This is a genomic window from Conexibacter sp. DBS9H8 (genome assembly GCF_023330685.1).
Classification (GTDB): domain Bacteria; phylum Actinomycetota; class Thermoleophilia; order Solirubrobacterales; family Solirubrobacteraceae; genus Palsa-465.
Genome location: NZ_CP097128.1, coordinates 56,880 through 282,341, shown reverse-complemented (window position 1 = coordinate 282,341; position 225,462 = coordinate 56,880). Strand labels below are relative to the sequence as shown.

Here is a 225,462-nt window from a genome sequence, read left to right as displayed (position 1 = left end):
CACCCCCGGACACGAGCAGTACACCCGGAACATGGTCACCGGCGCCTCCACGGCCGACCTATCGATCGTCCTCGTCGATGCGCGCCGCGGCGTGTCGGTCCAGACCCGCCGTCACGCCTACATCTCGAGCCTGCTGCGGATCCCCCACCTCGTCGTCGCGGTCAACAAGATGGACCTCGTCGACTACTCCGAAGCGGCCTTCACCGCGATCGTGGACGAGCTCACCGACTGGGCGGCCCGGGTGGGGACCGCCGATCTCACCTTCATCCCGATCTCCGCCCTGAGCGGGGACAACGTCGTCGAGCGCTCGGCGGCGATGCCCTGGTATGACGGGCCGCCACTGCTGTCGCACCTCGAGCACGTGGTGATCGCCGCCGACCGCAACCTCGAGGAGCTCCGCTTTCCCGTCCAGTGGGTGGTCCGCCCCAACCATGATGCGTTCCACGACTACCGCGGCTACGCCGGACAGGTCGCCGGCGGGGTGCTCGAGCCCGGGCAGGAGGTCATCGTCCTGCCGTCGGGACGGCGTACCCGGGTGCGCGCGATCGACACCTTCGACGGGCCGCTTCAGGTCGCCTTCCCGACCCAGTCGGTGACCGTCCGGCTCGAGGATGAGCTCGACATCTCCCGCGGCGACATGCTCGCAGACCCCGACGATCGTCCCGCCGTCGTCCGTGAGCTCGAGGCGACCGTGTGCTGGATGGCGGAGGAGCCGCTGCGAGCGGGGGGTCGGTACCTCATCAAGCACACGACCCGGACCGCCCGTGCGGTGATCGACGCCCTCGAGTACCGCGTCGACGTCAACACCCTCGCGCACGACCACGGGGCCGGTGAGCTCGCCCTCAACGAGATCGGCCGTGTCCGTCTGCGCACCTCCGCGCCGCTGATGATCGACGCGTATGCGACCAACCGCAGCACCGGCTCGTTCATCCTCATCGACGAGGCGAGCAACGACACGGTCGGTGCCGGGATGATCCGCAGCGGACGCTGACGAACCGGCGCCGGTCACCCCGGTCGCCCGCTCCGGTCACCGTCCGGCTTAAATGGGCCCGATGAGCGCCACCGGGCAGCGCCGGATGCGGACGGGAGACTGGGGCGTGGTGATCGCCCCGGCGCTCCTTGGCGCCCTCGTCTGCCTCCCCGCGCTCGCCGGCCGCAGCCTGTGGCTCGACGAGGGAGCGACGGTCTCGATCGTCTCCCAGCACGGGGCGGCCCTGTGGCGGGGCATCGCCCACGACGGCGGCAACATGCTCGTCTACTACCTCGCCCTGCACGTGATCGTCGGTCTGTTCGGGGACGGTACGGTGCCGCTGCGTGGCCTGTCGGTGCTCGCCGACGCGCTCAGCGCCGGGCTCGTCGCCGCCCTTGCCCTGCGGCTGTTCGGCGGCCGCTGCGCCGCCCTCGTCTCAGGTGTCCTGTGTGCCCTCAGCGTCAGCCTCGTCTTCTGGGGCCAGGACGCCCGCGGGTACGCGCTGATGGTGACCGCCGCCGCGGCCGCGTTCCTCGCCCTCGTCGGAGTCGTCGACTCAGACCCGGGAACGCCCGTCCCCCGGGGCGCCCTGCTCGGTTACGGGCTGGCGACGCTGCTCTCCCTCTACATCGGCTTTGACGCGGTCCTACTGATCCCGGCCGAGCTGCTCTGCGCCTGGGTCCTGCGGCGCGGCCTGCGGGAGCTGATCGCTGTCCTGCTCCTCGTCGCCCTCGCCTGCCTTCCGCTCGTGCTGCTCGCGCTCCAGCGCGGTTCCAGCCAGCTCTTCTGGGTCGGTCCGCTCAGCCTGTCCGCGCTCGGCCAGACGCTCGTCACCGTCCTCTCCGCCGGGCTGCCGCCGAATTTCCACGTGACCGTCGTGACGGTGATCGCAACCGTGTGGGCGGGCGTCCTCGTCCTCGTGGCGACCGCGCTCGCCCTCGCCGACGCGTGGCCGCGGCTGGCGGTCCGCCGGCCCCGCAGCGATCACTCCCCCGCCGCCGGCGCGCTCGTGATCGTCCCGACGGCATGGTGGCTGCTCACCGCGCTCCTGACCGTCGCCGGCTCGGCGGCCGGCGAGCCCTTCGAGCTCGCGCGCATCTCGATCCTCGTCATCCCCGCCGTCTCCCTTCTGCTGGGGTGGCTGCTCACCGGGGCCGGACAGAACCTTCGGGCCGCGACCGCGCCGGCCCGGACGGGCCATCCCCCGGGCACCCGGCTCCCGCATACCCGGGGGGTCGCGGCGACTCTCCTCGTGATCCTGCTCGGGCTCCGGGTCGCCGTGCTGCTCCCCAGCTATGCCGAGACGCCCGAACCGTGGAAGCAGGTGGCCGCCCGTGTCCTCGCCGCACGTCAGCCCGGGGACTGCGTCGCCTTCTACCCCGAGGACGGCCGGATGCCGTTCGCCTACTACGTGCAGCACACCCCGGGCGGGTCCGCGCGGGCGCCGCGGGCCGTCCTCCCGGTCGCGGCCTGGAGCGCCCGCACGCCCCACGTCGAGGAGTACGTCGTTCCGAGCCCCCGTCGGCTGGGGGACTGGCTCACCGGATGCCGGCGCCTGTGGCTGATCGCCAGCCATCAGGGCAGCGCCCACGGCACCCCGACCTCGGTTCACAACGCGGCCGGCTACCGCCTGCTCGAGGCGGTCCTGAGCCGCGCCTACCTCGCCCACCGGGCGAGTGCGGAGGGGTACGCCGCCGTCATCCACATCACTCTGTACGCGCGGCCCGCCGCGGCGCGGCGGGCCGGCTCGGCCTGAGCGGGCACGGTCGGCGGCCTCCGCCTCAGGGGCGCAGGCCACCGCCGACGAAGGTGCCGATGCTCATCCCGATCAACAGCAGGATCGAGACGGTCAACAGACGGCGCTGACGCGCTCCCGTCCGGGGTGCGGCGACGGCCAACAGCACCGGGAAGGCGCAGATGAGCATCCGCGGGTTTGGCGGGGTCTGGTCTGAGGTGACCGTCAACAGGGCGACGAACGCCGTCCACACGAGCGCGCTGAGGGAGACCCCGGCGCCGAGCCGCACACCGTTCTCGGTCAACGGCGGGGCGCTCGTCGGCGCCCCGCCGGTCAACTCGGTGGACGCGCCCACCGACCCGGCGGGGTCGGGCAGGCCCCGGCGCAGACGCCAGAGCTGCCCCAGCGCCCAGGCGAGGAAAAACGCGCCGATCACCCCGGTCGGCAGGTTGAGATCGATGTGGCGGATGCCCTGCCAGTGGACGAACTCGTCGACGAACTTGCGCGTCTGGGTGTAGAGGGCGAGCGGGCTCGAGTGCTCGCCCCACGCGATCCGCTGGGTGTCGAAGGTAGCCAACGGGGTCCCCGTCCAGGACCACAGGAATGCGCCGGTTGCGATCGCCCCCCACGGGGACAGAAGTGGCGCCCACAGCGAGCGCAGGGCGGCCCGGTTGAGGCGGCCCTGGCGCCAGATCTCCGCGAGGCTCGCCGCGGCGCAGGCCGGGATGATCGCGAAGGCGACCGGTTCGACCGCCGTCGCGGCGCCGGCGAGCAGGCCGGCGAGGATCCAGCGGCGGTCCTCGAGACAGAGCAACGCCCCCGCGACGAGGGCGAGCGTGAGCCCCTCTGTGTAGACCATCGAGAAGACGATCGTCCCCGGGAAGAAGCAGAAGAAGACGACCCCGCGCCGGCTCGCCGCCTCCCCCCACCAGCGCCGGGCGAGCACCGAGATCTCAACCGTCGCGATCGCCCCGCCGAGCAGGGAGATGAGCAGTCCGGAAGCCTCGACGCCGCGCGGGAGCACGGCGCCGCCGGCCCACATCAGGATCGAGTAGAGCGGCTCGAACCCGAGCGGCGACCAGCCGCGCGCGCCGTAGACGGTCGGGAGGTGGTGGGGGTAGCCGTGCTGCGCGAGCAGGACATACCACTTCCCGTCCCAGTTGCGCAGCTCGAGCGGTAGCCGGCCGCCGCGGATGAACATGTCCGCGACCGCGACGGCGAGGTAGAGGACGCGGGAAGCGAGGTAGACGGCGAGCGGGAAGCGGAGACGGTCGGTGGTCGCGCCGAACCCCTCCCCGGCCACGCCCGTGCGCGCCGGTGAGAGTTCCGGGACAGCGCTCATGCCCGCAGAAGTCTAGTTGCGCGGCAAAGCTCTAAAGTCCGCGCCCGTGTTTAAGAAGATTTTGATCGCCAACCGGGGCGAGATCGCGGTCCGCGTGATCCGTGCCTGCGAAGAGATGGGTATCGCCACCGTCGCCGTCTACTCCGAACTCGACCGCGACGCCATCCACGTCAAGCGGGCCGACGAGGCCTACCTGCTCGGACCCGGTCCGGCGAACGAGAGCTACCTGGTGATCGACAAGATCCTCGAGGCGGTCAGACAGTCCGGGGCGGAGGCCGTCCACCCCGGGTACGGGTTCCTGTCTGAGAACGCCGCCTTCGCCAAGGCGCTCGAGGAGGCCGGGATCGTCTTCATCGGCCCGCCCGCCTCGGCGATCGACGCGATGGGCTCCAAGACCGCCGCGCGTGACCTGATGCAGAAGGCGGGCGTGCCGATCGTGCCCGGGACGACCGAGCCGGTGGAGTCGGTCGCGGACGCCAAGAAGCTCATCGACGCGACGATCGGCTACCCGGTCGCGGTCAAGGCGGCCGGCGGTGGCGGCGGCAAGGGCTTCCGCGTCGCGCTGTCTGAGGACAAGCTCCAGGAGGCGTTCGAGGGGGCCAGCCGAGAGGGGGAGAAGTTCTTCGGGGACCCGACCGTCTACCTCGAACGCTACCTGCCCAACCCGCGCCACGTGGAGGTGCAGGTGCTTGCCGACAATCACGGCAACGTCATCCACCTCGGGGAGCGCGACTGCTCCCTCCAGCGGCGCCACCAGAAGCTGATCGAGGAGGCCCCCGCCCCCGCCGTGAACGCGGAGCTGCGGGCGAAGATCGGCAAGATCGCCACCGACGCCGCCGCGGCGGTCAACTACTCGGGGGCCGGGACGATCGAGGGTCTGCTCCAGGATGGCGAGTACTACTTCCTCGAGATGAACACCCGCGTGCAGGTCGAGCACTGCGTCACCGAGCTCGTCACCGGCATCGACATCGTCAAGCAGGGGATCCGGGTCGCCGCCGGGGAGCCGCTCGCCTACACCCAGGATGACGTCATCCTCCGCGGGCACGCGATCGAGTGCCGGATCAACGCCGAGGACGCGTCCAAGAACTTCGCTCCGGCCCCCGGCCGGATCTCCAGCTACCGCGAGCCCGCCGGGCCGGGCGTTCGAGTCGACTCCGGCGTCGGCCCCAACGCCGAGGTCTCCCCGATGTATGACCCGATGGTCGCCAAGCTGATCGTCTGGGACGTCGACCGGGAGCAGGCGACCCGGCGGATGATCCGCGCGCTGTCGGAGTACGAGATCGGTGAGCTCAAGACGCTGATCCCGTTCCACAAGACGATCCTCGCGACGCAGCAGTGGGCCGACGCCGAAACCTGTCATGACCTGATCGAGGACCGCGAGTGGCTCAAGTCGACCGGCCCGGCCGCCCAGAGCACCGGCGCGGCCCCGGCGCAGGACGAGGACACCGCCGAGCAGGCATACACCGTCGAGGTGTCGGGCAAGCGCTTTGACGTCCGCGTGATCGGCCCGGCCTACGGGGCGGTCCCCGCCGCCGCGTCCGCGACCAACGGCAGCGCCCGCACGGGCTCCGCCGCGCCGCGCCGCGCGGCCCGCTCCGGCGGGGGGGGCTCCGCGGCGGGCTCGGACACGCTCGCCAGCCCGCTGCAGGGAACGATCTTCAAGGTCAACGTGGAGGCCGGGGCGACCGTCGCCGAGGGCGACCTCATCTGCGTGATCGAGGCGATGAAGATGGAGAACGAGATCACCGCACACAAGGCGGGGGTCATCGCCGAGCTGCCGATCAGTCCCGGCGTCTCCGTCGCCAGCGGCGACACGCTTGCGGTGATCAGCGCCGCCTGAGCCGCCGCCGAGCGCGCCTCCGAGCGCCGCCGGGCTGAGATCTCGCACTGTGCAGCGAGATCTCAGCCCACCCGGCCGGTCCCTCGGGCCGGCGAGACGAGCCGGCCCGGACCCCTACTCGGCGCCGGCCTCGAGGATCAGCTTCGCCGCTTCCTTCAGGGTCCGCACCTCGGCGTCGGGCTTCTTCTGGCCCGACTCGAGCTCGGTGCCGTGGCGGTTGACCCAGATCACCGGGATCTTCTTCTTCAGGCACGGCTCGACGTCGTGGTAGTAGCTGGCGGCGACGTGGACCCAGCCCTTCTTGGTGCCGATCCGCCGCTCGCACTCGGTGAAGTGGGCGGCGTCGGGCTTGTAGGAGCGCACCTGCTGGGCGGTGACCACGAGGTCGAAGTCGAGCGGTTGCCCGGTGGTGGTGGCGAGGTGACGGCGGGTGAGACCGAGCAGCTTGTCGTCGATGTTGGAGATGAGGCCGATCGAATGCTTCTTGGCGATCTTGATCAGCGTCGGATTGGTCTCCTTGAACGCCGGCCAGCGCTGAACCGAGTCGGGCAGGAAGCCCGATCGTGACGGTTCCAGTGGCCAGCCGAGGTCCTTGGCGATCTGGACGGCGGTCCGGCGCAGGACCTCGGCGTAGAGCTCGTAGGAGCCCGCCTGGATCTGCTGCTGGACCTCATGAAAGCGCGGGATGAGATCCTCGCGGTCGATCGTGAACCCGTCCCGGGTGGCCTCCTTGACGAAGGCGTCGGCTGCTCCGGTCTCCCAGTCGATCAGCGTGCCGTAGACGTCGAAGGTGACGAAGGTGATCTGCTTGGGAATGGCCATGAGCGCGACATTATGACGGGCACCTTGCCCTGCTGGGAGTCAGAACGCGGATTTGCACCGCTTTCCAATAGAGTCGCTTGCCATGGACTTGCTTGAGTATCAAGGCAAACAATTGTTCGCCCGCCACGGCGTCCCGGTGCCATCGGGCAAACCGGCCCGGACCGTGGAGGAGGCCGTCGCCGCCGCCGAGGAGATCGGCTATCCGGTCGCGGTCAAGGCCCAGGTGCAGATCGGCGGGCGCGGCAAGCTCGGCGGCATCAAGATCGCCACCAACGCCGCTGAGGCGCGCGCTCACGCCGAGGCCATCCTCGGCATGGACATCCGCGGACTCACCGTCTACGAGCTGTGGATCGAGGGCGCCTCCGACATCGCCGCCGAGTACTACGCCTCGGTCGTCTTCGACCGCTCCGCCAAGGCGCCGCTGGTGATGCTCTCGACCAAGGGCGGGATGGACATCGAGGCGGTCGCCGAGGAGGACCCCGACGCGATCGCCCACCTCCACGTCGACCCGCTCGTCGGCTTCCAGGACTTCCACGGCCGCGAGCTCGCCTTCAAGGCCGGCGTCGACGCCGACGTCGTCCGGCCGATCGGAGCGATCCTCAAGCAGCTCTACCACGTCTTTGTCGCCGAGGAGGCGACGCTCGTGGAGGTCAACCCGCTGATCATCACCCCCGAGCGTGGGGTCCGCGCCCTCGACGCGAAGGTGACCCTCGACAACAACAGCTTCTTCCGGCACAAGGAGAATGCGGAGCTGCGCGACCTGTCCGCCGAGGACCCGCAGGAGCGGATGGCCAAGGAACGCGGGCTCACCTACGTCAAGCTCGACGGCAACATCGGGATCCTCGGCAACGGTGCCGGGCTCGTGATGTCGACCCTCGACGTGGTCAAGCTCGCAGGCGGCGAAGCGGCCAACTTCCTCGACGCCGGCGGCGGCTCCAAGGCCGAGGCGATCACCTCCGCCGTGGAGGTGATCCTCGCCAACCCGAGGGTCACCGCCGTCCTGTTCAACATCTTCGGCGGGATCACCCGCTGTGACGAGGTCGCCCGCGGCCTCATCGCCGCCTTCGCCCAGATCAAGCCGACCGTCCCGTTCGTCGTCCGCCTCGACGGCACCAACGACGTCGAGGGACGCAAACTGCTCGCCGAAGCGGACCTTCCCAACGTGTACACCGAGGCGACCATGGACGGCGCGGCCGCCAAGGTCGTCGAGCTGGCCGGCCCCGCGCGAGCCTAGGTCAAGGAGCCAACCATGAGCATCCTGATTGATGAGAACACCCGCCTGGTCACCGCCGGGATCACCGGTTCGGAGGGCACGTTCCACACGCTGCGCAACCGCGACTACGGAACGAAGGTCGTCGCCGGCGTCACCCCCGGCAAGGGCGGCCAGAACGTCGACGGCATCCCCGTTTTCAACACCTTCGAGGAGTCGGTCACCCAGCAGGGCGCCAACACGGCGATGATCTTCGTGCCGCCGCCGTTTGCCGCCGACTCGATCCTCGAGGCCGAGGCGGCCGGGATCGAGCTGATCATCGCGATCACCGAGGGCATCCCCGCCCACGACGAGCTGCGCGCCTACAGCGTGATCAAGAAGAACGGCCGCTCACGCCTGATCGGGCCCAACTGTCCGGGCATCCTCTCGCCCGGCAAGGCGAACGTCGGGATCATCCCCGCCCAGTTCTTCAAGCCGGGCAACGTCGGGGTCGTGTCCCGCTCGGGGACCCTCACCTACCAGATCGGCAACGTGCTCGCCCAGAGCGGCTTTGGCAACTCGACGATCGTCGGCATCGGCGGGGACCCGGTCCCCGGCACCGACTTCGTTGACGTCGTTGCGATGTTCCAGGACGACCCCGAGACCGAGTTGATCGTCCTCTCCGGGGAGATCGGTGGGGACGCCGAGGAGAAGGCCGCCGAGTACATCGCCGCGCACGTGACCAAGCCGGTCGTCGCCTACATCGCCGGGTTCTCCGCCCCTCCGGGCAAGACGATGGGCCACGCCGGGGCGATCGTCTCGGGCTCCTCCGGCGGGGCTGAGGCCAAGGCCGCCGCGCTGGAGGCCAAGGGCGTCAAGGTCGGTAAGACCCCGACCGAGGTGGCCGAGCTGGCGATCGAGCTGCTTGGCGCGGCCGCCTGAGGCCGCTGCGGCCCGCCCGAGAGGTCCTGGCGGGCGGGCCAGGTGAGCGTGGCCACCCGGAAGGACCGGGCAGCCAGTCGCATCCTGAGATCGAGAAGCTAGTAGACGTGGCCGGAAGTATTGGGCGGAATTATGTGAAGGAGTCCGGCCGCGCGGGTTGAATTCTGAGGTGATGGCCCGGCGGCCCCGTCACCAGATCGAACTCAGCGACGTAGAGCGTCGCGAGCTTGAGCGTGTCGCACGGGCGGAGAAGCTTCCGTTTCAGGATGTGCAGCGAGCACGGATCGTGTTGCACGCCGCTAACGGACTGGCGGACACCGAGATCGCTGCGCGGCTGGACACCACAGCCGGGCTGGTCGGCCGGTGGCGGCGAAGATTTGCCGAACATCGCCTTGAGGGTCTGGTTGATCAACCGCGGCCGGGTCGGCCGCGGCGTTTTCCCCCCGGAGCAGGTCGCCGAGGTCAAGGCGATCGCCTGTCAGCTGCCGATCGAGCACGGTCTGCCGCTGGGGCGCTTCTCCCGCGCTGAGCTGCACCGTCTCGTCATCGAGCGCGGCGTGACGGACGCGTCGGCGACCACGATCTGGCGGTGGCTGTCTGAGGACGCCATCAAACCGTGGCAGACCCGATCCTGGCTGTTTGTTCGCGACAAGAACTTCGCCGAGAAAGCTCACCGCGTTCTCGATCTCTACGCCCGCGTCTTTGACGGCAAACGCTTGTGCCCGGATGAGCTGGTGATCAGCGCCGATGAGAAGTCCCAGCTCCAAGCGCTCCATCGCCGGCACCCAAGCCTCGCGCCGGGACCGGGGCGTGCGTTGCGACGCGAGTTCGATTACCGACGTGGCGGCACCCTGGCTTATCTCGCCGCCTGGGACGTCCACCACGCCCGGATCTACGGACGCTGTGAAGAGAAGACCGGGATCGAACCGTTCGGCCGTCTCGTGGAACAGGTGATGAGTCAAGAGCCCTACACCTCCGCACCTCGCGTGTTCTGGATCGTGGACAACGGCTCCAGCCACAACGGACAAGCCAGCATCGACCGCCTCCAAAGCCAGTGGCCGAACCTGCGGCTGATCCATCTCCCGATCCACGCCTCGTGGCTGAACCAGATCGAGATCTACTTCTCGATCCTCCAACGCAAAGCACTGACCCCCAACGACTTCACCGACCTCAGCGCCCTCCAGGCCCGCATCACCACCTTCGAGGAGCACTACCGCCAGATCGCACGCCCGTTTGACTGGACCTTCACCCGCAGCGACCTCGACCGCGTGCTGGCCAAGATCAGCCAGCACGCACCCGATCTCGCACTCGCGGCCTAACAACCAGAACTAACGGCCGGGTCTACTAGTCTCAGGACACCATGTCCGCCGCCACCATCTCCTTTGCCCGAGGGGCGCCGTCGCTTGACATCGTCGACGTCAGCGGCCTCGCCGTCGCCGCCCAGGCCGCCTTCGCCGCTGACCCGGCCGGTCTCACCGGCTATGGCACGGCGGTCGGGTACGGCCCGTTGCGGGAGTGGATCGCCCACCAGCACGACGTCAGCCCCGACCATGTGATCGTCACCAACGGGTCGATGCAGGCCGACGCATTCCTGTTCGACACGCTTGTCCAGGCCGGAGACACCGTCGTCGTGGAGGCCCCCACCTATGACCGCACCCTGCTCGCGCTGCGCGAGCGCGGCGCGGCGGTGCTGGCGATCCCGCTCGAGGCCGACGGGATCGACGTCGGCGCGCTGGAACGGGCGCTCAGCGCCGGGGCGGCCCCGACGCTCGCCCACATCATCCCCAACTTCCAGAATCCCGCCGGCTACACCCTGTCGCTGCAGAAGCGCCGCGCCCTGCTCGGCCTCGCCGCCGAGTACGGCTTCACGATCTTCGAGGACGACCCCTACCGGGAGGTCCGCTTCTCGGGGGAGAGCCTCCCGACGATGCTCTCCCTCGACCCCGCCCGGGTCGTCTACGCCTCCTCCTTCTCCAAGATCGTCTGCCCCGGCGTCCGTGTCGGCTACCTCGTCGGGCAGCCCGAGCTGATCGCCCAGATCACTCGGCTCGCGACGAACACGTACATCTCACCGAGCATGCTCGCCCAGGGGATCGTCAATCAGTTCGTCCGCTCGGACGCCTTCAGCGCGGCGATCGCGACCGTCAAGTCCGCGCTCGCCCAGCGGGCGGCCGCGCTCGGGGCCGCCCTCGCCCGTGAGCTCCCGGACGCCCGCTTCCAGATCCCCGACGGCGGCTACTTCATGTGGGTGCAGCTGCCCGAGGACACCGACGGCGACGCCCTGCATGCCGCCGCACTCGAGCGCGGACTGCAGTTCGTCAAGGGCAGCGACTTCCTCATCGAGGGGGGTGCCTCCGCGCTGCGGATCGCCTACTCGGGCGTGAGCGTCGCGGAGATCGACGAGGGGGTGCGCCGCCTCGCCGACGCCTACGCCGCGGTGACCGCCCGGGCCGATGCCGCCGCCTGATGGTTCGCGCGCGCTGACGCGGACCGGCGGTCCGGGGTCCAGGGCCACGGGGTCCGGTTCCGCGGGGCCGCCCCTCGACAGTCTCATCAGCGGCACCGGGGCTCTGCTCGGACAGGGCTTCAGCGGTGCCGTGAGCGCCCTGCGCGACACCCACCGGGTGATCGCCGGCCGGGTCTTCTGGGCGCTGTCGGCGGCCGGTGACCCGGTCGCCCTCGCAACGCTGCCGGTGCGGGTGCTCCACGACAGCATCAGCGGTCTCGCCTACGGTCTCACCGGCGCAGTCGGAGAGACCGTCGCCCGGGTCGGCGCCGAGCTGACGGCGTTGATCGCCGCCGGGCAGCAGGCCGGGCTGCGCGCCCGGGTCCTGCTCGGTGTCCTCAACGGCATGTTCGGAGATCGGCTCGCCCGCGAGGGCAGCCCGCTCGCGTTGAGGATGGTCGCCCGCGTCGACGCTGCCGCGCCGCCCAGCCCCCGGCTCGCTGTGTTCATCCACGGCCTCTGTGAGACCGACGACGCCTGGTTTCTCTGGCGGGGCCGCGGGCCGCTGTACGGGGAGCGCCTCCGCGTCCCCCTCGGCTACACCCCGGTGTACGTCCGCTACAACAGCGGCCAGCCGATCGCCAACAACGGCGCCGAACTGGCCGACCTGCTCGAGGAGCTCGTCGCCGACGCCCCGATGACGATCGAGGAGATCGTCCTGATCGGCCACTCGATGGGCGGGCTCGTCGCCCGTGAGGCCCTGTCGGCGCTGAGTGCCCGTGACAGCGCCCTGCCGGTCCGCCACCTGATCAGCCTCGGCACCCCCCATCGCGGCGCTCGGCTCGAGGTCGCCGCCGACGCCGCCGCCCGCGTGATGGCGTGGGTCCCCGAGACCCGCGCGCTCGCCGACGCGCTCGGGCTGCGCTCGGCCGGCATCCAGGACCTCCGCCACGGTGCCGCGGAGCGTTGCGCCCAGGACGTCGACCACTACTTCTTCTCCGCCGGGCTCGGCCGGGGCCTCGAGCCGTGGCTCGGGGACCTCCTCGTGCACCGCCATTCGGCGTGGGACACCGCGCGGGGTGAGCCGGTCGCCTTCGCCGCGGACCACTACAGCCACCTCGGGGACGCCACCCACTTCGACCTGCTCGGGCACCCGGTGATCGCCGAGCAGATCGTGCGCTGGCTCGGGGGGACCCGCCTGCTTGAGGCGGGCGCCGCTCAGCGGCCGTAGCGCTCGCGTCCGAGCACGAGCTGCTCGGGCAGGGCGATCCTCGGCGGCGGGCTTGGGTTCGCGAGCACCGACACCGTCTCAGCAACGCTCGTGGTCAGCTCCGTCTCGCGGCCGGCCAGGGTGAGGCTGACGACCTCCGGGTCGCTGCCGAGCACCTGGCCGGTCAGGCCGGGCTCGACCCCGACGGACTTGAGATAGTGGAGGAGATCCTCGGCCTCATTCTCAAAGCGCAGGATCTGGATCGAGGCGCCGGGCGCGCAGTCGGCGAGCGGGACGCCGTCAATCCGGTGCCCAACGTGGATCGGGTGGCCGTGCGGGCAGGTCGTCGCGTCCCCGATCGCCGCGCGCATGAACGCCTCAAAGCGCGGTGTCATCGCGTGCTCGAGCTTCTCGGCCTCCTCATGCACGTCATCCCAGGGCACTCCGACGACGTCGGTGAGGAACCGCTCGACCATCCGGTGGCGGCTCACGAGTCGCTCGGCGTCGGCGCGCCCCTCCTCCGTGAAGGAGATCGTCCGGCTGCTGTCACGGGCGATCAGGCCGTCCCGCTCGAGCCGACCGAGCATCTCCGAAACCGTCGGGGCCGACAGCTGCATCGCCCGCGCGAGGTTCGCGCCGGTCATCGCCAGGCCCGCCTCCAACAGCCAGAAGAGCGACTCGAGGTACTCCTGCTCGGCGACGGTCGGCTCCACCCGGCGGAGGGTAGCGCCGCTAGGCTCCCTCCGCCGGTGCCCCTTCCCCTGTCACCCCCGATCGCGCCCGCCCTCGCCCGCGGCAAACCGGAGCTGCCGCGCGGGCCCGAGTGGCGTTATGAGCCCAAGTACGACGGCTTCCGCGCCCTCGCCTTCATCGACGGCGCCGCGGTCTACCTCCAGTCCCGCGGGCTCAAGCCGCTTCACCGCTACTTCCCCGAGCTGGCGTTCGCCTCCGGTCGGTACGTGATCGACGGGGAGATCGTCATCGACGCCGCCGACGGGCACGAGGACTTCGGCGCCCTGCAGAACCGCCTCCACCCCGCCGCCTCCCGGGTTGCCGCACTCGCGGCGACGACGCCGGCCCGGTTCATCGCCTTTGACCTGCTCGCCGAGGGGGACACGGTATGGCTGGAGCGCCCGTTCGTCGAGCGGCGGGAGGCGTTGGAGGCGCTGGTCAGGGGCTTGGGCCCCCAACCAGCGACCGGGGTCAGCCTGACCCCGCTGAGTGTCGATCCCGCCGCCGCGGAGCCATGGCTGGCGGGGGGAGAGGGCGTCGTCGCCAAGCTCGCCGACGCCGCCTATGCGCCGGGGAAGCGGACGGCGATGATCAAGGTCAAGCGGGTCCGAACGATCGACTGCGTCGTGGTCGGCTACCGGCACGGGGTCGAGCCGGGGACGGTCGGCTCACTCATCCTCGGTCTCTATGACGAGGGCGGAGCGCTGCAGGTCGTCGGGCACTGCAGCGGGATCCGCCCGGCGGAGAAGGCGGACCTGGCCCGCCGCCTGGCCCCCTACGCCTCCGGGGAGCGCGGCAGCGCCGACCCGAGCCGGTGGGCGAGCGAGCGCGAACTCGAGTGGGTCGGCCTGCGACCCGAGCTCGTCGTCGAGGTCCGCTACGACCAGGTTTCCGGCGGGCGGATCCGCCACGGCACCAAACTCGTCGCCTGGCGCCAGGACAAGGCCCCGGCCGAGTGCCGGCTCAGTCAGCTGGACTGACGGGCCCGGCTCGGTGCGACGCGCGGAGCCTCGCCGGGCATCTTGGGGAAGTTCGGCGGCCACGGGGCGTCGGGGAGGCCGGCCGCCTCGTCGTGCTGGGCGAGCGCGAGCAGCCTGGCGAGGGAGCCCGCGGCGCTGCGCCGGTCCGCGGACGGGTCGCCGTGGGCGGCGACCCGCTCGGGCACCGTGTCGATCGTGAAGGCGGCCGGGTCAAGGTCGGGCACCTCCGCCCAGTGCACCGGGGTGGAGACACGGGCGTCGGCGGTCGGGCGGACGCTGTAGGCGGAGGCGACCGTCCGGTCCGGGGCGTTCTGGTTGTAGTCGACGAACACCCGGGCGCCCCGCTCCTCCTTCCACCAGGCGGCCGTGGCGAGGTCCGGGGCGCGGCGCTGGGCCTCTCGGGCGAGGGCGACCGCGGCGCGCCGGACCCCGACCGCGTCCTGCTCGGGGAGGATCGGGACGGTGATGTGGATACCCCGGGAGCCACTCGTCTTGGGGAAGCCGGTGAGACCGTGCTCGCTGAGGAGGTCGCCGATGAGCAGGGCGGTCGCGCGCACGGCGGCGAAGTCGGCTCCGTCGTGGGGGTCGAGGTCGATCCGCAGCTCGTCGGGTGTCCCCAGGGCGGCCACCGTCGCCGGCCACGGGTTCCAGTCGATCACCCCGAGGTTGACCCCCCAGACGAGGTGGGCGGCGTCGGCGGGGACGAGCAGCCGTCCCGGCCGGCCGCTCGGGAAGCGCACCGTCACCGTCTCCAGCCAGTCCGGGGCGCTGTCGGGGATGTGCTTCTGAAAGAACGGCGGGCCTCCCGCGCCGTCGACGTAGCGCTTCAGCGTCGTCGGCCGGTCCCGCAGGTGACCCAGGGCGGCGTCGGCAACGCTGAGGTAGTACTCGACGAGGGCGAGCTTGGTAGTTCCGCGGTCGGGAAAGAACACCTTGGACGGGTTGGAGAGCCGCACCTCCCGTCCGGCGACGGCGATCGTCGTGTACTCGGAGGCCATGCGCTGACAGGATGGCGGGAAATGGCGCGCAGGGGAATTCCCACCGACGTGCTCGTCGCCCCCGACAGCTTCAAGGGGACGCTGAGCGCGACCCAGGTCGCCGCCGCGATCGGCGCCGGCCTGAGCGCGGCGGGGCGGCCGGTGTCGCTGTGTCCGGTGGCCGACGGCGGCGAGGGCACCCTCGCCGCCGTCGGCGGTCCGCTCGGCCTCGACCCGGTCGAGGTGACCGTCAGTGACCCGCTCGGGCGGCCCGTCCGCGCGCTGTACGGGCTCGGGGACGGGGTCGCGCTGATCGAGATGGCCGCCGCAAGCGGGCTCGGGCTCGTCGGGCCTGAGGAGCGGGACGCGGTGGCGGCATCGAGCGCCGGTACCGGCGAGCTGATCCTCGCCGCCTGCGCGGCCGGAGCGCAGACGGTGTGCGTCGCCGCCGGCGGGAGCGCGACCACCGACGGCGGTGCCGGCGCGCTGGAGGTGATCGCCGCGGCCGGGGGGATCGGGACGGTTCGCGTTGTCGTGCTCTGTGATGTCGGCACCGTCTTTGAGCGGGCGGCCGCCGTCTACGGGCCCCAGAAGGGGGCGAGCGCCGAGCAGGTGGCCGCGCTCACCACCCGGCTTGACCGGCTCGCCGGGGCCTGGCCGCGGGACCCCCGCGGGGTGGCGATGACCGGCGCGGCGGGCGGGCTCGCCGGCGGGCTGTGGGCCCAGTTGGGTGCCGAGCTGCGCGGCGGGGCGCGGTTCGTTCTGGAGACCGTCGGCTTTGATGTGCGGATGCGGGCCGCCCGCGCTGTCGTCGTCGGCGAAGGACGGCTTGACCGCCAGAGCCTGGCGGGCAAGGTGTGCGGGGAGATCGCGACCCGGGCCCGCCAGGCCGGGGTGCCCTGCCACGCGATCGTCGGACGCTGCCTCCTGGACCGTTTCGACCAGCGGATCCTCGACCTGCAGGTGATCCTCGAGGCGGGAACCATCGAGGCACTGGAGGCGGCGGGGCGTGAGCTGGCGGCGCGGTTGTAGCCGAGGCGTCAGCCCTCGACCCGCTCGGTCGGAGGCTGGGCCTGCTTGTCGAGTTCCTTCGGGGCGGAGTGCTCGGGCAGCCCGGTGAGGTCCTTGACGTCGTCGGCGAGACAGACGCGGCAGAAGTCCTCGCCGAAGGGGGTGAGGTGCACGGAGCGGCGGACGACCTTGGCGGCGCTCACCGAGTGGATCGCCTCCAGCACGTCCGGCTGGGCCTCGAGCACCTGGTAGCGCTGATGGTCGCGCAGCGTCTCATGGCTGAACCAGATCAGGCCGAGCCGGAACAGGTTGTTGAGGTAGGAGGGGACCCGGTCGCCGTAGCGGCACCCGGCGCGCGCGCCGATCATCGACAGTCCGGGGGCGATCAGGCGCGAGTTGATCAGCCCGAGCGGCCCCCCGGTGCGGACATCAACGGTCGGCTGAGGTCCGTCGACGAGCATCAGCTGGAGGATCCGGGCCTCATCCGGGGCGAGCTCGGAGAGGATCCGCGCATAAGCGGGGTGGGCGTCGTAGGCGTCGCGGACGTCACGGGACCGGCGTAGCAGCTCCTCACCCTGCTCGCGCAGACTCAGCGGCCGCCCGTTGGGGTGAGCGGGAGCGGGGGAGAGGGCACCCGTCGTGCGGGTGACCTGTCGGGCTGGGACAGGCAGCAGGGCGCCGGTGACCGCGCCGATCCGTTTGAGCAGCGCGCCCGCCGGTCCAGCCTCATCGAGGCGGCGGTCGAGCTCGGTCGCCTCCGCCACCGTCTGCAGGGCACGGGATGTCTCGGTGGCGAGGTCACGGACGAGCTCGACGCTCGAGGCGGGGGCGATGACGACGCCGATCACACGACGGCCCGCCCGCAGGTACGCGCCCGCCGCCCAGCTCCCGGTGTGGCCGATCACCGTCACCGCTGCGCGGGCGAGGCTGCCCGCCGTCGGGTCCTCCTCGGCCGGGGAATCGAGGATCGCGTCCGGTTCGAGCACGTCGGTCGTGTCGGCCGGCGTGGGCTCGGGGGAGAACAGTCCCATCAGGCGCCGAAGATGAGCAGGTGGATGAAGCCGCCTGCGAGGCCCATCAGCGCGCCGTGGAGGTAGAGCATCCACTCATCCTCCTTGATCGCCGCCCGCAGCATCTCAACGAAGTCCCTGGGCGCCATCTCCCGCGTGCGGGCGGCGATCAGCGTCCGGATCCGGTCGCTCTGCTCGCGGCTGAACTCCGGATCCAGAAACGGGGTCATCGTGTAGGCGACCGACTGCTGGGCGACCGAGCTGCGGATGCTGTCGTACTCGCGGGTTCCGACCGCGACGCGGACGGCGGCCCGGGCCGGGCCGGCGGCCAGGTCGATCGCCGGGCCCATCGCCGACTCGAGCATCTGACGGGTACGGTCCGCCCGCGGGCCGGTGAGCAGGAAGTTGCCGATGTTCTCCAGCGTGACCACATCGTCGGCGATGATCTGTGCGTACACGTCGGCGACCTGGTTCTGGCGCCGCAGAAACAGGCCCTGGATCTTGATCCCGAACACGTAGCGGGGGTTCACGGGCTCGAAGATCACGAACATCCCGAGCAGGTTGGTGATCCACCCGACGATCACCCCGAGGATCGGCAGCAGCCACCAGTCCGGGAAGAAGTGGATGATCGCGGCGACCGGGATGCCGAACAGGAACCCGAACAGGAACCCGAAATTGACCATCAGCCGCAGCTCGCGCTGGCCGACGTCCTGGAAGATCCGGTTGACGAGCGCCGGGTTGGCCGAGAAGTGATCGATCACCATCAGCTTCGGGTCCAGCAGCAGGTCGATGTGCTCGCCGATCTCGTCGGTGATCTGCTTGACGATCACCGGCAGCTGGGCGGTGACACGGTCATACACGGCCTGCTTGGCCCGTGGCGGCACCGCGCCCCACAGCCCCGGTTGCTCCCGCCACATGCTCTCATCGACGATTCGGGGGACCTCCGGGCCGAACATCTCGACGATCTTCCTGGCGATCTCATCGGGCTCGAGCTGCTGGTAGAACTCGGCAGGGGTTCCGAGCTTGGCGATCGCCTTGTCGACGGCGATCGACCCCATCTTCGCCGCCCGCGCGGGCACGATCCCCTGCCAGCCGAGCCTCCCCTCCATCCAGCCGGGGATCTCCTGCAGCTTGCGCGGCAGCAGGGTGGCGACATCCCGGAGGCCGGGGATCCTCACGCCGTAGAGCTTCACCGGCTGGAACAGCATGATCAAGCCCGTCCAGTTGATCAACCAGCCGATCGCTCCCGTGAAGAACGGGATCGTCGCCAGCCGGATCCACTCTGATGTGCTCATCGCCTCCCGTTGCCCTGTGTGCGGGAATGTAGTTGCTGGCGCCGCTCAGCGTGCCACGGGGATCGGGTCGGCAAGTCAGTGCGCGAAGGCCTGCTTGGGTCCGCTCTGGGAGACGGGAAGGGGGTGGCTGAGCGATTCGAGGTCGGCGGTCTCGGCGCGGAGGTGCTCGATCAGCTGTTCGGCGAGGTCGAAGTTCATGCCGGCCCGGACGACGATCCGCAGCACGCTGAGATCCTCCCGGTTCTCCGGGAAGGAGTAGGCCGGGATCAGCCAGCCACGTTCGCGCATCCGGGCGGAGACGTCGAAGACCGTGTACTTGTCGACCCCGTCGGCGAGGGTGAAGGCGAACACCGGCAGCTCGTCCCCCCGTGAGATCAGTCGGTAGGGGCCGATCTTCTCGATCTCCGAGCTGAGGTACGTGGCGACGTCATGGGTGCTCTGGATCACCCGCCGGTACCCCTCACGGCCGAGGGACGTGAACATGAAGTACTGGGCGATCACTTCTGATCCGGGGCGCGAGAAGTTGAGCGCGAAGGTCGGCATGTGGCCACCGAGGTAGTTGACGTCGAAGATCAGCTCCTCCGGGAGCGCCGACTTGTCCCGCCAGACGACCCAGCCGACACCCGGGTAGACGAGCCCGTACTTGTGCCCGGAGGCGTTGATCGAACAGACCCGCGGCAGTTGGAAGTCCCATTCGAGCTCGGGCTGGATGAACGGCGCGACGAATCCGCCGGAGGCGGCGTCGACGTGAAGGGGGATGTCGAGCCCGCGCTCGGTCTCGATCCGGTCCAGTTCGGCGGCGATCGCCTTGACCGGTTCGTAGCTGCCGTCGAAGGTTGAACCGAGCACGGTGACGACGCCGATCGTGTTCTCGTCCACCCGGGAGGCGATCTCCTCGGCGGTGAGGTGGTAGCGGTCCCCCTCCATCGGCACAAGCCGCGGCTCGACGTCCCAGTAGCGCATGAACTTCTCCCAGCACACCTGGACGTTGGCTCCGGTCACGAGGTTGGGCCGGTCCGTCGGCTGGCCGGCGGCGCGGCGGGCGGCCCGCCAGCGCCACTTCATCGCCATCCCGGCGAGCATCGCCGCTTCCGAGGAACCGGTCGTCGAGCAGCCGGTCGCCTGTTCGGAGGTGGGGGCGTGCCAGAGGTCGGCGAGGATGTTGACGCAGCGGGACTCGATCCGCGCGGTCTGCGGGTACTCGTCCTTGTCGATCATGTTCTTGTCGGCCGTCTCGCCCATCAACCGCGCGGCCAGCGACGGCATCCACGTCGTCACGAACGTCGCGAGGTTGAGTCGCGCCTGGCCGTCGAGGAGCAGGTCGCTGGAGATCAGCTCATAAGCGGTCGTCTCGCCCACCCCGTGGTCACCGAGGGCGTGACTGGGCAGGAGGGTGCCCGGCTGGGTCTGGTGGACCGGGGCCGGTTGGTGGTGCGGATGTGACGCGTGGGTGTGTCGCTCGCTGAGGGCCATGAGTCGATCATGTCAGGGGTGGCCGCTCGGCCCGCTCGCGTGCCTCGACATTGAGGTGGTCGGCCCGCCGGTGAGCCCGGTGACGTGGACCTCGAAGACGCTGCGGTCACGGTCGGGTACGAACGGGTCGTGTCCGTCGCGCAGCAGCGGGTCGAGCCGCTCGAGCTCGAAGATGAGCGACAGCTTGCCGGGCGGGTCCTCCCACTCGCCGCTGTCATAGAGGGCGACCCAGACCGAGAAGGCGGCGAGAGCCTCGACCTGGATCTCATCCTCCCACCACCGTGACCGAACCGCGAGGCCGTAGCGGCGACGCAGGTCACAGACATCAGTCCACAACTGCTCCCACCACGCCCGGCGCTCACTCGGCCGGGCGCACTGGCGCCAGGAGAGCAGGCGCCGGGACGACGACGGCTCGGGATCGACGTCCTCGAGGTCATCGCCATCGGTGCGGTCGCACTCGCTCGCTGCGCAGCCGCTGGCTCTGAGGTGGACAGCGTCCAGACCGCTGCCTCCGTGGTCGGCAACGTCCTCGGGGCTGACGGGGTCAAGCGGAAACGGCATGGTCGTCTCCTTCGGTCGGGTGGTGTCGGTCCCCGGTGGCGGCGAGCCGCCGCAGACGACGGTCGGCGTAGTAGCGGCGCAGCCGGAGACGCACGGGCGCGAGTCGCCCGTAGAGGAGCAGCGCCTCCCCCTCTCTGAGACGGCGCAGCGCGTCGGCGGCCAGCAGCGGGACGCGGCGGCGACCCATGCTCGTGCTCACGCCCTCACGCCCGCGGCTGCGCGTCGTCTCCGGCACGTCAGTGTCACCGACGAGCGCGGAGAAGTAGCGCAACGTCTCCATGTCCGCCACCCCCGGCAGCAGCATCCGGGCGCGGTGACTGTTGACGACCGTCTCCGCCTGGCCGCCGTATCGGGCTCGGGCCTGCTGGAGGTCGTGAAAGATCGAGACGAGCTGGATGTTGTGTGACGGGGCGGTCGAGGCGACCTCGGCGAGGTTCGGGATCGGGGCGACGTTCCCGGCCTCGTCGAGGCAGAGCAGCAGCGGGAGGGGCAGTCGGCCCCCGTGCGCATTCGCGCGTGCGTAGGCGGCGTCGACGACCTCGGCGACGAGGGCGGTGAAGATCGGCCGCAGCAACTTGGACGCCTTCGGGTCGCCGATCAGATAGAGCGTCGAGGCTCCCTCGAGCAGCCGTTCGGGAGTGATCTCGCTGCCGGCAGCTGAACGGGCGACCCGCGGGAAGCGGTAGGCGCGTAGCAGCGCCTGCACGGTCGCCTCGATCGAGGTGCGGGTTCGGTCCGCCTGGGCCTGGAAGCCACGGACGGCCTCGTAGGCCTCGCGGGCGTCCGCTCGGCACGCCGGGTCATGCCCCTCGCCGGCGAGCCGTTCGAGGATCCGCTCGAGGTCACGCGCCCCCTGGCCGTAGGCCCAGCTCAGCACGTCCTCAATTCCGAGACCGCCGGCCGCGGCACAGAACAGCAGCGGCGCGAGACGCTGCTCGGCGGCGACGGCCCAGAACTCTCCACCCTCGGTCCCGCGCTGATCGAGCTCGCCGGCCGCCGCCAGGCGCCAGGCGACCTCCAGGGCGCCCTCCCAGCGGTCCGCCGTCCGCAACGGCGACCACGTGTGGGAATGCACCCCGGAGAGGGCGAACGGATCGAAGACGAACACGCGTCCGGGGTGGCCTGCGCATCCGCTGGCGAGCGCCGACCGGCGGGTGTGGGTGGCCGTCCACAGGTCCGTCTTGATCGATGAGGCGAGCGCGGGCCCCTCCCACTCCAGCAGGGCCGGGATCGCCAGGCCGGCTGACTTGCCCGACTGGGGCGGGCCGAAGGCGATCAGCGCGTGGCGGGCTTCGGCGCGGAGGGTACGACCGTGGTGGCGTCCGAGACCGAGTCGCCCCGCGGCGCGGGCGCGAGCACGGGTGCGCAGCGGAGCCAACTCCGCTCCCGTGGCCCAGCGCGCGGAGTCGGCCCGGCGTGGTCGCACGGGATCGGTGCGCCACGCCACGGCGGCGAGCGCCGCGGCGATCAGGAGGAGCGGGAGGCTCACCGGCGCTCCTCCGATCCTGGCGCGCCCGGCCGTGGCGGCTCGGGCGCGTGACTCTCCACGCCCATCCCGGAATCGGTGTCGGTGAAGCGGGCCTCGAGGCGGGAACGGTAGTGCTCGACGACGTGGGAACCCGAACCGACCCGCCAGAGGGCCTGGCCGCGGCGCAGCAATGTGAGAAGGCGGGCCTCGGTCCCCGACAGGCCGAGGAGCGAGCGCGTCAGCTCGGCCTGGCTCGGGTCCTGGTGGTAGATGACACGGGTGGAGGCGTCGGCGATCAGCCCCTCCGCGATCCGGGCAGCCCGGGATCCCTCGGATCCGGCGGCGCGGAGGTCGGCGAGCTTGTGCAGGACGATCACGTTCATCACGCCGAACTGCCGGGCGAGCTTGAAGTTCGCCTGAAACCACTCGCCAAGGCCGGCGTGTTGGACGATCTTCCAGGACTCGTCGGCGACGTTGATGAGCCGGTCCGGTCCGGGACGCACCGACAGACGGGCGAGCAGCGCGCTCATCCAGGCGGTCGCGCAGGTCATCAGGATCCCGACCGCCGGCGAGTCGCGGACCGCGTGCAGGTCGACGACCACGAGCCGCGCGTCGAGGTCGAGTCCGGAGCTCGTGGGGCCGTCGAAGATACCCGCAAGGGGGCCCTCGCAGAGATCCTGCAGGGCCAGGCCAGCCCGCCGGGCGTCACCGGTGAGCGTCGCCACGTCCGTCTGCAGGATCGCCGCGAGGTCACCGGTCGGGGCGAGCAACAGCCCGGCGATCTGAGGCAGGGTCGGCTCTGTCTCGACGTCGCAAACCCGGCGCAGCGCCTCCCGCAGCACCGCCGCCTCGGCCTGGGTGAGACGGTCGCCGATCGCCGTCGCCGTGATCGCGCGCAGCAGCTCGACGCGCCCGGCGGTGTCCGGTGTGCTGGTGAGCGGGTTGAGGCGCACACCCGCCCCGGGGGCCAGTGACACCGGCGTGACGCCGGCGGCGGCACACAGCGGCCCGTACTCGCGCTTGACGTCGAGGATGAAGGCGCGGCGGCCGAACAGGAGCATCCGCCACACGAGCGTCTTGACGAGCGCGCTCTTGCCCTGCCCGAGGGTTCCGAGCACGATCATGTTCGGGTCGTCGAGGGCCCCCTCGGCATACAGGGACCACGGGTCAAAGCAGAAGGCCCCGCCGGTCGACTGGCGTCCGATGAACACCCCGCGGCCGCCGTAGCCGCCTCCCCCACCGCCCCCGCCCGGATAGATCGCCTGGGCATGACGGGTCGTCGATCGATGGGCCGGCAGGCGGGAGGTCATCTCAGCCCCCGGGCGAGGGGCAGGGTGAAGGTGAAGGCCTCCGCCTGCTGCCCGTAGAGACGCCGCAGCTCGAGGCGAGCGGCGGCCGCCTGCTGGATCGTCTCGGCACACCCGCGACGCAGCTCCCCCTCGTCGCGCCCGCTGACGGTGATGAACCCGCTGAAGCGCACCTCACCGTGGCCGGCCGCGAGCTCGGCCTCACGCCGGAGGGCCGCTTCCTGGGACTGGCGGTGCCGAGCGGTCTCTGACTGCCCGAAGCGCTGGCGGAGCGCGCGGTCGGCACGATCACGGGTCACCGCCGCCTCGACCTCCCGGGTCGAGCGGGCCGCCGCGACCGGCTCAAAGGTCACCGCGACGGCGCGCGCGGTCCCGGCCCGGTGGAGCAGGCCACTGAGAAACAGGGCGGGAACCTCGACCCGCGGCCAGCCGGCGATCCAGAACGTCGCATGCAGCGCCCCGTCGCAGCGCAGGTGATCCCAGTGTTCATCGAGGGCCATCGGCGTCGGCGGGGCACCGCGACCCGTTTCCGTGCGCGAGTTCGGCACCCCGGGGGTGCCGTGCCCGGGCTGACATTCGAGGTAGGGATCAAAACCGGTGTGCAGCGCGCGTTCGACCTGACGCGGCCCGAGTGCGCCCAGCACGGTGACCTCGCCGCCGGCGAGGACGCCGGCGACCCGCTCGGTCTGCTCGATCGCGGCGATCCGCACGCCGGCCGGGCCGCCGCGTACCCGGCGGAGATCGAGCTGAAGGGTGAGCAGCAGCTCGTGGGACTGGATCACCGGGGCGCTCGCGCTGATCAGCTCGAGGTAGGACTCCATCACCGCGGACCCGTGAACGCCGAGCTCGGGGTCGCGTTCGCGCTGGAGCCAGCGAGCGAGCGCGTCACCGTCGGCGGGACCGGTCCGCTCGAGCCACTGCAGCCGGCGCACCGGTCCGCTCGCGAGCGTGCTGAGCAGGACCCCCCACTGCGTCAGGCGCCGCTCCTGGTCGGCGGGATCGAGGAGGGTGAGGGCCGGGACCTCACACGCGAGGACCGTGCTGATCCGACGGTCTGAGCGGTCGCGGATGAGCCCGAGCGTTCCGGACGGGTGGGCGAGCGCCTCCACCGTGATTCCGCCGAGGACCGGACTGACCGGAGTCGGGTCGCCGGACACCGACGGGGTGGCCCGATGGCCGGCGAGCGGGGCCCGGGACCGGAACCGGCGCCGGCCACGGGCGCCGCGGCCGAGGAAGCCGGCCGCGGTGGGAAGCCACTGGATCGCCCGGCGGCCCCCGGCTGGAGCGAACGCGGCGCCCGTGATGAGCGCGATCAGGCTGACGCCGGCGAGCGCGGTTCCAGGCCGGGGACTGAGATCGAGCAGGATGACGAGCGCGACCGCCGCGGCGGCGAGGACCGCCAGCTGAGGGCCGTCGAGGGGGCCGAGCAGGCCTCGGCGCTCAAGCGGGCCGAAACGGAAGGTCAGTGGCGTGTGGCTCACTCTGGCGCTCCGTCTGGGCCTGTCATGGCGCCCCGGTCGCGCGGTTCGGCCGGGAGCTCGGTCCACCACCCGTCGGTTGCGCCAGTGAGATCGAGCCTCGCGCCCGCGGTTTCCTGGGAGAACAGGCGGTCAAGCCAGTCTCCCCGGTCCCCGCTCGGCTCGGCACCAGAGCCGGGTAACCCGTTCGCGCCGGGGGTCGCCGGCGTGCCGAGTGGCGGGCCGGCGGCGGCCCCCGGGCGAGCGGGGGCGGATCCCTGCGGTGCGAGCGTCCCGCCGTCACCGTCGCCGAGCCACGGGCCGCCGCTGTCTGGCCCGAGGCCGCCGCTGTCTGGCCCGAGGCCGCCGCTGTCTGGCCCGAGGCCGCCGCTGTCTGGCCCGAGGCCGCCGCTGTGCGGTGGTCCACCCTGTCCCGGACCTCGTCCGGCGCCTGAGCCGCCTCCCTTCTCAGGATCGGTCCCCGGCAGCAGCGCCGCTGCGCCGGTGCTCCGCATCGCTTCCGATGCCGTTCTGGAGTCAGCCCCGCCGCGGTCGCGCGGGCCGAGCAGGCTGCTGAGGGTGTCGAAGGTCACCGCGGCTGACTCGAGCGGAGACGGGCCGGCCGGACCACCGGTCGCCCGTCCGGCCCAGTGACGCGCCCGCTGCCCCGCTTCCTCGAGATCGCCGTGCAGTCGCGGCCCGTGTGCGGCGGCGAGTTCGGTGAAGGGAAGCAGCCGCAGCAGCGCCCACGGCGAGAGCGCGGCGAGGAGCATCAGTGCGCCGGTGGTGAGCGCGGCGGTCAGAGAGGACTGCCCGGTCACCGTGGCCGTCGCCGCGGCGCCGGCGAGGGAGAGGATCGCGACCATCGCGAACTTCGACAGGATCAGTGCAGCGAGCACCTCGAGCATGTGGCGAATCCAGACCCGCCGGGCCGGCCAGACCATGGCGGCAAACCCGAGCGGAAGGAACAGCACGACGACGTAGATCGCCGCGGCACGGATGACGAGCTCGATGCTGATCGCCAGCCCCCCGACGAGCATCAGTCCTGCGACGATCAGCAGCAGGAACCCGCCGTGCCCCGCGGCGAGCGCCGATACCGCCCGGTTGATGAGCGCGCCGGCCCCGCCGCTCCGGCTGACGACGGCGCACAGCGCGTCGGTCACGGCGAGGAGGACCTGGATCAGCGGTGTGCACAGGGTGACCGCGAGCACGGCGAGTGGGAGGTCGACGAGGCCCGCGCGCAGCAGCATCGCCAGGTCGGCCCGGGCGATCGCCTGTACGGCGGCGGCGAACAGGAACGGGAGCGTGAGCACGAGGGCGAGTCCGGCGATCACCCAGTAGCGCCCGGAGAACCAGGTCGCCGACAGGGACGGGTTCGCGGCTCGGTCGATGATCGTGAGGACCTGAGCGAGCATCGCCTCGGCACCGGCAACCACCCAGGCCGCGACGGCGGCGAGGCCGACCCCCGCCGCCTCTCGCAGCGGCCACTCCGCAAGGGTGCCGAGGATCGACCCGGCGCCGAGCAGGCCGGTCATCGTGCCGTCGCCCCGAGGTGCGCGAAGAAGTTCACCAGTCCGGGAGCGGCGCCGATGATGAGTGCCGCCGCGGCGGAGACGAGGGCGGCCATCCGTCCACGGCCCGCGTAATGGTGGCTGTTGGTGTGGGAGGCCACAGCCCAGATCGCCGCTCCGATGAACGCCCCGAGGAGCGCGATTGACAGCGCCCACGCGTCCGCCCCGTTGACGAGCTGTTGGAGCACGTTGCTGCCGGGGAGCGCGCGAGCGTCCGGGGTGGCGGTGACACCGAGAACCACCATCACGAGACCCATCTAGTCCAAAACAATCTAGTTGACATGTATTCAGCCTAGGTCGTAGGCTCGCTTTCGGCAAGCGTTGATTGCAACTAATTGATCTCGATACCGCCAGGAGCGCCCACCACTATGTCCTCACACGATGAGATCGCCGACCTCTACCCCCGGCTCGCCCCGCAGCTGCGCCGAATCCTCGGGCGGCGGCTGCAGGCCCCTGATGCCCTGATGGAGGACGCCTGCCAGCAGGCGTGGGAGGCGCTCCTGCGCCACGGGGAGCACGTCAGGGCCGAATCGCGGCTGCCCTGGCTGGTGACGACGGCCCGTCGGGAGGCGCTCACCCTGCTCTCGCGTCAGCGGGTCGAGCTCCCGAGCGACCCCTTCGGAGGCCCGCCGCCTGAACCTGCGGGCGGTCGCCAACTCACTCCGCGGCCGCTGCGCCCGCTCCCGCTGGCCTCACGCGTGCCCGGACCGGCCGAGGCGGCCGAGCTGCGGGATCGCATGATGCAGCTGTCCCATCTGCCGCGCCGTCAGCAGCACATCATCTGGATGCGCGGCCTCGGTTTCGGCTACCGCGAGATCTCGCTCGAGACGGGCGCGACCGAGCGCACGGTCGAACGGCAGATCACGGCCGCCCGCAGGCGGTTGCGCGCCGCCGCCTGAGCCGGGCGCGACAGGCCGGCCCCAGCGGCGGGGGGAAGGTGGCGCAGGGGTGGAGGGCGGACCGGAGGCGGCGGGCTGGGGGGCCGTGAGGAGCCCTCAGGTCGTCGGCGCGAGCTGGCGCCGGGCCTGGCGGGCGGAGCGCCGGTCGGACTCGCGCGTGTCCGCCCAGCGGTGGGCGAGGGCGCCGCCGACGGCGAGCAGGACCCACGTCGTCGGATCCTCGAGGAAGTCGGCGTACAGCTGGGTGTGGAAGAGCAGCGCCAGCAGCGCGGCGGCGATCGCCACTCGCACGGGGTCACCCCGTGCGCCGCGGAAGAGCGTGACGATCGCGCTCACGAGCAGGGCGATGTAGGGGATCAGGCCGATCAGCCCCTGCTCGGCGGCGATCGTCACGGCGATCGTGTGGGAGGCGCAGACGGTGCCGCAGGAGCCGCCGTGACGCTTGGCGTACTCGGCCTCGAAGGCGCCCGAGCCGTAGCCGGTGAGCGGACGGGCCGCGAACATCTGAGCTCCGCCGGAGATGAGGCTCGCGCGGCCACTGGACGCGCCGTTGAGGCCCTGGTTGAGTCCGAAGGTCTTCGGAGTGATCGCCAGCGCGATGCCTCCGACGAGCAGGGCGACGGCGAAGGCTCCGACGACGAGGCGCGTTGCGTTCCAGCGGAACGCGGCGAGCACCGCCATCCCGACGAGCAGCGCCCCGAGGCTCGAGCGCGACAGCGTGAGGACGAGGCAGCCCCAGAGAATCGCGAGGACGACGGCGCTGGTGAGGACCTCGGCGGGACGGCGGCGATAGATGAGCACCGCGGCGCCGAGGATCATCACGATCGCGAGGAACCGACCGAAGATGTCGGGGTCGAAGAAGACCGAGTTGACGGTGAAGTACGGGTGCACCTGGTTGGCGGCGATGAGCTTGGGGTTGAGCAGCACGGTTCCCGTGGCCTCCTCCCAGAAGCCGACGGCGGAGAAGATCAGCGCGAGGGCACCGAGGACGATCAGGCAGCGGCGAACGAGCGCCTCGCCCCAGTCGAGGTCGCGCAGAAGTGCGGCCAGCATCGCGAAGGGGACGTAGAAGAAGGTGAGGTTCCGCAGGGCGGCGGCGAACCCATCGAGGGTGCCGAAGTGGGCCGAATACCACGCCTGGATCGCGTAGAGGACGACGGTCAGAGCGAGCAGCCACTCGAACCGGTGGGCGGGCCGCCGTCGGCCGGCCCGCTCCGGGTGGGCCAGGATGGGCACGAGCCAGGACAGCGCGGCGGCGGCGACGACGAAGTAGAGCGGGACGAGCAGGTTGTAGGTGGCGCCCGACACCGAGATCGGCACGCGAAAGGGGAGGGCGGCCAGCGCGAGCGGAGCGATCCACTGCCGGTGGCGGGCGAGGAGCACCGCGACGGCGATCACCGCGAGCAGTCCGATCAGGGCTGCTGCGACCGCTACGAGCGGGTGGCGGCGGACGACATCGAGCTGCGGCGAGCCCCAGATGTCCCCGAGCAGCAGCGCGGGGGCGAACACGAGCGCCAGGAGCATCGCGCCCGCCCGTCGACGGTCCCCCTGGAGGACCAGGACCGCGCCCGCGAGCAGAGCGAGCAGGATGACCCCGAGCTTGAGCGGTGAGCCGGTGACGACGCTGAGGACGAGCACGGTGCTGGCAAGCGTAGGGGCCCGGCGGCGAAAACCGGTAGCGGCGGCGGGGTTAGGCCACCGTTCGTCGTCCCCTAACCGTATTCCCACGCCTCCCCGGGCGCCCATCCTCTACGCTGTCCAGCCATATGTCCTTCGCAAAGCTCGCCGTGACCTGCGGGCTGATCGCGGTGGCGTTGTTCGTGAGCGCCTGTGGAATCCAGGCCAAGCCTGTGGCCGGTACGGTCCATCTTGACCGTTACCCCGGAAATCACAGCTATGTCAACGACCCGCGGGAGCCATACCTCAACTGCCTGCACCAGGCAGGATTCAAGGTCACCGAATTCCTCACCGGACCGGGCCAGTTGCGCTCCCTCCAGATCAACAGCGTCCCCTACGGTCCGACCGTGGTCTTCGAGCCGACTCCCGGGATCGCCGAGGGCGACCAGATGAAGGGTGAAGTGGAGTCGGCCGAGGTGATCGGATCGGCCCTCGTCTATCCCCACCGCAGCAGTGACGCCCTCATGAAGACGGTCGAAACCTGCGTCGCCATCGGCGTCAAGGGCTGACGCGGCCGCCGGCTTTTTCGTGTCCCTGTCCTCCACATCCGACCATCCTGCCGTGACCGTGCCGTCCCCCGGCCCGGCTCTGCGCGGCGCCGCCCCTGCCGACGACGGCGTTGTCGGCGGCCTGCTGGGAGCGGGGAACTGGACCGTCTACGGGGTGATGATCGTGATCGGGCTTGTGGTCGGGGCGATCACGATGATCGTGCCGTGGACCCCGAGCTATGACCCGTGGAACTGGCTCGTCTGGGGGCGGGAGATCCTTCACGGCTCGTTGCACACCCAGGGGGGAGCGAGCTGGAAGCCGCTGCCGGTGCTGTTCACGACCGTGCTCGCGCTGTTCGGCAAGGCGCAGCCGTTCATCTGGGTGGTCATCTCCCGGGCGGGCTTCGTCGTCATGGTGCTGATGACCGGCAAGCTCACCGCCCGGGTCACCCTGTGGCTCACCGCCGAGCAGCGGCCGCCCCGTTTCCGCGGAGCGCGCTGGATCGAGCGCGTCGGAGCGGGCGGGCCCGCGACTCTTGCGGCGCTCATCGCGATGCTCACCGTCGCTCTCGGCAGCGGCTGGATCTCCGACGCCGCCCTCGGCTACTCGGAGGCCCTCGCTGCGGCGTTCCTCGTCATCGGCCTCGAGCGCCACATCGACGGCCGCTATCGCCAGGCCTTCGTCTGTGGCTTCGTCGCGGCCCTCGACCGTCCGGAGATCTGGGCGTTCTGGGGTCCCTACGGCTTGTGGTTGATGTGGAAGGACCCCGGCTCGCGGGCGCTCGTTGTCTCGCTCGCCGTGCTCTGCCTCGTGCTCTGGTTCGTCCCCCAGAAGTGGGGCGGGGGATCGTTCTTCTCCGGCGTCACGCGCGCCACCCACGTCCGGCCGAACTCCAACGCGTTGAAGTCCTGCCCGTTCTGTTCGGAGATCACCGCCGCATGGACGTTGTCGATCTTCCGGGTGAAGATCGCCGCCGCCGTGCTCATCCTCGGCGGACTCGGGCTCGCCCTCTATCTCCGGCGGACCCGAAGCCGCCCCGAGCCGCGGATCCGGCTCACCCCCCTGCAACGGCGCGCCCTTGGTGTCGCCGTCATCTCCGGCCTGTTCGGCTACGCCTGGTGGGCGTTGATCGCACTGGAGACCCAGGCGGGCTTCTCCGGCAACAGCCGCTACCTCACGGTCGGGCTGCCGTTCCTCAACCTCGCGGGCGGATTCTGCTTCGCCGCCTGCGCCGTCGTTCTCGCGACGCTCCCCCAGCGGTGGGTGCCCGCCGAACGTGAGCGTCTCGGGGTCGCGGCGCGGCTCGCCCTCGGAACCGCCGTGCTCACCGCGTTCTTCGCATTGTTCCCCAACTGGGTCGGGTCCAACTACATCAACCTGCCGGCGTTCCACCGCTCCCTCGTCTATCAGGCAACTCTGCGCCAGAACGTCCGCTACCTCATCCGCATCCACGGCGGTCCCAAGGGGCTGCAGAACTGCGGTGCGGGGCACATCATGGTTGAGGGATTCCAGGTGCCGATGCTCGCGTACTACATGGGCGAGCGGATCGACGAGATCGAGGCACCGCCTGAGACGACGAGCACCGGCATCTCCCTGCCGCGCAACGCGCCGTGGCCCAACGTCATCCTGCAGGACCGGGATACCGGCAGTGCCGCCCTGCTCCCGCTCTGGCAGACGATCAACGGCTGGGAACGCCAGGGCGCCCACTACAGAATCATCACCACCAAGGAGATCCGCTTCTTCGAGGACTGCGCGCCTCAGCCCAACGATCAGAAGGCCCCGACCGCAAGCTGAGCCGCGCCGGCCCAACCGTCCACCTCCACCGCCCCCGAGACATGAGCGCAACTTCCTCCACACCCGCCGAACAACCGACCCGGATCGTCCGCGAATTCAAGCTGTGGATGCCCGGATGGCTCCAGCGCTGGCCTGAGTGGCTGCGGGTCACCGCCTTCCTCGTCCTGCTCACCGCGCTGTCCGCGTTCATGCGCACCCGTTACCTCAACGGCCAGTTCTGGATGGATGAGGCGCTTGCGGTCGGGATCGCCTCGCACCCGCTCACGGCGATTCCGGGGATCCTCCGCTACGACGGGTCCCCGCCGCTCTACTACATGCTGCTGCACCTGTGGATGGGCATGCTCGGCGACGGAGAGACCGCCACCCACACCCTGTCGGCGGTGTTCGGGATCTCCTGTGTCCCGATCTCCTACTGGGGCGTGTGGACGATCTTCAAGAACAAGCGGATGGCGATGATGGCCGCGGTGCTGTTCGCCTTCAACGCGTTCCTCACCCAGTACAGCCAGGAAACCCGGATGTACTCGATGATGGCGTTCCTCGGGCTGTTTGCGACGATCGGGTTCATCGCCGGATTCGTGCAGCGTCGGCGCAAGTACGTGATCCTGTTCGCCGTCGCTCAGGCGCTGATGCTCTACACCCACGCGTGGGGTCTCTTCTACGGTGCCGGGAGCTTCATCTCGCTCGCGATCCTGTGGCGGCTGACGCCCGCGGAGGAGCGCACCGGGCTCGTCAAGGACGCCCTGATGGCCTATGTCGCCGTCGCGGTGCTGTTCCTGCCGTGGCTGCCGACCTTCATCTTCCAGAGCACCCACACCGGCGCCCCGTGGGACTCCTCTCCGCGGTTCGGCGCGCCCGTTCAGCTCTCTCAGAACCTGATCGGCGCCGATTCGGCGACCGCGGCGCTCGTCCTCTGCGGAGGGGTGGGTCTCGCCGACCTGTTCGTCCGCAAGGGCCGCAACACGCCCACGGCCCGGATCATGTGGATGTTCTTCTCGCTCGTCATCATCACGCTCGGGCTCGCCTGGATCGCCTCCCAGATCACGCCGGCGTGGGTGCCGCGGTACTTCGCCCCGATCGTCGCGCCGCTGCTCATCCTCGGAGCGATGGGGCTGTCCCGAGCCGGTGTCCTCGGGGCGATCTCTCTGCTGCTCGTGGTGATCTTTCTCGCCAATCCGGCGTCGTTCACGCCGCAGTACAAGTCCGACATGCAGGACGTCGCCGGGGAGCTCGGGCCCGATCTCCACAAGGGAGACCTCGTGATCGTCGGCCAGCCCGAACAGACACCGCTCGCCTACTACTACCTACCGGACGGGCATAACAGCCTCGTGTTCGCCAACACGATGCAGGGGATCGACCGCCAGCCGACCTACATGGACTGGATCAACGCGATCGAGCGCTACCGCGCCGCGAACCCGTGGAAGGTCCTACCGCCTATCCTCAATGCCCTCAAACCCGGTCAGCAGGTTCTGTTCATCAGGCCGATGACCGAAGGTGCCCTCAACTGGAAGGCACCCTGGACCGAGCTGGTCAGGCTGCGCTCGGCGCAGTGGGGTGAGATCATCGCCTCCGACAAGCAGCTGGTGCAGGAACCCGGAAAGTGGGCCCCCCACAACTACTTCGGCGCCTGCTGCGTGGCCGACAGCGCCGTCCTCTACAAGAAGGTCTGACACTTCATGCCTGACACCCAGATGGTTCCGTCCGTCCCCGGCGGAGCCGACATCTCCTCTGACCGGCCCGTGGTCGTCCTCGGGGGCGGTCCGGCCGGGCTGACTGCCGCCTACCAGCTGGTCAAGGCGGGCAAGCCGGTGATCGTGCTCGAATCGACCGGCCAGCTCGGCGGAATCGCCCGCACCACGGTCAAGGAAGGGTTCCGCTTCGACCTCGGCGGCCACCGCTTCTTCACCAAGGTCCAGGAGGTCGACGACCTCTGGCATGAGATCGTCGGCGCCGAATTCCTCAAGCGGCCGCGTCAATCCCGGATCTACTGGAACGACAAGTTCCTCGAGTATCCGCTTGAGGGAATGGACGTGATCCGCAAGCTCGGCCTGTGGGAGCTGACGCTGTGCATGCTCTCCTACCTGTGGGCGATGCTCAAGCCCAAGGGCAGCGAGGACACCTTTGAGGAGTGGGTCTCCAACCGGTTCGGGCGACGCCTCTACAACCACTTCTTCAAGACCTACACGGAGAAGCTGTGGGGGGTGAAGGCGACCGAGATCCGCGCCGAATGGGCGGCTCAGCGGATCAAGGGCCTGTCCTTCTTCGCTGCCGCCAAGGCCGCGTTCTTCGGCAACAAGGGCAACAAGATCAAGTCGCTCATCTCCGAGTTCAACTATCCCAAGTACGGACCCGGCCAGATGTGGGAGCTGATGGCCGAGGCGATCACCTCCCAGGGCGGCGAGATCCGCCTCAACGCCCCGGTGACCAAGCTGAAGATCGAGAATCAGCGCATCACCGAGGTCGTCGCCGGTGGTGAGACGCTCACCCCGAGCCACGTGATCTCCTCTCTGCCCCTGCGCACGACCGTCGGCATCGCCGAGCCGGAGGCGCCGGTCGAGGTACGAGACGCCGCCCGCGGTCTCCGCTACCGCGAGTTCCTCACGGTGCTGCTGGTGATCAGCGGCCACGATCTCTTCCCCGACAACTGGATCTACATCCACCAGCCGGGGGTCCAGGTGCTGCGCATCCAGAACTTCAAATCCTGGAGCCCGTACATGGTCCCAGAGGGCTCCACCGACGCCTCCGTCGGGATGGAGTACTTCTGTTTCGAGGGCGATGAACTCTGGAACACCGAGGACGAGAAGCTCGTGGCGATGGCCGCGGAGGAGATCGAGAAGCTCCACCTCGCCCGGGCCGCCGACGTCAAGTTCGGCTTTGTCGAACGGGTGCACAAGGCCTATCCGATCTACGACGAGCTCTACGCCGAGCGGGTCCGGACGATCCGCAACTGGCTCGACTCGGACCTCAAGAACCTCACCCAGGTCGGGCGCAACGGCCTCCACCGCTACAACAACTCCGACCACTCGATGCTGACGGCGATGCGGGCGGTCGAGAACATCCTGCGGGGAACCGACCACGACATCTGGTCGGTCAACGTCGAGAGCGTGTACCACGAGGAGGTTCACGACTCGGAGAACCCCTACGCCAAGGACCAGCACACGCCGGCGATGGACGGTCCCCTCGCCTCGGACCGCTAGTGGCGATCGCGGGGGCGCAGTGACGGGGGGGCGGGGGAGGCGCCGGCGCGGGTCGGCGCTGACGGTCCTCGCGCTAGCGATGGTCCTGCCCGGCGCGGCGGCGGCCTCGACGACCACGGTCGCCCATGCGCCCACCGCCGCGGCGGCCCCGAAGGCGACCGTCACGGTCCCGGCGAGTTCCACGCCGACGGCGAGCCCGCCCCCGGGGGTGGCGAGCACAAGCCCGTTCTCGGTCGGGTTGCCCCAGCCTCAGACGACCACGCCGACCGTCAGCACCCCCGGGGTGACAACGACCGCGAGCACCTCCGCAGGGGGCTTCAGCGCCCTCGACGCCCTGCTCATCGCCGCGGGGGTGGCGATCGTCATCGTCGGTATCTCCGTCTACGTTGTCCGTGACGCGCGTCGCACCGCGCGCGCCCTCGGCCACAGCGGCACCGAGGATGACGGCCGGCGGCCCCGCGGCAGCGGCTCCAAGGCGCCCCCCAGACCTCGCAAGCTGTCCGCCCAGGAGCGCCGCCGGCGCAAGCGCGGACGCGCTCCGCGGCGCCGCTGACCGGGCCGCAGATCGCTCGAACCCTGAGGCAACTCCGCGCCGGATCAGAACCGCGGCAGCAGACCGGCGAGGATGTGCTCAGTGCCCTGGAGGTGGTCGACCATCGCTGCGGCCGCGCCCGGCTGGTCGCCCTTCTTCACCGCCCGCAGCAGTCGGCGGTGCTGCTGGTTGGAGGAGATGAGGATCTCCTGAGGGTGGGGGATGAGCTCGATCAGCCCGGTGATGGCTCCCTGGACCTCGGTCATCACGGGCACGAGGGCGGGGCTGTGGGTCGCCTCCGCGAGCCCGACGTGGAAGCGAATGTCCGCCTGGCGGTAGGCGCGCCAGTCGTCGTTGAGCCCGGCGATCGTCTCGAGCAGTTCCTCGAGCACGGCGACCGCCTCCGGATCGGCTCGCCGCGCGGCGAGCACGGCGACGCCGACCTCGACGGTGAGTCGGCGGTCACAGGTCTCGCGCCAGTGGGCGATGACGAGGTTGGAGAGCGGCGCCGACGGCGGCTGCGGGTCGGCGACGAAGGTGCCTCCCCCGCGACCGCGGGTCGCGTGGAGATGGCCGGACTGGCCGAGGGCGACGAGGGCCTGGCGCAGGGTGGATCGGGCGATCCCGAGCCGGGTGCACAGTTCCCGCTCGGCGGGGAGCCGTGTCCCGGGCGGGAGCAGGCCGAGCTTGATCGCCGTGCCGAGCCGGTCGACGGTCTCCTCAAAGGCCGTCAGCGACCGGACCGGCGCGAACACCGCATCGAGTGAGACGGCGGTCTCCAGGGAAGGACTGACCGTCAGGCCCGAATCGGGCGCTGTCTCCATCTCCGCCTCCTGGGCGCTTGCGCTCACCGTCACACGGTCCTCGTCAGTCACTGAGTCGATGTCGATCCGCCGAGCTCGTCCCCCGGGCCCGCTCGGCCATCCTGCCGCCGGGCAGGCGCGAGAGACGGTATCGAGGCGGGGCCGCCCGCGCCACCCCTCCCTGCCACGGCCGAACGGCTCTGCACCGGAGCCGCCGGCCGCGCCCGGCTACCCTCCCTGCCCATGTCCCTCACGGTCGTCGGCTCGATCGCCTTTGACGCGGTCCGCACTCCCTTTGGTGAGCGTCCCCGGATGCTCGGCGGCTCGGCCGTCCACTTCGCCCTGGCGGCCTCGTTCTTCGATCGCGTCCGCATCGTCGGGCCCGTCGGGGACGACTGGAGCCCGGCGGAGGAGGCGGTCCTCAGCGGGCGCGGCGTCGTCTGTGAGGACATCGTCCACGTTCGGGGCGGCCGAACCTTCTTCTGGTCCGGGGTCTACGGCTGGGACCTCAACGACCGTGAGACCCTCGACACCCAGCTCGGCGTGTTCGAGGGGTTCGCGCCGCGTCTCTCCCCGGCGGCCGCCGCCGCAGACGTGCTGTTCCTCGCCAACATCCAGCCCGACCTGCAACGGGCCGTCCGGACCCAGGCGCGCGACGCCCGCTTTGTCGCGCTCGATTCGATGAACCTGTGGATTGAGGTGGCGCGCGACGCGCTCGTCGCCGCCATCTCTGAGGTCGACTGCGTGATCCTCAACGACGCCGAGCTGCGCCAGCTCACCGGTGCCCCCAACCTCATCCGGGCGGCGCGGGAGGTCCTCGGCTGGGGTCCGAGCGCCGTCGTCGCCAAACAGGGGGAGTACGGTGCCGCTCTCATCACGGCTGACGGTTTCTTCTCCCTGCCCGCCTTCCCGCTCGCCGACGTGCGCGATCCGACCGGCGCCGGGGACACCTTCGCCGGCGGGCTCGTCGGCTACGTCGCGGCGCACCCGGAGGAGCCGGTCGACCTCGGCCTGCTCCGCCGGGCGATGGCCTACGGGACCGCGCTCGCCTCCTTCAACGTCGAGGAGTTCGGGACCGAGCGGGTCGCCCGGCTCACCGGTGCCGAGATCACCGACCGGGTGCGGGCACTCGCCACGCTCACGCAGTTCGAGGTCGACGACCTCGAACTGCGACCCTGACACCGGCCCCGCCCACCCGCCTGCCCGCCGGGCCCGCCGGCACCGCCCGCCCGCCGGCACCGCCCGCCCGCCGGCACCGCCCGCCCGCCGGCACCGCCGGCACCGCCCGCCCGCCCCGCCCGCTGTGCCTGCCACGGCGGGCCCCACGGCCGGGCCCCGCGGAGGTTGACCGCCCGTTAGCATTGCGTGTCCGCCATGCTGCTCAACCTCTGGCACCTGATCGAAAACCGGTTGCCGCTCGTCGTCCTCGCGCTCGTCCTCTGGTGGTTCATCCGCGAGGAGCCCGAGGACGCGCCCTCCGGCGAGGATGACGGCGGCCAGCGCATCGAGCCGCTGCCGGCGGTGCACCCGCGCCGCCCCCGGCCCGGTGGCCGTGGGCCCCGTCCCCGCGGGCCCCACGGGGAGCCCGTCCCGGCCTCCCCGGACCGCGTTCGCGCCGTGCGGGCCCACCCACGGACGTCTCGGCGCCAACGTGTCCGCTGAGGATCCCGGCCATCGGTGACGGCGACGGCCCCGCCGCCGTCACGGGCTGGCACACTGCCCGACCGTGTCCGTTCTCTCCGACGCGACGATCCGTGAGCTGATCGCCGCCCAGACGATCACGATCGACCCGTGGCAGGAGGCCAACCTCCAGCCGGCCTCGGTCGATCTCCGGCTCGGCGACAGCTTCCGGGTCTTCCACAACCACCGGGTCGCCTGCATCGACCTGCACAACCCGCCGGCGAATCTGACCGAGGAGGTGCTGATCGCCGAAGGGGACGCCTTCGTCATCCACCCGGGGGAGTTCGCGCTCGGGCGCACCCTCGAATACGTCGCCCTCCCCGATGACATCGTCGCCCGGATCGAGGGCAAGTCGTCCCTCGGGCGCCTTGGGCTGATCGTCCATGCGACCGCCGGCTTCTGTGACCCCGGCTTCGAGGGCACCCTCACCCTCGAGCTGAACAATCTCACGCGCGTCCCGATCCTCCTCTACCCCGGCGTCCCGATCGCCCAGCTCTCCTTCATGGCGCTCGACCGCCCCGCGCAGCGTCCCTACGGCAGCCCCGGCCTGGGCAGCCACTACCAGGGTCAGCGGGCGGCGACCGAGAGCCGCTACGGGAGCCGGCCACAGAGGTCCGATCAACTAGAGTCAGAGGCGAATCTGGACCCTGGACCGACCGCGAGAGAGGAACGCGATGGCGACTGAATCGGCAGTGACCGAGAACGGGACCGGCGCCGGCGCAGCCGAGACGCTGACGATCACCGACAACCGGACCGGCCAGACCTACGAGGTCCCGATCGAGGACGGCACGATCCGCGCGACCGAGCTGCGCAAGATCAAGGCCTCCGAGGACGACTTCGGGATCATGACCTATGACCCGGCGTACATGAACACCGCGTCCTGCCGGTCGGCGATCACCTACATCGACGGGGATCGCGGCATCCTCGAGTACCGGGGCTATCCGATCGAACAGCTCGCCGAGAAGTCGACCTACCTCGAGGTCGCCTACCTGCTCATCCACGGAGAGCTGCCCGACCAGCGCCAGTTGGAGGAGTGGACCCACCAGGTGACGATGCACACCTTCGTGCATGAGAACGTCAAGGAGTTCATGCAGGGCTTCCGCTACGACGCCCACCCGATGGGCATGCTGCTCGCCTCCGTCGGCGCCCTCTCGACCTTCTACCCCGAGGCGGCCCAGATCAAGGACACCGACAACCGGTACCTGCAGGTGATCCGGCTGATCGCCAAGATGCCGACGCTCGCGGCGTTCTCCTACCGCCACAACCAGGGCAAGCCCTACGTCTACCCGGACAACGACCTCTCCTACGCGGGCAACTTCCTCTCGATGATCTACAAGATGACCGAGCTCAAGTACCAGCCCGACCCGCGGCTCGAGCACGCCCTCGACGTCCTCTTCATCCTCCACGCCGACCACGAGCAGAACTGCTCGACGAGTGCCGTCCGCTCGGTCGGCTCCAGCCAGGTCGACCCCTACTCGGCGGTCGCCGCCGGCGTCGCCGCGCTCTATGGCCCCCTCCACGGCGGGGCCAACGAGGCGGTCCTACGGATGCTGCGTCGGATCGGCTCGACCGAGAACATCCCGGACTTCATCGCCGGGGTCAAGAGCGGCAACGAGCGGCTGATGGGCTTCGGGCACCGCGTCTACAAGAACTTCGACCCGCGAGCGAAGATCATCAAGCAGGCGGTCGAGGAGGTGTTCGAGGTGACGGGCAAGAACCCGCTCCTCCACATCGCCACCGAGCTCGAGAAGATCGCCCTCGAGGACGAGTACTTCGTCAAGCGCAAGCTGTACCCGAATGTCGACTTCTACTCGGGCCTCATCTACGAGGCGCTCGGGATGCCGGTGGAGATGTTCCCGGTCCTCTTCGCGATCGGCCGCACGGCCGGCTGGATCGCCCAGTGGCTGGAGATGATCGACGACTCCGAGCAGAAGATCGCCCGTCCCCGCCAGATCTACACCGGCGCGCGCACCGTCGACTACGTGCCCGTCTCGGCCCGCGGCTGAGCGTGGAGACCCTGATGACTCCAACCGCCGTCCCCCACCGGAGGAGCTGTGATGAGTGACCTGCCCGACGGAGTCGGGACCGCCCGGCTCGACGCCGCCGCCGCCGACCGCTTCCTGCGCCTCCGTGACGCCCTCGGCGTCACGTCCTTCGGGATCAACAAGCTCGTCCTCACCCCCCGCCAGCGCAACCGGATCCACCGCCACACGGGCCAGGAGGAGGTCTACGTCGTGCTCGCCGGTGAGCTCACCCTCGCCGTCGAGGGGGTCGAGCACCGCTTCGGCGCCGGGGAGATCGTCCGGGTCGCCCCGGCGGTCCGGCGCCAGCTGATCAACCGCGGGCCGGCCGACCTCGAGCTGCTCGTGCTCGGCTCGATGGTCGATCGCGCCCACGTCTCCCGGGACGCGGAGGCGTTCGCCGACTGGGCCGACAGCGAGCCGGGCACCCCCCAGACGGTCCCGCTGCCCGAGGACCTGCCTGCGGGCGCCTGACCGCTCCGCCGCTCCGCGCCCGCCGGCCGCGACCGCCAGCGGCCCCGCCGGCCGGTCCGGCTCACAGCACGAGGCTTGCCCCGTGCCGGGCCAGCCAGGCCCGCGGTTCGGCGTAGCCGGGCAGGTGCTCGCCCAGCAGCGCCCAGAACCGCGGGGAGTGGTCCATCACCGCGAGGTGGCAGACCTCGTGCCAGACGACGTAGTCGAGGATCTCCGGCGGGGCGAGGAGCAGCCGCCAGTTGAAGCTCATCGCGCCGCGCGCCGAACAGCTCGCCCACCGGGTCGCCTGGCCGCGGATCGTCAGCCCGTGGTAGGTGAGGCCGGCGCGGGCACAGGCGGCGTCGAGACGCCAGGCGACCTCCCGCGCGGCCTGGCGGCGGTACCAGCGTTCGATCGCGGGCTGGCGTTGCTCCTGGTCTGCCGGGACCAGGAGCACGTCGGCGCGGCGGTGGGCGCGCTGGCGCCCGGCCTCCCCGACGACCGTCAGCCACGCGCCGAGGTACGGCAGCCGCCCGCCACGGGCGGCGAGGGCGGCGGCGGTCGTGGCGACGGCGGCGCGGCGCCTGGCGATCCACGGAGCGAGCTCGCGCACCGCGGCCAGCGCCGCGGCCTCCGGGATCCGGCGGGGCAGCACGACGGTGACCGTGCCGTCCACCTCGACGGCGACCCGGACCCGACGGGCTCGATCAGAGCGGCGGATCCGGTACGCGAGCGCCTCGCCTCCCGCGGGCGCTAGGGTGCCGTCCGTGACTCCCCCGATGCCCGATCCCCCCGCCCGTCTGTCCGGTGCGCTCGTCGATCTGCGGCCGATCTCAGACTGGGACATTCCCGAGATTCTCATCGCTCATGAGGACGACCGGTCCCTCGCGGCCCGGCTCGGGCTCGCGCGCCCCCCCTCAGGCGCGGAGCTCGGCGCCGAGGTCGAGCAGGCGGCCGCCGACTGGGCGGCGGGGACGCTCAAGCTGACCCTCGTCCAGCCCGGTTCGGAGGACTGCTGTGGCCGGCTCGTCATCGATGCGATCGATTCGTCGGCCGGGCGGGCGCGCGTGACCGTCTGGGTCGCCCCGCGCCTGCGCGGTCGCGGCCTCGCCCGGGAGGCACGCGTTCTAGCCACCGACTGGCTTGGGCGCCGCTGCGGGGTGGGCGAGCTTGAGTGCGCTGAGGATCGCCCGCGTCGCGGGTGACCGGTTGAGCGTGTAGAAGTGGATTCCCGGTGCGCCGTGGGCGAGCAGCTCGGCGCACTGCAGTGTCGCGTAGGCGACGCCGAGCTCGGCGACCGACTCCGGGTCGTCGGCGCGCTGCTCGAGTTGCTCGAGGAGGCCGGAGGGAATCGACGCCCCGCACAACCCGGTGATCCGCTTGATCTGCGCGACGTTGGTGATCGGCATGATTCCCGGGAGGATCGGGACCTCGATCCCGGCGAACCGGGCGGCGTCCACGAAGCGGAAATAGGCGCCGTTGTCAAAGAACAGCTGCGTGATCAGCACCCCGGCGCCGCGGTCGACCTTTGCCTTGAGGTGCTGGAGATCGGTGAGCGGGTCGGTCGCCTCCGGGTGCACCTCCGGGTAGGCGGCGGCGGCGACGCCCAGGGCGGGGAACTCCCGCCGGGCGAGATCGATCAGCTCGGCGGCGTGGCGGAGCCCCTCGGGGTGGGGCTGCCAGCTCGTTGCCCCCTGGGGCGGATCTCCGCGGAGGGCGAGCACGTTCTCGATGCCTGCCTCCGCAAGGTCCTCGAGCGTCCGGCGCAGGTCGCCTATCGAGGCTCCGACGCAGGTGAGGTGGGCCATCGCCTCGATCCCGAGATCGGCCTTGAGCCACTTGGTGATCTCGAGCGTGCGGGCGCGTGTGCTGCCTCCCGCTCCGTAGGTGACCGAGGCGAACGCCGGCTCGAGCTCACGCAGCTGGGCGAGGGTGGCCCGCAGGTTCGCCTCCCCCTCATCGGTCTTGGGCGGGGAGAACTCGAAACTGAACACCGGCCCGTCACGACCGGTGATGATCTCATCGATGAGCACGGCGTGAGACTAACAACCTTGACACGATTATGTCAAGGTTACGTTCAGGCCTGGCGCCACCGTTCGGCGTCCTCGGGCCCGTCCCGCTCCCGCCGCACCGCCCCGGCCCGCTCGAGGTGGGTGAGGTAGGAGAGCGTCTCGGGGAGACGCCAGCTCGCGGTGATCGGGGTGAGCGGCTCGCCGAAGATGCCCGGGACGAGCTCGAGGGCGGTGAGCGGCATGTCGGCGAGGCCGGCGAGCGTCGCGCGCAGGCGCTCCTGCACGAGGTCCCGGTTGGCGCGGATGTGAGCGTCCACGTCACTGAAGGGGCGCCCATGCCCGGACACGCAGAGGCGCGCATCGAGGGCTTCGACGGTGTCGAGTCCGCCGAGGAACTCGGCGATCGGATCAGGGGTCCAGCCGTAGTCGAAGTACAGCGAGACACGACCGAGCAGGTGGTCGCCGGAGATGAGCACGCGCGACTCGGGGGCGAACAGGCAGACGTGGGATGGCGCATGACCCGGGGTGTCGTAGACGACGAGCGGACCGAGATCGCTCTCCAGCGTCACCCCACCGGTGAGCGGGTGGTCGGCGGCGACGAACGCGGCGATCCCCGAGGGGAGGTCGCGGTAGTGCTCGAGGAAGCTGCGCAGCGGCCGGTCGGGCACCCCGCTCTGGCGGCCGATCTCGTACCGCCGCGCGAGCGCGCCGTCCGGATCGCCGTACCCCGCGCGGGCGTGATCGATGTCGGGGTGCATCCACAGGGGGGCGCCGGTGCGCGCCACAACCGTCGCCGCCTGGCCGTAGTGGTCGGCGTGGGCGTGGGTGATGACGAGGTGGGTGACCTGGTCGAGGGTGAGCCCGACCTGGGTGAGGGCGTACTCGAGCTGATCGAGCGAGCCGTCCTGGTGCATGCCACAGTCGACGAGGATGAGACCGTCCCCGGCCCGGACCGCCCACGCGTTGCAGTGGGGAACTCCCGGCCAGGGGAGCGGGAGGCGAAGCCGGAACAGCCCGGGGAGGATCCGTTCGCCGCGCCCAAGTTCCGGTCTGCTCATGGGCCCAGACGATATGGGAAACTCGGACGTCGAATGGCCTCCAGCTCAGAGACAGCCCGACTGTGCGTTCGCGCCCTCGGGCGCCGCGACCTCGACGGTGCGCTCGTCCACTGGCGGGCCGGCGCGACCGTCCAGCTCCCCGGCCAAGGGCCCATCACCGCGCCTGGGGGTCTGCGACAGGTCCTCGAGACGCTCCTCGGCGCGGTTCCCGACCTGCGCGTCGAGGAGCTCGAGACGACGACATACCGCGAGCGCTGCGTCATCCACTGGCGGGCGCGGGGGACCTTCGCCGGGTCCGGTGGGCTCGCCGGGTTTCCCGCCAACGGTCGCACCCTCGACGTCGAGGGTGCCGCCCTCCTCACCGTCCACGACGGGCAGATCGACTCCGCACGCGTCTTCTACGACCGCGCCGGCGTATGCGCCGTCCTCGGCCTCGGGGACGGCCGCCATGGCCGCCGCCGCCGGGCCGCCACGGCCCGGATCGGGGCTCGGTTCGTCCGCCCCCTCCGCGGTGGGGAGGCGAGGGTGATCGCACCCGGTGTGTGGATGGTGAGCGCCCACGCGCCGGCGTCGATGAACGTCTACCTGATCGCCGAGCCCGACGGTGGAGTCACCGTGTTCGACGCCGGAGTGGCGAGCATGGGGCCGGCGATCGCCGCCGCCGCCGCCCGGCTCGGCGGGCTGTCCCGGGTCATCCTCGGCCACGCCGACTGCGATCACCGCGGCGGCGCGGCCGGGCTCGCGGCGCCGATCTTCTGCCACCCGCTCGAGCGCGCGGCCGCCGAGTCCGCCGCCCACCAGCGTGACTACTGGGACCTCGGTCGCCTCGGGCCGCTCGCCCGCGCGCAGTTCCCTCTGCTCTTCCGCCTCTGGGACGGCGGGCCCTTGTCAGTCGCCGGCACCGTCGCGGCCGGTGATCGGGTCGGCGGTTTCGAGGTTCTCGATCTGCCCGGGCACGCACCGGGACTGATCGGCCTGTTCCGGGAGGAGGACGGTCTGGCGATCTGTTCCGATGTCCTCTACACCCTCGACGTCGAGACCGGCCGGTCGGGGCCGCCGCGACTGCCCCATCCCGCCTTCGACCAGGACGTCGAGCAGGCCCGGAGGTCGCTGCTTGCCCTCGCCGACCGCGAGCCGCGCGTCGTCTGGGTCGGCCACTCCCACCCGGTCTCGGGGATGGATGTCCCCGGGCAACTGCGAGCCGCGGCGGAGGCGTGATGGCGACTCCGTCGCCACGCCACGCCACGGCGGCGGTGCGCTGATGGGCCGCCGTGCGCGTCGCCGAGAGGCGGGCGGCGACGCCGGGGCGCCGGCCTTCGTCGCCCCGACCGCGACCTTCACCGACCCGGACGGCAACACTCTCGAGCTGCGCGGTTCGCTCACGCTCAAGGCTCGCCAGGAGTACGCCGGTGTCCTTCACGGCGGGAACGACCGGGAGGACGCCTGGCAGCGGGCGGCCGAACTGCTCTTTGAGCGGCTCGCCGTCGCCTGGACGATCGACGGCGTCACCGCCGCCTCCCAGCGTGAGCTGCTCGGCCGCTACCGCGCGGCGACTCCCGGGGAGCGCCGCTTTGTCCGCGACTGCCTCCGTGCCCACGCCGCCGAATGGTTCCCCGAGCTCGACGCCCCATAGGCAATCCATCCACGTCCAGCCACCCAAAGCCGGCGCAACTCGATAGCCAGGAGAAGACGATGACGCTCGACCCCGACGCCTTTGCCGCGCTGATCTGCGACTGGTGCCTGGAGGTGCAGCCGGGCCAGACGGTGGTGATCGACACGACGACGGCCGCCGAGCCCGCGCTCAGCGCCCTCTCCGGCGCGTTGCTTGACCGCGACGCCTGGCCGGAGTTCAAGCTCACCCTCCCCGGTCAGGAACGGCTCTTCTTCGACCGCGCCCGCGACCGCCACCTCGACACGGAGCCGCCGGCGCGCCGGGCCGTCTTTGACTCGATGGACGCCTGGTGCCACCTCGTCGCGCCGACCGTGCGCGAGCCTCTCGCCGGGGTCGAGCCGGGCCGCCTCTCCCGCTTCCTGACCGCGATGCGCCCCCTCACCGAGCAACGCCTGTCCAAGCGCTGGGCGATCTCGATCTGGCCGACGCCCGCCCTTGCCGAGGAGGCGGAGATGGGCCTGGAGGCCTACACCGCCTTCCTCACGGGCGCTCTGTTCCTCGATCGGCCCGATCCGATCGCGGCCTGGCGGGAGCTGTCGGCCCGCCAGCAGGTCCTCGTCGAGCGGCTCACCCCGGCCCGTGAGGTGCGCATCCAGTCGGCCGGCACCGATCTCACCCTCACCGTCACCGGCCGGCGCTGGCAGAACTCCGACGGGCGCCGGAACATGCCCTCCGGCGAGGTCTTCACCAGCCCGCTCGAGGGGAGTGCGAACGGCCAGATCACCTTCGACGTCCCCTCCAACCTCGGGGCCCGGGTGAGCGAGGTGGTCCTCACCTTCGTCGACGGCGTCGTCACCTCGGCCGCAGCCGCGGAGGGCGACGATCTCCTCCAGGCCCAACTGGCGACCGACGCGGGTGCCCGCCGCCTCGGCGAGATCGGGATCGGGACCAACCCCGGTATCGACCGGGCGACCGGCTCGACGCTGCTCGACGAGAAGATCGGCGGCAGCATCCATCTCGCCCTCGGCAACAGCTACCCGGAGTGTGGCGGGGTCAACGAGTCCGCGATCCACTGGGACCTCGTCTGCGACCTCCGCGGCGGCGGCGAGATCACCGTGGACGGTGAGACCCTCAGCCGGGACGGCGTCTTTCTCTGAGTCGCCGTCCGGGTGGTGTGGGGTACCGGATCGTGAAATGAGCGTCGTCGCCGGCCGGCGTTTCACCATTCGGGTCGCTGGACGCACCTGATCGTGCTCGCACCTCGCCGCGGGGATGAAAAGGCACGATTCGGGTCGCGCAGATGCCCTCGGACATGGGTGGCGACGCGCTTGGGCGGCCCACCCTCGCCGCCGAACGGGAACTCCCTCATCCTGCTGAGGCTCAAGGATGAGCGCCGCCACGCCTGCGGATGAGGGGGCCGGCACCGACCGGTCCGCCGCCCCGCCCCCGACCACCCCCAGCGCGAGCCGACCCGCCACCGGACCCCCGCCGGGCGGCGTCCACCGCCGTCGGGGCGGTGGACACGCCCGCCTCACTCGGACGGGCGCCGCCGCTGGGGCGCTCGCCGTCGCCGACGCCCGGTCCGCGACCGCCGGCGGCCGCCGGATCGCCCGCACGGCCGCGGAGACGAACACCGCAAGGCTGCGGGTGCTCGAGCTCTGGACCGGCCGGATCCTCTCTGAGCCGACCCGCGGGCGGGCCGGCTCAGAGAGGAGATCCGCCGATTCGATGCGCCGTGGGAGGGGGAGACGATAAGTTGGGGTGACCATGGAGCGGACCCACCCCTAGATGCGCCGCACGAAGATCGTCGCGACGATCGGCCCCGCATCCCGTGAGCCGGACGTGCTCGCCCGGCTCGTGGAGGCGGGACTCGACGTCGCCCGGCTCAACTTCTCCCACGGCGATCGCGACACCCACTCAGAGAACGTCGACCGGATCCGGGAGGCCTCCTCACGGGCCGGCCGCCCCGTTGCGATCCTCCAGGACCTGCCCGGACCGAAGCTGCGAATCGGGGCCCTCAGCGGCGGCATCGCCGAGCTCAAGGGCGGCCAGGCGCTCACCCTCTGCTGTGGCTCCTCCGAAGAGGGCAACGAGCAGCGGATGTCGGTCAGCTGGGCCGGCCTCGCCGACGCCGTCGACCCCCAGGACGTGGTCTACCTCGCCGATGGGGCGATCCGGCTGCGCGTCGAGGCCGTCCGCGCGGGCGCGGGTGAGGTCGACACGATCGTCGAGATCCCCGGCAGCGTCGCCTCCCGCCAGGGTCTCAACATCCCCGGCTCCACCCGCGGGCTGCGCGCCGTCCCCGAGGAGGACCTCGAGATGCTCGCCTTCGGCGAGTCGATCGGCGTCGACCTCGTCGCCCTCTCCTTCGTTCGCAGCGCCGAGGACGTCACCTCGGTGCGCAAGCACACCCGCCTGCCGCTGATCGCCAAGATCGAGAAGCCCCAGGCGGTCGAGGCGGCCGAGGACATCATCCGCGCCGCCGACTGCGTGATGGTCGCCCGCGGCGACCTCGGGATCGAACTGCCGATCGAGGACGTGCCGAGCGCCCAGAAGCGGCTCTTGCGCCTGGCCGGGCAGCTCGCCCGACCGTCGATCACCGCCACTCAGATGCTCGACTCGATGGTCCGCGCCTCCCGCCCGACCCGGGCGGAGGCGACCGACGTGGCCAACGCGATCTACGACGGCACGGACGCGGTGATGCTCTCCCAGGAGACCGCCGTCGGCCAGTACGCGGTGGAGGCGGTCGAGATGATGGCCGCGATCGCCGAGCGGACCGAGCGGGAGCTCCCCTACATCGACTGGATCGAGGGGCGCGTACGCCGTGACGCGCGCGACCCCGCCTACACGCTCGCCTACAGCGCCTGCCAGGCCGCCCGCGAGCTGCACCTCGACGCGATCGTCACCCCGACCCTCAGCGGCCGCAGCGCCCGGCTCGTTTCCGCCCACCGCCCGAACGTGCCGATCTTCGCCCTCTCCCCCGGCCGCGAGACGGTCCGCCGCTGCGGCCTGATGTGGGGAGTGGAGGCCGCGAGCATGCGCCGCCACGAGGTCACCGAGAGCCTGATCGCCGACGCCTGCCGCCGCGTCGTCGAGCTCGGCTGGGTCAAGCCGGGCGCACGCATCGCGATCACCGCCGGTCTCCCGAGCGGCCGGCCGGGGACCACGTCACTGCTGCAGATCCAGCGCGTCTGAGGGTCTGAGGGGTTCGGGCCCGCGGGCGGTCCTCCGGGCCGGTGGTCCCGGTCGACCACCGGCCCGCCCTCAGCGACCGTAGAAGGCCGCTTCGAGAGCGCCGAGCTCGGTTGCGGGCGGGTCCGAGTAGAACCACTCGCGGGCGATCCGGTGAAAGTTGCCGCGGGCGCGGAGCTGGGAGAGGACGGCCAGGCACATCACCTCCATCCGTGCGGCGAAGATGTGGTCCGGCGGCGCGTTCTCGTGGCGCATCTGGCTGAAGTACTCCGAGCGGGGGTCACTGACGTCGATCACGACCCGAGTCGTCAGCTCGCGGGTGATCTCGATCTCGCCGGCGTCGACGGTGTACCAGTGGGAGGCGTCCCGGAGCTGGGCGAGAACCCGCTCGGGGTCAAAGCGCGACGGGTCGCTGAAGATCCCGACCTCGGTCCCGAGGGCGAGGACGCGCTCGGCGTCCCCCTCGATGATCGCCCGGTGCACGGCGATCTCCGCCTCGACGGCGGCGGCGGGCATCGACTTGAACAGCCCGAAGTCGAAGAAGGCCATCCGGCCGTCGTCCAAGAGCAGCGAGTTGCCCGGGTGGGGATCCCCCGAGAACTGGTGGTGGCGGAAGAGGCAGCCGAAGTAGAAGCGGAAGATCATCTCGCCGATCCGGTTCCGCTCGGCCTGGGACCGCTCCTTCAGCGCCTCAAAGCCGGTCCCCTCGACGAACTCGCTGACGAGCACGCGCTCCCGGCAGAGGTCGCCGATCACATCGGGGATCACGAAGAACGGGTGGCCGCGATGGAGCCGGGCGAGGGTCCGCTGGTTGGTCGCCTCCAGCTCGTAGTCGAGCTCCTCGAAGATCCGCTCCTGGATCTCCCGGCCCATCGCCTGGGCGTCCATCCCCGGCGCGATCCGCTTGGCGAGCCGAAGGATCATCCCGAGGTTCTTCATGTCCGCGCGGACGGCGGCCGCGACGCCGGGGTACTGGACCTTGACGGCGACCCGTCGGCCGTCGGCGGCGAGCGTCGCCTCATACACCTGACCGATCGAGGCGGCGGCGATCGGCTCGGGGTTGAAGTCGGCAAAGACACGGGAGATCGGCTCGCCGAGGTCGGATTCGATCACCTTCGCCATCGCGGCGAAGGAGACCTTCGGCGCCGAATCACGCAGCTCGGCAAGCTTGGCCTGGAACTCGGCCTGGTATTCGGGCGGGACGATCCCGGCGTCGAGGACCGAGAGGACCTGGCCGACCTTCATCGCCGCGCCCTTCATCGTCCCGAGGGCGGCGACGATCTGCTCGGCCGCCTGGATGTTGCGCCGCTCGGCGGCGGCCCGGCGTCCCTCGTCGTCACGGGCGAGGTTCGCCGTCTTGGTCCCGGCGCTGCGCACCGCCTGGCCCGCGGCGAGGCGCCCGAGCCGGGCGGTGCGGATCAAGCGCGAGGTCGGGATCTTGTCGGCGTCGCTCACGCCGACCCCGGGGTGGGCGGCGCCGGGACGGTCTGGCCGGCGGCCGCGAGCCAGGAGCCGGGGATGATGTCGTCGCTGCCGTCGGCCCAGCGGATCCACAGCTTCTCACCCCCGTCGTAGTCACGGGCGGCGCAGACGACGGTCGCCGGACCCGGTTCGGGCAGCGGGCCCGCGACGGTGCAGGGACGCTCTCCCTCCGGATCCAGGCCGCGCCAGACCCGGACGAACGGGTTGTGCTCCCGTTCGTCGGCGACGGTCGTCGGTCCGCTGTGGCCGGGGTGGATCACCGTCTCGGGCGGGAGGGTGAGCAGGACGTCCATCACCGAGTGCCGGAGGTCGCCGAAGCTGGTCGCCCCGGGGGCGTTGACGCCGCCGACCGACCCGGCGAACAGGGTGTCTCCCGTGAACACATCGCGGTCACCGACGAGGAAGGCGAGCATCCCGCCGGTGTGGCCGGGGGTGGCCAGCGCCGTGACCTCGAGGCCGGCGAAGGTGTGGACGGTGCCCGGTTCGATCGCCTCGGTCGGGGAGTCGATGCTGTAGCGCTCGGTCGGATGGGCGAGCGCGACCGCGCCCGGGCAGCGTGTGAGGACGGCATCGAGCTCGTCGACGTGGTCGTGATGGTGGTGGGTGATCAGCACGTGGCTGAGCCGCCGCCCGGTCCGCTCGAGGATGTCGAGGAGCGGCGCGACCGGCCCGCCGGCGTCGATCAGGAGGGCCTCCTCCCCGCCCTCGGCGTACACGAGGTAGGTGTTGGAGAGCCAGCGGGTCGACTGCGAGGCGGCGATGACCACAGGGGAGAAGGCTAGTGGGCCGGGTCCGGCGACCCCCGGCCGGGGCCGGGGCGGTAGTCTGAGGCGGAGCGCAGATGGCCGACCCGACGTCCAAGATCCCCTATCTGCTCGAGCGGCTCGCTCAGGGCGTCGCCGCCCATGACCGCGAGAACCCCGGACATCACACCTGGGGGATCGGGATGACCCACTTCGACATCGAGCGGCTCGACCTCGAGGAGGGGGAGGAGATCCTGCCCGGCATCGTTCTGCAGGCCGACAGCGGGGTCACCGGCGCCTTCCGGGTGCTCTGTGACGGCAACCATGGCGCCGGGCTCGAGGAGGAGGAGTCCGAGTCCGTCGACGCGGTCGCCGACAGCGACGAGGAGTTCGCCGGGGAGGACGAGCGGGAGCTCGCTCCGGTGCGACCCGCGGGTCCGGGCTGGCCCTCTCGTGAACATGAAGGTGAGGCCCCGCCGCCGATCCGGCCGCCGTTCTGAACCTGCACGGGCTGGGGTGAGGACCGCGAGCCCGCAGAGGAGCGCGAGGCCGGTCAGGGTTCCGAGGGCGAGCACGGTCTGGCCCGAGATCGCGATCGCGGTCGGGACGAGAAAGCCGACGTAGGCGAGGGCGTAGAAGATCCCGGTGCTGCGCGCGAGATCGTCGGGCGGGCTGATCCGCGCCAGCTCCGGGAGTCCGGTGGCGATCGCCAGGCCGAGGGCGCTCCCGAGCACGACCGCGCAGACGCCGCCGAGCCACCACAGGCCGGCGGCGGCCGTCACCGTCGCGAGGCCCATCCCGAGGGCCACCATCCCCAGCGCGGCGGTGAGGCCGCGGGGTCGGTGCGGGTGGTCGAACCGGTGCGCGAGCGGCTGGATGACAAAGCCGGCGGCCATCGTGACGACGGTGAGGCCGGTGGCGTACAGCAGCGCCGACTGCCCGATCCGGGGCGCGAGGGTCTCCGGGATCGTCGCGTAGGCGACGCCGCCGGCCGCGAAGACCCACGGTGCGAGCGGGAGGATCCGGCGACGGAAGCCGGTCGTCGCCAGGACGGCCGGCCAGCCGGTCGGGGCCGGTCCGGGGGTGACGGGGGCAGCGGGGGAGGGGGACCCCGGCCGGGGCGACCTGAGGACGAGCGCGAGCAGCACCGGGGCGGTGAGGGCGGCGTGGACCCAGTAGGGCAGGGACTCCGGCAGCGGTCCGAACTGGGCGAGCAGTCCGGCGACGCCCGCTCCAAGGCCGAGCCCGGCGGTGAGCGCGAGGGAGCCGCGCCGGGCCCCGGTCGCCCCCGAGGCGCCGCCCGCGCGGCTGAGTTCGAGCACCCATGTGCTGCCGACGGCCATCGCAAGGCCGATCCCGACCCCGCACAGCACCCGCCCGAGCGCAAGCAGGGGCAGGGTGCCGGCGGAGAGGGCGAGGCTGCCGAGCAGCGAGCTCGTGACGGCGACGAGGATCAGCGGCCGGCGGCCGTGGCGGTCCGAGCGGCCGCCGCCGAGCAGGAGCGCGGGGATGAGGCCCATCACGTAGGCCCCGAGCAGCGCGTCGACGACCACCTCGGAGAAGTGGTTGCGCTCGCGGTAGAGGACGAGCAACGGGGTGAACTGGTTGCCGCCCCATCCGCAGCAGAACATCGCCGCGGCAGCGAGTGTCCAGTCAGAGCGTCGGTGTGAGTGCCGCACGGGAAGCGCCCACTCAGAGCGTCGGGGCGAGCGCCACATGAGTGTCACGCAGGTGACCCCAGAGGACGGAGCTGAAGCCCGCTCCGTCCCCGTCGACGGCCCGGCGGAGGAGATCGCGATGCTCGGGGAGGAAGTGGACAAGGCGGGACTCATTGACCTGAATGGCGAGGGCGGTCATCCGGCGCTGGCGGTCGGCGAGGGTCGCATAGAACCCGGTGGCGATCGCGTTCTCGGCGGCGCGCACGAGGTCGCCATGGAAGCGCTCGTCGGCGGCGATGAAGCCCGAGATGTCCCCGGCCTCGAGCGCCCGTGCCTGGTCGGCGATCGCCGCGGCGGCGGGGTCGAGGCGCCGCTCGCGGGCGGCCGGAGCGAGCCGGCTCAGCCGGGTGACCGCCCCGAGCTCGAGCGCATGGCGCACCTCGAGCAGGTCGACCGCCTCAGTCGGGGTGAGCGGCGTCACGACCGCTCCGCGCCGGGGCATCAGGGTCAGCAGGCCCTCGGCGGCGAGCCGGACGAACGCCTCCCGGGCCGGGGTACGGCTCACCTGCAGGGAACGGGCGACCTCCGCCTCGCTCAGCAGGGCGCCGCCCGGGGTCGCGCCCGAGATGATCGCCTCCTTCGTCGTCGCGTAGACACGGTCGGCGGCGGAGGCCGAGGTTGGGGGCGAGCTGAGCACACGGCAAGCATACCAAGTTGCATGCAAGTTCGCATGCCACCTGCGCTGCTCGATCGGTCCCGGCGGATGCCGGCGGGCTCGAGCCGCTCTCGGGGTGGCGGCGGTAGGGTTCTCAGCCGGTGACCGAGACCCGTGGACACGACGATGCCGGTGATGGCGAGATGGTCGGGCGCTGGGTGCTCGCTCGCGGTCCGTGGCCGCCGGGGGCGGTGCGTGTCGGCTGGCGCAGCGACCCCTTCCGTCCCGATGCGGCGGCTACGGAGGAGGCGGACCGCCTCCTCCGTGCCCTTGCGGACAGGGGCTCGCCCTCCCACGACGGGCTCGCGGCTCGGCTCGTCTCCTACGACGCGAGCCCGACGGCGCTCGCCCTCGAACTCCAGCCTGTCCGCTGGGCGCTGCGGCTGATCGACGGCGGCGCGGTGTCGAGCATCTCGGCGCTCTGTGTCGTGCGGTCAGCCGATGGGCGCTGGCTCGCCGGACGGCGGGCGGCGTGGGTCGCCTCCTGGGCTGGGCGCTGGGCGCTCGGGGCCGGTGGGGCGGTCGAGGTCGACGAGGACCCGACCGACACGCTCTCCCGGGAGCTGGCCGAGGAGTGGTCGGTCCGCGCCGAGCGCCTCAGCGTCGAGGCGCTGGTCAAGGCGGCCAACGGCAACGTCCTGTTCATCGGCCAGGCCTGGCTCGCGCCCGGCGCCGAGGTGACCCCCGACCACGAGCACGACGCCCACGCCTGGTGGCCCGCCGACGTCGACGCCTGGCCGGCGGAAGCCGACCCGCCCCTGTGTGAACTCGGCCGGATGCTCAGCCCTGGAGCGGCGTGATGGCGAGCGCGGACCTCAAGAGCCTCGAGGGTCTCCGTGCCGGGTCGGCCCCGCCCGCCCTGTTCGCCCGGACGATCACGCTCGGCCGGCTCGAGGCGATCTCCTTCCTCCACTCCTGCATCTATCTCGGGCTGCTCGTCTGCGCCTTCATCCTCGCCAACCCTCAGCCGGTCACGACGGTCCTCGGCTTCGGTCACGGACTGCTCTGGATCGCCATGTCGCTCGTCTGCATCGGCGCCGCTCGTTACCGGATCATTCCGTGGTGGCTGGCCGTCTGTGTTGCCGTGCTCGGCGGGATCGGGCCGTTCTTCGGGACCGGCGGCTTCGTCATCGAGAGTCGCCGGCGGGCGGCGGCCACCGCTGGATCCCTCAACCAATCCTCACCGGAGTCAGACCATGCAGATCGCTAGGATGGGAACTCAGATCAATGGCCGTTGAGACAGGCATCTTCGAGCTCACCATGCCCGCGATGGGCGATTCGGTCACCGAGGGAACCGTGCTGGAGTGGCACAAGCAGGAGGGCGACTCCGTCAGCGCGGATGAGACGGTCGTCGAGATTTCCACGGACAAGGTCGACGCGGAGGTCCCCGCGCCGATCAGCGGCACGATCGTCAAGATCCACGCGCCGGAGGGGGAAACCGTCGCGATCGGCGCGCTCCTGTGTGAGATCGCGCCCGCCAACGGGGCGGCGTCCACGGGCGACGCCGACGGCGCCGCGGCCTCCGCGAACGGCGCAGGCGCCCCGGCGAACGGCGCGGCTCCGGCCGGCGGTTCCACCCCGGTGGAGTCCGGCGCTCCGGTCGAGGTGATCGACATCGTCACTCCCGGTGGAGGCGAGTCGGTGACCGAGGGGACGATCCTGCAGTGGTCGGTGGCGGTCGGCGCGAGCGTCCGCGAGGGCGACACGATCGTCGAGATCTCCACCGACAAGGTCGACATGGAGCTGCCGGCCCCGGCGAGCGGGACGATCACCGAGCTGCTCGCCGATGAGGGTGCGACCGTCAACGTCGGCCAGGTGATCGCGCGGATGAGCGTTGGCGCTGCCGTCGGCGCGGTCGAGCCCTCCGACGCCGCGACGCCCTCGGCGGGCGCCCGCATCGGTGAGGCCGCCCCGGCCCCGGCAGCGATCCCCGCCGGCGTCTCCCCCGTCGCCGCCCGCGTCGCCGCCGCGACCGGCGTCGACCTCGGCCGCGTCTCCGGCAGCGCCCGTGGGGGCCGGATCACCAAGGCCGACGTCCTCGCCGAGGCAGCCAAGCCCGCGACGGTCATCCCTGATAACGCGACCCGGATCAAGGGCGGCGGGGCCGCTCTCGCCCGGTACATGGACGAGTCGCGCAGCATCCCCACCGCGACGAGCTTCCGCACGTTCACCGTCACGACCCTCGACGCCCGCCGCCGGCAGCTCAAGGACGCCGGGCAGCGCGTCTCCTTCACCCATCTGATCGCCTTCGCGATCGCGGTCGCGGCGACCGACCAGATGCCGGTGATGGCCCACCACTTCCTCTCCGCCGACGGCGTCCCCTACCGGGTTGACGACGGTCAGGTCAACCTCGGCCTCGCCGTCGACGTCGAGAAGAAGGACGGCAGCCGGACCCTGATGGTGCCGGTGATCCCCAACGCCGGGATCAAGAACTTCAAGGAGTTCCTCGACGCCTACAACCTGCTCGTCGACAAGGCGCGGACGAACACCCTGACCGCCGACGATCTCCAGGGCGCGAACATCAGCCTCACCAATCCGGGTGGGATCGGGACCGTCGCCTCCGTCCCCCGGCTGATGGTCGGCCAGGGGACGATCGTCGCGACCGGCTCGATCGACTATCCGGTCGGTCTCGGGGCGATCGGCGCCCAGATCGGCGCCGAGAAGGTCATGTCGATGACCTCCACCTACGACCACCGGATCATCCAGGGCGCCGAGTCCGGCCGGTTCCTCAAGGTGATCGAGGAGTACTTACAGGGCGAGCACGGATTCTATGAAGCGGTCTTCCAGGCCCTCGGCGTGCCCCTGCCCGCGCTCCCCGTTCGCGCCGCCGGAGCCTCCGTTCCGGCGGTCTCCGCCCCCGCGCCGGCGGGGGCGAGCCCGTCAGCCGCCCCCGCCGCCGCCCCCGCCGAGGAGCTGCTCCAGGCGGTGCAGGCCTCCACGAGCCTGCTCAAGGCCTACCGGACCCACGGCCACCTCGCCGCCCGGCTCGATCCGCTCGGGCGCGAGCCCGAGGGCGACCCGGGCCTGGACCCCACCTCCCTCGGTCTCACCCCCGAGCTGATGCGCCAGATTCCCGCGCGGGTGCTGCGCACCTACGTGCAGGGCGACACCCTCGCGGACGCGCTCCCATATCTGCGCGAGACCTACTGCGGCTCGATCGCCTACGAGATCGAGCACATCGCCTCGGCCCGGCAGCGGTTGTGGCTGCGCGAGGCGATCGAGACGAGCCGCTTCCGCACCGCGCTCACCGCCGAGGAGCAGAAGGCGCTCCTGCGCCGCCTCACCGAGGTCGACGCGATGGAACGGTTCATGCACAAGTCCTACCTCGGGCAGAAGCAGTTCTCGATCGAGGGTCTCGACATGACCGTGCCGATGATCGACTCGATCATCCAGCTCGCCGCCGCCAACGGCGCCCGTGAGGTCGTGCTCGGGATGGCCCACCGCGGCCGGCTCAACGTGCTCGCCCACAACCTCGGGCGGCCCTACGGATCGATCTTCGCCGAGTTCGAGGGCCAGAACACGCTCGAGGCGATCACGACGATCCCGGAGGGTGGGACCGGTGACGTCAAGTACCACCACGGCGCCGAGGGCCACTACCAGCTGCCGGGGGGTGAGTCGATCCTCGTCCGGCTCGAGTCCAACCCCTCCCACCTCGAGTTCGTCGGACCGGTCGCCAGCGGCGCGACACGGGCGGCGCAGACGACCCGCCAGGGACCCCACGCCCAGCAGGACACGGCCGCGGCGGTCCCCGTCATCCTGCACGGGGATGCGGCCTTCCCCGGCCAGGGGGTGAACGCGGAGACGTTCAACCTGCAGGCGCTCGACGGGTACACGGTCGGCGGGACGATCCACATCATCCAGAACAACCAGATCGGGTTCACCACCGATCCCGACGACAGCCGGTCGACGCCGTACGCCTCCGACATGGCCAAGGGCTTTGACGTGCCGATCATCCACGTCAACGCCGACGACGTCGACGCGTGTGTCAGCACGGTCCGGCTCGCCTTCGCCTTCCGCCAGGAGTTCGGACACGACGTCGTCATCGACCTGATCGGCTACCGCCGCTTCGGCCACAATGAGGCGGACGAGCCGGCCTACACCCAGCCGGAGATGTACAACGTCGTCAAGCGGCACCCGCCGGTCCGCGAGATCTACGCGCGGGCGCTGATCGAGGCGGGCGTCGTGACCGAGTCCGATTCGACCGAGATGACCGACGCCGTGTGGACAGTGCTCAGCGAGCAGCACGCCGCGCTGAAGGAGCGGCTCGCGCACGCCACCCCCGTCGAGCAGGGCACCGGCGAGTACCAGCTCGACCGCACCCCATCTCCCGAGGTCAACACCGCAGTGCCGGCCGAGCGGCTGCTCGCCCTCAATGAGGACCTGCTCGCCACCCCGGAGGGATTCACCGTCCACCCCAAGCTCGTGCGCCAGCTCGAGCAGCGGCGTGTCGCGATGGGGGAGGAGGGCGGCATGATGTGGGCCCACGCGGAGGCGCTCGCCTTTGCGAGCCTGCTCACCGAGGGGATTCCGATCCGGCTCACGGGCCAGGACACCGAGCGGGGTACCTTCTCCCAGCGCCACCTCGTCCTCCACGACCCGAAGACCGGTCAGGAGCACTGCGCGATGCAGCACCTGCCCGGGGCGAACGCGCCGATGGAGCTGCACAACTCCCCGCTGTCGGAGATGGCCTGCCTCGGCTTCGAGTACGGCTACTCCCAGGAGGCGCCCGAGACGCTCGTGCTGTGGGAGGCCCAGTTCGGCGATTTCGCCAACGGCGCCCAGGTGATGATCGACCAGTTCATCGCCCCCGGCCTGGCCAAGTGGGGCCAGACCTCGCGGCTGACGATGCTGCTTCCCCACGGCTACGAGGGCGCCGGTCCCGAGCACTCCTCCGCCCGCCTCGAGCGCTTCCTCCAGCTCGCCGCCGAGGGCAACCTCCGGGTCGCGAACTGCACGACGCCGGCCCAGTACTTCCACCTCCTCCGCCGCCAGGCGCGGATCGCCAAACAGCGGCCGCTCATCATCATGACCCCGAAGTACCTGCTCCGGCTCGCCGCCGCGACCTCACGGATCGATGAGCTCGCCGAGGGCCGCTTCAGTCCGGTACTCGCCGAGCCGGGGATCGCCGATCCGGCGAAGGTGACCCGGCTGCTGCTCTGCTCGGGCAAGGTCTACTACGACATCGTCGGACACGCCGCCCGGGAGGCGGCGACGGGCGTCGCGGTCGGCCGGGTTGAGCTGCTCTACCCGTTCCCCCAGCAGGAGATCCTCGCTCTGATCGAGCAGTACCCGAACCTCACCGAGGTCGTGTGGGTCCAGGAGGAACCGCGCAATAAGGGGGCTCGCGCCTACATGGCCCCGCGCCTGCAGCAGATCCTCCCCGAACATCTCCGCTACGGCTACGTCGGGCGGCCCGAACGGGCGGCCTCCGGTGAGGGGTACCCGGCCGCCCACCACAAGGAGCAGGGCCGGATCATCACGACCGCGCTGGACCTCGAGCGGCCCGTCAGCCAGTTCCCGCGCCGCTCCCCCGGCGAGCGCTGACCGGCCTGCGTCGATCGGCCCGTCCCGGACCGGCTTTCGCGTCACCGGCCCGAGCGCACGGTCGTGTTCACCGTGGGTTCACCCGCGGACCCGGGTTCGAATCTAGACTGACTCCATGCCGAGTTCACGGAGAGAGTTCCTCACCGCCGGTGGTCTTGCCGCCGCCTCCCTCGCCGGCCTGAGCGCCGATCCCGCCCTCGCCCGCTCCCGCCGCCGCGCCCGGCTGTGGGCCACCCCGGAACTCACCGACCCCCGCACCGACCAGCTCGAGGCGCTGCGGGTCCTTGGCCGGACGACCCTGCGCCAACCCGACTCGCGCCCGTACATGGCCCTGCCCGAGGGGGTCGACACGATGCCGGAGATCGAGCACGTCGTCCTCGTGATGATGGAGAACCACTCCTACGACAACTTTCTCGGGATGCTCGGGCGCGGGCCGTTCGAGCGCGCCCGCGGGGACGGGTTCACCCTCGCCGCCGACGGCTATCCGGCGAACGCGAACCCGCAGGCCGACGGAGCGCCGCTGCGGGCCTTCGTCATGCCGACGACCTGTCAGCTCGACGGCAAGCCCAGCCAGGAGTGGGAGGCCTCCCACATCCAGTACGCCCAGGGCACCAACCGGGGGTTCGTGATCTCCCCCTCCGGGCCGGTCGCGATGGGGTACTGGACGCCCGCGCAGCTGCCCTTCACCTACGCGCTCGCCGGCACCTTCCCGATCGGCGACCGCTACTTCTGCAGCCTGCTCGGCCAGACCGACCCAAACCGCCGGTTCCTGTTCGCCGCCACCTCGTGTGGGATGACCGACGACATCCCCGACCCGAGCCAGGACGCCGCCTTCGCGCTCTCCCCCAAGAACGGCACGATCTTCAACCGGCTCAGCCAGGTCGGGATCAGCTGGACCGAGTACGCGGTGCAGACGACGACGACGGGGATCAGCTCCAACCTCTACCCGGCCGACGATTACCGCTATGACTCGACGAACGTCAAGCCCTTCAGCGCCTTCCTCAGCGACGCGGCGAGCGGATCGCTGCCGAGCTTCTCCTTCCTCGACCCCAACTACGGCACCCAGTCGCAGGAGAACCCGCAGAACATCGTTGTCGGGGAGGCGTTCCTGCGCAGTGTCGTGGAGGCGGTCGGCACCTCCCCGAAGTGGCGCCAGACCCTGCTGATCATCAACTACGACGAGCACGGCGGCTACTACGACCACGTCCCGCCGCCGGCCGCGCTCGCCCCCGACGGCGACCCGCCGATCGTCAATTCTGGGGAGTCGGTCTACGACGGCTTCCGCCGTTACGGCTTCCGTGTCCCGTGCATCGTCGTCAGCCCCTACGCCAAGCGTGACTACGTCTCCCACGTCGTCTACGACCACACGTCCGTGCTCGCGTTCCTCGAGCGCAAGTGGAACCTGCCGGCGATGACCCTGCGCGACGCGAACGCCAACGACCTCACCGACTTCCTCGATCTCCCCGCCCTCGCCGCTCAGGCCCCGACCTTCCCCGAGTTTCCCGCCCTCGCTCCCTCCGGTGACACGCCGGCCGCCCAGGTGTGTCAGACAGCCGGGCCGGGCACCGTTCCGGTGCCCACCCCGTCGCCCCTGCCGCTGCAGGTGCGGATCGGGGCCGCCCGCGTCGACCGTCCCCGCAACGCGCTGCTTGTGCCCGTCGCCCTCTCTCGCGCCGGACAGGGGCCGGTGAGTGTCGAACTGTGGCACCACGGACGCCGCGTCGCCCGCCGTACCGCCGCCGGGCTGAGCGTCACCCCGCGGGAGGTGCCCCTCCGGGTTCGCGGTCACGTCCCGACGCCGGGGGAGTACACCGTCATCGCCCGCCACGGCCGCGCCGTCCTCGGCCGCCGCGGCGTTCACGTCCCCGGCTGAGTCGGACCGCCGGCGCGGCCCCGCTCAGCCGGCGCGGAGGTGGACCGGTGCGGGGACGCCGAGGTGGAAGCCCTGGGCGTAGTCGGCCTCCAGTTCGGCGAGGACGCCGAGGACGGCGGCGTCCTCGACCCCCTCGGCGATCGTCTGGAGCCCGAACTGGCGGGCGATGCCGACGATGCTCGCGACGACCCGCCGGTCCTCGGCGGAGTCGGCGAGCCCGGTGACGAACGAGCGGTCGATCTTCAGGTACCGCAGCGGCAGGCGCCGCAGGTAGGTGAAGGAGCCAAAGCCCGTCCCGAAGTCGTCGAGGGCGAGGCCGCACCCAAGTTCTGTCAGTCCGGCGGCGAACGCCTCGGCGGCATCGATGTGCTCGGCCGCCGCTGACTCGGTCACCTCGAAGATGATGCGCGCCGCCGCCTCCGGGGCGAGCGAGAGGGTGCTGAGGATCGTCTGGCGGGCGGTCCGGTCCGACAGGGTCACCGCCGACAGGTTGACCTGCACGGGACGGTGGGCGGCGACCTGGACCGCGTGAGCGACCATCCAGGTGTCGATCTCCTGGATGAGCCCGTAACGTTCGGCGGCGGGGAGGAAGGCCGCCGGGGCGAGCACCTCCGTGCTCCCGGGTGCGCGCAGGCGGACGAGCAGCTCCTCAGAGGTGACGCGCCCGTCGGCGATACGCACGACTGGTTGGCTGACGACCTGCAACCGGTGCTCGACCAGCGCCGCGCCGACCAGCTCAAGTGCCTCCTCCCGGGCGCGGAGGGCGTGCTCATACCGGAGGCGGTCGGTGATGTCGGTGCCGATGCAGCCGACCTCGGCCGGCCCTCCGTCGGGCCCGTCGAGCACGAAGCTGACGACGTGGAACGTCCGTACCTCACCGTCGACCTCCACGAGCAGGTCACAGTGCATCGGCTCCCCCGTCTCGATCGCCGCCTCCGATTGGGCGTCGATCTCCCCACCGAACTCCGGGAACAGCTCACTGGCGGTGTGGCCGATCACCTCCGCCAGCGGCCGTCCGGCCACCCGGGCGAGTTCCGGGTTGGCGACCCGGTAGCGGAGGCTGAGATCCTTGACCGCGATCATCGCCGGGCTCTGGGCGATGATGTTCTCGAGGCGCCGCTCGGCGATCGCGGCCGCCCCGGTGAGGCTCGCCGTCCTCTCGCCGGCTCCTGCGCGATCCGCGACCGCCCTCGCGTCGAAGACGCCGGTACCGCCCGGGGCCGGAGCCACGGTGGTGCGGGTGTGCGGCGTGTGCCGGGGTGGGCGATCCACTCGGGGTGTGGGCATCTCAGGGGCGTTGACGAGGTCGGACGCCGTGAGCGTTCCACCGGCCTCGACGGTTGTCAACTGGGGACCGTCGCGGTGCACCGGCTGTCTGACCATCAACGCTCTCGGTCGCGGTCCGACGAGCGCACGCGGCCGGTGTGCGGCATCTGCCAAGCTGGGAACGATGAGACTGCGCAGAGACGGCACCCGCCGTGACATCTCCCGACGTCACCTGGCCCCGAGCCTCGGAGCCCAGGACATGGCGATCGACCTTGGCACCGCCAACACCCTCGTCTACGTCGGCGGGCAGGGAATCGTCGTCTCCGAACCCTCCGTCGTCGCCTCCGACACGCTCAACGGGGAGGTCCACGCCGTCGGCGCCGAGGCACAGCGGATGATCGGGCGGACGCCCGCGACGATCTCGGCGGTGCGGCCGCTCCGCCACGGTGTGATCGCCGACTTCGAGGTGACCGAGGCGATGTTGCGCTACTTCATCCGCAAGGTGATCAACCGACGCTCGGTCCACCCCCGCCTGATCGTCTGCGCGCCGAGCGGCGTCACCGAGGTCGAGAAGCGGGCCGTCGAGGAGGCGTCGCTGGCCGCCGGAGCCCGCCGGGTCCACCTCATCGAGGAGTCGATCGCCGCCGCGATCGGGGCCGGCCTGGCGATCGAGGAGCCGGTCGGGCGGATGATCGTCGACGTCGGAGGCGGCACGACGGAAGTGGCGGTGATCTCGCTCGGCGGGATCGTCCTCTCCCGGTCCGTTCGCGTCGGCGGCTATGAGTTCGATGAGGCGATCTCCAGCTACATCAAGAGCGTCTACAAGCTCGCGATCGGCTCACAGACGGCCGAGTCGATCAAGCTGGCGATCGGTTCGGTTCTCCCGCGCCCCGACGAGCAGGTGTACGAGGTGCGTGGCCGCCACCTCGTCACCGGTCTGCCGACGGCGATCATGCTCAACCAGGCGGAGGTCCGGGCGGCGACGGCCGCTCCGGTCCGGGAGATCATGCGTGCAATTCGCGACACGCTCGAGGCGACCCCGCCGGAGCTGTCAGCCGACATCGCCAAGGACGGCATCCTGCTCGCCGGTGGAGGCACCCTGATCGATGGGCTCGCGGAACTGATCGCCCAGGACACCGGGATGCCGGTGCTGTCGGCGGAGTCGCCGCTCACCTGCGTCGCGGTCGGGTCGGGCAAGGCGCTCGAGCACTATGACCGGCTGCGCTCGCGCAACGGCCGTCACGGGGCGACCCTGACCCCGGACTGGCGTACGGCGACCGGGGCGGAGGAGGGTGGCGCGGCGGCGCGCTGAGAGCTGCGCCGCCGCGATGGGCCGCGCTCCGGGGTCGGCGCTTGAGGAGATTGCCGCTCCGAGCGGCTGGGGCCCGGGGCGGGCCTGGGAGCCCCGTCAGGCGATGCCGACGCGTCCGACGCGTCAGGAGATGCCGACGAGCCCGGCGCAGACCCAGTTCGAGGCGCCGGCCCCGTTGTTCCACAGCTTCGCGGCGATCGCGTCCTGTTCGGACTTCGGCGCGAGGTAGGCGGCCGGACCGGTGCCGCCCTCCCCCGTCCAGGTGGAGGGGAGGATCTGGTAGTAGCCCGAGGCGCCGGCGCTGTTGGGCGGCAGGTTCTGACCGCCTGACTCACACATCACGACCGCGGCCGGGATCGCCCAGCCGCCCGAGGGGACGGCGCTCACAGGGCCGGCCGAACTCGCCGGAGCGCTCGTCTGGGCTGCGGCTGCGGCGGCTGCGGCGGCCGCCGCGCGGGCGGCGGCGGCGGCGCGGGCTGCCGCGGCGGCTGCCGCGCGGGCGGCCGCCGCCTGCTCGGCCTGGATCGTCGCGATCGCCGAACGCAGCCTGCCACCCTGGGCCTGGGCGTTGGCGAGCGCGCTTGACCGCGCCGCCTCAATGTGGTTGAGCGCCGCCTCCCGGCCGGAGAGCAGCGCGTTCATCCCACTGAGGGCGCGGGCCTGGACGGTGGCGGCGGCGGTGATCGTCCGCTCGCGGCCCGCGAGGGCGCTGAGCCGGGTGGCGGCGGCGTTCGCCTCGGCTCGGGCGCGGGTCGTGAAGGCGATGATCTGCTGCTGGGAGTGCTCGGCGTTGGAGAGGAACTGCAGCTGGTCGAGCAGTTGGGTGAAGCCGTGGGCGTCGAGGACGACCGAGATCAGGCTCTGGGCGGGCTGTTCGTAACGGGAGACGAGCTGGTCGGCGAGGATCGTCCGCGCATGGGCGAGCGCACGGCGGAGGACCGCCAAGCGCCGCCGCTGGGTGCGGAGGCGAACGCCCGTGGCGGCGAGCTCGCTGCGGTCCTGCGCGAGCGCGCTGCTGACGGCCTGCTCGCGGCGCTGCACGAGGGCGATCTGTCCGTTCAATCCGGTGATCTCGGCGTTGAGGGTGCCGAGGTCGGCCCGCAGGCTCGCCTGCGTGCTCTGATTGACCCCGAGCTGCGCGTTGAGCTGAGACAGGCTCTGTCCGCCGGCCCGGGCCGGACCGGCGAGAACCGCGGCGGCGAAGACCGCGGCGGTGAGGAGGAGGACGACCGGGCCGAGCAGCCAGAGTCGAAGATGGTGGGCTGAAGACACGCGCATGAGGTGGTGTGCGCCGCCTCTGTGCGGCCCCGTCCGCAACAGAGGACGTCTCAAAAACCTAGCAAGTCGCCTCCCCGCCACCTGCACGATGGCTCTCACGGTTCTCCTGCCGGTGGGCGCGATCCTGCAGTCCTGCGGGCGCGGGATCGGCTCAGGTCGACCCGGAACCCGCGCCGAGGGCGGCGTCCCCGCCTGGGTCGGGCCAGGAGGGCGCGATGGGGCGGCGGGCCCCGCGCAGGGTGATCCTGGTCAGGCGGCGAACAGGCGCAGCTCGGGCTCGCGCTCGCGCCGCAGTACGGCGAGGTCGACCTCGACCCAGGCGATCCCGCGGGCCTGGGCGAGGACCCGGGCCTGGGGTTTGACCTGCTGGGCGGCGAGAATGCCGCGGCAGGCGCCGAAGGCCGGGTCCAGGCGGATCCGCTCCAGGTAGCGGCTGAGCTGCTCGACCGCGTCGATGCCGGCCACCCGCTTGATCTCGACGGCCACCCAGCCGTTCTCGTGATCGCGGCACATCAGGTCGACGGGGCCGATGTCCGTCGGCCACTCCCGACGCACGAGCCGCAGCCCTTCCCCGCACCACTGCGGTGCGGCCGCGAGCAGCTCCTGCAGGTGCGCCTCGACACCGTCCTTGCTGAGGGCCGACCCGGCGTCCGGCGCGTCCATCTCATGCGACGCGTCGCTGAGCACCTCGAGCAGGTCGATCACGAGCCGGTCCTCGGTCCGCCCGGCGTACTTGTGAACGGTGATCCGCGCCGGGGTGTCATGGTCGGGTGCGGTCTCCTCGATCACCGTCGGCGGGGTCATCCAGTTCAGGGGCTTGTAACCGCCCTGATCGGCGTGGACCAGCACCGACCCGTCCTGCTTGATCATGATCAAGCGGAGGGATTCCGGCAGCACGGTGTCGAGGCGGCCGGAGTAGATGGCCGAGCATCTGGCAACGATGAGCCGCATCGGCGAGAAGCTAGCCGTGGCTCACGACGGAGGCGTCGTCGGTGATCGCAAACTGCGGTGAGTTGGTGCGTTGACGACCGCGCGGCAGGTCATGCCGTCAATGTATGACTGTGAGGGTCGGTGAGAAGGGTCAGGTAGTGATCCCCAAGGCAATCCGAGACATCGCCGGGCTTCAACCCGGCGATGAGGTCGACTTCGAGTTGCGCGATGGTGAGGTCGTCCTCGTTCAGGATGTGCGTGAGCGAGACGAGGAGCCTCTGCGCGGGCGTTTCAGGGACGGGCCTGATATGGCCCGCTCTGGCTCTGTGGACGGGTGACCCGGCGGAGATCATTGGCCTGGCGGATCCACCGTGTGAGGTCGTGGATCTGCGTGGCTGACCGTCGGTCGAGTCGTCCGGGAGCCCGTTACCGTATGACGCTCAACTCGGTGTGATCGTCAACGAACGTCCACGCCGATCCGGGCAACCTCGCACAGCTCATCTCGGCCGGTAGGCGTCCGATCGATGGGCGACCGCGACGCCGGTCACGACGTGCCGCTGCTCGTCGATCTCGTAGAGCACGCGGTAAGGGCCACGGCGGGCTGACCAAACTCCGTCAAGCTCTCGCCGCAGTGGCTTGCCAAGTCGATGCGGGTGCTCTGCGATCGCGGGCAGGAGAGTGAGAATCGCGGCAGCGTATTTTGCTGGAAGCCGCTCAACGTCGCGGGCAGCCGGACCCGCGATCTCAAGGCCCCAGGCTTTCTGGCTCAAGAGCTGGCGAGACGGGCTTTGAGCTCGTCCAGGGAGATCGTGTCGCCACTCTGTGCGGCTCGCCGTCCCTCATTGACCCGCGCCATCAGCACTCGGTCTGACAGGACCGCGACAGTCTCTTCCAGACTTTCAAGATCATCGGTGCTGATCAACACTGCGGCGGCGCGGCCGTTGCGGGTGACGACCACGCGATCATGCTCGCTCTCGACGCGGTCCACGATTGCGGAGAACTGTGCCTTGACGGTTGCGAGCGGCAGCGTCTCGGTCATGACCATAATCGTAGTCATGGAGAGCCGCGTCGTCAATCGATCCAACCGCATGCGCTACTCCAGGTCAAAGGCCGCACGAATCGCCACCGTGAGTTCGGCCTCTTGGGAGTCCAGCAGTGCCCGATCTGCCGGCCGAGCGAGGCGGTCGCAATCGTCGTGATGTTGTCGCAGCTGATGACACCCGCGCGCTCGAGCCCGTTCGCGCTGCCGCACGGAATCTCGGTGGAAAGCCCGCGCGCGGTCGTCGTGATTGGGGCGACCGTGACCCGGTTCAGGTGCGGGCGAACGAGCTCACGGGTGAGGATCAGGACCGGTCGTACCGTGTCCATCTGTGCGACGTGGATGGGGCGCATCAGTCGTCGAGCGGCACGTGAGATGCGAACTCCGCGAGACCGGCCAGGTCTGGATAGGGCTCGCCTGCGGCAAGGATCTCCGCGTCACGTGCGGCGATGGCGCGGCGACGCTCGCGTTCCAGAGCCCGGGTGACAACCGCAGCGCGACTCGTTCCAGCTCCTGTCTGGACCTGTCTGTCCACGAATTCCACGAGATACTCGGGGAGCCTGACGGCGATCTGCTGACTCATACCGATACGCCACCAGGGTGGGATGCGGATCGGGACCGTATCGGCGTGGGCGGGGCGCCTCTCGTGCCGGGTTCGCGTCAAATCCCAATCCTGGCATAAGGCTGGCGTAAGGTTGGCGGCGCTCAATGGGTGGTATGCCTCGGCCCCTCCGCCGCTCTGCCCGCCTCGCCCGCCTGCCTGCCTGGGCCCTGCTCCTGATCCTCGCGCTCGCCCTGCTCGGGGCCGGTGGCGCCGCGGCCGTCACGGTCACCGTCACGGCGGAGCTGATCGGCGGCCTCGATGGCCACACCCTCAGCCCGGGAAGGCCCGCGCGGCCGGCGGGCGCGCGTTCGCCGGGCTCGACGGCCACCGCCGCGGCCACCGCCGCGGCCACCGCGACGGCCCCGGCGGTGGCGCCGGCGGGGACCCGCGCGGGCCGCCGGCGACGGCGGCCCTCAGCCCGGCCGCTGTCTGGGACCGTCACGGTCGTTCCCTCCGCGGCGGGAACGGTGGTGCCCGACTCCTTCCTCGGGCTCTCCACCGAGTACTGGGACATCCCCACCCTCGCCGCCCGCCACGCCTCCGTCACGCGGGTGCTCGCGCTGCTGCACGTGCCCGGCGACGGGCCGCTGCTCCTGCGTGTCGGCGGCGACTCGGCGAGTGAGACCGTCCTCGCTCTCCGGCGTCGGCGGCGGCCCGCCTGGGCCCGGTTCACGATCGGCCGGCGCTGGTTCCGCGCCCTCGGCGCGATTGTCCGCGCCGGCCACCTGCGCATCTACCTCGACCTCAACACGGCCCAGGGGTCGCCGGCTGCGACGGTCGCCTGGACCCGCGCCGCCCTCGCCGCCCTGCCGCCCGGTGCACTCCAGGCGCTCGAGATCGGCAACGAGCCTGACCTGTTCGGGACGTGGCCGGGGATGGCCCGCCTCGGTCGCGCCGAGGCGGCACTGCATCGCCTGCGGGCGTCGAGCCTGGGCCTGGCGGGGCGCCAAGTGGTGGGGCTACCCCGGACGGCCGCTGTGCGGCGGCGCCTCGCGGGCGCGTTGCGCCGTCTGCGGGAGGCGGAGCGACGCCTGCCGCCGCTGCTGCGCCGCCCGGGTCTCACCCCGGCGACCTACGCCGCCGTGTTCGGCGCCGACGCGCGGGCACTCGCGGCCGCCTTCCCCGACCTCGCGCTCGCCGGGCCGGCGCTCGGTGTGCCGGGGCCCGACCTGATCTGGCAGACCGACGCGCTCGCTGCCGCGGGTGGACACCTCAGCGTGGTCACCGGCCACCGCTACCCGCTGTCGGCGTGCGTGACGTCGCGCCGCTCACCCAGCTTCCCGACGGTCGCCCGTCTCCTCTCCCCGCGGGCAAGCATTGGCATGGCCGCCGCCCTCCGCCCGGCGATTCGCGACGCCCACCGGCTCGGCCTTCCCTATGTCCTCACCGAGTTCAACTCGGTGACCTGCGGCGGGCGGCGCGGGGTCTCCAACGCGTTCGCGACCGCGCTGTGGGCGCCGGCTGCACTGTTCTCGCTCGTCCGGGGCGGGGTGGCGGCGGCGAACCTCCACGTCCGCCTGGCGGCGGTCAACGCGCCGTTTACGTTCGTCGGCCCGCGGCTGGTCGCCCGGCCGCTGCTCTACGGACTCGCTCTCTTCGCCCGGACCCTCGGACCGGATGCGCGACTGTGGCACGTGCGGGTGACGGGTGCCGTCCGCCACCGCCTGCGGGTCTGGGCCGTCGCCTCCCGGCCGGGCCTCGGTCTCCTGCTGATCAACCCGGGCCGTCGGCCCGAGACCCTCGATCTGCGCCTGCCCGCCCACGGGCACGGCGTCCTCGAGCGCCTGCTCGCCCCAGGCCCTGCGGCGACCGGCGGCGTCTCCCTCGCCGGACAGCGGATCAGCGCCTCCGGCCGCTGGATCGGCCCCTTCACCCCCCGCTCGCTCACGATCTCACCGGCGGGCCGGGCGGCGCTGTGGCTGCCGGGCCACAGCGCCGCACTCCTGCGCGTGGCAGCGCGCTCGCTCGGCCCGCTGGGGCCCGACACTGCGCCACGGAGCTCGGCGCGGGCCCGGGTGAGGGCATAGAGTCAGGGCAGGCCATGTATCTCCCCAAGCACTTCCGCGCCGACGACACCCAGACCCGGGAGCTGCTCGACGGCGTGCAGGCCGGTGATCTCATCACCGCCACGACGTCGGGCCTGTGGGCGACCTTCCTGCCGCTTCTGCACGTCGACGGGGCGCTGCTCGGCCACGTCGCCCGGGCCAACGACCACTGGCGCCGCGAGGCGGTCGGAGAGTCGCTGGTCATCATCCACGGTCCGGACGGCTACATCACGCCGAGCTGGTATGCGGCCAAGGCCGAGCACGGGCGCGTCGTCCCGACCTGGAACTATCTCACCGCCCACGTCTACGGCAACCTCGTCATCCACGACGATCCCGCCTGGCTCGAGCGGCTCGTGCGCGCACTGACGGCCCGACACGAAGGCCGCCGGCCCGAGCCCTGGCAGGTCGACGACGCGCCCCGGGACTACCTCGACGCCCAGCTCAGGGCGATCGTCGGGGTGGAGCTGTCGATCACCCGGGTCGAGGCGAAGGCGAAGCTCGGGGTCCAGCGTTCGGCCGCGGACGTCGACGGCGTCATCGGCGGACTCGCCGAGCGCGGGGACGCCCAGCTCGCCGCGGCGACGGCCCGCGGCCGGCCGCGCGCGCAGTAGCATCGCCCGCCAATGCGCCACGAGCTTCGGCCCCTCTTCGACCGCGTCGTGATCAAGGAGCTCGACCCCGACCGGGTCCGGCGCTCGGGACTGCTCGTCCCTCCGGGCAACGACGAGCCGCCGCCCCAGCACGGGATCGTCCTGTCGGTCGGTCCCGGCCTCGACTGGTGGGAACAGGTCGGCATCAAGATGCCCGTCGGCCCGGGGGATCACGTCGTCTTTCCCGCCTCCGCCGGCGCCTGGGTGGAGGTGGATGAGGAGCGGCTGCTCGTCTGCCGCGTCGGGGAGCTGCTCGGGATCCTCGAGCTCGCCCCCGAACGGCCCGCCGCCTGAGGGTTCACTCGGTTGCCGGCGGCGCCCCCGGCGCCGACGGGCCCGGCGACGCCATCACGCCCCACCGGGGACGTGTGGGGGGGCGCGCCTCAGCCCGGAGCGCTTGTGAGGACGTGCGGCAGCGCCGCCCGGGCCCGGGTCAGGAGGTCGGCGACCTCCGCATCCTCCCGGTTGAGCGCGAGCGCCCGCTCGCAGGCGGCGATGCACTCGCTGAGCCGGTCGGTGCGGGCGAGGGCGTGGGCGTAGGCCGACCAGGCGAGCGGGGAGCTGGGATCAATCACGGTCGCCCCCGCCGCCGCCGACACCTCAGCGCCGACGTCCCCGGCGAGATGCTGGGCGAGGGCGAGGTCGAGCAGGATCTCAACGGTCGGCTCGAGCCGCCGGGCCTGCTCGAGGGCGTCGATCGCGCCCTGGCGGTCCATCAGGCGCAGGGAGAGCCGCCCGAGCCGGGCCCAGGAGGAGGCGTCCTCCGGCGCCCGGCCGATCGCCTTGCGGGCGGCGTCGGCGGCGAGGTCGATCGCGCCCATGTCCTCGTAGATCCGTGAGGCGTACCGCTCGGGCGTCGGGCGGTCGGTCTCAGCCCGTGACCAGTCGCGCACGGTCCGGGCGGCGGCCGGGAGGTTCCCCGCCTGCCAGAAGGAGACCGTCAGCAGGCGCAGCACGGCCGGGTTCTGCGGGTCGGCATCCCGCGCGTAGACGAGGCGTTGGGCGGCGAGTGCGGGGTCTCCCTCCTCCAGTGCGTGCTGGGCGGCGGTCATGAACCGCTGGACCCGGTCGGCTGCCGCGTCCGGCCGGTCGAAGGCGACGAACTGCAGTGAGCCGGCGGGTACGGTGCGAATGCCGTGCTGGAAGGACATCCGCGCCCACTGCTGAACGTCGTCCCCCTCACCGGAGAAGTAGATCCCGTTGACGGTGCCGACCCCCCACTCGGGGTAGGAGAGACAGCGCGCGTAGCGGTGGACGACGGAGTGGTCGGGCACCCGCGAGCCGAACGGGTCATAGCGCTCCCGGTCTGCCGCCTCGGCCTGGGCGCGCTGTTCGGCCTCATAGGCGCGGCGGCCCTCTTCGGCTCGGGCCCGGCGGGCCGCCGCCGCCGATACCTTGACGGCGTTGGCGCTGACGCGGCCCCCGCGTGACCCCTCCGCGAGCCGCTCGAGCTGGTCGGCGGCCTCATTGATCGCCTGAAGGTGGCGCTGGTGCTCGTGCTGGCGGCCCGGGGGGGCGATGTCGGGATGCCAGCGCTTGGCCATCCGCCGGCGGGCGAGCTGGACGTCACGCTGATCGAAGGGCGCCTCAAGCTCGAGCAGCAGCAACGCCTGTTCGACATCGAGCACTCGGGCCATGCCTGTTTAAGGTAGCGACCGGCCACCTCTCGACCCCGCTGCGGGCTCCCCGTTCTCGCGGCGGCGCGGCGGCGCTCGGTGGTGAGGCATCACAACTCTGTACCAGTCTCGGCAGGCCGCTCGGGTCGGACCTACCGTGCCGGACATGGCAGCTCGGCACCGGAGTATCACCGCCCTCATCATCGCCGTGTCGGTCGCGGTCGGGAGTCTCGCGCTCGTCGTCTTCGCCGGCCTCTTCCTCGCCCTCGGCGGGGGTGCGAGTGCCGCCGCCGGTTGCAATGCCCCGCCCGCGGGCGGCGTCCTGCTCGGGCCCGGCGAGGGCGCGCTCGTCGGGGCGACCGAGTACGGCGGACCCGGGGATCCGAGCAGCGGGACGGTGGGGGCTTCGGGGGTGAACCTGCTCGCGCAGCCCGACAGCTACGCCGAGCTCGGCGGCAGCACCTTCGCGACCGCGACGATGCTGGGCGGGCTCCCCTACGGCACCCCGCTGCGGATCACCTGGGGCGGTCGGTCGGTGATCGCCGAGAAGCAGGACATCGGACTTGGCGGCGGGCCGATCGACGGCCGTCCGCGTGTCATCGACCTCTGGTGGGAGCTCGCCGGGCACCTCGGCATCCCCTACATGGACGGCGAGTGGTCGGGCACGGTCCGGATCGAGCGGACGCCGGCGACCGGAGCGGGGAACGTGCTCGGAGGCACCCCGGCGGTCACCGCGAGCGCCGGGGCGGCCGACTCGTCGGGATCCGGGAGCCCGTCCGGGCTCGCCTGCGCGGAGGCGACCGTCGGGCCGGCCGGCGGGCTCGCCGTCGCGACCGTCCCCGGTGCCCGGGCTCAGCTGCTCCCCGACGGCCAGGCGCTCGCGCCGGCCGGCGCGCCCGCGGCGGTCAAGGCGATCATCGCCGCGGGCAACGAGATCGTCGCCAAGCCCTACGTCTATGGCGGCGGCCACGGTCTCCCGCTGTCCGAGATCGCTCCCAGCTACGACTGCTCCTCGAGCGTCGCTCACCTGCTGTGGGGCGGTGGCCTGCTCGGCGCCAACGAGGACATGACCTCAGGGATGTTCGAGAGCTGGGGCGAGCCCGGCCCGGGGCGCTGGGTCACCCTATATGCGAGCCCCGAGCACGTGTTCATGTACGTCGCCGGGCTGCGCTGGGACACCTGGAACGCCGCCGGCCCGGGAGACGGGTCGGCGGGGATCGGCTGGCATCCGCTGATCCGCTCCGCCGACGGCTTCGTCGCCCGCCACCCGGTGGGGCTATGAGGCGACCGCTGGTGCTTGCCGGGGCGCTCGCCGCCGGTCTCGCTCTCACCGGATGCGGGCTCAGCCTCGCCCCGGCGTTGCGGGCTGCCGCGCGGACCGCGTCCCCCGCGATGGGGCGCCGATCCGGGGCGGGCGGGACGGGGCGGGTGACGGGAACGGGAACGGGAGCGGCCGGAGCGGAGCGGGTGACGGGAACGGGAACGGGGGCGGCAAACGAGATCCCGACACCGCCCGGGCCGCTCGAGCATGCGCCCGTCGCCGCCACCCCCGTCGCGGCGCTGCGCCGCTTCGGAACCCTCTACATCAACTGGACGGCCGCGACGGTCGCCGCCCGGCTTGCGTCCCTCGCCGCCGACAGCGTCGGTGAGGCCCGCAGCGCGATGCTCCTCGCCGCCGCTCAGACGCGGGCGGATCCCGAGCTCACCCGGGCAGGGGTGGCCAACCGCGGGGCGGTGGAGGCGGTCGCGGCTCTTCCGGGCGGGTCAGGCTGGGTCGTCGTCACCCGCGAGTCGACCTCGGCGAGCGCGAGTGCCGCCTACGCGGGGCTGGCGCCCGCCTGGCACCTCACGCTCGCCCAGGTCTCCCGCCGGGACGGCGGTTGGGTGGTGAGTGCCTGGCAGCCCGAGAATTGACCCGACGCGCCCGGGGCACGGCCCCGGGGCGGGTCGGTCAGCGGCTCGGAGCCGCGGGGCCGCCGCCGGCCGGGGCGGGCAGCGCCGGTGACGAACCCGGGGTCGGGTTCGGTTCGGTGTGCGCCTGGCCGAGGTAGACGACGCTCGGGGTGGTGAATGGGTGTGGTGACATCTTTCGCTTTCCTCCAGACCTGTCATCGGCTGGGTCGGCGCCTCGGATGAGGGCACTGGACTCAAACGGGCAATACGAGAACGACCGCGGGTTTCCTGCCGGCGCGGGGCCGATACCCTCCCAAGGGATGTCCACCGGCCAATACATCTTCACCATGCAGCGGGTCTCCAAGCGTCACCCGCCCGACAAGCAGGTCCTCCAGGACGTCAGCCTGTCGTTCTTCCCCGGAGCCAAGATCGGCGTGCTCGGGTACAACGGTGCAGGCAAGTCGACCCTGCTGAAGATCATGGCCGGGATCGAGACCGAATACGACGGTGAGGCCAAGCTCGCCAACGGCGCGACCGTCGGCCTGCTCGAGCAGGAGCCCCACCTCGATCCGGCCAAGGACGTCAAGGCCAACGTCGAGGACGGCGTGCGGGAGATTCGGGACCTGCTCGACCGCTTCAACGAGCTGTCGATGAACTACAGCGAGGAGACCGCGGACGAGTTCGCCCGGGTCCAGGAGCAGATCGACGCCGTCGATGGCTGGAATCTCGACACGACGCTCGAGTACGCGATGGACGCGCTGCGCTGTCCCGCTCCGGACGCTGACGTCAGCACCCTGTCCGGAGGGGAGCGCCGCCGGGTCGCGCTCTGTCGCCTGCTGCTGAGCCAGCCGGACCTGTTGCTGCTGGACGAGCCGACCAACCACCTCGACGCCGAGTCGGTGCAGTGGCTGGAGAACCACCTGCGCGACTACCGCGGCACGATCGTCGCCGTCACCCACGACCGCTACTTCCTCGACAACGTCGCCGGCTGGATCCTCGAACTCGACCGTGGTCGCGGCATCCCGTATGAGGCCAACTACTCGGGCTGGCTCGAGCAGAAGCAGAAGCGCCTCGCCCAGGAGCAGCGGTCCGAGGACGCACGCAAGCGGACGATCGACAAGGAGCTCGAGTGGGTGCGGATGAACGCGTCCGCGCGGCGCGCCAAGCCGAAGGCCCGCCTCAACCAGTATGAGGCGCTGCTCGCGGAGGACCGCAACGTCAAGCTCGAGGACGTGCAGATCCACATCCCCGCCGGACCGCGGCTCGGGGGACTCGTCGTCGAGGCGCAGGGGATCTCCAAGGCCTACGGGGAGAAGATCCTCTTTGAGAACCTCAGCTTCAGCCTGCCCCCGGCCGCGATCGTCGGCGTGATCGGACCCAACGGCGCGGGCAAGACGACGCTGATGAAGATGATCACCGGTGAGGTCCGGCCCGACGCCGGGACCTTCACGGTCGGGGAGACGGTGAAGCTCGCCTACGTCGACCAGTCCCGGGACGCCCTGGACCCGACCAAGACGGTCTGGGAGGAGGTCTCGGGCGGCCTCGATCAGATCAAGCTCGGGGAGACGCAGGTGATCAACTCCCGCGCCTACGTCGCGGGGTTCAACTTCAAGAAGGGCGACCAGCAGAAGAAGGTCGGCTCCCTGTCGGGAGGGGAGCGCAACCGCCTGCACATGGCCAAGCTGCTCGCCTCCGGCGGGAACCTGCTGATCCTGGACGAGCCGACCAACGACCTCGACACCGACACCCTCCGCGCGCTCGAGGAGGCCCTCCTCTCCTTCGCCGGTTGTGCCGTCGTCGTCTCCCACGACCGCTGGTTCCTCGACCGGATCGCCACCCACGTGCTCGCCTTTGAGGGCGACTCCCAGGTGCGCTGGTTCGAAGGCAACTTCGAGGCATACGAGAGCTTCCGCCGCGAGCAGCTCGGTGACGCCGCCGACCGTCCCCGGCGGATCACCTACAAGAAGCTCGTCCGCAGCTGAGCGGCCGGTCGCCGGTTTGTCCAACTCAGCGGCGCGTGATGGGCCACTTCGTCCACAAAATCGCGGCCTTCGTCCGTTGGGGCCATCGCAGGGCCGACCTAACCCACTGGGATCGCGCTGCAAATGAGGTCTTATTGACCTCGCGTCTTAGTCGCAGTTAAGGTTGGGCGAGTTGCCGGACCGGTCTGAGGGAGTTGGGACGATTGTCCCTTGACTCCCTCAGAGGCAACTCTATGCTCCGGTCGCTTGAGACGTCGTCTAATGGAAAGGGATACTCCTTCAATGCGCTTTCAGCGTGAAAGCAGTTCTCCGGCGCGCTCTGGGGGCGTCGCCGTCACCCGGGCCCGCCGCGGGCTCATGCGGGGCGTGAGCGTCACCGCCGCCGTCGCGGCCGGCTCGCTCGCCATCGCCGCCTGCGGCGGCGGGACCGCCGCAGTCAAGAACAGCACGAGCCAGGCCCTTGGTACGAGCCTGTACGGCACCCTGCCGACGCCGGGCACCCCCGCGTCGGGGGGCAGCATCACGCTCGGCCAGATCAGCGGCCAGACCCCGACCTACATCTTCCCGATCACCCCGGGATCCTTCACCAACACGCAGAACGGGCAGCTGATCTCCGACCTCTTCCTGCCGATCTACAACGGCCCGAACGGCGCCAAGCCCGAGGACAACACGCAGCTGAGTCTCGCCGCCCCGCCGGTCGCCTCCAACGGCGACAAGACCTACACGATCACCCTCAAGCAGGGGTTCAAGTGGGCCAACGGCCAGCCCGTGGACGCCAACGACGTCGTCTTCGGCTTCGATGAGCTGCTCGCGGCGGTCAAGGAGAGCCCGGCCAACTGGGGCCAGTTCGTCCCCGGCGAGTTCCCCCTCGACGTCACCTCGATCAAGCCGACGGGCAAATACACCGTCCAGATCAACCTGAACAAGGCCTACAACCCGGGCTTCTTCCTCTACAACCAGCTCCAGGACACCAACTACGGCCTGTTCGCCCTCCCATCGACGGCGTGGAACATCGACAAGCTCGGCGGTCCCCACCTCGACTACACGAACCCGGCGAACGCGAAGAAGATCTACGACTTCCTCAACGCCCAGTCGCAGAAGCTCTCGACGTGGGCGACGAGCCCGATCTGGAGCGACGTCGACGGTCCCTACAAGCTCTCGAGCTTCAACCCGACCTCGAGCGCGTACACGCTCGTGCCGAACCCCAACTACGGTGGCTCACCGAAGGCGAAGCTGACCCTCAACGTCCAGACCTTCACCTCCTCCACCGCTGAGTTCGACGCGCTCAAGAGCGGCACCCTCGACATCGGCGGGCTCGACCCCTCCCAGCTGTCACAGGTGCCGACGCTCAAGAAGGATGGCTTCACCGTCTTCGGCGGTCCCTCGTGGGGCTGGTTCGGTGGGATCATCAACTTCAAGGACACGGCGAATGACTTCAACCACGTCATCGCCCAGCAGTACATCCGCGGAGCGATCCAGTCGCTGATCGACGCGCCGGCGATCATCAAGGCCGTCTACAAGGGGGCCGCGGTGAACTCCTACGGCCCGACGCCGGCGGCGCCGCTGTCGCCCTACACGAGCACGGCGTCGACGACGCCGACCTACCCCTACAGCCCGGCCAACGCCGTCAAGGTGCTCAAGGCCCACGGTTGGGCGGTCCACCCGGGCGGCCAGACGGTCTGTGCCAAGGCGGGCACCGCCGCGAATGAGTGCGGCGCCGGGATCCCGGTCGGCACGCCGATCAAGTTCGTCTGGGCGAACCTCCCCCAGTCCACCTCGACGACGGGCATCGGGGAGTCGACGATCCTCGCCTCCACCGCCAAGCAGGACGCCGGAATCGACATCGAGTTGACGTCCAAGACGTTCAACTTCCTCACCTCCAACTACAACGATCAGAACCCCGCCGCCGCGAAGTACACCAATGACTGGGGGGTCAACAACTACGGCGGTCTGTTCATGAACTACTACCCGACCCAGGACGGCGTCTGGAACCCAGGCGGGGGCTTCAACCTCGGGGACTTCAACGACCCGACGGCGAACGCCCTGATCAAGGCGTCGGTGTTCAGCGCGAACGCCAAGGCCGTCGAGACGGAGAACAACTACGAGGCCAAGGCCGTCCCGGTGTTCTTCTTCCCCGACCAGGACACCCTCTCGGTGGTGACCGACAAGCTCGGCGGCCCGCCGGCGTCGTTCACGATCCTCACCCAGCAGGCGACCCAGCCCCAGTACTGGTACCTGAAGAAGTAGTGACGTAGGCAACGTGAGACCAGTGGCCCTGTGGGAACACCCCCAAGCACGGACGCTCGGGCGTCCGGTTCCGGTGGCAGAGACCACCGGAACCGGCCCGGGGGCCGGCCGGCGCCCCAGCGCGCCGGCCGCTCCCCAGGGCCACCTCACGCGTGACGGGCGGGCGCGGCGATGATCGCCTACATCGTCCGCCGGGTGCTCGTGGCGATCGTCATCACCTTCTTCGTCACGCTCGTCACGTACCTGATGCTGCACATCATCGCCCCGTCCCCCGCCTACACGGTGCTCGGGCCCAAAGCGACCCACGCCTCGGTTGCCGCCTTCAACCGTGCCCACGGCTTCGACAAGCCGGTCCTCGTCCAATTCTGGAACTACTTCACGGGGCTCGTCCTCCACTTCAACTGGGGGTTCAGCTACAAGCTCGACCAGAGCGTCTGGTCCCTGTTCAAGGAGGACTTCGGTCGCTCGGCGTACCTGACGATCGCCGGGCTCGTGCTCGCGATCCTGATCGCCATTCCGCTCGGCATCTTCCAGGCGATCCGGCGCAACTCGGCGCTCGACTATTCGATGACGACGCTCAACTTCGTCCTCTATTCGATGCCGAGCTTCTTCCTCGGGCTCATCCTCATCCAGGTGTTCGCCCTCGACCTCAACGTCTTCCCCGCCGACGTGAGCGACAACATCACCACCTGGGTCCAGGCGCTCACCCACGTCCGCCAGATGTTCCTGCCGATCATCACGCTCGCGGCGATCAACGTCGCCTCCTTCAGCCGTTACATGCGTTCCTCCGCCCTCGATGCCCTCGCCCAGGACTACATCCGCCTTGCCCGGGCCAAGGGACTTTCGGAGCGCCTGGTGCTCACGCGCCACCTCGTCCGCAACGCGATCCTGCCGATGATCACGCTGATCGGCCTGTCGGTTCCGGCGCTGATCGCCGGTAACCTGCTGATCGAGGTCCTCTTCAACATTCAGGGCCTCGGCAACCTGTTCTTCATCGCCCTCGGCAACGAGGACTACCAGATCCTGCTCGCCTACACGCTGTTCGGAGCGTTCCTCACGGTCATCGGGAACCTGATGGCCGACATCGCCATGACCTTCGCCGACCCTCGCATCCGCCTTGACTGATCCCGCCGCCGAGGCCCTCGTCTCCGGGTTCGCCCACGCCGACGCCGGCCAGCTCGCTCCCAACGGTCTCCCCGAGGGCCCTGCGGAGCCCGGCACCCCCGACGGTGGGGAGGTCTCCGTCGTCACGAGCGGCTGGCGGCTCAGTCTGCGCGAGTTCATGTCCAACCGCCTCGCCGTCATCGGGGTGGCGGTGCTCGTCTTCTTCATTCTGTTCAGCTTCGCCGGGCCGATCGTCGATCCGACCAACCAGTCCCTCGCCAACCCGGCGCTGTCGGACAACCCGCCGACCGGGACGCACATCTTCGGCTACAACGACCAGGGCTTCGATGAGGTCGGGGCGATGATGCGCGGGGGCCAGACGAGCTTCGAGATCGGCGCCCTCGCCGCCGCGATGGCGATCGTCGTCGGGACCCTCTACGGAGCCGTGTCGGGGCTCGCGGGAGGGATCGTCGACACGATCATGATGCGCATCGTCGACGTCGGGTTGTCGTTGCCCTACCTCCTCGTCATCCTCGTCCTGGCAACGAAGTTCAACTCCAACGTGCTGGAGATCGCCGGAATCCTCGCTGCGTTCTCCTGGCTCGTGCCCGCCCGGCTCGTCCGCGGAGAGGTCCTCACCCTACGAGAACGCGACTTCGTGTGGGCCGCCCGGGTGATGGGGGCCCGCCAGAGCCGGCTCGTGTTCAAGCACCTCATCCCCAACGCCCTGTCGGTGACGATCGTCAACGTCACCTTCCTGATCGCCGACTCGATCCTCGCGCTCGCCTACCTCGGCTTCCTCGGCTTCGGGCTCTCCTACCCCCAGACCTCCTGGGGGGACATGCTCGCCAATGCGCTTCAGTACCTCAACAGTGGCTACTGGTGGCTCGTCTATCCGGTCGGCGCCTGCCTCGTGATCGTCGTGCTCGCCTTCAACCTCGTGGGTGACGGACTGCGTGACGCCCTCGATGTGCGCCTGCGGCGCCGCTAGAAAGGACCCACTGCGATGACCCCGGCCCTTGACATCAAGGACCTCTCCACGCATATCCAGCTGAGCCGCTCGGTCGTCCAGGCGGTCGGCAACGTCGACCTGAGGATCGAGCGCGGGCAGACGGTCGGGCTCGTCGGTGAGTCCGGCTCGGGCAAGTCGATGCTCGGCCTGTCCGTCCTCGGCCTGCTCCCCAACGGGGGTCACATCGTCGGCGGTTCGATCAAGGCGGACGGGCAGGAGCTCGTCGGCCTGTCCGAACGTGAGTTGCGCCGCCTCCGCGGCAATGACATCGCGATGATCTTCCAGGACAGCCTGTCGAGCCTCAACCCGACCAAGCCGATCGGGGAGCAGGTCGCCGAGCCGGTCCGCCTCCACCGCGGCGCGAGCAAGCGGGAGGCGGTCGACCGGGCGCTGGAGGTGCTCGACCTCGTCGGGCTGCCTCAGCCCAGGCAGCGACTCAAGGATTTCCCCCACCAGCTCTCCGGCGGTCTGCGCCAGCGCGTGATGATCGCCATCGCGCTCGCCTGCGAGCCGAAGATCCTCCTCGCGGACGAGCCGACGACCGCCCTCGACGTGACGATCCAGGCCCAGATCCTCGAGCTGCTGGACGACCTCCGGGACCGGCTCGGAATGGCCACCCTCCTGGTCACCCACGACATGGGCGTCGTCGCCGGTCGGACGAGCCGGATCAACGTGATGTACGCCGGCCGGATCGTCGAGACCGCGAGCACCGAGGAGTTGTTCGCCGGGATGCGTCACCCCTACACCCAGGCGCTGCTTGCCTCCATCCCCCGGCTCGAGTCCGACCCCACGAAGGTGCTGATCTCGATCCCCGGCCTGCCCCCGGATCTGACCCGCCCGCCGGCCGGCTGCCGCTACGCGGCCCGCTGTCCGTTCGCGGACGCCCAGTGCCGGGCCGAGGAACCCCCGCTGACCGGCGAGAGCCCCGACCACCTGTTCGCGTGCTGGCATCCCGTCGACGGTCCGGTGAAGACCCCGCCGCCGCTGATCGTCGATGAGGCGGCCGCCGCCGCAGCGCTGGAGGCCAAGAAGCCCGCCGCCGCCGAACACCTGCTCGAGGTGACCAACGTCGTCCGCGAATACCCGGTCAAGGCCGGTCTGCTCCAGCGCCAGGTCAACTCGGTCAAGGCCGTTTCGGACGTCACCCTCCACCTGGACGCCGGGGAGACGCTCGGGCTCGTCGGCGAGTCGGGCTGTGGCAAGACGAGCCTCGGCAAGCTGATCGTCGGGGTCGAGAAGCCCGACTCGGGCTCGATCGCCCTCGACGGCCGTGAGGTGTTCAAACTGCGCGGCTCGAACCTGCGCGTCGCCCGGCGGGACCTGCAGATGATGTTCCAGGACCCCTACGGCTCCCTCGACCCGCGGATGCGCGTCTCCTCAATCCTCAAGGAGCCCCTGCAGATCCAGAAAATCGGCACGGCGAAGGAGCAGACCGAGAAGATCAAGGCGACCCTCGCGGAGGTCGGTCTGCCGCTCAACGCGCTCGAGCGCTACCCGCACGAGTTCTCCGGCGGCCAGCGCCAGCGGATCGCCCTCGCCCGGGCGGTGATGCTCGAGCCGAAGGTGATGGTCGCCGACGAGCCCGTGTCCGCCCTCGACGTGTCGATCCGCTCCCAGGTCCTCAACCTGATGAAGCGCCTCCAGCTCGAACACGGGATGGCCTCAGTCGTGATCTCCCACGACCTGGCGGTCGTCAAGTACCTGTCGGACCGGATCGGCGTGATGTACCTCGGCAAGCTCGTGGAGATCGGCACCGGCGAGGACATCTACCGGCGTGCGGCCCACCACTACACCGACGCGCTCATCCGGACGATCCCGGTGCCGGACCCGGTGATCGAGAAGGCCAAGACCGAGGCGGGGATCCGGGGAGAGCTGCCCAGCCCGCTCAACCCGCCCTCGGGCTGTCGCTTCCGCACCCGCTGCCCCCGGGCGGAGGAGCGCTGTGCGGCTGAGGAGCCGGTCCTGCGCGCGTTCTCCGACAGCCACCGCGCCGCCTGTCACTTCCCGCTCCAGACCCCGCTGGAGACCGCGCTCGCCAACAGCGCCACCGGCGAGCACGCCTGAGGCCGACGGCGGGCCGGCGCTCAGAACCCGTCGGTGAGCAGCGCGGTGAGCGCCTCGGCGTCCTCGGCGACCGCGTCCGCCCCACCGAGCGCGTCGGCGCCGTAGGGGCCGCTCGTGACGGCGATCACCCGGCACCCGTCCGCCCGTGCGCAGGCGATGTCCCGGGGCGTGTCACCGACGACGACGGCATTTCGCGGAGACACCCCGCCCGCGCGGCGCCGGGCGACCGCCGGAAGCGCCGCCCGATCCTCCGCGTCCGAGCCGAACCCCCCCTGCCCGGCGGCAAAGAAGTGGCCGAGGCCGGCCCGCTTGAGCTTGAGCCGGGCGACCGGCTCGAAGTTGCCGGTGACGAGAGCGAGGGCGCGATCATCCCGGGCGCTGAGGGCCTCGAGCACTGAGGCGATCCCCGGGACGCGGGCCGCGGTGAGGTCGGGCGGGCAGAGCTCGCAGTAGCGGGCACACGCGCGCTCGCGCACCGCGTCGGCGAGCGCGTCGATCCGGCCCGGGCCGACCCCCGCGCGGGTGAGCAGGATCCGCGCGATCTCCCCGTCGGTCCGTCCGGCAACCTCGGGCCCTGGCCGCCGCAGGGCGGCGACGTCAACGCCGTGGACCTCGGCGATCGCCTCATGGATCGCCTGGGCGTGCTCCCGCGAGGCGTTCGCCAGCAGCGTTCCGTCGATGTCGAAGAGGACGAGCACAGCCGGGATCCTAGGGTGTTCCGGCGCGCTGGGCACCGTATCCGGCGCGGCGCGCCACAGAACGGGCGGGCCGGTCCTGCGCCGCGGGCCCCCGGCGCGCATGAGGGGGTGAGGGGGCTCGGTGGCCCCCTCACCCGCCAGTCCGCTCAGGCGGCGAGCAGTTGGCGCAGGACGAACTGGAGGATCCCGCCGTGGCGGTAGTACTCCTGCTCCTTGGGCGTGTCGATCCGGGCGATCACCTCGAAGGTGCGATCGTCGGCAGAGACGGTGAGGCGACGGGGGATGTCCTGACCGCCCGCGAGCCCGGCGATCGTGAAGGTCTCCTCGCCCGATAGGCCGAGGGACTGCACGGACTCGCCGTCGAGGAACTGGAGCGGCAGGACGCCCATGCCGACGAGGTTGGAGCGGTGGATGCGCTCGAAGGACTCGGCGATCACCGCGCGCACCCCGAGCAGCCGGGTGCCCTTGGCCGCCCAGTCCCGGGAGGAACCCGAGCCGTACTCCTTGCCGGCGAGGACGACGAGGGGGACGCCGGCCTCCTGGTAGCGCATGGAGGCGTCGTAGATCGACATCTCGGTGCCGGAGCCGTCGGCGAGGTAGCGGGTGACGCCGCCCTCGGTCCCCGGCGCGAGCTGGTTGCGCAGGCGGATGTTCGCGAACGTGCCGCGCATCATCACCTCGTGGTTGCCTCGCCGGGAGCCGAAGGAGTTGAAGTCCCGGGCCTCGACGTGGTTCTCGTTGAGGTAGAGGGCCGCCGGCCCGCCCTTCTTGATCGAGCCGGCCGGGGAGATGTGGTCGGTGGTGACCGAATCGCCGAGGACGGCGAGGACGCGGGCGCCGGAGATGTCCGCCACCGGGTCGGGGGTGCGGGGGAGGTCGTCAAAGAACGGGGGCTGGCGGACGTAGGTGGACCGGGGGTCCCAGTCAAACAGCTCACCGGTCGGGACCTCGAGCCCGTTCCAGCGCTCGTCCCCGTCGAACACGTTGCCGTAGGAGCGGCGGAACTGGTCGGCCTGGACGGCGGACTCGACGGCGTCGGCGACCTCCCGGTTCGTCGGCCAGATGTCGGCGAGGAAGACGTCGGCCCCGTCGGGATCGGTGCCGATCGCGTCGTGGTAGAGGTCGACGTCCATCGACCCCGCGAGCGCGTAGGCGACCACCAGCGGCGGGGAGGCGAGGTAGTTCATCTTCACGTCCGGGTTGATCCGGCCCTCGAAGTTGCGGTTGCCCGAGAGGACCGAGACGACGGCGAGGTCGGCGTCGTTGACGGCCTGGGAGATCTCCTCCGGCAGCGGACCCGAGTTGCCGATGCAGGTCGTGCAGCCGTACCCGACGAGGTTGAACCCGAGCTGATCGAGGGCGGTGTCGAGACCGGCCCGGGCGAGGTACTCGGTGACGACCTTGGAACCGGGGGCGAGTGACGTCTTCACCCACGGCTTGACCGTGAGGCCACGCTGCACCGCCTTCTGGGCGACGAGGCCGGCGCCGAGCATCACCGACGGGTTCGAGGTGTTCGTGCAGGAGGTGATCGCGGCGATCACGACGTGCCCGTTGTCAAGGCTCGTCTCCGTGCCGTCGGCGAGCCGGACCGGGGTGGCGGTCCCGGTCGCGCCGCGGGTGCTCGCTGGCCCGCCGGACGGCGCACTTGCGGGAGTCGAGACCGGGTCAGAGGCGGGGAAGCTGTCGGCTTCGGCCTCGTCCTGTCCGTTCGTGCTGACGTAGGCGCCGACCGACTCGGAGAAGGCGTGCTTGGCCTCGGTCAGCGGGATCCGATCCTGGGGGCGCTTGGGGCCGGCGATCGACGGGACGACGGTGCCGAGATCGAGCTCGAGGGTGTCGGTGAACGTCGGCTCCTCACTGTCCTCGTCATGGAAGAGCCCGTTCGCGCGGGCGTAGGCCTCCACCAGGGCGATCTGCTCGGCCGGGCGGCCCGAGAACTCGAGGTAGCGCAACGTCTCGGCGTCGATCGGGAAGATCGCACACGTCGAACCGAACTCGGGGGACATGTTGCCGATCGTCGCGCGGTCAGCGAGCGGCAGGGTCGCCAGCCCGGCCCCGTAGAACTCGACGAACTTCCCGACGACCCCCTTGGCCCGCAGCATCTCGGTGACCGTCAGCACGAGGTCGGTCGCGGTCGCGCCCTCGGGCAGGGCGCCGTGGAGCTTGAAGCCGATCACCTGCGGGATCAGCATCGACATCGGCTGGCCGAGCATCGCCGCCTCCGCCTCGATCCCGCCGACACCCCAGCCGAGCACCCCGAGCCCGTTGATCATCGTCGTGTGCGAGTCGGTCCCCACGAGCGTGTCCGGGTAGGCCTGGCCGGTCGCGTCGTTGACGAAGATGACGCGCGCGAGGTACTCGAGGTTGACCTGGTGGACGATCCCGGTGTCGGGCGGGACGACCTTGAAGTTCGCGAACGCGTTCTGGCCCCAGCGCAGGAACGCGTAGCGCTCCTCGTTGCGCTCGAACTCGAGCTCGGCGTTGCGCTGGAAGGCCGACGGGGTCCCGAAGGCGTCGACCTGGACGGAGTGGTCGATGACGAGCTCGGCTGGGACGAGCGGGTTGATCTTCTCCGGATCCCCGCCCATCTCCGCCATCGCGTTGCGCATCGCGGCGAGGTCGACGACGGCGGGAACGCCGGTGAAGTCCTGCATCACGACGCGGGCGGGGGTGAAGGCGATCTCCTTGGCCGGCTCGGCTCGGGCGTCCCAGGTGGCGAGCGCCTCGATGTCGGCGGCGGTGATCGCAACGCCGTCCTCACAGCGCAGCAGGTTCTCCAACAGGATCTTCAGCGAGAACGGGAGCCGGGCGACATCGAACCGGGACTGCAGCGCATCGATCCGGAAGATCTCATACGTGCGGCCGCCAACCTCCAAGGAGGCCTTCGCGCCAAAGCTGTTGGATGACATATCGACTCCTGAAAGTGGGGTGCTCAGAGGGAGCCCCTACTCTATTCACGCGGGCGCCACGAGGCTCCCGGGCTCGTCGCCGCCCGGCTCGCCCGGAGCCCTGGGCGCAGAGCTGAGATGCTGACGCTCACCGCCGGCGGGACGACCCTCACCTCCGACCGGGGCCTGACCGGGGGCGCTTCTCGCCGGACACCGATCGAGACCGGCGTGGGGCCCCTACAGCCCGACCGGGTGGCGAACGACGAAGCCGGCGAACTCGCCGCCGCCCTGGGACCAGCGGGTCCCGTACTCGGCGAGGGCGACGGTGTCAAAGCGCCAGCCGGCGATCTCCATCCACACGTGGGTCGCGTTCGCGTAGATCGTCACCCACTGGCCGGGACCGGGTGCGCCAAAGCTCTCCAGCTGACCCGACACCTCCGGGGCACTGAGCAGCCCGGCGGCGGCGAGGACATAGGAGACCGATCCGGAGCAGTCATACCCGGGGGAGATGAAGGAGGCGTGTCCTCCACCCCAGATGTAGGGGAGGGTGGCGATCGCGTTTCCGGCGGCGATCATCTCCTTGACCGCCGCAGGCGCGTTCGCGGGCGGTTGGACCATGCCGGCGGTGTCGATCGCCAGGCCCCCCGCCTGCTGGTTGACCGCCACCGAGGCCTGGGCGGCGCTCTGGCGGGCCCGCGCGGCGGCCGCGGCCTGGACGGCGGCGAGCTTGGACCGCAGGGAGCTGAGGTCGGCGTTGACGCTGGCGAGCTTGCCGCGGACGTTCGCACGCGCAGTCGTCTCGGCGATCTGGCGGTTCAGCAGCGCGGTCTCGAGCGCGGCCTGCTGGTTGCGCTGGGCGAGGATCGCGTTGGTGAGGGTCCGATCGCGGCTCTCCAGGGCTCCGAGGTGGACGGTCTCGGCAAGCACCCGCCGCCGGGCGGAGCGGGTCACCCCGACGATCTCTGCGTCCTGACGGGAGATCCGCTGAGCGAAGTTGACCTGGTTGAGCAGCTGGGTGAAACCGTGGGCATTGATGATCACCGTCATCAGGTTCGGGGTTCCCTGCTCGTACTCGGCGCGCAGGTTTGTCGCCAGGTCGGTGGACGCGAGCCGGAGGCGGGCCTCGAGGGCCGCGAGCTGGTCACGGGCGGTCATCAGCTGCACCTGGACCTGCTTGAGCTCGTCCATCTGCGCGGCCAGCTTCGCCTCGACAGCGCTCAGCTGGGCCCGGGCGGCGGCCAGGCCGCCACTCGTCTGGGCGATCTGGGCGTTGTCGGCCTTGATCTGCTGGGCGAGCTGTCCGGCGACGGACTGCTGGGCGGAGATCTGGTTCTGCAGATCCCCCTCCGAGACCGGCACGAGGGCGACCCCACCGAGCAGGCCGGCGGCGATGAGGGCAACGGTGAACCGCTTGATGTGACGTGTGCTTCGCATGCAACTCCAGGCTCGTGGACGCGGCGCGTTGATCGGGGCGGCGCCGGGTGCGGTGGGACCGTAACAGCCTCCGTCGGAGACGGTCGGCAGAACCCTGCTCTGCAAGAGATCCTGCATTAGGCCGCCTTTAAGTGGCATGCGGGGTCAGCCGGGCTGACCTAGACTGCCCGGTCAGCGTAGCCGACGGCCGATGTCAATGCTCAGGGGGTGACGGTGTGGCTCAGAGAGGTTCCGCCCGCCGCCATCGCATCCCGCGCCGGGCGGCGCGAGGGGTCCCCATCGCAACCGCGGCGGCCGTCGCGCTCACGTTCGTGCTCATCCTCGCCGGTGGGAACGGCGTGTCGCCCGCGCTGTACCTCGCCCTCGGGGATTCGCTCGCCGTGGGGGTCCAGCCGGGCGTCGGCGGGCAGGAGATCGAGACCCCAGCCGGCTACACCGATCAGCTCGAGCGCCGGTTCCGGGCGCAGGTGCCCGGCATTCGGCGGGTCGCGCTCGGGTGCCCCGGAGAGACGACGACGAGCCTGCTCACGGGCGCCGGCGACACGGCGACCGCACGGATCTACCACTGCGACCGCACCGGCGGCTCCCAGCTCGCTGCGGCCCTCGCGGTCATCCACCGGGACCCTGCTGCGGTGAGGGTGATCACGATCGACATCGGCGCCAACGATCTGTTCGGCTGTGTCGCTGCGGCGACGATCGTCCGTGGCCTCCGCGCCGTCAGTGCCTGTCTCGGCCAGGGTCTGCGTGCCGTGTCGGTCAACCTGCCCCGAATCCTCGGTGCGCTCCGTTCCGCCGGTCCGCAGGTACCGATCGCCGCGATGACGATCTATGACCCGTTCCTCATCGGTCTGAGGTCGCGAAACCCCACGCTCGCGGCGATCGCTCGGCTCTCCCTCGCGGCGATCAGCCGCCTCAACGAGGGGATCGCCGCCATCGACGGGCGCAACGGGGTGAGGACCGCGAATGTCGCTGCGCGCTTCGGGGGAAGTGGTCTGCGGCTGGGGCGCGCCGACCCAGAGCGCGGCGCCCGCCGGGCGGTCGCCGCGCTCTGTGTCGACACCCACGTCTGCGCGACCACCCCGAACGTCCACCCGACCGCCCTCGGCTACCGCCGCATCGCCGCGGCGTTCCTGGCCGTGCTGCCCCGGCTCAGCGACGGCCGACACTAGACTCGGCTGCGCGGCGTGGAGGCGCCCGTGAGCTGACTGAGGAGAGAGAAGATGAAGGTACGTCTGACCGTCGGCGCGCTCGCGCTGGTGATCGCGCTGGCAAGCGGGGTGGCGAGCGCCGCCGCCCGGGCGAGCCATCCCCATCCGCGCCGCCCACCTGTCCATTACTACCTGGCGCTCGGCGACTCGCTGTCGGTCGGCTACCAGCCCAACCATGCCGGGGTCGGGGTCGAGACCAACCAGGGGTACGCCAACGACCTCTACACCACGATCCGGCACAAGGTGAAAGACCTCCGGCTCGTCAAGCTCGGCTGCCCCGGGGAGACGACGACCAGCATGCTCACCGGCAAGGGGAACGCCGCGTCGGCCCGCCACTACCACTGCGACCGCCGCGGCGGCTCCCAGCTCCGCGCCGCCGAGGCGTTCCTGCGCGCCCACCGGGCCCGCGGGGAGGTCGCCCTCGTCACCCTCGACATCGGCGCCAACGACGTCGACGGCTGTGCCGCGGACGCCAGCCAGGGCATCGCCGCCGTCGAAGGGTGTGTCAGCAAGGGCATCACGTCGATTGAGACCAACACCCCCAAGATCCTCGCCGGCCTGCGCCGCGCCGCCGGTCCGGGGACGACGCTCGCCGCGATGAATCTCTATGACCCCGTGCTCGCCGACGAGCTCTCCACCGACTCCAGCCAGCAGCAGCTCGGGGCGCTGTCGGTGAGCCTCGTCAAGAGCATCAACACGGCGATCGCCAAGGCGGACCGCGCCCACGGGTTCCGTACCGCCGACGTGGCGGCCGCATTCTCCACCTACAACATGACGCCGGAGTCGACGGCGGGCACCCCGCTGGCGGCCACCGGCATGAGCAGCGTTCCGACCGATGTTGCCGACATCTGCGGCCTCACCTGGATGTGTGCTCCGCCGCCGGTCGGGCCGAACATCCACGCGAACGCGACCGGCTACCGGCTCATCGCCGGCGCCTTCCGCGCGGTTCTGCCCAAGCGGCTCTGAGCTCGCAGGAGGGGACGGTCACGCACGCAGCCTGACCGTCCCCTCCGCCTATCCTGAGCAGTCGATGGACGACATCACCAGCTCAGCCGACTGCGCTCGCCTCGTGCGCGCCTTCTACGAGCGCGCGCTCACCGATGAGGTGATCGGGTTCCTGTTCACGGACGTCGCCCACCTCGACCTTGACGAGCACCTCCCGCGGATCACGCGGTTCTGGGAGACCGTGCTGCTCGGAGCCCGCTCCTACGGCGGCGGGGCCTTTGCCCCGCACCTCCGGCTGAACGCGCAGGTCCCCCTGCGGCGTGGCCACTTCGCCCGCTGGCTGTGGCTGTGGACCGACACCGTCGACCGTCTCTTCTGTGGCCCGGTCGCCGAGGAGGCCAAGGCGCACGCCGACCGGGTCGCCAACGCCTTCTCCGCCCGGATCGAGGCGATCAACGAGCGTCGGGACGGCGCCGCCGATCAGAGCGGCCAGCTCACCCCGGTCAGCTCTTCTGAGAGCGACCACAGCGCCGCGGCGACGACCTCATCCTTGGCCGCCTTGCTGGGCCCAACGATCGTCGGGGTCCCGCGCCACTCCCCGAGCCCGTTGGGTCCGACGTAGGTGTTGCTCGCCAGCGGTTCGACCGCCGCGTAGACGGTCGGCAGGGCTCCCTGGCGGGCGCTCTGGGCGAGCACCCGGTCCCCGATCGCCATCAGGGCCCCCTTGATCGGCGAGCCCGAGTGGGCGGTGAGGTTCGTCGCCGCATACCCCGGATGGGCGGCGGTGGCAATCACGGGTGAGCCGACGGCACTCAGCCGGCGGGCGAGTTCGGAGGTGAACAGGAGGTTGGCGAGCTTGGACTGGTTGTAGGCGGCGATGAAGTTGTAGGAGCGCCGCTCCCAGTTGAGGTCGGCGAGGTCGATCTTGCCCAGCTTGTGCGCGTTGGAGGCGACGGTCACGACCCGGCCGCGGACGTGAGGGAGCAGGAGGTTGCTGAGGGCGAAATGCCCGAGGTGGTTGGTGCCGATCTGCAACTCGAAGCCGTCACCCGTCCGCGTCAGCGGGGTGTACATCACGCCGGCGTTGTTGATCAGGAGGTCGATTGGCTCCTCGCCCCAGTCGGCGGCGAAGGCGCGGATCGAGTCGAGGCTGGCCAGGTCGAGGCTGGCGACCTCACAACCGTGGCCGACCTCAGCGGCGGCGGCCTCCCCCTTACCGGCGTTGCGAACGGCGAGGGTGAGCGCCGCGCCGTGGTCGGCGAGCACGCGGGCGGTCTCGAGTCCGAGGCCGCTGTTGGCGCCGGTGATGATCACGCGCTGACCGGTGAGATCGGGAACGTCTGTCGATGAGTAGCCCATGGTGAGGGAGAATCCTCGCATGCCCACCACCGTTCCCGCATCCCACCGCGACCTGCTCAGCGCGCCGGTCGGCTCCCTGACAACGATCGGCGCCGACGGCGGCCCCCAGGCGACCCTCACCTGGTTCGTCTTCGATGAGGCCGACGGCCACTTCAAGCTGTCGCTCAACACCGACCGTCTCAAGACCAAGAACCTGCGCAAACGGCCCCAGGTCTCCCTGCTCATCCCCGACCCGGCCAACCCGATGCGGTTCATGGACGTGCGCGGGCACGCCCACGCCGAGCCCGACCCCGACTACGCCTGGGCGGTCGCCCATGTCAACCCCAAGTACGGGGCGGACGTGCGCGAGTTCGACGCGCCGGGGTCTGAGCGGCTGATCGTGACGATCGAGCCGAGGAACATCTACGCGGTCGAGATCCCCGGGTGACTCGTCCGGCCAAGGTGGCCCCCGTCCGCTGACGCTCCGGCCTCAGGCCGGGGCGCGCTTGCGGGCCCGGTTGGCCTTGACCCGGACGGTCTGGTCGAGGATCGTCTTGCGCAGGCGGACGTTGCGGGGGGTCACCTCGACGGACTCGTCCTCGCGGAGGAACTCAAGCGCGGCGTCAAGGGAGAGCTCGCGTTTGGGGACGAGGCGGACGAGCTCATCGGCGGTCGAGCTGCGCATGTTCGTGAGGTGCTTCTCCTTGACGGCGTTGACGTCGAGGTCCTCCGCGCGGGAGTTCTCACCGACGATCATCCCCTCATACACCTCCTCGCCGGGCCCGACGAACAGCGAGCCGCGCTCCTGGAGGTTGAACAGAGCGAAGGCCGCGACCTTGCCGCGGCGGTCGGCCACGAGCGACCCCGTGCCGCGCGTGCGGATCTCCCCGTGCCAGGGCTCCCAGCGGTCGAAGACGTGGTGGAGGATTCCCGTGCCGCGCGTCTCGGTGAGGAACTCGGTGCGGAAGCCGATCAGGCCGCGGGCGGGGACGAGGTACTCCATCCGCACCCAACCGTGGCCGTGGTTGGTCATCGTCTCCATTCGGCCCTTGCGCAGCGCGAGCAGTTGGGTGAGGGCGCCGACGTAGTCCTCGGGCACGTCGACGGAGAGGCGCTCCATCGGCTCGTGCAGCTTGCCGTCGACCTCGCGGGTGACGACCTGGGGCTTGCCGACGGTGAGCTCGAACCCTTCGCGGCGCATCAGCTCGACGAGCACGGCGAGAGCCATCTCCCCGCGGCCCTGGACCTCCCAGACGTCCGGTCGCTCGGTCGGGTTCACGCGCAGGGAGACGTTGCCGACGAGCTCGCGCTCGAGCCGAGCCTGAACCTGGGAGGCGGTGAGCTTGTCCCCCTCGGTGCCCGCCAGCGGTGAGTCGTTGGTGCCGATGGTCACCGACAGCGACGGTTCGTCGACGTTGATGGCCGGCAGCGGCACCGGGTTCTCCGCATCGGCGAGGGTCTCGCCGATGGTGATCTCGGGGATGCCGGCGACGGAGATGATGTCTCCGGCGGAGGCGGACTCGGCGGGGACGCGCTCAAGCGCCTCGGTGAGGTACAGCTCGGTGATCCGCACCGGCTGGACCGTGCCGTCCGAGCGGCACCAGGAGACGGTCTCACCCTTCTTGATCGTCCCGTTGTGCACACGGCAGATCGCGATCCGGCCGACGTAGGGGGAGGCGTCGAGGTTCGTCACGTGAGCCTGGAGACCCATGTCCGGGTCAAAGGACGGAGCCGGGATGTGCTCGAGGAGTACGTCGACGAGCGGCTGGAGGTTCTCGCCGGGCACGTCGGGATCGAGTGTCGCCTGCCCGTCACGGGCGACCGTGTAGACGATCGGGAAGTCGATCTGGTCGTCGGTGGCGTCGAGGTCGAGGAACAGCTCATAGACCTCGTCGACGACCTCGGTGACGCGGGCGTCGGGACGGTCGATCTTGTTGATCACGAGGATCACCGGCAGGCGCGCCTCAAGCGCCTTGCGCAGGACGAAGCGGGTCTGGGGGAGCGGCCCCTCGGAGGCGTCGACGAGCAGGACGACGCCGTCCACCATCGTCAGGCCCCGCTCGACCTCACCGCCGAAGTCGGCGTGCCCGGGCGTGTCGATGATGTTGAAGGTGACCTCGCCGTAGCGGACGGCGGTGTTCTTGGCGAGGATCGTGATCCCCTTCTCCCGCTCGAGGTCCATCGAGTCCATCACCCGCTCGTTGACGTCCTGGTTGGCGCGGAAGGCGCCCGACTGCCACAGCAGCGCGTCCACGAGCGTGGTCTTGCCATGGTCGACGTGGGCGACGATCGCGAGGTTGCGGATATCGGAGCGGATCTCGGTGGGCACGAGCGCAAGGGTAGATGGCCGCCTGCAGGGCCCGGCGGCTCACCTCGCGCCGGTGCCGACGCGCTCCATCCGCACGATCAGCGTCGCGGCGGGAACAACCTCCCCGGAGGCGTAGGTGGACAGCCGGCTCGCGGAGGTGCCGATCGCCGCGGCGAACTCGGCCCGGCTCAGTCCGGAGGCGCCGATCAGCTCACGCACCCGGGCGGCGACCTGGACCCGCTCCTCGGCGTGCGCCGCCGTTCGGGCCCGGGCGATCGTGCGCTCGAGCAGGGGAGCCACACCGTAGGGGCGGGCGTAGCCGAGATAGGTGGTCACCCGGCGGGCGACCGTCCCCCAGGGGGCGCGCTCGATCTCTCGGAGGATCCCCAGCCAGTCACCGACCGTGCCGCGCTCGATCGTCGCCACGAGCGCCTCATAGGGCCACTGGGTGACCGGTACGGTCGGGTCGCCGACGACGTTGCGGAACCCGACGTGCGTCACGTCAGCCCCGCGATGATCGCGTCCGCCAGTTCCGCGCAGGCCGCACACACGGCCGGCCAGCGATGCCAGCGGGGAGCGAGCCCCTTGTAGGCGGCCAACTCCCGGGTGACCGGCTCATCACGCGGATTGGGTTCACAGAGTCGTTGGATGAGGGCGGTGAGGACCGAGTCGGGCGCGCCCGAGCGGTCGTCGTAGTAGGCGTCGATCCCAGCCAGCACCCGCGGCGCGTCCGCGACGATCTCCGCGAGCGCGACGACGTCGAGGTAGTCACGCACCTGGTTGCGGACGACGACGAGGTAGGCCTTGATCCGCAGCATCTCCGCGTCGGTGGGAACCCGCAACCGTCCCGCGCCGGGAACCTCGACCTCGACCACCTCCAGGGGTCGGTGGCGGCGCAGTTGGCGCAGCCCCGCCTCGATCCCGCCGAGGGAGCCCATCAGCGTGAGCGGCGGGCGGCTCGCGCGCACGCTCGTCACCCAGCCGTCGGTCGCCTCGACCGCCGCGAGGATCTCCTCGTAGCGCTCGGCGAGATCGGCGAGCACGTGGTCGTGGTCGAAGGACTCGCGGTGGTGGGCATAGAGGGCCGCCGCCGAACCGCCGACGAGGACCGCCTCGGGCACGACCGCCTGGAGGCGGGCGGCGGAGGCGATCACGCCAGCCAGTCGGGGTGGGAGACCAACGCCCTCCAGCACACAGAGATCTTATCGGATCCGATAAGGCCCGAGAGGGTGTTCTGATCGACCCCTTCTGGGTGGTGGAACCCTGGCGCCCTGGATTCGACCAGTCGATCGTGAGGATCCCGTTAGCCGCCCCCACCCGCGGTCGGCCGCTGGACCCCGTCTGACACGATGGGGAGACGATGCGCTGGGTGAGTGCGGTGATCCTCGCGGCGGTGGCCCTCGCCGGGTGTGGCCAGAGCGCGAGCGCGAGCGGCCGGGTCAGCGCGGGCGTTGCCGCGGCGCGGTCGGCGGCGGCCAGCACGGCCGCCAACGGCCCCGGCGCGGTCCTCAGCGTCACCACGACGACCGCCGCGGTGTCGGTCACTCCCGCCCGCCGGCACCCCGTCCACCGCCGACCGCCCCGGCGCCCCCGCGGGCCGGCACCCGGCACCCTCCCCCAGACCCCGGCCGAGCCACCGGCCACCAGTCCCCAACTGCACGCGGAGATGGCCGACTTCTGGCGGGCCGTCCAGGTCGGCCGGGTGTGGCCGGGCGTGCCCGCCTTCTTCCCGGAGGCCGCCTACGTGCAGATCAAGGCGATCTCCGATCCTCAGGCCGACTGGCGTAATCGGCTGCTCGGCGACTACGTCCTCGACGTCAAGGCCGCCCACCAGCTGCTCGGCGCCGATCCGCGAGCCGCGAAGCTGCTCGGCGTCCGTGTGCCCGAGAGCTACGCCCACTGGGTCCCGCCGAACGTCTGTTACAACAGCTCCGGCTACTGGGAGGTGCCCAACAGTCGCGTCGTCTACTCCGCCCACGGGCAGGTCCGCTCCTTTGGGATCGCCTCGATGATCAGCTGGCGCGGGGTGTGGTACATCGTCCACCTCGGCGCGGTCCTGCGCTCCGTCAACGCCGGGGTCGTCGACGACCCGGCCGTCGGCCCCGGGGTGTCCGCTTACTCGGGCACCTGCTGAGGCCGCGCCGGCCCATCCTCAGTCAGCGCGGCTGCATCCCGCCAAAGCCCGTCCACAGCGCCGCCATCGCCGCCGCGACGATCTCCTCCCGGGACACCTCCGGGTGGGCCTGCCACCAGCGGGCGGCGGCGACCAGGGCGTCGCGGTGCATCGCGAACACCGCCCGCGCCTCGACGGTGACCGGATCGAGGCCCGCGCGGCGGGCGTCGGCGGCGAGCAGGTCCGCGAGCACCCGGCTGTGGCGGGCCCGGGAGAGGCGGTAGGCGTCGCTCGCCTCGGGATCGAGCGGCGGCCGGTCCGGGTAGAGCAGCTGCCAGGCGAGCCGGTGCTCGGCGGCGAAGCGAAAGAACGCGTCAAAGGTCGCCCGCCAGCGCTGCTCGGTGCTTCCCTCGGACTCGAGCGCGGCGCTGAGATAGGCGAGCAGGGCGTCCTCCTCGGTCGCGAGCAGGTCACTGAACAGGGCGAGCTTGGAATCGAAGTGGTCATAGAGGACGGTGCGGGCCACCCCGGCGGCGGTGGCGATCCGGCCGAGGGAGGCCGCCTCATAGCCGACAGCGGCGAACTCGGCGAGCGCGGCCTCTATGATCAGCGCGCGCCGGCGGGCGCCGGGGAGGCGTGACTTGGGAGCGTCGGTGGCCATCTGTCGGTATTATCCGACATAGGTGTCGGTTATGGCCCGGGTCCGGTCCACAACCGACACCAAGCCCGCTCGAGAAACACGATTCGGGGCCCGACCGCAGCCGGCGCACAGGCGCGGCGGCGGTCACCCGCCAAGGAGCCGCAAACACCATGTCCGCCACCGAAGTGCTCGTCTTTGACGCGCTCCGCACCCCGCGGGGCAAGAACAAGGGCGGGTCGCTGCACACCACCAAGCCGGTCGACCTCGTCGTCGGGCTCATCCACGAGGAGCTGTCGCGCAACCCCGACTTCGACCCGAGCCGGGTCGATGACATCGTCCTCGGCTGCGTGACCCCGATCGGAGACCAGGGCGCGGACATCGCCAAGACCGCCGCGGTCGCCGCCGGTCTGCCGAACACCGTCACCGGCGTACAGGTCAACCGCTTCTGCGCCTCTGGCCTCGAGGCGGTCAACCTCGCCGCCCAGAAGGTCGCCTCCGGTTGGGAGGGGCTCGTCCTCGCCGGCGGTGTCGAGTCGATGAGCCGGGTGCCGATGGGCTCTGACGGCGGCGCGATGGCGATGGACCCCGCGACCGCCTATGACAGCTACTTCGTCCCCCAGGGGATCGGAGCCGACCTGATCGCGACGATCGAGGGCTGGGACCGGGAGGACGTCGACGCCTACGCCGTCCGCTCCCAGGAGCGCGCCGCCCGCGCCCAGGCCGAAGGCCGCTTCAACAACTCGATCGTCCCGGTCAGGGACGTCAACGACCACGTCCTGCTCGACCGCGACGAGCACGTCCGTCCCGGCAGCACCGTCGAGGGGCTCGGCAAGCTCAACGCCGCCTTCGCCGGAATCGGGGAGATGGGTGGCTTTGACGCAGTCGCCCTGCAGAAGTACCACTGGGTGGAGAAGATCAACCACGTCCACACCGGCGGGAACTCCTCCGGCATCGTCGACGGCGCCGCCCTCGTCACCATCGGCAACGCGAAGATCGGTGAGGAGCTCGGGCTGACGCCGCGGGCGCGGATCCTCGCGACCGCGCTCGCCGGCGAGGACCCGACGATCATGCTCACCGGCCCGGCGCCGGCGTCGAAGAAGGCGCTCGCCAAGGCCGGCCTGACCATCGACGACATCGACCTGATCGAGATGAATGAGGCGTTCGCCTCCGTCGTGATGCGCTTTGTCCGGGACATGGCCGGCAAGGAGAATGAGGCGGCGCTGATGGAGAAGGTCAACGTCAACGGCGGGGCGATCGCGCTCGGTCACCCGCTCGGCGCGACCGGGGCGATGATCCTCGGCACGCTCATCGATGAGCTGCACCGGACGGGACAGAAGTACGGCCTGGCGACCCTGTGCGTCGCGGGTGGAATGGGTATCGCAACCGTGGTGGAGGCCATCTAGATGTCAGAGAACATGATCACGTGGGAGAACCGGGACGGAATCATCGTCCTGACGATGGACGACCCGAACCAGAGTGCGAACACGATGAACGGGCTCTACCTCGAGTCGATGAAGGCGACCGTCGAGCGTCTCGAGGCCGAGAAGGAGTCGATCAAGGGCGTCATCCTCACATCGGCGAAGAAGACCTACTTCGCCGGCGGTGACCTCAATGACCTGCGCAAGGTCAAGAGGTCCGACGCGGAGGAGTTCCGGGCCTGGCTCGAGCGGGGCAAGACCTACCTGCGCCGCCTCGAGACCCTCGGCAAGCCGGTCGTCGCCGCGATCAACGGCGCCGCGCTCGGCGGCGGGCTCGAGATCGCCCTCGCCACCCACCACCGGATCATCGTTGATGATCCCAAGGCGGTCACGGGCTTCCCCGAGGTCCAGCTCGGGCTGCTCCCCGGCGCCGGCGGGGTCGTCCGCTCGGTGCGGATGCTCGGGATCGTGCCCGCCCTGATGGGGCTGCTGCTCCAGGGCCAGCGACTCAAGCCGGCCAAGGCGAAGGAGATCGGGATCGTCGACGAGGTCGTCGCCTCCGCCGACGAGCTGATCCCCGCCGCGACCCGCTGGATCGAGGCCAACCCCGAGGCCCAGCAGCCGTGGGATGCCGACAAGAAGTACAAGATCCCCGGGGGGACGCCCTCGACCCCGGCGCTGGCGGCGAACCTGCCCGCCTTCCCGGCGAACCTGCGCAAGCAGCTCAAGGGCGCGAACATGCCCGCGCCGGTCAACATCATGTCCGCCGCGGTCGAGGGGGCCCAGGTCGACTTCGACTCCGCCCTTGAGATCGAGGGGCGCTACTTCGTCGACCTCGCCACCAGCCAGGTCGCCAAGAACATGATCCAGGCGTTCTTCTTCGACCTCCAGCGGGTCAACGGCGCCCGCGGCCGGGCCGCCGACGTGGAGACCTTCCAGGCCAAGAAGGTCGCCGTCCTCGGCGCCGGGATGATGGGCGCGGCGATCGCCTACGTGTCCGCGCAGGCGGGGATCGAGGTCGTGCTCAAGGACGTCAGCCTCGAGGCGGCCCAGCGGGGCAAGGGCTACTCGGAGAACCTCGTGAAGAAGGCGGTCGAGAAGGGTCGGATGAGTGAGGAGAAGGCCCAGGCCCTGCTTGACCGGATCCACCCGACCGACAGCGCCGCGGACGCCGCCGCCGCCGACCTCGTGGTGGAGGCGGTGTTCGAGGCCCCCGACATCAAGGAGGCCGCGTGGAAGGAGATCGAGCCGATTGTCGCCCCCGACGCGCTGCTGGGCTCCAACACCTCCACCCTGCCGATCACCGGCCTCGCCACCTACGTCACGCGGCCCGAGGACTTCATCGGGATCCACTTCTTCTCCCCGGTGGACAAGATGCCGCTCGTCGAGCTGATCCGGGGCGAGAAGACCTCGGATGAGGCGACCTTCAAGGCCCTCGACTACGTCAAGCAGATCAAGAAGACCCCGATCGTCGTCAACGACAGCCGCGGCTTCTTCACCAGCCGGGTGATCGGCACGTTCGTCAATGAGGGGATCTCGATGCTCAAGGAGGGCGTCCCGGCCCCGTCGATCGAGCAGGCGACCAGCCAGGCCGGCTACCCGGCCCCGGTGCTGCAGCTCTCGGACGAGCTCAACCTCAAGTTGATGCGCAAGATCCGGATCGCCGCCCAGGAGGCCGGGGAGACCGGCTCGGGCTTTGACGAGATCAAGGGCGCGATCGAGGTGATCGACGACATGCTCGACACGTACGAGCGGCCCGGACGGCTGGAGAAGAAGGGCTTCTACAGCTACGACCCCGAGTCCGGAAAGCGGCTCGGCCTCTGGGACGGTCTCACAGAGGCGTTCCCGCCCGTCGCGGACCCACGCTCGATCAACCTCAAGGACCTCGAGGAGCGGATGCTCTTCGTCGAGTCGATCGAGTCGGTCAAGTGCCGGGATGAGGGCGTGATCGAGTCGGTCGCCGACGCGAACATCGGCTCGATCTTCGGGATCGGGTTCCCCGCCTGGACCGGCGGGGTGCTGCAGTACATCAACGGCTACGAGGGAGCTGACGGGGCCGTCGGCCCGAAGGCGTTCGTCGCCCGGGCCCGCGAGCTCGCCGCCGCCTACGGCAGCCGCTTCGAGCCGCCGGCCTCCCTCGTCGAGATGGCCGAGCGCGGCGAGATCTACTCGGACGAAACCGAGCTCGCCGCCGTCTGATCTCCTGCGTGCAGGCTCCGGGGGCGAGCACCGGCTCGCCCCCGGACCGTCGCGCCGGGGGATCCTCCCGTTCTCTGGTGGGCCGGCCCGATTGCCCCCGGGCCGGCCCTCCGCCAGCGCTTCGCGCTACCTTATGTCCGTGCGCGCACGTTCGTTTCTGCTCGCCCTCCTGCTCGGGGCCGGCCTCGCCGGCTGCGGATCGAGCAGCCCCCACCCGACCACCGCTTCCACGACGGTCCGGAGCCGGACCGCCGCCCACCGGGTCCACCACGCCCCGGTCTCCACGGAGGTGCGCAACGCCACCCCCCAGCCGGGCTGGCGACCCTACACCGGCCCGGTGCCGATCATCCTCTACCACGAACTCGGGATCGCCCCGCCGACCGAGCCGTACCCGGGCCTGTACATGCCCTACCCGATCTTCGCCCAGGAGATGGCCTGGCTGCATTCGGCCGGATATCAGGCGGTCACCCTCGATGAGGTCCTCAACGCCTGGTACCACCACGGGACCCTGCCGGCCAAGCCGATCGTCATCACCTTCGACAACGGCTACCCGCCGCAGGTGACCTTCGCCCCGAAGATCCTCTCCAAGTACGGCTGGCCGGCGGTGCTGAACGAGATCACCGATAACCACCTCTACAACTACCAGATCGCCCACGTGCTCAAGCTCGGCTGGGAGGTCGATTCCCACTCGGTCACCCATCCGGACCTGGCGACCGCCACCCCCGCGGAGCTGAAGTACCAGCTCGTCGCCTCTCGTCAGTTCCTCCAGCGAACCTTCCACATCCCCGTCAACGGCTTTGCCTACCCGTCCTCGGACTTCAACGCGACGGTGATCGCTGCGGTCAAGGCCGCCGGATACAAGGACGCGACCACGGAGGGGTTCGCCTACGCGACGAGGAACGAGCCCTACCTGCTGCCGCGCTTTGAGCAGGAGACCGGCCTCGCCCAGCTCCAGGCCGACCTCGCCACTCCGCACTGAGGTGCCGACGGTCGCGTTCGCCGACGCCCGGGTTGACAGCGGCGACGGCGCCCGCCTCGAGACGGCGATGCGGGCCGAGGTCGAGGCGATGTACCCCGGCCTCGACATGACCGCACCGGACATGCCTCCAGCCGGTCCGGACGAGCTCAACCCGCCCCATGGGGTGTTCCTCGTCGGCTACCGCGACGGCGAGGCGGTCTGCTGCGGGGGGATCAAGACGCTCGCTCCCGGGGTGTGTGAGTTCAAGCGGATGTACGTCACACCGGCGGCGCGCGGGAGTGGCGTCGGACGGGCGCTGCTGGGCGCCCTGGAGGAGCGGGCTCGCGCGCTGGGCTTCCACACCGCCAGACTCGACACCGGCGAGCGCCAGACCGTTGCCCAGCGGCTCTACCTCAGTGCAGGCTATCGGCCGATGGGGAACTTCAACGCGAACCCGGTCGCGACGTTCTTCGGGGAGAAACGGATCACCGGCGGCTGAGCGGTCGGGTCGGGTGGTGCGGGGGCGCCACTCAGACGGGGCTGGCGGCGTTGACGAGAGTGAGGGCGGCGCGGTGGACGGCCTCGCGGGCGTCCGCGGGTGCGAGCACCACCGCGTCCCCGGCCTCCTTGAGCACCTCACGGATCAGCCAGTCCAGCCCGGCGAAGCCGATCTCCACCACGACGGCCCCGTCCTCGTACTCGTCGGTGACGGTGCGATCCTCCCGGGCCCAGCGGGCCCGGTCGGGGGAGATCCACACGCGGGCACGGCGGGCGCTGGCGACCTCACCGGTGCGCAGCCAGCCGTCGACCTCGGCGTCCTCGCCGGTGTCGTGGCGTGGCTCGAAGACGGTCTCGGTGACCGTTGCGGACTTGATCCGGTCGAGGCGGAAGTGACGGACATCCCCCCGGCTCGGGTCAAAACCGGCGACGTACCAGCCCTCGCGGCCGTTGACGAGCTGATTGGGCTCAAGCGTGCGGGAGGAGAACTCGTCTTCGTTCTCCTTGTAGTACTCGAAGGCGAGCCGGTGCCGGCGGGTGATCGCCTCGGCGATCACGGCGGCGATCTCCGTGTCATCGGCCCCGGCCCGAGCGATGTGGAGCCCGCCCTGGGCGGGGTCCTCCCCGAGGGCGGCGACGACCTTGGCCCGTACCGAGGTGAGCGAGCCCTCGGGGATGTGCTCGCCGATCAGGTCGATCGCCGCGATCAGCGCCTTGGCCTCCACCGGCAGCAGCCGGGCCGGCCGGGCAAACGAGTCGCCGTAGGGCTCGGGGTCGACCTCCACCGTGCCGTCGTCGAGAATCTCGGCGTAGAGGACGTAGGTGCCGGCGCCGAAGTTGACGATGTTGAGGACCTGGATGTCCTCGCGCAGCTCGCCGTCGGACACCTTGAGCCGGTCCCGCAGTTCCCGGGCGGTGAGCGACCGCCCTGAGCGGCCGTGGTCGATGAGGATGCTCGCGAGGGTGACGAGCCGGGCGAACCGCTCAGGCCGGATGCCCGCCTCCGTCTCGGCCTCGTCGCGACCCGGGCTCTCCGCGGCCGCCTCCGCGTCGATCGCGGCGGCCGGGCGGGTACGGCCAAGCGGGGTGGCGGGGTCCCCCTCATGGTGGGCGAGAATGCTGGCGAGCCGTTCCTGGCTCTCGCCGGCGAGCTCGGGTGGAGAGACGATCCGTGCCTGCCCGCGGAGGCCGAGCACCCAGGCGACGAGCTGACGCGGGTTCGCGTAGTCGGTGCTGAAGATCCGGTCGCGTTCGTCACCGAGGCCGTGGATGCCGTCCCCGGCGGGGCGGAAGCTGCCGTAGCGACCGAAGTGCCGTTCGATCTGCCAGGCGATCCGGCCCGAGATCCAGATCTCCGCCGTCCCGACCGGGTCGCCGAACTGCCACTGGATCCGGTCGGCGTAGGCGCGTGGATCGAAGTCTGTGGGCCGTTGGAAGTCGTGTTCGGCCTTGGTCGCATAGCCGACCTTGCCGCGGATCCGGGAGAGGCGGAAAACCCGGATCGCCTTGCGCTCATGGGAGCGTCCGACGAGGTAGAACTGGCCGCCCTGATAGACGAGCTGGTAGGGATCGACCCGGCGGGAGCCGGTTTCGCCCCGTTCCATCGTGTAGTAGTCGAACAGGATCGTCTTGCGCCTGAAGATCGCGGTCTCGATCTTCGCGAGGCGCTGGGAGATCTCATGGCCGCCGGCGGCTCCGGTGAGGTTGAGCTTGACCGTCGTCTGCACCGGGCTGGTGAGCGGGGAGGGCCGTCCCCAGGAGATCTGTTGGAGGGCGAGGCGCAGCGGCTCGGCGTAGGCGAACTCCCCGTCGAGCAGGTGCAGGGCGGTACCGAGGGCGGCGAGTTCCTCGTCGCTGAAGGCGATCGGTGGGAGGTGGAAGTTCTCCGGCGCGAGGCTGTAGTTCTCCTGCTCGACCTGCCCGTCGGCGGGCTTTTCGACGGTGAGCACGATCCCGAGGGACTCCAGTTCGGAGCGGTCAGCGTAGAAGCGTCGGGCAAACGCGTCCTCGTTCATCACGCTGTAGCCCTCCACGTCCCGGCGGATCTCCGGTGCGGTGACGGGCCGGCGCTCGGCCATCAGGTAGGAGATGAGGGAAAGCTGGCGGATCAGCTTCTCGGTGTCCTTGGCCATCCCGGCCACTTTAAAGCCGGTCGCCGCCTCGGGCAGAGGCCAGCCCGTCGGGGGCCCCGCAAATTGCGCCAATCCGCCCCGGAGGCGAGGGCTGCAGGCCCGGGCAGATGACCGGGTCTGAGGGGTGCGGGAATCGCTTGGGCGGCGACCGGCGGGCGCTCAGGCGGCGACGGCGACCGGGCGCCGTCGCGCCGGGGCCTCGTCGGCGCCGGCCGGGCCGAAGTACGGCGCCGCGCCGATCCCCCGGTCATAGCCCGACCAGCGGGCGCCTTCGGCGAGCTCGGCCTGGACCCGATCGAAGCTGCCGAACTTGGATCCGAGGTTGTCGGCCATGTGCACGAGGGTCGCCTCCCGGGTTGCGGGCACGACCGGGCTGCCGTGCTCGAGGGAGCCGTGGTGGCTGAGGATGATGTGCAGCAGCGCCTCGGCGAGATCGTCGGGGAACCCGCCAAGCCCGTCGATCGCCGAGCGGATCCGGAAGTACCCGAGGGCGATCTCCCCCTGCAGGCGGCCGTGGTGGGACATCTCGATGCCGTCTTCACCCACCGTGTAGGCCTCGAGCTTGCCGATGTCGTGCAGCAGCGACCCGCAGACGGCGAGGTCCCGGTCGACCCCGCCGAAGATGGCGGCGATCGCGCTCACGGCTTCCGCCACGACGAGGGAGTGCTCGAGCAGCCCGTGCCGGTAGGCGTGGTGGTAGTGCTTGGCCGCCGGCGCCTCCGCGAACGCCGGCCAGCACTGTCCCTCCGGACCGATCAGGCAACCGATGAGCCGGCGCAGGTGTGGGTTGGTCACGCTGGCGATCAGCGCCCGGAGATCGGACTCCAGCTCGGATGCGGTGCGGGCGGGTCCGCTCATCGTGATCCGGAACGGTAGACCCCGTCCCGGACGGGATCAGAAGCCGACCGGGTGGCGAATCGCGAAGCTCGGCAGGTTCGACTCGTCCGCGGGCCGGTTCGACCAGCGGGTTCCGCTCTCGGCCAGAGCGACGGTGTCAAAGCGCAGGCCGGCGATGTAGGCGAAGGTGTGGCCGGCGTTGGCGTAGATCGTGATCCAGCGCCCGGGGCCGGGGTCGCCGTAGGACATCAGCTGCCCCGAGGTTTCGGTGCCGGTGAGCAGTCCGGCGGCAGCGAGGATGAAACTCAGTGACCCGGAGCAGTCGTAGCCGTTGTCTTCGTAGGTGACGTGGCCGCCGCCCCAGATGTAGGGGAGGTGGGCGATCTCGTTGCCGGCCTCAATCGCGGCGACCACCGGTGCCGGCGCGTTGGCCGGCGGGATCGCGAGGCCGGAGCTGGTGAGTGTCGCCCGGTCCGGGTTCGGGTTGATGCCGCTGGCCGTGAGCTCGGCCTCGACCTGGGCGTTGGAGGCCGGCTGAGGCAGGGGCCCCGAGCTCGGTGCGACGCTGACGACCCCGTCGCCAGCGGCCCCAGCCCCGTTCGTCCCCGACGAGGAACCCGCCGATGCGGAGGGGGCTTGCCCGGCGACCGGCTGGATGACCTGGGGTTTGCCGTGCAGCGCGATCGCGCCCGATTCGGCGACCTTCGTCCCGGTGATCGCCCCGCAGCCGGCGACGCTGAGACCGAGCAGCGCGGCGCTGAGGAGGATCGACTTCCGGAATCGCACCCGGGGCACAGTCCCGAGTATGACGATCGCGCCCGCCGGGGCGCCGCAGGCTCAGCGGACGGGCGGGCCCTCTCGCGTCATCGTGACGGTCGCCTCGAGGTTCGAATTGGCCATCCCCCGGTAGACGCCCTTGACCGGCGGCACGTCCGCGTAGTGGCGGCCGTGCCCGATCTTGATGTGATCGGCGCCGGTCAGTCCGCGGTTGGTCGGGTCAACGCCGACCCATACCGCTCGGACGTCCGGACCGCGGTCACCGTCGGTCCCGTCCTCGGGGAGCAGCACCTCGATCCAGGCGTGCGTGTCGACCTCGACCGGCTCCGAGGGTGCGCCGCCGACCGCGCGCGGGTCGGGCTCGGGCGCTCCCGGCCGACCGCCCGCGGCCGGGAGTTGAGCGGACCCGCCCGCGCTGGGGGAGCCGGAGACGGCCTCGCCGTCTCCGGCGGTCGCGGTCGTGAACAGGTAGCCCGATACGTACCGGGCGGCGACGCCGTGGTGGCGCAGCAGCCACAGCCCGAGGTGGACGAAGTCCTGGCAGACGCCGGCGCCGCCGTCGAGCACGTCAACCAGCGGTGAGTCGACGTAGGTCGCCCCCCGCCGGTATTCGAACCGGTCCGGGATCAGCTCGCAGACCGCCAGGGCCAGCTCGAGCGGATCGCGGTGGCCGGTCGTGTCGGCGGTCAGGTCGGCGAGGACCGGATGCCCGGCCGCCTCCTCGGTTGGGAGCAGGTACTCGGCCCCCACCTCCCGGTAGGCGTCGGCGGCCAGGGCCGCCCAGTCGGGGCGGGGCGGGGGGGCCGCCGGCAGGGTGGCGACGAAAGCGCGCACGTCGATGAGCAGTTCACGGTGGGGGCGAGCGACCTCAAACTCGATCACCTCGGTCCCGAAGTAGTCGTCGTGACGGTGCAGGCGTGCCTCCGGGCTGATCCGCACGCTGAACTCCTCGACGCGCTGGCGGGCGTGGGTGACGGGGCGCACCCGCAGCGCGTTGAGGTTGTCGGCCACCTCGGCGTCATAGCGGTAGCGGGTGACGTAGCGCAGACGGAAGCCGGTCTCCCGTTCCCACCCCCGGTCGTCGTGCTCGGGCATCAGACGTGCACCGCCGCGACGGCCGCGACGGCGAAGTAGCGATCGTCGATCGCGCGATCGATCAGCTCGAGCTCCTCCTGGACTCGGGCGAGCAGGTCCGCGAGCACGCTGAAGCGCTCGGCGGTCCGGCGCTGGAGTTCGAGGTCGGCGATGAGGCGACCGAGCCGCAGCACCGGCGGTGAGGACCGGGGGGCCGCGTCCGCGGTCTCCAGTGCGGCCCGCAGCGCCTCGAGGGAGGAGGCGACCGACCCCGGATAGGTGCCCTCATAGAGCAGGAAGCGAACGACCTCACGCAGTTCCGGTGCCTGCCGGGTCGCGCGCCGGTAGGCCTGAAACCCGCCGACGGCCTGGAGCAGGGCGAGCGCCTCCCCCTGGTGGGCGGCGGTGTCCTCGCCCGCGCTCACCGCCCGGGTGAGCTGGACGGGGACCGACACCCGCAGCATCCGCAGGGCCATGTCCGCGCTCTCGATCCGGCCGCCCGCATCGAGGAAGGCGCGACCCTCGTCCGCGAGCATCGTGCGCTCGACGAGGCCCCAGAACAACGCACAGCGCTCCTTCACCTCTTGATAGACGGAGTACGGGCCGGTCGCGAGGGCGGCCTGGAGGTCATAGCGCCCGAGGGAGAGATAGAAGCCGTTGAGCGCCTCCCACATCTCCGTCGAGATCACGTCACGGAGCGTGCGGGCTCGCTCCCGCGCCCGGTAGACGCAGGAGACGACCGAGGCGGGGCTCGTCGTGTCAAGGGTCAGCAGCGGGGCGATCTCCGCCCGGCCGAGGCTGACCCGACCGCGGGCTGTCGCGCCGACCGTTCGGTGGCCCGTCAGCTTGCCCTCAGCGGGGTCGGCGGGCTCACTCTCCTCCCCCGGCGCGGGCGGCTTGGCGCCGATCACTGCGAGCACCCCCTCCCAGGAGAGGGCGATCCCGCGCGCGTCCGCACCGACGACGTCAGCGTGGAAGGCGCCGTCGAGCATCCGGGCCGTCTCCTCCGCGCGGGTGAGGTCACGGCCGAGCCAGAACAGCTCCTGGGCGATCCGGGCGAGCATCCCCGCCTCAGTCCCGGTCCGGACTGCTCGCCGGCCAGTTCTGTTGTTGCTGCTGCTGTTGGGCCTGACCGTGCCAGCCCCCGTAGCGGATGTCCGGCAGCGCCGGGGGTCGCCGCGGCGGAACGTCCCCGGGGTGCAGCTCGACGCCGTCCCCGTCATCAAGCACCCAGGTGTCCTTGGAGCCGCCGCCCTGGCTCGAGTTGACGATCATCGACCCCTCCCGGAGCGCGACACGGGTGAGCCCACCGGGCACGATCCGGATCTCCTCGCCGAACACCGCGAACGGGCGCAGGTCCACATGGCGGGGGGCGAGCCGGCCGCCGACCTCGGTCGGCACCGTGGACAGGTGGACGAGCTCCTGGGCGATGAACCGTTCGGGCTGGGCCTCGATCAGGCGCCGCTGGGCCTCCCGCTCGGCGGCGCTCGCGCTCGGGCCGATGAACACCCCCTTGCCCCCCGACTCCGACGTCGGCTTGACGACGAGCTCGGCGAGCCGCTCGAGCACCATCGCCCGGGTCTGCTCCTCGTGCACGAAGTAGGTCGGGACGTTCGCGAGGATCGGCTCCTCCCCGAGGTAGAAGCGGACCATCTCCGGGACGAAGTGGTAGATCGCCTTGTCATCGGCCACCCCGGTCCCGACCGCATTGGCGATCGCGACGCTGCCGGCCCGGTAGGCACGCATCAGCCCCGGCACTCCGAGCACCGAGTCGGCGCGGAACTCGAGCGGGTCGATGAAGTCGTCGTCGAGACGACGGTAGATCGTGTGCACGCGCTGCAGGCCCGCCGTCGTGCGCATGTACACGGTCGAGTCGCGGACGATCAGGTCGGACGCCTCGACGAGCTCGATCCCCATCTCCCGCGCGAGGAAGGCGTGTTCGAAGTAGGCGCTGTTGAGGCTCCCGGGCGTCCACACGACGACGGTCGGCGCGCCGTCGGAGGCCGGGGCGACCGCCTTGAGCGCCTCGAGCAGCAGCGTCGGGTACGTGCTGACGGGCCGTACCCGGTGCCCTGCGAACAGCTCCGGCATCAGCCGCGTCATCGCGACCCGGTTCTCGAGCACGTAGGAGATGCCCGACGGGGTCCGCACATTGTCCTCGAGTACCCGCCAGACCCCGTCCCCGCCGCGGACGAGATCACAACCGCTGACGTGGGTGTAGACCCCGCCGGGGGCGCGGATCCCGTGCGCGGCCCGGGCGAAGCTCGGGCGCGAGACGATCAGTGACCACGGCACCTTCCCGGCCCGGACGATCTCTCGGTCGTGGTAGACGTCGTCGACGAAGGCGTTGAGGGCCCGGATGCGCTGGGCCAGCCCGCGCTTGATCACCGTCCACTCCTGCGCGGTGAGGACCCGCGGGACGAGGTCGAGCGGGAAGGGCCGGTCCCGACGCTTGCCGTCCTCGGAGTAGACCTCAAAGGTGATTCCCTGCTGCATGAAGATCGAGTCCCGCCGCCGGCCGGCGGCCGCGAGCGCGTCCGGTCCGAGCCGCTGCAGGGAGGCGATCAGCCCGGAGACGTGGGTTCGGGGCCGTCCCTCGGCCTCGAGCAGCTCGTCGATCGAACCGTCCGGCACCTCATATTCCGTGATCGGATCCGGCTCGCTCATCCTCACGCGAACACTATGGCGTCCCGGGCCGCGGCGGCCAGAACCTCGCGGCCAAAGCAAACCGTGACCGTTTGGCCAGGTGGACAAGGCGACGGGCGCACCCGGGCTCCGGCACCGGGTTACCCTAGGGCCCCCATGTCCCTGCGCCTCCTCATCACCGGAGCGAGCGGCCTGCTCGGCCAGGACGTGTACGCGGTCGCGCGGGCCCGCGGGCACCAGGTCACCGCCCTGACGCGGGCCGCCCTCGACATCTGTGACCCGGCGGCGGTGAGCGCGGCGGTCGCCACCGCCGCCCCGGACGTGGTGGTCAACTGCGCCGCCTACACCCAGGTCGACCGTGCCGAGTCCGAACCCGAGGCCGCCCACCGGGTCAACGCGGACGGCGCGGGAACCGTCGCCACGGCGGCCGCCGCCGCGGGCGCATGGACCGTCCACGTCTCCACCGACTACGTGTTCTCCGGTGCGAAGGCCTCGGGTCCCTACCTCGAATCGGACCCGACCGGACCGCAGACCGTCTACGGGCAGAGCAAGCTCGCCGGGGAGGCGGCGGTCGCCGCCGCCGCGCCGGACTGTCACACGATCGTCCGCTCCGCCTGGCTGTACGGGACCGGCGGGCCGTGCTTTCCCGGGACGATCCTCGATCTCGCCCGCCGCCGGCCCGAGCTCACCGTCGTCGACGACCAGATCGGCTCGCCGACCTACACGCCCCACCTCGCCGCCGCGCTCACCGAGCTCGCCGAGTCGCGCGCGCTCTGCGGGGTCGTCCACGTCGCCGGGGCCGGCGCGGTCAGCTGGTTTGGGTTCGCCTCCGCGCTGCTGGCGGCGGCACCGGTCTGCCGGACCGGTGCCGCCGGGACGCCGGGCTGGGCCGCGATCGCCCCGTGCACGAGCGCGGAACACCCCCGCCCCGCCGCGCGTCCCGCCTTCTCGGTGCTCGCCAGCGAACGGGCCGGCGTCCCCGTCCTGCCCGACTGGCGCTCCGGCGTGGCCGCGTACATGGCCGCCTGGTCCGCGCAGCAGGTCGCGGCCTGATGCGCCTGCTCGTCACCGGCGGCGCCGGCTTCATCGGCTCGAACTTCGTCCGCCACGTCCACCGCGAACGGCCCGACTGGGAGGTCGTCGTCTATGACCGGCTCACTTACGCCGGGGACCGGGCCAACCTCGCGGACCTGTCGGAACGAGTGACGCTCGTGGAGGCCGACATCTGCGACCCCGCCGCCCTCGAGGGCGCCCTCGACGGGGTGGAGGCGGTCATCCACTTCGCCGCCGAGACCCACAACGACAACAGCCTGCAGAGCCCGTGGCCGTTCGTCCACACCAACCTCGTCGGCACCTACACGGTCCTCGAGGCCGTCCGGGCCCGCGGGATCCGCCTCCACCACATCTCGACCGACGAGGTTTACGGGGACCTCGCGCTCGATGATCCGGCGACGTTCACCGATACGACGCCGTACAACCCCTCCTCGCCCTACTCGGCGACCAAGGCCGGCTCGGACCTGCTCGTCCGCGCCTGGGTGCGCTCCTTCGGGGTCGCCGCAACCCTGTCGAACTGCTCGAACAACTACGGGCCCTACCAGCACGTCGAGAAGTTCATCCCCCGCCAGATCACCGAGATCCTCGAGGGGCGCCGCCCGAAGCTGTACGGGGCGGGGGAGAACGTGCGCGACTGGATCCACGCCGAGGACCACTCAAGCGGCGTGCTGGCGATCCTCGAGCGTGGCCGGATCGGGGAGACGTACCTGATCGGCGCGGACGGGGAGCGCAACAACCTCGACACGGTCCGGCTCATCCTCACCCTGATGGGCCGCGACGGCGACGACTTCGACTGGGTCAAGGACCGCCCCGGCCACGACCTCCGCTACGCGATCGACGCGACGAAGCTGCGTTCCGAGCTCGGCTGGACCCCCCGTTACCGTGACTTCGAGGCCGGGCTCGCGGCGACGATCGATTGGTACCGCGCCCACCCGGAGTGGTGGCGGCCCCAGAAGGCCCCGACGGAGGCGCGCTATGAGGAGCTGGGACGCTGAGCGGGCCCGCCCGCCGGCGTGGCCCGGGGGGCGAGGGGACGTCCGCTGTGGCCCCTGACCGGGATACCCGCCTGGACCCGTCGGCTCCGGTGCCGTTGACCGGCGGGCCACTCGCCGCGCTGCAGAGCGAGCTGGCCGACTGCCGGCGCTGTGCGCGGCTCGTGGCCTGGCGCGAGCAGGTGGCGGTCGAGAAACGGGCGTCCTTCCGGGAGGAGGTCTACTGGGGCCGTCCCGCCCTCGCCATCGGCGACCCCGCCGCCCGGCTCGTCGTGCTCGGGCTCGCTCCCGCCGCCCACGGCGGCAACCGCACTGGGCGGATCTTCACCGGCGACCGGTCCGGGGACTGGCTGTTCGGCGCGCTGTGGCGGGCCGGGTATGCCAACCAGCCCGAGTCGGTGTCCGCCGGGGACGGGCTCGCGCTCACCGACTGCTGGGTGACCGCCGCGGTTCGCTGCGCGCCGCCGGCGAACCGCCCGACCCCCGCCGAGCGGGACACCTGCACGAGCCACTGGCTGATCCCCGAGCTCGAGCTGCTGGTGGCCAAGCGGGTGATCCTCTGTCTCGGCGGCTTCGCGTGGGAGACCGCGCTGCGCGTGTTCGACGCCCCCCGCCCACGACCCCGGTTCGGACACGCCGTCGAGCACCGGCTCGGCGCGGGGCCCGGTGCCGGTCTGTGGCTGCTGGGCAGCTACCACGTCTCCCAGCAGAACACCTTCACGGGCCGGCTCACCGAGGCGATGCTCGACGCCGTCCTCGGCCGTGCCCGTGAGCTGACGCAAGGGCACGGCTGACTGAGCCCCTGCGGCGATCGCTTCGGCGCGCACGCCAGCCGGCGGCGGCGCGCCGACAGTCCACCGTCGACGGGGGAGAATCGCGTGGCGTGCGCGAACGCGTTCCCCCCGCCGTACGGGGGTGCGGGGGCTGAGATCAGGTGCGCTGGACCAGCCGTGCGGTGAAGACGATCCGGTGACAGCGCGTGCCCGGGAACGTGACCGTCCCGGAGGCGCGCGCGGGGGTGAGCCGAACGCTCAGGATGATCTTGACGCGATGGCCGCCGTGGGCGCTTGTGTAGACCATCGCCGTGGTGTGGGTGTGAATCGTGTCGTGGTGAACTGCAATCGAGTTGAGCACCGCCGCGTCAGGGACGTGAGCGGCTCCCGGATAGCTGACCGTTCCGAGGCAGGTGTTGGTCGCCTGCAGCTGCGCGGTCCCGGTGGCGTGGCGGAAGACGATGATGACGTTGTCACCGGCCGCCGGGGTGACGGTGCCCGAGACCTTCCTCCCCGGGTGCTGCATGTAGATGCTCGAGTCGGGTGGAGGCCCTCCGTCGGCGGCGGCGATGGCCGCACCCGAGCCCAGCAGGATGAGGGCAAGCGCGATGATGCGCGTTGGACGAAACATGATGGCTCCCGATAGGGGGGAATCGACCGATGCAGTCCGACCGGACCGCACAACCGCACCCTAGTCCGCGGCGCCCGGGCGGGGGAAAAACTCGTGTTGGACAAAAGCGGCCCGAGTCGTCTCGGCGCTCCTCGAACCCGTCCGCGGTCGCCGGGCTTGTGGGCTTCCACCAACGACGGGGGACAAATGCGTCGTAGGAACGCATTTGTCCCCCGTCATCGGAGGCGACCACCACCGTGTGCTCCCCCCAGGCCGCACCGGTCTCCCCCGGATGGGTCGGTCCGGGTTGACGCAACGGGTCCCCGCGCTCTGGAGTCGGGGACCGGTACCCGCCATCATGTTGTTCCATGATCACCGAGTCCCACACCATCGACCCCGACCTGTGGCGCGAGCCGCGTGAGCCCGAGCTCGCTGAACTGGCGATCAGCGACCCCCCAGGCGCCTGGCGTCAGCTCGGCTTCCTCGTCGATGAGGAGGGCAACCTCGACCTCGGTGGTGTGCGGCTGCGACTCGGCAGCAAGGGCAGCGGCGGGATCCTCTCCTGGTCCCTGCGCCGGGTCAACGCGATGGGGTCGATCGACGGCCTCCCCACCCCGGTGCCTCGGATGCTGCGCCCGCCGCCCTTCAGCACCCACCCAAACGGGGCGACCGGCCTCGATCACCTCGTCATCACGACACCGAACTTCGATCGCACCGCCGCCGCGCTCGCCCGGGCGGGCCTGCCGCTCAAGCGGACCCAGGAGATCGGACGGGGGCGCCAGGGCTTTCGCCGGGTCGGCCCGGCGATCCTCGAGCTCGTCCAGCTGCCCGCCGACGGTGCCGGGGCCGAGCGGGCCGGCGTCGTCGCCCGGGCTCAGCCGAGCGGTCCGCCCGGCGGTGGGGCCGGGGATCCGCGCTTCTGGGGGCTCGTCGTCGTCGTGATCAGCCTTGAGGCGCTCGCCGAACAGCTCGGGGACCGGCTCGGGGAGATCCGCCCCGCCGTGCAGCCGGGGCGGCGGATCGCCGCGCTCACCGGGGTCTCGGAGATCGCCCCCGCGCTCGCCTTCATGACCCCCGAGCCGCGGTAGGGGCCGGCCGCCACGGGCGGCCGAATCGCTCGGTGAGCCACTGGGGGTAGGTGAGCACGCCGCGGATGTCCGGATCAGGCGGGACCAGTGCCCCGTCGCCGAGGGCGCGCAGGAGCGCGCCGGCGCGCGGAACCGGCAGCGGCAGGCCGCGATGCACGCGCAACTGGCTCACCGTCAGGGTCTCGGGGCCACAGAGGGTCACGCTCGCGGTGGTCGGTGCCCCGGTCGCGAGGCGGGCCAGCACGGCCGCGACCTCCGCGGCCGCGACTGGGGCGAGCGGAATCGAGGCGCGCAGCTCGAGCCCGAGCCGGGCGGCCCGGAGCGCGGCGACCCCGACGAACTCATGAAACTGGGTGCTGCGCAGGATCGAGGCGGGGCGGCGGCCGTCGGTGAGGAGTCGCTCCTGGGCGAGCTTGAGCGCGTAGTAGCGGCTGTGGGCGGCGACCCGGTCGACCCCGGCGATCGAGATGAGGAGATGGTGGGCGTCGGGGGCTCCGGCGACCAGCCGCCGCGAGCCCTCCAGCAGCACCCCGGCCGCCGGCCGGGAGCCGACCGCGTTAGCCGCGTGGACGACGACCTCGACATCAGCGAGGGCGGTCGTGAGCCCGGCGCCGGTGCGGAGGTCGACGGGATGAGACGGCGAGGCGCGGTGGAGGCGGCGGACCTCATGGCCGCCCTCCTCCAGCAGACGGGCGAGCGGCGCGCCGAGGCGGCCGCTCGCGCCGGTGAGGGCGATCCTCATCCGCGACGCTCCGGCACCGTGGTCAGCGCAGTGAGCAGGCGCCGACGCTGAAGCGGCGCGGTCGGCTGACGGCGGTCGGATGACCGCCGCGACTGAGACGTGAGGTCGCGCCGAGGAGACGCCCGTCGCGGAACCACTCAAAGCGGATCCGCGCGGTGAGGGTCACCGGTCCGGCGAAGCGGAGGGTGAGCCCGTCCTGGACGAGGACCCCGTGCGTGGCGACGCGACCGCCGAGCTTCCAGTGCTCGGCCAGGGGCAGGTAGCGGTGGGCGGACGGGGAGAACTCGAGCACCGTGACCACCATCAGCAGGCGGGCGGGGAACGGGAGCGCGGGCATCTCGCCGCGGATCCCGACCGTCCGGTCGTGGTGGAGATCACAGGTCGTCAGCGTCGCCCACACGGTCCGCGAGTGGGCGGCCCTCGCGACGGCGCGGCGGACCTCGGCGGGGGTCGGTGACACCGGGCGGGCGCGCCGGACCGTCGGCGGCCGGTCGGAGTGAGCCTGGGCGACCATCGGCGACACCGGGCGGGCCTGGGCGACCGCGCCGCTCGCGGTGCAGAACGGGATGAGCAGCCCGATCAGCAGGACGCCGGCCGCGGCGACGTGGCGCTGCGCGCGGACGAGCGCGACGCGCACGCCGGCGTGGACGCGCGGGGGGCGGGCCTTGTCGGCGGCAGACATCGGCTGGAACATACCCGGTGTGATGACCGCGCCAGCCGGGCCGTGGCGGTGGTGTGAGACCAACCAGCGCGGATTGGCCGGCCTTTGAGGCGCTCTACCGCGGCAGCCGCGACGACGTCGACGCCTACGTCCTCTCCCTCCTGCGGGAAGCGGCGGCCGCCGAGGACGTGACCGCGCTCGCCTGCGAACGGGCCCACCGCATGTGGGCGAGCTTTGACCGCCGCCGCGCCGTCGAACGCGCCTGCCGGTTCGGGATCGCCCGCAACGCCCTCCTGGATGAACTGCGCCGCCGGCGCCGGACCGCGTCCCGGCTTGACGAACCTGGCGCGCCTGACCCCGACCTGAGCGACGGTGAGGAGGAGATCCTCCTCACCCGGACCGCCGTGCGAGCCGCGCTCGCCGCTCTGCTCCGCAAGCGAGCGCGAGCTGATCGCGTTGGAGTTCCACGCCGGGCTCACCAGCGCGGAGACCGGCCGGGGGGGGGGTGAGCGTCACCAGCACCGACGTGAACAGCCTCGCTGCAGGGCTCACCCGCACATCCGACCGGCGCCCACCACCCGGACCCTGTGGTATCACCATCACACTATGCCGGTGATCGCGCGCAGCGAGGGCACCGCCGCGCTTCTGCGCCGCGTCCCCGCCTTCTCCACCCTCGCCGACGAGGACCTCGGCAAGGTTGCCGACGTCGCCGTCCCCCGCCGCTTCAGCGCCGGTGAGGTCGTCTTCCGTGAGGGCGACGAGTCGAACACCTGTTACGTCGTCCGCTCCGGCAAGGCGCGGGCGATCCGGGCCCACACCGACGGCCGCACGATCACGCTCGCCAACTTCGGCCCCGGCGACATCTTCGGCGAGCTGGCGATGTTCGACAACGAGCGGCGCTCGGCGACCGTGGAGACGCTCGAGGTGACCGAGGTGATCGCGATCCTCGGCGGGGACATGCGTCGCCTGATGCGCGAGCACCCGGAGATCGCGGTGAAGCTGATTGCCGCGCTCGCCCAACGGCTGCGCAACACGAACGAGCGGCTCGCCCGCCAGTCCTTCCAGACCGTGCAGAGCCGCGTCGCCGCCGTGCTCGCCCAACTCGTCGAGGCCGCCCGCACCGACGGCGCCCCCGCCGGGGACGTGCTGATCACCTCCACCCAGGCCGACCTCGCGCAGATGGCCGGCTCCTCGCGTGAGTCGGCCAGCCGCTTCCTCGCCGTCCTCGAGCGGGCCGGGATCATCACCCAGGGCCGCGGCAAGCTCGTCGTCCACGACGCCGACGCGCTCAGCCGCTACGTCTACTGACGGCCGGGCTCGGACCGTGGACGGGGGCGGGCGCCCGGCGGGGAGAGCGGGCCGAACCGCGGGCGGCCCGTCGGGGTTCCCGCCCCGGCAGGCGGGAACCCCGCCCCGAGCGCGGGTAGTCTCTCCGAGATGTCAAGCGCCGAGGAGTTCTCCGCCGGGGGGGTCGTCTACCGGGGGGATGAGATCGTCGTCATCACCCCGGTCGCTCGGGCGGCCGACGGCACCCGGGTGCTCGGGCTGCCCAAGGGCCACCCGGAGGCGGGCGAGAGCCTCGAGGCCGCCGCCGCGCGCGAGGTCCGTGAGGAGGCGGGTGTGGAGGGGGAGCTGCTCGACCGGCTCGGTGAGGTCACCTACAGCTACGAGCGCAAGGGCCGGCCGCGGCGCAAGTCGGTCACCTTCTTCCTCATCCGCTACCGCGCCGGGGACCCTGCCGATCACGACCACGAGATCGAGGAGGCGCGGTGGATGGACTTTGACGCGGCGATCGGCGCGCTCACCTACGTCGGGGAGCGGGAGATGGTGACGCGCGCCCGGGAACTGGTGCGCGGCCAGCCCGCCCTGTAATGTCGCCGCGGTGCGTGTCCTGAACTTCTACTCCTCGGTCTTTGCCGACCAGCTCCGGCGGGGCCGCAAGACGGCGACGATCCGCCTCGGCGACAAGTCCCACAAGTACCGCAAGAACGACTGCGTCGTCGTCACGATCGGCTACCAGCACTCGCCGCGGGAGAAGATCTTCAATGCGGTGATCGACCAGGTTGAGGTCAAGCGCGTGCACGAGCTCTCACCTCGGGACATCGAGCACGACAACCCGGAGTTCCGGCGGATCGATGAGATGGTCCACTTCCTCCAGCAGATCTACGGCAAGGCGGTCACGATCGATGACCTCGTCACCGTCGTCCGGTTCTCCCAGATCATCGAGAACCCGCCCGAGCTGCGCGACCGCTTCCACGGGCTCGGCGGCGCGAACAACTGACCGTCGGTCGATCGCTGGGCCGGTCAGTCCGGAGGGGCCGCTGCGGTGAGGGCGTCGACGAACCGGTCGGCCTCCCCGGCGTTGACCTCAACCACCGACCGGGCGGCTGAGCAGATCCGCACCCGTCCGGGAGCGACGTCGGCGTCGACCCGGACGACGGCACCGTCGACGGCTCGCCAGATGAGATCGATGCCGAAGCGCAGGCCGACGGTGTGGATCGAGGCGACCGCGAGTTCGAGCCCGGTACCGGCCGGGAGCCGGCGCAGTCCGGCGAGGCCGAGCAGACGTGCCCGCCAGTCGGTGGCGGTGACGATCAGGAGGCCGCCGTCGAGCTCCCGGCGTGGCAACCGCGCCAGTCGACGGGGCTCGACCGCGCCCGGGGCCCTCACCGCCGCGGCAGCGACAGGGCGAGCGAGAGCGTGCGCCCAGGCGTGAGGCGGAGGCGGCGCCGCAGCACGGTGACCGGATGGCCGGCCTCGCCGTTACGGATGAGCAGGAGCGTGTCCTCTCCGGCGGTGACGAGCAGCTGGAAGCGACCGCGGTTGACCCGGTGAGCGAGTGAGGTGATGTCACCGGAGGCGTCCTGCACCTCGACGCTGAGATCCGCGAGGTCACCGCGCAGGCGGCCGCGGACGGTCGCCTCGTGGGCGCGGACGAACCGGACCGAGCCGGCGGTGAGCCGGGTCACGGCGGCCGGGTAGCCGACGCGCAGCAGGTGTCCGTTCTGGGAGTCCTTGCAGCCTGACAGCTCGACGGTGACCGGGTCCGCGCGGATCCCGTCGGCATAGACGAAGGTGACGGTCGCGACGGTCGCGAAGTCGGCCGGACAGGCGAACGCCTCGACTCCCGGCGGGAGCGCCGCAAGCGCGTTGAACCGGGCCGCGAGGGTGCGGGCGCCCGCGCCGGTGAGCGCGGCCTCGCCGAGCAGGGTGAACCCGGCGTCCCCGGCGCCGGGCAGATGGGAACCGGCACCCTCGGGGAGGCCGTTGTAGCGGCACAGCATCACGCTCACGGGTCGCCCGGGCACGAGCATCCGCTTCGCTCCCGGAGTGGAGCTGACGCGCACCGTCCGCGGGGCGACGCTCGAACAGCGGAGTGGGGTCACCGGCCGCGACGGGGTGCCATGGACGACCGTGACAGGCCCGCGGCTCGCCACCGGTGAGCCGTCGGCGAGCGCGGCGGCGGGGACGGCGGCCGCGACCGCTGCAAGGGCGGTGAGGAGGGGGCGGGCTCGCACGGGCATCGGGCACACGATAGGCCGCCGGCCCGGCCCGTGGGGTGATTCTCCCCGCGCCGGACCGTTCGCCTGCGACCGTGGATGCCGAGGTGGCCTCCGCCCTGTCCCGACCGGGCGGGCTCGGCCCCGATGGACCCTGGCACTCTTTACACAAGAGTGCCAACCGATGGCGCGGACGCGGTATAGTGGACGCAGTTGGCACTCTCGGTCTGAGAGTGCCAAGCCAGAAGGAATCCGAAACCCCACCCGGAGGTCTCAACAGATGAGTCTCAAGCCGCTCGGCGATCGCCTGATCGTCCGCGCGATCGAGGAGGAGGAGATGACCGCGAGCGGCCTCGTCCTCCCCGACACCGCCAAGGAAAAGCCCCAGAAGGGCAAGGTCATCGCCGTCGGTGACGGCAAGATCAACGAGGACACCGGCAAGCGCACCCCGCTCGACGTCGCCGAGGGTGATGAGGTCCTCTACAGCAAGTACGGCGGGACCGAGATCAAGGTCGACGGCGAGGACCTGCTGGTCCTCCGCGAGTCCGACGTGCTGGCCAAGGTCACCAAGTAACCAGGAGAACCTGAACACATGGCTCACAAAGAACTGAAGTACGACGTCGAGGCCCGCAAGGCCCTCGAGGCCGGGGTTGACGCGGTCGCCAACGCGGTCAAGGTGACGCTCGGCCCCAAGGGTCGCTACGTCGTCCTCGACAAGAAGTTCGGCGCCCCGACGATCACCAATGACGGCGTCACCATCGCCCGCGAGATCGAGGTTGAGGACGTCTTCCAGAACCAGGGCGCCCAGCTCGTCCGTGAGGTCGCGACCGCGACCAACGACATCGCCGGTGACGGCACGACGACCGCGACGGTGCTCGCTCAGGCGATCGTTCGCCAGGGTCTGAAGAACGTCGCCGCCGGGGCGAACCCGCTCGCGCTCAAGAAGGGCATCGAGAAGGCGGTCGAGCAGGTCGTCAAGAACATCGCCGAGCAGTCCAAGGCCGTCTCGGGCAAGGAGCAGATCGCCCGCGTCGCGACGATCTCCGCCGGTGATGAGGAGATCGGCGACGTCATCGCCGACGCGATCGAGAAGGTCGGCAAGGACGGCGTCGTCAACGTCGAGGAGGGCAACACCTTCGGCCTCGAGCTCGAGTTCACCGAGGGCATGCAGTTCGACAAGGGCTACATCTCCCCGTACCTGGTCACCGACCAGGACCGCCAGGAGGCCGTCCTCGAGGACCCCTACATCCTGATCGCGAACCAGAAGATCGGCTCGGTCCGTGACGTCCTTCCCGTGCTCGAGCAGGTCATCCAGTCCGGCAAGCCGCTGCTGATCATCGCCGAGGACGTTGAGGGCGAGTCCCTCGCGACCCTGATCGTCAACAAGCTGCGGGGCACCTTCACCGGCGTCGCCGTCAAGGCGCCCGGCTTCGGTGACCGCCGCAAGCGGATCCTCGAGGACATCGCGATCCTCACCGGCGGCGAGGTCATCACCGAGGAGCTCGGCCTCAAGCTCGAGAACACCCAGGTGAGCCAGCTCGGCCGCGCCCGCCGTGTCGTCGTCGCCAAGGACAACACGACGATCGTCGACGGTTCCGGAGACGCGAACGCGATCAAGGGCCGGATCGCCCAGATCAAGTCCGAGATCGAGACGACCGACAGCGATTTTGACCGCGAGAAGCTCCAGGAGCGCCTCGCCAAGCTGTCCGGCGGTGTCGCCGTCGTCAAGGTCGGCGCGGCCACCGAGACCGAGGTCAAGGAGAAGAAGCACCGCGTCGAGGACGCCCTGCAGGCCACCCGGGCCGCCCTCGAGGAGGGCATCGTCCCCGGCGGCGGGGTTGCGCTGCTCGTCGCCCAGAAGGCGCTGAAGATCGATGAGATCGTCGGTGAGGACGAGCAGACCGGTGGACGGATCGTCTACCGCGCGCTCGAGGAGCCGCTCCGCCAGATCGCCGAGAACGCCGGCCTCGAGGGCTCGGTCGTCGTCAACGACGTCCGCAAGGCCAAGAAGGATCACGGCCTCAACGCGGCCAACGGTGAGATCGTCAACCTCATCACCGAGGGGATCATCGACCCGGCCATGGTCACCCGCTCGGCCCTGCAGAACGCAGCGTCGATCGCCAAGAACATCCTCACCACCGAGGCGATCGTCGCCGAGGTGCCGGACAAGAACGACGGCGGCGGCGGCATGGGCGGCGGTATGCCCGACATGGGCGGCATGATGTAAGGACGTCGCTGACGCGACGGACAGTCGTTCTCAGAGGGGCCCGGTCACCGAGACCGGGCCCCTCTTTCCTTGTCGGCCCGGAGTGCGGGCGCCGGGCCGGGGGTGCGGAGCCGATCTGCTCGCTCAGGCCGCCGGGCCGCTCACGCGCTGACCGCCGTTCCGACCGGCGCGGGTGCCACGACGGTGACGGGGTGGGGGCGGGACGGGTCGCCGGCGGGGTGGCGGACGCGTTCGTAGCCGGCCAGGCGGTACTCGACCTGAACGGGGACGGGGCCGTCGGGGAGCCAGTTCTTGGCGTTGACACAGTCGGCGACCTGCCAGCGACCCCGTTCGACGACGCCGATGGCGGCGTCCATCACCCAGTAGCGCTGGTAGCCGTGCCAGACGGGCTCTGACTCGACCCAGACGACGATGAACTCGCCGGGAGTGAACTGGCAGCGCCGCTGGATCGCCCTGATGAGCCGCTCATCGTGGAAGTGGCCGTCCCCGAAGTTGAACCCGACGATCGCGTTGCAGAGGAACTCGGCCTCACGCAGGGTGTAGGTGTCGATGTCGGCCCCGAGCTGGTTGATCATCACCGAGTTGAGGCCGCGACCCTGGCTGTGCAGCGAGCGCCACGCGAGCAGGATCTGCAGGGTGATCTCGGCGACGTTCTCCTCGTAACCGAGCAGCGGCATCGGGGTCTGCAGCTGCTTGAGCTGCGTCTTGGCCCCCTTGATCAAGTGTGCATCGAGCTTCTCCTCCGCCCCCGGGGCGAACGCCCACATCGCCGAGGCCCAGTTACCGGCGTACTGGCGGAAGGACGGGAGGAAGGAGACGAGGTCCGGCCGCAGGTTGCCGAGTACCGGCAGGGCGAGGAGGATCGCCGCGGTTGGGATGATCACCCCGGCGCCGGCGTTCGCGATCGCGTATCCGTCCTGGGCCGGATAGCCAAGGAAGAGGAACGCGACGAGGTACATGAAGACGAGGTTCCACTCCAGCGGCACCGCGAGCGGGAACGTCGAGATGATGAACAGGTGGTAGAAGACCATGAACCCGACGGCGCAGGCCGTCACCGTCGGGTTGTGGCTGAGCAGCAGCACGAGCGGCGGCACGAGCTCACCGAACACGCCGGGACCGTGGGAGAGGAAGATCGCCATCCGCGAGGGGCGGAGATCGTCGGGGAACGCGGTGACCTGGCGGCGCTTGAGCGCCTTGGAGCCGAGCCACGGCGTGTTGGCGACCATCGGCGGGATGACCTGGGGGAAGTGGCGGGTGAGCTTGGAGAACCCGGCGCCCATCCAGACGATCACGATCAGCACCTTCGCCGCGACGATCATGTCGACGAACGGGAAGAAGGTCATGAAGACGAGCGCGGGCAGGTACTGCTCGCTGCGGGCGGCGAGGAAGTAGATCTTGTCCCGCAGTCCGAGCAGGACCATCAGTCCGATCGCTACCCCGATCGCGAGCGGCGGGACGAGGCCGTGGCTGTGGGCGACATGGGCACCGACACCGTGCACGTCCACGCCCGAGAGCCCGAGAGCGACGATCAGGGACGCGAGCACCGCGAGGTAGAGGCCGACGTCGAGCCACGTCCGCTCGTCGCCGTCGGTGAGCGGAACGCGGGTCGGCCAGGGCGGGTTGCGCAGCGCGCCGCGGCGGGCGTAGTAGTGCCAGCCGCCGGTGAAGGGCCACATATGCCCGGCGAGCGGGCCCCAGGACCCGGCGACGCCGAGGGACTCGAGCAGCACCGTCCACAGGATCGCCTTCTCATAGAAGATCGGCTGGTCGAACCACTGGCCCGGATGCCAGGGGCTGAGACCGGAGGTGAGGGTGGCGGCGAGAATGCCGCCGGCGCCGAAGAACAGCGCGAGCTTGGTCAGGTACATCACCATGATCACCTTCGGTGAACCGAAGCCGTTCTCAATCCAGAACCTCGAGAGCACCTTGGTGCGCTCGAGGTAGGGCTCGTTCATGAACGTCTCGGGGTCCACCTCAGGGGTGGTGCCAACCAGGAAACCCATCTGCCTGCTCCCTCTGCTCGGTACGACACGGACTGCGGTACGACACGGACTGCGCTACGACGAGAACTGCGCTACGACGAGAACTGCGGTACGACCCTTCTGTGCCCGCGGAGACGGCACGGAGACCGATAACTGTCCCAGCCGACGGCCCGAACCTCCATGTCGGGGCCCCACAGACACGGCTCCCGGGCTTGGCGTAATCCCACAAAACGCATGAGCGGCGGTGGGTCTCAGGGGGGATCGGCCGGCAGGATCCGCGCGAGTCGAAGGGCCGCCTGCAGCTCGAGCTGGTGCTCGTCGATGCGACGGCCGAGGATCTCCTCGGCTCGGCGGATGCGGTAGGCGACGGTGTTCTCGTGCACCCCGAGCTGGCGGCTGACCCGGGCGAGACTCGACCCGGCCGTCAGGTATGCCTCGAGGGTCTCCACGATCCGCCGGCGGGGACCGGTGCCGTCCGCGAGGTCCCCGAGCTCACGCTCGACGAACCGCCGGGCCTCCTTGAGGTCGTGGGTGAGCAGCGCCTCGAGGGCGAGCTCGCCGAAGCTGACCGGGGTCCCGCAGCGGCCGCCGAGCCGGTAGACGCGCCGGGCCTGCAGGGCCTCCTCGTGGCTGCGCCGGAAGCCCTCGGGCCCACGGTGGGAGAGTCCGAACGTGACGTGGACGCCACCGGGTCGATCACGCGGCGCGTCTACGGCCGACGCGCAGACGTTCGCCCAGCCGGCGTAGACGTCCCCGAGCTCGAGGGTCAGGGTGTTCGTCGCCCCGAGGGCGCGGCCGGTGGCGTCGGCGAGCGGTGCGAGCGTCCCGAGGCTCTCCTCCGTCAGGCAGGCTTCGCCCTCCTCCCAGATGACGAAGGCGGTGTGCCAGCCATCGAGGCGGTAGCGCAGGCGCTGGCTGGCGCGAAGCTGATCGACGGGAGCGCCCGACAGGAGCCGGCGGACCTCAGCGAGCCGGAGGGTGGCCGCGGGAGAGCTGCGGCGCTCCTGTTCGGCCGCGTGCTGCAGGGCGAGCGCGCGGGTCACCGAGCTGATGTACTGAAAGAGGAGATCGTTGACGTGGATCGTCGCCGCCGCGAACGTGTCGGGGTCGGCCGCGGTCCGCTGCAGGTACCCCTTCCAGAGGTGCAGGTAGGCGTGCTCACCGTGCCGGTAGGCACGTGTGAGCAGCTCGGCGTCCAGGCCGCCGCGGGCGAACTGGCAGGCGTAGGCCTGGGCGTCTTCGGGGGGTGGCACCAGGCCGGGGTCGATCCCGTCGCGGACGATCGTCGTGAACGCATCGACGTTCGACAGCGTGCTCGCGTACGTCCCGTCGGTGAGGCCGGCCGGGAGGTCAGGACAGGCGGCGTGGATGCGCTCGGTGATCGCCGCGGCGACACCGTCGAGCTCGTCCCGCATCCCGTCGGCACAGACGCGGACCGTCTCCGCCACTGTCGCCCGGTTGCCTTCAGAGACCATGCCCTCGAACCTCCGTCCTCCCGGCAAGCGGACCGTCGAGCGGTCCGCCGCGAATCCCGATGGGCGATCATCCCACAGGCGGGCGCGGGCGGGCGCCGGTTCAGCGCGAGGTCTCGCCTCGCCTCATCCGGTCTGGTCGGCGTGCTCTTGCTGCCAGGAGCCGAACTCCTCCCGCAGCGGTCCCTTGGAGATCTTGCCCGTCGGCGTCTTGGGGAGGGCGTCCCGCAGCAGGATCGCCCGCGGCCGCTTGAACCGGGCGAGCTGCTCGGCGGCGAAGCTGCCGAGCGCGTCGGGGTCGAGGGTGTGGCCGTCCGCGGGCACGACGATCGCGAGCACCTCCTCCCCCCGGACCGGGTCGGGAACCCCGATCACCGCGCACTCGAGCACCCCGGGGAACCGGTAGAGCACCTCCTCGATCTCCCGCGGGTAGATGTTCTCCCCGCCGCGGATGATCATGTCCTTGGAGCGGTCGACGATGAAGAAGTACCCATCTTCATCGAAGTAGCCGATGTCTCCGGTGTGCAGCCACCCGTCCCGGATCGTCTCGGCGGTCGCCGTAGGATCGTGCAGGTAGCCCTGCATCACGTTGGGGCCGCGGATGACGATCTCTCCGAACTCCCCCGGGCCGAGCCGGTCCCCGTCCTCGTCGCGGATCGCCATCTCCTGACCGCGAAGGGAGAGGCCGATCGAGCCGGCCCGGCGGTCGCCGTAGTAGGGGTTGATCGAGGCGACGCAGGCGGTCTCGGTGAGGCCGTACCCCTCGAGGATGCGGATTCCGAAGCGCTCGGAGAAGGCGGTCAGCAGCTCCACCGAGAGCGGGGCGGCCCCGCAGATGATGTAGCGCAACGATGTTCCGGGACCGGGCGCGCCGGGGGCGTGCAGCACTGCGGCGAGGATCGTCGGAACCGCGGAGATCGTCACCGGCGCGTATGCCTCCACCGTCGCCCAGAAGTCGCCGGCGGAGAAGCGCTCCCACATGACGACCTCACAGCCGACGAGCATCGGGATCAGCGTCGTGACGAGCTGGGCGTTGGCGTGAAAGAGCGGCAGCAGCATGCCGACCCGCTCACCGGCGGCGAGCGGCACGAGCTCGGCCGCCTGGGCCGTGTTGACGAGCAGGTTCCGGTGCGAGAGCATCGCCCCCTTGGGTTTGCCCGTCGTCCCGGAGGTGTAGAGGACGGCCGCAAGCGTGTCGGCGCCGATCGCCGGTGCCGGCGCCGGGTACCCCGCTGCGGCGAGGGCGTCGAGGCTCACCACGCCGGCCGCCGCGCCCGCCGGAGGGGTCGTCTCGATCACGTGCCTCAGCCGCGGAAGCTCGTGCCGGACCGTCGCGAGCACCTCGGCCCCCCGCTGATCGGTGATGACCGCCACCGCGCCGGAGTGGCCGAGCACGTAGGCGACCTCCGGGCCCGTGTAGGCCGGGTTGACCGGCCCGAACACCGCCCCGAGCTTGAGGATCGCCCACCACGCCTCAAGGAACTCGAGGCAGTTGGGCAGCAGCACCGACACCGTCTCACCGGGGGAGACCCCCAGCGCGGCGAGACCGCCCGCGAGCGCGTCCGTGCGCGCGTCAAAGGCCGAGTAGGTCCACGCCCGGTCGCTGAAGCGGGCGAACGGGAGATCGGGGGTGGCCCGGGCCCGTGTCCGCAGCAGGTCCGGGAGGGAGATGAGGTCGGGCCGGGGGCGCACCGCTAGGTCCCACCGACGGTGTGACGCTGCCCGGTCACGGCGAGCCGATCGGCGTTGCGGCCGGCGGCGATGAACGCCATGCCGTACTCACGGAGGTCCTCACAGACGAGTCGGCCGGTGCAGCCGCTGGCTCCGTAGACGACGACGGGCTTGGCAGTGGGCATGCGGGTCCTCTCCTCTGGCGTGTTCGGTGGTCCGGTCCGAGCTCCCGGCGGGCGCCACGTGGACCGACCCAGACGGAACCGCAAACGCGACCGGCGGTGTTTGGGTCTTCCCCCAAACCGGATCGGCCCGGTTGTCCGGAAGGGACAAGCAGCGGAGGCTCCGCTCAGCTCGGCGGCGGGGCCGTGTGGGTGGCGATGAACGCGCCGGCGAGGGTGATCGCCGCCCGCGCCGGGGCAAGCAGGGTGAACAGCTCGAAGACGTGCCAGAGACCGCTGAAGGGCTGGAGGGTGAGCTCGGCGCCGGCGGTCCGGGCGCGGGTGCTGAAGGCGAGCGTGTCCCGGGCGAGCAGCTCGCCGGCGTCGTATTGGATGAGGGTCGGCGGCAGTCCGCTGAGGTCCTCGGCGAGGCTGGGGGAGAGGCGCGGATCGGTCCGCGGGTGGGATCCGGCATACAGCGCCGCCCAGCGCTCGAGACCCGCCACAGTGAGCATCGGATCCTCGCCGCCGGCGGCCGCGTGGGCCGCCGGCGGGCGCAGGTCGAGCCACGGGGAGAACATCACGAGCGCGCCGGGGCGGGGGAGCCCGCGTTGCCGGGCCTCGAGCACCGTCGTGAGCGCAAGCCCGCCTCCGGCGGAATCCCCGGCGATACAGACCGACCCGGGTGCCGTGCCGTCCGCGCAGAGCGCACCGTAGACGGCGGCCGCGTCCTCCCACGCGGCGGGGAACGGATGCTCGGGGGCGAGCCGGTAGTCGACGGCGATGACCCGTGCGTGGGCGGCGCGGGCGAGCCGCGAGGTGAGCGCGAGATGGCTGCGGGCTGAGCCGACGACATATCCGCCGCCGTGGAGGTAGAGGATCGTACGCTGGGCCGGCCCATCGTCAGGGGCGAGGATGAGGACCGGCACGCCGGCCATGTACGCGCGGGTGTGCCTGACCCGGGCGCCCGGCAGGGTCCGGCAGGTCGCCTCCAGGAGGACACGCTGGACGGGGACGGGAACGCCGGGGCCGAACAGGGGACGCACGGCGGTCCGCACGATGGCTCCCACCACGTTGACCGGTGTGTCCCTGGACATGCCCGAGGGCCTCTCAGGCGCCGACGGTCGCGAGCGCCCCGACCTTGGCGGGGATGAACGCCAGTGCCCGCTCGGTGAGGGCGGTGATCGTCAGGCTCGGGTTGGCGCCGACGTTCGCCGGCACCGCCGCCCCGTCGCAGACGAGCAGGTTCTCGTACCCGAACACGCGCTGGTGGTCGTCGATCACGCCGGTCCGCGGGGATGCCCCGATCACCGCACCGCCGAGGATATGGGCGGTCGTCGGGATCGAGAAGATCCCCTCCGTGATCCCGGCGTAGGCGTCGCCGCCGAGTTCGTCGGCGAACCAGCGGGCGACGTCATAGGCGACCGGTACCCCGTCCGGGTTCGGGTGCAGCGGGTCCTGCTCGGTCGTCAGGGTGACCGCGCCGCCGGGCAGACGGCGCTTGACCTTCAGGCGCATCGAGTTGTCGAGGGTCTGCATCACGAGCAGGATGATCGTCCGGGCCGACGTGCCGGCGAGCTTGGAGGCGCGCAGGAACGCCCGCGGGTGACGGAGGGCGGCGAGGGCGAAGTAGAACGGGCGGGTGCCGCGACCGCCGGCCTGCACCATCAGGTTGAAGAGCAGGGACTGGGAGTCGGCTCCCCTGCCGTAGGTGACGACCTCCACGTGGGTGCTCTCATCGGTGTAGAGACTTGAGGTGATCGCGATCGACTTGGTGAAGTCGTCCGGGTGGTCCGCGGGGGCGCTGACGGCCATGATCGACTCGCTGTTGGTGCGCACGAGATAACCGAGGCGGTCCGAGATCCGGTGCAGGGAGCCGGCGAGCTTGCAGCGCGCGAGCAGGCGGTTGGTGCCCAGCGCGCCGGCGGCGACGATCACGCCGCGAGCCCGGAGCGTCGTCTTCTCCCGTCCCCACAGCGCGCCGGAGCGGATGTGGGTGACCTCGTAGCCGTCGGCCCCGGTCGCCGACGGCCCGCCGATCGGCACGACGTCGATCACCGTTCGTTCGGGCATCACCTGCACGCCGAGCTTCTCGGCGAACCACAGGTAGTTCTTGACGAGGGTGTTCTTGGCCCCGTGGCGGCAGCCGACCATGCAGGAGCCACAGCGCATGCACCCGGTCCGTGGGGGTCCCTCACCACCGAAGTAGGGATCCTCGACGGTGACGCCGGGAGTGCCGAGGAACACCCCGACGCGCGCGCGCTTGAACGTGTCGGCGACGCCGGTCGCCTCCCCGTAGCGCTTGAGCAGCAGGTCGGCCGGGCCCTCGCGGTCGTACTCCGCCACGCCGAGCATCCGCTCGGCCTCCTGATAGTGGGGGGCCAGTTCGGTCTCCCAGTCGGCGAGTCCGCTCCACTGCGGGTTCTCATAGAAGCCGGGCAGGGCGCGGTAGAGCGTGTTCGCATACCCGAGGCTGCCGCCTCCGACCCCACTGCCGGAGGCGATGAAGATGTCCCGGAACAGGGTGAGGCGGAGAATCCCGCGAAGGCCGAGCTGGGGGACCCAGTAGTAGTTCCTGGCGTCCTTGGTCTCCTCCGCGTAGTCCTCGTCCGCGAAGCGGCGGCCGCTTTCGAGCACCCCGACCGAGTAGCCCTTCTCCGCGAGCCGCAGCGCCGACACGCTCCCGCCGAATCCCGACCCGATCACCAGCCAGTCAAAGTCGTAGCTCACGAGAACACCGTCTCCCTCTCCTCACTCGGGGCGGGACCGTCGGCCCCGCCGTCCAGAGCCTCATAATCCTCGATCCGGAACTGCCGTGTCCGCCAGCGATACTCGCTCATCGTTCCCGGCCAGTTGTTCGCGTTGCGGCCCGTCTCGTCGACGTACCAGCTCGAGCAGCCGCTCGCCCACGCCGAGGTGGCGAGCCGGCGCTGGACCTCGCTGTCGTAGAGGAGGTGGCGTCCGCGGCGGACGGCGAAGCGGGCTCCCGGGTGGCGGGCGAAGGCACGGGCGGCCTCGACGACGTAATGGATCGAGCTCTCGAGCATGTGCACGATCGACCCGGAGCCGAGGTTCGTGTTCGGCCCGTAGAGCATGAACAGATTCGGGAAATCGGGGACGGCCATGCCGAGGTAGGCCGAGGCACCGCCTGCCCAGGCGTCCTCGGCGAGGCGGCGGCCCTCCCGGCCGGTGATCTGCATCGGCGCGACGAACCCGTGCGCGGCAAAGCCGGTCGCGTAGATGATCGTGTCGACCTCTCGGGTGAGGCCGGAATCGGAACGGACGGTGTGGGGGCCGATCGCGCTCACACCCTCGGGGATGACCTCGACGTGGTCCTGGGCGAGGGCCGGGTAGTAGTTGTTGGAGAACAGCAGCCGCTTGCAGCCGGCCTGATCGGTCGGGGCGAGCGCCGCCCGTTTGGCGGGGTCTGTGATCGCCCGGTTGAGGTTCCAGCGAGACGCCCCGACGATGAAGTTGAGCCAGGATGGGTGCTCGGCCAGGGCGATCTGCCCGTACTCTGAGACCAGGAACCAGCCGAAGCGCTCGGCGGCGAGCAGCGCCGGAAGGGTGCGGAAGAGCCGGTGGTGCAGCTGGCTGTAGCGGCGGTCGGGTTTGGGGATGACGAACGGCGCCGAGCGTTGGAAGAGGTGGAGGGCGCCGACCTGAGGGACGATCTCGGGGACGAACTGGATCGCGCTCGCGCCGGTGCCGATCACTGCGACCCGCTCGTCGCGGAGGTCGTGTTCGTGATCCCAGTGGGCGCTGTGGAAGCTGTGGCCGGTGAAGGAGTCGGCGCCGGGGAAGGCGGGGACGGTCGGCTCCGACAGCTGGCCGCAGGCGCAGACGAGCAGATCGAAGCTCTCGGTGCTCCCGTTGACCTGGACCTCCCAGCGGCCGGTGGCCTCGTCAAAGGCCGCAGCGGTCACCTCCGCGTTGACTTCGATCCGGTCGGCGACCCCGAACTCGATCGCGCAGCGCTCGAGGTAGGCGAGGATCGTCTCCTGCTTGGAGTACCGCCATGGCCACTGCGGGTTCGGGGCGAAGGAGAACGAGTAGAACGGTGAGGGGACGTCACAGCCTGCCCCCGGGTAGGTGTTCTCCCTCCACACCCCGCCGATCCGGTCGGCCCGTTCAAAGACGGTGAAGTCATGGAACCCGGCTCGGTCGAGCTCGATCGCCATCCCGATCCCGCCAAAGCCGGCGCCGACGATCGCGATCCGTGGTGAGTGAGTGGAGGACACCCTGAGAAGGTATGGCTCCCGCAGGCCCAGATCAATGGCAGATTGGGCAACATCTTGTTCGATTCGGCCAGCCGGGTGACATCGTCGTCTGGACCATCGGGGACCGTGCCGGGGGTGCCGGCGGCGCGCACCCCTGCGGCGTGGTCCCCCGCCCCGCGGGCGACCACGAGCGTCGGGCTGATCGTCGAGTACGGGCGCTCACTGGGGCTGACGGGCGACCGGCTGCTCGCCGGCAGCGGCGTCATCCCGGCGCTGCTGGAGGATCCCGCCGCCGAGATCGAGGCCGATCAGGAGCTCGCCGTGCTCGCGAACCTCGCGGCGCTGACGGGCGCGCCTGCGGGTCTCGGGCTCGGTCTCGGGCAGCGCTACGGCCTCCACACCTACGGGATCTTCGGCTTCGCCGTGCTCGCGAGCGCGACGCTCGCGGACGCGATCGGGGTTGCCGAGCGCTTCCGCGAGCTCGCCTACGCGCTCGTCGACGTTCACACCGTGAGTGCGGGGGACCACATCGAGGTCCGCCTCGACGCCGGCCACCTGCCGTCTGGGTTGCGCCGGCTCGTGCTCGAGCGCGACGCGGCGGCGATCGCGCTGATGCAGCGGGAGCTGTTCGCCGAGCCGGTTCCGCTCGCCGGCGTGAGCTTCCACTTCCCCGCGCCCGGGCCGGAGCCCGCGCCCGGGCCGGAGGCCGGAGGGGGAGACGGTGAGACTGGGGCGACCGATGGCGGGGCGATGGATGGGCTCGAGGCGTATGAGCGGGCGTTCGGGGTACGGCCGCGCTTCGGGGCCGAGTACGACGGCCTGAGGATCTCCGCCGCCCTGCTCGCGCGGCCGCTCCCACGCGCGAGCGAACTCGCCGCCGCCCAATGCCAGTCCCTGTGTGAGGCGCTGCTCGATCGCCGCCACCTCCGCCGGGGTCTCGCCGGGCGGGTACGGGCCCAGTTGCTCGCCGACGCCCGTGAGATGCCCGGCCAGGACCGGGTCGCCGACGCTCTCGGGGTGAGCGTCCGGACCCTCCGGCGCCGGCTTGGGGCCGAGGGCACGAGCTTCCGGGCGATCGTCTCGGAGACCCGGATGCTGCTCGCCCAGGAACTGCTCTCCACCGGCGGGCTCACCGTCGAGCAGGTCGCCGATCGGCTCGGGTACGCGGAGGCGTCGAGCTTCGTGCACGCCTTCACCCGCTGGCACGGGGTCTCACCGGCGCGCTGGGCGGGGCGGACGGGGCAGGCGGTCAGATAGGGTCCAGCCATGTCCGACGCCCCCGATGCGATGCCCCGACCGCGACTGTGGTCCTGGAACCTCTCCCCGTTTGCCGGCAAGGCCCGGATCGCCCTGGCGATCCGCGGGATCGAGGTCGAGCTGATCGAGATCGATCCGGTCGCGCGCCCGCCGCGGCTGGCCGAGATCAATCCAGCCAACCGGGTGCCGGTGCTCGAGGTCGGCGACCGTGCGATCACCCAGTCGACCGCGATCTGTGAGTGGGCGCAGGAGACCGGGACGGGGCCGTCGCTGTGGCCTGAGGATCCCATCGCCCGGGCCCAGGCGCGGGGGCTGCTGCGCTGGGTCGAGGACGAGATCGTCACCAACTTCTTCCTCTCGATGCGCAAGCAGGTGTTCGGCCTGGACGAGGCCCACGACCATCCGAACCTGATCGCTAACCTTCGCGGCGCGCTCGGCAAACGCTGGCGGCCACTCGACCGGATGCTCACCGCGACCGACGGTCCCTGGCTGGCCGGTGGGGCAGACCCGTCCCTGGCCGACCTCGCCGCGATGCCCGTCGCGGTCCGCCTGCCCCAGTGGCTCCCCGATCTCGCCCCCGACCCGGTGACCGTTCCGGCGGCCGCGGCGTGGCTCGCCGCCCTGTCGGACCATCCGGCCGCCGTCGAGGTCGACCGGAGCGGTCAGCCGCTGGCGGGCTGAGCCGGCCCGTAGCGGCACGTGGTTCTCACCGCCGCCGGGTTCGCCGTCCGGCGGATGTCGGCGCCTGGGGCCCGCGGTTGGCGGCGGGCTCGCGGATGTCAGGGCGCCGCCCGCGCCTGGGCGCGGAACCCCGACTCGAGTGCGGCCCGGGTCGGGGCGCGGCCTGGCAGGGCGGCAGCCTCAACGCCGGTGAGGCCGGCCAGGTAGAGGGCCGCCTGCCGGCGGGCGTGACCGTCCCAGTCGGTGACGTGGGGCAGGGGGCGGGCGAGCAGCACGCTCGTGATGATCAGGTCGATCGCGCTCACGTCCGCGCGGACCGAACCCTCTCGGCGGCCGCGGGCAAGCACCCGCTCCAGCCGGTCACTGATCTCGGTGCGGGCGGCGATCGCCCCGGGGGAAAGATCGATCGGACCCCCGTGCAGGGGCAGCACGAGCTGCTCCCGGGCGGCGATCGCATCGCTGAGGAAGCGGGCGATCACCTCCGGCACAGGAGCAGGGCTGTCAACGGCTCTGCGAGCGTGACTGAGGACGAGTTGGTAGGAGCGGTCCGTCAGCGCAGCCAGCAGCGCCGCCCGGGTCGGGAAGTGGCGGTAGAGGGTGCCGATCCCGACCCCTGCCTCGGCGGCGATCGCCGTCATCGCGATGGCATCACCGCGCCGGCGCACCGCCCGCGCAGCCGCGCGCAGCAGCCGCTCGCGGTTGGCGGCGGCGTCACGGCGAATCGGGCGAGCGACGGTGGTCGGAGGCATCACAATCGATCCTGCCACGAGAGCGAATGGCCCAAACCCCCCGCCGTCCCGTGCGCGGCGGGGGACTGGGGCGGAAACGTTCCCGGGGCGGAAGCGATGGCGAGACCGGGACTCGAACCCGGGACACCACGATTTTCAGTCGTGTGCTCTACCAGCTGAGCTATCTCGCCGCAGGACCGGGAGCGTAGCGAAGCACCGTCGGTGCCTGGTCCGCTCGGGTTTGACGACCCCGGACCGGGTCCCCCCTCGTTGAGTCGACGAGGCCCGCCTCGCGCGCTTCGGCGTTCCGCTCGGCCTCGCCAGGGTGTCGCGTCGGCCAGCCCTGCGGAGGTCTCATCCCCGTTCCGGCGGACGTGGCGAATTGCGCCGCCCGAGCCGAGACAATGGGACCGTGCCCGTTCACCGGCTCTACCTCCTCCGCCACGCCAAGTCCGACTGGGCCGATCCCGCCCAAGCCGACCATGACCGCCCCCTCGCCCCGCGTGGCCAAGAGGCGGCGCGCCGGCTCGGGACCCACCTCAGCGACGCGGGGATCGCACCGGCGCTCGTGCTCTGCTCGACCGCCCGGCGGGCGGTCGAGACCGTCGAGCTCGTTGCCCCGGGCGGTGAGCTGCACGTCGAATCCGAGCTCTACGGGGCGAGCGTCTCCAGTCTGCTCGTCCGTCTGGGGCGGATCGGGGAGGACGTCACGACCGTGATGGTCGTCGGACACAATCCGACCCTGCAACAACTCGCCCTCACTCTCGCCGGGCCGCCGCGGCGCAGCCTGCACGTCAGCCTCGCCGAGAAGCTCGTCACCGGCGGCCTCGTCACCCTCACCTTCACCGATGCGTGGGCCGCCCTCGGGCCCGGTCGCGCTGAGCTCACCGGCTACCTCCAGCCCCGGACGCTACCGCCGACATGACCGCACATCCCCACGCCGACGATCCGACGCCGGTGCCCGAATCCGATGCGACCGGGATCGAGCCCCAGACGCGCGCGGTCATGACCCCGTCCGCTCCGCCCGCTCTGGAGATCCGCGAGCCGGTGGCGATCGTCGCCGGCGAGGACCTGTACAAGCGATACGGCCACGGCCCGGGCGCCGTCCACGCCCTCAACGGGGTGTCACTGGCGATCGCGCCCGGCAGTTTCACCGCGATCATGGGCCCGTCCGGCTCGGGCAAGTCGACGCTCATGCACCTGCTCGCCGGCCTCGACACCCCCAGCAGCGGTGAGGTGTGGATCGGACCGACCCGGCTGGGGGACCTCGGTGAGGCCGATCGCACGCGGCTGCGGCGCAGCCGGATCGGCTTTGTCTTCCAGACCTTCAACCTGCTCGGCATGCTCACCGCCGAGCAGAACATCACCCTGCCGCTGCGGATCGCGGGTCGGCCCGTCGACCGGGAGTGGCTCGACTGGCTGCTGATCGCCACTGGCATCGCCGACAAGCGGCGCGCCCGACCCGCCGAGCTGTCCGGCGGCGAGCAGCAGCGGGTCGCGCTCGCCCGCGCGCTGATGGGCAAACCGGCGATCGTGTTCGCGGACGAGCCGACCGGCAACCTCGACAGCGTCAACACCGACACGATCCTGACGATGCTGCGCCGGGCCGTCGGCGACCTCGGCCAGACGATCGTGATCGTCACCCACGACCCGCAGGCGGCCGCCCGGGCGGACCGAATCGTCTTCTTGGAGGACGGCCGGATCATCCGCGAGACATGACCCGGGCCTTCACATTCCGGGCCGAGATATGACCCGGGCCTTCACATTCCGGGCCGAGATATGACCCGGGCCTTCACATTCCGAGCGCTGCTCACCCGCCTTCCGCGGCTCGCCCTCAGTGCCCTCACCGTCGCCTTCGGGGTGGCGATCCTCACCGGCGCGCTCGTCTTCGGCGCGAGCACCCGGGCCGCCTACCACCAACTGTTCACCCGTGCGGACGGAGCCGCCCAGCTGATCGTCTCCCCCCGCGAGCCGCCGGGAACCGGGCTCGCCGGAACCGGTCAGGCTGCCGAGACCCCGTCTGCCCCCGCGATCGGCCCGACGACGGTCGCGGCGATCGCCGCCGTGCCGGGCGTGGCGGACGCCGCCGGCCAGCTGATCGCCCCGGCGACGATCGTCGGCGCCAACGGACGGCCACTCGCCTCGAGCCCGGCGACGGTTGCCATGAGTGTCCTGCCCCGCGCCCTCGGTGCCCTCACCTACCGCGCCGGCCATGCCCCGACCAACCGCGGGGAGGTCGCAGTCGACGCCGCGACCGCCGCCCAACAGCACTGGCGGGTTGGGGATGCCATCACCATCACGACCGGCGCGCCGGCCGCCCGGTTCCGGATCAGCGGGATCACCGCGGTCGGGGCGGGCGGCGGGGAACGGATCGTCCTGTTCACCGCGGATGAGGCCGCCCGGCTCTACCAGACCCGGTCCGTCAGTCAGGTCGACATCCGCCTCGGCCCTGGGGTCAGCGTCCCGATCGCCACCGCGCTGATCGGCGCCCGGCTCCCCGCCGATCTCACCGTGCAGAGCCTCGCCGGAGCGGTGAGCGGCGTCGTCGCCCGGGTCAGCACCGCCTTCTCGACCCTCAGCGGTGGCCTCGATGGGTTCAGCGCCGTGGCGCTCCTGATCGGCGCGCTCGTCATCTTCACCACCTTCGCGACGACCGCGAGCGACCGCCGGGAAGAGCTCGCGCTCCTGCGCGCCCTCGGCGCGACCCGCACCCAGGTGCTCGTCTCCGGGCTGCTCGACGCCGCCGTGATCGGCCTGCTCGGCGCGATCCTCGGCGTCCTCCTCGGTCCCCTCATCGCCCTGGCGATCCACGCGGGGTTCGCCGCCGCGGGCACCGACGTTCCCGACACCCCCCTGCGCTACACCGCCGCTGCCGTCGGGATCGGGCTCGGCGCTGGGGTGCTGCTGTGCCTCCTCGCCGCCCTCGGGCCGGCCCTCGCCGCCCGCCGCGCCGCGCCGGTTCAGGCCCTCCAGGCGAGTCGGGGGGCGGGGGCGAGCGGGCGCCGGCGCTGGCTCGCCCACATCGCACGCGCCGCGCTGGCCGCCGGCACGCTCGCCGCTGGCGTGCTGATCACCCTCGGGGCCGGTGGCGACCTGCGTGAGCGACTCGTCGGTGCCGGGGTCGGCGCCGCGTTGATACTCGCCGGTGGCCTCGCCGCCGGGCCGGTCACCGTCCGAGCGGTCGTCGCGCTCGCCGGCGGGTTCCGCCGCCGGGACCCGATCGTCGCGCTCGCCCGCGCCCACACCGCCGCCAACAGCCGCAGCGTCGCCCTCGGCGGCTCGAGCCTGATGATCGGGATCACCCTCGCGCTCGTGCTCAGCGTCTACGTCGCCGGGTTGCGCTCAGCGAGCGCGACGGCGATCCGCCAGACGGTGATCGGGGACCTGGCGATCGAGAGTGCCGGCGGCGCGGCGCCGATCCCCGCCTCCAGCGTCCGCGCGGTCGCCGCCGTCCCCGACCTCGCCGCCGTCTCCGCGCTGAAGACCCTCACCGCCCAGCTCCCCGGCGCCGGTTCCGTGCAGGTCGCCGGCGTCGACCCGACCAGCTGGCCGGCCGTCTACCGCTTCCACTTCCAGCCGGGCGCATCCGCCTCCCTCGCCGCGCTCGCCCCCGGTGAGGCCCTCATCGAGGCCGACACCGCCCGGGCCGCCCACCTCCGGGTCGGGTCCCGGTTCACCATCACCGGGCCCCAGGGGCAAAACGTCCGTCTCCGGGTCGCGGGCATCTACCGCGACGCCGGACTGCTCGGCGGCATCACCGTCCCGCTCGCCTTCTTCGACCAGGTGTTCGTCCAACCCCAGCTCCAGGCGGTGTTCCTCACCCTGACGGGCAGCGTGTCCGAGTCGGTCGCACTCACGGCCCTCCGCCACGCCCTCACGCGCTTTCCGGGCGTCGTGGTCCGGAACGAGCGGCAGTTGGCGGCCCGGCAGGCCGCCAACGTCACCAACGTCGTCGATCTGCTCGACGCCCTGCTCGTCCTCGCGCTCGTGATGTCGCTGCTGGGAATCGGTGGGGCGCTCAACCTGTCGGTGCGAGCGCGCGCCGGTGAGCTGGGGACCTTGCGGGCGCTCGGGATGACCCCCGCCCAGGCGGCGGCGCTGATCCGGACCGAGAGCGCGCTGACCGCGCTTGCGGGCGGGGTGGGCGGCCTCATCCTTGGGACCGGCCTGGCGGTCTGTCTCAGCCACGCCCTCGCTCCGGAGGGGCTCAGCTTCCACGTCCCGTGGCTCGCGGGCGCTGGGGCGCTGCTCAGCATCGTCCTCGCCGGCGGCCTCGCCGCGATCGGGCCCGCCCGCCGTGCCGCACGGGTGTCGATGCTCGCCGCCGTCACCTACGAGTGAGCTTGCATGCGGGCGAGCAGCTCGAGGGCACCGTCCTTGGCGAGCGGGTCGTTGAGGTTCCCACACTTGGGTGACTGCACACAGGAGGGGCATCCCGACCGGCACGGGCACTCGCCGATCAGCGCCGCCGCGTCCCCGACGAGCTCGTCAAAGCGGTCAAAGCCACGTTTGGAGATCCCGATGCCACCCGGGTGGCCGTCGTAGATGAAGATCGTCGGTCCGCCGGTCTGACCGTGCGCGTTGGTCGACAGCCCGCCGATGTCCCAGCGGTCGCACATGGCGATCAGCGGTAGCACGGCGATCTGGCCGTGCTCGAGCGCGTGCAGGGAACCGAGCAGCTTGGCGGCCGGGAAGGGCTCGGCGGCGATCAGGGCGTCGAGTTCGAACCACAGCGCCCGCGTGCGGAACTCCGTCGTCGGCAGGTCGAGGCCGACGAAGCCGAGCACCCCCTCACTCTGAAGATGCTTGCGCTGGAAGCCGAGGACGGTCTCTGAATAGACGACGTTCCCGTAGGACAGGGTCACCCCGTGGGTGTCGCGGCGCTCTGTGAGCATCTCGATGAAGATGTTGCTCTCCCGCTTGGCCTGGGTGTAGTACTCGCCGCTGAAGGGCTCGAGCACGGCTCGGCGGGCCTGGAGGTCGAGCTCGCGGACAAGGTAGGAACGGCCGAGGTGCAGGTAGATTGCGCCGTCGTGCACCGTGTTGTAGGCGCGGGCCGCCTCGATCTGGCCGAGCACCTCACCGCTGGCTGCGTCGAGGAGTAGGAAGCTGTCGGCGCTCGCCGAGCGCAGAGCGGTTCGCCCGGCCGGGTAGTCGTCGGCCCGGGCGGGCACCCAGCCGGTCACCCGTTCGCGCAGGAACCCCGCGAGGCTGAGACCCTCTGCGGCGGCAGCGGTGTCGGGCCCGAGGATCGTGGCGTCTGCCTCTGTGACCGGCGCCTCATGGGCGGCACAGAGGAGGTGGGCGGCGAAGATCTCCGGGTTGTGGGGGTCGATGATCGCCGCCTCCACCGGACGCTGCCGGAACGTGTCGGGGTGGCGGGCGAAGAACTGGTCGAGGGCGTCCTCTCCGGCGACGTAGACGGCGAGGCCGAGACCGCGGCGGCCCGCCCGGCCCCACATCTGGCGCAGGCTCGCGATCGTCCCGGGGAACGTCGTCACGATCGCCGCGTCGAGCTCACCGATGTCGATCCCCAACTCCAGCGCGTCGGTCGCGACGACCCCGAGCAGCTCCCCGTTCACCAGCCGCGCCTCGATCTCGTGGCGCTGCTGGGGGGTGTAGCCGGCCCGGTAGGGGGCGATGCGGTCCGCGATGCCGGCGGGCAGGTCGCTGCGGGCCCGTAGACGGTCGGCGGCCATTCGCAGGATCAGCTCGACCCCCTTGCGGGACTTCATGAAGCAGATCGTGCGGGTGCCTTCGGCGACGAGTCCGGCGAGCAGTTCAGCCGCTTCGGCGAGCGGGCTCGCGCGGCTGCCGAGTTCGGCGTCGAGCAGCGGAGGGTTCCAGACGACGACGCGGCGGGGCTGGCGGGGCGCGCCGTCGGTGTCGATCAGGGCGATGTCGTTGAGGCCGGTGAGGGCGTGGGCGTGCCGGCGCGGGTTGGCGATCGTCGCGGAGGTGAGCAGGAACCGGGGGGTGGTGCCGTAGTGCTCGCAGAGGCGCCGCAGCCGGCGTAGCACGTTGGCGACGTGGGAGCCGAACACGCCGCGGTAGACGTGGGCCTCGTCGACGACGACGACGGCGAGGTTGGCCAGGAAATCTCCCCACGCGCCGTGGTGGGGGAGGATCCCGACGTGGAGCATGTCCGGGTTGGTGATGACGACGTTCGCCTGGCGGCGGATCGCCGGCCGCTCCTGACGGGGCGTGTCGCCGTCATAGATCGCCGGGCGCAGCGCGTGTCCGAGGCCGAAGCTGTGCAGTGCCCGGGCCTGGTCCTGGGCGAGCGCCTTGGTCGGGTAGAGGAACAGCGCCCGGGCCTTGCGGTCCTCGAGCAGCAACTGCAGGGTCGGCAGCTGAAAGGCCAGCGACTTGCCCGAGGCGGTCGCTGTGGTGACGATCGTCGTCTGGGTGAACGCGCTGGCGAATGCCTCGAGCTGGTGGCGGTAGAGGGCGCCGATCCCGCGGCCGGCGAGGGCCTGGACGAGCCGGGGGTCAAGCTCGGGCGGGAGTGGCTCAAGCTGACCCGGCCGGGCCGGGTCGACGTCCTCTGCGACGAGGCGCCCGTCCTCCTGTGCGCCGGCGAGCAGCGCCGCCCAGGGCTCGCCGTCGCGCCCGGTGGTGGACGGGACCGGCGGAGGGGTGCTGGGGGAGCGGGCGGCCACTGCTTCTCAGTATGGTCGGCGCCGTGCTGGCCGCCCTGTATGTCGACCTCGACGGCACCCTGCTCGGCCCGGGCGGCTCGCTGCTGGCGGCCGCCGATGGCGGTGTCTCCCTGCTCGGGGTCCGTGCCGTCGAGGCATGCCTGCGCGCCGGGGTGGAGGTCGTCGTCGTCACCGGCCGGCGTCAGGCGAGCGCCTTTGAGGACGCCCGCCTGCTCGGCGGTCGCGCCTACATCTTCGAGCTCGGCTGCGGGCTGGTGCTCGATGCGGAGCTCGAGTGGCTCACCGACGGGCTCGAGCCCTCCGCGACGGCCGGCTCGATCTATGAGCAGATCGAGGCGAGTGGTGCGCCCGAGCTGCTGCTGGACCGCTACGCCGGGGCACTGCAGTACCACACGCCCTGGTCGGAGGGGCGGGAGGTCTCCCATTTGCTGCGCGGCCAGGTCGACGTCCCCGAGGCGAACGCGCTGCTTGCCGGGGCCGGCCACCCTCATCTGCGCCTCGTTGACAACGGGGTGCTTGCCGCCCACGGGGTCAACGTCGACGGGAGCGTCCTCGGCCTGTCGGTCGACCGCGTGCACGCCTACCACCTGATGCCCGCTGGCGCCTCCAAGGCCCGGGCGGTCGCCCGGCACATGCAGAACCGCGGGTACGCGCCGGCGGACTGCATCGCAGTCGGCGACTCGCGGGAGGACATGGAGATGGCCGCCGTCGTCAGCCGGTTCTGGCTCGTCGCCAACGGCGCTCAGCGCGATCCGAGTCTCGGCGCCGACGCGGCCCGGCACCCGCGGGTGCGCGTGTGTGAGGAGAGCTACGGGGCGGCCGTCTATGAGGCGGTGCTGAGCACCCTCGCCCAGCAGCGGGGTGGCGCGACCGTCAGCCTGTGAGCTGACGGTCGCGGGCGCCGCGGCGCAGCAGCCGGCGGATCCTGGCCCGCAGCCGCTTCCAGAACCCCGGCGTGACGGCCGGGCGCCAGCGCGCCGGCGGCGGCACCGTCGCGCGGACGACGGCGATCCACTCCTCCAGCGGCAACTCCCCGCCGATCAGGTTCGCCAGCGCGGTCGTCACCGGAGCCTGGAGACCCGCCCCGGTGAGCGCCGCGGCGAGCAGGGGGACCGACTCGAGCGACTCGACCGCCTGTCCGATCCGCTCGGGGATCGCGGTCGCCGGGACGCCGGCGGCGAGCAGTTCCCCGGCCCGCCGGTTGCGCGACTCCGGCGCCAGGGCGGTGGCGACGAGATCGCCGGTCCCGGCGAGCCCGATCATCGACTCGGGCCGGGCGCCGAGGGAGTCGGCCCAGCGCCACACCTCCGCGAAGATGTGCCCGGCGGCGGCCCCGGCGGCGTTGAGTCCCTGGCCCTCGGTCGCGCCGGAGGCGAGCGCGGCGGCGTTCTTGGCCGCGCCGGCGAGCTCGACCCCGACGGGGTCGTTGGACTGCTCACAGACGACCCCGCCGCGGATGAACGCGTTTGCGAGCGTCCGGGCGAGCTCCTCATCCGTGGAGGCGGCGACGAGGCCCGCCCCCTCGTGCACCATCTCCGCCGCGTGGGCGGGGCCGCCGACGCATGCCGTGCGAGCGGGTCCGAAGCGCTGGCTGAGCAGAGCGGTCGGCGGGGTTCCGAGCGGCGGGACGAGCCCCTTGGCGAGTGAGATCACGGCCGCGTCGGGCTTGAGCCCGGCCGGCTCGAGATGTCGGATCGCACTGTCGAGCCGCGCGGACGGGACGGCGAGGAACACATAGTCGGCGCGGGCGACCCCCTCCTCGATGTCCTCGACCTTCAGCTCCCGGGGGAAGTCGACCCCTTTCAGGTACTCGCGGTTCTCCCGGTGCTCGGCGAGGCGCTGGGCCTGCTCGGGCGTGCGCGTCTGCAAGGTCGTGCGCAACCCGCCGCGGGCGAGCAGGACGGCGACCGCGGTCCCGAAGCTGCCCGCGCCGATGACCACCGCGCTGCGGCGGTTGAGCGGGGTGGAGGGCAGCGAGCGGCTCGGACGGGGCAGGGGTGGCATGACCTCGGCAAACTACCTGCTCAGCGACGAGATGGGCAGGATGCGCTGCCGCTGGGTGGCCGCCTGCAGCTCAGGGACGGCGGCGAATGCTCATGACCCGAGGGCGACGGTGAGGTGCGCCCCAGGCCCCAAGGCGGCCGTGCGATCGCCCCAGCGCTCGGGCGGCTGTGACGGTTCCCCCAGACCTCCGGCATTGGTGACGTTCACCCCAAACCTCCTGTGGCCGTGACGTTCGTCCCAAACCTCCTGTGGCCGTGACGTTCGTCCCAAACCTCCTGTGGCCGTGACGGTCATCCCAGCACCTCAGCGGCTGTGGGGGCGCCCAAGACCTCAGCTCCCGGGGGACTGTGACGGGCTCTCCGCCTTTCTAGGTCCAATACCGGTATCCCCGTCAGGCCACCTCCCGACGCGCTCGGGCGCGCTGCTGGGCGGCTTCGGTCATCGCGTCCTCCCGTCTGACGGCCTCGGCGAGATCGGCCGCGGCCTGCGCCATCGTCGAGAACGCGCCGGCGACGACGGCGGCATCGTTCCCGGCGATCGCCCGGTTGAGGTTCATCACCGCCGCGTCAAAGTGCAGCCACAACTCCCCGGGGCCGCGCCGGCCGGTCCCCGGGCGCAGCTCATAAGGTGGTAGCGCGCTCTCGGCCCCTGGTACGGGGCGCCAGGCCAGGCCGGCGGCGTGGGCCTGCTCCCAGGCGAGTTGCTCGGCGGCGGCCGCCTCTGAGAGGTCCTGGAGCCGCTGGGCGAACCCGAGGTCCGGCGGTGCGAGCTGATGGGCCTTCATCGCCTCCGCCCAGCCCGCGCTCGCATGGCTGATCAGGTGAAGGACCTGGGCGCGTTCCCGGTCGAGGTCGCTGTGGAAGGACATCGCCACCGCCCTAACGGTTCAGGTTCGAGTCGACCGGCAGGTCCGCCGTGCCGACGGCGATCCCACCCCAGAAGTCGTCGCCGCTGGGTCCGGCGGGGACCGGCTCCGTCGCCGCCGGACGGGCCCCGCTCACCTCGGTGAGCACCTGGTCGAGGGCCGAGCGGCGGATCCGCACACGCCGGCCGGCCCGGACCGCGGACAGCTCACCGCGGTCGATCCAGTTTCTCACCGTTTGCTCGTTGATCTTCAGCAGCGTCGCCACCTCGGCGACGGTGAGGAACTCCTCGTTCTCCAGTGGACCGGTCATCTGTCTATCAACCAATTGAAACGCATTGACTCAAACGGAGGCCAACCATAGTACGCTGATCGGCGGAATCGGATCAACGCTCTGTGGCAGGTGGGAATGGGAGCCGGAGGTCAACAGAACGAGACGGGAACAGCCGGGGCGGATAACGTCATCCGTTTCCCCCGGAACTGGTTCGGCTCCGTGGACGAGTTGGTGCCGATCGGTACCCCGGCGGCGGAGCATCCGGCTCCGGAGCCTGACTCCGCGGCCGTGGTCTGTGCCGACGATTTCTGGGGTGAGGGGGCCGGTGCCCTCCACCAAGCCGTCCAGCCGACCGCGGAGGTGCCGGCGCCTGGGCCTGTCCCCGTGCTCGCGACGACGCGACCCGAGCCGTTCTCGGCCGTCCACCAGCCTGATCGGACCGGCCGCCCGTCGGCCGGTGTGTGGTGGTTCGGGGCCATGCTGGCCGCCCTCGTGCTGGCATTCGTGGTCTTCGGCGGCATGTCTTCCTCGGCGCCCACACGAGCCAGCTCCCGCGTCGCGCCCGCCAGTCAATCAGCGGCCCTCGCGGGTCGGCGGGAGGTCGCGGCTCTCACCTTGAGCGCCGTTCGCGGTGGGCGCTGGGCGGGTGTCTCAGAGGCGCACTCGGGTCGCTCCGGGGGCGCCGCACGCGGGAGCGGACGAAACGGGAAACGGCAGATCGTCCGTTCGCGCTCTGTCCGCAGGCACCCACGCCCGGCCGACCGTGCTGGTCAGGGTGGTTCGACGACGAGCGCGGGTCCGGTGGGTCCGGAAAACGGCAGCGTCCCATCCTCGGGAGGGCAGGCCGCAGGTTCCGGAGCTGGCCAGCCGATGAGCTCCGCTGAGGGGGCCACCAGCCCGTCACCGGGGGCGGGCACCGATACCCCGAGCGGCAGCACCGAGGCCCCCGCCAGTTCTGTCACGGCATCGGCTCCGGCCGGTCCACTCACGGCCGGCACCGCCGGCTCCAACTGCGACCCGCAGTGCCACTAGGAGGAAAGGCCCCCATGCTCAGACTCATCTCCCATCTGCGAGCGAACGTCGTCGCCTATCTCGCGCTCGGGATCGCCCTCGGCGCCGGCGGCGGCTACGCCTTCGCCGCGAACGTCAGCCGGCCGATCCACGGTTGCGTGGTGAGCCGAACCGGTGAACTGCTCGTGCGTGCCCGCTGTGGCCGCGGACAACGCCCGCTCGAGTGGGACCGTGTCGGCTCCCGCGGCCCACGGGGCGCCGCCGGAGCGCCCGGCCAGCCGGGGGTCCCGGGGATGAATGCGGTTGTCGCCTTCGGGCAGGTGGCGACCAACGGGGTCCCGAGCCCGTTCAACCAGGGGCTCTCCATTCAGGAGACGAGCCCGGGCGTCTTCAGCGTGACCGTGACGGCACCGGCCTGTGCCGGCGCAAACGCCGAGCAGGTACCGGTCGTGTCTGCGGTTGGGTCCGCAGGACCGGGAACTCCGTTGATGTGGACCTTCGATGGAAGCTCGGCCAGCACCTTCACCGTCTACGCCGGACAGCTCATCAACGGGAGTTACACGCCCGGGGATCAGGGCTTCGACGTCATGGACTCCTGTCTGTCATAGGCCGGCTGATGATGAGGGCGACACACCGCTTGCGATCGCGACGGGGCAGGTTCGGCGCCCTGATCGCGGCGCTTGTCCTGCCGGCGGCGGTCGCCCCGGCCGCATGGGCCGGGACCTACACGGTGCAGGCGAGCGGGAACGCCCTCTGCGGTCTCGCCGTGTTTCAGGCGAACGTGCCCGGGTTCAACCACGTCTGCGGCTCCAGCGGCGTTGGTGTCACCGCTCCGCTCGGTGGTGCGGCGGTCGGGGATCGGGGCCTGTGGGTGGTGCAGTCGCCGAACCCCGCGCTCGTCATCACCAACGCAGACTTCCTCGCGCCGGTCGCCACGTTCACGACCTCACCGGGGTGGGGTGGCGGCAGCTACTGGGCCGGAGGTGGATCCTCCTGGACGAGCAGCGTCACGACGTTCTCGGCGCCGATGGACAGCAGCTACGTCGGGATCCAGCTCGTCTGTGGCGACTCCAAGGGGTGTGCGCCCGTGCCGAAGGGGACCTTCCCGCCCGGGGTGGGCCTCGGCGGGGTCTCCCTGACCGTGAACGAGAACACCGGCCCCTCCCTCATCGCGGTCGGAGCCGACAACCTCTTCTACCAGGGGGGGTGGGTGTGGAACGCGGCGGATGATCCCTGGCCCGTCGAGTTGACCGGCGATGATCCGTCCGGAATTTGTGGCTTCGCGGCGAAGGTGGCATCGCCAACGAAACAGACGGTTCTCCAAGGGGCGACACCCCAGGGGACAACTCCGTCACAATTCCAGCAATGTGCCAATGACTGGACTTGGCCGGGTACGGTCGATACGGACCAGTTCGTTCCCACGTCAGGCAGCCTCCAGCTCGCCCTTTCCGCCACGGACGCGGCGAACAACACCACCTCCGCGTCCACGACGATCAAGGTCGACAACGTCGCTCCAACGATCAGCCTCACCCCTCAGAACGACGTGAACCCGGGCGGATGGGCGGTCAACCACGCGGTGACGGTCACCGTGGCGCCGACCGCCGGACCGAGCGGCATTGCGGACGTCTCCTGCAGCGATACGGTCGGCGCCAGCACGAGCCCGCTGTCGCTCGCCGCAGACCCTGGCGCCGGCGGCGACTATCAGGTGACCGTCGACGGCAACGGTGCCCATCACATTGCCTGCTCGGTGACGAACAACGCCGTCAACCCGCAGGGACAGCACAACGTCGGCTCGGCGACGGAGACGGTGAAGATCGACGAGCAGGCTCCGAGCCTGCAGTTCGAGCCGGCCAACCCGGCCAACCCTGACCAGGTCGTCGTCCAGACGGGCGACAGTGAGTCTGCGGTCGCCGGGGGCGGCATCGCGATCGCGCCCGCGGGTGGGGCGGAGTGGCAGAGCCTGCCGACGAGTCTGACGAGCTCCGGACAGCTTGTCGCCACGATTCCGGACGCGCATCTCCGTGGCGTATACGTGATCCGGGCGACAGCGACGAGCCAGGTGGGGAACACCGGCACGGCCTCAGAGACGGTGCAACTGCCGCTGCGCGTGGCCGCGCGCTCACTGCTCAGCTTCAATCCGATCCGGGGTGGCGTTGCCGCCCGGCGGGTCCGTGAGCGCGTCCGGGTCGGATGGCACTGGAAGACGATCCGTCGTCACGGCCGGCGTCTCCGGATTCGGGTCGGTGGTCACTTTCGTACCGTCACGGTCGTGCGTCCGCTCGCGCGCTGCCGATCGGTCCGCCGCGGACCGGGGTACAACCGTCCGCGCCGGGAGATCTGTCACACCCCGAGGATCGCGGCCTTGACCCACGCCCGGGTGACCTTCGGCGGCCGCCGGCGCGTCTACGGCATGCTGCTCAGCTCCGCCGGGGTTGCTCTTGCCGGTCAGAGTGTCAGCGTCTGGACGGCCCCTGAAAACGGGTCCGACGCCTTCCGGGAGGTGAAGACCGTGCGCACCGGTCCGGACGGGCAATGGAGCGCGACTCTGCCGGCTGGTCCCTCACGAATCGTGCAGGCTCGCTTTGGTGGCTCGGCGACCGTGCTGCCCGCCTCGGGGCAGGGGGCGCTGCGGGTGCCGGCCCGGATTGCCGTCCAGGTCAGCCCGCATCAGCTCAGCTGGTCGGGCTGGGTGACGATCACCGGCCATCTCGTCGGTGGCTATGTGCCGCGCGACGGAGTGGCGCTCCGTCTCCTCGTCCGCTATCCGGGCAGCCGCCGCGCCTCCCCGCTGCTGGCGCTGCGCACCGACGCCCACGGACGTTTCCGGATCCGCTGGACCTACAACGCGGGGCGCGGCACCCTGACGATCCCGTTCTGGGTCGCCACCGACGCGAACGAGAGCGACTACCCCTACGCCGCCGCCGCCAGCCGGCATGTGCCTGTGACCTTCAGCCCGTGACCCGCCCCGTGACACCGGCGGCCGGCCGTCAGGACGAGCTGCAGAGCGTAAATGCAGGTGAGGGAGGGGGAAAACCGACCCGTCGGAACCTCTTTCGGGCATGTCCACGGCATTGGCAGCTCCCATTCACGGCTCACGCCGAACACCTCCCGGCAGCGGGTTCCCGTTCAACGCGTTTCCCTCCCCGGCGCAGGGGAGTACAGTTATCAGCTGTGTTTGGAGACATCCTTCAGCCGACCCACCTCATCTTCATCATGTTGGTGGCGCTGCTCGTCCTTGGTCCCAAGCGGCTTCCGGAAGTCGGTCGCTCGCTCGGCAAGGGCCTTCGCGACTTCCGCAGCGCGATGTCCGGGATCGATTCGGAGTCTCACGACTTGTTCGACTCGGCCCGCGTGCATCTGCCGGTGGTCGAGCCGACCCCCGAGCCGGTGATGGCGACGGCCGCCTCCGCGGACGAGCCGTCGCTCAGTGGAGCGGCGACCGAGGCGACTCCGGCCGTGGCTCCCCGCAACGACGATCTCGCCTGAGCGACCGTCCCGGTCGCCTGAGCGGCGATGCGGCCACAGCGGACGTCGATTGTCTGATCGCGCTGTTGGGCCGTTCCCGTCGGCCACCGACGCAGGCTGAGGTTCACCAGGCCGGCGGGCCGCGGGCGGCGCTCGAGCGCGCCAGCGGCCTGCTCGCTGACGCAGAACAGGAGGCGGCCGCAGCGTCCCGCCGGTGCTGGGCCGACCGGGGGATCACCGCTGTCGCCGTGACCGGCCCGGACTACCCGACAACCCTTCGGGAGATCCCGGACGCGCCGGCGCTGCTCTTTCTCCGCGGCGCCTTGATCGGTGCCGACAACGCTGGGATCGCGGTGATCGGCACGCGCACCCCGACGGCGTCAGGAACGGAGGCCAGTCGTCGGATCGCAACTGCGCTCGCCGAGGCGGGCGTGACGGTGCTGTCCGGGCTTGCGGCTGGGATCGACACTGCCGCACACAGCGCCGCTCTCGCGGCGCGCGGGCGCAGCATCGCGGTGCTCGGCACCGGAATCGACCGGACCTATCCGGCCCAGAACGCCGACCTGCAGCGGCGCATGACCGTCGTCGTCTCCGCCTTCAGCCCCGAGACCGGTCCCAGTCGGGCCGCCTTTCCGTTGCGCAATGCGCTGATGTCCGCTCTCAGCGCGATGACGGTGATCGTGGAGGCAGGGGAGCACAGCGGAGCGCGGATTCAGGCACGCCACGCCCTCAGTCAGGGCAGGCCGGTCGTGCTGCTTCCGGCCGTGCTCGAGAGGCCGTGGGGGCGGATCCTGGCCCGGCAGGCCGGGGTCCGCACCGCCAGCGATGCCGGCGCCGTGCTCGACCTCGTGTTGCAGTGGGCGGACTGAGCGGGGCCCCGGACGCGACGATCACGCCCCGTCCGGGCCCGGGCGTGTGTCCGGCCTGCTTCAACTTCATGGTGCCGGGAGAGCGGCGCTGTCGTGCCTGTCGCGCCCATCCCCAACTGTTGAGCGTGATGGCGGCCGTCGCCTATGCGCCCGGGGGCGGCTGGCTGCACCGCCGCCTGGCCGACTACAAACGCGCCTCTGAACCGGCGGTCCCCGACCTGGCCATCGAGCTGGCCGGCCTCCTGTCACGGTTCCTCGGGGGCCACGAGGCCTGTCTTGCGACCGCGGCCGGGGTGGCCGGCTTCGACATCGTGGCCGCGGTCCCGTCCGGAGACGCGCGTCGTGATCGGATCCACCCACTGCGCCGGCTCGTCGCCGAGCGGGTGCCGGAGGTGGGCGGTCGCTACCGCCACCTCCTCAGCACCGGCGTCCAGTCAGCGGCGCCACGGCGCTTCGATCCTCGGAGGTTTGTCGTGATCGAAGATCCCGCCCGCGCCAACGTCCTGCTCATCGACGACGTCTGGACGACCGGGGCGACCGCGCAGTCGGCGGCGGCGGCGCTTCTGGCGGCCGGCGCGGCGGGCGTCGGGGTGCTCGTCATCGGCCGCTACGTCAACGGCAGTTGGGGCGGCATCAGCCGCCGGCTGAGTGAACTCGCGAGCGGTGGAAGCCCGGATCGCTGCGCGCACTGTCCGGCAAGCCGAACGGGAACCCATTCCGTGGGTTCCCGTTCGATGGGGCCCTCTGACTGGCCGGCGCCCTCGGCCGGGATAAGCGCATAGGGCCAACAGAGAGTCGATCCACCTCCAAGAACACGGTGTCCGGCTCTGAGTTGCGCCGGTCCGCGACACGTGACTCCGCTGCGAAGGTTGATCGCACGGGCTCTCCTATACTCACGTCTCCCCGCTCGGGGGGCGTAGCTCAGTTGGTTAGAGCGCCGGCCTGTCACGCCGGAGGTCGCGGGTTCGAGTCCCGTCGCTCCCGTTCATGAACTGCCCGCATAGCGGGCAGTTTTTGTTTAGCCGCCCAGATCGACGTGGCCCGTGGGTACCACTCGCGGGTACTAAGCGGACCCGACTGGCGCCCGTATCGGCAGACGCTCGGGGCTGGGAGCGACGAGCGCCCCGTCGCCGAAGCGGTGGTGAGTCCAGCGTCTCTCCAGAGGCAGGAGCGATCGCCAGGTGAAAACGATGGCTTGCACTGGCCCCGGCGCGATCGTTCTCAGCCGGGATGCTCGCCTTCCCTGCAAAGGAGGGCCCGTCGACGCCGGTGGCAGGCCGCGCGGAACGCAAGCAGTGACGCCTCCTCGGAGACGTGGTCCGCGCCTACAGTCGGTTCACGTTCTTCGCCGCGACATCGTCGGCGTCGTCAATTGCTGTGGTGCGTGTGGTTGGCCCGAGCTACGGTGTTGCGTCAAATGGAAGAGTGCTTCATCTGCTCGAAGCACCGGCGGATGGCAGAACTGCCCGGTGGGATGCTCCTCGCCGACGAGCACTGTCTCGTTTCGCATCTACCCCTGGTCCTGCCGCAGGGGCCGCGGGAATCGGTGTACCTCGGCTACTTAATGGTCGAGCCCCGCCGGCACATCGCCGAACTCGGCGACCTGTCGCCTCCTGAAGCCAGCTCGCTGGGGCGCCTTGCGGCCTCGGCCAGCTCGGCGCTGCGGAGTGCCACGGGCGCCGAGCACATCTACGCGGCCATCATCGGCCACGGTGTCGAGCACCTCCATCTCCATCTAATCCCCCGCTACCCGGGAACGCCTCGCGAGTACTGGCGGACACGAGTCGACGAGTGGCCGGAGGGGCCGCGCGGTGACGCCGCGCGCATTGACGAGCTCGCTGACGCGATCCGCGCGGCGGCGCCCTCTGAATGACAACAGTTCAACACGATGCCCGTGGCAACACGAATGCGGGGATCGACCGGCACCGTGGCGACGAACCCGCTGTTCGCCAATCTCGAGACTCGCGATGCCCGATCCGGGTGTCGGCGAGCCGGACCGACCGGACCTATCCGATCGTCGCCGAAGACGTCCTGTGTCAACCTCGTTTCTTTCGAAGGGGCAGGGCGGTGTCAGCTGCGCGTCGCGGCGGTGGTGAGGTCTGGTCGCCAGAGACCGGGTCCCGCGAGCAGGCGGGTGGCCGCGACGTCGACGCGTGAGCCTGATGGTCCGGGGATGGTGACGGTGATGTGTCTTTGGAGCGCGCGGTGCTTGGTCGGGTCATAGGGGGTGTGGTTGCGCCAGCATTGCCAGAGCACTCGGCACCAGGCGCGGCCGACGGTCCGGATCGCGCGCGGGTGATCATGGCCGCGTTGTCGGGCCTGGGCGTAGAGGTCCTGGGCCCAGGGATGCCAGTGTCGGCTGCTGTCAGCCAGCCGGCAGAACGCGACGCGCAGCCGCTTGTTGCACGCGCGGCGGAATCCGGCGCCTCTCCATTTGCCCGACTCCATGGCGACCGCGGCTTGGCCGGCGTCGCATGCGAGCGCGTCACGGGTCGGGTAGCGCTCGCGGCAGTCGCCGATCTCTGCCAGCAGCTCCGCTGCCGTGATCACGCTGTTGGGTGATTTGAACAGCGAGAGGAACACGCGCCCGTCTGGATGTGCTCGGAGCTGGCTGCGGATCTCTGACTCAAGCTGCTTGATCTGCGCGTTGAGCGTCCTGATCATACTCACGTAGCTGAGCACCAGCTGGCGGCGGGCGGCGAGCTCAAGCTCACCGATCCGAACGCGCGGGGCTGAGCGAAGCTTGGCCATCAGCGCGGTCGGGCGCTGCCCGCCGGAGTACCGCTCGCGCACCAAGAACGCCTGCATCCGCGCGACCCCGAGACCGCGGGTGTCCTCGTGGCTGGGGTAGCGCTCAAGGAACGCGAGCAAGATCTCGGCGTCCATGTGCGAGAACAGCTGAAGCGGTCCGGGCCAGAACCGGTCCAGCTCTGAGCGCAACTGATTCATCACCCCGGTCCGAGCCGCGACGAGATCCTCGCGCGCCCGGGTCATCGCCCTGATCGCCTTCGTCTGATCAGAGTCCGGCTCAAGCACCCGGAAGCGGTGATGATCGGTGCGAGCAAGCTCGCACAGCACGAACGCGTCGAACCGATCGGACTTCCCGCCCGAGACCCGAAACCGGTCCCGCGCGGCCGCGACCTTGTTCGGATGCAACGCCAACACTTGCAGACCGGCGTCGAGCAGCCGCTCGACCAGCAGCCCGTCCGACCGCTCGATCGCGACCAGCTCGACGTCCATCCGGACCAACGTCCTGCACAGCGAGGTCAGACCCTTCTCATCGTGCGCGTAGGTCGCGCTGAGCAGCTCCTCGCCCGTCTCATCAGCAACGAGCACGTCGTGTGTCTGCGTCGCCCAGTCGATCCCGGCATACCGACATCCCATCTCTCATCCTCCATCGTCGAGTCGCCTTCACAGCGCCTCGACCCGGAGGTACCGTTGCGGGTGCTCATAGACAAGGCCCTCACGTTTGGGGCTACGTCCTGTTGCCGCTCGCGGCACCTCACCACCGTCGGGACGGGCTGGTCTTTGACGGGCCCTCTGACCAGGGCAAGCAATCGTGGCCCTCTCCCGGCAACGGTCGAGGCAACCACAGCTTGTCCTATGAGCAGTGGCGCACTCCACGCCGGCCCGCGGGCAAAAGCGCTCGTCCGAGATGCGAGCTTTCCGCGCCAAGCACGTCTCTCGGCATACGACGTCAGATACTTCAGCGGTCGCGAATGCGGGTCTCGCTGAGCGAGCTATTCCACGTACTGGGCGAGCGCGTCGCGTGCGAGTTCGCTCAGCGTCTTGCCCTCGCGTTCGGCGCGACGCCGAGCTCGCTCCTGAAGCTCAGCGCTCATCCTGAAGGTCACCCTCGGCGAGACACCCTCGTTGAGCGAAGGCCGACCGCGTCGCCGCCCGAGCGACAGGTCATAGCCGTGCTCGGCTTCGGCAGCGAATTCATCCGCGATCTTCTCGGTGAACTTCGTCCCGTGCTTGCTGACCGCGATCACGCGGTCGGGCTCACGCTTGCTCATCGCTGGCTCCTTCTAGGTAGTCGAGGTACTTGCGTCGGATCAGCATCGCGTGGATCACCAAGAACCCCTCGGCGGTCTCGACGGCCATGACCTCAAGCATCCTCCCGTCGGCATCTGGGCCAAGGAACACGACGCGAACATCTCGGTGCGGGCTGTCGTCCGGCGCAGGCTGGTCGATCACGGCGATGGCGTTCCGGATCGCGTACTCGCTTCGTGTGCGGCTGATGCGGTGCTTGGTCGCGGATCGAGCCCATCTGATCTCCACTCAGCAATTATGGCAGACAAAAAGGCGTCCGCTCGTGCTGTCCGCGCGGAGGAGGGCTCGGTCGATGCCCTCGGGCGAGATCCTCGCCGCCGAACGAAAGCAGGACCGCCCGGTGTTGACTGGACCCAACTGGGTGGAGAAGTCACCGCGGCGCTGTATCACGGGCTCCGCGCCTGACCGCACTGCCGGCCGCCGGCCGCCCGAATGTGGCTATCGAGCGAGTTCGGGTGGCAGTGCCTTGGGTCCGTCGGGGTAGAGTTCGGCGAGCTTCTCGGGCGTCATCTCGAGCGTGTTGGCCGCCTCGGCCGGCGCCCCGACAACGAGCCACAGCGCGTCGCTGTCGGTGTCGTTGAAGATCTGACGGACGGTCGGGGGATCGACCGTCACCGCCGACAGTGGCGCCAGCGTGAGGAGCTCGCCCTCGACGCGGATGCGTCCGGTGCCCTCGAGGAGAACATAAAGCTCGGTTTGCTGTTGGTGGCGGTGTTTGGTCGACGCCTGGCCGGGCGTGAGTCGCCAGAGCCGAGCGCCGAAGACTGATGTTCCGAGCTGTTTGGCGAGATCGGTGTTCAGGACGCCCATCTGGTTGGAGGGCCGCCAGAACGCGTCTGCGGCCGGCACGTAGCTATAGGACACGAGCCGCTACGCTAATCCGTAACCTGTTCGGAGTCAATAGGCGGTTATGGACCTTCCTGACGATCTCTCCCTTCCGTTGGATCGCGGCGCGCCGTGGTGGTACTGGCTCGCCGGCCGCCCCGCGCTTGACTTCGTCAATACTCGCCGTGAACGGTGGTGGCGCAACGTCGAGACGCTCGTCACCCCTGACGACCTCGCCGAATGGGTCGTCCAGGCCGGGCTGCTCACCGAGCTGCCACCCGTCGACCGTGAGCTGCTCCTGTCCGCGCTTGACCTGCGCGAGGCGGTCAGCCTGACGACCGACGCGCTTCTCGCGCGAACCGCCGTGGACGATGATGCCCTGCACATCATCGAAGCCTGGCTGCCCGGAGCACACCTCCCCGACCGCCTCAGGGTGCCTCGTGACGGTTCGCAGCCGGTGCTCAGCCCTGGCTTCCCCGCGCATCCGGGGCGCTATGCGCTGGGCCTGATCGCGCGTGATGCCGCGGAGATGCTCGGGACTGAACAGCGCGCGCGCGTACGGATCTGCGCGTCGGATACTTGCAGCGCACGGTTTTATGACCGCTCCCGCAACGGCCAGCGCCGGTGGTGCTCGATGCAGGGCTGCGGCAACGTCGCAAAGGCGCGACGGCACCGGGCCCGCCATGCGAAGTAGCGCCCCGACTTCAGCTGCCAATCCGGGCAGCGAGCAGGACCAAGCCGGGCCCTTGGCGGCGAGGCGATAGCGGTTGAGGCGGTCGAACGCGCCCTTGAAGCGGCGGCCACCCTGCAAGGCGGAGTCCTCGTCGAGATCGATCCCTCCATGTCGCCGCCGCGATCCGCAGCGAACGCCTGTTGCGCCTCGACGGCCACCCGCTGCCTGGCTTCGCGCCGCTGTCACGCTTTTGGCGTGCCGCCGATGGCTGGGTCCGGACCCACGCCAACTATCCGGGGCACCGGGATGCGCTGCTCGGTGCTCTCGCTCGCCGCCGACCCGGACCGGATCGAGGCGGCGATCAGGGCCCTACCCGCCGCTGAAGCCGAGACCCGCGTGTACGAAGCGGGCGGCCTGGCGGTCGCTGTACGCACCGCCACTCAGTGGCGCGAGTTCTCCGGCGACCCTCTTCCCCTCATCGACACCCAGACGATCCCTGGCGCACCGCCACGGCCTGCCACTCGCCCGCGGGTGCTTGATCTCACGCGTGTCATCGCCGCCCCGTTGGCACCCGCATGCTGGGAGCGCTGGGGGCTGACGTGCTCCGGATCGACCTTCCCGGCCGCCCGGAACTCAAGCTGCATCAGTACGACGGGCTGCTCGCCAAGCGCAGCCCCCTCCTCGACCTGGCCGACCCACACCTCCAGGAGCTGCTGGCCCGCGCTGACGTCGTTGTCACAGGCTATCGCCCCGGAGCGCTCGACCGCTTCGGACTCTCACCCAACATGATGGCCGACCGCCATCCTGGCCTGGTCGTTGTGACGCTGTCGGCCTGGGGAAGCACTCCGGGATTCGCTGAGCGCCGCGATTCGCTGAGCGCCGCGGCTTCGACTCACTCGTCCAAGCCGCCACGGGAATCGCCATCTCCTACGGGGACCCCGGCGCGCTGCCCTGCCAACTGCTCGACCACACCACGGGCTATCTCATCGCAGCCACCGCCCTGGAAGGCATCGCCTGCCAGCGCTCAAGCGGGCGGGACGCACATCGCCCACCTCTCCCTCACCGCCACTGCCGAAGACCTCCTACGTCGCGCGCGGGTCGCGGACAGCGACGTCGACCCTGCGCCGTATCTCATCGACCTCGACCCGCACGTCACCGCGGTGGCACCGCCAGGACGCCTCGGCAGCCAACCGCGTCGTTGGCCAGGGCCACCCGCACGCTACGGCCGCGACACCCCCACCTGGCTGCCCGCCAGGGCGTGGTTGTGACCCAAAAGGACTCCGCGCAGGCATCGCGTTCTGCGGAAGTCTGAATGCAGGGCACGTCTCACGGAGTCCGGTTCGTCCCGCATCTCGCCAAAAGCAGGTGCCCCGCGCTCCACGCCGGGCGATCGCATTCACGTTCGCGCTGGCCAGCTCTGCACCAGCGCTTCGGCGACGAATCGCTCGCAGCCGAATTGCTTGGCAACGGCCGCATCGAAGACCAGTCGGCGTAAGCCAGGAGCTGTCGGTCGCGCGCGGATCGAGTGCCGGTCGTCCGGGCCGGCGGGAGTGGTCGCGCGCAGTCGACGTCGAAGGTGAGCAAACAGCAAGGTTGACGCGCGCGGACTTGCTGGCCGCGGATCGAGCATCCAGCTCGATGACACCTGTCGCGCGCGGAGATGTTGGGCTGGCGACGCGGGCCGCTGCCCCCAGCCACCCAGACGGTGCGTGGCCCGAGCGCTGATGCCACCGAGGCAGGGTCGACTCGGGTATCGACCAGGGTGCCGACAGAGCTCACCGTTTCAGCTGCAGTTCGTCGGGTTTGTTGCTGACCCCGGTCGCACTCCATGCACCCGGGGTCAGCAACAAACCATGGTCACGGACGGACTGAGATCCATCGGCACCCTGGTGTGGGGACGTGGTCCAGATCGAAAGGATCAGACATGCGAGGAGGGGCACTGGAGGGATGGTTGATGGCAGCGGCTGGTTGGTGGTGGACGAACACCCAACCGCACATAGCGGCGGCCGGGTGAGCTGTCGTGGGCTAGGAGACGGCGACAAGGCGGACGTCGACGCCGAGCGCCCGAGCGAGGGCGCCGAGCGTGGCCGTCGTCGGGTTCGCCTGCGCGCGTTCGATGCGGCTGATCTCGGCCTGGTCGATGCCGGAGAGCTCGGCGAGCTGCTTCTGGGTGAGGTGACGCTCGCGCCGGCGCTCACTGAGCTGGCGCGCCAAGGAGTAGTGCAGGCGCAGCGCCTCGAGCTCGGCGACGGCCTCGGGGCCCTCGGCCTGGGCCTCGGCCTCAACCTCGGCCATGAAGTCATTGAAGGAGGTGCTCATCTCAAGTCAGATCGGCTGAAACAGATATGGACGTTAGCCCATATTGCTCCGCCGGCGGAAGGAAGTCGGCAAGGCGGGATCGTGCGATCTCGATCTCCCGCTGCTGCCGGCGCGGGCTTGGGTCGGCGCCCTTGTCGTAGCCGCCCAGGAGCAGGATGAGCCGGTCGCCATGGGCGTGGCAGAAGACCCGCAGGAGGATTCGCTCTCCGGCCGGCTCGACCCGGAACGGTTTGCCGACGATCTTCAGGATCTCCGCCGCGTCATGGCGCAGGCGGACCTCGAAGAGGCCCCCGCCGAGCTGCTTGCCGTAGCCACGCTGGCAGACGCCGATTCCCTCGACCTGGAGGATCTCGGCCATGGCGACGCCGAGCGCGCGGGGTTGAAAGGGCGACAGCTCCTCACGCAGCCAGCGCAGCACAGGTTCATCGCCAGCCTCGTCGGTGTAGAACTCGAGCGCGTATCTGGGCGGCGTGTCGCTCACGCGTCGCTGCTCAGCGACCGCTCGACCGGATCTGCGGGCACCTCGTCGCCGGCGAAGGCCCGCGTGAGCCGTGCGGCGTCTCCGCGCCGCGGACGGGCGTGAAGGTAGCGCTCGGTCGTGCTCAGCTTGGTGTGGCCCATGAACTCCTTGACGGTCGCCGGGTCGAACTCCCGGATCACAAGCGTCCCGAAGCTGTGACGCAGGTCGTGGAAGCGCAGCTTGCGCACGCCGGTCGCCTCCTGCGTGCGCGCGTAGCGGCGACGCAGCGCCGAGGGATCGAGCGGGTCACCGACGTCCCCGCAGAACACCGGATCGTCACGGCCGATGAAGCGCCCACGCGCGGCAAGACGACCGAGCGCCGCGGCGGCCTGATCGGCGAGAGGCACGGCTCGCCAGCGGCGGGACTTCGTCGAGCGCAGCTCCCCGGCCGAGTAGGCGGACTCGACGAGCAGGCGTGCGTCGCCGACGCTCACGTGGCGCCAGCGCAGGGCGAGCAGCTCTCCGAGTCGGAGACCGGTGAACGCAGCGACGATGTAGAGGCAGGCGTCCTGCTCATCAGCCCACGCACGGTCGAGCTGCTCGGACTCCGAGGCCGCGGGCCGGGAGGAATCGCGGTGCAAGCCGGCTCGCGCTGCGCGGGCCAGCGCCATGACCTCCTCGGGGGAGTAGGTGTCGATCGGCTTGGGATCAGACTCCCGGCGCTTGGGCGTGCCGTGCACCGGGTTCTCGGCGATGCCGTACTCGCCGTCGGCGATGGCGTACTCGAACACCGAGGCGACGACCTGGCGGTGCTTGTTCACCGTCCGTGGCGAGATGTCCTCGCGATCCAGCGACTCGAGCCACTGCTTGATCTCGATCGTCGTGATCTCACCGAGCGGCCGCCGGCTGAAGGCGCGATCGATCCGGCCGACCGGAGCGCGGCCGCGCTTGCGCGGAACGCCGTCGGCAGGGGCGAGCATGTAGCAGTAGTCCGAGAGTGTCGACGGCTTCGCGCCGACGACGTGCTCGAGATGGGCGAGCCAGGCCGTGGCCGCCTCGGCGAACGTGATCGCGCGGGTCGGCGCCGGGCGCGCAAGCTTGGCCGCGTGCTCCTGGATCGCCGCGTCGAGGAGCACGATCGCCGTCCGCTCGTCGAGGTACCCGTCCGCGGGACGGCCCGCCGCTTCTTCCAGCCCTCGCCGTCGCGCACGACCCAGGCCGGACCGAGCCGCTTCTTCACCTGGCGGCGGGTCGGATCGCGCCACTTGCCGTAGTAGACCGGCCCGCCGTCACGCTCGACGATGAGGACGTTGCCGGTCGGTCGCGCGGTCAGGTCATCTCAGGAGCACTCTAAACCCACCTCCGTTCGCGGGTACCACCGCGGGTACCAGACCAATACGAGACAAGTCTCAAAAAGCCCCCATAGATACGGGAGATTCCCAGTATCTACGGGAGTGTGATCCCTCGCAGACGGCTTGGCACGCCGGCGGTCGCGGGTTCGAGTCCCGTCGCTCCCGTTCAAAAACTGTCCGCACCGTGGACAGTTCGTTCAAGCAGTCGGCGAGATTCCGATTCGGTACGGACTGCGGGTACGAATCGGACTCCCGCGGCCCCGCGTCCCCGCGTCCGCGGGGCCGCTCGTTTCGGCTGGCTGGGTTGAGGACCAGCCACGTGGTGACGTGCCCCGATCGCTTCGCCATCATCGACGTTTGGAAGATGATCGGCCCGACGGCTTGATCGCCAACCCGGCTCGGTTCGGCTCCTCAGCTGATGTGGCGGCGGCTGAGATGCCGGTCAGGGGGCCTCGCGCTGCACGTGCCGTCTGGAATTGCCAGGACCTTCGTGGGGGGGCATCCATCCTTGGGACGGCTTATGGATGAGCCACCCGTCGGCGATCATGATCGCGGCATGAACCGGACGTCCGTCCCGGTCGCGCCAAACCAAGACGGTCGCTGGCTCGTCGTCCATGCCGCCCGGTTGGGTCCACTCGGCGAGGCCGTTCTCGAGCACCGTTACCCGCAGGTGATGATGAGCGATTACGTGAACGTGAGGCGTGAGGACGGTCTCTCCATCGGCCCGTGGATCCGCACCCATCAGCGCCTGGGTGCGGTGATCCTCAAAACCCGCACCGAACTCGATGGTCCTCGCCGGCACGGCCGCCGAGTGGGAGCAAAGGGCGGAGATGGCCGTGCGGGTCTCCGGTGTCCACGTGGTGGCGGATGCCCTCAACCTCGTCGGGGGCGACCGGGAGCAGGACCGTGCCGTCCATCGTGAGGAGAACCTCTGGATGCGTCACCGGTAGCGCCGCGTCCGGACGCTCTGAGCGGGAGACAGGTCACGGCCTGTCCGTTCGTGCCGCAGTTCATTTCGGGTCCGCCATGGTCGCCGGTGCGGGTCGCGCCGCAGGGTCACTCTTCGCGTCAGCCGGCTCGCCGGCATGCAGAGCGGCCTCGGCCTCGGCCTGGGTCACGTAGGCGTGGAGATGGGTGATCTGCCCATCGCGGACCTCGGCGACGAGGAACCGCTCGGGGGGACCGCTCTCATCATCTCGGACCCGGCGCACGTGCGCGAGGACCCGATCACCGACCTCGACGAACGCGCGGACCGACACGTCTCGGCGCGCCAACAGCCCGGTCCGGATCCGCTCGAGCGACGCGTCGCGTCCGGCACAACGCGGGATCGCATCCTGCCCGTCCGGGAGTCCCCGCCAGTCGATCGCCTCTGCGAGCAGACCGCCGAGCTCGTCAAACCGGCCCGCCGCCGCGGCGGTGAACGCGACGGTCACCGTCCGCATCGCCGCTCCCGAGGGGTCCGCCGAGGCCATGCCCGCGATGGCACGGTCTCGCGTCGTCGCTGCCTCGGCCGCTGCCTCGGCCGCTGCCTCGGCCTCGGCCAGAACCCGTTGGGCCTCGGGTTGGTCGTGGTGCTCGGCCCACCCGGCCGGGGTCGCGTGGTGGGCCCGATCGTGCACGGTCGGGTCCGCCCCGTGAGCGAGGAGCAGGTCGATGACGGCGAGGTTGCCGCGCATCGCGGCCTCGTGCAACGGTGTGGTCTGCGAGCGCGCGTTGGGGTCGAACCCCAACGCGAGGAGTTGCGCCACCGCGTCACGGCGGTTCTGCTCGGCGGCGCGAACGAGCTGAACGGGGTAGCGTTCGAGCGCACGCTCGCGGCAGCCGGGCTTCGCCGCCAGGAGCCGTTCCACCGCGGGGCGGTCGCCAGCCATCGCGGCGGCAATCAGGGCGTCAACGGCATCGTGCTCCCAGGTCGCGCCGGCGTCGACGAGGAGCGCAACGATGTCCATGTGCCCGTTGAGCGCCGCCTGTTGCACGGGTGAGCGGCCGCCGTAGATCGGGTGCGTGATCCGAGCACCGTCGGGATCGACGCCACGGGCGAGCAGCCGCCGAACGCGTTCGGTGTGTCCGCGTGTCGCCGCGGCGATCAGCAGATCCTCGAGCATCTTGGTCGGCGAATCCTGGCGGTCACCGAACCGGCGCCGCCACGGACCGCCGTCGCCGCGGCCGAGCCCGAATGCGAACAGCAGTTCAAGCCACTCCTCATCTGCGCTCTCGTCCCCGCCCTCGTTGTAGATCGCCTGAGCATCATTGGGGTCGGCACCGAACTCGAGCAGCAGGCGCGCGAGTGCGAGTCCCTCCGGATGCTTTGGGAGTCTGCCGCCGCCACCCAGCGCCCCGGTCAGGGCGGTGAACGGGGGAAGCAGCCCCTCCCACAGGTAGCCGGCGTTCGGATCCGCTCCCTGTTCGAGCAACAGCCGCGCGACCCCGACACTCGAGCAGCCCGAGCACAGCGGCACCCGCGAGTAGGTCAGATACAGCAGTGGCTCCCACGCGAACGGGCCGCCGACCAGGGATGCCTGGGAGGGATCATCGGCCAGCCATGCGCGAGCGGCCTCGACCTCGCCGGTCACCGCGATCGTGTGGATGCTCGCGCATGCCAACCCCTCGTGCGCGAACAGCAGGGCCGTCGCCTGCCGGAACCGGTCGGGGTCATCGTCGCCGTAGGTGAGGCAGGCGAGCCTCAGGAACGCGTCGACGGGGGCTCCGTCATCACAGGCCGATGCCGCGGCGTGTGCGTGGTGGGGGGAACGCACGTAACGGGCGACCAGTTCGAGGTGGGCCTTCAGTCTGGGCCAGCTGGGGAATCCGAACTGCCGGGCGACGACGAGTTGGGCGTCGGCGCGGGTGAAGCCCGCCAGCTCAGCAGAGCCGGGCGCCGCGGCGCCGAGCCGCGGATGGAACTCGTTGACGATGCGCGCGGCGCCCGGGTCGCCGGCACGGACGGCGCGCTGAAAGGACTTGGCGCCGTTCCTGAGTTGCTCGAGGTTGGCGTTGCCGGGAAGACCGCGGGGTGGCACAGGTGCCTCCTTTCATCAGGGCCCGGAGTCCGCAATCGCAGGCCGGAAAGGAGAGCCGACCAGACTGATGACCGTCGTGTGCAGGTGGGCTTTGCCCTTTCCGCGGACCGGTCGCGTCCTGCGCGCGAACGACGATCATAACCCGTGGCGCGCCGAGCGTCCGGGGATCGGGCGGGCGAGTGCGCAGATTCGTCGATATGACGAAAAATCGCACTCGCTGAGGGCGTAACGGCCGGTGACGCGGGCACTGAAGGGCTCTGCGCAGCAACGCCGGCACTCGGGGACCAAGGACGAGAGGCGAGACGGGCGCGCTCCGCCCCAGGCGTCCGGCCCGAGCCGCCCGCTCTTCGTCCGCGCTCAGGTCGGCCGCGGACCCTCGGTGCCGCTCATCCCCGGTACCTCCTCCAGGAGCTGACCGAGAACGTCATCGAGGGACGGGGCGCCCGTGACCTCGGAGGCGATGCGCAGGGCGGCAGCGCGGTGGTGCTCGTCCGCCAGGGCGGCGGCCACCACGGCCGCCAGCGGGGCGATGTCGGCACCGGTGAGCCCACCAATACCCTGTCCCTCCCCGGACCGTGGGACATATACCCGGCCGGCACCGGACCGCGCGACGCGCTCTGCGTTGGCGCCCTGATCGGCGAAGAAGGGGCAGACGACGACCGGCACGCCGGCGGCGAGGGCCCCGTAGGTCGTCCCCGAACCACCATGGCAGACGACGAGCCGGGCCACCCCGAGCACCCGGTCCTGGGCGACCCACGGTTCGACGCGGACGTTCGCCGGCTGGGGACCGAGCGACAGCCCGTCCCGGCCGACGGTTACCAGGACACGGACGGGAAGCCCCGCGAGGGCGGCGATCGCGGTGCGGTAGGACGCGACCGCCTCCGGGAGGCGGCCGAACACGGTCCCGAAGCTGAGGAGGATGAGCGGTCGCTCATCGCCGTCCCACCAGTCCGGCAGCGGCGGCACCGCGAGCCGGGGCAGGCGGTAGCGGCGCGTGTCCCGCCACGGCGAGGGATCAAGGGAGGACGGGAACGCGGTCAGGTAGGGCGCGCGGCGGATCGCCGCGACGGTTCCGGCGCCGTAGCCGTCGAGAACGTCCGCGACGTCACCGAGCACAGAACCCTCGACGGCGGAGAGCGAGATCCCGACCTGGGCGTGGGGAAGGCCCGCTTGGTGGGCGACGACGGCCGTTGCGTACTCGCTGGGTTCGCGCAGGATCAGGTCGGGCCGCTCGGCCAACAGGGCGGCGCGGACGGGGGCGAGCATCGCCGCCGCACCGTGCCCGGCGAACAGCTACCGGTCGATGAGCCCCGAGACGCTTTCCGCGGGTCCGCCCCGGACGCGCTCCCAGACCGCATCGACGACGCCGGGCGCGGGGTCCGCGCCGATGGTCACTCGTAGACCGGTCGCCGCCGCGCGGTCGCGGAGGGTGGGTGGAACAACCATGATCGCGGTGTGGCCGAGGCGCTCAAGGGCCGCCGCGGCGGCGGTGAGCGGCAACAGGTGGCCCGCACCACCGAGCGAACAGCCGAGCAGGACCCTCATCCTGGTTTCCGCTTGCGCCCGTATAGCGTGTCCGCCAGTCGGTCCCGCGTTGGGCGGTCGTTCACCGGCCGTCGGCGGTCGTCCCCAGCCGCTGGGGGGTGCCCAGCCGCTGGGGGGTGCCCAGCCGTTGGGGGGTGCCCAGCCGCTGGGGGGTGCCCAGCCGCACGCGGACGCCGGGGGAGCAGAGGACCCGTGGCGGGCCCGAGGGGGCGGGCAGGCCGGCGGCGACCACGAGTGAATCGTCGAGTTCGAGGAGTTCGGCAGAGAGCAGCGGCCACGGCTCGTGGATGATCGGAACGTAGGTGGTGATCCCGTACCAGCGGCTGTGCAGACCCCAGCGGGCGGTGAGGAAATGGTCGAGCGGGGTCGCCGTCACCGGGGCTCCGATCCGCACGGTGATCCGGGAGGCGGCGGGGCCGACACGCCGGCGGGTGAGATAGGTGAGTTCGCGGCCACTGGCGAGCAGGCGCATCGAGGACCAGATGTAGGGGATCCGGTAGCTCGCTCGGGCAACGGCGACCGGAAGCAGACGGCTCGCGTCGAGGGAGAAGAAGACGACACTGCGGCGCCCCTCACCGTCGACCGCATAGGCGCGGACGTTCGTCTCGAGAAAGCTCGACAAGTAGGGCACCGGGGCGGATCCGAGGACCCGGACGTCCCGCATCCAGAACGCGATCAGCCCGATCCAGGTGACCCCCCCGAAGGTGTCGGGAACCGTTCCGGCCGGCAGCAGCGGGGCGACCGCCGCCGGATCGTAGGGCCAGTGCAGATAGGTCAGCTGGGTCCAGCGCTGGGACATCACCACCCGAGCGGGCACGGGACCGGGGGTTGGATCGTAGGTCCCGGCGAACTCAAGGGCGGTCGCCGCGTCAACGGCCATACCCCGAGCGTAGGGGGCGACGAGAAGCATCGATGAAGATGTGGCGGCCACGGCAGCGCCCACCGCCCTCACCGTGGCGCGGTCTCGGCCCGCCGCCCCGCCTCGGCCCGACGGACCGCGGCGGCGAGGCCGTCGCTGCCGATCAGGCTGTGCGATCCGGTGATCAGCGGCGCCAGCGTGGTCAGGCCGAGCCGGGCGATCCGGTCGACGGCATCCACCCGCGTTTCGCTGACCAACGCCGACCGGCCCTGAGGCAGGGGCTCGACCCAGTTGGCAAACAGCACTCGGACGGTCCCACGCTCGCGCCACTCCCGGAACGCGGCCGCGTCAGGGAGGGATGGGTAGTCGCGCCGCAGCGTCCAGATCCGGCCGACGAGCCCGGACACGAGCACGCCATCGGCTACGCACAGAGGGTTGAACGGGGCGGACCGGAACATCTCGTCGAAGCGAGTGGCCGGTGTGAGCCCGGGGATCCGCAGGCGCACAAGCGCGCCGAGGGCGCGGGTGTCGGCGAGGGTGATGGCCCCGGCCGCTCGCCACAGCGAGACGGCGTCAACGTTGGCCTCGCGCCGGTGCTGTACGCGGATCACTGGAGTGGGCAGCCAGCCGTCGAGCCCCTCCGCCACCGCTGCTCCCACCCTCGGTTCCACCCCCGCAGTGTTGCGCGGCGCGCCCGCCACCGTCACCCAGCGGCTCACCGCGCCTCCGCTCACCGTATGCTCGCTCGCTGATGGCCTCGACCCGCAAGCGCCACGCCGTCGAACTGTTCTCCGGGCTGCCCGCCCACTATGACCGCGTCGGTGCGGTGATGAGCTTCGGCCAGGACCCCCGGTGGCGCCGGGCCCTCGTCGACTACATCGCCGCCGCCCCAGGGATGTCGATCCTGGACGTCGCCACCGGGACCGGGATGGTCGCCTTCGCCCACGCCGAACGGGGAGCGGACGTGATCGGACTCGACCAGAGTGAGGCGATGCTGTCAGGCGCCCAGGCGCGCCTCGCGGCAACGCCCGGGCTCGCGGGCCGGCTCGCCTTCCGGCGCGGTGAGGCCGAGGCGTTGCCGTTCCCCGATGCGAGCTTTGACGCGCTCTCCTTCACCTACCTGCTCCGCTACGTCGACGACCCTGCCGCGACGCTCGCGGAGCTCGCGCGCGTCGTCAAGCCGGGCGGACGGATCGGGATGGTCGAGTTCGGCGTGCCCGGCGACCCGGCCCTGCGGGCGCTGTGGCGGGTCCACACCCGGGTCGGCCTACCGCTCATCGGCCGGGTCGTCTCTGAGGACTGGTATGAGGTCGGTCGCTTCCTCGGCCCGAACATTGAGGCCTTCCACGCCGGACGGCCCGACCTGCTCGCGCTGTGGCGGGCGGCCGGGATCGGGCAGCTCGTCCGTCGCGACCTCAGCTTCGGAGCCGGGCTCGTCATCCTGGGGGTCAAAGACGCCGCCACGTCGGCCTGACCCGGCGGGGCCGACACCGCCCGCACCGACCGCAACGCCCGCAACGCCCGCGACCTCCTTCTATGCGCTCGCGCCCGGCGGCTGGCGGGACCTCGTCACCCTCCTGCACCCGCCGTATACGGCCTGGCATCTCAGTTACGTGGCGATCGGCGCGGCGCTCGCGCCGACGTTCGTGCTCTGGCGGCTCGGCGCCGCGCTCGCGGCGTTCCTGCTCGCCCTCGGGATCGGCTGCCACGCGCTGGACGAGCTGGCCGGACGGCCACTGGGGACCCGGCTGTCTCGGCGGGCCCTGATCGGACTCGCCGGGTTTGGCCTCGGCGGCGCGATCCTGCTCGGGGTCCTCGGTGCCCTCACCGTCTCAGTCTGGCTGATCCCGTTCATCCTCGCCGGGGCGTTCCTCGCCCTCGCCTACAACCTCGAGCTGTTCGCCGGCCGTTTTCACAGTGACGTCTGGTTTGCTCTCGCCTGGGGGGCGTTTCCCGCCCTCACCGGCTGGTTCGTCGAGGCGACCGACCTGCGCGCCGAGCCGGTGGTGATCGCCGGCTTCTGCACCCTCCTCAGCCTCGCCCAGCGGCGGCTCTCCACGCCTGCGCGCGACCTCAGGCGCCGCACCGCCACCCTGCACGGAGAGCTCACCCTCACCGACGGGCGCGTCTGGACCCTCGACCGGGCCGGCCTGCTCGGCCCGCTCGAGGGGGCCCTGTCGGCGCTGTGGATGGCGACGGTGCTGCTCGGAGTCGGACTCGTCGTCGGGCGGCTGTGGACCTGACACGGTGGCGGTGATGTGCGAGCCGCACCGCGTCCCGGTCCCCGACCACCTCCGGGCCTTCTGGCGCCACACCCCGGTCGCCGAACCCTGGCTCGAGGCGCTCCCGGCGACCGTCTCCGCCTGCGCGGACCGCTGGGCGCTGACCCTCGGGGAACCGTTCCGCGCCGGCAACGTCGCCTGGGTCGCCCCGGTCACCCGTGCGGACGGGAGCCCGGCGGTGCTGAAGGTCAACTTCCCCGAGCCCGAGAGCGAACCGGAGGGGGATGCGCTCGCATTCTGGGACCGGCGCGGAGCGGTCGGGTTGATCGACCAGGACCGCGACCGCCGGGCGCTGCTGATCGACCGCTGCCTCCCAGGCGACCCGCTCTGGTCCGTCGAGGACGAGGCGGCCGCCGACGCGATCACCGCCACCGTCCTCGCGACCCTCTGGCGGCCCGCTCCCGCCGACGGACCGTTCCGCACCCTCACCGACGATGCCCGCGATTGGGCCGCCGGCCTCCCCGGCCGTTGGCGACGCCACAGAGAGCCGTTTCCCCGCCGGCTGCTCGAAGAGGCGCTCACCCTCGTCGACGAGCTCAGCGCGCGCCCACCCGCGCCGGTTCTCTGTCACCAGGACGCCCACGGCGGCAACCTGCTGGCGGGGGCGGCGGGCTGGGTGGCGATCGACCCCAAGCCGCTGATCGGCGAGCGGGCCTTCGACCTCGCCTCACCGCTGCGCGACCGCCTCCCTGCCCTGCTGAGCGCACCGGACCCACGCCGGCGTCTCAGCCGGCGCCTCGACTTCTACGTCGACCGGTTCGGGCTCGACCGGGCCCGCGTGCGCGGCTGGGCGCTCGTGCACAGCCTCGCCTGGGGACTCACCGACACGGAGACGTTCCCCGACCAGATCGCCGCGGCGGCCCTGTTCGCGCAGTTGTGACCGGGCGTCCGTCCCGCCGGCTCAGCCCAGCAGCCCGGAGATGTCGGCCGCGGTGATCTGACCGGCGAACAGATCCCCGTCGTCCATCACCCCGGAGAAGAGCTGGGCCTTGCGGCGGGCGAGGGCGACGACCTTCTCCTCGACCGTGCCCTCGGACACGAGGCGGTAGACGACGACCGGCCGGGTCTGGCCGATCCGATGGCTGCGGTCGATCGCCTGGGCCTCCACCGCCGGATTCCACCACGGATCGAGCACGAAGACGTAGTCGGCCTCGGTCAGGTTGAGCCCGGCCCCGCCCGCCTTGAGGCTGATCAGGAACACCGGATCGGCTCCGGTCTTGAACCGGGTGAGGACCCGCTCCCGGTTGCGGGTGCGGCCGTCCAGATAGCAGTAGCCGATCCCCTCGGCGTCGAGGCGGGCCCGGACGCGGGCGAGAAAGCCGGTGAACTGGCTGAAGACGAGCGCTCGGTGGCCGCCGTCGATCACCTCATGCAACTGGGTGACGAGTTCATCGAGCTTGGCCGAGGGCACGTTCGCGTGCGCGTCATCGATCAGCCCGGCGTGGAGGCTGAGCTGGCGCAGCTTGGTGATCGCGGTGAGGACGCTGAGCCGGTTCGCGTTGAAGTCCTCGAGCAGCCCGAGGATCCGCGTCCGTTCGCGCTGGAGGTGGCGGTCATAGAGCGTGCGGTGACGCGGGTGCAGGGCAACGGTGAGGAGCTGCTCCTGCTTGGCCGGGAGCTCGGCGGCGACGAGCTCCTTGGTGCGGCGTTTGAGCAGCGGCCGGATCCGTCGCCGCAGCGTGGCGAGCCGCTCACCGTCGCCGTGGCGCTCGATCGGCCGGGCCCAGAACTCGCTGAAGCGCTCGGGGTCGGGGAACAGGCCGGGGGCGGTGATCGACAGCAGCGCCCACAGCTCGGTGAGGTTGTTCTCCATCGGCGTACCGGTGATCGCCAGCTTGAACGGCGCGTCGATCCGCCGGGCCGCCTGGTGGGTCTTGGCGTTGTGGTTCTTGACGTGTTGGGCCTCGTCGAGGAGCAGTCCGGCCCAGCGGCGCGCGCCGTAGCGGTCGGCGTCGAGGCGCAGCAGCGTGTAGGTGGTGACGACGATGTGGGCCCCTGCGGTCGTGTCGAGGATGTCGGCCCCGAGCTTGCGGTGGGTGTCGGCGATCGCCCGGACGTTGAGGTCGGGGACGAACCGCTGCGCCTCGGTCATCCAGTTGGGCAGAACGCTCGTCGGCGCGACGACGAGGAACGGGTCCTCGGCGCCGCCGCGCACCGCATGGGCGATGAGGGCGAGGGCCTGGACGGTCTTGCCCAGGCCCATGTCGTCGGCGAGGATCCCGCCGAGCCCGAGCTGCCAGAGGGTGGCGAGCCAGTCAAAACCCTCACGCTGGTAGGGGCGCAGCGTCGCCGTGAAGCCGCCCGGGAGCGGTGGTGAGATGACCTCCTCGAGCCCGCGGAGCGCCTCGAGCTGGGCCTGCCAGGCCTCCGCTTGGGCGCCGACGACGCCGAGGGCGACGAGCTCCTCCCACAGCGTCGCCTGGTAGCGGCTGATCCGCAGCGACCCGGGAGCTGACCCGTCTCCGAGCGTCCGCGCCTCGGCGATCAGCTGCGCGAGAGCGCGGAGCTCGGGGACGAGCAGGGAGAAGTGGGCGCCGTCATCCAACAGCAGATCGGTCTCACCCCGCGCGAGGGCGGCGAACACGGGCGCAAAGGCCAGCTCCACCCCGGCGACCCGGATCGTCACGCCGAGATCGAACCAGTCGGTCTGACCGGCCGCCGGCTCGGTCGAGAGCTCGACGACCAGGCTGTCGGCGACGTCGCGGTAGTCGGCGGGGGTGCCGGTCTCCTCGACGGTCACCGACTCGCGCAGGGCGGGCAGCGCCTGGGCGACGAACCGCGCGGTCGCGAGGCCCTCGAGGATGATCGGAGCGCCCGTCGGGGTCCCGGTCCCGTCCGAGGAACCCCAGACCGTCCCGGCCTCCGGGTCGCGGGCGATCGCCTCCAGCAGGGCCCGTTCGGCGCCGCGATCGCGGATCGCCGCGGCCGGATCGTCCCCGCCGACCGCGGCGAGGTCGCCGAGGTCGGCATCGATCAGCGTCTCACCGACGCGGTAACGCACCGCCCAGTCGAGCCAGGTGCGGTGCTCGGGCCCGTGTTCGACGCGGAGAACCAGCTCGGGGCCGCTCACCTCCGGGGCGCAGAAGCTCCCGTCGTGGGAGACGATCGGGGCGACCCGGCCGAGGGCGGGGGCGACCTCCGCGGTGAAGGCCGCCAGATCCGCGGCGGGGATCTGCACCCGTTCCCCGGCGAGCACCATCGTCTGCAGGGACGCCGGGGCGGGCCGCGTCAGGCGCAGCAGCCGCAGCGCTCCGTGATCGGACCGTGCACCACCGTCGGGCTCGCCGAACTCGCGCAGGAGGAGACCGTGGCCACCCTCACCCAGGAACAGGACCGGCGTCCGCGTGAGCACCGACGGGCGGGGCGGCTCCTCAGACATGATCGGCACCGCCTCCGCGGCCCCGTCCACGGCGACGGTGACGTCGAGGCGAAGCTCGGCGGACCCGATCTCCCGCACGGGCGGGCCGCCGGCGGCGTCGAGCAGCTCGACGCCGCGGACACGCGCCTCCTCGAGCAGGCCCCAGAACGGCCCGCCGTCGACGTCGGTGAGATCGAGCAGCTTGTCCTGGCTCCCGTAGCCGTACAGGTAGCGGCTCCCCCGGTGGGCCTGGGCGAGGGAGGCGAGCTCGCGAACGATGCCGAGGTGATCCTCACGCAGGGCCGAGGCGCGCTGATCCCAGGGGTCAAGGCGATTCCAGGTGAGCGATCCGTTGACCCAGCCGCCGCGGGCGCCCGGGCGCATCAGCTTCGCCTGCAGGCGCCGGCGGTGCGCGTCGGGGCCGCCGGTGACGACGAGCTCGAGGGCGAGGGGGGCGCCCGCGGTGGACCCGGTCGGGCGGCTCACCAACGGCACGAGCCGGTCCCGCCAGGACGGACCGGTGTGCGTGACCCCACCCGTCGACGCAGCGGCCACAGGCGGCTCGCCCGCGCCGGCCGACCCCGTCGCGCCCGTCGGTCCCCTCTCCGTCGGCGCAGGAGGCGGCGGCTGTCGCGCCGTCGCCGCAACCGCGACCGCGGCGACGTGCTTGCAGTCATAGCCGATCGGGCAGGTGCACTCGCCGTAGACGAACTGCAACTCCGTGCCGACCTCGGCGAAGCGCACCCGCGTCGTGTACAGACCGCTGCCGCGCACGCGGCCGGTGAGCGCGAGCTCCTCCTCATTCCAGTCGACCGACAGCACCCGCTTGCCGCGGGCATAGGCGGACCCGCGGGAGTAGGAGGTCTTGCCGACGGAGCGGGCGACCTCATCGAGGTCGACACGAGAGGGGAGCTCGAGCACCGACACGCCCCGGCATCATCGCGCAGCCCCGGGACGGAACCGCGCCCGCTTCCCGCACCGTGCGGTGTTTGCTGCCGCCCTGCCGCCAGATCCAGCCGGCCGGCACGCTGTCCGCCCACGGACCCGGTGCGCCGGGGTGGCGGGTCGCCCGAGCCCCCGGTACGCCGCCCGGGGGGGCCGGCTCACAGGCCGGCCCCCCCGCCACTGCGGCTCAGGGTGCGAACCGAGGATCAGGCCGCCGAGCTGATCGCCGGAGACTCCTCGACGGTCCGGTCGCCGAGCCTGATCTGCACCTGGCGGGGCTTCTTCTGCTCGGGCTTGGGGATGAGGATCTCCAGCACGCCACGGTCGAAGTGCGCCTGCACCTTGTCGCCGTCGACGCCCTCGGGCAGGGTGAGCGAACGGGAGAAGCTGCCGCTGCCACGCTCGAGCCGGGCATACGCCGCCTTGTGGGCGTCGTGCAGGGGCTTACGCTCGCCGGAGATCGTCAGGGTGCTGTCCTCGAGGGAGACGGTGACGTCGGCGTCGCTGAGGCCGGGCAGGTCGGCGTAGAGGACGTAGTGGTCTTCGCTCTCGACGAGGTCCATCGCCGGGATCCAGCGCCGCGCCGCGCCGGTTGCGCCGGCGTTGCCGGAATGGTCGAAGAAGGTGTTGAAGAGCCGGTTCATCTCGGACTGAATCGTGTTGAGCTCCGAAACCGGCTCCCAGCGGATGAGTGCCATGAGATACCTCCTATACCGTGGCCGTAGTACGGCCTGTACTCGCTGTGATATGAGTGAGTATACATGAGATTTTCGCACTCGTCCAGGCTGTGAGCTGGGTCGCCTTCCTGGCGACCGTCGAAGGCCGGCGTGCGCTTCAGTGGCGGTCCGAGGAGAGCAACGGGTCCATGGAGGCGGTTGGCGTCGCGGGGTCGACCTTCCCGGTCTGCCAGCGCTCCTCGAAGCGTCCGACCCGCCAGACCGTCAGCGCCATCGCCCAGGTCACGACGAACATCCCGACGATCATGAACCCGAGGACGTTGATGTCGATGTTCTCGAACCAGTTCCAGAACCCGCCGGTGAGAGCGAGGTGCTGGGCGAGCAGCCCGCCGATCTCGATCGTTCCGATCAGCAGCGCGACGGCCACCGACAGACCGGTGATGGTGAGGTTGTAGAAGACCTTGCGCACCGGTGCAGAGAACGCCCAGCCATAGGCGAGGTTCATGAAGGACCCGTCGATTGAGTCCAGCAGCGACATGCCGGCCGCGAACAGAACCGGCAGGCAGAGGATCGCGTACCACGGCAGGCCGGCGGCGCCTGCGCTGGCGGCGATCACGAGCAGGGCGACTTCGGTGGCGGTGTCAAAGCCGAGTCCGAACAGCACGCCGATCGGATACATCTGCGCCGGCCGGGTGACGGTCAGGGTCAACCGTCCGAAGAAGCGGTTCATCAGGCCGCGGCGGGCGAGTTCCTGTGCGAGCGCCGCCTCATCGAGCTGACCGGTTCGCATTCCCCGAAAGGCCCGAACGATCCCGACGAGGATGACGAGGTTGAGGGCTGCGATCAGGTAGAGGAAGCTCCCTGAGACGATCGTCCCGATCCAGCCGGTGATTTGATGCAGACTGGAGCTGTCGTGCCGAATGGGCCCGTCGAGCGCGCGAACCCCGAGTGAGATCGCAAACGCGAGCGCGAAGACGATCGTGGAATGCCCGAGTGAGAACCAGAAGCCGACGCTCAACGGCCGTTGACCTTCCCCCATCAGCTTGCGTGTCGTGTTGTCGATCGCCGAGATGTGGTCGGCATCAAAGGCGTGCCGCATGCCGAGCGTGTAGGCGGTGATCCCGATCCCGACCGTGAAGGTGCCCGACGCCCCCAGCCGGTAGTGGCCCGGGACAACCACCATCACCAGGGTCACAAATCCGATCACGTGCAGGAGACCGACCACAGCGACCATCAGCCCGAGCGCGCGACGCTGGGGTCGCTCGAGGGATCTCCAGAGTGAGCGCAGACGAGCCGGATGTCCGCGTGCGCCGGCGGTCCTCACGCGCGCGCCTCCACCCATCAGCTCACACGCGCTCGGCCGACCGATGGGTCGAGTGTTCCGGGCGCAGCAGCCCGCCACACTCCAGCAGCGTGTTGAGGTGATCTGCGACGCTGCCGCGAAGATGCCAGTCACCGGCGCTTCCGGTCACGATCCCGGCCTGGGACAGCCGGCTGAAAGCGTGCGAGACGGAGGGACGCTCAGCGCCGACCATCTGGCCCACCAGCCGGTGTGTCAGCGGCAGGGTGAGGCGCAGCCCGCAGGGTTCGACCCGTCCCCAGCGGACCGCCAGATGCCACAGCAGCAGGACCAGGCGGACCTCGAGCTTGGGTTGGCAGGAGATCGCCCGCAACACCGTCAGGTCGGTGGCTCGGTGTTCGGAGCGCCGGTACAGCACGTGGCTGATCTGGGGCCAGGCACGGATGCGATCGAGGAATTCCCCGTCGAGGACAGCGATGCGCGTCCGTGCCAGCACCCGCCACGTGGATGCCCCGCCGATCATCTCGTCCTCGTTCGTCTCCGGGGGCAGGAGCAGATCCGTACGGCCGAGTAGTTCCGTCACGGTCCGACCTGCCAGGTTCGTCTCCGCCGCGATCAGCCCGTCAACGATCAACAGCCCCGGCCCGGACCCGACTGCGCCGAACAGCAGCGAGAGGTCGCATTCACCGGGATCGGCCTCGAGCACCTTCGCTGTCGCATGCTGGCGGGCGGAGGGGCGCATCCGGATCTCGACCCCTTCGGCGAGCTCGTCATCGAGATCGAGCACGTAGCCGTAGAGGGCGCTGGAATCGGGCCGGCGGGCCGGGGAGGCGCTGAGACCGAAGGGGCGTGCCAGTGGTCTGAGCGTCCAATCACCATCGCTCATCATCAGTCCTGGCTCCCAACTCCTGATCGGCGTTCTCCCGCTGCCCGCTTCGGTGAGTCTATGGGCCGGCGCTGGCGGGATGTGAGTGAAATCCGCTGCGGTAACCCGGGTTACCGACCCTTGGGGTAACCCGGGTTACGGACAGGTGTTGACTGGTCGGAGGCGGTGCTAGAACCGGCAGCGATCCACCTGGCAGGCCGTTGACTCGGCGGTGTGCCGGCGACCAGCGAGGAGAGCGCGCCGCATGTGTCTGGCCATCCCCGGACAGATCCTTGAGATTGTCGACGAGGCACGTCGGATCGCCGTCGTCGACGTCGCGGGCGTTCGTCGCCGGATCAACGTCAGCCTGCTGGACGGTGACGGTTCCGGGAGCGGTGCTCAGTCGGGGGACTGGGTGCTCATCCACGTCGGCTTCGCGATCTCCGCCGTGGATGAGGATGAGGCGCGGGCCACCCGGGATCTGTTGGAGCGGATGGGGGCTGACTATGAACAGGAACTCGAACAGCTGAAGGCGAGCGTGATCGAATGACCGGAGCGCTCCCGAGCTCGGCTGGCGCGATCCCGGTGCACTGCATCACCTGCGCTGACGCAGCCGAGCCGGTGAGCATCGTGTCCGTCGACGCCGCTGCCGGACTGGCGTGCTGCACCGCATCCGGTGGCGAGGAGATCACGGTGCAGACCGCTCTGGTCGGACCGGTCACGGTCGGCCAGCGCCTGCTCGTCCACGCCGGAACCGCGATCGTGACGCTGGCGGGGGAGGCGGCGCCGTGATGAAGTTCGTCGACGAGTTCCGCAACCCCACGCTGGGCCGCGCGCTCGCTGGGGAGATTCTGTCGCTGGTGGAGCCCGGCCGTCACTACAAGCTGATGGAGGTCTGTGGCGGGCACACGCACGCGATCTACAAGTACGGCGTTGATGACCTGTTGCCGGCCAACGTCGAGTTGGTGCACGGTCCCGGCTGCCCGGTGTGCGTGATCCCGATGGGACGTGTGGATGACGCCGTCGCCATCGCCCGCCAGCCGGGTGTCATCTTCACCTGCTTTGGCGACATGCTGCGCGTCCCCGGCTCTGATCACTGTCTACTCGAGGCCAAGGCGGCCGGAGCGGACGTCCGCATGGTCTACTCCCCGCTTGATGCCCTGCGCATCGCGAAGGACAACCCGGACCGAGAGGTTGTCTTCCTGGCGATCGGCTTTGAGACGACGGCTCCGTCCACCGCGCTCACTCTCAAGCGTGCACGGGCCGAGATGGTCCACAACTTCTCCTGCCTGTGCAACCACGTCACGATCGTACCGCCGCTACGTGCGCTGCTGGAGTCGCCCGATCTCCGTCTTGACGGGTTCATCGGCCCCGGCCACGTCGCCACGATCGTCGGTGCCCGACCGTTCCAGTTCATCGCAGATGACTACGCCAAACCGGTGGTCATCGCCGGCTTTGAGCCCCTCGACATCCTCGCGGCGATCGTGATGATCCTCGGCCAGATCGGGGACGGCCGCAGTGAGGTTGAGAACCAGTACCGGCGCGTCGTTCCGGATGAGGGCAACCTGCGGGCACTCGAGGTGATGGCCGAGGTGTTCACGCTGCGGCCCCACTTCGAATGGCGGGGTTTGGGCTTCATCTCCCACAGCGGTCTGCGCCTGTCGGACGCCTACGCGGATCTTGATGCGGAACGGCGCTTCGATGTTCCCGGGGTGCGGGTCGCCGATCCCAAGGCCTGCCAGTGCGGGGAGGTGCTCAAGGGCGTGATCAAACCGTGGGAATGCAAGGTGTTCGGGAGCGCCTGCACCCCGGAGCGACCGATCGGCACCTGCATGGTCTCCTCCGAGGGAGCCTGTGCCGCTTATTACAACTACGGCCGGTTCGCGCGGGAACGGGAGGTCCTGTGATGACCAACTCCGCGGCCCTGTCTGCCCGTGAGGCGACCGTCCTCGGGATCATCGAGACCGCGCGCCGCCGGCGTGCGAAGTTCCGGGACCCCACGATCACGATGTCACACGGTGCCGGAGGCCGAGCGACTCAGAGCCTGATCGAGGGCCTGCTCGCGCCCGCGTTTGCCAACGCCACCCTTGACGCGATGGCTGATGCGGGGGCGCTGGTCACCGGCGGGGTGGAACTGGCCCTCAGCACGGACGCGTTCGTGGTGTCTCCGCTGCAGTTTCCGGGTGGATCGATCGGGAGCCTCGCGGTTCACGGCACCATCAACGATTTGGCCATGGTCGGAGCGCGTCCGCTCGCGCTGACCCTGTCGATGATCCTCGAGGAGGGGCTGGGCGCGGACGTGTTAGGAGCGGAGGTGACCGCGATCGCGGAGGCGGCACGGGGAGCCGACGTCAGCGTGATCGCCGGCGACACCAAGGTCGTCGAGCGCGGCCGTGCCGACGGGATGTACCTCACCACCACCGGCGTGGGACTGCGGGACCCGCGGGCCCGGCTCTCTCCGGCGTCGCTGGTCCCCGGCGACCGGATCCTGCTGTCGGGGACGATCGGCGAGCACGGGACGGCGATCATGCTCGCACGCAACGCATTTGAGCTCAACGCCGAGATCAGCTCAGACAGCTGCTCGCTGTGGCCGGCCGTCGACGCGCTGCTGGAGGGGGTGGGACCGTCGCTGCGATGCCTGCGGGACGCCACCCGCGGCGGGGTGGCGTCGGTGCTCAATGAACTGGCGCGCAGTTCCGGTGTCGCGATGGTCGTACGTGAGGCGGACGTGCCGGTGCGGGACGCCGTGGCCGGTGCGGCGGAGATCCTCGGCATCGATCCGCTGTACATGGCCAACGAGGGCAAGATGGTCGTGTTCGTCGCGCCGGAGGTGGCGGCGGAGGCTCTGGCGGCGCTTCGGGCCGTCCCGGGCTGTGAGCAGGCCGTTGAGATCGGCGAGGTACGACGGGAGCCCCCGGGCATGGTGCTGTTGCACACGAGCTTCGGGGGCCGGCGGGTGCTGGATCAACTCGTCGGCGATCCACTGCCACGGATCTGTTGAGGCGCGGCTCGCACCGCGTGTATGGGTGAGAGGAGACAACATGGCGAGTACGGCATACGCAGAGCAGTCCAAGACCGAGGCGGTCACCGCCCACGTCCTGTGGATGACCACCGGACTGAGCTGCGAGGGGGACTCGGTGGCGATGACCTCGGCCACCAACCCGAGCCTCGAGGACATCATCTTGCAGGCGATCCCGGGAATGCCGAAGGTGATCGTCCACAACCAGGTGATCGACTATGCCGTCGGGCAGGAGTACGCCCAGGCATGGTTTGACGCGGAGGCAGGGAAACTCGACCCGTTCGTCCTCTGCATCGAAGGATCGCTCGGCAACGAGGAGATCAACGGTGACGGGCACTGGACGGGCTTTGCGGTCAACCCGTCCAACGGCCAGCCGATCACCATGAATGAGTGGATGGACCGGCTCGCACCCAAGGCGGCCGCCGTCGTCGCGATCGGAACCTGCGCCACCTACGGCGGGATCCCGGCGATGAAGAACAACCCGACCGGGGCGATGGGTGTCCCCGACTATCTCGGCTGGAGCTGGAAGTCAAAGGCCGGCCTGCCGGTCATCTGCATCCCCGGCTGTCCGGCCCAGCCGGACAATATGACCGAGGTTCTGCTCTACCTCGCGCTGCACCTCGCCGGGCTGGCACCCGCACCCGAGTTGGATGAGGCACTGCGGCCCAAATGGCTGTTCGGGCGCACCGTCCGTGAGAGCTGCAACCGCGCCGGGTTCGCCGAGCAGGGCGACTTCGCCACCGAGTACGGGTCAGATCATCGCTGTCTGATCAAGCTCGGCTGCAAGGGGCCCGTGGTGAAGTGCAACGTTCCGGTGCGGGGCTGGGTCAACGGCATCGGCGGATGCCCGAACGTCGGGGGCATCTGCATGGCCTGCACGATGCCTGGCTTTCCGGACAAGTTCATGCCGTTCATGGACGAGGACAAATACGGCGCGATGGCGGCCAACGTGATCAAGTTCAGTTACGGGCCGATCGTCCGCTACTTCCGCATGCGCAATATCAGGCGGGAATATGACGTGGAACCCGAGTGGCGCCGCCGGAGCTCGACGCTCAGCAGCGGCTACGCAAAGCGCTGGTGAACGGTGGACGCTCGAGCGCGCCGGCAGGTAAGCGCGAGCGCGCGCTGAGAATGCAACGAGGAGGAGTGAGTGATGGCGGTCACAACGGCAAACAAGGTCATGGTCAAGGAGATGTCCTGGGATCCGATCACGCGGATCGTGGGCAGCCTCGGAATCCACACGGAGATCGATTTCTCCAATCGGCAGGTACTCAAGTGCTACAGCACGTCGATGATCTTCCGTGGCTTTGACATCTTCATGAAGGGGATCGATCCGCGTGACGCCCACTTCATCACGAGTCGGATCTGTGGGATCTGCGGCGACAACCACTGTACGTGTTCATGCCTGAACCAGAACATGGCCTATGGGGTCAAGCCACCCAAGCTCGGCGACCTTGCCTTCAACCTCGCAGAGACCGCCGACTACATCTTCGACCACGCGATCTACAACGACTGCATGGCCAACGTCGACTTCTGTGAGCAGATGGTCAAGGAGACCAACCCGAGCCTGCTCGCCAAGGCCGAGCAGACGGCTGCGCCGGGACGGGACATCCATGGCCACAAGACGATTGCCGACATCATGCGGGCGCTGAATCCATTCACCGGCGAGTTCTATCTGGAGACGCTGCACGTTGCTCGTTACACGCGAGAGATGTACTGCCTCTTCGGCGGTCGTCACACCCATCCGTCGACGATCATGCCGGGCGGCTGCAGCGCGGATATCACCCACCAGACCTGTACCGATTACTACGTGCGCCTGATGCGCTACTTCGACTATGTCAAGCGCAGCGTGCCGATGCACGATGATCTCTACGACTTCTTCCTTCAGGAACTTCCCGGCTATGACATGGTCGGATACCGGGAGACCAACCTCGTCAACTGGGGGTCGTTTGACGACCCTGATTATGTTGACTACGACTACCGTCACATGACCGACTGGGGTCGCCGCCGTTACATCACCCCTGGCGTGGCGATCGGTGGGGAGTTGATCTCAACGGACCTGGTTGAGATCAACCTGATGATCCGGATCCTGCTCGGCTCCTCCTATTTTGACGGTTGGCAGAACGAGCCGACGTTCGTCACCCATGATCCGCTGGGGAATCCGGTCGACAAGAACCATCCCTGGAACAAGGTCACGCTGCCCCGCCCCCAAAAGCGGGACTTCACCGACAAGTACACCTGGGTCGTGTCACCCCGCATGTTCGACAAGCGGACGGGGGCGCATGTCTGCTGCGATACCGGCGGGGGTCCGTTTGCGCGCCAGTGGTGCACGGCAAAGGCAGGAGTGGTCGACTTCGGCTATGCCAAGGCGACCGGGCACTCGATCCAGATGGTGCTCCCGCGCTCACCCAAGCTGCCGGAGATGGAGCTTGAGTGGCAGGTGCCCGAGAAGTCCAACGCGATCGAGCGCGACCGCGCGCGTACCTACCACCAGGCCTACAGTGCGCTGATCGCCCTGCACAATCTTGAGCGGGCGATCAAGGAGGTGCAGGCCGGACGTACCAAGAGCTGGAACAGCTTCAAGGTGCCCGAGGACGCCGTCAGCGTCGGCTTCCACGAAGCAGCCCGCGGCGTCCTCTCCCATCACATGGTGATCCGGGAGGGGAAGATCGCCAACTACCAGCCCTACCCTCCGACGCCGTGGAATGCCAGCCCCCGTGATGTCTACGGTACCCCCGGACCGTATGAGGACGCGGTCCAGAACACTCCTCTCTTCGAGGAGAACGGCCCGGATAACTTCAAAGGCATCGACATCATGCGCGCGGTGCGCTCCTTTGACCCCTGTCTGCCCTGTGGGGTCCACATGTACACCGGGACGGGCCGGGTGCGCAAGGTCACCCACACGCCCACGGCGATGGCCTGACGCAGATGACCGTCCCGGTTCAGACGGCCCCCGCACCCGACCGTGTCGAGGAACTGGTCGGGGCTGTGCAGGAGTTACAGGCCGCCATGGATGGCGCCGGCGACGCCTTGGTCCGCGGGCTGGCCGAGGAACTTGTCGCCGCCGTGATCAGGATGTACGGCAGCGGTCTGGAGCGGCTGCTCGCGACCGTCGCGGCGGCCGGAGACACGGGCGCCCAGATCATCGCGGCGCTCACTGAGGATCCACTGATCACGACCCTGCTGTTCATCCATGACCTCCACCCGGTTCCGCTGGAGGACCGGGTGCAGGCCGCCCTCGATTCGGTCCGCCCCTACATGGCCTCCCATGGGGGCAATGTCGAACTGCTCGGGGTCGAGGCGGGGGTCGCTCGCATCCATCTGCGTGGCAGCTGCTCTGACTGTTCGGCGTCAGCGGTCACGCTCGAGCTGGCGATCAAGCAGGCGCTGGAGGCCCATGCCCCCGACCTCGAGGGTCTTGAGGTCGAGGGTGTCGCGCCCCAGACCGTCGGCCGCGCCGGTCTCCCGATGCTCACCGGGGCGCACGGCTCGGGGATGGAGCTGCCCGTGGTGATGGCGGGACCGCCGCGGGAGCGAACCCGGGCCGGCGGGTCTGGAGGCGGGTCCGCCGGCGGGTCTGCCGACCCGGGGCCTGGCACCGCGGCGGGGCCGGGAGCATGGATCGAGCTGGCGTCCGATCAACGGCCGCCGGGGGACACCGTACTCGGGGCGACTGTCGGGGACACGGCGCTGGTGGTGGCGGACGTCGACGGAACGCTGCTTGCCTACCGCGACGTCTGCGCGGGCTGTGGCGCACCGATCCATGACGGTGCTCTCACCGACGGGACGCTCACCTGTCCGCACTGTCGGCGTGCCTTCTTCCTGCCCCGCGCCGGGCGATCGATGGATGACGATCAGCTCCAGCTCGAGCCCGTCCCGTTGCTGATCGAGGCAGGCTGCGTGCGGGTGGCGCTCGCCCGATGAGCCCCCAGGGCCTCACTCCGGGGTACGTCCAGGCCCGGCGTGCCGGCGCGCCGGTGACCGCGCACCAGCGCGCCAGGACGGTGTCCGGCTTGCGGGCCCTGATGCAAGGTGAGGCCCCGGGTGTCCGTCCAGACGCCCGGTCCGGTCGCCCGGGGCATGCGCTGGCGGGACCGGCACCGCTGAGCGCGTGCTGTGAGCTGTGTGGGGGAAGGATCGAGGATCAGCATCGCCATCTCATCGCGCTCGTCCCACGCCAGATCATCTGCACGTGTGAGGCCTGCTGGGGGATGCGGTCGGGAGAGGGCGATTACCGGCCGGTCGGGAGCCGCACCCTGTGGCTGGGGGAACTGCAGCTGCCCGATGACCTCTGGGCGCGCTTTCAGATTCCCATCGGTCTGGCCTTCTTCATGCACTCGACGGTCACCGCCTGCGTCGTGGCCATGTATCCCAGTCCCGTCGGCGCCACGGAATCGGAGCTGCACTTCAGCGCCTGGAACGAGATGACGGAGCGCAACCCGCTGCTCGCAAGCCTGGAGCCCGACATTGAAGCGCTGATCGTCAACCGGCTCAGCGAACCTGCCCAGTCCGTGATCGCCCCGATCGACCGCTGCTATGAGCTGACGGGCACGATCAAGGCGCACTGGGAGGGGATCTCCGGCGGAGCCGGCGTTGCGGAGGCGGTGGCCGCGTTCTTCACGCGCCTGCGGCGCGAGGCCCGGACATGGCCGTGAGCGCCATGCTGTCAGCGGGCGAACCTGACGCAGGTCCTGCGGCCGTGCCCGATCCGGAGTTCGCGATCCTCGCCGCCCGCCCGCTGCGTCATGCGGCGCTGCCGATGATGTCACTTGACCTGGCGGTGTCGGAACCGAGCGGACGGCCGGTCTGGCTGATCGCCCTCAGCGTGGCGATCATGATCGAACCCGCCCGGCGGCGCTATGACGACGCCACCGGTGAGCGGTTGCTCGAGCTGTTCGGTTCGCCCGAGCGTTGGGCGGTGACGACCCACAGCCTGGTGTGGTCCACCTGCGAGGTCCTCGTTCCCGCATTTACCCAGTCGACCGTGGTCACACTCTCGGTCCCCTGCAGCTTCGACATGGAGCTCGCCGCCGTCAAGTACCTGTACGCGCTGCCGGACGGGGAGGCGCCGCTGGCGCTGCACTTCAACGGCACCATCTACTACCCCGGCCCCGACGGTCAGATCCAGATGACGCTGGTGCCGTGGACCAAGTCGATCGACTACCGGCTGGAGATGGCGGTCTGGCGCCAGACCGTCGATCACTACTACCCCAACACGGCGTGGGTCGCGGTGCACACCGAGACCCTGGAGGCGCTGCAGCGCGCAAAGCTCGACCGCGGTCTGCCGACCCTCGACGCGTGCGTCCGGACGCTGCTGGAGCACGGCGATGGTTGACACGCTGGAGGAACTGCTTGATTCGCTGGTGTTCGAGGGCTACGCCCTCTACCCCTACACCCCCGGCTCGACCAAGAACGCGACCCCGACACCGTTCGGGATCCTCTACCCGCCCGCCTACGCCAGGACGCTCGCCACGGCATTTGATCACCTCGAACTCCGCTGCGAGCTCCACGCGCCCCCGGACGCGGTGCTCGCCGCAGAGGTCCGCTTCCTGAGCCCCGAGGGTGAGCGGCACCGGGCTCAGGCTCAGCGCGTCGATCAACCGGGCGGCATGCTCGGCGCGCTCACCCACGGGCCGATGGCCAAGCAGGTCCTGGTCCCCTGCAAGGACGGTCCCGGTCTGACCGTCGGGTTGTGCCTCAGCGCGCGGGTGATCGACTCCGGTTCTGACCGCCATGAGGTGACCCTGATGGTTGAGAACCGGACGGCCATGCATCGAGTCGGCCATCTCGACCGGTCCGGGGCCCTGGCCTTCTCACTGCTCTCCACGCACCCGATCCTGCGGGTCAGCGGGGGCCGCTTCATCTCGCCCTTCGAACGTGCCTATGACAGCGTCAACACGTTTCCGGTGCTCGCCACACCCGCGGATGACGTGATCATCGGCGCCACGATCATGCTGCCCGATCACCCTCAGATCGCGCCGGAAAGCCGCGGTTCGCTCTTTGACGGGACCGAGATCGAGGAGGCGCTGCTGCTGCATCTGCAGGCGCTCAGTGACGGTGAGCGCGCCGAGATCGCCGGACAGGACCCCGCTCTGAGGGCCGCCCTCGTGCGCGCCGCGACGGCAACCCCCGCTGATCTCGCCGCCCTGCACGGTCGCGTCAGCCTCCGCGACCGCCAGACCGACGAGCCGCCGACCGAGCCGCCCGGGCTCAGCGATCCGAGCGTCGGTGAACAGTCCGTCGAGGTCGGCGGCCGGTCCTTTGCGCGCGGAAGCAGGGTCCGGCTCCGGCCAGGGGTGGATGCCGACCTGCAGGCCCGCATGCTCGAGGGACGCACCGCGACGATCGAGCGGATCATGACTGCCTATGACGGCTGCATCCATCTGGGTGTGACCATCGACGGCGACCCCGGCCAGGCGCTGATGCGCGAGTCCGGACGACTGCTGTATTTCTTTCCCCCTGAGGTGGAGGTGATCGACCCGTGAGCGTCATTCACGAACCGGGTGGCGCCGAGCGGTTGGGCAGTGTGCTGATCGCCGGCGTCGGCAGTAGTTGGTTGGGGGACGACGGGTTCGGTGGGGAGGTCGCACGACGGCTGTCGGCAGGCTTACTCCCGCCGGGGGTGGCGGTGATGGATGCCGGAACCGGTGGACTCGATCTCGCCTATGAGGTGATGCGCGGCTACGACGCGCTGATCATCGTCGACGTCAGCAAGCAGGGTGGCGCTCCGGGAACGCTGTACGTGATCGAGCCAGACGAAGCCGACGTGGAGGCGGGGATCGAGGACGGGGCGGTGATCAATCCCCACGGGATGGACCCCAGGACCGTGCTGCGCTTCGTCAAGTCAGTGGGTGCCTGGCCCGGCCGGGTCCTGGTGATCGCCTGTGAGCCCGCCACGGTGGACGAGCCCAGGTGGGGCCTCTCAGCGCCTGTGGCCGAGGCGGTGGAGCACGCCGTCAGCGTCGTGATCGAGACCGCAGCGGAGCTGCTCGGCGCACCCGCGCCCGAGCCGAGGTCCAGCCGTGCATGAGCTGGCACTGTCGGGGGCGATCGTCAACACCGCGGTCAAGCATGCCCGCGGACGGCCGGTGAGCGCGATCCACCTCCGTGTTGGCGTCCTGCGCCAGGTTGTGCCCGACACGCTTGCGTTCTACTTCGCCTTCGTGGCGCGCGGCACTCTCTGTGAGGGCGCCACTCTCGATCAGGAGCGGATCGGCGCGCGGCTCGGATGCCGGGGCTGTGCCGCGACCTGGGGGATTGAGATCCCCGCGTTCCGCTGCCCGCACTGCGGTGGCTCGGAGGTCGAGATCCTCACCGGCCAGGAGTTCGAGGTTGAGTCCATCGAGGTCGAGGAGGAGACGGCATGCATCGCGTGAAGGTGACGGTGGTGGAGGAGGCCCTGGACGCCAACAACACGATCGCGGCCGCGAACCGGGCCGACTTCGATCGCCACCGCGTGCGGGTGATCAATCTGATGGGCGCTCCCGGAGCGGGGAAGACGACGCTGCTGGAGCGGGTCCTCGGCCGACTCGAGGGTGTGCGCGTCGGCGTGCTCGAGGGTGACGTGCAGGGGTCTCTGGACGCGGACAGGCTCGCCTCCCTCCACGTGCCCGTCACCCAGCTCAACACCGATCCGAGCTTCGGTGGCGAGTGTCACCTGGATGCCAACATGGTCCGCTCGGCGATCGGCGCCCTTCCGTTGTCGGAGATCGACCTGCTCGTGGTCGAGAACGTCGGCAACCTGGTGTGTCCGGCCGAGTTCCGCATCGGTGAGGACGTGCGCGCGATGGTCTGCTCGGTCACCGAGGGGGAGGACAAGCCGCTGAAGTATCCGCTGATGTTCCGGGCCTGTGACCTCGTCATCATCAACAAGGTCGATCTTCTCCCCTACGTCGATGTCGACCTCGAACGTCTTTGCGCCCACATCGATCAGGTCCATCCCGGCGTCGAGATGATCGTCGCGAGCGGCTCCTCCGGTGAGGGGCTTGACCGGTGGCGGCACTGGCTGATGGCCGCCGCCCGCCCTCCGGCGCAGGTGAGTCTCCGGTGAGTGGGCCGGCGCTGACAGCCCTGGCCGATGCTGATGGCCGCCGCATCGATGATCAGCTGCACCGGCGGACGGCGGCGAACCTGCGCTTCTTCTCGGCCGAGGCCGCGCCGATCGCGGCGCTCTGTCACCAGATGGCCGAGCGGTTCGCTCGGGGTGGACGGCTGATCGCGCTCGGTGCGACGCCGGCGGACCGCTCCGACGCGCGGCACGTGGCGGTGGAGTTCGTCCACCCCGTGATCGTCGGCAAGCGTGCCCTCCCGGCGCTCGCGCTCGGCCCTGAAGGGGGCGCCCTCGCCGTCCAGGTCGACCTGCTGGCGCGGACCGAGGACGTCGTGATCAGCTTCGGAAGCGACGCCGACGCGGTCGCGGACGGCGTCCGCGCAGTCGCCGTCGCCCGCGCTCGTGGCTGTCTGACCCTGGGTTTCAGGGCCGGGATGAAGGCGGAATGGCTCTTTGATCCGTCCGCCGACGATCCGATGGTCCGACAGGAGTTGATCGAGACGCTCTACCACGTGCTCTGGGAACTTGTGCATGTGTTCTTCGAGCACCGCGGGCTTCTGGCCGGACGGACGCCGCGACCGGTCCACGACGCCGGTGCCTCGGCGTTTCTGTACCCGTTCCTCGCAGAGTCCGAGGTTGCGCTGGGGCCGGTCCTCGAGGATGTGCGTCGCTCGGTGGTGATGAAGGCGAGGGAGACCGGCGCGCTGCGGGAGCGGACGTTGCGTGAGAACGGCCGCGTGCTGGCTGATGCCGCCGCGGATCTGCGCCGCTGCCTCAGCGGCGGCGGAACGGTGTTCACGCTCGGCAACGGCGGTTCGGCCACCGACGCGATGGATCTCGCTGCCGACCTGCGAGCGGCGGGTCATCCCGCCGTCGATCTCACCGAGGACACGGCGATCATCACCGCGATCGCCAACGACATCGGCACCGAGGCGATCTTCGCCCGGCAGGTGATCGCCCATGGTCACCGGGGGGACGCACTCATCGCCCTCTCCACGTCCGGCAGTTCGGCGAACGTGATCTCGGCGCTCGCAGAAGCCCGCCGGCGAGATCTTGTGTCCGTGGCGCTCGTCGGGTATGACGGCGGCCGGATCGTCTCGGAACGGTTGGCTGATCGCGTGATCGTCACCCCCTCCGAATACATCCCGCGGATCCAGGAAGCACAGGCGAGCGCGTATCACGTCCTTTGTGAACTTGTCGGCTGAGCCGCGAGGTTCACCCTCCGAGCGTGAGGCCCCCGGGCGGCGGGTTGGCGTTCGCGTGACCGGTACCGTACAGGGTGTCGGGTTCCGGCCCCACGTCTTCCGCCTGGCCGGCGAGTTGGGGCTCGCCGGTTGGGTGCGCAATGACGTCCACGGCGTGTCGATCGAGGTTGAGGGCACCCGTGTGGCAGTGGACGCGTTCCTCGGTCGCCTCGCGTCCGAGGCTCCTCCGCTGGCCAACGTGGAGCGGGTTACCGTGACCGCCCGTGCCCCGGGAGGTGAGCACACCTTCAGAATCCGCGAGAGCCCGGTCGGCGGGTCCGCAGACGTGCCGGTGGCAGCGGACACCGCGACCTGTGACGCATGTCTGGCGGAACTTGCGGATCCTCGGGACCGCCGTTATCGATACCCGTTCATCAATTGCACCGACTGCGGGCCGCGCTTCACGATCGTCACCGGGGTGCCCTATGACCGCCCGGCGACGACGATGGCCGGGTTCACCATGTGCGTCGCCTGCCAGTCCGAGTACGAGGACCCGTGGGACCGGCGGTTTCACGCCCAGCCGAACGCCTGCCCGGCGTGCGGCCCCCAGCTTGAGCTCCGCGTACTTGGGGACAGTGTCACGGACGTCTGTGCAGCACCGGGAGATCCGATCCGGCGCGCGGCCGCGGCACTCGACTCCGGAGCGCTGGTTGCCGTCAAGGGCATCGGCGGGTTCCACCTCGCCTGCTGCGCCGACGACGAGCAGGCGGTCCGGGCCCTGGCCCTGGCCAAGCGCCGTCCGGACCGGCCCTTTGCCGTGATGGTGGCGACGCTCGCACAGGCGGCTGCGCTGGTGGAACTCGATGACGTGAGCGCGAGCGCGTTGACCGACCGTGCCCGGCCGATCGTGCTCGTGCCACGTCGCCCGGGGGCTCGGGTCGCCGATGCCGTCGCCGCTGGGTCCCCTGATCTGGGCGTCATGCTCGCATACTCACCGCTGCATCATCTGCTGCTCAAGGACGTCGGTCGGCCACTGGTGATGACGAGCGCCAACGTCGCCGATGAGCCGACGCTGTACCGGGACGCCGAGGCGACCGGACGGCTTTGCGGAATCGCCGAACTCATGCTCACCCACGATCGCCCGATCGAGGTCCGTGCCGACGATTCGATCGTGCAGCCGGTGGGGCTTCCCGGGGGCCGGCGCACCGTCATGCTGCGCCGCTCCCGCGGTTTTGTGCCCGGCAGCCTGGCGTTGCCGGAACCGGGCGCCGCCCCGATCCTCGCCTGCGGCGCAGAGCTGAAGAACACCTTCTGCGTGAGCAAGGGGGGACGGGCGTGGCTCAGCCACCACGTCGGCGACCTCGCCGACGTGGAAGCGCTCGCCTCCTTCACGGACGGAATCGAGCATTTCCAGCGGCTGTTCCACATCGCTCCCGCCGTGATCGCCCATGATCTCCATCCTGAATACCTCAGCACCAAATACGCCCGGGACCGCGGGGAGGCCGGGGCTGAGCTGATCGCCGTCCAGCACCATCATGCGCACCTGGCCGCCTGTCTTGCCGAGCACGGGAGCACCGGGCCCGCGGTCGGGGCGATCTTCGACGGGACCGGATACGGCAGCGACGGGACGGTGTGGGGAGGTGAGCTGCTGGTCGGCGACCTCGGCGGCTTCCGCCGTGCCGGTGCGCTGACGGCCGTGAGGATGCCCGGTGGAGACAAGGCGATCCGGGAGCCGTGGCGGATGGCCTGCGCGTGGCTCACCCGCTGTGGATTCGAAACCATCCCCCCGGCTCTCGCCCGGGGTGTGGACCGGCGCCGATGGGAATTGGTCGCGGCGATGGCCGGACGCGGGTTTCAAGCACCCGAGACCACCAGCATGGGCCGGCTCTTCGACGCAGTCGCCGCTCTCTGTGGGCTGCGCACCGTCGCCACCTATGAGGGCCAGGCGGCGATCGAGCTGGAGTCCGCCTGCGATCGGGCAGAACGCGGGAGCTATCAGTTCGATCTGCACCACAACGGTCAGCTGTTATGCATGGATCCCACGCCCGCATTGGCTGAGCTGTGTCGTGATCTCACTCGCGCCGTCCCGACGGCGATCATCGCAGCCCGCTTTCACGCGGCGGTCAGCTCGGTCACGGTCCGGGCGTGCATCTCCCTTGCCGGCGCGGCCCAGACCGACACGGTCGTGCTCGCCGGCGGCGTGTTCCAGAACCGACGGCTGCTCGAGCGTGCCGCCGCCGGGCTCGCGGACGCCGGCTTGCGGGTGCTCGTCCCCGAGCGCCTGCCCGCCGGGGACGGCGGCATCTCCTTCGGCCAGGCGGCGGTCGCTGCGTGGCGGTCCAGATCGGGGCCCGTCAACGGGGCGCCGCCCGTTGGGGGTGAGGAGTGATGGGTGAGCGAGCCCCGTGCGTGGCCGCCCTCCTCGCGACACCGGTGTTCAGTGAGGGCGTCAACCGCCGTTTCGGCGAGCTGACGATCGGCGAGGTGCGCGCCCGTGCGGAGGAGTTGCGCGCCGCCGCTGGCTGGGGGCCAACCGCCCGGGTGATGCCGGTCGCGGCCGCCTGGGGTGAGCTTGCGGCGCTGATGCTGGCGACGCACGCGATCACGGTGGCCGATCTCCCGCCCGCTCAGATCGTCGCGATGACCCCCGGGCTCTGGATCGCCCCTCAGCTCGGGCGTGAGCTTCCGCCGTCACGATGACGCTGAGGATGCCCGGTCGGGGCCTGCTGGCACCGCGGCGGGCGGGGGCAGCCAGCGCCGCCGGGAGACGGCTCAAGCTTTCGCGCGGACGGTCGATGAACTGTCCTGAATGGCCTGGACCCGACCCGACCTGCGGTCAGACTCCGGCAACGCCCGCCGCGGCCGGGGCGGACCCCGGGGCTGATGTTCGGCTTGCCCGCATGGGTCGTCGGGTCGGCGGCCAACGGGGTGATCGCCGCCTGCTACCTCGTCATCTCCTGGCTCATCTTCCGGGGGCTCATCCGCACCGGGCAGCTGCGCGCGAACCGGCTCGCCGCCGCGACGGCGCTGATCTTCTTCACCTGCGCCGTCCACCACGGAGATAACGCCCTCGAGGGGGTGCTGCCCCTGCTCATCGGCCATGACCCGGTCGGCCTGCTCGCCCGGCGGACCTTCACCTGGCAGATGGACGTCTGGGACATCTTCGGAGCCGCGGTCGGGATCGCCTACCTCGGGCTGCGCACCTCCTACGCCCGGCTGCTGGCGACCCCGGCGATGTTCGCCGACCTCGACCGGGACCGGGCCGCGGCGGAGATCGCCCGGGAACGGGCCGCCCTCGCCGAGGCCCAGGCGGTCGCCCGGCTCGGCTCCTGGACCTATGACCCGGGCACGGGGACGCTTGCCGTCAGCGCCGAGTACCGGCGCCTGTTCGGGATCGGGCCGGAGGAGGCGGTCGCCGAGATCCAGCTCGAGCGGATCCACCCTGAGGACCGGCCCCGGGTCCGGCGGGCCCGGGGCCGCCTGCTCACCGACGGTGTGCCGCTCAACGAAACCTTCCGGGTCGCCGCGGAGGGACACGAGCTCGTCCTCCAGGCCTTCGGCCACGCCGAGCTCGACGCGGCCGGGGCGACCCGGCTCACCGGCACCGTGCAGGACATCACCGAGCGCGTACGGGCCGAGGCGGCGCGGACCGCCGCCGAGGAGCGCTTCAAGGTCGCCTTCGAGCAGGCCGGGGTACCGCTGGCGATCATCGGCCTCGAGGGGGCCGACCACGGTCGCCTCCTCGACGCGAACGCCGCCTACGCGGACATGCTCGGGGTCCCGCTCACGACCCTGCTCGACGCCGGGCTCGAACCGTTGATCGCCGCCGACGATCGTGAGCGCCGCTTCCGCGCGCCGCTCGCTCGGCTCTCTGGGCGCGACGGCGCCCGCGTCCAGTTCGAGCGCCGCTTCAGCAGCGCGGAGGGTCGGGAGGTGTCGGCCCTGATCACGGACGCGGTCATCGTCGGGCCCGACGGTGAGCAGGTGATCATCGAGCAGGCGCTCGACATCTCCGATCGCAAACGGCTGGAGGGGGAGCTGCGCCACCTCGCCGAGCATGACCCGCTCACGGGCCTGCACAACCGTCGCCGGTTCGAGGAGGACCTCGAGCAGACCCTCGCCCGCGCGCGCCGCTACGGGGGCGAGGGCGCACTGCTCGCCCTCGATCTCGACGGTTTCAAGAGCGTCAACGACACGTTCGGTCACGCTGCGGGCGACCGGCTCGTCATCCAGATCGCCGGTGCCCTGCGCGCCACCCTGCGCGAGAGTGACTTCATCGCCCGCACCGGTGGGGACGAGTTCGCCGTGATCCTCCCCAGCGCCGATGAGCCCGAGGCCCGACACGTCGCCGACAAGCTGCTGGCCGCGGTCGCGCGTGAGGGGACAGTGGGCCGCGAAAGCGAGCAGGTGAGGGTGACTGCATCGGTCGGGATCGCCCTCTTCAGCGGCCGCCCCGGGCAAGTCGGCAGCGAGCTGCTGATCGAGGCCGACCAGGCGATGTATGAGGCCAAGGCGGCCGGGCGTGACCGGGTCGTGCTGTATGACCGTTCACGGGCTTTCGCCGGTGCGACGGAGGGACCGGTGCCGTCGTTCGCCGACCGGCGCGCCGCGACGCAGCCGTCGGTGTCGCCGCGGAGGTCTCCGTGAGTCTCACCGCGCCGCCTCGTCCCGCCGCGGGCTCGGATGCCTCTCGGAGCCCCGTGGCGACCGTCGCCGCTCCCGGTGCGGTCGACGAACGGGAGCAGCGTCGCGTCGACATCATCATCCTCGCCACGCTGTCGGGGTCGATCGCCGTCCTCCATGCCTCCGCCGCGATCGGGCACATCAACGAATCGCTTCTCTATGGCCTCACCTTCATCGCCCTCGCGCTCGCCCAGAGCGGCTGGAGCGCGCTGCTCATCGCGACCGGGGGCGGACGCCGGGTGCTCAGCGTCGGCCAGTTCCTCAGCCTCGGGGTCGTCGTCGTCTGGGTTCTGTCCCGGACGGTCGGGCTGCCGCTCGGGCCCGACCTCGGCCACCCCGAGTCACCCAGGATTCCCGATCTCACCGCCACGTTCGACGAACTCATTCTGATCAGGCTCAGCGCCTGGCTGTTGCGGGGTCGGCAGCCGCTGACCGAACGGGTCCGGCTTCTCGCTGTGAGCTGCGTCTTCGTCACCCTGCTCGTGTTCGTCACCTTCAGCCACGTCACCTGAGCGGGGCCTTGCGGCGGACTCGCCGGCGGCCGGCCGGCCGAAGAAGTACTGAAACAGCAGCGCGTTGGCGAGCTGGAGCACACCGGCGATGACGAACGGCGCCGCGAGACTCACCTCGTCGAACAGGTAGCCCGAGAGGGTCGGGGAGACCGCGGAGATCGCCTGGGTGGGGAGCTGGGAGAGCGCGGCGACCCGCGCCCGCTCGGACGGCGGGGCCGCACCCATCACGAAGGACTGGCGCAGCGCGAGCCCGATCCTCTGAACGACGAGCCGGGCGGTGTAGAGGGCGCCGGCGGTGGCGAGGGAGGGCATCAGCGCGAGCAGCGGCAGGGCGAGGGCCTGGAGGATCCGGACCACGACGACGGTCCGAACCGTCCCGTGCCGACCTGCGATCGGGGCGGCGAGCTGGTTGGTCGCGATCGTCACGAGGTTCGCGATCGTGTAGAGCGTCCCGATCGCCACCGGGCCGGCCCCGTAACGGCGGTAGAGCCAGTAGGTGATGAACGGGCCGAACAGCCCGACGGCGGCGCCGTTGACCCCGTTGGTGAGGGCGAGGCGGTAGATCAGGGTGCGTGACCGGGTCGAGAGCCGGGCGGGCCGCTGGGCCCGCCGGCGGCCTGTGAGCCGCCGGCGGGAACCGGGCGCGGGTGGGGGCGCGGGCCCCGGGTTCGCGGGCTGTTCACGGACCGGAAGGGCGCACAGGGAGGCGAGCAGCGCGAGGGCGGCGGCGGCGAGGAACACGGGGCGATAGGTCGCGGCGCCGACTCCCGGGCCGGTCGGGGAGGTGAGCGGGGTGATCGCGAGCGCCGAGCCGACGAGCCCGCCGACCGCGCTCGCGGAGGCGATGAAGCCGAACAGCCGGTTGCGGTCGGACTCCGAGCCGACCTTCTCGGCGAGCAGTGCCTGTTCGGCGGGCTGGTAGGGGCCGATCTGGCCCCCACCGGCACCCGCGCCACGGCCGAAGCTGCCGAGCGCCGCCGCAAGAAAGAGGACGGCGGTGACGTCGGAGAGAGCGAAGACGAGCCCGGCGCCGGCCGCCAGCAGGGGGACCGAGACGACGAACACCCGCCGTCCGATCCGGTCGGCGGCAAGCCCGATCGCCGTGCTCATCAGCGCAGCCACGATCGCGATCACCGAGAACAGCACTCCCAACTCGGTTGCCGAGAACCCGCGCCGCGCGAGGTAGATCGGCACGATCACCCCGACGAGGGCGCGCTGGGCGCTCATCAGCACCCGGGCGCTCAGCAGCAGGCCGGCATCGCGGCCGCCGGGGAGGCGTGAGCGGATGACCGTCGCGGGCGAGGGCACCGGGTGAGGGTGGCAGACGTGGCCGGGGCCCCGGCCACTTCGGGCTCAGGGCTTGAAGCACATGTCGGCGACGATCGCCACCATCAGCGCGAACGCGACGGTGTTCGTCCAGCGGGTCGCCCGGTGCTCGAGCAGCGCCCGCAGTTCCGGGGTGACCGCCTCACTCTGCGCCGCGAGTGTGACCGCCAGGACACGGGCCTGTCGCGGGGTCCGTCCGCCGAGCCCGCCGAGGGTGAGGGCGGCTGCGAACAGGGCGAAGGAGGCGTCGACCCAGCCCGACCCGTATCCCCACCGACCGAGGTGGACGAGCCAGAGGCCGCAGAGTCCGGCCAGTAGGGTTCCGCCGGCGACGAGCAGGACGCCGATCCGGCTCAGGCCGAGCAGCAGCGCGACGTCTCTCGCCGTGTCGCGGCCGCGGGCCGCCGAGAATGCCGTGCCGGCGATCGCCAGTCCGGAGAAGAGCGCCAGCACGCCGAGGATGTGACCAAAGAACACGGACGCGTACATAACTCCCTATGCTGCCGCTTTGTCCCCGTGATCGTCGATCCTCTGCAGACGTTCGCCGATGCCGCCGTCGCCCCGCCGGCGCTCCCGCCGCGCCGCCTCGCGTTGCTGGCCGACTCCGGGGCTGTCGCGGATGAGCTGAGCCGGATCCTCGTCGCGCTGTGGCCGGACTTCGAGGTGCAGCGGGTCGGGACCCTGCCGGCGCTCAGTGAGCAGCTCGGACGCGGACTGGCGTGCGTGATCGTCGAGGTGAGCGTCACCGACGTGGCGCTGCCGTGGCGGCACCTGCTCGATGAGATACGCTCGATCACCGCGCACGTTCCCGTCGTCGCCGTCACCGCCGATCGGGCCGCCGGTGAGGCGCTTGTCGCCGCCGGTGCCCGCGACTTCCTGCTCCGTGATCGGATCGAGTCCGGTGAGGTCGCGCGGGTCGTCCGGCGCTCGATCCAGCTCGAGCAGACCGCCGGCTTCCAGCGTGCGACCGCCGCCCTGCGCTCCCAGAGCGCGGAGGCGGCCCGGATTCAGCGTGGGCTCATCCCTCGCTTCATCGTCTCAGAGCCGCGGATCGCGACCCGCAGCGGATATCGCCCCGGTGACCGGAGGATGGTGCTCGGCGGGGATTTCTTCGACGTCGTGCAGCGCAGCCCTCACACCCTCAACCTCGTCCTCGGCGACGTCTGTGGGCACGGCGCGGACGAGGCGGCCCTCGGGGTTGTGCTCCGGATCGCCTGGCGCACGCTCGTGCTCGCCGGCACCCCGCACGATCAGATCCTCCACACCCTCGATCGGATCGCGGCTCGGGAACGCCATGCCGACCACATCTTCGCGACGGTCGCGAGCGTGGAGATCGACCTCACCGCGAGCCAGGCGAGGGTCTCCCTCGCCGGACACCCGTCACCCCTGCTTGAGCGAGACGGCGCGATCCAGATCATGACCGGGCAACCGGGCGGGCCCCCGCTCGGGCTTGGCCTTCCGCCCGGATGGGCGGTCGACCAGGTCGACCTCGGCCATCGCTGGGCCCTGATGCTGTTCTCCGACGGTCTCTATGAGGGCCACGTCAACGGCCGTGCCGAGCGGCTCGAGCTGACCGGGCTCGTCGAGCTGCTTGCTGGGACCGGCCCCGATGCGCTCTGGCGTGCCGCTCCGGACGCCCTGCTCGATCGTGTCGAGGCACTCAACGGTGGGCCGCTTAACGATGACGTCGCGCTGCTCGTCGTCCGCCTCAACTGACCTGACCGGCGGCACGGTCGGTGGCGGCCAGCTCAAGGGCGGTCAGCGCCTCGTCGAGCCGCTCACATGCGGCCATCACGTGCGCATGCACAAGGTAGAGCCGGTCACGCACGGTGTCGTCAAGGCGCTCGTCCGCGAGGGTGCGCGCGAGCGCATCCGAGGCGGCGATCGCATCGGAGAACATTTGCGCGAGGACCGGTCCAAGGCCTGCGTCTGGCGCGGACGCAGGCGCGTCCTCGGCCGTGGCTGTACCCGTCGATCGCGTCACGAGGATCGGGGCGGCGGCGATCATCTCGCGCGCCAGGCCGGTGCACCGGCGCCGGATCTCAGCGCTGAGCGGGTCACTGAGGACGTACCCGGCCATTCCGAGCTCCCAATGGATGTCGAGGAGCGCGGCGCCGCTCACGGGGTCCGAGGACCCGGCGTCGGAGGCGCAGCCGACCGTGTCAGTGAGACGCTCGCACCGGAGTCGCCCGGCCTCGAGCAGAACGAATGCTTGCGTCTGCTCGCACACATCCAACCTGAGACGCTCGACGATGTTGATAAGTTGAAGCTCCATCCTGGTTGGGGCGGATTCCCAGCTTTCTCTCCCGCTAAACCGCGGCGGAGAAAATGTTTGAACCGCGAACGAAGGGGTATGACTCACCTTATGTCCAACGGAACGATGTCCAACGGAACGATCGATCGTGGCGCCGCACTGGCGACGCGCCCGGTCAATGAGCTCTTCGCCGCCTGGCAGACGCGCGGTGACCGTCACGCCCGTGAGCAACTCGTCCGGCGGTACCTGCCGCTGGCGAACAAGCTCGCCTACCGCTACCGCGGGCCGCATGAGCCGATCGACGATCTCAAGCAGGTTGCGAGCATGGGGCTCGTCAAGGCGATCGACCGGTTCGATACGAGCCGGGGGATCACCTTCCAGTCCTTTGCCGTGCCGACGATCCTCGGTGAGCTCAAGCGCTACTTCCGTGATTGCGGATGGGTCGTTCACGTCCCTCGCCGCGTCCAGGAGCTCTCCCTCAAGGTCGACCAGGCCCAGCGCGAGCTGACGGCCCGCACCGGACGGCCGCCGAGCTTCCAGGAGGTCGCCGGGTTCCTTGAGGTCCCGGTCGAGGACGTCCTCGAGGCCCTCGATGCCGGACACGCGCACAAACCGCTCTCCTTTGAGGCCCCGACGGAGGGAGACGATGAGTCGAGCCGTCTCGGCGACAGTCTCGGGGAGATCGACGCGAGCTTCGAGCGGATCGAGCTGGGGGCGACGATCGCCCAAGCGGCCGAGCAGCTCACCGAACGTGAGAAGCGCGTCCTCGCTCTCCGCTTCATTGAAGATCGCACCCAGTCGGAGATCGCCCGTGAGATCGGCGTCTCCCAGATGCAGGTGTCGCGGATTCTGCGCAGCTCTCTCGACCGGCTGGCCGCGGCGGCCGCCGATCCCGTCGACCTCTGAATCGATTTCCAGCCGTTCGCGTGGAGCCCCGCCGGCGTTCGTGCCGGCGGGACCGACCCGCTTCTGAAAGTGGTGGCCCCGGGCGGTTTGCGTCAGCGACGGCTTCTCAGCTCAAACCAGGTCCGGGTGAGACCCGCCCGCCGGCTCACGCCCCACGCGTCGGCGATCTGATCGAGCGCGGTCGAGCGCATCCCGGCGGGCACCTGGGGCCGTCCGCGGTCGATCACCGACCAGCGGTGCCGGCCGGCCGAGCGCCGAACGTCGACGGTGAGCGGTGGCTCGGGCGTCTCGGGATCACCGAGCCGCTCGGACATGATCTCGCTGAGCAGGAGGCGGGCGCTTTCCGCGGTTTCGGGAAACCGCGTCTCATCCAGTTCCCGCTCGGTGATGTGCCGCGCGGTCTCCGGAGCCGCCACACCGCGCGGAACGCGGTAAATGCTTCGGATTCGGGTTTTGCGTAGCATGGCTACCGAAGCGAGGTACCCGCCGGTGGCGGCAGTAAACCGATTGACATGCCTGCACCAGGCCGGGATTCGCCGGACCAAAGAGGGGTAGATAAGAATCGTGATTCATCAGCCCGTCACGGTGCGGCTCGACCTCGAGAGTCTTCCTGAGAACGTTGCTCTCGTCCGTGCGGCCCTGAGCGGCATCGCGGACGCGGTCGGTCTCGGGGACGAACTCACCTCCGATCTGAAGACCGCGCTCAGTGAGGCGTGCAACAACGTCGCTCTGCACGCCTACGAGGGGGGGAGCGGGCCGCTCGTCACGGAGATCGCCGTCACCGCGCACGGTGTCAGCGTGAGCGTGCGTGACGAGGGCAGCGGTCTGCGCCGGATCTCGGGCGGGGAGGACCGGATGGGGCTCGGGCTCGCCGTCATCAGCGCGCTCGCCAGCCAATCGGAGTTTCGTCGCCCCGAGGAGGGGGGCACGGAGGTGCGGATGTTCTTCCGCCGTGCGGCGACCGACCAGCCCGGCGGGGTCGACGGCGCCCTCACCGCCCATCAGCACGCTCGCGCCGCGGCTCCGGCGACGGTCGCGCGGGCCAGTGACGAGGTCCTCATCTCTCTCACTCCGGTGGCAGTTGCCCGGTACGTGCTCGGTCGGACCGTACAGGCGATCGCCGCCGCGTCCCACTTCTCGATCACGACCCTCTCGGACCTACGGACCGCCAACGATGCGATCGCCCGTTACCTCGAGGATGCCGCCGACGGTATCGTCAACGTTGCCATCGCGAGCACCGCGCACCGGCTCGAACTGATCGCCGCCCCGCTCCCCGCCAACGATCCCAAGAGCGCGGAGAAGGTCCTCGCCGGAGTCGTCGCCGGGTTCCGAACCGACCGTGAACGGCTCTGTGTCGAGTTGCGCGACCGGGCCGCCCAGCCTCCGGCTCCCGGCGGCTGACCCACGGACTCAGTCAGCGAGTTCGGGGCTCGGAACGAGCTCGAGCTGCTGGTCGAGTCCGGTCAGTTCGAGTAGCCGCTTGACCTGGCCACCGCCCTGGACCACGACCATCCGGACGCCCTCCTCGCGGACCCGCTGGTGGGCCTTGACGAGCACGCCGAGGCCGGTCGAGTCGACGAACTCGAGTTCACTGAGATCGAGGACGATCAGCGTCGAGCCGTCGATCCGGGCCAGCTCGTCCTCGAGCGCCGCGCTTGAGGACACATCGAGCTCGCCGCTCAGGCGCAGCACGGCCTTGGTTCCCTCGCTGCTGACCTCAACCTGAAAGTGCGGTTCCATCAAGGTTCGAGAGCGTACACGGAACTGACGTGCTGGGCGAGCGGACGCGGGCGCACGCACATGAGGAACACAAACGCACACTCTCAGCTTCCCGCCACGGTGCGCAGGGATCACTCCGGCAACGATCGACCCGACGTGCCGGCAACGATCGACCCGACTTTGCGGAAACGGACGATTGAAAGGCTGACGGACGGGGAATCTCAGTCTCGACAGTTTGAGACGAACAGGAGGCAGAACCATGGGTTGGTCCACATCACTCTTACTCGTTGCGATCGGCGCCGTCCTCCGCTTTGCGGTGACGGCGAGCGTGAGCGGCATCAACATCCACACCATCGGCGTGATCCTGATGATCGTCGGAGCGGTCGGGTTCCTCGTCTCGCTCCTCTGGATGGTCAACGCCGCCGACCGTGACCGCGCGGCGATCCGCGCGACGGCCGCGCCACCGGCGGAGGGATACGTGCCGCCGCGAGGTAGCGTGTGAGGCGGCAGCCGGGCTGACACAGCCGGCCTGCGGGCCCGGCTTCCCCGCGGGGGACCTCTTCCCCGCGGGGGACCTCTTCCCCGCGGGGCCTCTCCCGTTGCGGAGGCTTCCCTCGCGGCGGGCATTCCCTCGCGACACGCTCTCGCTCCATCATCTCCTCGGCGAGTCGATGGCCGGCACACCGTTCCCGGTGCGCCGGCCATCGGCCGTTCCCGGATACTCTCGTCGTGATGAGCAATCCAGCCTTCCGTCTCGTGTCCGCCCCTGCCGCGCTCGCGGGTGGCCCGGGCGGATGGGCGGCTGCGATGCTGCGGGACGGTGAGGTGGCCCTGCTGGTGGGGGCCGACTCCGCGGCCGCCAGCCGCGTCGCCCACGACCTCGGCCAGGTGACGATCCAGATCGTTCGCGCGGAGGAGACGGCCGCCGACCAGGACGCGACGGTGATCGCCTATGCGGCGAGCCTCCCGCTCATCTGGATCGCCCCGGCGTTCAGCGATCGGGTCGCCAGCTGGGCTCGTGAGCGCGGGCCGATGACCCTGCTCGTCGAAACCCCGGCTGCCCTGAGCGAAGAGGAACGCCGGCGGATCGACCGGTTCGTGGCGATCCTCGCGCGCCAGTCCGAATAGCGATCTCGTCCTCGTCGGTGCCGCCCGTTGTCATGACCCCGCCGCTGCGCTATCGCTACCACCGCTCCATCTCCCTGCGCTGGAAGGACAACGACGTCTACGGGCACGTCAACAACGTCGAGTACTACGCCTTCTTCGACACCGTCATCAACGAGTTCCTCGTGCTCGAGGCGGGCCTCGACATCCACGCCGGCCCGGTCATCGGCGTCTGTGCCGAGTCTCGCTGCCGGTTTCACGCTTCGGTCGCCTTCCCCGGGGTGGTCCGGGCCGGCCTCTGTGTCGAGCACCTCGGTCGCTCGAGCGTCCGCTACGGGATCGGGCTGTCCGAGGAAGTCCGAGACGGTGACGCCGCCGCTCCCGCCAGTGCCCACGACGGTGACGAGCACGCGCCGGCTGAGACGCGCCTGCTCGCGGAGGGATCCTTCGTGCACGTGTTCGTCGACCGGGAACGGCGTCGTCCCGCGCCGATCCCCGCAACGATTCGGGAGGCACTCGAGCAGATCCGGGCCCCCGACGCAGCCCCCACCCGATGACCGCGGTCCGGGCCGCCGTGCTCGGCGAAATGGGACGCCCCGCCCCGTACAGCGCCAGCCGCCCGCTGGAGATCCGCACCCTCGAACTTGACCCGCCCGGCCCGGGCGAACTGCGCATCCGCGTTGCGGCGGCTGGGCTCTGTCACTCGGACCTGTCGGTGATCGACGGTTCCCGCCCGCGGGTGATGCCGATGGTGCTCGGGCATGAGGCCGCCGGTGAGGTGCTTGAGGTCGGCGCCGGCGTGGAGGGGTTTGCGGCGGGAGACCACGTCATCCTCGCCTTCGTGCCGGCCTGCGGGGCCTGTGGCCCCTGCCGGGCGGGCCGTCCTGCGCTCTGTGAGCCGGGCGCGGCGGCCAACGGGGCCGGAACCCTGCTCGCCGGCGGCCGGCGCTTCCGTGACCCTGAGGATCCCGGTGCGGTCCTGCACCACCACCTCGGTGTCTCAGCGTTCGCCGAACAGACCGTCGTCTCGGCCCGTTCGGCGGTGAAGATCGACCAGGAGCTGCCCTTCGAGCTCGCCGCCCTGTTCGGCTGCGCCGTCCTCACGGGGGCCGGAGCGGCGCTCAACGCGACCGCGATCGCCGCCGGTGAACGCGTCGTCGTCTTCGGCCTCGGCGGCGTCGGTCTCGCCGCCCTGCTCGCCGCCCTCGACGCCGGCGCGGAGGTGATCGCCGTGGACCGGGTTGTCGCCAAGCTTGAGCTCGCCCGGGCGCTCGGGGTCGCCCACGCCGTGACCGCGGACGCCGCGACGGTGGAGACGCTGCGTGCGCTCACCGACGGTGGAGCTGAGCACGTGATCGAGACGGTTGGGTCGGCCGCGGTGCTCGCCCAGGCCTATGCGGCGACTCGGCGGGGCGGGACGACGGTCACCGTCGGTCTCCCACATCCCAGCCAGGAACTGTCGATCCCCGCCGTCTCCCTTGTCGCTGAGGAGCGCACGCTGCGCGGTTCCTACCTCGGCTCCTGCGTGCCGGCGCGGGACATCCCGCGGTTCATCGATCTGTACCGGTCTGGACGCCTCCCCGTGCAGCGCCTGCTCACTCACCGGATCGGCCTCGATGATCTCAACGCGGGGTTTGACCGGCTTGCCGCCGGCGAGGCGGTCCGCCAGGTCCTCCTCTTCTGAACGCGTCACGGGGAAAGGGGGTGCCGGGGCCCAGAACGCGAGCGGCCAGCCACTCACGGGTCCGGTTGGTCCTGCCGACGAGCTCGACCATACCCTCACGACATGGATCACACGCTCGGGATCGACCTCGCCTCCAAGCCCGCCACGACCGGGGTCTGTCGGCTCGCCTGGGCGCCGGACCGGACGGAGGTGGTCCTGCTCGCGGTCGGGGCTCACGCCGGCCGTCCCCTGGACGATCCGTACCTGCTCGATCTGATGTGCGGAACCGGCGGGGACGCCTCCGGCCCACCGGCGCCGGCGCGGATCGGCATCGATGCGCCCCTCGGCTGGCCTCGCGCCTTTGTCGCCGCCGTCGGTCGCTCTGGCCCCTGGCCTTTGGAGGACGAGGTTCCACCGGACCGGCTTGTCCGCCGCGCCACCGACCGCTGGATCCACGCCCACACCGGAAAGCTGCCGCTCAGCGTCAGCACCGACAGGATCGCCTATCCGGCGATGCGTGCCCAGCGAGTCCTGCGCCGCTTCCACGAACGGACCGGGACGGTCGCCGAACCGGCCGGCACCGTCGGTCCGGCCTGTGAGGTCTACCCCGACCCCGCGATCACCCGCTTCGGCCTGCGCCGGCCCGAGACCCGCGCCACCGAGACCCGCCCCAGCTACAAGGGCCCCGGCGGTCACGGCGAGCGGTCCCGGCTCGTGGCGACCCTGACCGCGGATGCGCCGTGGTTGCGGCTGAGCGCGGACCAACGGGCCGCCTGCCGCGCCGACGACAACGCCCTCGATGCGCTCATCTGCGCGCTCGTCGCCCGCTCGGTCCAGTGCGGCCACAGCTCCGGTCCGCCCGCTCCGCTTGCGGAGGACGCCGGAACGGAGGGGTGGATCCACCTTCCGCCCGTGGACGGGCTGCGGCGCCTCGCGCCGGCCGCGGCCTGAGCGTCAGAGAATCGGATGCTCGATCGCGCCGAGGCCCTCGATCTCGATCCGCACCCGGTCGCCAGGCTCGAGCCAGCGGGGCGGGTCCATGCCCGCACCGACTCCGGCCGGGGTGCCGGTGAGAATCATGTCCCCGGGACGGAGGGCGTGCGTCTCGGTGATGAAGGCGACGAGGACGTCGAGGCCGAACAGGAGCAGGGACGTGTGCGCGTCTTGGCGCAGCTCCCCGTTGACCCAGCTGCGGATCCACAGGGATTGGGGGTCGGGGACCTCGTCCGCGGTGGTGATCCACGGCCCGAACGGGCAGAACGTGTCCGCACCCTTGGCCCGCGTCCACTGGGGCTCGGTCTGCAGATCCCGAGCGGAAACGTCGTTGGCGACACAGAACCCGGCGACGGCGCCGGCGGCGCCGATGACGGCGACCAGTTCGGCCTCATAGTCGAGCTGACGCACGACCGCCGGGCGCCGTACCGGCCCTCCGGGCGCGTTGATCGCTCCGGCAGGCTTGAGGAACACGATCGGCTGGTCCGGCCGCTCGTGGGACAACTCCTCGATGTGGGCCGCGTAGTTGCGGCCGATCGCGTACACGGTGCCCGGATCGGGAATCGGCGGCTCGAGGCGGACACGGTGAAGCGGCCAGTGCGCCCCCGTCCGCACCGCCTGCGCCCGCCCGGCGAGCACCTCCTTGACCGGAGCGGTGATCGCGTGGACCTCCTCACCGAGGACGAGCCCGGCATGGCGGGAGCCCTCGGCGGTGAAGGTGGCCAGTCTCATAGGGCGAGCTTAAGCGCTCGGATGAGATCGCCGCGGTCGCCACAGATGACCCCGCCCCCGAGCCCGAGCCAGACGGCGGCGAGCGCGAGCTCGCGGGCGAGCGCGACGCTGACGGTGGGGATGTCGACGCCCGCCTCCGCGTAGGCACCGTGCACGCGCAGGACACCGGCCCGGCGGTCGGCCTTGAGATCGACGCGGGCCACCAGTCGGTCTCCGAGCAGGAACGGCAGCACGTAGTAGCCGTACACGCGCGCCGGCGCGGGCGTGTAGATCTCGATCCGGTAGCGGAACCCGAACAGCCGCTCGGTCCGGGGCCGGAAGAAGATGAGCGAGTCAAACGGGGAGATCAGCGCTCGGGCCTCGATCCGGCGCGGGCGGGCCGCCTCGTGCCAGAGATAGGCGGGCACCGTCCAGCCTGTCACCTCCACCGGGATCAGCTCCCCCGTCTCGACAAGCTCGGCCACACGGGTGCGTGAGCGCGCCCGCTCGAGCCGAAAGTAGTCCCCGAGATCGGGCTCGGCGGCGACCCCGAGGGCTCGGGCGGCGATCCGCACGAGTTCACGCTCGGCGTCGGCCCGTGGTGGGGTCGGCGCCGCGAGGATGTCCGGCGCGAGGATCCGGCCGATCAGGTCGTAGTGGCGCTCGAAGTTGATCCGTCGGGCCGCGCCGACCTCGCCCCGGTAGAAGAGGTACTCGAGGGCGACCTTGCCCTCATGCCAGTTCCACATCGCCCCCGCCGCCGCGGGAACGCGGACCGCGCCGGTCTCCCGCGCCCGGACGGGCCCGCGCTCGTGAACGAGCCGGCGGGTGGCGGCGATCAGCTCCGGCCGGTCCCGGGCGAGCCGCTGCAGCGATCCCCAGGCGCCGCCCAGGTCGTCCATCCGCCAGCGCAGCAGCGGGTGGAGCTCGACCGGCACGAGTGAGGCCTCATGGGCCCAGTATTCGACGAGCCGGCGGGTGTAGGGCCCGCGTCCGTGGGCGCTGATGCGGTCGAGCAGGCCGCGGTCGTAGGGGCCGAGCCGCGAGAAGATCGGCATGTAGTGGGCGCGGCAGAAGACGTTGACCGAGTCGAGCTGGAGCAACCCGAGGCGGCGCACGAGCCGGGTCAGCTGGGCGAGGCCCGGTGGCCGGTCGTCGTCCCGCGGACCGGACTGGAACCCCTGAGCGGCGAGGGCGATCCGCCGGGCGGCAGCGGCGCTGAGAGTCTCGCTCCCCACGCTCCGCAGGCTACCCGGGGCGGGTACGGGCCAGGCGGATGCCACCCCGCACCACTTCCGCGCTCATCGCCTGCGCGGCGGGGACCGCCTCGACGGTGACGAGGCCGGTCCTGGCGGTGAGCGCGTCGATGGTCGCGAACGCCCGCTGGATGCGGTCGGGCGTGTCGAGGACGACGGTGAGCACCGGCGCCCGGCGCTGGCGGGCCAGCCACGCCTCCCCCCGCGGCGGGTGCTCGCCGTGGAAGCCCCAGACACCACGGAGGGTCGTCGCCCCGGCCACACCCTGTGAGCGCAGTTGCGAGACGATCGCCCGGTGCAGGGGCAGGCCGTCGTGGCGGTCGTGCTCGAAGCTGTGCACGGTCAGCTTCTGCCAGATCGCCAGCCCGTGTTCGTCGCGCTCGCGCACCGGCTCGGGTGGGGCATGGAGGACCCCGTCACGTTTGCAGACCGCGATCCGCTCCCGAATCAGAGTCGGCTCGCTCAGACCGGCGGCGATCGCGTCCGCGGCGGACTGGACGCGAGCGTCGGGGCCGACGGCGAGTATGAGCATCGGGACGTCGGCGTTGGCGGCGAAGAAGCGCGCGCGCCGGCGCGAGCCGGCCCGGGTTCCGTCGACGCCGAGCAGCGCCGTCGCGCCGGCGAGCTCGTGCTCGCGGAACAGTTCAGTGACGGCGAGGAACGCCGGACGTCGCCCGATCCGCTCGCGGCGTCCGATGGCGACGGTGAGTTTGCTGTCGGGGGACGCCACCGCCGACGCCGTGTCGCCGGTGAGCCCGCGTGCCCGTTCGAGGGTGACGAGGCCGCGACGCTGCAGGCCGAGTACGTCGGCGAGTACCGCCTCGATCCGGTCTGGGCGGTCGATCGCGATGCTGAGGACGGGGAGGTCCTCGGACAGGCTGAGCAGCTGGTCGGTCCGCAGCCGGTGGGTGAGACCGAATCCGCCGATCCCCCGCAGCAGCACGCTCGTGTGCAGCTTCCGGGCGCCATAGAGGTCAAGCAGCGCGTCGGCGAGGAGGTGGCCCTCGGCCGTGCGGTCACGCTCGCCGAAGTAGGTCGTCAGCTTCAGCCGCTCCGCACTCACAGCGCAGCTCCGATCAGATGTCCGAGGGCGACGGCGCCGAAACCGACTCCGAGGCTGACGGTGAGGTTGGCCAGGGCGCGGGAGAACTCGGCGCCTTCGGCCAGCCGGTGGGTCTCCAGCATCCAGGTGGAGAAGGTCGTGTAGGCGCCGACGGTCGCCGTCCCGGCGAGCAGAAGGGCGTCCCCTCCCAGGGCGAGACCGGTCAGCAGCCCGAGGGTGAAGGCGCCGGAGATGTTGATGACGAACGTGCCGTAGGGGAACCGGCCGCCGCTGCGCCGGGAGATCCAGGTGTCGATCAGGAAGCGGGCGACGGCGCCGATGCCGCCGAGACAGGCGACGCCGATCCAGGTCAGGGCGCTCACCGCAGCACCCGTGCCCGCCGAGCGAGCGCGCTTGCCGCCCCGACCGCGCTGTAGCCGCCGACGAGGCTCGCCACGGCGTAGCCGGCCGCGAGCCCGTCGCAGTGGTGCTCGAGCATCGTCAGGAGCTGCAGCTGTAGCGTGGAGAAGGTGGTGAACGCGCCGCAGAACCCGGTTCCCGCCAGCGGCCGCGGGTAGGTGGAGATCGGCAGTCGCTCCTGCAGGCGGGTGATGAGCCAGCCGAGCAGGAACGCGCCCGCGAGGTTGATCGCGAAGATCGCCCACGGCCACGCGGTTGGGCCGGAGGGGAACAGGTCACCGAGCCCGACCCGCGCGAGCGCTCCGGCCATGCCGCCGCCGAAGATCGCCGCCAGCTCACGGATATCGACAGACAGGGCTCCTCCTCAGCACGTGGACCGTTGCGCGAAAAGAAGCCATCAGCCCGATCTCGGGCGGTTTGGGCCGGCCGCCACAGCGCCGGTCCGCCAGAGCCTCATCTGACGCGGCGGAGCATATCGAAGGCCGCGCCCGACGATCGGGTTGCCACGTCGGTCGCGCTGGCGACCCGATCACGGTCCGGCGGGTGCGGGTGGGTGCGATCCCGGGCGGGCGGGGCGGGCAACCGAGCGCCGGGAGGGGGCGGGCCGGACCGGGGGGCGGTAGCCTCCCCGCCCATGCCGCAGCCCGCCCGCACCGAGCCGCCCGCCATCCCCGGGGTACGCCGCTCCCGCGTTCACGCCCGCGGAGTCGACTTTCACGTCACGGAGGCGGGACCGGCCGACGGGCTCGCCGTCCTCGCTCTCCACGGCTGGCCCCAGCACCACTACGAGTGGCGGGACCTGCTCGCCGATCCGCCCGCCGGCCTGCGGATCATCGCCCCGGACCTGCCCGGCTACGGATGGTCCGGGGCGGCCCCCCACCGCTGGCGCAAGGAGGATGTCGCCAGCGATCTGCTCGCCCTGCTGGATGCGCTCGGGCTGCGCCGGGTCGTCCTCCTCGGACACGACTGGGGCGGATATGTCGGCCATCTCCTCGCACTGCGGGCGCCCGACCGCTTTCTCGCCTACCTCGTCCTCAACATCGCCCACCCCTGGAACGACGGCTCCAGCTACGGCCCGCACGTCTGGCGTTCGCTCACCTACATGCCGATGATCGCCTTTGCCGGCATCCCGATCCAGACCCGCACCGAGATCGTCTACTGGAGCCTGCGCTACCAGTACGTCCCCCGGCGGACCGGCGTGAGCGACGCCGACCTGCGCATCTTCGCCGACCGCTTCCGTGACCCCGTCTGTGCCGCGGCGGGCCGGGACACCTACCGGACCTTCCTCACACAGGAGCTGCCCGCCCTCCGGCGCGCTCCCGAGAGCCGTCGCTCCCGGGTCCCGACCCGCTGTGTCTTCGGAACCAAGGACTTCGCCGTCCACCACAGCCTCGCGTCCGCTCGGACCGCCAACGCCGAGGACTACGCCCTCGAGCTGATCGAGGGCGTCGGCCACTTCATCTCCGACGAGCGGCCCGACATCGTCCGCGACCGTCTCATCCGGTGCGTCGACGAGTTCAACCTGGCCGGATGAACCCGGCGCGGTCCGCCTCGACGGCGGACCGCACATGACAGCCGCAGACGTGCTCGTTGACGAGGCCCATCGCCTGGAGGAAGCTGTGCACGGTCGTCGGCCCGACAAAGCACCAGCCACGGCGCTTGAGTTCGCGGGCGAGGGTGCGCGAGGCCGCCGACTCCGACCGCGGCTCCGGCGTCCCGGCGGCTGACCCGGCCGCTTGGGCCTCAGGTTCAAAGCGCCAGACAAACGCGGCGAGGGACCCCTCGGCGTCGATCAGTTCAACCGCCGCGCGGGCGTTGGTGATCACCGCCGCGATCTTGGCGCGATGGCGCACGATTCCCGGATCCTCGAGCCGGGCGGCGATCTCCGGCTCCCCCCAGCCGGCGAGGCGATGGAAGTCAAAGCCGCAGAAGGCGCGACGGAAGTTCTCTCGTTTCTTGAGGATCGTCAGCCAGGACAGCCCGGCCTGGAACCCCTCGAGCGAGAGCTTCTCAAACAGGGCGACGTCATCGGCGACCGGCCGGCCCCACTCGTCGTCGTGGTAGGCGCGGTAGAGCGGGGGAGCGTCCCCCCACCGGCAGCGGGCGCGGCCGTCATCGCCGATGATCAACGGATCGTGGCTGGCCATCTGCGCATTATCGCCACCGCCCTGCGGGATGCGGCCCGCATCGATCGCGAGCGGATCTCGCTCCGGGCGGGGGCCGTCGCGGCGCTCCCGGTCGTGGTGATGCTCGCCCTCGGCACCGCGCTGCGCCAGCCGGTCGCGGCGATCACGCTCGGCGTCGGGGCGATGCTCGTCGGCCTCGCCTGGCGGGCCGGGGACTCGCCCCTGAGTCCGCCGCTGGAGACGATGGCGGCGGCAGCGCTGATGCTCGCGCTCGCCACCGTCGTCGGAACGGTCACCGGCCGCTGGCCGTGGCTGCATCTGACGGTGCTTGCCGGGGCCTGCCTGCTCGCGGGCCTGGGGACCGCGACGGGCCGTGGCGGGACGGTGATCGGCACCCAGACCCTGATCGCCTACATCGTCTTCGGCCGCTTTCCCGAATCGCCGCTCGGAGCCGTCCGCCTCGCCGGGCTGGTTCTCGGCGGCGCTGGCGCCCAGATCCTCTCGGCGAGCCTGATCGCCGCTCCACTCGCGTGGCGGCGCCAGCGCCACGCCCTCGCGTACGCCTACCGGGAGCTCGCCGCCATCAGCGCCCAACTCGGCGGCTCCGGTGTCGCCGCCGCCGAGGCGTTCGACCGGGCCGAGCAGGCGCTCGCCGCCCCCGCCCTGTTCGGCGACCCCGAGCGTGCCGGCCTCGTGATGCTCAACGCCGAGGGCCGCCGGATCCGGCTCGAACTGCTCGTGCTCGGATCTGCGCTCGCCGCCGCGGGGATCGGTGCCGAGGTGGTCGCCCCGGCGGCTGAACGCTTCAGCGCCGCCCTCGAGCTGATCGCCGCCGGGGTTTCCGGGGAGCATGCGGTGGCGGATCTCGCCGCCGGCGGGGCGGCTCTGCGCGCGTGGACGGAGGCGCGCCCGCCGCTGGACGCCCCGCTGGTCGAGGCCCGCCTCGCCGCGCTCGGAGGTCAGGTGCGCGCCGCTCTGCGCCAGGCGGAGGTCGTCACCGGGCAGGGCCCTCGCCCGCTCTGGCGTCTCCCCCACCCGCGGCTCGGGCGGCGGCGTCCGCTCGCCGGCGCCGTGACCGCGATCGCACGGATGCGGGCGGGTGCGAGCCTTCGCGCCCCGGCCGGCCGTCACGCTGTGCGCCTCGCCGCCGTCGTGCTCCTCACCGCGCTGCTCGTTCACCTGCTCGCCCTCCCGCGCGGCTACTGGGCGGTGCTTGCCGCGGCGACGGTCCTGCGTCCCAACATCGCCGCGACGCTCACCCGTGGCGCTGAGCGGATGGGGGGCACGGTCCTCGGGGCGGTGCTCGCGACCCTTATCGTCGTCGCGATCGACCCCTCCGGGTGGGGGATCGTCGTGACGATCGGAACGCTCGCGGTGCTCACCTACACCGTCTTCTCCGGGTCCTTCGCCCTCGGAGTGGCCGGCTTCACCGCGATGGTCGTCTTCCTCCTCCACCCGGTCGCCCCGGACTCGGTCACCATCGCCCTCGACCGCGGGCTCGACACCCTGATCGGCGGCACGATCGCGCTCGTCGCCTACCTGCTGTGGCCGACGTGGTCGGCGCGGGCATTGCCTCGCGCTCTGGTCGGCCTGCTCGACGCCCAGGGCCGCTACCTCGCCGCGGTCCTCTCCGACCTCCTCGACGGCCCCACGGGCCGGCGGGCTCAGGCGGCGGGGCTCGCTCCGCTCGCCCGGCGGGCCCGGATCGCCTACGCGGACCTGGAGTCGCTGCTCACCGTCGCCGCCGAGGAGCCGGACCGGGAGGGAGGGCCGGTAAGGCCGGGTGACCGTCCGGCGCTGCTCGGTGCGCTGCGCCGCCTCACCTACGCGATCCATGCCCTGCGCCTGAGCGAGGGTGACTCTGGGGCGGCCCACCCCGAGCTCGCCCCCCTCGCCCACGGCCTCCTCGACGCCGTGCGCGACCTCCGCCGGCCGGTCGAACCGTCGACCCTCGCCCCGGGCCTCCACTGGGGCCCCACGGCCCCGATGCTGTCACCGACACAGGAGGCGGCCCGGCCGACACCGCGGGCGCTGTTGCGCGGCTCCGCCGGTGAGCTGGGCGGACCGGTCGGCCTGGCCCTCGATGAGCTCGTTGACGCCGTCAACAGTGTCGCGGCGATCCTCGCCCCTGAGTGAAACGGCCCGGGGCGGCTCGGCACAGCTCCGGCGCAGCCCGCAACTTCGCCCGGCTCAAGCGCGTTTGTGACCCCATGCGCTGCACCGGAACCTGCAGAGTGTCGCCACGGCACCCTGGTAGAACTAACGTCTTGTCTCTCCGTGCCCGATCCCTCGCTCCGCTCGGCGGACTGCTTCTTCTGCTGCTCGTTCTCCCCGGACTGGCCAGCGCGGCCACGTTCCACTGGCACAAGGCGATCCGGCTCGAGCCGATTCGTAACGGCGGTCTTGACGCCGTCTCCTGCGCGAACGCGAAGTTCTGCGTCGCTGGCGATCAGTCCGGCGACATCACCTGGACGGTTCGCCCGACCGCGGGCAACGGCTCCTGGATCCGACCGTTCCACGTCGACTCGGCCGGCCCGATCACCGGGATCTCCTGCCCGACCCCGAGCTTCTGCGCCGCCGTCGATCAGGCCGGATCGATCGTCTACTCCCTCCATCCGACCAAAGGCCCCCGGTTCTGGAGCCGGCCGGTACGGATCGACAGTGCCCTCTCCGTCGGCGGCGGACCGGCCGGTCTGACCGCGATCTCCTGCCCGTCGGCAAGGCTATGTGTCGCCGTCGATGGCGCCGCCAACGCGAACGTGCTCGTCTCGACGGACCCGACCGGCGGGAAGGCGGCGTGGAGCACCGTCGCCCTCGAGGGGCCGGCGACGAGCGTCTCCTGCTCGACCGTCACCCTCTGCGTCATCGGCGGCAGCCAGCGCTACGTCTCCACCGACCCGACGAGCACGACCGCCTGGAAGGCGGGCGGGGCGCTCGGCAACGGCGTCTATCAGTCCGTCGACTGTGTCGGCCTGCGTCTCTGCATCGGGGTCGGGTTCTCCAACACGAGCCCGGGACTGGCGAGCGCAACCGCGACGCCGACCGGCACCTGGTCGGCCCCGGTGTCCGTGGTCGCCGACCCGCCGGGGATCGGGAGCGGCCTCCTCGACGCCGTCGGCTGTACCCGCGGGACCTGCGTCGCTCTCGACGGTTTTGACAACGCGTACGTCAGCAGCCAGGCGCTGAAGGGGATCTGGAGCGCCGCGACGGCGATCCGGCCCAAGTCGGCGAGCCAGTTCAACGCCATCTCCTGCACGAGCGGTCTCTGTGTCGTCGTCGACTCCGCCGGCGTCGAGACGACCGGCATCCTCAGCTGAGGTCCCGTGCCGGGGCCGGCCCGGCGACGCCCTCAGCGCCGGCGGTCGCGAAACTCCTCGAGCGTCGCCGCCTCCGACAGCGCCACCCGGTCGACGGCGCCGACATGGAGGTCGTGACCGGCGTCCCGGCACCAGAACCGCGGGTGGCGCCGCAGCCATGCGAGCGCATCCCGGCGTCCCAGCTCGATCAGCTCAGCGGTGAACTCCTGATCGAACAGGAGAAAGCTCAGCAGCTCCCCCCGCGCCTGGGAGCTCGAGCCGAGCACCCGGGAGATAAGCGTGTAGTCGAGGTCGCGCAGGCTCGCCAGCCCGCCATAGCGGCGCTGGAAGACCTGCTGGGCGATCCGTCCGATCTCCCCGTGCCGGCGGGGAGAGACGAGCGCGTAGGAGATCGGCCGGTAGGGCTGGTGCCCGCGGGAGACGCGGTAGCTCAGCGACGATCGGTGTGTGCCGGTCGTCGCGTCCTCGACGAAGAAGCTGTTGATCAGCGCGAGGCGGCGGACGTCATGGGCGACCTGGTCGACAAGCATCCCGTCGAGGACGTTGGCGGCGACGTCGGCCAGCGACGGCCCGCGGGGGGACGCCGGCCGGGCCCCGGCCGGCCGGAACGGCTCGAGGCCGATCACGATCACCCGGTCGGCACCGAGATTGAGTGCGGGCTTGATCGGGCTGTTGAGCCGGGTGCCCCCGTCGGCGTAGTAGCCGACCGATCGCCGCGGAGTCGTCACCTCGATCGCCGGGAACAGCACCGGGATCGCCGCCGAGGCCCGGACGTGCTCGCCGCTGAGGCGCGTGCCGACGTAGCGGACATCATCGTCGTAGAGGCGCGGGGGTCCGTCGGCGGCGGCGACGAAGGCGACCGGCTCGCCGCTGCTGATCGAGGTGGCGATCACGCATGTCTTCACGAGCCGGCTCTGCACGTTGGCCTCAAGACCGTCCCAGTCGATCCAGCGGTCGAGGCTGGCGGCAAGCGGCGAGGGGTCGAGCAGGGAGGCGGGCCCGGCGCCACCGGGCGCGCCGGTGATGTGCCCGATCAGGCGCGCGACGGTCCGCAGCCCGCCGGTGCCGACGATCGGCGCGATCACGTCCCGTTTGCGCATCGCCAGCCACAGGCTCCGGGCGGCTTCGGTCTGCTCGGCGGCACCGAGGTGCGCCCGGGCGGCGAAAGCGGCCGCGTTGATCGCCCCGACGCTCGTTCCGCACCACACGCTCACCCGCTCACCGCGCGCCTCGAGGACCGGCAGCAGCTCAGACAGGGCGCCGACCTCATAGGCGCCTCGGGCGCCGCCGCCGGGCAGGACGACCGCGACGGTCGGCCGCTCCCGGCTCGCGGTGAGCGTCGCCTCGAGCATCAGTGCGCTGTCCCGGCGAGCAGCGCCTCGATCCGGCGGTAGGGGGCCTGATCGATCTCCTCCGCAGTGCCCAGCGTCGGCCCGCCCTCCGGATCGTTGCAGTGGCCCGCCCCCCGGCGGGTGGCCCCGAGCGCGTCACTGCCGTCGTCGAAGGTGACGATCGCCCCACGGCTCAGGAGCTCCTCGACGATCTCGTCGCGTCCCCGCCAGCAGGCTTGGCCGAGCGGACCGGCGGCCGTCCGGTCACCGTTGAGCCGTGCCCCCCGGTCCAGCAGGACCGCGACGTCGGCCCGGGCCCCCCGGGCGACGGCGACACGAAGCAGCTCATCGAGCACCGCCATGTGCGCCCGGGCCTCAAGCACGGGGGCGGGCCGGTCGGCCGCTCCCGCGCCGATGAGCAATTGGGCGACGGCCTCATCCCCCCACAGTCGGGCGACCTGGACAGCGGAGAGCCCGAATCTGTCGAGCACCTCCGGTGGCGCCCCGGCCCCGAGCAGGTGGCGGACCGTGTGCGGGCCACGACGGTGCCATACCGCGTGTTGCAGGTGCCTGGCGTCCGCCCGTGCCCCGCTCTCACAGAATGCGGCGACCATCGCCGGGTGATCGAACTCGAGGGCGCGTCCGAGGGCGCGACTGACCGTCTCGGGCTCCGTGCCGGCGACGATCAGCAGGCGCGCGCACTCGGGGTTGGCCACCTCGGCTGCGTGGTAGAGCGCCTCTCCGGCTGTCGCCTGCTCGGGGCCGGCGTCGTTGGGGTCGGCGCCCGCGTCGAGCAGCATCCGGGTCATCTCTGGATCCCCGGCGATCCCGGCGGCGCCGTGGATCGGGGCCTGCACCCACCCGTCACGGTGAAAGGAGAGGTTGGGGTCAGCGCCGAGTTCGAGCAGGACGCTGACGACCTCCCGCAACCCGAGGGCACGCGCGGGGTCGACCCGGCCGAGCCGTGAGAAGGTCGCATAGTGCAACGGGGTTCGGCCCAGCGGGGTGAAGAACATGTTCGCCCGGTCCGGGTCGGCGCTCACGAGCCGCCGGACGACGTCAGCCTCCCCGCAGGCCGCCGCGGCGGCGAGGTCGAAGCGGCCGAGGCGCGGATCCTGGGCGAGTAGGTCACGCGCGGTGGAGACGAGCGCCGAGCAGGCGCTCCACACCACGGCCTCGGCCTGGTCCGCCAATGTGTCGCTCACAGCCACCCAACACCGACGATACCGAGCCGCCTCTAAGGCGGTACCTTCACTGAGATCATGTCGCTTGCCACGATCGGTGTCTCCCGGGCCGCCACGCTCGCTAAGCGCGCCGCCGACGAGGCCTATTACGCGGCCGTCTGCGCCCGGGCCGGCGTGTTCGGGATCGAACCGCCGCTGCGCGTGCTCCGGCTCGGGCTTGCGGTCGAGCGCTACGGGGTGCTCGGCAGTCTCACCGAGGCCGCCGCGCTGCGCCACCCCGACGGCCTCGCCATCAGCGACGAGCAGGGGGAGCTCACCTGGCGCGAGCTCGACGACCGTGTCAACGCGCTCGCTTCGGCCTGGCGTGACGACGGCTTCCGGGCCGGAGACGGGGTGGCGCTGCTGGCTCGCAACCACCGTGGCCTGATCGAGGCGATGTTCGCCGCCGCCAAGCTCGGGGGAAAGATCATCCTGATGAACACGGGGTTCTCGGGCCCCCAGATCCGTGAGGTCGCCGACCGCGAGGGCGTCGATCTGATCGTCTACGACGAGGAGTACACGGCCGCGATCGGCGATTACCGCCCGCGCCTGGGAACCGTGCGCGCCTGGGTCGAGACCCGCGCCAACGCCGATGACACCCTCGAGGCCCAGATCGCCTCATCCAAGCCGACCCCCCCGCCGCGGCCCGGCCAGCCGCCGCGGCTGGTCATCCTCACCTCCGGGACGACCGGCACCCCCAAGGGAGCGGGCCGCCACGTACCGCTGTCGCTCTCCCCGATCGGCGGCCCGCTCTCCCGTGTCCCCTACCGCTCCGGCCAGATCCACCAGATCTGCGCCCCGATCTTCCACGCGCTCGGGTTCTCGCAGATGATCCTCGCGGTGTCCCTGAATGCGACGATGGTCATCCATCGCCGCTTCGATCCCCAGCAGGCGCTGGAGAGCATGGCGGAGAACCGGGTCAACACCGTCGTGATGGTGCCGGTGATGCTCCAGCGGATGATGGCCCTCGATGATGCCGCATTCGAGTCCCGCGACCTGTCGGCGCTGCGGATCGTCTTCGTCTCCGGCTCGGCGCTGTCGGCCGACCTCGCCCGGCGCACGCTCGATCGCCTCGGGCCGGTGCTCTACAACCTGTATGGCTCGACCGAGGTCGCCTACGCGACGATCGCCACTCCCGCGGACCTCACCGCGGCGCCCGGGACCGTCGGCCGGGTCGTGCACGGCGCGACGGTCAAGATCCTCGCCGAGGACGGCGCCGAGCAGCCGGTGGGGAAGACCGGGCGGATCTTCGTCGCCAACACGATCCAGTTCGAGGGCTACACCGGCGGCGGCCACAAGGAGATCCGGGACGGGCTGATGTCCTCCGGGGACGTCGGCCACTTCGACGAAAGCGGCCGTCTGTTCATCGACGGACGCGACGACGACATGATCGTCTCCGGCGGTGAGAACGTCTTCCCCCACGAGGTCGAGGAGCTCCTCGCCGGCCACCCCGCCGTCGCCGAGGCCGCCGCGATCGGCGTCGAGGACGACGAGTTCGGCCAGCGCCTGAAGGCCTTCGTCGCCCTCCGTTCGGGAAAGTCCGTCGACGCCGACACCCTCCGCGCCTACGTCAAGGACAACCTCGCCAACTACAAGGTGCCGCGCGAGATCGTCTTCCTCGACGCGCTCCCGCGCAACCCGACCGGCAAGGTGCTCAAGCGGGAGCTCCGTGACCGCTGAGGCCGGTCGCGGGTCTGGTGGACCCGCGACCGGGTGGAACGGCTTCCAGGCCCAGTTCCCGGTTCTCAGCGCCTACCGGTACCTCAACGCGGGCACCGAGGGCCCGGTCCCCCAAGCGGCCGTCGACGCCGTCCGCGGCCGCCTCGACGCCGACCTCAACCAGGGACGGATCGGCGCCGCCTACCTCGACACCCTGCTCGGCCTCGCCACTCGGGCGCGGGCCGCCTATGCCGCCACGATGGGGGTCAGCGCCGATGACGTCGCACTGACGGAGTCGACGACGTCGGGCATCAACACCGTTCTCGGCGGGCTGCGCTTCGGGCCCGGGGATGAGATCGTCACCTCCGATCAGGAGCATCCGGGCCTGCTCGCCCCGCTGCGGCGCCTGCGCGTGCGCGACGGCGTCACGATCACCGTCGCCCCGTTCGCCCGGCTCAGTGAGGCGGTCGGCCCCCGCACCCGGCTGATCGCCTGCTCCCACGTCTCCTGGGTCGGCGGGGAGGTCGTCGACGTCCCGGCGCTGCTCGCCACCGGCGTGCCCGTCCTCCTCGACGGCGCCCAGGCGCTGGGAGCGATCCCGCTCGACCTCGGCACGCTCGGGGTCGACTACTACGCCGGTTCGGGGCAGAAGTGGTTGTGCGGGCCCGAAGGCAGCGGTGCGCTGTATGTGCGGCCCGACCGGCTCGAGGGCCTCGAGCCGCCGTGGCCGTCCTACGGCACCGTCGCCGATCACGGCGACCCGCTCGGCTCCGCGCTCGCGCCGACCGCCGCCCGGCTCGATACGAGCTTCCCGCCGGCGATCCGCAGCGCCTGGGCGATCGCGTCCCTTGAGGTGCTCGCGGCACCCGGCTGGGACTGGGTTCATGGTCGCGCCGCGTTCATGGCCGGGATGCTCGCCAACGGCCTGCAGGAACGGGGGGTCGAGCTCGCTGCCCGCGGGTTCTCGACGCTCGTCTCCTGGCGTCCCCGCGCCGACGTCGAGTCCGAGGTCTCCCGCCTGCGGGACCGGCGGATCCTCGTTCGTTCGATTCCCAGCCACGGCCTCCTCCGCGCCTCCTGCGGCGCCTGGACCTCGGAGGAGGATGTCAGCGCCCTCCTCGACGCGGTCGTCTGAGTGCGCGCCTCTCGCCGGGTCGATCGCGCGGTCTTCCCGTGTCGGCTGCTGGCGTGACCCGTGCGGCGGAGATCCCGCATCCGGGACCGGTGTCGCTTCGCCGACGCGGGCACCCGGGACCAGATCGGCCACAATCCCGGCATGCCGATCACCGCGAAGTTCTTCGGGGAGCGCGGCCGCCGGCGTGCCGAGTCGCTCGGGATCGACCCGCTCCGGCTGCCGCCCGGCCAGTCCCCGACGACCAAGTGGCCGGTGCTCGACCTCGGCCGCCAGCCCGACGTCGGCCTTGAGGCCTGGCGCCTGCGCGTCGACGGTGCGGTCACCGAGCCGCTCTCCCTCGGGTATGCCGAGCTGCTCGGCCTCGCCCAGACCACCTGGACGGACACCGACATCCACTGTGTGACCCGCTGGTCCCAGTTCGGGATGTCCTTCACCGGCGTGGAGGTCCACACCCTGCTCGAGCTCGCCGGGCTCGCGGCGGACGCCTCCCACCTGCTCGTCCACGGCTACGACGGCTACAGCACCAACGTTCCGCTGTCTGACGTGAGCGACGGGCGCGGCCTGATCGTCCACGCCGCCCAGGGTGGGCCCCTCACCCGCGAGCACGGCGGCCCGGTGCGGCTGTTGATCCCGCACCTGTATCTGTGGAAGTCCGCCAAGTGGCTGTCGCGCCTGGAGGTCCTCACGGAGGACCGGCTCGGGTTCTGGGAGGAGAACGGCTACCACCACCGCGGCGATCCGTGGGCGGAGGAGCGCTACAGCGAGCCCGAGTATCTCGTCAAGCTGCGCCGCCGGGAGCTGCGCGGCGGCGCACCCGTGGCGGACCCGTCATAGTCTCGCGACCGTGAACGTTCTCGAGCATCGCGCCGATGTCATCGTCGTCGGGGCCGGGCTGGCTGGGCTTGTCGCCTGCGCCGAGCTGGCGGATGCGGGGGCGCGGGTGCTCCTGCTCGACCAGGAGCCGGAGGCGTCCCTGGGCGGGCAGGCCTACTGGTCCCTCGGCGGCCTCTTCTTCGTCGATTCGCCCGAGCAGCGCCGGGCCCGGATTCGGGACAGCTTCGAGCTCGCCTGGTCGGACTGGCTCGCCTCCGCCGCCTTTGACCGGCCCGAGGACGCCTGGCCGCGCCGGGTCGCTCGGGCCTACGTCGAGTTCGCCGCCGAGGAAAAGCGCGCCTGGTGCGCGGCCCGCGGGATCCGGGTGCTGCCGAGCCCCGGCTGGGCCGAGCGCGGCGGCGGGGCCGCCGGCACGCACGGCAACTCGGTGCCGCGCTTTCACCTCACCTGGGGCACCGGACCCGGGGTCGTCGCCCCGTTCGAGGCACGGGCTCGCGCCGCCGCGGAGGCCGGGTTGCTCACCTTCGCCTTCCGCCACCGCGTCGATGACCTCACCGTTGAGGCCGGAACCGTCACCGGGGTGAGCGGCAGCGTGCTCGCTCCCTCCGCGGTCGCGCGCGGGCAGGCAAGCTCCCGCACCGTCGTCGGCGAGTTCCGCGCCCACGCTCCGGCGGTGATCCTCGCCGGCGGCGGGATCGGACACAACTTCGAGCTCGTCCGCGCCAACTGGCCGGCCCGCCTCGGACCGCCCCCGCGGCGGATGGTCGCCGGGGTGCCCGCCCACGTCGACGGGCGGCTGCTCGAGCTGACCGAACGCCGCGGTGCCGGCTGGATCGGCCGTGACCGGATGTGGCACTACGTTGAGGGGATCCGCAACTGGAACCCCGTCTGGGCCCACCACGGCATCCGGATCCTGCCCGCCCCCTCCTCCCTCTGGCTCGACGCGACGGGACGGCGTTTGCCCGCACCGCTCTACCCGGGCTTTGACACGCTCGCCACCCTCGCCCACATCGGCCAGACCGGGTACGACTACACGTGGTTCATCCTCACCCGGAAGATCATCGAGAAGGAGTTCGCGCTGTCGGGTTCGGAGCAGAACCCCGACATCACCGGCAGGTCGGTGCTCGACACCGTCCGCCAGCGACTCCTGCCCGGCGTTCCCGCGCCGATCCAGGCGTTCATGGACCGGGGGCGTGACTTCATCGTCGACGCGGACCTCGCGCGGCTGGTGGAACGGATGAACACCCTCGTCGCCGAGGACGCCCGCGAGGTGGAGAGCACCGCCCCCGTCCTCAGTCTCGAGGCGGTTCGCGCCCAGATCGAAGCCCGAGACGCCCAGCTGGACAACCGCTACGGCAAGGACCTCCAGATCGCGGCGATCCGGGCCGGGCGTGCCTACCTCCCTGACCGGATCCAGCGGATCGCCGCCCCCCACAAGCTGCTCGACCCCGACGCCGGCCCGCTGATCGCCGTCAAGCTCAACATCCTCACCCGCAAGACGCTCGGCGGCCTCCACACCGACCTCGAGGCCCGGGTCCTCGACGCCGTGGCCGATCCGATCGGCGGCCTGTACGCGGCCGGGGAGATCGCCGGGTTTGGCGGGGGTGGCATGCACGGCTACAACGCCCTCGAGGGCACCTTCCTCGGCGGTTGCCTGTTCTCCGGGCGGGCCGCCGGGCGGGCCGTCGCCGCCCGGCTCTGACCGGGGGCCGTCCGCCCGGCTCTGACCGGGGGCCGTCCGCCCGGCTCTGACCGGGGGCCGTCCGCCCGGCTCTGACCGGGGGCCGTCCGCCCGGCTCTGACCGGGGGCCGTCCGCCCGGCTGGTCGTCGGACGATCGGGACGGACGAGCGTGTGCGAATGTTCGTCATATCGACGAATCTGTGCACGCGCCCAGACGCGGGCCGGCGCTGCGCCCGGGGGCGAGGTCACGTCGAGGGGAGGGCCGGGAGTAGGGTTCCTCCCCAGCCATGAAGATCATCTACACCCACACCGACGAGGCACCCGCGCTGGCCACGCAGTCGCTGTTGCCGATCATCACCGCCTTCACCGGCGCCGCCGGCATCGAGGTCGAGCTGCGCGACATCTCCCTCGCCGGGCGGATCCTCGCCCAGTTTCCGGACCGCCTGACCGACGATCAGGCGGTCCCCGACGCGCTCACCGAACTCGGGGAACTCGCCACGACGCCGGAGGCGAACATCATCAAGCTTCCGAACATCTCCGCGTCGGTCCCCCAGCTCAAGGCGGCCATCCGCGAGCTCCAGGGCCAGGGGTACGCGATCCCCGACTATCCCGATGATCCCAGCGGGGAGGACCAGGCCGACATCCGCGCCCGCTATGACCGCGTCAAGGGCTCGGCGGTGAACCCGGTTCTGCGCGAGGGCAACTCCGACCGTCGCGCGCCCCAGTCGGTCAAGGCCTACGCCCGGTCGCACCCCCACAGCATGGGCGCCTGGTCGGCAGATTCCCGCTCGGCGGTCGCGACGATGAGCGACGGTGACTTTCGCTCGACGGAGCGGTCGGTAGCCGTTTCAGAGGCGACGAGCGCCCGCATCGAGCACGTCGCCGAGGACGGCAGCGTCACCGTGCTCAAGGATGCCCTCGCGCTTGAGGCCGGGGAGATCCTCGACGCTGCCGTGATGGAGGTCGCTGCGCTGCGGGCGTTCTTCCGCACCCAGATCAAGCGGGCCACCGAGGCCGGCCTGCTCTACTCCGTCCACCTCAAGGCGACGATGATGAAGGTGTCAGACCCGATCATCTTCGGACACGCGGTGGAGACGTTCTTCCCGGAACTGTTCGAGCCGACCGGCGCGAGCGCGGCGGAGCTGAAGGCGGCCGGGTACCGCGCCAACGACGGGCTCGGGGCGCTCCCGGCCACCGTCACGCCGACCTATGAGCACAAGCCGGCCCTGGCGATGGTCAACTCCGACCGGGGGATCACCAACCTCCACGTCCCCTCCGACGTGATCATCGATGCGTCGATGCCCGCGGCGATCCGCACCTCGGGAAAGATGTGGAACGCCGCCGGTGAGCTGCAGGACACCCTGTTCGTGATCCCCGACTCCTCCTACGCGCCGCTGTATTCCGAGGTGGTCGAGGACTGCAAGGCCCACGGCGCCTTTGACCCGGCGACGATGGGTACGACCCCCAACGTGGGCCTGATGGCCCAGAAAGCCGAGGAGTACGGCTCCCACGACAAGACCTTCGAGATCGCCGCGCCCGGCTCTGTACGGGTGATCGACACCGTCACGAACACGGTGCTGCTCGAACACGCCGTCGCCGCCGGCGACATCTGGCGGGCCTGTCAGACCAAGGACGCGCCGGTCCGTGACTGGGTGCGTCTGGCCCTCAGCCGCGCTCGGGCGACTGGGGCACCCGCCGTCTTCTGGCTCGACGAGACCCGGGCCCACGACGCCGAGATTCTCGCCAAGGTGCGCGACGAGCTCGCCGCGCACGACACGGCGGGCCTTGAGATCAAGATCATGGACGTCGCCGCCGCAACCCGATTCACCCTCGCCCGTGCCCGCGCGGGACAGGACACGATCAGCGTCACCGGTAACGTCCTGCGCGACTACCTCACCGACCTGTTCCCGATCATGGAGCTCGGCACCTCGGCCAAAATGCTCTCGATCGTCCCGCTGATGGACGGCGGCGGGCTGTTCGAGACCGGCGCGGGCGGGTCGGCCCCCAAGCACGTCCAGCAGTTCGTCGAGGAGAACTACCTGCGCTGGGACTCGCTCGGCGAGTTCCTCGCCCTCGCTCCATCACTGGAGCTGCTCGCCGAGAAGGAGGCCAAGCCACGGGCGAAGGTGCTCGCCGACGCTCTCGATCAGGCCACCTCCCGGGTACTGGAGGAGAACCGCTCCCCGAGCCGGAAGGTCGGGGGGCTCGACAACCGCGGCAGCCACTTCTACCTCGCCCTCTACTGGGCCCAGGCGCTCGCCGCCCAGGGCGCTGACGCCGAGCTCGCCGCCCGTTTCACCCCGCTCGCCGACACGCTCGCCGCCGCGGAGGCGACGATCGTCGCCGAGCTCGCCGCCGTGCAGGGCGGCCCGGTGGAGATCGGCGGCTACTACCGCCCGGACCCCGTCCTGGTCGCGGCGGCGATGCGGCCCTCGGGCACGCTCAACGACGCCCTCAGTCGGTTCGTCGGCGCCGCTCGTGAGGGCGCTGCCGCCTGAGCGACGATCGCTGGTACCGCCCCGCCCGTCAGCGGGGCGGTACCAGCAGCTCCGTCAACGTTCCAAGCAGGCGATCCGGACTCGGCAGGCGGTCGTCCCCGTCGTCGGGCGTGAGCATGTGCCGGCGGGCGGCGCGGCTGAAGGCAGCGTCGATGACGAGCAGGGCGACCGCATCGGCGTCGGCGGTGGTGGGGATCGTGCCGGCGTTCTGGTGGGCGCGGAGGGCGTCCCCGAGCAGGCGCACCCCGCGGTGGGGCCCGAGGTCGTGGACGGCGATGTGCTCGGCGAGCGCGGCACCGACCTCGGCGTCGGACTGGGCGGCGTGCATGATCGGCAGCGCCTCATCAAAGAACGCCTCGAGCGCCGTGAACGCCCGCTCGAGCAGGGCGGCCGGCTCGAGTCCGGCCGTCTCGTCGGCGAGGAACTCCAGCGGTTGCATGCCGTGGGCGAAGGCGGCGAGCAACAGGCCCGCACGGTCCTTGAAGTGGTAGTAGACGCTCGCGTCCGAGACGCCGGCGCGGGCGGCGACGGCCCGGCTCGTCAGCTTCGCGATCCCGTCGGAGCGGAGCACCGCGAGGGCCGCTTCAAGAATCGCCTCCCGTCCGCCCGACGGCGGCCGCCCCCGGCGTTTGGACACGCTGACGGTCATCGCTGGCATCGATGATATCCTGAGCGCCTGCTCAAGAACGACGGGAGGTGGTGATGGATCGGAAATGGTGGACGCTGATCGCAGTTTGCATCGGCGTCTTCATGCTGTTGCTCGACATCACGATCGTCAACGTCGCCCTGCCGGCGATCGAGACCGCGTTCAAGGCGAGCCTGTCTGACCTCCAGTGGGTGATCGACGCCTACGCCCTCACCCTCGCCGCGCTCCTGCTCACCGCCGGATCCCTCGCCGACCTGTTCGGCCGCCGGATCGTGTTCGCGACGGGAATCGTCATCTTCACCCTCGGGTCGATCCTCTGCGGGCTTGCCCAGAGCGCGACGATGCTGTCCCTCTCCCGCGGCTTCCAGGGGATCGGCGGGGCGATCATGTTCGCCACCGCGCTTGCCCTGCTCGCCCAAGCCTTCGAGCCCAAGGAGCGCCACATCGCCTTCGCGGCGTTCGGCGCGGTGACCGGTGTCGCCGTCGCAGTCGGTCCTGTGCTCGGCGGCATCCTCACCAGTGGCCTGTCGTGGCGCTGGATCTTCTTCGTCAACGCGCCGATTGGGGTCTTCGCCCTCGCCGTCACCCTGATGCGCGTCGCGGAGTCGAAGCTGCCCGGCGCGCCCCGTCCCGACCTGCCCGGTTTCATCACCTTCAGCCTCTCCCTCGCCGGCCTCGTCTATGGGCTGATCGAGAGCGAGCCCGACGGGTGGGGCTCAACGACGGTGGTCGTCTCGCTCGCCGCCGCCGCCGTCCTGATGGCCACCTTTCTGGTTATCGAGCGCAGAAGCGCCCGGCCGATGCTCGACCTCGGGCTGTTGCGCGTGCCGACCTTCAACGGCGGGCTCGCCGCGGCCTGGGGTATCTCGGCGTCGATCTTCAGCCTGCTCACCTACCTGACCATCTACATCCAGAACATCCTCGGCTACTCGGCGGTCCAGGCCGGGATCCGCTTCCTCCCCTTCACCGGGGTCATCTTCATCACCGCCGCTGTCGCCGGGCGGCTCACCGCGATCGTTCAGACCCGCTTCCTCATCGCCGGCGGGTTCGGTCTGCTGACCGTCGGGATGCTGCTGATGCGCGGCCTCACCGCTGCAGAGGGGTGGACCCACTTCCTGCCCGGGTTCATCGTCGCCGGCGTCGGAAGCGGCCTCATCAACGTTCCGCTCGCCTCGACGGCTGTCGGGGTGGTGCGGCCGGAGCGGGCCGGCATGGCGTCCGGGATCAATTCGACCTTCCGGCAGGTCGGCATCGCGACGGGGGTCGCGGCGCTCGGCTCGATCCTCGCATCCCTCGTCAAGAGCCACGTCGTCAGCGGCGTGGCGGGCACCGCGCTCGCGCGGCACGGCGCCGCGCTCGGGACGGCAGTCAGCTCGGGTTCGCTCGCCTCGGCCGCCCGGGCGGTTCCGGGCCCGGAGCAGCATCTGCTCTTCTCGGTCGCCAAGGTCGGCTACGTCGACGCGCTCAACGCGATCCTGTTGATCGGGGCGATCATCGCCGCCGCGGCGGCGATCGTCACGCTTGCGCTCATCCGCCAGAAGGACTTCCACCCCGCCGGCGCACCGTCCCCGGAGGCCGCCTCCGCCCCGCCCGAGCCGGTCACCGCCTGATGGTGAACTCGAGTGCCTGCTAAATTAGTTGCCTGATAGCAAGTAATGCTCGTGGCGCGGGCGGTTTGGCTCGCGCCGCACGGACAGGGCGGAGGTGACCCCCATGCCCCAGGCAGTCGAAATCGAGTCCGCACTTCGCATCCGCATCGCTGTGATGCGGCTGTCCCGGCTGCTGCGTCCAACCGAGGCCGGCCTCGCGGCCGATCTCAGTCCGACCCGGGTGGCCGTGCTGCTGAACGTCGTTCGCAACGCGCCGGTCCGCCTCGCCCAAGTCGCCGAGGACGAGGGCCTCAATCCGACTCTGCTCTCCCGTACGGTCGCCTGGCTCGCCGAGACCGGCCTGTTGTCTCGGACCGCAGATCCCGAGGACCGCCGCTCGGCCTGGCTGGAACCGACCGAGGCCGGGCTGGCCCTCGCCCGTCGGATCCGCGAGGAGCGGACGGAGGCCATGGAGAACGCACTCGCGGATCTCAGCCCGGCGGCTCGGGCGACGATCGAGGCCGCCCTGCCGGCGCTGGAAGCCCTTGCCGAGCGGCTCGGGCGATGACCCGCCTCGCCCGTCTCTCCCATCAGACCTTCGCGTCGCTCGCGGTTCCCAACTACCGGCGCTACATCACCGGCCAGTCCGTGTCGCTGATCGGGACCTGGATGCAGATGACCGCCCAGTCCTGGCTCGTGCTGTCCCTCACCCACTCGGCGACCGACCTCGGCCTGATCGTCGCCGCCCAGACGCTACCGGTCCTCCTGCTCGCCCCCTACGGCGGGGTGATCGCCGACCGCGTCGACAAACGGCGGCTGATGATCGCGCTGCAGTCGGCGATGGGTGTCCAGGCGCTCATCCTTGGCGTCCTCACGGTCGCCCACGTCGTCCACCTGTGGGAGATCGGCGCGCTCGCGGTCGTTCTCGGACTCAACAACGCCTTCGAGAACCCCGCCCGCCAGTCGTTCATGCTCGAACTCGTCGGCCCCGACCACCTCCGCAACGCCGTCTCGCTCAACTCGACGCTCGTCAACGTCGCGCGGGTGATCGGCCCGGGTATCGGCGGAATCCTGATCGCGCTGGTGGGCAGCGGCGTCTGCTTCCTGCTCAACGCCGTCAGCTTCGTCGCCGTCGTCGGCTCGCTGACCGTGCTCGAGGCTGACCTGCTCAACCCGGTGCCCCCGATGGTGCGCGCCAAAGGGCAGTTGCGCGACGGCCTGCGCTACGTTCGTCACAGCCCCGGCCTGTTCGTGCCGCTCGCGATGATGGGCCTCGCCGGCGCGCTCGTCTACGAGTTTCAGGTCACGCTCCCTTACATGGCGAGCCGCGGTCTGCACGCCGGCTCCTCCGGCTACGGCTTCATGACCGCGGCGATGGGCGTCGGGGCGGTGTTCGGCGGACTCGTCGTCGCCTCCCGGGGCCGGACCGGAGTGAGCGTCCTCGTCTCCGCTGCGCTCGCCTTCGGGGTGGCGCTCGGCCTCGCGACGCTCGCCCCCGACCTCGGGGTCGAGCTTGTCGCGCTCGCCTTCGTCGGCGCCGCTTCGGTCGCCTTCATGTCGATGGGGAACGCCACCCTGCAGCTGCGCTCCGAGCCGGGAATGCGCGGCCGCGTGATGGCCCTCTGGTTCGTCGCCTTCCAGGGCTCGACCCCGATCGGTGGTCCGATCGTCGGCGCGGTGATGGCCGGTGACGGGGCGCGAGCCGGACTCGGCCTCGGGGCGGTCACATGCTTCGTCGTCGCTGCGGGGGGTGCCCTCGCTGCGCGGGCGCTGCGGGCACGGCACGCTCAGGCTCCCCCATCACCGAGCGCATCAGCTCGTGATAACGGGCTCGATCGAGATGGACCACGTGGCTTCCCGGGAACCAGTGCAGCTCCGGTTGGCCCCAGTGTTCCCATAGTGCTCGCGTCTGCGCCGGCGGTGACACCCGGTCCCCCGCTCCCCCGATGACCAGCAGCCGGTCGGCGGGCAGCGCCACCGGATAGTTGAGCGGGCTGTGCAGAGCGGCCGAGCGACTGATCAGCTCGGACGGGATCCCCTTGACCGCGGCGAGGAGCTGGGTGCCTGCGTTGGCCGGGAACCAGTCCTTGATCAGGGTTGGTAGATCGGACACGGCGGCATTCGGGATGGCGAAGTCGATCCGGTCGTCGATCTCGGCGAGCAGGGCGGTCGTGTAGCCGCCAAGGCTGAGCCCGGTCGCCCCGATCCGCGGGGCACCCTTGCGCTGGAGGTAGTCGATCAGGACACGGAGGTCACAGATCGCCTGGACCATCGCCTCGGCGAGGTGGGCGAAGCCGCCCATGAACAGCTCGGCGCCGTTGAACGGGGAACGTCCGCTCTGGCGTCCGCCGTGGAAGGGGAGGGTGAACAGGACGATGTCCCAGCCCTGGGCGAAGAACGCCCGCAGACTGAAGAACGAGCTGTTGAAGGCGGCGCTCGAGGCGCCGAAGCCATGGATGGTGATGAGGGTCGCCCGTGGACCGTCGTGGTGGCGCCAGTACTGGGCGCGGGCGACGGCGTTGTTGGTGTGAGCACGGAAGCGGCCGGCGAGGTCGGGGTGCAGCGGCTCGAACGGGCTCTGGAAACGGAGCAGATCGATCGTCCCGTCGAGGTCGTCTAGGCCCTCGCCGGTGCGGATGTGGACCGGGATCGGGTTCGGCGGCGCCGCGAACACCTTCGCCGGATCATGACTGGAGGCAAGGGTGGCGTAATACTCCAGGCGCCGCCGCTCGGCCTTGGGGTCGAGCAGCATGCTCGAGGGGAGCATCGCCGCTGTCGCCGCGGTCGCCAGTGCGGTGCGGATCACGTAGTCTCCGGCGACGACGGAGGTGTACAGCGTCTTGGTTCGGAGATTCTCCACCGCCCGGACGACGTTAGCCCGTCCGCCTGGCCAACGCGCCGGTTGCCGGTCTGTCCGTGGTGGCCGCCACGGGGCGACGGGCCTCAGCTCCCCGGGTCGGCCCGGCAACCCCCACGTCGAGGACTCCGCAGGGTGGGCTGGCCCCGCCGGAGGCACGCGTCGGTGGTCAGCAGCGGGCAGCCCTGGCGCTCGGCGAGGGCCACGTAGAGTCTGTCGAGGACCCGGACGGAGTCGCGCAAGGCGAGGGCACGGTTGAGCAGCTGCTCGTCGACCGGGGCGATCTCCTGGCGGAGGGCGGCGGCCTCAGCGAGGGCGCCGGCGCCGCGCTCGGCGCTGAGCTCGCACGCCCGGATGAGCTGGGCGAGGGCGGAGAGCACCTCGGCGAGCTGGTGGACCGGCGCACACAACGGCTGACCGAGATGGTCAAGCACGTCTCCCGGCCGGGCCGATCGGCGACGACGTCAACGAGGGCCGACGGCGCGGCCGGCTCAGCCGGCGGTCAGCTCCGCGGCGAGCGCGTCCACGAAGGCTCGCTGGGCACGTTGGGAGACCGGCAGTCCGTGTCGGCGCAGATCGTCGTAGAGAGCGTCGGCCACGTAGATGCTGTTCTTGGGCTCACCCCGAAAGTACCCCCACGGCCGGGCCTCCGCCGCTCCGCCATCACTCCTCACCGTCCGGGCGGGCGCGTAGCGCACCGACGATCGCGACGGCGAAGAACGCGACGATCAGCAGCGCGACGACGTCGAGCGGGGTGACGCCGTTGACGCTGATGTCGTCGACGGTGAGGGCGATCAGGCCGCAGATGAAGGCGATCGTGACGATCAGCAGGACGAGGCGCATCGGGAGCCGGTGGGCGGAAGGGGAGCCAGTGAGGTCAGCGGTGGCCGGCCGGGGTGGCCGGCGTCGGCGCCGCTCTCGGAGCGGGCGGGTGCGGGGACACCCTAGCGGGCGAGCGCGGGGCTCGTGACCGCGCTGATCTGCCAGGGGTTGTCGGGTGCGTCGGAAAGCGAGAAGGTCCAGCGCTCGGTGAAGGTGACCGCGTGGATGTCCGATCCGGCGACGATCGATGCGGTCGCGCGGTCCTGCAGGTAGCGCCGACCGGTGATCTTCACGTCGACGGCCATGATCGGCGGTGTGGCCTTGGCGTCGAGGGAGACGACCGTGATGCGCTCGATCCGCGGTCCGCGGACGACGAGCCGGCTCCGCGGTCCGGCCGGGTGAAGCATCTCATCGCTGGCCGCGGGGCTCGCAAGGCTGAGCAGCGGCCGGGTCTCCCCGTCGATCGCCTGCGCCCACGCGGCGACCGCGCGGCGGGCGGCGACCTCGAGCACGTCGGGGGCAAAGCGCCCGTCGGCGAGGCTGAGGTCGAGCGCGCGGGCGCGGGCGTCGGTCTCGATCGCGACGGTCGTGTCCGTCAGCTCACCGAGGCTGAGGTCGGACCCGAGCGGTGCCGCCTCCGCCTGGGCCTGCTCGACGAGCGCCTGATCCCGCAGCGCGTCCGCGTCGGCCCAGCCGGTCTGTACGAGCTTGGCCTCGAGCTGATAGGCGCCCTCGGCTCCCTGCTCGATCGAGGCGAGCATCCACTCGCGCGCCGGCCCCGAGTTGCTGTGCAGGCTGAGATCGAACTCGGCGTCGAGGCTTGCCTGCGGGTCAGCCGGTCCGCTGCCGGCCGGGTTGACCGGCGTGCGCACCAGCGTCCAGTATTCACGCATCCGGACGGTCTTCGTCGCCGCACCGCGCTCGTTGTGCTCGCGCCCGCGGGCGTCGACGATCCAGTCACGCAGCCGGGCGTCGATCCGGACGACGACGCGGTCGGGGCCCTCGCCCGGGCCGGTCGCGCGCGCCCCGACGCCGATGCCGACGAACTGGACCTTCGGCGGTCCGGTCAGCTCGACGTGGTTGCACAGACCTCGGCGCGACAGCTCGTCAAGCCGCCGCTCCCACTCACCGAGCAGGCGCGGGGCGATCAGCGTGCGCAGGGTGGCGACATCACCGCGATCCCACGCGGACTGCACGTCGACGAACAGCTCCTGCGCGGCGGCCCGGACCCGTTCGGGGTCAAACGCGCCGTCCGCATCGGCGGCCTCGGCGGCCGCGAGGGCGACCCGGCGCTCGCGCCGGCGCGCCTCCCGGCGCTGGGCGGGCCCGCGCCGGCGCTGGGCGGTGAACCAGTCGCCGATCCAGCGGCCGCCGTAGAAGTAGATCCAGGCGGCGAGGACGAGGCCGACCGCGATCAGCGCCCCGACCCCGTGCCCGAACAGGACGAGATCGATCAGCAGCCGCAGCGCAATGTAGATGATGAAGCCCTTGCCGGCCCCGCCGCCTGAGCCGCCGCCCTCGCCGCCGAGGCTGAATCCGCCGACCCCGCTGCCCCCGCGGGCCAGCGCAACCGCGGGGAGGAGCGCCATCACCAGGACGCCCGCGACGAGGAGGAGCAGGACCAGGCGGCGCCGGGGCATCGGGCTAGGCTCCGTTTGCGACCGCGTGGGGGCCGTCGGTCGCGCCCCGCAGCGGGCCGACGCCCGGTTCGGCCTGGGCGACGTGCTCGTCGGCGTGGTAGCTGGAGCGCACGAGCGGCCCGGCCGCGACGTGGGTGAAGCCGAGTTCGTAGGCGGCCCGTTCGAGGGCGGCGAACTCCTCCGGATGCCAATAGCGCACGACCGGCAGGTGCTCGGCGGTCGGACGCAGGTACTGGCCGACGGTGAGGACCTGGACATGGTTCTCCCGCAGCGTGCCGACCGCGTCGACCATCTCCTCGAAGCTCTCGCCGAGTCCGACCATCAGCCCGGACTTGGTCACGACCTCGTCTCCGCCGAACTCCTTGGCGGTCGCCAGCACGCGGTTGGACCGTTCCCAGGTCGAGCCGCGCCGCGCGACCGCGTAGAGGCGCGGCACGACCTCGACGTTGTGGTTGAACACGTCGGGTCGGGCGGCGATCACCTTGGCGATCGGCATCTCCTGGCCGCGGAAGTCCGGGGTGAGCACCTCAATCTGGGTGCCGGGTGACTGGCGGCGGATCTGGCGGATCACCCCGACGAAGGCGTGGGCGCCGAGGTCGGGCAGGTCGTCCCGGTCGACGCTCGTGATCACCGCGTGGCGCAGCCCCATCCGGGCGACCGAGCGAGCGACCCGGGCCGGTTCGAGCGGGTCGTTCCACGTCGGCCTGCCGGTCTTGACGTTGCAGAAGCCGCAGCGCCGGGTGCAGGTGTCCCCGAGGATCATGAACGTCGCGGTCCCCCGCTGCCAGCACTCCCCGATGTTCGGGCAGGCGGCCTCCTGGCAGACGGTGTGGAGGTT

The 225,462-nt window shown here is 70.9% G+C and carries 213 protein-coding genes, 3 tRNA genes and 1 pseudogene (2 of these 217 running past the window's edge); 117 read left to right on the top strand and 100 right to left on the bottom strand.

Annotation, left to right across the window (positions count from 1 at the left end; all coding sequences use genetic code 11):
* Both M3M55_RS01320 and M3M55_RS01315 read left to right on the top strand, forming a co-directional pair.
* On the top strand, window positions 1-991 hold the 3' portion of the coding sequence (locus tag M3M55_RS01320; protein ID WP_249011023.1) for a sulfate adenylyltransferase subunit 1. The gene continues 320 nt to the left of window position 1, outside the view; 991 of the gene's 1,311 nt are visible here — the last part of the coding sequence; its start codon lies off the left edge, out of view; it ends in the stop codon at window positions 989-991.
* A 61-nt stretch (window positions 992-1,052) separates the two neighbouring features.
* On the top strand, window positions 1,053-2,726 hold the full coding sequence (locus M3M55_RS01315; protein WP_249011022.1) for a glycosyltransferase family 39 protein: 1,674 nt from the start codon (window positions 1,053-1,055) through the stop codon (window positions 2,724-2,726).
* Window positions 2,727-2,751: 25 nt separating this feature from the next.
* Here the strand turns inward: M3M55_RS01315 and M3M55_RS01310 are convergent, their stop codons facing one another.
* Window positions 2,752-4,047, bottom strand: coding sequence for a hypothetical protein (locus M3M55_RS01310; RefSeq protein ID WP_249011021.1), 1,296 nt, complete (start codon window positions 4,045-4,047; stop codon window positions 2,752-2,754).
* 46 nt (window positions 4,048-4,093) lie between these two features.
* Between M3M55_RS01310 and M3M55_RS01305 the strand changes: the two genes are divergently transcribed.
* Window positions 4,094-5,887 (top strand): acetyl-CoA carboxylase biotin carboxylase subunit, encoded by a 1,794-nt coding sequence (locus M3M55_RS01305; RefSeq protein WP_249011020.1) that lies wholly within the window; start codon window positions 4,094-4,096, stop codon window positions 5,885-5,887.
* 114 nt (window positions 5,888-6,001) lie between these two features.
* On the opposite strand, the gene M3M55_RS01300 is transcribed toward M3M55_RS01305, so the two are convergent.
* On the bottom strand, window positions 6,002-6,709 hold the full coding sequence (locus M3M55_RS01300; RefSeq protein ID WP_249011019.1) for an HAD family hydrolase: 708 nt from the start codon (window positions 6,707-6,709) through the stop codon (window positions 6,002-6,004).
* Window positions 6,710-6,791: 82 nt separating this feature from the next.
* Here M3M55_RS01300 and sucC point away from each other — a divergent pair, with 82 nt between their 5' ends.
* Window positions 6,792-7,943: an ADP-forming succinate--CoA ligase subunit beta gene (gene sucC / locus M3M55_RS01295; RefSeq protein ID WP_249011018.1), complete on the top strand. Its 1,152-nt coding sequence runs from the start codon at window positions 6,792-6,794 to the stop codon at window positions 7,941-7,943.
* Window positions 7,944-7,958: 15 nt separating this feature from the next.
* Window positions 7,959-8,840, top strand: coding sequence for a succinate--CoA ligase subunit alpha (gene sucD, locus M3M55_RS01290; RefSeq protein WP_249011017.1), 882 nt, complete (start codon window positions 7,959-7,961; stop codon window positions 8,838-8,840).
* A 130-nt stretch (window positions 8,841-8,970) separates the two neighbouring features.
* Here sucD and M3M55_RS01285 read toward each other — a convergent pair whose 3' ends face one another.
* Window positions 8,971-9,252: a hypothetical protein gene (locus tag M3M55_RS01285; protein WP_249010667.1), complete on the bottom strand. Its 282-nt coding sequence runs from the start codon at window positions 9,250-9,252 to the stop codon at window positions 8,971-8,973.
* On the opposite strand from M3M55_RS01285, the gene M3M55_RS17470 reads away from it, so the two are divergent.
* The 4 genes from M3M55_RS17470 to M3M55_RS01270 all read left to right on the top strand — a co-directional run bounded on the left by M3M55_RS17470 (window position 9,148) and on the right by M3M55_RS01270 (window position 12,517).
* Window positions 9,148-9,369 carry a helix-turn-helix domain-containing protein gene (locus tag M3M55_RS17470; protein ID WP_371878780.1) on the top strand — a complete coding sequence of 74 codons (222 nt, stop codon included), beginning with the start codon at window positions 9,148-9,150 and terminating at the stop codon, window positions 9,367-9,369. The two genes, M3M55_RS01285 and M3M55_RS17470, sit on opposite strands and share 105 nt — an antisense overlap.
* Window positions 9,311-10,159 (top strand): IS630 family transposase, encoded by an 849-nt coding sequence (locus tag M3M55_RS01280; RefSeq protein ID WP_371878787.1) that lies wholly within the window; start codon window positions 9,311-9,313, stop codon window positions 10,157-10,159. The genes M3M55_RS17470 and M3M55_RS01280 overlap by 59 nt, the downstream gene beginning before the upstream one ends.
* 41 nt (window positions 10,160-10,200) lie before the next feature.
* Entirely contained in the window at window positions 10,201-11,307 is a 1,107-nt protein-coding gene (locus M3M55_RS01275) for a PLP-dependent aminotransferase family protein (RefSeq protein WP_249011015.1), read from the top strand.
* Window positions 11,308-11,437: 130 nt separating this feature from the next.
* Window positions 11,438-12,517 carry a triacylglycerol lipase gene (locus M3M55_RS01270; RefSeq protein WP_249011014.1) on the top strand — a complete coding sequence of 360 codons (1,080 nt, stop codon included), beginning with the start codon at window positions 11,438-11,440 and terminating at the stop codon, window positions 12,515-12,517.
* Here the strand turns inward: M3M55_RS01270 and M3M55_RS01265 are convergent.
* Entirely contained in the window at window positions 12,505-13,209 is a 705-nt protein-coding gene (locus M3M55_RS01265; RefSeq protein ID WP_249011013.1) for a metal-dependent transcriptional regulator, read from the bottom strand. The two genes, M3M55_RS01270 and M3M55_RS01265, sit on opposite strands and share 13 nt — an antisense overlap.
* A 36-nt stretch (window positions 13,210-13,245) precedes the next feature.
* On the opposite strand from M3M55_RS01265, the gene M3M55_RS01260 reads away from it, so the two are divergent.
* Entirely contained in the window at window positions 13,246-14,208 is a 963-nt protein-coding gene (locus M3M55_RS01260) for an ATP-dependent DNA ligase (RefSeq protein ID WP_249011012.1), read from the top strand.
* Here the strand turns inward: M3M55_RS01260 and ligD are convergent.
* Entirely contained in the window at window positions 14,196-15,206 is a 1,011-nt protein-coding gene (ligD, locus tag M3M55_RS01255; protein ID WP_249011011.1) for a non-homologous end-joining DNA ligase, read from the bottom strand. The genes M3M55_RS01260 and ligD overlap by 13 nt on opposite strands.
* Window positions 15,207-15,227: 21 nt before the next feature.
* Between ligD and M3M55_RS01250 the strand changes: the two genes are divergently transcribed.
* Window positions 15,228-16,217 carry a glycerate kinase gene (locus M3M55_RS01250; protein WP_249011010.1) on the top strand — a complete coding sequence of 330 codons (990 nt, stop codon included), beginning with the start codon at window positions 15,228-15,230 and terminating at the stop codon, window positions 16,215-16,217.
* Between the two features lie 8 nt (window positions 16,218-16,225).
* Here M3M55_RS01250 and M3M55_RS01245 read toward each other — a convergent pair whose 3' ends face one another.
* From M3M55_RS01245 to M3M55_RS01205, 9 genes are all read right to left on the bottom strand, one after another.
* On the bottom strand, window positions 16,226-17,227 hold the full coding sequence (locus M3M55_RS01245) for an Abi-alpha family protein (protein ID WP_249011009.1): 1,002 nt from the start codon (window positions 17,225-17,227) through the stop codon (window positions 16,226-16,228).
* Entirely contained in the window at window positions 17,227-18,501 is a 1,275-nt protein-coding gene (locus tag M3M55_RS01240; RefSeq protein WP_249011008.1) for a DUF445 domain-containing protein, read from the bottom strand. Before M3M55_RS01240 ends, M3M55_RS01245 begins: the two co-directional genes overlap by 1 nt.
* A 75-nt stretch (window positions 18,502-18,576) precedes the next feature.
* On the bottom strand, window positions 18,577-19,974 hold the full coding sequence (locus M3M55_RS01235) for a glutamate decarboxylase (protein WP_249011007.1): 1,398 nt from the start codon (window positions 19,972-19,974) through the stop codon (window positions 18,577-18,579).
* A gap of 12 nt (window positions 19,975-19,986) precedes the next feature.
* Entirely contained in the window at window positions 19,987-20,535 is a 549-nt protein-coding gene (locus M3M55_RS01230) for a hypothetical protein (protein ID WP_249011006.1), read from the bottom strand.
* Window positions 20,519-22,024, bottom strand: a complete 1,506-nt coding sequence (locus M3M55_RS01225; protein WP_249011005.1) for a type IV secretory system conjugative DNA transfer family protein — start codon at window positions 22,022-22,024, stop codon at window positions 20,519-20,521. The genes M3M55_RS01230 and M3M55_RS01225 overlap by 17 nt, the downstream gene beginning before the upstream one ends.
* On the bottom strand, window positions 22,021-23,313 hold the full coding sequence (locus tag M3M55_RS01220) for an ATP-binding protein (protein ID WP_249011004.1): 1,293 nt from the start codon (window positions 23,311-23,313) through the stop codon (window positions 22,021-22,023). Before M3M55_RS01220 ends, M3M55_RS01225 begins: the two co-directional genes overlap by 4 nt.
* A complete protein-coding gene (locus tag M3M55_RS01215; RefSeq protein ID WP_249011003.1) occupies window positions 23,310-24,791 on the bottom strand; it encodes an SCO6880 family protein in 1,482 nt (493 codons plus the stop codon). The genes M3M55_RS01220 and M3M55_RS01215 overlap by 4 nt, the downstream gene beginning before the upstream one ends.
* Complete coding sequence (locus M3M55_RS01210) at window positions 24,788-26,302, bottom strand: hypothetical protein (protein WP_249011002.1); 1,515 nt, start codon at window positions 26,300-26,302, stop codon at window positions 24,788-24,790. Before M3M55_RS01210 ends, M3M55_RS01215 begins: the two co-directional genes overlap by 4 nt.
* Window positions 26,299-26,583 carry a DUF6112 family protein gene (locus M3M55_RS01205; RefSeq protein ID WP_249011001.1) on the bottom strand — a complete coding sequence of 95 codons (285 nt, stop codon included), beginning with the start codon at window positions 26,581-26,583 and terminating at the stop codon, window positions 26,299-26,301. The genes M3M55_RS01210 and M3M55_RS01205 overlap by 4 nt, the downstream gene beginning before the upstream one ends.
* A gap of 123 nt (window positions 26,584-26,706) precedes the next feature.
* Here M3M55_RS01205 and M3M55_RS01200 point away from each other — a divergent pair, with 123 nt between their 5' ends.
* The gene (locus tag M3M55_RS01200) at window positions 26,707-27,237 is read left to right on the top strand and encodes a sigma-70 family RNA polymerase sigma factor (RefSeq protein ID WP_249011000.1); all 531 of its coding nucleotides are present in this window, start codon (window positions 26,707-26,709) and stop codon (window positions 27,235-27,237) included.
* 96 nt (window positions 27,238-27,333) lie between these two features.
* On the opposite strand, the gene M3M55_RS01195 is transcribed toward M3M55_RS01200, so the two are convergent.
* Window positions 27,334-28,875, bottom strand: a complete 1,542-nt coding sequence (locus M3M55_RS01195; protein ID WP_249010999.1) for an O-antigen ligase family protein — start codon at window positions 28,873-28,875, stop codon at window positions 27,334-27,336.
* A 128-nt stretch (window positions 28,876-29,003) separates the two neighbouring features.
* On the opposite strand from M3M55_RS01195, the gene M3M55_RS01190 reads away from it, so the two are divergent.
* The 5 genes from M3M55_RS01190 to M3M55_RS01170 all read left to right on the top strand — a co-directional run bounded on the left by M3M55_RS01190 (window position 29,004) and on the right by M3M55_RS01170 (window position 34,944).
* Window positions 29,004-29,423, top strand: a complete 420-nt coding sequence (locus M3M55_RS01190) for a hypothetical protein (protein WP_249010998.1) — start codon at window positions 29,004-29,006, stop codon at window positions 29,421-29,423.
* 52 nt (window positions 29,424-29,475) lie between these two features.
* Window positions 29,476-31,197: a hypothetical protein gene (locus M3M55_RS01185; RefSeq protein WP_249010997.1), complete on the top strand. Its 1,722-nt coding sequence runs from the start codon at window positions 29,476-29,478 to the stop codon at window positions 31,195-31,197.
* A gap of 41 nt (window positions 31,198-31,238) precedes the next feature.
* Entirely contained in the window at window positions 31,239-32,864 is a 1,626-nt protein-coding gene (locus M3M55_RS01180) for a glycosyltransferase family 39 protein (RefSeq protein WP_249010996.1), read from the top strand.
* A 6-nt stretch (window positions 32,865-32,870) separates the two neighbouring features.
* The gene (locus M3M55_RS01175) at window positions 32,871-34,391 is read left to right on the top strand and encodes an NAD(P)/FAD-dependent oxidoreductase (RefSeq protein ID WP_249010995.1); all 1,521 of its coding nucleotides are present in this window, start codon (window positions 32,871-32,873) and stop codon (window positions 34,389-34,391) included.
* 79 nt (window positions 34,392-34,470) lie between these two features.
* Window positions 34,471-34,944, top strand: a complete 474-nt coding sequence (locus M3M55_RS01170) for a hypothetical protein (RefSeq protein ID WP_249010994.1) — start codon at window positions 34,471-34,473, stop codon at window positions 34,942-34,944.
* 44 nt (window positions 34,945-34,988) lie between these two features.
* On the opposite strand, the gene M3M55_RS01165 is transcribed toward M3M55_RS01170, so the two are convergent.
* Window positions 34,989-35,774: a FadR/GntR family transcriptional regulator gene (locus tag M3M55_RS01165; RefSeq protein ID WP_249010993.1), complete on the bottom strand. Its 786-nt coding sequence runs from the start codon at window positions 35,772-35,774 to the stop codon at window positions 34,989-34,991.
* Between the two features lie 195 nt (window positions 35,775-35,969).
* Here M3M55_RS01165 and M3M55_RS01160 point away from each other — a divergent pair, with 195 nt between their 5' ends.
* The 5 genes from M3M55_RS01160 (at window position 35,970) to M3M55_RS01140 (ending at window position 39,901) form a co-directional block, all read left to right on the top strand.
* Complete coding sequence (locus M3M55_RS01160; protein ID WP_249010992.1) at window positions 35,970-36,905, top strand: PfkB family carbohydrate kinase; 936 nt, start codon at window positions 35,970-35,972, stop codon at window positions 36,903-36,905.
* 195 nt (window positions 36,906-37,100) lie between these two features.
* Complete coding sequence (locus M3M55_RS01155) at window positions 37,101-37,388, top strand: hypothetical protein (protein WP_249010991.1); 288 nt, start codon at window positions 37,101-37,103, stop codon at window positions 37,386-37,388.
* Between the two features lie 64 nt (window positions 37,389-37,452).
* Complete coding sequence (dcd, locus tag M3M55_RS01150) at window positions 37,453-38,091, top strand: dCTP deaminase (protein WP_249010990.1); 639 nt, start codon at window positions 37,453-37,455, stop codon at window positions 38,089-38,091.
* Window positions 38,081-39,412 carry a citrate synthase gene (locus tag M3M55_RS01145; protein ID WP_249010989.1) on the top strand — a complete coding sequence of 444 codons (1,332 nt, stop codon included), beginning with the start codon at window positions 38,081-38,083 and terminating at the stop codon, window positions 39,410-39,412. The genes dcd and M3M55_RS01145 overlap by 11 nt, the downstream gene beginning before the upstream one ends.
* Window positions 39,413-39,463: 51 nt before the next feature.
* Entirely contained in the window at window positions 39,464-39,901 is a 438-nt protein-coding gene (locus M3M55_RS01140) for a cupin domain-containing protein (protein WP_249010988.1), read from the top strand.
* Window positions 39,902-39,962: 61 nt separating this feature from the next.
* Here the strand turns inward: M3M55_RS01140 and M3M55_RS01135 are convergent, their stop codons facing one another.
* Window positions 39,963-40,727, bottom strand: coding sequence for a M48 family metallopeptidase (locus M3M55_RS01135; protein ID WP_256469028.1), 765 nt, complete (start codon window positions 40,725-40,727; stop codon window positions 39,963-39,965).
* Here M3M55_RS01135 and M3M55_RS01130 point away from each other — a divergent pair.
* A complete protein-coding gene (locus tag M3M55_RS01130) occupies window positions 40,660-41,085 on the top strand; it encodes a GNAT family N-acetyltransferase (protein ID WP_249010986.1) in 426 nt (141 codons plus the stop codon). The two genes, M3M55_RS01135 and M3M55_RS01130, sit on opposite strands and share 68 nt — an antisense overlap.
* Here M3M55_RS01130 and metF read toward each other — a convergent pair.
* Together metF and M3M55_RS01120 are read right to left on the bottom strand one after the other, a co-directional pair.
* Window positions 41,008-41,913 carry a methylenetetrahydrofolate reductase [NAD(P)H] gene (metF, locus tag M3M55_RS01125; RefSeq protein ID WP_249010985.1) on the bottom strand — a complete coding sequence of 302 codons (906 nt, stop codon included), beginning with the start codon at window positions 41,911-41,913 and terminating at the stop codon, window positions 41,008-41,010. The two genes, M3M55_RS01130 and metF, sit on opposite strands and share 78 nt — an antisense overlap.
* A gap of 44 nt (window positions 41,914-41,957) precedes the next feature.
* Entirely contained in the window at window positions 41,958-42,950 is a 993-nt protein-coding gene (locus tag M3M55_RS01120) for an MBL fold metallo-hydrolase (RefSeq protein ID WP_249010984.1), read from the bottom strand.
* A gap of 33 nt (window positions 42,951-42,983) precedes the next feature.
* Between M3M55_RS01120 and M3M55_RS01115 the strand changes: the two genes are divergently transcribed.
* The 5 genes from M3M55_RS01115 (at window position 42,984) to pyk (ending at window position 47,757) form a co-directional block, all read left to right on the top strand.
* Window positions 42,984-44,168, top strand: a complete 1,185-nt coding sequence (locus M3M55_RS01115; RefSeq protein ID WP_249010983.1) for an MBL fold metallo-hydrolase — start codon at window positions 42,984-42,986, stop codon at window positions 44,166-44,168.
* A gap of 43 nt (window positions 44,169-44,211) precedes the next feature.
* Window positions 44,212-44,583 (top strand): hypothetical protein, encoded by a 372-nt coding sequence (locus tag M3M55_RS01110; RefSeq protein ID WP_249010982.1) that lies wholly within the window; start codon window positions 44,212-44,214, stop codon window positions 44,581-44,583.
* Between the two features lie 59 nt (window positions 44,584-44,642).
* Window positions 44,643-45,719 (top strand): aminopeptidase, encoded by a 1,077-nt coding sequence (locus M3M55_RS01105; protein WP_249010981.1) that lies wholly within the window; start codon window positions 44,643-44,645, stop codon window positions 45,717-45,719.
* Window positions 45,720-45,948: 229 nt separating this feature from the next.
* On the top strand, window positions 45,949-46,317 hold the full coding sequence (locus M3M55_RS01100; RefSeq protein WP_249010980.1) for a hypothetical protein: 369 nt from the start codon (window positions 45,949-45,951) through the stop codon (window positions 46,315-46,317).
* 33 nt (window positions 46,318-46,350) lie between these two features.
* A complete protein-coding gene (pyk, locus tag M3M55_RS01095) occupies window positions 46,351-47,757 on the top strand; it encodes a pyruvate kinase (protein WP_249010979.1) in 1,407 nt (468 codons plus the stop codon).
* 69 nt (window positions 47,758-47,826) lie between these two features.
* On the opposite strand, the gene M3M55_RS01090 is transcribed toward pyk, so the two are convergent.
* The 4 genes from M3M55_RS01090 to M3M55_RS01075 are packed head-to-tail and all read right to left on the bottom strand — an operon-like array spanning window position 47,827 to window position 52,334.
* Window positions 47,827-49,209, bottom strand: coding sequence for an AarF/ABC1/UbiB kinase family protein (locus tag M3M55_RS01090; RefSeq protein ID WP_249010978.1), 1,383 nt, complete (start codon window positions 49,207-49,209; stop codon window positions 47,827-47,829).
* A complete protein-coding gene (locus M3M55_RS01085; protein WP_249010977.1) occupies window positions 49,206-50,003 on the bottom strand; it encodes an MBL fold metallo-hydrolase in 798 nt (265 codons plus the stop codon). Before M3M55_RS01085 ends, M3M55_RS01090 begins: the two co-directional genes overlap by 4 nt.
* A gap of 11 nt (window positions 50,004-50,014) precedes the next feature.
* Window positions 50,015-51,658, bottom strand: coding sequence for an MFS transporter (locus tag M3M55_RS01080; protein WP_249010976.1), 1,644 nt, complete (start codon window positions 51,656-51,658; stop codon window positions 50,015-50,017).
* 13 nt (window positions 51,659-51,671) lie between these two features.
* Window positions 51,672-52,334 (bottom strand): GntR family transcriptional regulator, encoded by a 663-nt coding sequence (locus M3M55_RS01075; RefSeq protein WP_249010975.1) that lies wholly within the window; start codon window positions 52,332-52,334, stop codon window positions 51,672-51,674.
* A 119-nt stretch (window positions 52,335-52,453) separates the two neighbouring features.
* On the opposite strand from M3M55_RS01075, the gene M3M55_RS01070 reads away from it, so the two are divergent.
* From M3M55_RS01070 to M3M55_RS01055, 4 genes are all read left to right on the top strand, one after another.
* Entirely contained in the window at window positions 52,454-53,152 is a 699-nt protein-coding gene (locus M3M55_RS01070) for an NUDIX hydrolase (RefSeq protein ID WP_249010974.1), read from the top strand.
* A complete protein-coding gene (locus M3M55_RS01065) occupies window positions 53,152-53,562 on the top strand; it encodes a hypothetical protein (RefSeq protein ID WP_249010973.1) in 411 nt (136 codons plus the stop codon). Before M3M55_RS01070 ends, M3M55_RS01065 begins: the two co-directional genes overlap by 1 nt.
* A 17-nt stretch (window positions 53,563-53,579) precedes the next feature.
* Window positions 53,580-57,896, top strand: a complete 4,317-nt coding sequence (locus tag M3M55_RS01060) for a multifunctional oxoglutarate decarboxylase/oxoglutarate dehydrogenase thiamine pyrophosphate-binding subunit/dihydrolipoyllysine-residue succinyltransferase subunit (RefSeq protein WP_249010972.1) — start codon at window positions 53,580-53,582, stop codon at window positions 57,894-57,896.
* Between the two features lie 115 nt (window positions 57,897-58,011).
* Window positions 58,012-59,769: an alkaline phosphatase family protein gene (locus M3M55_RS01055; protein WP_249010971.1), complete on the top strand. Its 1,758-nt coding sequence runs from the start codon at window positions 58,012-58,014 to the stop codon at window positions 59,767-59,769.
* A gap of 24 nt (window positions 59,770-59,793) precedes the next feature.
* Here M3M55_RS01055 and M3M55_RS01050 read toward each other — a convergent pair whose 3' ends face one another.
* Window positions 59,794-61,152, bottom strand: a complete 1,359-nt coding sequence (locus M3M55_RS01050) for an EAL domain-containing protein (protein ID WP_249010970.1) — start codon at window positions 61,150-61,152, stop codon at window positions 59,794-59,796.
* A 142-nt stretch (window positions 61,153-61,294) separates the two neighbouring features.
* Here M3M55_RS01050 and M3M55_RS01045 point away from each other — a divergent pair, with 142 nt between their 5' ends.
* Complete coding sequence (locus M3M55_RS01045) at window positions 61,295-62,347, top strand: rod shape-determining protein (RefSeq protein WP_249012434.1); 1,053 nt, start codon at window positions 61,295-61,297, stop codon at window positions 62,345-62,347.
* Between the two features lie 123 nt (window positions 62,348-62,470).
* Here the strand turns inward: M3M55_RS01045 and M3M55_RS01040 are convergent, their stop codons facing one another.
* Entirely contained in the window at window positions 62,471-63,625 is a 1,155-nt protein-coding gene (locus tag M3M55_RS01040) for a transglycosylase family protein (protein ID WP_249010969.1), read from the bottom strand.
* Window positions 63,626-63,874: 249 nt separating this feature from the next.
* A complete protein-coding gene (gene nucS, locus M3M55_RS01035; protein ID WP_249010968.1) occupies window positions 63,875-64,576 on the bottom strand; it encodes an endonuclease NucS in 702 nt (233 codons plus the stop codon).
* 104 nt (window positions 64,577-64,680) lie between these two features.
* Here nucS and M3M55_RS17465 point away from each other — a divergent pair, with 104 nt between their 5' ends.
* A complete protein-coding gene (locus tag M3M55_RS17465) occupies window positions 64,681-64,893 on the top strand; it encodes an AbrB/MazE/SpoVT family DNA-binding domain-containing protein (RefSeq protein WP_371878717.1) in 213 nt (70 codons plus the stop codon).
* A gap of 159 nt (window positions 64,894-65,052) precedes the next feature.
* On the opposite strand, the gene M3M55_RS01025 is transcribed toward M3M55_RS17465, so the two are convergent.
* The 4 genes and pseudogenes from M3M55_RS01025 to M3M55_RS01010 form a co-directional block, all read right to left on the bottom strand.
* Window positions 65,053-65,325 (bottom strand): type II toxin-antitoxin system RelE/ParE family toxin, encoded by a 273-nt coding sequence (locus M3M55_RS01025; RefSeq protein ID WP_249010966.1) that lies wholly within the window; start codon window positions 65,323-65,325, stop codon window positions 65,053-65,055.
* Entirely contained in the window at window positions 65,322-65,594 is a 273-nt protein-coding gene (locus tag M3M55_RS01020) for a type II toxin-antitoxin system Phd/YefM family antitoxin (protein WP_249010965.1), read from the bottom strand. The genes M3M55_RS01025 and M3M55_RS01020 overlap by 4 nt, the downstream gene beginning before the upstream one ends.
* A 54-nt stretch (window positions 65,595-65,648) precedes the next feature.
* Window positions 65,649-65,947, bottom strand: a pseudogene (locus M3M55_RS01015) (type II toxin-antitoxin system PemK/MazF family toxin).
* Window positions 65,947-66,177, bottom strand: coding sequence for a hypothetical protein (locus M3M55_RS01010; protein ID WP_249012450.1), 231 nt, complete (start codon window positions 66,175-66,177; stop codon window positions 65,947-65,949). Before M3M55_RS01010 ends, M3M55_RS01015 begins: the two are co-directional and overlap by 1 nt.
* Before the next feature lie 134 nt (window positions 66,178-66,311).
* On the opposite strand from M3M55_RS01010, the gene M3M55_RS01005 reads away from it, so the two are divergent.
* From M3M55_RS01005 to M3M55_RS00995, 3 genes are read left to right on the top strand one after another with little or no spacing between them, the layout of a single operon-like run.
* Window positions 66,312-68,225 carry a glycosyl hydrolase family 79 C-terminal domain-containing protein gene (locus M3M55_RS01005; RefSeq protein ID WP_249010964.1) on the top strand — a complete coding sequence of 638 codons (1,914 nt, stop codon included), beginning with the start codon at window positions 66,312-66,314 and terminating at the stop codon, window positions 68,223-68,225.
* Between the two features lie 14 nt (window positions 68,226-68,239).
* Entirely contained in the window at window positions 68,240-68,854 is a 615-nt protein-coding gene (locus M3M55_RS01000) for an FMN-binding negative transcriptional regulator (protein WP_249010963.1), read from the top strand.
* A gap of 12 nt (window positions 68,855-68,866) precedes the next feature.
* Window positions 68,867-69,187, top strand: a complete 321-nt coding sequence (locus M3M55_RS00995; protein ID WP_249010962.1) for a co-chaperone GroES family protein — start codon at window positions 68,867-68,869, stop codon at window positions 69,185-69,187.
* Window positions 69,188-69,276: 89 nt separating this feature from the next.
* Here the strand turns inward: M3M55_RS00995 and M3M55_RS00990 are convergent, their stop codons facing one another.
* The gene (locus tag M3M55_RS00990; protein WP_249010961.1) at window positions 69,277-70,530 is read right to left on the bottom strand and encodes a tetratricopeptide repeat protein; all 1,254 of its coding nucleotides are present in this window, start codon (window positions 70,528-70,530) and stop codon (window positions 69,277-69,279) included.
* A 145-nt stretch (window positions 70,531-70,675) separates the two neighbouring features.
* Here M3M55_RS00990 and M3M55_RS00985 point away from each other — a divergent pair, with 145 nt between their 5' ends.
* Together M3M55_RS00985 and M3M55_RS00980 are read left to right on the top strand one after the other, a co-directional pair.
* A complete protein-coding gene (locus M3M55_RS00985) occupies window positions 70,676-71,791 on the top strand; it encodes a hypothetical protein (RefSeq protein ID WP_249010960.1) in 1,116 nt (371 codons plus the stop codon).
* Window positions 71,788-72,423: a hypothetical protein gene (locus M3M55_RS00980; RefSeq protein WP_249010959.1), complete on the top strand. Its 636-nt coding sequence runs from the start codon at window positions 71,788-71,790 to the stop codon at window positions 72,421-72,423. The genes M3M55_RS00985 and M3M55_RS00980 overlap by 4 nt, the downstream gene beginning before the upstream one ends.
* A 37-nt stretch (window positions 72,424-72,460) precedes the next feature.
* Here the strand turns inward: M3M55_RS00980 and M3M55_RS17375 are convergent, their stop codons facing one another.
* A complete protein-coding gene (locus M3M55_RS17375; protein ID WP_256469027.1) occupies window positions 72,461-72,595 on the bottom strand; it encodes a hypothetical protein in 135 nt (44 codons plus the stop codon).
* Between the two features lie 127 nt (window positions 72,596-72,722).
* Here M3M55_RS17375 and ettA point away from each other — a divergent pair, with 127 nt between their 5' ends.
* From ettA to M3M55_RS00955, 5 genes are all read left to right on the top strand, one after another.
* Window positions 72,723-74,384, top strand: coding sequence for an energy-dependent translational throttle protein EttA (gene ettA, locus M3M55_RS00975; RefSeq protein ID WP_249010958.1), 1,662 nt, complete (start codon window positions 72,723-72,725; stop codon window positions 74,382-74,384).
* A 366-nt stretch (window positions 74,385-74,750) separates the two neighbouring features.
* Window positions 74,751-76,631, top strand: coding sequence for an ABC transporter substrate-binding protein (locus tag M3M55_RS00970; RefSeq protein ID WP_249010957.1), 1,881 nt, complete (start codon window positions 74,751-74,753; stop codon window positions 76,629-76,631).
* Between the two features lie 171 nt (window positions 76,632-76,802).
* A complete protein-coding gene (locus tag M3M55_RS00965; RefSeq protein WP_249010956.1) occupies window positions 76,803-77,756 on the top strand; it encodes an ABC transporter permease in 954 nt (317 codons plus the stop codon).
* Window positions 77,749-78,726 (top strand): ABC transporter permease, encoded by a 978-nt coding sequence (locus M3M55_RS00960; RefSeq protein ID WP_249010955.1) that lies wholly within the window; start codon window positions 77,749-77,751, stop codon window positions 78,724-78,726. Before M3M55_RS00965 ends, M3M55_RS00960 begins: the two co-directional genes overlap by 8 nt.
* Window positions 78,727-78,741: 15 nt before the next feature.
* Window positions 78,742-80,811 carry an ABC transporter ATP-binding protein gene (locus M3M55_RS00955; protein ID WP_249010954.1) on the top strand — a complete coding sequence of 690 codons (2,070 nt, stop codon included), beginning with the start codon at window positions 78,742-78,744 and terminating at the stop codon, window positions 80,809-80,811.
* 20 nt (window positions 80,812-80,831) lie between these two features.
* On the opposite strand, the gene M3M55_RS00950 is transcribed toward M3M55_RS00955, so the two are convergent.
* The 3 genes from M3M55_RS00950 to M3M55_RS00940 form a co-directional block, all read right to left on the bottom strand.
* On the bottom strand, window positions 80,832-81,509 hold the full coding sequence (locus M3M55_RS00950; protein WP_249010953.1) for an HAD family hydrolase: 678 nt from the start codon (window positions 81,507-81,509) through the stop codon (window positions 80,832-80,834).
* Between the two features lie 146 nt (window positions 81,510-81,655).
* Window positions 81,656-84,418 (bottom strand): aconitate hydratase AcnA, encoded by a 2,763-nt coding sequence (gene acnA, locus M3M55_RS00945; protein WP_249010952.1) that lies wholly within the window; start codon window positions 84,416-84,418, stop codon window positions 81,656-81,658.
* A 216-nt stretch (window positions 84,419-84,634) separates the two neighbouring features.
* The gene (locus tag M3M55_RS00940; RefSeq protein WP_249010951.1) at window positions 84,635-85,831 is read right to left on the bottom strand and encodes a hypothetical protein; all 1,197 of its coding nucleotides are present in this window, start codon (window positions 85,829-85,831) and stop codon (window positions 84,635-84,637) included.
* Window positions 85,832-86,046: 215 nt separating this feature from the next.
* Between M3M55_RS00940 and M3M55_RS00935 the strand changes: the two genes are divergently transcribed.
* Both M3M55_RS00935 and M3M55_RS00930 read left to right on the top strand, forming a co-directional pair.
* A complete protein-coding gene (locus M3M55_RS00935) occupies window positions 86,047-87,000 on the top strand; it encodes an SGNH/GDSL hydrolase family protein (RefSeq protein WP_249010950.1) in 954 nt (317 codons plus the stop codon).
* Window positions 87,001-87,051: 51 nt separating this feature from the next.
* Entirely contained in the window at window positions 87,052-88,005 is a 954-nt protein-coding gene (locus M3M55_RS00930) for a GDSL-type esterase/lipase family protein (RefSeq protein ID WP_249010949.1), read from the top strand.
* A gap of 459 nt (window positions 88,006-88,464) precedes the next feature.
* On the opposite strand, the gene M3M55_RS00925 is transcribed toward M3M55_RS00930, so the two are convergent.
* A complete protein-coding gene (locus M3M55_RS00925) occupies window positions 88,465-89,364 on the bottom strand; it encodes an oxidoreductase (protein WP_249010948.1) in 900 nt (299 codons plus the stop codon).
* On the opposite strand from M3M55_RS00925, the gene M3M55_RS00920 reads away from it, so the two are divergent.
* Window positions 89,363-89,770 (top strand): PPOX class F420-dependent oxidoreductase, encoded by a 408-nt coding sequence (locus M3M55_RS00920; protein WP_249010947.1) that lies wholly within the window; start codon window positions 89,363-89,365, stop codon window positions 89,768-89,770. The two genes, M3M55_RS00925 and M3M55_RS00920, sit on opposite strands and share 2 nt — an antisense overlap.
* 42 nt (window positions 89,771-89,812) lie before the next feature.
* Here M3M55_RS00920 and typA read toward each other — a convergent pair whose 3' ends face one another.
* The 3 genes from typA to M3M55_RS00905 are packed head-to-tail and all read right to left on the bottom strand — an operon-like array spanning window position 89,813 to window position 92,823.
* A complete protein-coding gene (typA, locus tag M3M55_RS00915) occupies window positions 89,813-91,651 on the bottom strand; it encodes a translational GTPase TypA (RefSeq protein WP_249010946.1) in 1,839 nt (612 codons plus the stop codon).
* Window positions 91,652-91,690: 39 nt separating this feature from the next.
* The gene (locus tag M3M55_RS00910; protein WP_249010945.1) at window positions 91,691-92,131 is read right to left on the bottom strand and encodes a helix-turn-helix transcriptional regulator; all 441 of its coding nucleotides are present in this window, start codon (window positions 92,129-92,131) and stop codon (window positions 91,691-91,693) included.
* Window positions 92,128-92,823: a hypothetical protein gene (locus M3M55_RS00905; RefSeq protein ID WP_249010944.1), complete on the bottom strand. Its 696-nt coding sequence runs from the start codon at window positions 92,821-92,823 to the stop codon at window positions 92,128-92,130. Before M3M55_RS00905 ends, M3M55_RS00910 begins: the two co-directional genes overlap by 4 nt.
* A gap of 176 nt (window positions 92,824-92,999) precedes the next feature.
* On the opposite strand from M3M55_RS00905, the gene M3M55_RS00900 reads away from it, so the two are divergent.
* Window positions 93,000-93,764 (top strand): hypothetical protein, encoded by a 765-nt coding sequence (locus tag M3M55_RS00900; protein ID WP_249010943.1) that lies wholly within the window; start codon window positions 93,000-93,002, stop codon window positions 93,762-93,764.
* 22 nt (window positions 93,765-93,786) lie between these two features.
* Here the strand turns inward: M3M55_RS00900 and M3M55_RS00895 are convergent, their stop codons facing one another.
* A complete protein-coding gene (locus tag M3M55_RS00895) occupies window positions 93,787-94,404 on the bottom strand; it encodes a TetR/AcrR family transcriptional regulator (RefSeq protein WP_249010942.1) in 618 nt (205 codons plus the stop codon).
* Between the two features lie 149 nt (window positions 94,405-94,553).
* Between M3M55_RS00895 and M3M55_RS00890 the strand changes: the two genes are divergently transcribed.
* The 4 genes from M3M55_RS00890 to M3M55_RS00875 all read left to right on the top strand — a co-directional run bounded on the left by M3M55_RS00890 (window position 94,554) and on the right by M3M55_RS00875 (window position 99,457).
* Window positions 94,554-95,786: an acetyl-CoA C-acetyltransferase gene (locus M3M55_RS00890; protein ID WP_249010941.1), complete on the top strand. Its 1,233-nt coding sequence runs from the start codon at window positions 94,554-94,556 to the stop codon at window positions 95,784-95,786.
* A complete protein-coding gene (locus tag M3M55_RS00885) occupies window positions 95,787-98,000 on the top strand; it encodes a 3-hydroxyacyl-CoA dehydrogenase NAD-binding domain-containing protein (protein WP_249010940.1) in 2,214 nt (737 codons plus the stop codon). It begins immediately after the preceding gene.
* A 139-nt stretch (window positions 98,001-98,139) separates the two neighbouring features.
* The gene (locus tag M3M55_RS00880; RefSeq protein WP_249010939.1) at window positions 98,140-98,979 is read left to right on the top strand and encodes a polysaccharide deacetylase family protein; all 840 of its coding nucleotides are present in this window, start codon (window positions 98,140-98,142) and stop codon (window positions 98,977-98,979) included.
* A 1-nt stretch (window position 98,980) separates the two neighbouring features.
* Window positions 98,981-99,457: a GNAT family N-acetyltransferase gene (locus M3M55_RS00875; protein WP_249010938.1), complete on the top strand. Its 477-nt coding sequence runs from the start codon at window positions 98,981-98,983 to the stop codon at window positions 99,455-99,457.
* 31 nt (window positions 99,458-99,488) lie between these two features.
* Here M3M55_RS00875 and M3M55_RS00870 read toward each other — a convergent pair whose 3' ends face one another.
* The 6 genes from M3M55_RS00870 to M3M55_RS00845 form a co-directional block, all read right to left on the bottom strand.
* Entirely contained in the window at window positions 99,489-101,588 is a 2,100-nt protein-coding gene (locus M3M55_RS00870; protein WP_249010937.1) for a YafY family protein, read from the bottom strand.
* 159 nt (window positions 101,589-101,747) lie between these two features.
* Window positions 101,748-102,446, bottom strand: coding sequence for an HD domain-containing protein (locus tag M3M55_RS00865; RefSeq protein WP_249010936.1), 699 nt, complete (start codon window positions 102,444-102,446; stop codon window positions 101,748-101,750).
* Window positions 102,447-102,482: 36 nt separating this feature from the next.
* Window positions 102,483-103,220, bottom strand: a complete 738-nt coding sequence (locus M3M55_RS00860; RefSeq protein WP_249010935.1) for a hypothetical protein — start codon at window positions 103,218-103,220, stop codon at window positions 102,483-102,485.
* Between the two features lie 42 nt (window positions 103,221-103,262).
* Window positions 103,263-104,297, bottom strand: a complete 1,035-nt coding sequence (locus M3M55_RS00855; protein WP_249010934.1) for a transglutaminase family protein — start codon at window positions 104,295-104,297, stop codon at window positions 103,263-103,265.
* On the bottom strand, window positions 104,297-105,340 hold the full coding sequence (locus M3M55_RS00850) for an alpha-E domain-containing protein (RefSeq protein ID WP_249010933.1): 1,044 nt from the start codon (window positions 105,338-105,340) through the stop codon (window positions 104,297-104,299). The genes M3M55_RS00855 and M3M55_RS00850 overlap by 1 nt, the downstream gene beginning before the upstream one ends.
* 7 nt (window positions 105,341-105,347) lie before the next feature.
* The gene (locus M3M55_RS00845) at window positions 105,348-106,943 is read right to left on the bottom strand and encodes a circularly permuted type 2 ATP-grasp protein (protein ID WP_249010932.1); all 1,596 of its coding nucleotides are present in this window, start codon (window positions 106,941-106,943) and stop codon (window positions 105,348-105,350) included.
* A gap of 135 nt (window positions 106,944-107,078) precedes the next feature.
* On the opposite strand from M3M55_RS00845, the gene rfbD reads away from it, so the two are divergent.
* The 3 genes from rfbD (at window position 107,079) to M3M55_RS00830 (ending at window position 109,761) form a co-directional block, all read left to right on the top strand.
* The gene (gene rfbD, locus M3M55_RS00840) at window positions 107,079-107,975 is read left to right on the top strand and encodes a dTDP-4-dehydrorhamnose reductase (protein ID WP_249010931.1); all 897 of its coding nucleotides are present in this window, start codon (window positions 107,079-107,081) and stop codon (window positions 107,973-107,975) included.
* A complete protein-coding gene (gene rfbB / locus M3M55_RS00835; protein WP_249010930.1) occupies window positions 107,975-108,970 on the top strand; it encodes a dTDP-glucose 4,6-dehydratase in 996 nt (331 codons plus the stop codon). The genes rfbD and rfbB overlap by 1 nt, the downstream gene beginning before the upstream one ends.
* 89 nt (window positions 108,971-109,059) lie before the next feature.
* Window positions 109,060-109,761, top strand: a complete 702-nt coding sequence (locus M3M55_RS00830; protein ID WP_249010929.1) for a uracil-DNA glycosylase — start codon at window positions 109,060-109,062, stop codon at window positions 109,759-109,761.
* Window positions 109,762-109,897: 136 nt separating this feature from the next.
* Here M3M55_RS00830 and M3M55_RS00825 read toward each other — a convergent pair whose 3' ends face one another.
* Window positions 109,898-110,371, bottom strand: coding sequence for a hypothetical protein (locus M3M55_RS00825; protein ID WP_249010928.1), 474 nt, complete (start codon window positions 110,369-110,371; stop codon window positions 109,898-109,900).
* A gap of 347 nt (window positions 110,372-110,718) precedes the next feature.
* Here M3M55_RS00825 and M3M55_RS00820 point away from each other — a divergent pair, with 347 nt between their 5' ends.
* A complete protein-coding gene (locus tag M3M55_RS00820; protein ID WP_249010927.1) occupies window positions 110,719-111,438 on the top strand; it encodes a VOC family protein in 720 nt (239 codons plus the stop codon).
* Here M3M55_RS00820 and M3M55_RS00815 read toward each other — a convergent pair.
* Together M3M55_RS00815 and M3M55_RS00810 are read right to left on the bottom strand one after the other, a co-directional pair.
* A complete protein-coding gene (locus M3M55_RS00815) occupies window positions 111,416-112,180 on the bottom strand; it encodes an SDR family oxidoreductase (protein ID WP_249010926.1) in 765 nt (254 codons plus the stop codon). The genes M3M55_RS00820 and M3M55_RS00815 overlap by 23 nt on opposite strands.
* Window positions 112,181-112,202: 22 nt before the next feature.
* Complete coding sequence (locus tag M3M55_RS00810) at window positions 112,203-112,862, bottom strand: hypothetical protein (RefSeq protein ID WP_249010925.1); 660 nt, start codon at window positions 112,860-112,862, stop codon at window positions 112,203-112,205.
* Window positions 112,863-112,915: 53 nt separating this feature from the next.
* On the opposite strand from M3M55_RS00810, the gene M3M55_RS00805 reads away from it, so the two are divergent.
* From M3M55_RS00805 to M3M55_RS00790, 4 genes are all read left to right on the top strand, one after another.
* Window positions 112,916-113,350, top strand: coding sequence for an RNA polymerase sigma factor (locus M3M55_RS00805; RefSeq protein ID WP_249010924.1), 435 nt, complete (start codon window positions 112,916-112,918; stop codon window positions 113,348-113,350).
* 97 nt (window positions 113,351-113,447) lie between these two features.
* A complete protein-coding gene (locus M3M55_RS00800; protein ID WP_249010923.1) occupies window positions 113,448-114,149 on the top strand; it encodes a Crp/Fnr family transcriptional regulator in 702 nt (233 codons plus the stop codon).
* Between the two features lie 129 nt (window positions 114,150-114,278).
* A complete protein-coding gene (locus M3M55_RS00795; RefSeq protein ID WP_249010922.1) occupies window positions 114,279-114,713 on the top strand; it encodes an NUDIX hydrolase in 435 nt (144 codons plus the stop codon).
* Between the two features lie 10 nt (window positions 114,714-114,723).
* Window positions 114,724-115,122 carry an ASCH domain-containing protein gene (locus M3M55_RS00790; protein ID WP_249010921.1) on the top strand — a complete coding sequence of 133 codons (399 nt, stop codon included), beginning with the start codon at window positions 114,724-114,726 and terminating at the stop codon, window positions 115,120-115,122.
* Window positions 115,123-115,145: 23 nt separating this feature from the next.
* Here M3M55_RS00790 and M3M55_RS00785 read toward each other — a convergent pair whose 3' ends face one another.
* Both M3M55_RS00785 and M3M55_RS00780 read right to left on the bottom strand, forming a co-directional pair.
* Window positions 115,146-115,469, bottom strand: coding sequence for a DUF192 domain-containing protein (locus M3M55_RS00785; protein WP_249010920.1), 324 nt, complete (start codon window positions 115,467-115,469; stop codon window positions 115,146-115,148).
* Window positions 115,470-115,507: 38 nt separating this feature from the next.
* Complete coding sequence (locus M3M55_RS00780) at window positions 115,508-116,365, bottom strand: hypothetical protein (protein ID WP_249010919.1); 858 nt, start codon at window positions 116,363-116,365, stop codon at window positions 115,508-115,510.
* Window positions 116,366-116,621: 256 nt separating this feature from the next.
* On the opposite strand from M3M55_RS00780, the gene groES reads away from it, so the two are divergent.
* Both groES and groL read left to right on the top strand, forming a co-directional pair.
* Complete coding sequence (groES, locus tag M3M55_RS00775; RefSeq protein WP_249010918.1) at window positions 116,622-116,915, top strand: co-chaperone GroES; 294 nt, start codon at window positions 116,622-116,624, stop codon at window positions 116,913-116,915.
* Between the two features lie 18 nt (window positions 116,916-116,933).
* Complete coding sequence (groL, locus tag M3M55_RS00770) at window positions 116,934-118,568, top strand: chaperonin GroEL (protein WP_249010917.1); 1,635 nt, start codon at window positions 116,934-116,936, stop codon at window positions 118,566-118,568.
* 140 nt (window positions 118,569-118,708) lie between these two features.
* On the opposite strand, the gene M3M55_RS00765 is transcribed toward groL, so the two are convergent.
* The 7 genes from M3M55_RS00765 to M3M55_RS00735 form a co-directional block, all read right to left on the bottom strand.
* Window positions 118,709-120,571, bottom strand: coding sequence for a DUF3556 domain-containing protein (locus M3M55_RS00765; RefSeq protein WP_249010916.1), 1,863 nt, complete (start codon window positions 120,569-120,571; stop codon window positions 118,709-118,711).
* Window positions 120,572-120,801: 230 nt separating this feature from the next.
* Window positions 120,802-122,025 (bottom strand): CdaR family transcriptional regulator, encoded by a 1,224-nt coding sequence (locus M3M55_RS00760; RefSeq protein ID WP_249010915.1) that lies wholly within the window; start codon window positions 122,023-122,025, stop codon window positions 120,802-120,804.
* A 123-nt stretch (window positions 122,026-122,148) separates the two neighbouring features.
* Window positions 122,149-123,714 (bottom strand): class I adenylate-forming enzyme family protein, encoded by a 1,566-nt coding sequence (locus M3M55_RS00755; protein ID WP_249010914.1) that lies wholly within the window; start codon window positions 123,712-123,714, stop codon window positions 122,149-122,151.
* 2 nt (window positions 123,715-123,716) lie between these two features.
* Window positions 123,717-123,878: a hypothetical protein gene (locus M3M55_RS00750; RefSeq protein WP_249010913.1), complete on the bottom strand. Its 162-nt coding sequence runs from the start codon at window positions 123,876-123,878 to the stop codon at window positions 123,717-123,719.
* Between the two features lie 164 nt (window positions 123,879-124,042).
* The gene (locus tag M3M55_RS00745) at window positions 124,043-124,951 is read right to left on the bottom strand and encodes an alpha/beta hydrolase (RefSeq protein WP_249010912.1); all 909 of its coding nucleotides are present in this window, start codon (window positions 124,949-124,951) and stop codon (window positions 124,043-124,045) included.
* A gap of 13 nt (window positions 124,952-124,964) precedes the next feature.
* Complete coding sequence (locus tag M3M55_RS00740) at window positions 124,965-126,584, bottom strand: GMC oxidoreductase (protein ID WP_249010911.1); 1,620 nt, start codon at window positions 126,582-126,584, stop codon at window positions 124,965-124,967.
* A complete protein-coding gene (locus tag M3M55_RS00735) occupies window positions 126,581-128,095 on the bottom strand; it encodes an NAD(P)/FAD-dependent oxidoreductase (protein ID WP_249010910.1) in 1,515 nt (504 codons plus the stop codon). The genes M3M55_RS00740 and M3M55_RS00735 overlap by 4 nt, the downstream gene beginning before the upstream one ends.
* Before the next feature lie 105 nt (window positions 128,096-128,200).
* Here M3M55_RS00735 and M3M55_RS00730 point away from each other — a divergent pair, with 105 nt between their 5' ends.
* Both M3M55_RS00730 and M3M55_RS00725 read left to right on the top strand, forming a co-directional pair.
* Complete coding sequence (locus tag M3M55_RS00730; protein WP_249010909.1) at window positions 128,201-129,331, top strand: AraC family transcriptional regulator; 1,131 nt, start codon at window positions 128,201-128,203, stop codon at window positions 129,329-129,331.
* A gap of 9 nt (window positions 129,332-129,340) precedes the next feature.
* On the top strand, window positions 129,341-130,012 hold the full coding sequence (locus M3M55_RS00725) for a glutathione S-transferase family protein (protein WP_249010908.1): 672 nt from the start codon (window positions 129,341-129,343) through the stop codon (window positions 130,010-130,012).
* A gap of 98 nt (window positions 130,013-130,110) precedes the next feature.
* Here the strand turns inward: M3M55_RS00725 and M3M55_RS00720 are convergent, their stop codons facing one another.
* Together M3M55_RS00720 and M3M55_RS00715 are read right to left on the bottom strand one after the other, a co-directional pair.
* Window positions 130,111-130,761 carry a TetR/AcrR family transcriptional regulator gene (locus M3M55_RS00720; protein WP_249010907.1) on the bottom strand — a complete coding sequence of 217 codons (651 nt, stop codon included), beginning with the start codon at window positions 130,759-130,761 and terminating at the stop codon, window positions 130,111-130,113.
* Window positions 130,762-130,858: 97 nt separating this feature from the next.
* A tRNA-Phe gene (locus tag M3M55_RS00715) sits at window positions 130,859-130,931 on the bottom strand.
* 221 nt (window positions 130,932-131,152) lie between these two features.
* On the opposite strand from M3M55_RS00715, the gene M3M55_RS00710 reads away from it, so the two are divergent.
* From M3M55_RS00710 to M3M55_RS00700, 3 genes are read left to right on the top strand one after another with little or no spacing between them, the layout of a single operon-like run.
* Window positions 131,153-131,665: a histidine phosphatase family protein gene (locus M3M55_RS00710; protein ID WP_249010906.1), complete on the top strand. Its 513-nt coding sequence runs from the start codon at window positions 131,153-131,155 to the stop codon at window positions 131,663-131,665.
* Complete coding sequence (locus M3M55_RS00705) at window positions 131,662-132,459, top strand: ABC transporter ATP-binding protein (protein ID WP_249010905.1); 798 nt, start codon at window positions 131,662-131,664, stop codon at window positions 132,457-132,459. Before M3M55_RS00710 ends, M3M55_RS00705 begins: the two co-directional genes overlap by 4 nt.
* Window positions 132,460-132,519: 60 nt before the next feature.
* The gene (locus M3M55_RS00700; protein ID WP_249010904.1) at window positions 132,520-135,081 is read left to right on the top strand and encodes an FtsX-like permease family protein; all 2,562 of its coding nucleotides are present in this window, start codon (window positions 132,520-132,522) and stop codon (window positions 135,079-135,081) included.
* On the opposite strand, the gene M3M55_RS00695 is transcribed toward M3M55_RS00700, so the two are convergent.
* A complete protein-coding gene (locus M3M55_RS00695; protein WP_249010903.1) occupies window positions 135,072-137,402 on the bottom strand; it encodes a DEAD/DEAH box helicase in 2,331 nt (776 codons plus the stop codon). The genes M3M55_RS00700 and M3M55_RS00695 overlap by 10 nt on opposite strands.
* A gap of 23 nt (window positions 137,403-137,425) precedes the next feature.
* Here M3M55_RS00695 and M3M55_RS00690 point away from each other — a divergent pair, with 23 nt between their 5' ends.
* The gene (locus M3M55_RS00690; RefSeq protein WP_249010902.1) at window positions 137,426-138,286 is read left to right on the top strand and encodes an HAD hydrolase family protein; all 861 of its coding nucleotides are present in this window, start codon (window positions 137,426-137,428) and stop codon (window positions 138,284-138,286) included.
* Here M3M55_RS00690 and M3M55_RS00685 read toward each other — a convergent pair.
* The 3 genes from M3M55_RS00685 to M3M55_RS00675 form a co-directional block, all read right to left on the bottom strand.
* Window positions 138,276-139,406: an NAD(P)H-dependent glycerol-3-phosphate dehydrogenase gene (locus M3M55_RS00685; protein ID WP_249010901.1), complete on the bottom strand. Its 1,131-nt coding sequence runs from the start codon at window positions 139,404-139,406 to the stop codon at window positions 138,276-138,278. The genes M3M55_RS00690 and M3M55_RS00685 overlap by 11 nt on opposite strands.
* 391 nt (window positions 139,407-139,797) lie before the next feature.
* The gene (locus M3M55_RS00680) at window positions 139,798-140,274 is read right to left on the bottom strand and encodes a hypothetical protein (protein WP_249010900.1); all 477 of its coding nucleotides are present in this window, start codon (window positions 140,272-140,274) and stop codon (window positions 139,798-139,800) included.
* A gap of 10 nt (window positions 140,275-140,284) precedes the next feature.
* The gene (locus tag M3M55_RS00675; protein ID WP_249010899.1) at window positions 140,285-140,581 is read right to left on the bottom strand and encodes a helix-turn-helix domain-containing protein; all 297 of its coding nucleotides are present in this window, start codon (window positions 140,579-140,581) and stop codon (window positions 140,285-140,287) included.
* Between the two features lie 1,007 nt (window positions 140,582-141,588).
* On the opposite strand from M3M55_RS00675, the gene M3M55_RS00670 reads away from it, so the two are divergent.
* From M3M55_RS00670 to M3M55_RS00640, 7 genes are all read left to right on the top strand, one after another.
* The gene (locus M3M55_RS00670) at window positions 141,589-142,161 is read left to right on the top strand and encodes a hypothetical protein (RefSeq protein WP_249010898.1); all 573 of its coding nucleotides are present in this window, start codon (window positions 141,589-141,591) and stop codon (window positions 142,159-142,161) included.
* An 8-nt stretch (window positions 142,162-142,169) separates the two neighbouring features.
* A complete protein-coding gene (locus M3M55_RS00665) occupies window positions 142,170-144,512 on the top strand; it encodes a hypothetical protein (RefSeq protein ID WP_249010897.1) in 2,343 nt (780 codons plus the stop codon).
* A 212-nt stretch (window positions 144,513-144,724) separates the two neighbouring features.
* The gene (locus M3M55_RS00660; protein ID WP_249010896.1) at window positions 144,725-145,039 is read left to right on the top strand and encodes a twin-arginine translocase TatA/TatE family subunit; all 315 of its coding nucleotides are present in this window, start codon (window positions 144,725-144,727) and stop codon (window positions 145,037-145,039) included.
* A gap of 65 nt (window positions 145,040-145,104) precedes the next feature.
* On the top strand, window positions 145,105-145,887 hold the full coding sequence (locus M3M55_RS00655; RefSeq protein WP_249010895.1) for a DNA-processing protein DprA: 783 nt from the start codon (window positions 145,105-145,107) through the stop codon (window positions 145,885-145,887).
* Complete coding sequence (locus M3M55_RS00650; RefSeq protein ID WP_249010894.1) at window positions 145,875-146,669, top strand: hypothetical protein; 795 nt, start codon at window positions 145,875-145,877, stop codon at window positions 146,667-146,669. The genes M3M55_RS00655 and M3M55_RS00650 overlap by 13 nt, the downstream gene beginning before the upstream one ends.
* 128 nt (window positions 146,670-146,797) lie before the next feature.
* Window positions 146,798-146,871, top strand: a tRNA-Asp gene (locus tag M3M55_RS00645).
* Between the two features lie 433 nt (window positions 146,872-147,304).
* Window positions 147,305-147,760 carry an HIT family protein gene (locus tag M3M55_RS00640; protein WP_249010893.1) on the top strand — a complete coding sequence of 152 codons (456 nt, stop codon included), beginning with the start codon at window positions 147,305-147,307 and terminating at the stop codon, window positions 147,758-147,760.
* 197 nt (window positions 147,761-147,957) lie between these two features.
* Here the strand turns inward: M3M55_RS00640 and M3M55_RS00635 are convergent, their stop codons facing one another.
* From M3M55_RS00635 to M3M55_RS00620, 4 genes are all read right to left on the bottom strand, one after another.
* A complete protein-coding gene (locus M3M55_RS00635; protein WP_249010892.1) occupies window positions 147,958-149,271 on the bottom strand; it encodes an IS110 family transposase in 1,314 nt (437 codons plus the stop codon).
* Window positions 149,272-149,627: 356 nt separating this feature from the next.
* Entirely contained in the window at window positions 149,628-149,906 is a 279-nt protein-coding gene (locus M3M55_RS00630) for a hypothetical protein (RefSeq protein WP_249010891.1), read from the bottom strand.
* Window positions 149,893-150,171: a hypothetical protein gene (locus M3M55_RS00625; protein ID WP_249010890.1), complete on the bottom strand. Its 279-nt coding sequence runs from the start codon at window positions 150,169-150,171 to the stop codon at window positions 149,893-149,895. The genes M3M55_RS00630 and M3M55_RS00625 overlap by 14 nt, the downstream gene beginning before the upstream one ends.
* Before the next feature lie 210 nt (window positions 150,172-150,381).
* The gene (locus tag M3M55_RS00620; RefSeq protein ID WP_249010889.1) at window positions 150,382-150,807 is read right to left on the bottom strand and encodes a cupin domain-containing protein; all 426 of its coding nucleotides are present in this window, start codon (window positions 150,805-150,807) and stop codon (window positions 150,382-150,384) included.
* A gap of 46 nt (window positions 150,808-150,853) precedes the next feature.
* On the opposite strand from M3M55_RS00620, the gene M3M55_RS00615 reads away from it, so the two are divergent.
* Together M3M55_RS00615 and M3M55_RS00610 are read left to right on the top strand one after the other, a co-directional pair.
* A complete protein-coding gene (locus tag M3M55_RS00615; protein WP_249010888.1) occupies window positions 150,854-151,462 on the top strand; it encodes an ABATE domain-containing protein in 609 nt (202 codons plus the stop codon).
* 554 nt (window positions 151,463-152,016) lie between these two features.
* Complete coding sequence (locus M3M55_RS00610) at window positions 152,017-152,709, top strand: CoA transferase (protein ID WP_249010887.1); 693 nt, start codon at window positions 152,017-152,019, stop codon at window positions 152,707-152,709.
* A 757-nt stretch (window positions 152,710-153,466) separates the two neighbouring features.
* Here the strand turns inward: M3M55_RS00610 and M3M55_RS00605 are convergent.
* From M3M55_RS00605 to M3M55_RS00595, 3 genes are read right to left on the bottom strand one after another with little or no spacing between them, the layout of a single operon-like run.
* On the bottom strand, window positions 153,467-153,760 hold the full coding sequence (locus M3M55_RS00605) for a helix-turn-helix domain-containing protein (RefSeq protein ID WP_249010886.1): 294 nt from the start codon (window positions 153,758-153,760) through the stop codon (window positions 153,467-153,469).
* A 1-nt stretch (window position 153,761) separates the two neighbouring features.
* Complete coding sequence (locus M3M55_RS00600; protein ID WP_249010885.1) at window positions 153,762-154,241, bottom strand: type II toxin-antitoxin system RelE/ParE family toxin; 480 nt, start codon at window positions 154,239-154,241, stop codon at window positions 153,762-153,764.
* A complete protein-coding gene (locus M3M55_RS00595) occupies window positions 154,238-155,356 on the bottom strand; it encodes a tyrosine-type recombinase/integrase (protein WP_249010884.1) in 1,119 nt (372 codons plus the stop codon). The genes M3M55_RS00600 and M3M55_RS00595 overlap by 4 nt, the downstream gene beginning before the upstream one ends.
* A 314-nt stretch (window positions 155,357-155,670) precedes the next feature.
* Between M3M55_RS00595 and M3M55_RS00590 the strand changes: the two genes are divergently transcribed.
* Window positions 155,671-155,737, top strand: a tRNA-OTHER gene (locus tag M3M55_RS00590).
* A gap of 277 nt (window positions 155,738-156,014) precedes the next feature.
* Here the strand turns inward: M3M55_RS00590 and M3M55_RS00585 are convergent.
* The 6 genes from M3M55_RS00585 to M3M55_RS00560 all read right to left on the bottom strand — a co-directional run bounded on the left by M3M55_RS00585 (window position 156,015) and on the right by M3M55_RS00560 (window position 161,667).
* The gene (locus M3M55_RS00585; protein ID WP_249010883.1) at window positions 156,015-156,374 is read right to left on the bottom strand and encodes a hypothetical protein; all 360 of its coding nucleotides are present in this window, start codon (window positions 156,372-156,374) and stop codon (window positions 156,015-156,017) included.
* A gap of 208 nt (window positions 156,375-156,582) precedes the next feature.
* On the bottom strand, window positions 156,583-158,592 hold the full coding sequence (locus M3M55_RS00580; protein WP_249010882.1) for an ankyrin repeat domain-containing protein: 2,010 nt from the start codon (window positions 158,590-158,592) through the stop codon (window positions 156,583-156,585).
* A gap of 357 nt (window positions 158,593-158,949) precedes the next feature.
* Window positions 158,950-159,858, bottom strand: coding sequence for a glycosyltransferase (locus tag M3M55_RS00575; RefSeq protein ID WP_249010881.1), 909 nt, complete (start codon window positions 159,856-159,858; stop codon window positions 158,950-158,952).
* Between the two features lie 27 nt (window positions 159,859-159,885).
* On the bottom strand, window positions 159,886-160,137 hold the full coding sequence (locus tag M3M55_RS00570; RefSeq protein ID WP_249010880.1) for a hypothetical protein: 252 nt from the start codon (window positions 160,135-160,137) through the stop codon (window positions 159,886-159,888).
* 61 nt (window positions 160,138-160,198) lie between these two features.
* Window positions 160,199-161,017, bottom strand: a complete 819-nt coding sequence (locus M3M55_RS00565) for a YqjF family protein (protein ID WP_249010879.1) — start codon at window positions 161,015-161,017, stop codon at window positions 160,199-160,201.
* 68 nt (window positions 161,018-161,085) lie between these two features.
* On the bottom strand, window positions 161,086-161,667 hold the full coding sequence (locus M3M55_RS00560; RefSeq protein WP_249010878.1) for a hypothetical protein: 582 nt from the start codon (window positions 161,665-161,667) through the stop codon (window positions 161,086-161,088).
* Window positions 161,668-161,747: 80 nt separating this feature from the next.
* On the opposite strand from M3M55_RS00560, the gene M3M55_RS00555 reads away from it, so the two are divergent.
* From M3M55_RS00555 to M3M55_RS00545, 3 genes are all read left to right on the top strand, one after another.
* Window positions 161,748-162,470, top strand: a complete 723-nt coding sequence (locus M3M55_RS00555) for a class I SAM-dependent methyltransferase (protein WP_249010877.1) — start codon at window positions 161,748-161,750, stop codon at window positions 162,468-162,470.
* A 139-nt stretch (window positions 162,471-162,609) separates the two neighbouring features.
* A complete protein-coding gene (locus tag M3M55_RS00550) occupies window positions 162,610-163,239 on the top strand; it encodes a hypothetical protein (protein ID WP_249010876.1) in 630 nt (209 codons plus the stop codon).
* Window positions 163,240-163,252: 13 nt separating this feature from the next.
* Complete coding sequence (locus tag M3M55_RS00545) at window positions 163,253-164,158, top strand: aminoglycoside phosphotransferase family protein (RefSeq protein ID WP_249010875.1); 906 nt, start codon at window positions 163,253-163,255, stop codon at window positions 164,156-164,158.
* A 21-nt stretch (window positions 164,159-164,179) separates the two neighbouring features.
* Here M3M55_RS00545 and M3M55_RS00540 read toward each other — a convergent pair whose 3' ends face one another.
* The 4 genes from M3M55_RS00540 to M3M55_RS00525 form a co-directional block, all read right to left on the bottom strand.
* A complete protein-coding gene (locus M3M55_RS00540) occupies window positions 164,180-167,563 on the bottom strand; it encodes a DEAD/DEAH box helicase (protein WP_249010874.1) in 3,384 nt (1,127 codons plus the stop codon).
* 224 nt (window positions 167,564-167,787) lie between these two features.
* A complete protein-coding gene (locus M3M55_RS00535; RefSeq protein ID WP_249010873.1) occupies window positions 167,788-168,279 on the bottom strand; it encodes an Hsp20/alpha crystallin family protein in 492 nt (163 codons plus the stop codon).
* 136 nt (window positions 168,280-168,415) lie between these two features.
* Window positions 168,416-169,600, bottom strand: a complete 1,185-nt coding sequence (locus tag M3M55_RS00530) for a HoxN/HupN/NixA family nickel/cobalt transporter (protein WP_371878716.1) — start codon at window positions 169,598-169,600, stop codon at window positions 168,416-168,418.
* A gap of 4 nt (window positions 169,601-169,604) precedes the next feature.
* On the bottom strand, window positions 169,605-170,444 hold the full coding sequence (locus tag M3M55_RS00525) for a helix-turn-helix domain-containing protein (protein ID WP_249010871.1): 840 nt from the start codon (window positions 170,442-170,444) through the stop codon (window positions 169,605-169,607).
* A gap of 244 nt (window positions 170,445-170,688) precedes the next feature.
* On the opposite strand from M3M55_RS00525, the gene M3M55_RS00520 reads away from it, so the two are divergent.
* From M3M55_RS00520 to M3M55_RS00440, 17 genes are all read left to right on the top strand, one after another.
* Window positions 170,689-170,973, top strand: a complete 285-nt coding sequence (locus M3M55_RS00520; RefSeq protein WP_249010870.1) for a HypC/HybG/HupF family hydrogenase formation chaperone — start codon at window positions 170,689-170,691, stop codon at window positions 170,971-170,973.
* Window positions 170,970-171,215 (top strand): HypC/HybG/HupF family hydrogenase formation chaperone, encoded by a 246-nt coding sequence (locus tag M3M55_RS00515; RefSeq protein ID WP_249010869.1) that lies wholly within the window; start codon window positions 170,970-170,972, stop codon window positions 171,213-171,215. Before M3M55_RS00520 ends, M3M55_RS00515 begins: the two co-directional genes overlap by 4 nt.
* On the top strand, window positions 171,215-172,330 hold the full coding sequence (hypD, locus tag M3M55_RS00510; protein ID WP_249010868.1) for a hydrogenase formation protein HypD: 1,116 nt from the start codon (window positions 171,215-171,217) through the stop codon (window positions 172,328-172,330). Before M3M55_RS00515 ends, hypD begins: the two co-directional genes overlap by 1 nt.
* The gene (hypE, locus tag M3M55_RS00505; RefSeq protein WP_249010867.1) at window positions 172,330-173,424 is read left to right on the top strand and encodes a hydrogenase expression/formation protein HypE; all 1,095 of its coding nucleotides are present in this window, start codon (window positions 172,330-172,332) and stop codon (window positions 173,422-173,424) included. The genes hypD and hypE overlap by 1 nt, the downstream gene beginning before the upstream one ends.
* A 40-nt stretch (window positions 173,425-173,464) precedes the next feature.
* Complete coding sequence (locus M3M55_RS00500; protein WP_249010866.1) at window positions 173,465-174,523, top strand: hydrogenase expression protein HypE; 1,059 nt, start codon at window positions 173,465-173,467, stop codon at window positions 174,521-174,523.
* Between the two features lie 72 nt (window positions 174,524-174,595).
* Window positions 174,596-176,365, top strand: a complete 1,770-nt coding sequence (locus M3M55_RS00495) for a nickel-dependent hydrogenase large subunit (RefSeq protein WP_249010865.1) — start codon at window positions 174,596-174,598, stop codon at window positions 176,363-176,365.
* Window positions 176,366-176,370: 5 nt separating this feature from the next.
* Complete coding sequence (locus M3M55_RS00490) at window positions 176,371-177,366, top strand: NifU family protein (protein WP_249010864.1); 996 nt, start codon at window positions 176,371-176,373, stop codon at window positions 177,364-177,366.
* The gene (locus M3M55_RS00485) at window positions 177,363-178,097 is read left to right on the top strand and encodes a DUF5947 family protein (RefSeq protein ID WP_249010863.1); all 735 of its coding nucleotides are present in this window, start codon (window positions 177,363-177,365) and stop codon (window positions 178,095-178,097) included. Before M3M55_RS00490 ends, M3M55_RS00485 begins: the two co-directional genes overlap by 4 nt.
* A gap of 44 nt (window positions 178,098-178,141) precedes the next feature.
* A complete protein-coding gene (locus M3M55_RS00480) occupies window positions 178,142-178,777 on the top strand; it encodes a DUF6084 family protein (RefSeq protein WP_249010862.1) in 636 nt (211 codons plus the stop codon).
* Window positions 178,770-179,927 (top strand): hypothetical protein, encoded by a 1,158-nt coding sequence (locus tag M3M55_RS00475; RefSeq protein ID WP_249010861.1) that lies wholly within the window; start codon window positions 178,770-178,772, stop codon window positions 179,925-179,927. The genes M3M55_RS00480 and M3M55_RS00475 overlap by 8 nt, the downstream gene beginning before the upstream one ends.
* On the top strand, window positions 179,924-180,472 hold the full coding sequence (locus M3M55_RS00470; protein ID WP_249010860.1) for a hydrogenase maturation protease: 549 nt from the start codon (window positions 179,924-179,926) through the stop codon (window positions 180,470-180,472). Before M3M55_RS00475 ends, M3M55_RS00470 begins: the two co-directional genes overlap by 4 nt.
* Complete coding sequence (locus M3M55_RS00465) at window positions 180,465-180,818, top strand: hydrogenase maturation nickel metallochaperone HypA (protein WP_249010859.1); 354 nt, start codon at window positions 180,465-180,467, stop codon at window positions 180,816-180,818. The genes M3M55_RS00470 and M3M55_RS00465 overlap by 8 nt, the downstream gene beginning before the upstream one ends.
* Complete coding sequence (gene hypB, locus M3M55_RS00460; RefSeq protein ID WP_249010858.1) at window positions 180,806-181,492, top strand: hydrogenase nickel incorporation protein HypB; 687 nt, start codon at window positions 180,806-180,808, stop codon at window positions 181,490-181,492. The genes M3M55_RS00465 and hypB overlap by 13 nt, the downstream gene beginning before the upstream one ends.
* A complete protein-coding gene (locus tag M3M55_RS00455) occupies window positions 181,489-182,697 on the top strand; it encodes an SIS domain-containing protein (protein ID WP_249010857.1) in 1,209 nt (402 codons plus the stop codon). The genes hypB and M3M55_RS00455 overlap by 4 nt, the downstream gene beginning before the upstream one ends.
* Window positions 182,698-182,752: 55 nt before the next feature.
* A complete protein-coding gene (gene hypF / locus M3M55_RS00450) occupies window positions 182,753-185,065 on the top strand; it encodes a carbamoyltransferase HypF (protein WP_249010856.1) in 2,313 nt (770 codons plus the stop codon).
* A complete protein-coding gene (locus tag M3M55_RS00445; RefSeq protein ID WP_249010855.1) occupies window positions 185,065-185,376 on the top strand; it encodes a hypothetical protein in 312 nt (103 codons plus the stop codon). Before hypF ends, M3M55_RS00445 begins: the two co-directional genes overlap by 1 nt.
* Before the next feature lie 183 nt (window positions 185,377-185,559).
* Window positions 185,560-187,323: a sensor domain-containing diguanylate cyclase gene (locus M3M55_RS00440; protein WP_249010854.1), complete on the top strand. Its 1,764-nt coding sequence runs from the start codon at window positions 185,560-185,562 to the stop codon at window positions 187,321-187,323.
* A gap of 377 nt (window positions 187,324-187,700) precedes the next feature.
* Here M3M55_RS00440 and M3M55_RS00435 read toward each other — a convergent pair whose 3' ends face one another.
* The gene (locus M3M55_RS00435; protein WP_249010853.1) at window positions 187,701-189,179 is read right to left on the bottom strand and encodes an MFS transporter; all 1,479 of its coding nucleotides are present in this window, start codon (window positions 189,177-189,179) and stop codon (window positions 187,701-187,703) included.
* Between the two features lie 45 nt (window positions 189,180-189,224).
* Window positions 189,225-189,686: a DUF2269 family protein gene (locus M3M55_RS00430; RefSeq protein WP_249010852.1), complete on the bottom strand. Its 462-nt coding sequence runs from the start codon at window positions 189,684-189,686 to the stop codon at window positions 189,225-189,227.
* 27 nt (window positions 189,687-189,713) lie between these two features.
* On the opposite strand from M3M55_RS00430, the gene M3M55_RS00425 reads away from it, so the two are divergent.
* Window positions 189,714-190,913 (top strand): PP2C family protein-serine/threonine phosphatase, encoded by a 1,200-nt coding sequence (locus M3M55_RS00425; RefSeq protein WP_249010851.1) that lies wholly within the window; start codon window positions 189,714-189,716, stop codon window positions 190,911-190,913.
* Here M3M55_RS00425 and M3M55_RS00420 read toward each other — a convergent pair.
* The gene (locus M3M55_RS00420) at window positions 190,906-191,472 is read right to left on the bottom strand and encodes a hypothetical protein (RefSeq protein WP_249010850.1); all 567 of its coding nucleotides are present in this window, start codon (window positions 191,470-191,472) and stop codon (window positions 190,906-190,908) included. The genes M3M55_RS00425 and M3M55_RS00420 overlap by 8 nt on opposite strands.
* Before the next feature lie 90 nt (window positions 191,473-191,562).
* Between M3M55_RS00420 and M3M55_RS00415 the strand changes: the two genes are divergently transcribed.
* Complete coding sequence (locus M3M55_RS00415) at window positions 191,563-192,357, top strand: SigB/SigF/SigG family RNA polymerase sigma factor (protein ID WP_249010849.1); 795 nt, start codon at window positions 191,563-191,565, stop codon at window positions 192,355-192,357.
* 92 nt (window positions 192,358-192,449) lie between these two features.
* Here M3M55_RS00415 and M3M55_RS00410 read toward each other — a convergent pair whose 3' ends face one another.
* Window positions 192,450-192,773 (bottom strand): hypothetical protein, encoded by a 324-nt coding sequence (locus tag M3M55_RS00410; protein WP_249010848.1) that lies wholly within the window; start codon window positions 192,771-192,773, stop codon window positions 192,450-192,452.
* Window positions 192,774-192,921: 148 nt separating this feature from the next.
* On the opposite strand from M3M55_RS00410, the gene M3M55_RS00405 reads away from it, so the two are divergent.
* Entirely contained in the window at window positions 192,922-193,758 is an 837-nt protein-coding gene (locus M3M55_RS00405; RefSeq protein WP_249010847.1) for an ATP-binding protein, read from the top strand.
* Window positions 193,759-193,767: 9 nt separating this feature from the next.
* On the opposite strand, the gene M3M55_RS00400 is transcribed toward M3M55_RS00405, so the two are convergent.
* Window positions 193,768-194,097 carry an STAS domain-containing protein gene (locus M3M55_RS00400; protein ID WP_249010846.1) on the bottom strand — a complete coding sequence of 110 codons (330 nt, stop codon included), beginning with the start codon at window positions 194,095-194,097 and terminating at the stop codon, window positions 193,768-193,770.
* 238 nt (window positions 194,098-194,335) lie between these two features.
* Here M3M55_RS00400 and M3M55_RS00395 point away from each other — a divergent pair, with 238 nt between their 5' ends.
* The 5 genes from M3M55_RS00395 to M3M55_RS00375 all read left to right on the top strand — a co-directional run bounded on the left by M3M55_RS00395 (window position 194,336) and on the right by M3M55_RS00375 (window position 197,794).
* Window positions 194,336-194,578 carry a DUF6458 family protein gene (locus M3M55_RS00395; RefSeq protein WP_249010845.1) on the top strand — a complete coding sequence of 81 codons (243 nt, stop codon included), beginning with the start codon at window positions 194,336-194,338 and terminating at the stop codon, window positions 194,576-194,578.
* A gap of 230 nt (window positions 194,579-194,808) precedes the next feature.
* Entirely contained in the window at window positions 194,809-195,204 is a 396-nt protein-coding gene (locus M3M55_RS00390; RefSeq protein ID WP_249010844.1) for a hypothetical protein, read from the top strand.
* Between the two features lie 32 nt (window positions 195,205-195,236).
* Entirely contained in the window at window positions 195,237-195,737 is a 501-nt protein-coding gene (locus M3M55_RS00385; RefSeq protein ID WP_371878786.1) for an acyl-CoA thioesterase, read from the top strand.
* Window positions 195,734-196,864, top strand: coding sequence for a zinc-binding dehydrogenase (locus M3M55_RS00380; RefSeq protein ID WP_249010842.1), 1,131 nt, complete (start codon window positions 195,734-195,736; stop codon window positions 196,862-196,864). Before M3M55_RS00385 ends, M3M55_RS00380 begins: the two co-directional genes overlap by 4 nt.
* A 102-nt stretch (window positions 196,865-196,966) precedes the next feature.
* The gene (locus tag M3M55_RS00375; protein WP_249010841.1) at window positions 196,967-197,794 is read left to right on the top strand and encodes a DUF429 domain-containing protein; all 828 of its coding nucleotides are present in this window, start codon (window positions 196,967-196,969) and stop codon (window positions 197,792-197,794) included.
* Between the two features lie 3 nt (window positions 197,795-197,797).
* Here M3M55_RS00375 and M3M55_RS00370 read toward each other — a convergent pair whose 3' ends face one another.
* Genes M3M55_RS00370 through crcB (M3M55_RS00350) form a run of 5 tightly spaced genes read right to left on the bottom strand, consistent with a single transcriptional unit; the run spans window position 197,798 to window position 201,620 of the window.
* Window positions 197,798-198,568, bottom strand: a complete 771-nt coding sequence (locus M3M55_RS00370; protein ID WP_249010840.1) for a fumarylacetoacetate hydrolase family protein — start codon at window positions 198,566-198,568, stop codon at window positions 197,798-197,800.
* Complete coding sequence (locus M3M55_RS00365) at window positions 198,565-199,794, bottom strand: winged helix-turn-helix domain-containing protein (RefSeq protein ID WP_371878785.1); 1,230 nt, start codon at window positions 199,792-199,794, stop codon at window positions 198,565-198,567. Before M3M55_RS00365 ends, M3M55_RS00370 begins: the two co-directional genes overlap by 4 nt.
* 1 nt (window position 199,795) lies before the next feature.
* A complete protein-coding gene (locus M3M55_RS00360; RefSeq protein WP_249010838.1) occupies window positions 199,796-200,866 on the bottom strand; it encodes a DUF190 domain-containing protein in 1,071 nt (356 codons plus the stop codon).
* On the bottom strand, window positions 200,863-201,228 hold the full coding sequence (gene crcB, locus M3M55_RS00355) for a fluoride efflux transporter CrcB (protein ID WP_249010837.1): 366 nt from the start codon (window positions 201,226-201,228) through the stop codon (window positions 200,863-200,865). The genes M3M55_RS00360 and crcB (M3M55_RS00355) overlap by 4 nt, the downstream gene beginning before the upstream one ends.
* Window positions 201,225-201,620 carry a fluoride efflux transporter CrcB gene (gene crcB, locus M3M55_RS00350; protein ID WP_371878784.1) on the bottom strand — a complete coding sequence of 132 codons (396 nt, stop codon included), beginning with the start codon at window positions 201,618-201,620 and terminating at the stop codon, window positions 201,225-201,227. The genes crcB (M3M55_RS00355) and crcB (M3M55_RS00350) overlap by 4 nt, the downstream gene beginning before the upstream one ends.
* A 279-nt stretch (window positions 201,621-201,899) precedes the next feature.
* Between crcB (M3M55_RS00350) and M3M55_RS00345 the strand changes: the two genes are divergently transcribed.
* Window positions 201,900-202,799 (top strand): alpha/beta fold hydrolase, encoded by a 900-nt coding sequence (locus M3M55_RS00345; protein ID WP_249010835.1) that lies wholly within the window; start codon window positions 201,900-201,902, stop codon window positions 202,797-202,799.
* Here the strand turns inward: M3M55_RS00345 and M3M55_RS00340 are convergent.
* Window positions 202,783-203,412 (bottom strand): DNA-3-methyladenine glycosylase I, encoded by a 630-nt coding sequence (locus M3M55_RS00340; protein WP_249010834.1) that lies wholly within the window; start codon window positions 203,410-203,412, stop codon window positions 202,783-202,785. The genes M3M55_RS00345 and M3M55_RS00340 overlap by 17 nt on opposite strands.
* Between M3M55_RS00340 and M3M55_RS00335 the strand changes: the two genes are divergently transcribed.
* Both M3M55_RS00335 and M3M55_RS00330 read left to right on the top strand, forming a co-directional pair.
* Window positions 203,401-205,527 (top strand): FUSC family protein, encoded by a 2,127-nt coding sequence (locus M3M55_RS00335; RefSeq protein WP_249010833.1) that lies wholly within the window; start codon window positions 203,401-203,403, stop codon window positions 205,525-205,527. The genes M3M55_RS00340 and M3M55_RS00335 overlap by 12 nt on opposite strands.
* A 131-nt stretch (window positions 205,528-205,658) precedes the next feature.
* A complete protein-coding gene (locus M3M55_RS00330) occupies window positions 205,659-206,708 on the top strand; it encodes a hypothetical protein (RefSeq protein WP_249010832.1) in 1,050 nt (349 codons plus the stop codon).
* Window positions 206,709-206,740: 32 nt separating this feature from the next.
* Here the strand turns inward: M3M55_RS00330 and M3M55_RS00325 are convergent, their stop codons facing one another.
* Together M3M55_RS00325 and M3M55_RS00320 are read right to left on the bottom strand one after the other, a co-directional pair.
* On the bottom strand, window positions 206,741-208,060 hold the full coding sequence (locus tag M3M55_RS00325; RefSeq protein WP_249010831.1) for a patatin-like phospholipase family protein: 1,320 nt from the start codon (window positions 208,058-208,060) through the stop codon (window positions 206,741-206,743).
* The gene (locus M3M55_RS00320; RefSeq protein ID WP_249010830.1) at window positions 208,060-209,244 is read right to left on the bottom strand and encodes an ankyrin repeat domain-containing protein; all 1,185 of its coding nucleotides are present in this window, start codon (window positions 209,242-209,244) and stop codon (window positions 208,060-208,062) included. Before M3M55_RS00320 ends, M3M55_RS00325 begins: the two co-directional genes overlap by 1 nt.
* Window positions 209,245-209,301: 57 nt before the next feature.
* On the opposite strand from M3M55_RS00320, the gene M3M55_RS00315 reads away from it, so the two are divergent.
* From M3M55_RS00315 to M3M55_RS00295, 5 genes are all read left to right on the top strand, one after another.
* The gene (locus M3M55_RS00315; RefSeq protein ID WP_249010829.1) at window positions 209,302-210,942 is read left to right on the top strand and encodes an acyl-CoA synthetase; all 1,641 of its coding nucleotides are present in this window, start codon (window positions 209,302-209,304) and stop codon (window positions 210,940-210,942) included.
* Window positions 210,932-212,056, top strand: coding sequence for an aminotransferase class V-fold PLP-dependent enzyme (locus M3M55_RS00310; RefSeq protein ID WP_249010828.1), 1,125 nt, complete (start codon window positions 210,932-210,934; stop codon window positions 212,054-212,056). Before M3M55_RS00315 ends, M3M55_RS00310 begins: the two co-directional genes overlap by 11 nt.
* A 141-nt stretch (window positions 212,057-212,197) precedes the next feature.
* Entirely contained in the window at window positions 212,198-212,890 is a 693-nt protein-coding gene (locus M3M55_RS00305) for a sulfite oxidase-like oxidoreductase (RefSeq protein WP_249010827.1), read from the top strand.
* 10 nt (window positions 212,891-212,900) lie between these two features.
* On the top strand, window positions 212,901-214,592 hold the full coding sequence (locus M3M55_RS00300; RefSeq protein ID WP_249010826.1) for an FAD-binding dehydrogenase: 1,692 nt from the start codon (window positions 212,901-212,903) through the stop codon (window positions 214,590-214,592).
* A 267-nt stretch (window positions 214,593-214,859) separates the two neighbouring features.
* The gene (locus tag M3M55_RS00295; protein WP_249010825.1) at window positions 214,860-217,070 is read left to right on the top strand and encodes an NADP-dependent isocitrate dehydrogenase; all 2,211 of its coding nucleotides are present in this window, start codon (window positions 214,860-214,862) and stop codon (window positions 217,068-217,070) included.
* Between the two features lie 28 nt (window positions 217,071-217,098).
* On the opposite strand, the gene M3M55_RS00290 is transcribed toward M3M55_RS00295, so the two are convergent.
* Window positions 217,099-217,728, bottom strand: a complete 630-nt coding sequence (locus M3M55_RS00290; protein ID WP_249010824.1) for a TetR/AcrR family transcriptional regulator — start codon at window positions 217,726-217,728, stop codon at window positions 217,099-217,101.
* 44 nt (window positions 217,729-217,772) lie between these two features.
* Here M3M55_RS00290 and M3M55_RS00285 point away from each other — a divergent pair, with 44 nt between their 5' ends.
* The 3 genes from M3M55_RS00285 to M3M55_RS00275 all read left to right on the top strand — a co-directional run bounded on the left by M3M55_RS00285 (window position 217,773) and on the right by M3M55_RS00275 (window position 221,255).
* Complete coding sequence (locus tag M3M55_RS00285; protein WP_249010823.1) at window positions 217,773-219,326, top strand: MFS transporter; 1,554 nt, start codon at window positions 217,773-217,775, stop codon at window positions 219,324-219,326.
* Window positions 219,327-219,429: 103 nt separating this feature from the next.
* Window positions 219,430-219,873 carry a MarR family winged helix-turn-helix transcriptional regulator gene (locus M3M55_RS00280; protein ID WP_249010822.1) on the top strand — a complete coding sequence of 148 codons (444 nt, stop codon included), beginning with the start codon at window positions 219,430-219,432 and terminating at the stop codon, window positions 219,871-219,873.
* On the top strand, window positions 219,870-221,255 hold the full coding sequence (locus M3M55_RS00275; RefSeq protein WP_249010821.1) for an MFS transporter: 1,386 nt from the start codon (window positions 219,870-219,872) through the stop codon (window positions 221,253-221,255). Before M3M55_RS00280 ends, M3M55_RS00275 begins: the two co-directional genes overlap by 4 nt.
* Window positions 221,256-222,248: 993 nt before the next feature.
* Here the strand turns inward: M3M55_RS00275 and M3M55_RS00270 are convergent.
* The 5 genes from M3M55_RS00270 to lipA form a co-directional block, all read right to left on the bottom strand.
* Window positions 222,249-222,596, bottom strand: coding sequence for a type II toxin-antitoxin system VapC family toxin (locus tag M3M55_RS00270; RefSeq protein ID WP_249010820.1), 348 nt, complete (start codon window positions 222,594-222,596; stop codon window positions 222,249-222,251).
* 57 nt (window positions 222,597-222,653) lie between these two features.
* A complete protein-coding gene (locus M3M55_RS00265; protein ID WP_249010819.1) occupies window positions 222,654-222,836 on the bottom strand; it encodes a hypothetical protein in 183 nt (60 codons plus the stop codon).
* Window positions 222,826-223,005: a hypothetical protein gene (locus tag M3M55_RS00260; protein WP_249010818.1), complete on the bottom strand. Its 180-nt coding sequence runs from the start codon at window positions 223,003-223,005 to the stop codon at window positions 222,826-222,828. Before M3M55_RS00260 ends, M3M55_RS00265 begins: the two co-directional genes overlap by 11 nt.
* Before the next feature lie 101 nt (window positions 223,006-223,106).
* The gene (locus tag M3M55_RS00255; protein ID WP_249010817.1) at window positions 223,107-224,624 is read right to left on the bottom strand and encodes a TIM44-like domain-containing protein; all 1,518 of its coding nucleotides are present in this window, start codon (window positions 224,622-224,624) and stop codon (window positions 223,107-223,109) included.
* Between the two features lie 4 nt (window positions 224,625-224,628).
* Window positions 224,629-225,462: the 3' portion of a lipoyl synthase gene (lipA, locus tag M3M55_RS00250; RefSeq protein ID WP_249010816.1), read on the bottom strand. The gene runs 168 nt beyond the window's last position; the window shows 834 of its 1,002 coding nt (coding positions 169-1,002); its start codon lies beyond the right edge, outside the window — the gene reads right to left on this strand; the stop codon is at window positions 224,629-224,631.

What these genes read in the sequence shown, in the direction of transcription:
- M3M55_RS00980 (WP_249010959.1), top strand. Translation starts at nt 71,788, where the DNA reads ATGAGGCGACCGCTGGTGCTTGCCGGGGCGCTCGCCGCCGGTCTCGCT.
- M3M55_RS00990 (WP_249010961.1), bottom strand. Translation starts at nt 70,530, where the DNA reads ATGGCCCGAGTGCTCGATGTCGAACAGGCGTTGCTGCTGCTCGAGCTT.
- M3M55_RS01020 (WP_249010965.1), bottom strand. Translation starts at nt 65,594, where the DNA reads ATGACCGAGACGCTGCCGCTCGCAACCGTCAAGGCACAGTTCTCCGCA.
- hypD (WP_249010868.1), top strand. Translation starts at nt 171,215, where the DNA reads ATGAAGTTCGTCGACGAGTTCCGCAACCCCACGCTGGGCCGCGCGCTC.
- M3M55_RS00610 (WP_249010887.1), top strand. Translation starts at nt 152,017, where the DNA reads ATGCTGGGAGCGCTGGGGGCTGACGTGCTCCGGATCGACCTTCCCGGC.
- M3M55_RS00380 (WP_249010842.1), top strand. Translation starts at nt 195,734, where the DNA reads ATGACCGCGGTCCGGGCCGCCGTGCTCGGCGAAATGGGACGCCCCGCC.
- M3M55_RS01010 (WP_249012450.1), bottom strand. Translation starts at nt 66,177, where the DNA reads ATGAGTCAGCAGATCGCCGTCAGGCTCCCCGAGTATCTCGTGGAATTC.
- acnA (WP_249010952.1), bottom strand. Translation starts at nt 84,418, where the DNA reads ATGTCATCCAACAGCTTTGGCGCGAAGGCCTCCTTGGAGGTTGGCGGC.
- M3M55_RS00255 (WP_249010817.1), bottom strand. Translation starts at nt 224,624, where the DNA reads ATGCCCCGGCGCCGCCTGGTCCTGCTCCTCCTCGTCGCGGGCGTCCTG.
- M3M55_RS00430 (WP_249010852.1), bottom strand. Translation starts at nt 189,686, where the DNA reads ATGTACGCGTCCGTGTTCTTTGGTCACATCCTCGGCGTGCTGGCGCTC.
- M3M55_RS01140 (WP_249010988.1), top strand. Translation starts at nt 39,464, where the DNA reads ATGAGTGACCTGCCCGACGGAGTCGGGACCGCCCGGCTCGACGCCGCC.
- M3M55_RS01145 (WP_249010989.1), top strand. Translation starts at nt 38,081, where the DNA reads ATGGCGACTGAATCGGCAGTGACCGAGAACGGGACCGGCGCCGGCGCA.
- M3M55_RS00385 (WP_371878786.1), top strand. Translation starts at nt 195,237, where the DNA reads ATGACCCCGCCGCTGCGCTATCGCTACCACCGCTCCATCTCCCTGCGC.
- M3M55_RS01000 (WP_249010963.1), top strand. Translation starts at nt 68,240, where the DNA reads ATGTATCTCCCCAAGCACTTCCGCGCCGACGACACCCAGACCCGGGAG.
- M3M55_RS01160 (WP_249010992.1), top strand. Translation starts at nt 35,970, where the DNA reads ATGTCCCTCACGGTCGTCGGCTCGATCGCCTTTGACGCGGTCCGCACT.
- M3M55_RS00640 (WP_249010893.1), top strand. Translation starts at nt 147,305, where the DNA reads ATGGAAGAGTGCTTCATCTGCTCGAAGCACCGGCGGATGGCAGAACTG.
- M3M55_RS00565 (WP_249010879.1), bottom strand. Translation starts at nt 161,017, where the DNA reads ATGGCCGTTGACGCGGCGACCGCCCTTGAGTTCGCCGGGACCTACGAT.
- M3M55_RS00890 (WP_249010941.1), top strand. Translation starts at nt 94,554, where the DNA reads ATGTCCGCCACCGAAGTGCTCGTCTTTGACGCGCTCCGCACCCCGCGG.
- M3M55_RS01045 (WP_249012434.1), top strand. Translation starts at nt 61,295, where the DNA reads ATGGCGATCGACCTTGGCACCGCCAACACCCTCGTCTACGTCGGCGGG.
- M3M55_RS00305 (WP_249010827.1), top strand. Translation starts at nt 212,198, where the DNA reads ATGCCGATCACCGCGAAGTTCTTCGGGGAGCGCGGCCGCCGGCGTGCC.
- M3M55_RS01240 (WP_249011008.1), bottom strand. Translation starts at nt 18,501, where the DNA reads ATGAGCACATCAGAGTGGATCCGGCTGGCGACGATCCCGTTCTTCACG.
- M3M55_RS01205 (WP_249011001.1), bottom strand. Translation starts at nt 26,583, where the DNA reads ATGGTGGTTCTCGGTGTCACCGCCACCCCGGACGCTCGCGCGCTCCCC.
- M3M55_RS00670 (WP_249010898.1), top strand. Translation starts at nt 141,589, where the DNA reads ATGCTCAGACTCATCTCCCATCTGCGAGCGAACGTCGTCGCCTATCTC.
- M3M55_RS01115 (WP_249010983.1), top strand. Translation starts at nt 42,984, where the DNA reads ATGGCCTCCAGCTCAGAGACAGCCCGACTGTGCGTTCGCGCCCTCGGG.
- M3M55_RS00780 (WP_249010919.1), bottom strand. Translation starts at nt 116,365, where the DNA reads ATGCCCGTGCGAGCCCGCCCCCTCCTCACCGCCCTTGCAGCGGTCGCG.
- M3M55_RS00415 (WP_249010849.1), top strand. Translation starts at nt 191,563, where the DNA reads ATGTCCAACGGAACGATGTCCAACGGAACGATCGATCGTGGCGCCGCA.
- M3M55_RS00545 (WP_249010875.1), top strand. Translation starts at nt 163,253, where the DNA reads ATGTGCGAGCCGCACCGCGTCCCGGTCCCCGACCACCTCCGGGCCTTC.
- M3M55_RS00700 (WP_249010904.1), top strand. Translation starts at nt 132,520, where the DNA reads ATGACCCGGGCCTTCACATTCCGAGCGCTGCTCACCCGCCTTCCGCGG.
- M3M55_RS00955 (WP_249010954.1), top strand. Translation starts at nt 78,742, where the DNA reads ATGACCCCGGCCCTTGACATCAAGGACCTCTCCACGCATATCCAGCTG.
- M3M55_RS00845 (WP_249010932.1), bottom strand. Translation starts at nt 106,943, where the DNA reads ATGAGCGAGCCGGATCCGATCACGGAATATGAGGTGCCGGACGGTTCG.
- M3M55_RS01180 (WP_249010996.1), top strand. Translation starts at nt 31,239, where the DNA reads ATGAGCGCAACTTCCTCCACACCCGCCGAACAACCGACCCGGATCGTC.
- M3M55_RS01275 (WP_249011015.1), top strand. Translation starts at nt 10,201, where the DNA reads ATGTCCGCCGCCACCATCTCCTTTGCCCGAGGGGCGCCGTCGCTTGAC.
- M3M55_RS00895 (WP_249010942.1), bottom strand. Translation starts at nt 94,404, where the DNA reads ATGGCCACCGACGCTCCCAAGTCACGCCTCCCCGGCGCCCGCCGGCGC.
- M3M55_RS00720 (WP_249010907.1), bottom strand. Translation starts at nt 130,761, where the DNA reads ATGCCTCCGACCACCGTCGCTCGCCCGATTCGCCGTGACGCCGCCGCC.
- M3M55_RS01200 (WP_249011000.1), top strand. Translation starts at nt 26,707, where the DNA reads ATGTCCTCACACGATGAGATCGCCGACCTCTACCCCCGGCTCGCCCCG.
- M3M55_RS00800 (WP_249010923.1), top strand. Translation starts at nt 113,448, where the DNA reads ATGCCGGTGATCGCGCGCAGCGAGGGCACCGCCGCGCTTCTGCGCCGC.
- M3M55_RS00275 (WP_249010821.1), top strand. Translation starts at nt 219,870, where the DNA reads ATGACCCGCCTCGCCCGTCTCTCCCATCAGACCTTCGCGTCGCTCGCG.
- M3M55_RS01170 (WP_249010994.1), top strand. Translation starts at nt 34,471, where the DNA reads ATGGTCCTGCCCGGCGCGGCGGCGGCCTCGACGACCACGGTCGCCCAT.
- M3M55_RS00575 (WP_249010881.1), bottom strand. Translation starts at nt 159,858, where the DNA reads ATGCTCGCCCCCGTCCGCGCCGCCCTGTTGGCCGAGCGGCCCGACCTG.
- M3M55_RS00930 (WP_249010949.1), top strand. Translation starts at nt 87,052, where the DNA reads ATGAAGGTACGTCTGACCGTCGGCGCGCTCGCGCTGGTGATCGCGCTG.
- M3M55_RS00340 (WP_249010834.1), bottom strand. Translation starts at nt 203,412, where the DNA reads ATGGCCAGCCACGATCCGTTGATCATCGGCGATGACGGCCGCGCCCGC.
- M3M55_RS00850 (WP_249010933.1), bottom strand. Translation starts at nt 105,340, where the DNA reads ATGCTCGCCCGGATCGCCCAGGAGCTGTTCTGGCTCGGCCGTGACCTC.
- M3M55_RS00555 (WP_249010877.1), top strand. Translation starts at nt 161,748, where the DNA reads ATGGCCTCGACCCGCAAGCGCCACGCCGTCGAACTGTTCTCCGGGCTG.
- M3M55_RS00420 (WP_249010850.1), bottom strand. Translation starts at nt 191,472, where the DNA reads ATGGAGCTTCAACTTATCAACATCGTCGAGCGTCTCAGGTTGGATGTG.
- M3M55_RS00675 (WP_249010899.1), bottom strand. Translation starts at nt 140,581, where the DNA reads ATGACCGGTCCACTGGAGAACGAGGAGTTCCTCACCGTCGCCGAGGTG.
- M3M55_RS00870 (WP_249010937.1), bottom strand. Translation starts at nt 101,588, where the DNA reads ATGGCCAAGGACACCGAGAAGCTGATCCGCCAGCTTTCCCTCATCTCC.
- M3M55_RS00400 (WP_249010846.1), bottom strand. Translation starts at nt 194,097, where the DNA reads ATGGAACCGCACTTTCAGGTTGAGGTCAGCAGCGAGGGAACCAAGGCC.
- M3M55_RS01210 (WP_249011002.1), bottom strand. Translation starts at nt 26,302, where the DNA reads ATGACCGGCCTGCTCGGCGCCGGGTCGATCCTCGGCACCCTTGCGGAG.
- M3M55_RS00615 (WP_249010888.1), top strand. Translation starts at nt 150,854, where the DNA reads ATGGACCTTCCTGACGATCTCTCCCTTCCGTTGGATCGCGGCGCGCCG.
- pyk (WP_249010979.1), top strand. Translation starts at nt 46,351, where the DNA reads ATGCGCCGCACGAAGATCGTCGCGACGATCGGCCCCGCATCCCGTGAG.
- M3M55_RS01250 (WP_249011010.1), top strand. Translation starts at nt 15,228, where the DNA reads ATGGCGCGCAGGGGAATTCCCACCGACGTGCTCGTCGCCCCCGACAGC.
- M3M55_RS00260 (WP_249010818.1), bottom strand. Translation starts at nt 223,005, where the DNA reads ATGCGCCTCGTCCTGCTGATCGTCACGATCGCCTTCATCTGCGGCCTG.
- M3M55_RS01315 (WP_249011022.1), top strand. Translation starts at nt 1,053, where the DNA reads ATGAGCGCCACCGGGCAGCGCCGGATGCGGACGGGAGACTGGGGCGTG.
- M3M55_RS00295 (WP_249010825.1), top strand. Translation starts at nt 214,860, where the DNA reads ATGAAGATCATCTACACCCACACCGACGAGGCACCCGCGCTGGCCACG.
- M3M55_RS01220 (WP_249011004.1), bottom strand. Translation starts at nt 23,313, where the DNA reads ATGACCTCCCGCCTGCCGGCCCATCGATCGACGACCCGTCATGCCCAG.
- M3M55_RS00370 (WP_249010840.1), bottom strand. Translation starts at nt 198,568, where the DNA reads ATGAGACTGGCCACCTTCACCGCCGAGGGCTCCCGCCATGCCGGGCTC.
- groL (WP_249010917.1), top strand. Translation starts at nt 116,934, where the DNA reads ATGGCTCACAAAGAACTGAAGTACGACGTCGAGGCCCGCAAGGCCCTC.
- rfbD (WP_249010931.1), top strand. Translation starts at nt 107,079, where the DNA reads ATGTCCCTGCGCCTCCTCATCACCGGAGCGAGCGGCCTGCTCGGCCAG.
- M3M55_RS00530 (WP_371878716.1), bottom strand. Translation starts at nt 169,600, where the DNA reads ATGGGTGGAGGCGCGCGCGTGAGGACCGCCGGCGCACGCGGACATCCG.
- M3M55_RS01060 (WP_249010972.1), top strand. Translation starts at nt 53,580, where the DNA reads ATGGCCGTTGAGACAGGCATCTTCGAGCTCACCATGCCCGCGATGGGC.
- M3M55_RS00680 (WP_249010900.1), bottom strand. Translation starts at nt 140,274, where the DNA reads ATGTCCTTCCACAGCGACCTCGACCGGGAACGCGCCCAGGTCCTTCAC.
- M3M55_RS00820 (WP_249010927.1), top strand. Translation starts at nt 110,719, where the DNA reads ATGATCACCGAGTCCCACACCATCGACCCCGACCTGTGGCGCGAGCCG.
- M3M55_RS00475 (WP_249010861.1), top strand. Translation starts at nt 178,770, where the DNA reads ATGGTTGACACGCTGGAGGAACTGCTTGATTCGCTGGTGTTCGAGGGC.
- M3M55_RS01005 (WP_249010964.1), top strand. Translation starts at nt 66,312, where the DNA reads ATGCCTCGGCCCCTCCGCCGCTCTGCCCGCCTCGCCCGCCTGCCTGCC.
- M3M55_RS00760 (WP_249010915.1), bottom strand. Translation starts at nt 122,025, where the DNA reads ATGGTCTCTGAAGGCAACCGGGCGACAGTGGCGGAGACGGTCCGCGTC.
- M3M55_RS00515 (WP_249010869.1), top strand. Translation starts at nt 170,970, where the DNA reads ATGACCGGAGCGCTCCCGAGCTCGGCTGGCGCGATCCCGGTGCACTGC.
- M3M55_RS00280 (WP_249010822.1), top strand. Translation starts at nt 219,430, where the DNA reads ATGCCCCAGGCAGTCGAAATCGAGTCCGCACTTCGCATCCGCATCGCT.
- sucC (WP_249011018.1), top strand. Translation starts at nt 6,792, where the DNA reads ATGGACTTGCTTGAGTATCAAGGCAAACAATTGTTCGCCCGCCACGGC.
- M3M55_RS00390 (WP_249010844.1), top strand. Translation starts at nt 194,809, where the DNA reads ATGAGCAATCCAGCCTTCCGTCTCGTGTCCGCCCCTGCCGCGCTCGCG.
- M3M55_RS00685 (WP_249010901.1), bottom strand. Translation starts at nt 139,406, where the DNA reads ATGCCACCCCTGCCCCGTCCGAGCCGCTCGCTGCCCTCCACCCCGCTC.
- M3M55_RS00535 (WP_249010873.1), bottom strand. Translation starts at nt 168,279, where the DNA reads ATGGCACTCATCCGCTGGGAGCCGGTTTCGGAGCTCAACACGATTCAG.
- M3M55_RS17375 (WP_256469027.1), bottom strand. Translation starts at nt 72,595, where the DNA reads ATGTCACCACACCCATTCACCACCCCGAGCGTCGTCTACCTCGGCCAG.
- M3M55_RS00290 (WP_249010824.1), bottom strand. Translation starts at nt 217,728, where the DNA reads ATGCCAGCGATGACCGTCAGCGTGTCCAAACGCCGGGGGCGGCCGCCG.
- ettA (WP_249010958.1), top strand. Translation starts at nt 72,723, where the DNA reads ATGTCCACCGGCCAATACATCTTCACCATGCAGCGGGTCTCCAAGCGT.
- M3M55_RS01040 (WP_249010969.1), bottom strand. Translation starts at nt 63,625, where the DNA reads ATGCGCGTGTCTTCAGCCCACCATCTTCGACTCTGGCTGCTCGGCCCG.
- M3M55_RS01055 (WP_249010971.1), top strand. Translation starts at nt 58,012, where the DNA reads ATGCCGAGTTCACGGAGAGAGTTCCTCACCGCCGGTGGTCTTGCCGCC.
- M3M55_RS00395 (WP_249010845.1), top strand. Translation starts at nt 194,336, where the DNA reads ATGGGTTGGTCCACATCACTCTTACTCGTTGCGATCGGCGCCGTCCTC.
- M3M55_RS00490 (WP_249010864.1), top strand. Translation starts at nt 176,371, where the DNA reads ATGACCGTCCCGGTTCAGACGGCCCCCGCACCCGACCGTGTCGAGGAA.
- M3M55_RS00665 (WP_249010897.1), top strand. Translation starts at nt 142,170, where the DNA reads ATGATGAGGGCGACACACCGCTTGCGATCGCGACGGGGCAGGTTCGGC.
- M3M55_RS00375 (WP_249010841.1), top strand. Translation starts at nt 196,967, where the DNA reads ATGGATCACACGCTCGGGATCGACCTCGCCTCCAAGCCCGCCACGACC.
- M3M55_RS00885 (WP_249010940.1), top strand. Translation starts at nt 95,787, where the DNA reads ATGTCAGAGAACATGATCACGTGGGAGAACCGGGACGGAATCATCGTC.
- M3M55_RS00855 (WP_249010934.1), bottom strand. Translation starts at nt 104,297, where the DNA reads ATGCCCGAGCACGACGACCGGGGGTGGGAACGGGAGACCGGCTTCCGT.
- M3M55_RS01130 (WP_249010986.1), top strand. Translation starts at nt 40,660, where the DNA reads ATGCCCGATCCCCCCGCCCGTCTGTCCGGTGCGCTCGTCGATCTGCGG.
- M3M55_RS01300 (WP_249011019.1), bottom strand. Translation starts at nt 6,709, where the DNA reads ATGGCCATTCCCAAGCAGATCACCTTCGTCACCTTCGACGTCTACGGC.
- M3M55_RS17465 (WP_371878717.1), top strand. Translation starts at nt 64,681, where the DNA reads ATGACTGTGAGGGTCGGTGAGAAGGGTCAGGTAGTGATCCCCAAGGCA.
- M3M55_RS00345 (WP_249010835.1), top strand. Translation starts at nt 201,900, where the DNA reads ATGCCGCAGCCCGCCCGCACCGAGCCGCCCGCCATCCCCGGGGTACGC.
- rfbB (WP_249010930.1), top strand. Translation starts at nt 107,975, where the DNA reads ATGCGCCTGCTCGTCACCGGCGGCGCCGGCTTCATCGGCTCGAACTTC.
- M3M55_RS00920 (WP_249010947.1), top strand. Translation starts at nt 89,363, where the DNA reads ATGCCCACCACCGTTCCCGCATCCCACCGCGACCTGCTCAGCGCGCCG.
- hypE (WP_249010867.1), top strand. Translation starts at nt 172,330, where the DNA reads ATGACCAACTCCGCGGCCCTGTCTGCCCGTGAGGCGACCGTCCTCGGG.
- M3M55_RS00940 (WP_249010951.1), bottom strand. Translation starts at nt 85,831, where the DNA reads ATGCGAAGCACACGTCACATCAAGCGGTTCACCGTTGCCCTCATCGCC.
- M3M55_RS01120 (WP_249010984.1), bottom strand. Translation starts at nt 42,950, where the DNA reads ATGAGCAGACCGGAACTTGGGCGCGGCGAACGGATCCTCCCCGGGCTG.
- M3M55_RS01100 (WP_249010980.1), top strand. Translation starts at nt 45,949, where the DNA reads ATGAGCGCCGCCACGCCTGCGGATGAGGGGGCCGGCACCGACCGGTCC.
- M3M55_RS00995 (WP_249010962.1), top strand. Translation starts at nt 68,867, where the DNA reads ATGCGCCACGAGCTTCGGCCCCTCTTCGACCGCGTCGTGATCAAGGAG.
- M3M55_RS00705 (WP_249010905.1), top strand. Translation starts at nt 131,662, where the DNA reads ATGACCGCACATCCCCACGCCGACGATCCGACGCCGGTGCCCGAATCC.
- M3M55_RS00815 (WP_249010926.1), bottom strand. Translation starts at nt 112,180, where the DNA reads ATGAGGATCGCCCTCACCGGCGCGAGCGGCCGCCTCGGCGCGCCGCTC.
- M3M55_RS01135 (WP_256469028.1), bottom strand. Translation starts at nt 40,727, where the DNA reads ATGTCCCAGTCTGAGATCGGCCGCAGATCGACGAGCGCACCGGACAGA.
- M3M55_RS00825 (WP_249010928.1), bottom strand. Translation starts at nt 110,371, where the DNA reads ATGTTTCGTCCAACGCGCATCATCGCGCTTGCCCTCATCCTGCTGGGC.
- M3M55_RS00750 (WP_249010913.1), bottom strand. Translation starts at nt 123,878, where the DNA reads ATGCCCACTGCCAAGCCCGTCGTCGTCTACGGAGCCAGCGGCTGCACC.
- M3M55_RS01310 (WP_249011021.1), bottom strand. Translation starts at nt 4,047, where the DNA reads ATGAGCGCTGTCCCGGAACTCTCACCGGCGCGCACGGGCGTGGCCGGG.
- M3M55_RS01065 (WP_249010973.1), top strand. Translation starts at nt 53,152, where the DNA reads ATGGCGAGCGCGGACCTCAAGAGCCTCGAGGGTCTCCGTGCCGGGTCG.
- M3M55_RS01105 (WP_249010981.1), top strand. Translation starts at nt 44,643, where the DNA reads ATGACGCTCGACCCCGACGCCTTTGCCGCGCTGATCTGCGACTGGTGC.
- M3M55_RS00725 (WP_249010908.1), top strand. Translation starts at nt 129,341, where the DNA reads ATGTCCGACGCCCCCGATGCGATGCCCCGACCGCGACTGTGGTCCTGG.
- M3M55_RS00810 (WP_249010925.1), bottom strand. Translation starts at nt 112,862, where the DNA reads ATGTCTGCCGCCGACAAGGCCCGCCCCCCGCGCGTCCACGCCGGCGTG.
- M3M55_RS01110 (WP_249010982.1), top strand. Translation starts at nt 44,212, where the DNA reads ATGGGCCGCCGTGCGCGTCGCCGAGAGGCGGGCGGCGACGCCGGGGCG.
- nucS (WP_249010968.1), bottom strand. Translation starts at nt 64,576, where the DNA reads ATGCGGCTCATCGTTGCCAGATGCTCGGCCATCTACTCCGGCCGCCTC.
- ligD (WP_249011011.1), bottom strand. Translation starts at nt 15,206, where the DNA reads ATGGCCTCCGAGTACACGACGATCGCCGTCGCCGGACGGGAGGTGCGG.
- M3M55_RS00765 (WP_249010916.1), bottom strand. Translation starts at nt 120,571, where the DNA reads ATGGGTTTCCTGGTTGGCACCACCCCTGAGGTGGACCCCGAGACGTTC.
- M3M55_RS00925 (WP_249010948.1), bottom strand. Translation starts at nt 89,364, where the DNA reads ATGCGAGGATTCTCCCTCACCATGGGCTACTCATCGACAGACGTTCCC.
- groES (WP_249010918.1), top strand. Translation starts at nt 116,622, where the DNA reads ATGAGTCTCAAGCCGCTCGGCGATCGCCTGATCGTCCGCGCGATCGAG.
- hypB (WP_249010858.1), top strand. Translation starts at nt 180,806, where the DNA reads ATGCATCGCGTGAAGGTGACGGTGGTGGAGGAGGCCCTGGACGCCAAC.
- M3M55_RS00865 (WP_249010936.1), bottom strand. Translation starts at nt 102,446, where the DNA reads ATGAGCGGACCCGCCCGCACCGCATCCGAGCTGGAGTCCGATCTCCGG.
- M3M55_RS00285 (WP_249010823.1), top strand. Translation starts at nt 217,773, where the DNA reads ATGGATCGGAAATGGTGGACGCTGATCGCAGTTTGCATCGGCGTCTTC.
- M3M55_RS00520 (WP_249010870.1), top strand. Translation starts at nt 170,689, where the DNA reads ATGTGTCTGGCCATCCCCGGACAGATCCTTGAGATTGTCGACGAGGCA.
- M3M55_RS01155 (WP_249010991.1), top strand. Translation starts at nt 37,101, where the DNA reads ATGCTGCTCAACCTCTGGCACCTGATCGAAAACCGGTTGCCGCTCGTC.
- M3M55_RS00605 (WP_249010886.1), bottom strand. Translation starts at nt 153,760, where the DNA reads ATGAGCACCTCCTTCAATGACTTCATGGCCGAGGTTGAGGCCGAGGCC.
- M3M55_RS00630 (WP_249010891.1), bottom strand. Translation starts at nt 149,906, where the DNA reads ATGAGCAAGCGTGAGCCCGACCGCGTGATCGCGGTCAGCAAGCACGGG.
- M3M55_RS00485 (WP_249010863.1), top strand. Translation starts at nt 177,363, where the DNA reads ATGAGCCCCCAGGGCCTCACTCCGGGGTACGTCCAGGCCCGGCGTGCC.
- M3M55_RS00635 (WP_249010892.1), bottom strand. Translation starts at nt 149,271, where the DNA reads ATGGGATGTCGGTATGCCGGGATCGACTGGGCGACGCAGACACACGAC.
- M3M55_RS00570 (WP_249010880.1), bottom strand. Translation starts at nt 160,137, where the DNA reads ATGAGGGTCCTGCTCGGCTGTTCGCTCGGTGGTGCGGGCCACCTGTTG.
- M3M55_RS00315 (WP_249010829.1), top strand. Translation starts at nt 209,302, where the DNA reads ATGTCGCTTGCCACGATCGGTGTCTCCCGGGCCGCCACGCTCGCTAAG.
- M3M55_RS01190 (WP_249010998.1), top strand. Translation starts at nt 29,004, where the DNA reads ATGTCCTTCGCAAAGCTCGCCGTGACCTGCGGGCTGATCGCGGTGGCG.
- M3M55_RS01175 (WP_249010995.1), top strand. Translation starts at nt 32,871, where the DNA reads ATGCCTGACACCCAGATGGTTCCGTCCGTCCCCGGCGGAGCCGACATC.
- M3M55_RS00965 (WP_249010956.1), top strand. Translation starts at nt 76,803, where the DNA reads ATGATCGCCTACATCGTCCGCCGGGTGCTCGTGGCGATCGTCATCACC.
- M3M55_RS00325 (WP_249010831.1), bottom strand. Translation starts at nt 208,060, where the DNA reads ATGCTCGAGGCGACGCTCACCGCGAGCCGGGAGCGGCCGACCGTCGCG.
- M3M55_RS01230 (WP_249011006.1), bottom strand. Translation starts at nt 20,535, where the DNA reads ATGCCGTTTCCGCTTGACCCCGTCAGCCCCGAGGACGTTGCCGACCAC.
- M3M55_RS00500 (WP_249010866.1), top strand. Translation starts at nt 173,465, where the DNA reads ATGGCGAGTACGGCATACGCAGAGCAGTCCAAGACCGAGGCGGTCACC.
- M3M55_RS00525 (WP_249010871.1), bottom strand. Translation starts at nt 170,444, where the DNA reads ATGAGCGATGGTGATTGGACGCTCAGACCACTGGCACGCCCCTTCGGT.
- M3M55_RS00445 (WP_249010855.1), top strand. Translation starts at nt 185,065, where the DNA reads ATGGGTGAGCGAGCCCCGTGCGTGGCCGCCCTCCTCGCGACACCGGTG.
- M3M55_RS00985 (WP_249010960.1), top strand. Translation starts at nt 70,676, where the DNA reads ATGGCAGCTCGGCACCGGAGTATCACCGCCCTCATCATCGCCGTGTCG.
- M3M55_RS00745 (WP_249010912.1), bottom strand. Translation starts at nt 124,951, where the DNA reads ATGTCCAGGGACACACCGGTCAACGTGGTGGGAGCCATCGTGCGGACC.
- M3M55_RS01050 (WP_249010970.1), bottom strand. Translation starts at nt 61,152, where the DNA reads ATGGTCAGACAGCCGGTGCACCGCGACGGTCCCCAGTTGACAACCGTC.
- M3M55_RS01245 (WP_249011009.1), bottom strand. Translation starts at nt 17,227, where the DNA reads ATGGGACTGTTCTCCCCCGAGCCCACGCCGGCCGACACGACCGACGTG.
- M3M55_RS00440 (WP_249010854.1), top strand. Translation starts at nt 185,560, where the DNA reads ATGTTCGGCTTGCCCGCATGGGTCGTCGGGTCGGCGGCCAACGGGGTG.
- sucD (WP_249011017.1), top strand. Translation starts at nt 7,959, where the DNA reads ATGAGCATCCTGATTGATGAGAACACCCGCCTGGTCACCGCCGGGATC.
- M3M55_RS01235 (WP_249011007.1), bottom strand. Translation starts at nt 19,974, where the DNA reads ATGGCCCTCAGCGAGCGACACACCCACGCGTCACATCCGCACCACCAA.
- M3M55_RS00795 (WP_249010922.1), top strand. Translation starts at nt 114,279, where the DNA reads ATGTCAAGCGCCGAGGAGTTCTCCGCCGGGGGGGTCGTCTACCGGGGG.
- M3M55_RS00495 (WP_249010865.1), top strand. Translation starts at nt 174,596, where the DNA reads ATGGCGGTCACAACGGCAAACAAGGTCATGGTCAAGGAGATGTCCTGG.